This window comes from Streptomyces sp. 2323.1, from assembly GCF_900221035.1.
Classification (GTDB): Bacteria; Actinomycetota; Actinomycetes; order Streptomycetales; family Streptomycetaceae; genus Streptomyces; species Streptomyces sioyaensis.
In genome coordinates this window covers 689,218-919,903 of record NZ_LT907981.1, presented here as the reverse complement: position 1 = coordinate 919,903, position 230,686 = coordinate 689,218, and the positions used below count along the sequence as shown (strand labels likewise).

Here is a 230,686-nt window from a genome sequence, read left to right as displayed (position 1 = left end):
GCTGCATGCTTATCGGCACACGTCCCGCCACCAGCCCACGGGGCAGACCCTCACGGACACCTCATGGCCCGCTCCCAGCACCGACTCCTCGGTGCGGGCGACGGTGTCCGTACCAGGGTCGAAGTCCCTCACCAACCGCGCACTGCTCATGGCCGCCCTTGCCGACGGCCGATCCACCATGCGCGGCCCGCTCCGCAGCCGGGACAGCGCCCTGATGGCCACTGCACTGCGCAGCCTCGGAACCACCATCGACGAAGCACCGGACGGCACCTGGCGGATCATCCCAGGTCCGCTCCGCGGCCCGGCCGACGTGAACTGCGGGCTGGCCGGCACCGTCATGCGGTTCCTCCCGCCGCTCGCGACCCTCGCTGAGGGCCCGGTGCACTTCGACGGAGATGCCCAGGCTCGTATGCGCCCCCAGGCCACCACCCTCAACTCACTGCGGCTGCTCGGCGCCAGAATCACCGGGAACGGCCTGCCGTTCGAGGTACACGGCACCGGCCGGCTGCTGGGTGGTGCCGTCACCGTCGACGCATCGAAGTCCTCGCAGTTCATCTCGGGACTGCTGCTCTCCGGCGCCCGCTTCGAGCAGGGCCTCGTAGTCCGGCATCGCGGCACGGCGATTCCCTCACTCCCGCACATCGACATGACCGTCCGTCTTCTAAGAGTGGCTGGAGTGGAGGTCGACGACACCACCCCGGACACCTGGCGGGTGGCGCGCGGGCCCCTCGCCGCGCTGGACATCGACATCGAACCCGACCTGTCCAATGCCGCCCCCTTCCTCGCCGCGGCCGCGGTGACCGGCGGGAGTGTCACCGTGCCCGGCTGGCCGGAGCGCACGACCCAGGCCGGCGACGCCATCCGCGACATTCTGGCCGCCATGGGCGCCACCTGGCACCGCACCGCACACGGTCTCACCGTGACCTCCACTGGCCACCTCCACGGCGTTGAGGTCGACCTGCACGACGTCGGCGAGCTCACCCCCACCGTCGCCGCCGTGGCAGCACTGGCGGAGGGGCCATCCTTCCTGCGCGGCGTGGCACATCTCCGCGGGCACGAGACGGACCGACTGGCTGCCCTCCAAGACGAGATCAACGGCCTCGGTGGCGCGGTGGCACAGACCGACGACGGCTTGCTCATCACTCCGCGCCCCCTGCACTCGGGCCGCTGGCACTCCTACGCCGACCACCGCATCGCTACCGCCGGCGCGATCATCGGCCTTCGCGTACCGGGGGTGCGGGTGGACGACATCACCACAACTGCCAAGACAATGCCTGACTTCACGCAGCTGTGGACATCGATGCTGAAACCTTCCCACTGAGTCTGCCCCCGAGGGTGCCGGGCCGCCACCTCTGCGTAGGCCGTGCCGAGGGCTGATGGAGTGTGGAGGCGAGATCGCGGGCCTGGACTGAGTGGTCCCGTCGGTCGCGAGCCGCTTGCCGACGGAGCTGCGGACAGAAATCTCCGAGCGTGAGTAAAACTCTCGCGCCTTGGTGAACGGCAATAGGAGTGACGAGGCACTCCCATGTCTCTCGTCTGGTCTGGTTGCCGGGCTTCGGGCAAGGAATGGTCGGCAACCAGACCGAGAACCTCAGACCGTGAGCGCATACCACGTGCAGGTGGCATGCGCCTTTAGTGCGGGACCTTTTCACTCATCAGACGACTTCTGCTTGTCGCGCATCGATCCGGCCCGGAAGTCTTCACGCGCACACCAGCTCCCCTCATGACCTCATGCCCGAAGCCCTGAGGGAAGCTGACCACAACTAGTCACATGGGAGTGCCATGACTGGGGAAGTAGCGCAGCCTTCTGCACCACCTCGCCGGCTGCGCGAAACGCGCAAATGGGTGCCAGCGGGTGCCGCAGCCGTCACTGAAGCCGCCCGGTACTTCGCGGAGCCTCAGTCGCCGTTGGACCGTGTCTGCGAGCACGCACATATGGCAGCTATGGGGGCGCTGGGGCTGCAGCTCGTCGTCATGATGGGCTACGGCCTGATCGAGGCGATGAAGTTGCGTGGTTCGTTCACAGTGACATGGGGCGACCAAGAGAAGGACGAGAGCAAGCCTTGAGGCGGCTCGTCCCGGAGATACGCGGCGAGACAGAGGGGGGCGAACCCTGTGCCTTGCCTCCGGGGTTTGAGGACTTCGTCCGTGCCCACCACAAACGGATGCTCGGCCTGGCCAGACACCGTCTCGGCGACAGTCATGACGCGGAGGAGGCGACGCAGGACGCGTTCCTGATCGCATACCGCAAGTGGGACACGCTGTTGAGTGCGCAGAACCCCATCGCTCTCTTCTACCGAATCCTCCAGAATTGCCTGACGGATCAGTACCGGCGGCGGGCCCGCCTCGCTCGACGGGAACAGCTGACCGCGGACCTCCCGGAGACCGAGGATCCTCAGGCACTCACCCTGGAAACGCCGTTTGCGATTACGGAGGCAATCGACCAATTGCCGACGAGACAGCGGGAGGTGATCACGCTGAAGTATCTACTTGGCTGGGAGAACCACGAGATTGCCGTCATGCTGGACATCTCCCACCCCACCGTCTCCCTCCACGCCAAAAGAGCGCGACAGAGGCTTCGCGACTGTCTGGGACTCTGAGTCCTCCGCAGAAACCCGCGCTGTCCAACTCACCGAGCTGCTTCCAGGCGTACGAGGAAGACGTCACGTCCGGGAACCGTCGTCCGAAGGGCCCTGCCTCGGCTTGCCAGGAGTACCCGGGACGGCAGGAAGGAGCCTCTCGGAGTGCCGATCGATGATGCGTTCCACCGCGAACGTCGTCTGGCGGGACCGCGCCTGGTCGAGAGTGAGCCAGACGGGCGCCTCGCCCTCCTCATTCACGGTCACTTCCGTATGGGCTCCTGATTCCCGGTGCTCATCGACCTCCAGAAGATAGGCGTGCCAACGATGCGCGTCGGAGCCCCTTCTACACACGTCTCCCTTCAAATACTCGTCTGCAACGAGCTGGAGGTCCCCGTTCGCGACGCGGATTCCGACCTCCTCCCACAGCTCCCGCGCGGCCGCGCACTTGGGTTCCTCCCCGCGTTCGACGTGGCCTGCGGGGACGGTCAGGGAGTAAGGAAAGGCGGTTCGCTGGAAGAAGAGAAACCTTGCTTGGCGGTCGCGTACGAATACACCGGCGCTCTCGTGCCAGTACTCGCCGTCTGCATCGGTCCACCAGCAGATGCGGGGGTCGACGACGATGGCTCGCTCCGCCTCGCGGCCGCATGAAGCGCAGGTGCAGCGTTTCCTTCCGTCCACGACGATCCATGTGACCGTCTCCGCGTGGCAGTACAGGCAGTACTCGCCATAGGCGTTGGCCCGCAATCGAAGGAAGTCGATTTTCATCCTGCCCTTTCCGAGGTGAAGGACTGCCGTCAGCTGCTACAGCCCAGCAGCCGGGAACGCCACCCGCCCGTGGCTCGGTCACGGTCTCGTGAAGTGGGGATTGTCGGCGTCCGCCGCCTTCCCCAGGGGTTCCGATCCTTCCCTCATGTCCATACCGTCCGGTGCGTCGCCCGACTGGGACACGCCGGATGTCGAACCAGTGGCGGACGTGCGCGCGGTCGTCAGCAGCAGAACCGTGCCCAGTCCGCCGAAGACCAGGGTCGCAGCAGCGACGGCGCCCCATCCCGCCGCAGCGATGACCAGTCCGAAGAGCGGTGGTCCCAGCAGAATCCCCACACTGCCGAGCTGGTTGAGGATGCCATTGGCGACGTCGACCTGCTCAGGACTGCTCACCGAGGCGGGGACGGCAGCGAAGACAGCGGAGATAAGCAGTCCGTCGACGACAAGAACAAGCGTGGCCGCTCCGCCGCTGACCGCGAGTGGGAATTCGGCCGAGAAGGCGGGGAGGCAGGCCACCGGCATCAACGCGCCCAGCAGGACCAGTGAGGAGAGGGCCAAGCCGCGCCGCAGCAGCCAACTGGCGGCGAGCCCTCCGATCGTGCTCCCCAGGCAGACGACTGCCATCACGGTACCGGTCACCGTCGGCGTAGCCCGCCGATGCTCGGTGAGAAAAGGCGGAAGCACCATCACCACGGCGACGCCGACCAGCGACAGACTTCCGTACGCCACGCCGAGCCTGAGCGCCCCGTTCCAGGCGCCGGCTTCGCGGTGAGCGCGCCGGACCGCCGTCCTCGGCTGCTTGGGCAGGACGGCCGTGAGTACTGCGGCCATGATCAGCGGACCCACTGCTGTGAGGGCGAGCCATTGCTTCCACGTCCACCAGGATGCCAGGGCTCCGCCCGTGGCCGCGGCGATGGCGAGCCCCGTCGGGACGCACGTGCCCCACAACGCGAGCGCTGCCGTTCGGATGCCGCCCTGCGTCATGCGGGTGAGAACGACCGGACCCGCCACGAACACCAGCAGGTAGCCGACTCCTTCAGCGATACGTGACCCCAGCAGCAATCCCCAGGATCCGGCGGTTGCGCTGCCGAGGGCTGCCACCGACATCACGAAGAGGCCCCAGGACAGGGACCGTTCGGCGCCGAAGCGGCGGACCCACCATGCCGCCGGGATGCCGAGGAGGGCGCTCACCGCCGTGATACTCGAGGTGGCCCATGCGAGCGCACCGGCTGACAGGCCCAGTGACGAACGCAGGGCGGAACCCGCCGGTGAGACGGCACCCAGGCCGACTGCCGCCAGCACACCGGCGAGCCATGTCGCCAGGGCGTACGTCCAGGGCGACGTCGAGGCGCGGCGGTGAGTGCCTCTCTTTCTGTCGCGCACGGGTTCTCCTTGTGCCGGCCGGCGCGTTGCCCCGCGCGGTCGGCCGTCGAGGGACTGGATGACCGGGGGTCGCGTGGCGGGAGGGATCACTGCGCACACACCTCCCGCCACGCGAGTCCGCATCAGTCGTCCAGGCCGAATCTGGCCATCAACTCCTGATCGCCTGCCACATAAGAGGTGTCGGTGGTCACGGTCTGGTCGGAGGGACCACGGCTGCACATGCACATGTGGCGGCTACGGGAGGTGACTTTTACGGCTTGTGCGCCGCCGGAGGACATGATCTCTTCAGCGATGTCCTTGACGAGGTACTCCTGGATCTGGAAGCGCTTGCTGAACGCCTGTACCAGACGAGGGAATTTCCCGAGTCCGAGGATGCGGTCACCGGGAACGTAGGAGATGTTGACCTTCCCGAAGAACGGCAGGAAGTGGTGGGCGCAGATCGAGAAGAAGTTGTTCTCCTGGATTCGCACCACGCCGGTGTGCTCGCCGTTCACCATGCAGGTGGTCTTGAGGATCTTCGAGGTGTCGATCTCATAGCCACTCAGCAGCTCTCGATAGGCCCGGACGATGCGGTCTTCGCACTCCGGGCCGCTGTACCACCCGAGTGCCCTCGTGTCGGTGGTGACATTAGTTTTGAGCCATTCTTCAATGGTCACTTGCGGCCTCCATTCCTGCTCGCACCAAGGGATCCGAATCCCGGTGGAGGCTTTTCACTATCCCCCCGCCCGCGTTCATTGAGAATATGCATTCATTAGCCCGCACTCGATCAGACCAATGTGCAGGTGATGCGCTAATGGCTAAGTATTTAAATCCGCACGGAGAATTGGCGTTTTCCTGACGATTGAACCGCGTGGGCGGAGGGAACGCGGGGCGCGAAGAGGAAGGGGAAAGGTAACTTCTGAGCGCCGGAGCACACCCGCTCACTCATCACGTCGTGCCGTGCGGGGGCCGATGCGCCCCACCCGGCCGGCGCTCGGTACGCGTAGCCGACGAACACGACGCGTTCACAGAAAAGTCAAACGACGCGTCACCACGCCGGCATTTCCTCCTGGTTGGCTGGAGCCGATCTGGCTGAATGCGCCCGTCGTGCTGGACAGAAAATCCAGGTCCTGTTCCGGTATTACGCCAAGTTTTGGGTCCGGAGCGCAGGACGATGCCAATCGTCTGATCGAAGACTCCATGCGGAAGTGGGGCGGGCGCTCGGACGCTGTCGATGATGCGCAGCGGGAATCCGACCCGGAAATGCTCCGGAAACGCCCCGGAACAGCTGGTCAGAGATGGGAAACCCGTGGGAGTTATGGGGATGGAGTGCATATATCTCCCCGCAGTGTGAGTGAGCGACGCGAAGGGCGTCTGACGTCATACCGGTTACGCCCCGGCCGCAGCGAGATCACATCCCCCAAGTCGTCGCCCGAGGTACGGTCTTCAAGTGATCTACCTGATTGGCGGCCCGCCACGGGTGGGCAAGAGCACCCTCGCGTGGATGCTGCTGGAGCGAGAAGGCCTCCCGGGATGCCCGACCGACGCTCTGGTGTCGATGCTGCAGCGCGCTGCGCCCGAGCACGGCGTACGGCATGGGACGCATCCGGACAAGGCGGTGCCCGCCCAGCCGTTCCTCATCGAGTTCATCCGTGCAGCTGCGGAGGCTCTCGATGACTCCGATCCCCAAGACGGCTATGTCGTCGAGGGCGACATCGTCACACCTGCGACGGCCACGGCGGCCGCAGGCCTCGGGTTGCCTCTGACCTCCGTCTTCCTCGGAAATACGAAGCTGACCCCCGAACACCTGCGAGCCGCCCCGGACTGGCTCGAGGGAGCGGATGACACCACCTACCGGGAGATCGCCGCGTGGGTCCGGGATCAGAGCACTGCCCTGCGTGAAGCGTGTGTGGCCGGCGGCCATGTCTACGTCGAGTTGGGGACCGGCTACCCGCAGGGCCTTGAGCGGGCGTACTCCACGCTGGTCGAGAGGACCTGAGCGTCCGGCGTCGCCACCCACGAAGACTTAGCGGGACACCCCTAATGTCTGTGGCGAGGCTGTCACCGTGGCCCGTCCGGGGCACCTGGCTGGTCCATAGCCGGATCGTGCCCCGCTCCTCGGTCGGTACGACACGCGGCGAGGTCATGGCCTGTTGGCGAGGAAGCGGCCATCCGCCAATGGTCCGGATCTCTCTCCCCCCGGCGCCCGTACGTCCTGGGGAGGCTCGCTGTCTCGCACCGAGGCGGCGAGGCCGGCGCCAGAGCCACCCCCCTTGCTCGTTCTCGACTCGTCAGGAAGCGAGCTCCGGTGCCCCGTATAGGCGGGAGTTGGCAACCATCGCCGTGAACGTGACCTAGGTGCGTTCACATATTCCTTACATGTGCTTTACCTCTTCACTGCAACGACACATGTTGACATCTGCCCCTTTGAATAGAAGGACACTGTGGTGATACCTCATGCCCGAAAGGCGCTGTTAACCAGCCTTGTTGGCGCAATGTCGCTGTCGGCTGTGATGGCCGGGCTGACCCTCGCGCAAGCCGCCCCGCAGGAAGATCCGCCCCCCTCAACCGCGGGCTCCGCCGCATCCGAGATGCCCTCCGCCGTCGAGGACTTCAGCTACCCGAACGCCGCGCGGATCCTGCAGGATCAGAAGATCACCCTGAAGCGGGGCGACGGTCACATCATGCTGACCGGCTGTGACTCCGCCTACGACATCATGGTCAAGTCCCGTACCGGAGCAGGGGAATTCTGTTTCGCGGTCCGTGGCACCAAGGGCTACCTGACGATGGAACTGGCCGACGCCTTCGGCATGTGGACCGTGGGGCACCCGGTGCAGGCCAAGATCACCGCTGACGGGAAGGAAACCGTCATCAACGCGCCCAAGAACGACTACAAGCCGTTGGGCGAGGCCGGCAGCTCCGAGAAGCGCTCGGTCCTTGTGGAACTCCGCGTCACCAGCTGACGCCGTCCGGCGGCAACGCCTCCGGGCAACAGTGGGCAGGGGCATGCAGATGAGCGTGCCGGAACTGCGCCCCTCTTCGATCGAACAGAAAGTGTCAGTGATGGGCAGACGTTCGCGCGCCGCGTGGATATCAGGATTATGCGCAGCCTCCCTCATGACGAGCGTGCCGGCGTACGCAGTGGCCGGTGGCAGCGCCGCCTCGAGCGGGGCCTACACGTTCGCCGTGAAACTTGACATCGGTGACGGCAAGCGCAGCTGCTCGGGCGCGCTGGTGGACAAGCAGTGGGTGCTCACCGCCGCCGGCTGCTTCGCCGATGACCCCAAGAGCCCGAAGGTCACCGAGGGCGCGCCGAAGTGGAAGACCACGGCGACCGTCGGCCGTACCGACCTGAGCGGTTCGGCAGGAACGGTCACCGACGTGACCCAGGTGGTGCCCTATCCGGGGCGCGATGTGGTGATGGTCCAGCTGGCCAAACCGGTCAGCGATGTCACGCCCATGGCCGTTGCCGCGGCTCCTCCCGCGCAGGGTGAGGAGTTGAAGGTCATCGGTTTTGGCCGGACCGCGACCGAGTGGGTGCCCGACAAGCTGCACGCGGCCGCCTTCGCGGTGGACGCCGTGCAGGACGGGAAGCTGGAGATCACCGGCAAGAGCGCGGCCGTGTGCCCGGGTGACACCGGCGGGCCGGCGCTGCGGGAAAGCGGTGGCCGGATGGAGCTGGTCGCCGTCAACAGCACCTCTTGGCAAGGCGGTTGTCTGGGAACCGACCCGGCCGAGACCCGTACGGGCGCCGTCGATGCCCGGGTGGACGATCTGGGCGCCTGGGTGCGGCAGGTGCGCTACCGCCCGGTCTTCGCCGCCGCGCCGTGGGAGAAGGCCACTCATATCGCCTCGGGGTATTTCACCGGCGGATCGGCCGGCGGTACCCGGCACATGGACATGATCGTGCGCTGGAGCGATGCGGAAGTCACCCTCTACCAGGGCTCCGACGACAAGGATCCCCGCCATCCCTTCTCCGCCGAGTACCAGCTGGCCGAGCCGCCGAAGCCGCCCAAGACGAGCATCTGGCAGCACGTCGAGCAGATCACCGGTGCGAGTTTCGGCGGCGGCTCGGACGGGCTGATCGTGCGCTGGGACGACGGCGAGCTGACGCAGTACACCCACGTCGACGCCAAGGGCTTCCACGGGGAGAAGCAGCTCGCCAAGGCCAAGAACACTCTCTGGCCGCACGCCACGCAGATCACCGCCGGCCGTTACTCGGCCAGCCAGCAGCGCGACGACCTGCTCGTGACCTGGGACGACGGCCGCGTCACTCTCCATCCCGACCTGGACACCAACGGCGTGGCGGACAAGGCGCAGAAGCTCCTCGTCAACAAGAACACCACGTGGACGCACGCCACCCAGATCAGCGCCGGAGAGTTCACCGGCAAGAAGACCATGGACCTGCTGGTGCGGTGGTCGGACGGCGAGGTCACCATCTATCCGGGCGTGGACACGGCCGGCCTCCACGGCGAGATCAATGTCCGGCCGAAGAAGTCCTACTGGACCAATGCGACCGTGGTGGGCGCCGGTGCGTTCGTCGCCAACGACCGAGCCAACGACGTCATCGTGAGATGGGCCAACGGGAAGGTCACCCTCTTCGCGGGTGTGGACACCACGGGGCTACACGCGGAATTCAAGGTCGGCGAATGAGCCGACGCCGCGTGACGCGACGGGGCGGCATGCTTCCCACCGCGTCACGCGGCACCGGCGGCACATCCGGGCGGCCCGGTTCGGTTGCCACCGCCTTCCTTCCCTGAGACCACAACGGAAAGCTCCATGAGACGCATACCGTGGATGCGCGCCACCGCCTTGGCCCTGTGCGCGTTATCGGCCGTCACCTCTTCGGCGGCCGCTCGTCCCCAAGGGGGATCAGATTCCCCTGGCTCGCAGCGTGCCACAACGAGCTCCACTGTCAGTCCACCGGTCACTGGGCACGGTCCTGCACATGGCACGGCCCAGGAGCAGCTCGACAACGCACGAGAGGCACAGCGGTACTGGACCCCGGAGCGCATCCGCGCCGCCGTTCCTGTGAACCCCGCCCACTCCCGTAGGACGGATACACCATCGCGGCCGGCCCCTGGCCAGCGGCAGAGGCGCTCGCTGGCCAACGAACCGACTCGCCAGGTGCCCGAAGGTATCGCCACGGTCGGCGTATTCCTGATCCGTACCACCGACGGCTCTCCGACACCGGACCAGTTCTGCACCGCTAGTGCGGTGGCCTCGCCGACCAAGAGCCTCGTCATCACCGCGGCTCACTGCCTCAAGGGCGACCGACGCCACCAGGACTTCGCGTTCGTGCCCGGCTACCGCACCGGAGCATCGACGGCCGGGCAGGCAGGGGAGACTCCCTACGGGATCTTCCCGGTCCAGGAAGACAAGATCTGGATCGATACCCGCTACCAGGCCTCGACTCCCGACGACGATGTCGACTTCGCCTTCCTGAGCGTCGGCCCGAACGCCCAGGGGCAGCTCCTGGAGGACGCCGTTGGACGCGGTAATGAACTCACCTCCGTCTCCGCAGCGCAGCTCGCACGCAAAGCCGTGACGCTCGTCGGCTACCCCGGTGGCCAGAAGACTCCTCTTCAGTGCACCAATGACACCACCGCCTTCCAGGGTCGGTTCATGGAAATCAGGTGCGAGGGCTTCCGCTCCGGCGTCAGCGGCGGCCCGTTCCTGGAGAACTTCGACGGTCGACGCGGCAACCTCACCGGCATCATCGGCGGTTACAAGACCGGCGGCCTCTACGACCACACCAGCTACACCTCTCAATTCGACGAGGATGTCCTTCAGCTTTACCGACAGGCCCTCACCGGCATGCCGTCGAGGCCGGATCCGGGCACCGGCACGTCCATGGGTTCCGCCGACACCTGGACCCACGCAAGGGTCCTGACCACCGGCCACTTCCACACCGCATCGGTCCACAACAACGTCAGCGACCTGATCGTGCGCTGGTCCGACGGCGAACTCTCCCTCTACCCCGGCAACGGCGCATACGGCTTCGGCAAGGACGTCCAGCTGGTCAAGGACAAGGACTGGCAGCAGGCTGCGGTCCTCACCGCCGGCGACTTCACCGGTGACGCGAGCGACGACCTCCTGGTGCGCTGGGCCGACGGCAGACTGACCCTCTTCAAGGACGTCAACGAGAAGACCAAGCTGACGGACATGGTGGAGCTGAAGGGCCCCAACGGCACCTGGACCCACGCGAGCACCATGGCCGCCGGGCGCTTCGGCGGCGGCAATTCGCGCAGCGACGACCTCGTGGTCACCTGGACCGACGGTGAAGTGACGCTGTACACGAACGTCGACGGCAAGGGGCTGCATGCCGAGAAGCAGCTCGTCAAACCGCCCGACCCCACCTGGCCGCACGCCCGGGACGTCGCAGCGGGCGACTTCCGTCCCGAAGCAGGAGATCAGGACCTTTTCGTCCGCTGGAGCGACGGTGAGGTCACCGCATACGAGAGCATCGCCGCCGCAACCTTCGGGCGCGACCACCGGCTGCGGCCGGCCAAGTCCCCATGGCGTCAGACCCTGCTCTCCACGGTCGGCACATTCGGCGGCCCCACCCGCCAGGACGACGTCGTCGCACTCTGGCCCGGAGGGAAGCTCACCCTCCACCCCGACACCACCAGCGCCTCCCTGGACGCCGAACGCGTCCTCGTAAGCCCGTGACCACAACGGAGTGCGCACTTCCGACGGTGACCTCGACGTGCGTCGAGCGTGTTGGCCTTCCCCACTGACCACCGGTGGACGGCACTGTCCCACGCACCGACACCGTTCACCGGCCCCGCCAACGATTCACCCTGGACTCGGCCTACACCGGCTCCCTGAAACCACGTCACGCCGGGTTCGCGGGCTGCTGGGGTGCCCGGCCAGGAAGCAGCTCCGCTTGCGTGGCCCTCCAGCTACCCACTGGTGCACGTCCCTGCGTGCTCCCCCTTCACTGAACGGACTTTCCGGGCGCTGGGGGTACTACCGATCGCTATGAAGGACAAGAGAGGACTGACCGGATGAGACTGAGACCCAGCTCAACGACAGGTACGCGGCTTCCCAGAAGCGGCGCCTTATCCAGACGGAACGCGCCGCCGCGGCATCGTGGCGCGTGGGCCACGATGCTTTCTGCCTCGCTGGTGGCGGGACTTTTGGGAGCTGGGCCAGCTGCAGCGGACAGCAACGATGATGACCTGCGCTTCATGCGTGAGCGTGTCGTCGACTACTGGACAGATGGCGGTGCCGGTGTCAAGGAGGCGGCCGAGCAGGCGCTTCTTGGTACGGATGAGGATCTTGAGACGTTCCTTGACCAGAGGGACAGGATCGAGTTCGACGACGACTACGTCGATGCGAGCCGGATCTTCAACTCCGGTGGTCCCGCGGTACGCGAGGCCGCGAAGACGGCCTTGAAGAACAGCACCTCGGAGAACCCAGCGGCGCTGCGGGCGTTTTTGAAGGATGGCTGGAAGGCGCCGCTGGAGGAGGACCAGGAGGTCGAGGTCTCCCGGGTCATCAACTTCGGGGGCAACGGGGTCAGGGACGCCGGCAAGGCAGCTTTGAAGGGCACCCCCGAGGACCGTGCGAAGTTCCTCGCGGAGGGCCAGTACACGGCGCGGGAGACGGACAACGAGGTCGAGGTCTCGCAGCTGGTCAACTCGGGCGGTTCGGCGGTCAAGGCGGCCGGGAAGGTCGCGCTCAAGGGCACCCCTGACGACATCGCCGAGTTTCTTGAGGTGGGGCAGTTCGTCGCGCGTAATCGCGACCAGGAACATGCCACCATCGCTCAGCTGACGGAGCAGGCCACCCTGGCCGGCAAGCGGGCCAAGGACGCGACGGAGAAGGCGCAGGAAGCTTCCACGCGTGCGATCGAGGCGTCGGATCTCGCCAAGGAAGCCGCCCTGAAGGCGGCGCGGGAGACCAACGCCGCCAAGAACGACTCCCAGCGGGCGGCGGTCAAGGCCAAGCAGGCCGCCGATGCTGCCCGCGCTGCTGCCGCCGCGTCGCAGACGGCCATCAGCGCAGCCAACGCCGCCAACCGCTCGGCCCGCATCGCCGCCTTCGCCGCGGCGCAGACCGCCGCGGCAGCCGCCAATGCCGCCGACGCGGCCAACGACGCATACAACGCCTCGATCGCGGCCGCGTCCGACGCAGGCCGGGCAGGTGAAGCCAGGGACATGGCGAAGAAGGCCCGGGCGGCCGCCACCCTCGCAAGGACCTCCGCCCAGGCAGCCAAGCAGGCCGGTGCAGCGTCGCTTGCCGCGGGTGCCGCCGCGAAGGCCTCCCGCAGCGCCAGCAGCAACGCCAACGCCGCGGCGGACGCGGCCGATGAGGCCAACACCTACGCCGAGGCCGCAGGCGTCCACTCCAGCGAGGCGAAGGCGGCCGCCGCGGAGACCCGCCGCCACGCCGCCGAGGCCGACCGCGCGGCCAACGCCGCCGAAGCCCTGGCCAGCAAGTCCGCCAACGCCGCCGATGAAGCACGTGAGGCCGCGGATTCCGCAGCCACGCATGCCGACAACGCCGCGGCGGCCGCGGAAGAAGCAGCGAAGCACGCCGGTGAATCGGCCAAGGCAGCTGAACAGGCGAAGAAGCAAGCAGCCGCGGCGAAGAAGGCGGCAGATGCGGCTGAGTCGGCGGCAGCGACTGCCAAGAAGGTCTTCACCATCGCCCGCGAAGCCGAGGCGGAGGACCTGACGACCCGCACCGCTGCCGCCATCGAACGCGCCAGGTCCCACGCGGCACAGACCGCCACCGTCACCTCCGCCTCCGCCGCGGACCTCGTCGAAGCCCGCTCGCTGGACACCACGGCAGCCGAACTGGCCACCGAGGCGGACAAGCCCGACGCCGACACCAAGGCCATCGCCGCGAAAGGCCGCGTCCTTGCCCTCAAGGCCCTGAAGATCCGTGGTCCCTGGCACCAGGAGGCCGCCGCCAAAGCCTTGTCCGGCCTGGACGCCGACGTCCTGGAGTACCTGCGCAACGGGTGGAAGCAGGCTGCTCAGGCCGAGATCCGCGAGCAGGTCTCCCAGCTCAGTACGCAAAGCCCCTACGAGGTCGTGCGCAAGGGTGCTGCAGAGGCGCTCAAGGGTTCCGATCAGCGGGTCAGCGACTTCTACACCACCGGTCAGTACGACGTGGCCGTCACCGACTACGCCGTACGCGTCTCCCAGATCAACAACGCCGGTGGCCCCGGTGTGAAGGAGGCGTCCAAGGCGGCACTGGCCAACGGCAAGGGCAGGGTGCTCGCCGCGTTCATCAGCAACGGCCAGTATGCGGCGCTGAACTCCGATGAGCAGGTCATCGCCTCCAAGCTCGTCAACAACGGCGGCCCGGAGATGAAGGCCGCGGCGAAAATCGCCTTGGCAGATTCCGCAGATGAGCTGCACGACTTCGTCCAGGTCGGCCAGTACATGGCCGACCGAAAGGACCAACTCGCCAGCACCCACATCGCCCAGATGCAACGCCTGATCGCCGAAGCCTCCGGCGTGGCGGCCAAGGCCCGGCACAACAGCTGGAAGGCAGCAGAAGCCGCCGCCAAGGCTGGCGACGCCAAGGACGACGCCGCCAGGGCCGCGGACGGGGCGAAGAAGTCCGCCAACCTCGCCAAACAGTACGCCGACGACGCCGACAAGGCCGCCACCAGCGCCGAGAACAGCGCCGCCCAGGCAGCCAAGTCCGCCAAGACCGCGCGCAACGCAGCCAACGCAGCCGACCGCGACGCCGATGCCGCCGAAAACTCCGCAGCGCAAGCGGAGTTCTCTGCGAACTACGCGCGCAACTCGGCGTACCTCGCCACTTCGGCGGCCGAGGACGCCCGTGCCTCTGCCCTCGACGCCGGCAAGAGCGCCAAGGAAGCCAACGCCCTCGCCAGCCAGGCATGGACGGAGGTGAAGAAGAAGCGTGAGAGCGAGGTAGCCGAAGCACGCCGCAGGGCCGAAGAAGCCCGTAAGCAACAGGAGAAGCAGAAGGCCAAGAAGCCCCACTGCGTCTCTCACACCGGCAACGAGATAGCCGGGCTCCTGCCCTGCGTGATCTCCGGCGGCGACGTCACTCCCGTCATCGACCCCACTCTTACCGCCGTGGTCTGGGAAATCACCGGCCTCAACGACCTCAAGGAGTGCATCAAGAACCCCAACTTCGGAGCATGCACCGCCTTCGCCGTTTCCGTCCTACCCGTCGGAAAGGTCAGGCTCCTCAAGAAGCTCGGCGAAGGCATCGAAGACATCGCCGAAAGCTCGCGGGTCGCGAAAACGGCGAAGTGCTTCAAGTGCTTCCTCGCCGGCACCAAAGTGCTCATGGCCGATCACTCGAAGAAAAATATCGAGTCGGTGAAGACCGGCGATTCAGTGATCGCCACAGATCCGGTCAGTGGTGAGACGGTGCGGCGCGTGGTAACTGCCCTCATTGTCACGCAGCACGATAAGCGTTTTAATGAACTGACCCTGGCCACCCCCCAAGGGCATCGACGCCTCACCGCCACAAACGAGCATCCGTTCTGGTCCCCCTCGGAGAACGAATGGGTTGAGGCTGCGCGCCTCCGTCCGGGAATGACGCTCAGAACGGTCGACGGTAGCCCAGTCAAGATCGAGGGTAATCGCCCCTTCGCTAAAAATGCCAGGACGTACAATCTCACCGTCGATGATCTGCACACGTACTATGTGTTTGCAGGCGAAACTTCCATACTCGTGCACAACGCCGGCGAATGCCCAGTCGACGGACTGCCGCACGGTGCTCTGGGTGAAGCTGCCACCCTGCAGAGGCTTCAGAAGGCCGGGTACACCAACATTAAAAGCGAGGTCAGATTCAAGAATAGTCGTGGCGATGTATTCAGGGCCGACTTTGTGGCGCAGGATGCAGCGGGAAACTGGGTAGCAGTCGAGGTAAAAACGGGCAAGGGAGCATCCCTGACCGACAATCAGCGTCTAGGGTACGCGGAACTTGGTCGCACCGGCGCCGTATTGAATACGAATAGAGTGCCCGGCCTAACGAAAGGCGCAACGGTTAAGATGAAGGTGGAAGTGGACTTGTGGCGGTGCCCTGCTTGCGATCCCTAGGTCTGGATCTGATCACGTAGGGCAAGAATCTGGGAGGTATTCTAATGGGGTCAAAAGCAGCCGTGGTGGTTGTTGCCGCGGGTGATCCGCGACAGGCTTTTCGGCGTGTGCAGGAAATCCGTCATGACAAGTCAAAGATCCTTGCCGAGAGGGTCCTTGGAACCGCAGCGCGAGCGACGGCATCTTTGCCCCTAGATCTCGCAGTTTGGCCCGATTCGGGTACCGTATGCGCTGCATACCTACCGGAGTTCGAGGTCATCTGTTCTCGTGAGCTCGCACAATCCAGTCCAAGTCACCTGACCGAAATGGTATGCGAATGGGCGACAGGACGGCATGCATACGGTGTCTTCATGGACAGTGCTGAAGACTGGTCCGCCTTCGCTGTCTGGTCGGGCGGTGAGCTGGTCCGCGGAGTGAGCTTGAGCCCCGGTTCCGGGGTTATTGAGGATTTGGGGGACCGACTCCCCTTCGAAGCGCCTTTCTGGGAAGGAGGGCGACCCGTGCGCCATACGCCAGGCTACGCACTCCCGTTTCATCCGATTGACCTCGGGAATGAAGCGCTGAAGGAATTCTTCGGCTTCATTCTCGAAGGACGTGAAAGTGTCGGTTGCCTCGATCCCGAGGAGATCGAAATTCCGGCCTTTCGAGTTGCTACGCGGGCGTGAGTCTCACTTTCGATAGCTGCTCTCTTGCAGGCTGAAGGGGCGCTTTAGGCTACTGCCGCACCAGGCAACGTCCGCCCTGCTGTGACGCGCCGTCCGGAGGTGATCCGGACGGCGCGGGCGCATCATGCTTTGTGGTGGCCGAGTGTGTGCGGGTGAGGCAGATCGACACGACGAGGGTTGGCGGCTGCTGCGGATCATCCGAAGCAGCCTGGAGCATCGCGCCGGGGCACTCGGTCCCACCCACGTGGAGAGGCTCGGGACCAGGACGAACCTGGCCCACGCCCACGCCGCGGTGGGAGATCTGGAGCGCGCCCTGCCCCTTTGCGAGCGGATGCTCCGGGACCGTCGGAAGCGGCTGGGCCCCGACCACCCCGAGACACTGGCCTCGCTGAGCGACCTCGCCCACGTCTACGCGAGGGTGGGGGATCTCGAACGGACTCTTTCCCCCCCGCCGCGAGGCGCTGGAGCACCAGTTCCGGTTTGAGGCTCTAGAAGAATCCAAGTTTCTTCGGGCTGTAGGAAACCAGAACGTTCTTCGTCTGCTGATAATGATCCAGCATCATCTTGTGGGTTTCCCTGCCGATTCCGGACTGCTTGTAGCCGCCGAAGGCGGCGTGGGCCGGGTAGGCGTGGTAGCAGTTGGTCCAGACGCGGCCGGCCTGGATGGCGCGGCCGGCGCGGTAGGCGGTGGAGCCGTCTCGGGTCCAGACGCCGGCGCCCAGGCCGTACAGGGTGTCGTTGGCGATGCCGATGGCGTCCTCGAAGTCGGAGAACGGTGCCACGGCCACCACGGGGCCGAAGATCTCCTCCTGGAAGACCCGCATGCCGTTGTTGCCCTCGAAGATGGTGGGCCGGACGTAGTAGCCGCCCTCCAACTCGCCGCCCAACTCGGCCCGGGAGCCGCCGGTCAGGATGCGGGCGCCCTCCTTCTGGCCGATGTCCAGGTAGGAGAGGATCTTCTCCAGCTGGTCGTTGGAGGCCTGGGCGCCGATCATCGTGTCGGTGTCCAGCGGGTGGCCCTGGACGATCTTCTCGGTACGGGCCACTCCGGCCGCCAGGAAGTCGTCGTAGTGCCCGCCCTGGATCAGCGCCCGGGACGGGCAGGTGCACACCTCGCCCTGGTTGAGGGCGAACATGGTGAAGCCTTCCAGCGCCTTGTCGTGGAAGTCGTCCGCCTTCGACGAGACGTCGTCGAAGAAGATGTTGGGGCTCTTGCCGCCCAGTTCGAGCGTCACCGGCCGCAGATGCTCGGACGCGTACTGCATGATCAGGCGGCCGGTGGTGGTCTCGCCGGTGAAGGCGACCTTCGCGACCCGGGGGCTGGAGGCCAGCGGCTTTCCGGCCTCCGCGCCGAAGCCGTTGACGATGTTGACCACGCCCGGCGGCAGCAGATCGGCGATCAGGCCCATCCAGAAGTGCACCGAAACGGGGGTCTGTTCGGCCGGCTTGAGGACCACGGCGTTGCCGGCGGCCAGTGCGGGGGCGAGCTTCCAGGTCGCCATGAGGATGGGGAAGTTCCAGGGGATGATCTGGGCGACGACGCCGAGCGGCTCGTGGAAGTGGTACGCGACGGTGTCCCCGTCGATCTCCGACAGGGAGCCCTCCTGCGCGCGGATGGCGCCCGCGAAGTAGCGGAAGTGGTCGATGGCGAGCGGGATGTCGGCCGCCAGGGACTCCCGTACGGGCTTGCCGTTCTCCCAGCTCTCCGCGACCGCCAGCTGCTCCAGGTTCTGCTCCATCCGGTCGGCGATCTTGTTGAGGACGGCGGCGCGGTCGGCGGCGGAGGTGCGGGCCCAGCCGGGCGCGGCCGCGTGGGCGGCGTCCAGGGCCCGCTCGACGTCCTCGGCCGTGCCCCGGGCGACCTCCGTGAACGGCTGTCCGTTGACCGGCGTCGGATTCTCGAAGTACCGGCCCAGCGCCGGCGCGACGAACTCGCCGCCGATCCAGTGGTCGTAGCGGGGCAGATAGCTCATGACGGCGTCGGCGGAACCCGGGCTGGCGTAACGGGCCATGGGGCGGCCTCCCAATCGCTCTCGGCGCGGTGCCCGCCATCCCGTGCGACGGGCGATGCGCGCAGGCTAGGGCCGCGGAGGTTGCGGGAAGGTTGCGACGCGCGCGGGACCGGGGGCCTTCGCTCCGGCGCGGCAACCGCCGGTCAGTCCGTATGCGGCGCGCAGCCGGTCGGCGGTGGCCATCGGTGCGGTGCGGGCCGGGGAGCGCTCCGGCAGGGCGTCCACCAGGGCCTCCCAGATCGTCAGGTCGTCCTCGCCCCAGGGGGTGCGCGACCATTCGCGGAGCAGGCCGGGGTCGTGCGCGCCGAGCAGCGCACACCGGGTCCGGTCCTCCAGCGCACCGCGCAGCCGCTGGATGCCCGGGGCCTCCGACAGCGGCAGCAGCGGACCGCGGTAGGCGGCCAGCGCGGTGCGCACCTCGCCGGCCGCCAACGCCTCCTCGACCGTGCGCACATCGGTCTCGACGGGCCGGCTGAGCCGGTACGGACGGGAGTGCAGCAGGGTGCCGACGAGCTGCCGCAGCCGGGACAGTTCGGCCCGCAGCGTCACCGGGCGCACCGCGCGCTCGCCGTAGAGCAGCACCGAGAGCTGATCGCCCGTGAGCCCCTCGGGGTGCTCGGCCAGCAGCACCAGGATCTCGCTGTGCCGCCGGCCGAGCCGCAGCCGCTCGCCGTCCACGACCAGCAGCGCCTCGTCCCGGCCGAGCGCCGACAGACACACGCCCCACTCCGGTACGCCGGCGGCGAGATGAGCCTCCGCGGCACGTGCGGTGGCCTGCACCAGGGCCAGGCTGTGCGGGCTCGCCAGATGGTCGCCGCCGGTGATGTCCACCGCGCCCAGCAGCCGCCCGGTCCGCGGATCGTGCAGGGGAGCGGCGGCGCAGGTCCAGCGCTGCACCTGCCGGTTGTAGTGCTCGGCGGCGAAGATCTGTACGGCGTGATCGGCGGCGAGGGCGGTGCCCGGGGCGTTGGTGCCGGCGTGCCGCTCGTCCCAGCGGGCGCCCACGACGAAGTTCATCCGCTCGGCGCTGCGCCGCACCCCGCGGTGCCCCTCCACCCACAGCAGCCGTCCCTGCGGATCGCAGACGGCCAGCAGATGGGCGCCGTCCTGCGCGAAGCTGCCCAGCAGCTCCCGGAAGACGGGCATGGCGCGGGCGAGCGGATGCCCGTCCCGGTAGGCGTCCAGTGCGGGCTCGTCCAGCTCGATGGGGGCGGCGCCGTCCGGTGCGGCGTGGGCGTCCGCGGAGCGGCGCCAGGAGTCGGCGACCACTTGGCGCACCGGCGGTGCGACGGTGCCGTCGGCCAGGAAGGCCGCATGGGCCCGGCGCACCGCGCGGCTGCGCTCCACCGGATCGGCACCGGCCTCCATCGCCAGCCAAGGGTTGACCACGTGACACCTCTTCGATGCGGCTCCGGCTCCTTGGGGCGATGGTGCTCGTACGGGCGGCAGCCGTAAACCCCACGGGGGCGCACGCGGGGCTCGCGCACGCCCTGCCGGGGGAGTGCCAACACGCGCCGGCCGAGCGGGAGAAGCCGCCTTCCGCCCGGCCTGCGCGCGTCGTCTCCGTGCTACCTGATCGCCTTGATCAGTTCGCCGCCCGCGGTGTCGCCGCTCAGCTCCCAGAAGAACGTGCCGCCCAGGCCCTGGGCGTCCTTGAAGGCCATCTTGCCGGCGATGGTCTGCGGGGTGTCATAGCTCCACCACTGGTCGCCGCACTTGGCGTAGGCGGTGCCGCCCACCGTCCCGGTGGCCGGGCAGCGGGTCTTGAGCACCTTGTAGTCGTCGATGCCGGCCTCGTACTTGCCCGGCGCCGCACCGGTCGCCGTGCCGCCCGGAGCGTCCTGGGTGACGCCCGACCAGCCGCGGCCGTAGAAGCCGATGCCCAGCAGCAGCTTGCCCGCCGGCACACCGAGGCCCTTGAGCTTGGTGAGGGTGTCGGTGGTGTTGAAGCCGGCCTTCGGAATGCCGTGGTACGAGGTGAGCGGGGAGTGCGGGGCCGTCGGGCCCTTGGCGTCCCAGGCGCCGAAGTAGTCGTAGGTCATCGGGTTGTACCAGTCGACGTACTGGGCCGCGCCCGCGTAGTCGGCGGCGTCCATCTTCCCGCCGGCCGAGGCGTCCGCGGTGATCGCCGCGGTCACCAGATTGTTCCGGCCGAACTTCGACCGCAGCGCCCGCATGACCCCGGTGAAGGCGTCCTTGCCGCTGGTGTCGCAGGTCAGGCCGCAGGCGTTGGGGTATTCCCAGTCGATGTCGATGCCGTCGAAGACATCCGCCCAGCGCTTGTCCTCGACCAGGTCCAGGCAGGACTGGGCGAACGCGTCGGGGTTCCTGGCGGCCTCGGTGAAGCCGCCCGACCAGGTCCAGCCGCCGAACGACCAGATCACCTTCAGGCCGGGGTGCAGCTTCTTGAGCTTGCGCAGCTGGTTGAAGTTGCCGCGCAGGGCGCCGTTGTCCCAGGTGTCCGCGGTGCCGTCGACGCTCTGGTCGGCGGTGTACGCCTTGTCGTAGTCGGCGTAGGAGTCACCGATGGCGCACTTGCCGCCCTGCACATTGCCGAAGGCGTAGTTGATGTGGGTCAGCTTGGCCGCCGATCCCGAGGTCTCGATGTTCTTGACGTGGTAATTGCGTTCGTAGACACCCCAGTTGGTGAAGTATCCGACGACCTTGTTGCCTGCTGCGGCCGGTGTCGTGCGGGGCGCGGCGGCCGTCGACAGGTGGTGCGCGGTGGGGGCGCCGGTGGGGACGGCGGAGGCGGGGCCGGCGAGCAGGGTGCCGGCCAACGCCGCCGTACACAGCGCGGTGGCGGCGGCGATCAGTCTGCGTGGTGAGTGCATCCGGGGCGGTCTGAGCATGTCGTCTCTCCTCGGAGGGGGGCGAGGGATGGAGCCTGACCTGACCTGCGTTCCGAATTGGCATGAACGCGTTGAACGTTGCAGGAAAGGTAGAAGGACTAGACCAGTGCGTCAATGGTTCGGACCAATTTCCCGGCCGTGGGGAACGAGGCCCTTCCCCACGGCCGGTGATGATCAACCCGTGACGCGGAGCCTCCGATCGGGCATACTCCTAGCGCCACAGTCGCAGGTCATCGCCTTCCGAGACCCGGAAAGCGATCATCGGACCGGCATTATGGAAACCGGCGCCGCACGCCCACCCCGCGCGCGTGTCGCCGCAGCGCCCGACAGGGAGGAGAGCGCCGCCATGACCGAGTACGGCCCCCGGCCGGTGGACCGCAGGTTGCCCACGGAGGAAGCCCGCGATCTGCTGACACTCGTACGCGAGCTTGCCGAGCGCGAGATCAGGCCCACGGCGGGCGAGGAAGAGGACGCCGGCCGCTTCCCGCGCGAGACCTTCACCCTGCTGTCCGAATCGGGTCTGCTTTCGCTGCCCTACGACGAGGAATTCGGCGGCGGTGGCCAGCCCTACGAGGTCTACCTCCAGGTCGTGGAGGAACTCGCCGCCGCCCGGCTCACCGTCGGCCTCGGCGTCAGTGTGCACACTCTCGCGTGTCATGCCCTCGCCGGATTCGGCACCAAGGAGCAGCGTGCCGAACACCTTCCGGACATGCTCGGCGGTGGCCTCCTCGGTGCGTACTGCCTCTCCGAGCCCTCCTCGGGCTCCGACGCCGCGTCCCTGACCACCCGGGCCACCCGCGAAGGGGACACCTGGACCCTGGAGGGCACCAAGGCCTGGACCACCCACGGCGGCGTGGCCGACTTCTACACCGTGCTGGCCCGCACCGGCGGCAGCGGCGCCCACGGCATCACCGCCTTCCTGGTCCCCGGCGACGCCGAGGGCCTGAGCGCCGCGGCGCCCGAGCGCAAGATGGGCATGAAAGGCTCCCCGACGGCCCAGCTGCACTTCGACGCCGTCCGCGTCCCCGACGCGCGCCGCCTCGGGGACGAGGGCCAGGGCTTCGCCATCGCGCTGTCCGCCCTGGATTCCGGGCGCCTGGGCATCGCGGCCTGTGCCATCGGCGTCGCCCAGGCGGCGCTGGACGAGGCGCTCGCGTACACCGCCGAACGGCAGCAATTCGGGCGCCCGATCCTCGACTTCCAGGGTCTGCGCTTCATGCTCGCCGACATGGCCACCCAGATCGAGGCCGGCCGCGCGCTCTACCTCACCGCCGCCCGGCTGCGCGACGCCGGTCTGCCGTTCTCCAAGGAAGCGGCGATGGCCAAGCTGTTCTGCACGGACACCGCGATGCGGGTGACCACCGACGCCGTCCAGCTCCTCGGCGGCTACGGCTACACCCTCGACTTCCCGGCCGAGCGCTATATGCGCGAGGCCAAGGTCCTGCAGATCGTCGAGGGCACCAACCAGATCCAGCGGATGGTCATCGCCCGCCACCTCGCGGGGCCGGAAACGCGCTGAGGGGGGAGCGGGGGCGGGCCGGGGGTGACCCAGGCCCGCCCCCCGCGTTGCGCGCGTCGGGGCCTGGCCGTCCGTGCCGCCCTGCGCGGGTCCGGGGCCTGGCCGTTCGCCGTTAGCTGACGTACCGTCAACTCCCGTCGCGGGAGCTGACGTTCCTGTGGCGTATCGGCCGACCGCGCGCCCAGGAGGAGACCGTGCCCGACCGCCCGATCGCGCTCGACGAGTACCCGATCCACCAGGTCCCGCTGTCCATGCGGCACGTCGCCACCGGTGACCGCAACGCCTACGACCGCTGCATCTTCCACGTCATGGACCACTCCGGCCGCGCCCTGCTGATCGCCGGCCTCGGGGTCTATCCCAACACCGGTGTCATCGACGCCTACGCCACCCTCCGCCTCGGCGACCGGCTGTACGCCGTACGGGCCTCCGACGCACTCACCGACGACCGCCTCGCGCTCACCGTCGGCCCGCTCACCATCACCGTCGAGGAGCCACTCGCCCGCCTCCGGCTGACCTGCGCCGCGGACCCCGACGATCCGGACGGCCTGGCGTACGACCTGACCTGGTCCGCGGCGTTCCCGCCCACGTGGGAGCCGCACCACAGCCAGTACCGCGGCGACCGGCTGACGCTCGAAGGCCGGCGGTTCGTCCAGGCCGGCACCTGCACCGGGCGTATCCGCGTCGCGGGGCAGGAACTCGCCGTCACGGCGGGGGAGTGGACCGGCACCCGCGACCGCAGCTGGGGGGTGCGCCCGATACCTGGCGAGGACGGCGGGCGGGCCGCCGAGGAACGGCGGCCCGAGGGCTTCCACTGGATCTGGTGCCCGGTGCGCTTCGACGACCGCTTCGTGATGGTCATCGTCCAGGAGGACGCCGACGGCCACCGCACCCTGAACGAGGCGGTCTCGGTCCGCCGCGACGGTGCCCGCGACGTCCAACTCGGGTGGCCGCACACCGACATCAGCTACCGCCCCGGCACCCGGCACCCCGAACGCGCGGTCATCCACCTCACCGGCCCCGACCGCACGCCCCGCGAACTCACCGCCGAGATCCTCACCTCCTCGCCCCTTGCCGTGGGCGCCGGCTATCCTCCCGCCGACGACTGGCAGCACGGCACCTGGCGCGGCCGCGGCTGGACCGACCGCCGCAGCTACGACCTCTCGGACCCGGCAGCACACCCGCTCGCCGCATACGGCGTCACCGACCACGCCGCCCGCTTCACCCTGGACGGCCGGACCGGTCACGGCATCTTCGAACACGGCAGCTTCGGCCGGCACGATCCGAGCGGCTTCACCGGCTACGACTCGGTCGCGGGGGAGGCCGGACGATGACGGACCACCCGCTGCCCGCGGCCTCGGACACCGACCGCTCCGCCGCCCGGGCCGCGGCGCGCCCACGCACCACCACCCGCGACCCCGAGGTGCTCACCCGCCGTCTCACCGCCTGGCTCGGCACCCGGCTCCCCGGCGCCCGCGCCCTGGCCGCGACCGTCCCGGACGCCAACGGGATGTCCAGCGAGACCCTGCTCTTCGACATCGACCATCCCGAGCCTCCGGAGGCTTCCTGCGCGCTGCGCCTCGCCGCCGACCCTGCCGCGTACTGCATCTTCCCGCGGTACGACATGGCGCGGCAGTACCGCACCATGCGCCTGGTCGCCGCCCATACGGACGTCCCGGTGCCCCGCACCCTCTGGCTCGAAGAGGACCCGGCGCACCTCGGTGCTCCCTTCTTCGTCATGTCCCGCGCCGCCGGCCGGGTCCCGCCGGACGTCATGCCCTATACGTACGAGGGGAATTGGCTCCATGACGCCACCGATGCCAAGCGCGACCGGCTGGAGGCCGCCAGCGTCTCGGTGCTCGCCCGGCTGCACGACCAAGTCCCGCTCGCCGCGGCCGACTTCCTCGCCACGCCGGGCACCGGCAGTGCACTGCACCGGCACGTCGAGTCCCAACGCGCCTACTACGCCTGGGTGGTTGACGGCCGGCCGCGCTCCCCGCTGATCGAGCGCGGCTTCGCCCGGCTGGCCGACCTCTGGCCGCCGGATCCCGGCGAGACCGTACTGAGCTGGGGAGACGCCAGGATCGGCAATATCGTCTACGACGGCTTCGAGCCGGCCGCCGTGCTCGACTGGGAAATGGCGGCTTTGGGCCCGCGCGAACTCGACCTGGGCTGGATGGTCTATCTCCACCGCTTCTTCCAGGACCTGGCCGAAGCCGGCGGACAGCGCGGACTGCCCGGCTTCCTGTGCCGTGACCGCGTGGAGAGCCGCTATGCCCGGCTCACCGGGCACCAGCCCCGCGACATGGAATTCCACACCCTCTATGCGGCCCTGCGGCACGCCATCGTCATGCTGCGGGTGGCCTACCGCCAAATCCACTTCGCCGAGGCGCCGGGCCCTGCCGACGCCGATGCGCTGATCCTCCACCGGGACACCCTGGAGGCGATGATCGAGGGCCGCTACTGGTGAGGCCGGAGCGCCCGTACGGACGGGCGCGGAGGGGCACTCAGGCGCGCGGACGCATCCGCGGCACCCGTACCGGCCGGGTGCCCGGGCCGCCGACGTGCGAGAACGGCTGGCGGCGCCAGTCCAGGCCGGCCGGCAGGGTCAGCAGCACGGCCGCGTCCTGCTCCTGAGGGGTGTCCAGGGTGTCCTCGGTCTCCGGGGCCTCGGACGCCGCCCGGCCGGAGCCCTGGCACACCGTCAGGCCGAACGGGTTCCACGGCGAGGGGCACCGGGCGTGCTCCGGGAGGATGTCCTCGTCCGCCAGCAGCGCGATCGGCTGGCGGCAGTCGGGGCAGGTCACACGGTAGATCTCATAGGTGTCGAACGAGTCGTCCTCGCCCACGGCGCCGAGACTGTCGCCCTCCTGGGCGCCGGCGTTCGCGGCAGCGGAGTCCTGCTTAAGGCGTCGCATGATGTCCATCCCCCTCGGGTGGGCCGATCGGATCGCTGACTTCCTGTGACGGGCGGTCCTGGCCACCACCAGCAATTCCCTTCATGCCGCGCGCATAATCGCGGGCGCCCGGCGGACACCGGTTCACCCATGTGGCATTGGTCACACAACCCGGCGCGAGGGTGTCCACGAGCCGGCGCGCGGTGCGCATCTGCGCCCGCGCGCAGTAGGTTGAACGGGTGGAGGAGTTGGACCGACAAATCGTGGAGCTGCTCGTCAAGGACGGGCGGATGAGCTACACCGACCTGGGCAAGGCCACCGGCCTGTCCACCTCGGCGGTGCACCAGCGGGTGCGCCGCCTGGAACAGCGCGGTGTCATACGGGGCTATGCCGCCATCGTGGACCCCGAAGCCGTGGGCCTGCCGCTCACGGCCTTCATCTCGGTCAAACCCTTCGACCCCAGCGCGCCGGACGACATCGCCGACCGCCTCGCCGAGGTGCCCGAGCTGGAGGCCTGCCACAGCGTCGCCGGCGACGAGAACTACATCCTCAAGGTCCGGGTGGCCACTCCGCTGGAGCTGGAGCATCTGCTCACCCGCATCCGCACCCTGGCCGGCGTCTCCACCCGTACCACCGTCGTGCTCTCCACGCCCTACGAGGCCCGCCCGCCGCGTATCTGACCGTTGATCGCCCCCCGCGCGCGGCCCGCCCCCGCGCAGGGGTCAAACTGTCCGGTATGAGCGAGCACGTTCCCGAACCGACCGGGCAGCACCCTTCCCACCCGGCCAAGCCCCGCACTGTCCTGCTGCGCGGTGGCGAGGTGCACAGCCCCGCGGACCCCTTCGCCACCGCCATGGTCGTGGAGGGTGACCGCATTGCCTGGGTCGGCGAGGAGGGTGCGGCCGACTCCTTCGCCGACGGCGTCGACGAGGTCGTGCAGCTCGACGGTGCGCTGGTCACTCCGGCGTTCACGGACGCACATGTGCACACCACGGCGACCGGGCTGGCGCTCACCGGGCTCGACCTGTCCGGAGCCGGCACCCTGCCCGAGGCGCTGGCCCGGATCCGTGCCTACTCCCACGCCCGCCCCGCGGACCGGGTCCTGCTCGGGCACGGCTGGGACGCCGCTGTCTGGCCCGAGGGCCGGCCGCCGTCCCGCGCCGAGCTGGACGAGGCCGCCGGCGGCCGCCCGCTCTATCTCACCCGCGTCGACGTGCACTCCGCGGTCGTGACGACGGCACTGCTGGATCTGGTCCCCGGCGTGCGCGAACGGACCGGATTCCGCGCCGACGCCCCGCTGACCGGCGACGCCCACCACGCGGTGCGCAAGGCCGCCTACGCCACCCTCACGCCCGCCCAGCGCACCGAGGCCCAGACCGCCGCGCTCGCCCGGGCCGCCGCGCTCGGTATCGGCACCCTCCACGAGTGCGCGGGCCCGGACATCTCCGGCGAGGACGACTTCACCGGGCTGCTCGCCCTGGCCCGGGAGGGGACCGGCCCGCGGGTGGTCGGCTACTGGGCCGAGGCGGTCGCATCCGCAAAGGATGCGCAGCGGATCCGCGAGCTCGGGGCGATCGGCGCCGCAGGCGATCTGTTCGTCGACGGCTCGCTCGGGTCGCACACCGCCCACCTCCACGCCCCGTACGCGGACTCCCCCAGCTCCGCCGGGGGGACCCCCAGCCACACCGGCGTCGCGCACCTGCGGGCCGAGGACGTCGCCGACCATGTCGCCGCCTGCACCGAGGCCGGGCTCCAGGCAGGCTTCCACGCCATCGGGGACGCCGCCCTCACCAGCGTCGTCGACGGCGTACGGGCCGCCGCCGAGCGCGTCGGCCTGGACCGGATCCGCGCCGCCCGGCACCGCGTCGAACACGCCGAGATGCTCACCGAGCGCACCATCGCCGGCTTCGCCGAGCTGGCCTTGACCGCCTCCGTCCAGCCCGCCTTCGACGCGGCCTGGGGCGGCGAGGACGGGATGTACGCCGCCCGCCTGGGCGCCGACCGGGCCCGCACCCTCAACCCGTACGCCGCGCTGCTCAAGGCGGGTGTCCCGCTCGCCCTGGGGTCCGACAGCCCGGTCACCCCGCTCGACCCCTGGGGCACCGTCCGCGCCGCCGTCTTCCACCGCACCCGCGCCCACGGCATCTCCGCGCGCGCCGCGTTCACCGCCCACACCCGCGGCGGCTGGCGCGCCGTCGGCCGGGACGACGCGGGCGTCCTGGTGCCCGGCGCGCCCGCCGACTACGCGGTCTGGCGCACCGGCGAGCTGATCGTCCAGGCGCCCGACGAGCGGGTGGAACGCTGGTCGACCGACCCCCGCTCCGGCACCCCCGGCCTGCCCGATCTCACCCCCGGCAACGACCTCCCGGTGTGCCTGACCACGGTCGTCGGCGGGCGAACGGTCTTCGGGCCGCCGAACGAGTGACATCGCGCGGGCAGGTGCCGCCGCGGACCGTGCTTGGCGCTCCTTGGCTCTTCCGGGGGTGCTCGGGGCTGACCTGGGGCGACGCGAAACGACGCAGGCGGAGCACCTGTTGACAGCAGACGGTCGGCGGCCGGTAGGTTCGGCCGAGTCCACCACAGGACGTCCGACCGGGAGACCTCCGCGCAGTCGTCGAACGCAGCTGGGCCATGGGGCGGTGTGCCACTGGGCACGCCACCACTGGGAGCCAGGTCCAGCACCAGCGGCACGGGGCGACGGAACGTCTCGCCCGATCGGCAGGTGCGACCCGGGTGGGGCCCGGACGCTCAGTAGACAACGGCTCTCGGTCGACCCGCAGCCAGCGGGTCCCAGGTCGGCCCGAAGGGCGCCGGGCCCCTATCCGCACCACGCCGCGGCCCGCCCGCGGCCTTCTACACCTTTTGCGCACGCCGCATCACCTTTTGCGCACCACGCATCACTTTTGTGCACCCCGCGTCCGCAATTCGAGCCTCCCGATGTACGGTCTGCTCACTACCGCACGACCTGCAGGGAAGGCCCGCGACATTGCCATCGGGTTCCGATATCACCGAAGAAGCCGTCAGCGGCACCTCGCCCGACGGCCCGGTGCCGTCCGCCGAGTTGGGCGCCACCGCGGTGACCGCCCGGCCCCGGCGCGCCCGGCGGCTGGCCGCACTGGCCCGCCGTGAGGCGCTGCGCACCGGCCTGGCGGTGGTCTCCGGCCTCGCGCTCGGGCTCGCCTTCCCGCCGTACGACCTGTGGCCGCTGTCCCTGGCGGCGGTCGCCGCGCTGTCACTGCTGACCCGCGGCCGGACCGCGCGCCAGGGTGCCTGGACGGGCTTCGTCTTCGGGCTGCCGTTCTTCCTGATCCTGCTGAAGTGGCTGCATGTCGTCGGCTGGGACGCGGTGGTGGGCCTCTCGATCGCCGAGACGCTCTTCGTGACGCTGCTGGGTGCCGGGCTCGCCGTCACGTCGCGGCTGCCGCTCTGGCCGCTGTGGACCGCCTGTCTGTGGGTCGCCGAGGAGTGGGCCCGCGACCGGCTCCCGTTCGGCGGCTTCCCCTGGGGCCGGCTGGCGTTCGCCCACACCGGCTCGCCGTTCACCCCGCTCGCCGCGCTCGGTGGCGCCCCGCTGGTGACCTTCGCCGTCGCGCTGGCCGCTGCGCTGATCGCCGGCTGCGTCGCCACCCTCTGGGGGCTGCGCGGCAACGGGACCCTGCGCCGGGCCGTGCCGGCCTTCGAGGCGTTCGGGCTCGCCGCCGCTGTCACCCTCGCCGGTCTCGCCGTCCCCGTCCCCACGAAGGCCGACGACACCGCGGACATCGCGATCGTCCAGGGCAATGTCCAGCAGGCCGGTATGGACTTCCTGGGCCGCCCGATGAAGATCCTCGACAACCACGCCACGGCCACCGAGAAGCTCGCCGCGGACATCAAGGCCGGCCGGGCCAAGAAGCCGGACCTGGTCATCTGGCCGGAGAACTCCTCCGACCTCGACCCGTTCCAGTACCCGCAGGCCTACGACCGGATCGACCGGGCCGTGAAGGCCATCGGCGTGCCCGTCCTCGTAGGCGCCCTGGTCGACCACCCCTCCAAGAAGGGGTACGTCTTCAACGAGGGCATCGTCTGGGACCCGAAGAAGGGCCCGGGCGCCTCCTACACCAAGCAGCATCCGGTGCCGTTCGGCGAGTACGTCCCGTTCCGGGAGCAGCTCAGCAAGATCATCACGCGCTTCCAGCGGGTGCCCCGCGACTTCTACCCCGGCAACCACACCGGCGTGCTCCAGCTCGGCCCCGCCCGGCTCGGTGACGTCATCTGCTTCGAGGTCGCCTACGACGAGATCGTGCACGACACCGTCGACGCCGGGGCCCGCGCCCTGGTCATCCAGACCAACAACGCCACCTACGGCCGCACCGGCCAGCCCGAGCAGCAGCTTGCGATGTCCAAGCTGCGCGCCGTCGAACACGGCCGGGCCGTGGTCACCGCGGCCACCAGCGGCATCAGCGCGGTGGTCGCCCCGGACGGCACGGTCACCCACCGCATCCCCGAGTTCACCCAAGGCGTGGTCTCCGCGCGGATCCCGCTGCGCGACGAAACGACGCTCGCCGACCGCGTTGGAGCCGCTCCTGAGTGGGCGCTCGCTATCGTGGGCCTTCTGTCCTGTGCCGCCGCGGTGGTCAGTGGCAGGCGCGGGCGCACGAAGCACGAGAAGGGGCAGCAGTGACAGACGGTCAGCGGCAGTACGGTCCGCTCGGCACCACCTTGGTGATCATTCCGACCTACAACGAGGCGGAGAACATCAAGCCGATCGTCTCGCGGGTGCGGGCCGCCGTGCCCGAGGCGCACGTCCTGGTCGCGGACGACAACAGCCCGGACGGCACCGGCAAGTTCGCCGACGAGCTGGCCGCCGACGACGCGCACGTCCACGTCCTGCACCGCAAGGGCAAGGAAGGCCTCGGCGCCGCCTACCTCGCGGGCTTCCGGTGGGGCATCGACAACGGCTACGGCGTGCTCGTCGAGATGGATGCCGACGGCTCGCACCAGCCCGAGGAACTGCCGCGGCTGCTCACTGCCCTCAAGGGCGCCGATCTCGTCCTCGGCTCGCGCTGGGTGCCCGGTGGCCGCACCGTCAACTGGCCCAAATACCGCCAGCTCATCTCCCGCGGGGGCAGCACCTACTCCCGGTTGGCGCTGGATCTGCCACTGCGCGACCTCACCGGCGGCTACCGGGCCTTTCGCGCGGAGACCCTCAAGGGCCTGGGCCTGGACGAGGTGGCCTCCCAGGGCTACTGCTTCCAGGTCGACCTCGCCCGCCGCGCCGTACAGGCCGGCTTTCACGTCGTCGAGGTCCCGATCACCTTCGTCGAACGGGAACTGGGCGACAGCAAGATGAGCCGCGACATCGTCGTCGAGGCGCTGTGGCGGGTCACCGCCTGGGGGATCGGCTCCCGGGTGGACAAGATCCGCCGCCGCTGACGCCGCCCGCGGGCCGGGACCGTACGGAGTTGTTCCGCCCCGCGACCCTCACGGAGGGCGACGGGACGGGCCAGGCACACTTGAGGCATGACGTTCGGAGCCACGCCCTCGCCGGGTCCCCGGCCACCCCAGCGCTCGCGCGCCCGCCGGTACCTCCCCTTGGGCATCGCCGCCTGGGTGGTGCTGGAGATCTGGCTGCTGACCGTGGTCGCCGAGGCCACCAGCGGACTGACGGTCGCGCTGTTGCTGATCGCCGGAGTGATCGTCGGCGGCTATGTGATCAAGCGGGCCGGCCGCCGCGCCTGGCAGAAGCTCACCGAGAGCATGCAGGGCAGCGGCGACCCGTCGGCCCCCGGCGGCCCCCCGTCGTCCGGCAACGCCACGTCGGGCAGCGGCAATACGCTCCCGATGGCCGGCGGACTGCTGCTGATGGTGCCCGGGCTGGTGTCCGACGCGCTGGGGCTGCTCTGCCTGTTCCCGCCGACCGGGAAGCTGATCCAGCGCCGGACCGAGAAGCTGGTGTCCCGGCGGGCGCAGTACTCGCCGGGCACGTTCGGTGACGCCTTCCAGCAGGCCCGGATGCACCGGCCGGACGGCAAGGTCGTCCAGGGCGAGGTCATCCGCGACGACGAGCCGCCGTCCCCGCGCCGTCAGGACCCGCCGCTGACCGGCTGAGCACCCGGCACCCGGGACGGGGGAGCCGCGGACACGCACAAGGGCCGGGTCACTGCACAGTGCAGTGACCCGGCCCTTGTGCGTGCTCGGTGCAATCCCGCCGTCAGGCGGACTTGCGGTTGGTGTCGCGCGGATGCACGGCAATGTTCATGGTGCCGGAGCGCAGGACGGCCAGCCGTTCGGCCAGCACCTCCTCGAGCTCCTCGCGGGTGCGCCGCTCCATGAGCATGTCCCAGTGCGTACGCGCGGGCTTACCCTTCTTCTCCTCAGGGCCATCGCCATCCACCAGAAGCGAGGGTGCACCGCACACCTTGCACTCCCACTCCGGCGGAATCTCGGCCTCAACCGAGAACGGCATCTCGAATCGATGTCCGTTCTGGCATGCGTACTCCACCGCCTGGCGCGGGGCCAGGTCGATGCCGCGGTCGGTCTCGTAGCTGGTCACCACGAGTCGCGTGCCGCGGAGAGCTCGCTCACTCATGAATCGTGCCTCCCGGGCTTGTCGCCCACAGGACAGGTGTCGCTGTCGTCGTCATCCGGTCAACGTCCGGTCGGCGGTGAAGATTCCCGAATCGGGAGATGCGCCCACCCGTCGCCCACCACCGCCCATGATGGAGGCGCTGCGCGCCGCTGCCTTCCTTCGTGCCGCCCCTTGTTGTACCCACCATTGCCCGGTTTGTCACATCTGGCAGCAGATGTCACCCAGCGCCATACATGGTTGAGCGCGCAGTAACGGTCCGCCTGGTGAGCCAAAGGCGTACACTACCGCCCCGCACGCCCTGGGACTAAATCCGGTCAGGCGCAGGATTTCCGGCCGCCTTGATCGCCCGGCCCACCGGCACCCTTGCCGGCAGGGCAAAACCGATCAAGCCGACGGCCGGACCGGCGCCGGTGACCGGCGCGAAGAACCACACGGGTGCCCCGGCCGGAAGGAAGCAGCCGGCCGCGCTCGTCGGCGAAGACGGTCACCACGGTCGTCGAAGAGACGCCCGTTGGTCCAGTCGTACCACCGGCGCCCCGCTCAGGCCCAGCACCCCGTTCAGACCCAGCACCCCCGCTCGGTCAGTACCGTCCGCAGCGTCTCGATGTCATCCGTCATGATCCCGTCCACGCCCAGGTCGAGCAGTGCGGTCATCCGGTCCGCGTCGTTGACCGTCCAGACGTGGACCTGCATGCCGAGTGCGTGCGCGGCGCGCAGGAACAGCGGATCGACGACCGGGATGCCGGACTGCCGCTCGGGGACCTGTACGCAGACCGCGCTGCGCCGCACCGCCGCGCCCAGCAGCCGGTCGAGCGGCAGCACTCCGCGGCCGTACGAGCGCAGGCGCAGGCCGGCCACGCCGCGGGTGCCGAGCGAGCTCGCCATCTGCCGGCCGGCCAGCAGCTGGGCCCGGGCCACCCGGGCCTCCGAGAACGAACCGACGCACACCCGGTCCCAGGCGTTGGTGCGGCGCAGCAGGTCCAGCAGCGGCGGCAGCGCGGCCTCCGCTTTGAGGTCGACGTTCCAGTGCGCGTCGGGGAACTCCTCCAGGAGCTCCTCGAACAGCGGCAGCGGTTCGCGGCCGGCGACCCGGGCCCGGCGCACCGCCCGCCAGGGGAGCGCTCCGATCGCGCCGCGGGTGTCGGTGACGCGGTCGAGCGTCGGGTCGTGGAAGGCGACGAGGTGTCCGTCCGATGTGGCGTGCACATCGGTCTCCAGATAGCGGTAGCCGAGGGCCACCGCGCGCCGGAAGGCGGCGGCGGTGTTCTCCAGGCCGTCGGCGGCCCCGCCCCGGTGGGCGAAGGGCAGCGGCGCGGGGTGATCGAGATAGGCGTGGCGTGGGCGTATCGCTGAGGTCACTCCGGCAGTATCGCGCGCTCGGGTGAAGTCCCTCCGCGGGCCACCACCGGGGACGGCTCCGCGGTCAGGTCCTTGATCGCGAAGCGGCGGAGGAAGAACTGCGCCAGGGGCCCGATGGCCAGCGCATAGACCACGGTGCCGACGCCGAGGGACCCGCCGAGCAGATAGCCGACCGCGAGCACCGTCACCTCGATGCAGGTCCGCACCAGCCGTACCGGGCGGCCGGTGCGCTGGTGCAGCCCGGTCATCAGCCCGTCGCGCGGCCCCGGGCCGAAGCGGGCGGAGATGTAGAGGCCGGTCGCGGCGCCGTTGAGGACGACGGCGAACGCCAGCAGCGGGATACGGGCGCCCAGTGAGGCCAGCTCCGGCGTCACGGCCATCGTCGCGTCCATCACCAGCCCGAGGATCACCACGTTGGACACCGTGCCCAGCCCGGGGCGCTGGCGCAGCGGGATCCACAGCAGCAGGATCAGCGCGCCGGACACGATGGTGACCGTGCCGATCGTCAGTCCCGTATGCCGGGATATGCCCTGGTTGAGCACGCTCCAGGGCTCCAGCCCCAGGTCCGCGCGGACCATCAGCCCCATGCTCACGCCGTACAGCGCCAGTCCCGTGTACAGCTGGAACAACCGGCGTGCCATCAGGGCCCTCCCCGGGCCGGCTTCCTTGATCATGGACACGACTTTTCCCCCTCCTGGCAGGATTGGACCGACGCGTGACACCATGTGGCATGTCCGGGCTCGGTAAGTAGAGCCAATTCGGCGAAGGTGGACTGATCTTCATGGCTCAGTGGACTTCAGCAGTAGGTGCGCCCCAACTCGCCCGCCTGCTCCGGTCGCAGGACCCGTACGACGCGCAACTCGCGGTCGGCGGGCGCCGGTTGCCCGCCTACCGCAGCCTCGCCGACGGTGTCCGCCTGCTCGTACTGGAAGGCCGGATACCGGTCGCCGCCCGCCTGCCCGCCGAACGCGAGCTGGCCGCGGCCTTCGGCGTCAGCCGCACCACCGTCGCCGCCGCCTACGAAGCGCTGCGGGCCGAGGGCTTCCTGGAGTCCCGGCGTGGCTCGGGCAGTTGGACGGCCGTCCCGGCCGGCAATCCGCTGCCCACCCGTGGTCTGGAACCGCTGCCCCCGGAGGCCGCCGGATCCATGATCGACCTCGGCTGTGCCGCCCTCCCGGCCCCCGAGCCCTGGCTCACCCGCGCCGTCCAGGGCGCCATGGCCGACCTTCCGCTCTACGCCCACACCCACGGCGACTACCCCGCCGGTCTGCCGGTCCTGCGCCAGGCCCTCGCCGACCGCTACACCGCCCGCGGTATCCCCACCATGCCCGAACAGATCATGGTGACCACGGGCGCGATGGGCGCGGTGGCCGCGATCTGCCGGCTGTGTACGAGCCCCGGCGAGCGGGTGGCCGTCGACTCCCCGTCGTATGCCAACATCCTCCAGCTGATGCGGGACGCCGGCGCCCGGCTCGTCCCGGTCGCCCTCGGGGAGCGGCTGGCCGGCTGGGACATCCCCGTCTGGCGCCAGGTGATGCGCGATGCCGCGCCCCGGATGGCCTATGTCGTCGCCGACTTCCACAACCCCACCGGCACCCTCGCCACCGACGACCAGCGCCGCCGCCTGGTCGACGCCGCCAAGTCGGCCGGCACGCTGCTCGTCGTCGACGAGACCATGACCGAACTCGGGCTGGACGAGGACCCCGAGCCGCCGCGGCCGGTGTGCGCCTTCGACCCCGCGGGCAGCGCGGTGATCACCGTCGGCTCGGCGAGCAAGGCGTTCTGGGCCGGGATGCGGATCGGCTGGGTGCGTGCCGCGCCCGACATCATCCGCAGTCTGGTCGCCGCCCGCGCCTACTCCGACCTGGGCTCACCGGTCCTCGAACAGCTCGCCATCGCCTCGCTCCTGAAGAACGGCGGCTGGGAACAGGCCGTCGAGATCCGCCGCGAACAGGCCCGTGAGAATCGCCAGGCGATCGTCGAAGCCCTGCAACGGCACCTCCCCGACTGGGAGTTCAGCGTTCCCCGCGGCGGGCTCACGCTGTGGGCGCGTACCGGCGGACTCTCCGGTTCCAGGATCGCCGAGGCGGGGGAGCGGCTCGGGGTGCGGGTGCCCTCCGGTCCGCGGTTCGGTGTCGACGGTGCCTTCGAGGGCTTCGTACGGCTGCCGTTCACGGTCAGCGGGGCCGTCGCCGACGAGGCCGCGGTCCGGCTGGCCGGCGCCGCGCGGCTGGTCGCGACGGGTGCGCCGGTGGAGACGGAGTCCCGGCACGTTTTCGTGGCCTGACCGCCGGGCGCGTACGGGGCCGCCGGGCGGCCGATCCTCAGCCCTCCGGCCGGGAGGCGTCCGCCGATCCGTTGACCACCCGCGGTTCGCCGCCCTTGCCGTGCGCCGCGCGGACGGCCGCGCCCACCGGTTCGCCGGCGGACCCGTCTTCCCCGTCCTGCGGCGCCCCCTCGGCCGCGGCGGGCCCGCCCGCCGGCTCCGCGGCGGCCGCGCCCCCGGCCTTCCGGGCGTCCACCTTGCGGATGTCCACCGGCTTGCGGACGTCTCCTGCCTTGCCGTCCCCCGCCGTGCGGACGTCCACCGCCTTCCGCGCGCCTCCCGTCTTGGGGGCATCTCCCGCCTTGCGGATGTCCACCGGCCGCGGTGCGTCCACCGGCTCGGCGGGACCGGCTCCGTCGGCCGGGACCGTACGCTCCGGCAGCAGCGCCAGGACGGCCTCGCGGTGCGCCTGGCCGGTGGCGTCGTCGAGCGGGTCGGGGGTGGCCGGCACCTGGAGCCGCAGTACGGGAGCGGTGCCCAGGCGCGCATAGCCGCGCCCCGGCGGCACCTGCGCGACCGGTGTGGTGTGCGGCGGCGCCCCGAGCACCGCCCGTACCTCTTCGGCCGTGGCGGGGCCGAGCACCACCCGGGCCTTGGTGTGCGCCCGCACCGGCTCGCTCAGCAGCTCGGCGCTCTCGAAATGCTCGGCCACGACCACCGTGACGTGGGCGGCCCGGCCGTGCCGCAGCGGCACCTGGAGCCACTGCTGCGGGTCCTCCCGGCCCTCCGCGGACGCGATATGGGCCAGCGCGGTGGGACGGTCCGCGAGGATCCACAGCGGGCGGCGGGTGTCGTCCGGCGCGGGCCGGCCGGCCTGCCGCGCCCGGTTCGCCGCGATCAGCCGCCGCTCGGTCTCGTGGGAGGCCCACTCCAGCGTCGCCAGCGCCCCCGCCAGCCCGCTCTCCACGCCCAGCACGCCACGGCGCCCGGCCAGACACCCGTACTCGCCGGTGCCGCCGCCGTCGATGACCAGCACATCGCCGTGCTCCAGCGCCTGGAGGGCGAGCGAGCGCAGTAGCGTCGTGGCGCCCGTCCCCGGCTGCCCCAGGGCGAGCAGATGCGGTTCGGTGGAGCGCGGGCCGGTACGCCAGACCACCGGCGGAGCATCCCGGGTCTCCTCCCCGCCGGTGACCGGCAGGGTCCGCTGGACGAAATCGGGGTCGGTGAACCCGAGTACCAGCTCGCCCGGCGAGGTGACGAACCGCTGGGCGGCGATGTCGGTGGGCAGCGGGCCCAGGGCGGTCAGGGTGAGCTGATTGGTCAGCTCGTCCCAGGCGAAGTGGTACTCCCGGCCGCGTCCGGCCTTGGCGTACAGCACCTGCTCGATGCGGGCCCGGGCGCCGTCCTCGCCGTCGGTGAAGTACGCCGGGTACTTCAGCTGCAGCCGTTCGAGCCGCCCGCTGTCGTCGAAGGCGTACTCGGGGAAGGCCCGCTCCCAGTCACCGTCCGGCGCGTACAGGGGGCTGGGGTCACCGTCGACGCAGAGGTACGGCACCAGCGCCTCGTACAGCGCCCGCAGCCGCTCGGTCGCGGCCTCGCCGGGGCCGGTCTCCACCGGTGTCCGCTCCCGCCCCGCCCAGGCCCCCGCCCCCATCAGCGTGATCAGGGCGAGCAGCGGGCCGTACGGCACCAGGCACACGACCAGTACGCACGCGCCGACGAAGAAGGCCGTCGGGCCGCGGTGCTCCCTGGGGGTCGCGATCCAGCGTCCACGGCCGGCCGCGCCCAGCCGGCGCAGCCCCCGGGCGATGATGATCAGCGGGTGGAACACATCGGAGGCGCTCTCGGCGGCGGTGCGCGCCAGTTCGCGACTGCGGGCGAGGGAGGCGCTGTTGGTCATGCGGGCGAGGGGTTGGCCGCTGGTCAGGATGCGGGGCAGGGGGCGCCGGGCCACGTCTTCTCCTGTTGCTCGTGCGGTGGTCGTGAGGGCTCGGCGTGGGCGGCGAGCCGGGGAGCGTGCTGCACACGGAGCCGCCCGGACGGGAGCAGGCGCGGCCCGTACGGGCGGGACCGGCGGGGTGTGGGGCCGGGGTGGGGTGCGGGACCGGTGGGGGTGGCGCCGGACGAGGACTCCGGACGGACGGGCTAGATCTTGATCCCCCCGAGGAGGTTGGCCAGGCTCGCCCCGCCGGCCTTGATGCTGGGCGCGATGGCGGAGCTGGCGAGGTAGAACCCGAAGAGCGCGGAGACCAGGGCGTGGGACAGCTTCAGGCCGTCTTTGCGGAAGAAGAGGAAGACGATGACACCGAGCAGGACGACGCCGGAAATGGACAGAATCATGGGGGTTCTCTCCTGGGTGGTGGGGACGGTCACCATGAGTTCTTCCAGCCTCACAGCACGGATCAAGCCACCAAAAGCTGCAAATGGGTGATTTATCGTTGAAATTCCCTAAATGGGCGCAGCTTCTGCGTGGGCCGCTCCAGCGGACGCCCGGTGTGTCGCGGACCGCTCCGTCCCACCCGGCACAATCGTGGGGTGCCGAAACCGAAGAACACGCCCCGCCGCCCGGCCCCCGTCGCCCCCGCCGCGCCCTGCCCCTGCGGACGCGCCGCGACCTACGGCGACTGCTGCGCCGCCTTCCACGAGGGGCGGGCCACCGCCCCGACCGCGGAGCGCCTGATGCGCTCGCGGTACAGCGCCTTCGCCGTCGGTGACACCGGATATCTGCTGCGCACCTGGCACCCGACGACCCGGCCGGGCAGCCTCGACCTCGACCCGGCGCAGCGGTGGACCGGACTCGACATCCTCGGCACGACGGGCGGCAGCGCCTTCCACACCGAAGGCACCGTGGAATTCCGCGCGCACTACACCGTGCACGGCCACGCGGACAGCCAGTACGAGCACAGCCGCTTCGTCCGCGAGGCCGGCCAGTGGGTCTATCTCGACGCGCTGCCGCCGGCCTAGGCATGTCTCCGCGGGCCGCCGGGCGGCGTGGATCCGCGGACCGGTCCCTTCAGTGCCCGCGCAGCTGGTCGATCTCGCGGCGCTCGCGCTTGGTGGGGCGGCCGGCGCCGCGGTCGCGAAGCGCGATCACCGGGACCTCCTCGCGCGGTGGGGCCGGCGGCGAGTTGTCGACGTAGCACTCCGCGGCGATGGCCGCGCCCACCCGCTTGCGCACCAGCCGCGAGACCACCACGATCCGCTCCCGGCCCGCGTGCCGCAGCCGCACCTCGTCGCCGTTGTGTACACCGTGCGCCGGCTTCACCCGTTCACCGTTGACCCGTACGTGGCCCGCACGACAGGCCGCCGCGGCCAGCGAGCGCGTCTTGGTGAGCCGTACGGACCAGATCCAGCTGTCGATGCGGGTGGTCCCCTCGTCTGAAGCCATACCCCGACTCTAGAACGGGCGCCCACGGGAGAGGCGGCCCGACGGCCCTACGCGGACGACCGCTTGCCCGTTTTCTTGGCCGTGGTCTTCTTGGCGGCGGTCTTTTTGGTGGTGCTCTTCGACGCGGACTTCCCGGAGGAGGCGGCCGCGGTGCCGCGGGAGGCCGTGGACTTTCCGGTGGCCGAGGCTGCCTTCGTCCGCCCGCCGGCGGCCTTCGGCGCGGTCGCGGACTTCTTCGCCGCCGTCTTCTTCGCGGGGGCCTTCTTCGTGCCGGCCGCGCCGGTCTTCCGGGCCGTGGCCTGCTGCGTCGTACCGCTCTTCTTGGCGGCGCTCTTCGCCGCGGACTTCTTCGCGGCCTTGCGTCCCCGCAGGGGGGTCACGGACGCCGGCTCCGCCTCCGTGCCGGTGTCCCCGCCCTGCGCCGCCCGCACGCTCTTCTCCAGGGCCGCCGTCAGATCGATGACCTGGGCGCCGGACGCGGCTGCCGCGGGGGCGACCGGCTCCTCGCCCTCCAGCTTGGCGGCGACCAGCTCCTCGACGGCCTCGCGGTAGTCGTCGTGGAGTTCGGCGGGGTCCAGCTCGCCGAGGGAGTCCATCAGGGTCTCGGCCAGCGTCATCTCGTTCTCGCGGATCTCGACGTCGTCGGGCACCACCTCGGTGGCGGGCCGGATCTGATCCGGCCACAGCAGCTGATGCATCACCAGTGCCCCGTCGTGCGCCCGCAGCATCGCCAGCGACTCCCGGCCCCGCATCGCCACCTTGCCGATCGCGACCTTCCGATGGTGTTCCAGCGCCTCCCGCAGCAGCGTGTACGGCTTGGCGGCGGATGCTCCGTTGGGCGCCAGGTAGTACGACTTGTCCATCTGGAGCGGGTCGATCTCGGTGGGGTCGACGAACGACAGGATCGACAGCGTCTTGGCGGTCGGCATCGGCAGCCGGGACAGATCGTCGTCGGTGATCGGCACGATGGTGTCGTCGCCGGGCGGCTGATAGCCCTTGCCGACCTCCTCGTTCGGGACCTCGTTGCCGTCCAGCTCACAGATCTTCCGGTACTGGACCGGCGCACCGTCCTTCTCGTGAATGCGCACGAAGGAGACCGACGAGGTGCGGTCGGTGGCGCTGTAGGTCTTCACCGGGATGGTGACCAGGCCAAACGATATGGACCCATTCCAGATAGAACGCATCTTTCATCCCTTGTGTGGGATTCTCATGGTATGTCGCCGATCACCGTCGTGGAGGGGCGGCGCCTCTCGCTGACCAACCTGGACAAGGTCCTCTATCCGGGGACCGGCACCACCAAGGGTGAGGTGCTGCACTACTGCACCACCACCGCAGGTCCGCTGCTCAGCCACCTCCGCGACCGGCCGCTGTCCTTCCTGCGCTACCCCGACGGGCCGGACGGCCAGCGCTTTTTCACCAAGAACGTGCCGCCCGGCGCACCCTCCTGGGTGAAGACATGCGAGGTCCCCCATTCGACGTCCGGGCCCACCCGCCAGGTCCTGCTGCAGGACCTGCCCTCGCTCGTCTGGGCCGCGAACCTGGTCGTCGAGCTGCACACCCCGCAGTGGACGTACCGGGCGCCGGGCATCGCCGACCGGCTCGTCTTCGACCTCGACCCCGGGGCCCCGGCCACCATCGTGGAATGCTGCACCGCGGCCCAGTGGCTGCACGACCGGCTGGCGGCCGACGGCCTGGACGTCCACGCCAAGACCAGCGGGGCCAAGGGCCTGCACCTCGTCGTGCCCGTCGAGCCCGTCCCGGCCGGGCGGACCACCGCCTACGCCAAGGCCCTCGCCGTCGAGGCCGCGGCGGCCCTCCCGGAACTCGTCGTGCACAAGATGACCAAGACGCTGCGCCCCGGCAAGGTCTTCATCGACTTCTCCCAGAACGCCGCCGCCAAGACCACCGCGGCCGCCTACACCCTGCGGGCCCGCGACACCCCCACCGTCTCCGCCCCGGTCACCTGGGACGAGATCGCCGACTGCACCGACCCGCAGCAGCTCACCTTCCTCTTCGGCGAGATCGCCCCGCGCCTCGCCCGCCACGGCGATCTGCTCGCCCCGCTCCTCGACCCGGACCGCGCCCGCCCGCTGCCCGCCGCGCGGCCGTCCCGTGCGCGGGCGACGCCGCAGCGGTCCAGGTCCGCCCGTGATTCCCCGTAGATTGGCGGAATGCTGGAGGGGACACCACACACACCGCACACATCACACACACCGCACGACACGCTGGCGCTGCGGCTGCCGGATCGCCGGGCCGACGACGAGATAGCCGGCGAGGGGCCGGGGCCCGGCGGCGAGGGGGACGGGGAAGGCCGTACGCCGCAGCCGGGGCGGGGACGGCCCGCCGCGGGCAAGGGGGAGGGCGAGGGCGCCGGGCTGCGACGCTCCTCGCTCCTGATGGCGCTGGGGACCGTGGTCTCCCGGGCCACCGGAATGATCCGCTTGATGCTCCAGGCGGGCGCACTCGGCACCGGACTGCTCGCCACCACGTACAACATGGCCAATGTCATCCCGGTGAGCATCTACACCCTGATGATCGGCGGCGCGCTCAACTCGGTGCTGGTGCCGCAGCTGGTACGGGCCAGGGCCGAGCACCCGGACGGCGGCCGCGCCTATGAACAACGCCTGGTCACCCTGGTCCTGAGCGTCCTCGCGGCCGGTACCGTGCTGTCGGTCTGGGCCGCGCCGCAGATCGTCGCCCTCTATACGAGCGACACCCCCAAGAACCACGCCGCCTTCGAGCTCACCGTGGTCTTCGCCCGCTTTCTGCTGCCGCAGATCTTCTTCTACGGCCTGTTCTTCATCCTCGGCCAAGTCCTCAACGCCCGGAACAAGTTCGGCGCGATGATGTGGACACCGGTGCTCAACAACGTCGTGCTGATCACGATGTTCGGCCTCTACCTCGGCCTGCTGGCCGGCCCGGACCGTATCGAGGACATCACCCCGGGCCAGATCGATTTCCTGGGCCTCGTCACCACGGGCGGTATCGCCGTCCAGGGCCTGGCCCTGATCCCCTTCGTCCGCGCATCCGGCTTCCGCTTCCGGCCGCGCTTCGACTGGCGCGGCAGCGGTCTGCGCAAGAGCATCGCGGCCGCCCGGTGGACGCTGCTGCTGGTGCTCGCCAACCTGGCCGCGATGACCGTCGTCACCCACTTCGCCGGCGCCGCGGACCAGCAACTCCCCACCGGGGGCGTCGGATACACCGCCTACACCTTCGCGCAGGGCATCTGGGTGCTGCCGCAGTCGATCGTCACCGTCTCGCTGGTGACCGCGCTGCTGCCACGGATGAGTCGGGCGGTCGCCGAACACCGCCTGGACGACATGCGGGCCGATCTCTCCCACGGGCTGCGGATCAGCGGGGTCCTCATCGTCCCGGCCGCCTTCTTCTTCCTCGCGCTCGGCCCGCAGACCGCCCAACTCCTGTTCGCGCACGGCGCCGTGGACGCGGCCTCGGCCGTGCCCGCCGGGCAGATGCTGCAGGCCTTCGGGCTCGGGCTGATCCCGTTCTCCGCCCAGTACCTGCTGCTGCGCGGCTTCTACGCCTTCGAGGACACCCGTACGCCGTTCTGGACGGCGCTGTGCATCGCCGCCGTCAACATCGGCCTGGCCGCCGCCTGCCACCTCTGGCTGCCCGCCCGCTGGGCGGTCATCGGGATGGCCGCCGCCTACGCCGTCGCCTACGGAATCGGGCTGCTGCTCACCGTGGTGCTGCTGCGCCGCCGGCTCGCCGGCCGCCTCGACGGCCGGCGGCTGTGTCGCACCTACGGCAAGTTGGCCCTCTCCGCGGCCGCGGCCGCCGCGCTGGGCCGGCTCGTGGCCGGTGCCTGCTCCGGTGTGTCCGTCCCGGCGGGCTGGGCCTCCGTGCCTGCCCTGGCCGCCGGCGGGCTCACCATGGCGCTGGCCTTCGTGCTCCTGGCCCGCGTCCTGAAGATCGCTGAGCTGCGCAGTCTGCCCGGTCTGCGCTGACCCGGGCAGCGCGCTCCGTCACACCGCTCGGGGCCGCGGCCAGGACGCCCGGGCGGCGGCCCCGAGCCAGCCGATGACGGCGGCGACCGTGGTGTCGCCGAGGCTCGCGATCTCCGCCAGGGCCGTCAGATCGCCGTCGGCGGGAGCGACGCCCGCCGCGGTGAGCGCGGCCTGGAGCTCCTGCCGGCGGCGGTCGGGCATCGCCACCGGCCCCTGCCGCTGCTCCTCGGGGCGCGGCGGAGCCGGCGGCCGATCCTGCGGGAGCAGCGGCTCGAAGTGCAGCCGGTCCTCCGGGCGGGGCGGCGGGAGAACGGGGTCTGCGCGGTACGCGGACGGGCGCTCCTGCGGGTTCGCCGGCGCACCGAGACGCTCCTCGGGGCGCGGGGGAGCGAGCACATAGCCCGGCGTGGCACCGTACGGCGGGGGAGTGGGGCGGTACTGCGACATGGGGGCCTCCACAACTCACGGTCCGAAGGGTTCGAGGGGATTCGGGGAATTCGGGGGATCGGTGGGGTTCGGGGCATTCGATGAACAAGCTGTCAGTTCTTCGGAAGCCGGACCGTGCCCGTCCGGTTGCGAGTGAGGTGCGAGTTCACCCGATAAGGCCAAAGTGCGCCGGTTGTTTCGTTAGCGTGGCCGAATGCCGAGCCCGGAAGAACTGCCGAACCCGTACTGGAATCACAATGTGCACTATCACCGGCTCGTGCTGGACGCCGTGCCGGACGGCTGCACCCGCGCGCTGGACATCGGATGCGGCGATGGCCTGCTGGCCCGCAAACTCGCGCGGCGGATTCCCGAGGTGACCGGCGTGGACCGCTCGCCGGCAATGATCCGGCTGGCCCGCGAGGCCGGGGCCCGGACCCCGAATGCCACCTTCGTCGAGGCGGACTTCATGACGGCGGCGGACGGCGTTCTTCCCGGCCCCTACGACTTCCTCTCCGTCGTGGCCGTCCTCCATCACCTGGACTTCGCGGCCGCGGTCCGCCGGATGGCCGACCTGCTCGCGCCCGGCGGGCGCCTCGTCGTCATCGGCCTGGCGAACAACGGGACGCCGCTGGACTGGCTCATCAGCGTGGCGGGCCTCCCCGCCTCCTTGTTCCTCGCCCGTCGCCACCGCGGCAAGTCCGAACCGTCGGGCCTGCCGATGCAGGATCCCGACATGACATGGGGTGAGATCCGGCGCGCGGCACAGGACATGCTGCCGGGCAGCCGCGTCCGCCGCCATCTGCTGTGGCGCTATGCGTGGGTGTGGGACAAGCCAGGTTCCTGAATGCGGTCGGTCGGGGTGGTGAGCGGGGCGTCAACTCGCCGGCGCTGGCCGCGCTTTTCCTTCCCCGCGACGGGATGGACCGAGTGCGCATGAGGCCCTGGCCCACCGGTGGCAGGCGGGCGCCGGCGTTCCCGGGCCCCGAACATCGCGTATTCCCCGCGTTCCTGACGGGGTATCGACGGCAGTGCTGCGTTTTCGGGGGAATTCAGTGATTGCCACGGAGTGGACACATAACCCTCCCCAGCTGTTCACACCGTGGTGATTCCTGCAATGGAAAGCTGCCTGCGGCCGTGTTTCCCAACGGCCGGCGCGGGTCGCGCCCCCACATTTCGCGACTCGGCGCCACAATTCGGGGAGAGGACACCCTTCGTGGACACCACTCGCGTGACCCGTCGCGCCCGTACCGCCCTGGCGCTCGCCACCGGAACGGTGCTGACGGCGGTGGTCGTACAGATCCCGGCCAGTGCGACGGCCACCGTGCCCGCACACCGCGCTGCCGCTGCCGCACCCATCGCCCCGCACTCATCCCATTCGCTCAGGGAATTTGACGCCACGTCGCATGACGTCACGTCGTATGACGACTGACGACACGTACTACAAGGACGCCCTCGGCAAGACCGGCCCGGCGCTCAAGGAATCACTGCACCGGATCATCAGCACCACCCAGACCGGAAAGCTGACCTACGACGAGGTCTGGGACGCGCTCAAGGACACCGACCAGGACCCGGCCAACAGTGCGAACGTGATTCTGCTGTACTCCGGCCGGTCGGCGAGCAAGAACGCCAACGGCGGCGGTCCGGACGACTGGAACCGCGAACACGTCTGGGCGAAGTCCCACGGCGACTTCGGTACCGACACCGGCCCCGGCACCGACCTCCACCACCTGCGCCCGGCCAATGTCTCCGTCAACAGCGCCCGCGGCGACAAGGACTTCGACAAGGGCGGTACGGAGGTCCCCGAGGCGCCGGGCAACTTCACCGACGACGACTCCTTCGAGCCCCGGGACGCGGTCAAGGGCGATGTCGCCCGCATGATCCTCTACATGGCCGTCCGTTACGACGGCGGCGACGGCTTCCCGGACCTGGAGCCCAACGACAAGGTCGGCAACGGCACCGAGCCGCACATCGGCAAGCTCTCCGTACTGAAGCAGTGGAGCAAGCAGGACCCGCCGGACACCTTTGAGAAGCACCGCAACCAGGTGATATTCGACAAGTACCAGCACAACCGGAACCCGTTCATCGACCACCCGGAGTGGGTCGACGAGATCTGGTAACCGGCATCCGGCCGCGCGGGCCGGGACCGGCGGACTGACCGCCGGTCCCGGCCCGCCGCGTACGGCAGTCGGGGCGCCCGCACATCGGATGGCGTATGCCAGACGGCGCCACGCCCGGGTCGTTTTTAGCGTGAGCCACATGTCTCGCGTGAGTTGGGTCCCCGTCAGAGTCGCCACCACCGCCACCCTTTGTGCCGCCGGCCTGTGGGCCGTGCCCGGCCAGGCAGCCGCCGATGGCCCGAACGGCATCGACGACCTGCGGCCCGGAGCGCACCTGGTCGATCCGGCCGTTGCCGAGAACGGGCTGGACCGGCGCGGCGTGCAGTTCCTGCCCCGGGCGGACGCGCCCGAGCCACCGGATGTCTCCGCCCTGTCCTGGATGGTGACGGACATGGCGAGCGGCAAGGTGCTGGCGGCCAAGAACGCCCACCGGCCCCTGCCGCCCGCCAGCACTCTCAAGACGCTCTTCGCCGTGACGGTGCTGCCGAAGTTCGCCCAGGGGGAGGTGCACACCGTCTCGCTGGCGGACCTGTCCGGTATCGAGGCCGGGAGTTCGCTCGCCGGCCTCAGGGAGGACATGCCCTACCACGTCGATGACCTGTGGCGTGGCGTCTTCCTGCGCTCGGGCAGCGATGCCGTCCACACCCTGGCCGCCATGAACGGCGGCTGGAACAAGACCATCGACGACATGCAGGAGACCGCACACCGCCTCGGCGCCCGCGACACGCGGGTGGAGTCGGCCGACGGGTTCGACACGCCGGGCCAGGTCTCCTCGGCCTACGACCTGACGCTCTTCGGGCGGGCCGGTCTGCACAACCCGGACTTCGCCGACTTCGCGGCGACCAAGCAGGCACAGCTTCCGCAGGACGGCGGACCGGACTCGTTCGGCATCCAGAACACCAACCGGCTGCTGGTCGGCTCACACGGCGTCAGGCCGTACGACGGGCTGATCGGGGTGAAGAACGGCTACACCAGCCACGCCGGCAACACCCTGATCGCCGCGGCCCGGCGTGATGGGCGGACGCTGCTGGTCACCCTCATGAACCCGCAGTCCGGGGCTCCGAACGCCGTCTACGAGGAAACCCGCGCCCTGCTGGACTGGGGCTTCGAGGCGGCCGCGCGCACCACGCCCGTCGGCGCGCTCCCCGCCTGGTCGCCCGGCGATGCCGACGGCGGATCGGAGCATGTCGCCCACGAGCGGCAGCCCGCCCTGCACAAGGCGGCGATCGGGGCGCAGACGGACGCCGGATGGCAGGGGCAGTACTGGTGGATGCTGTCGGCCGTCGGGGCCGTCGCCGCCGCGGGCCTCGGTACCGGGGTGTGGTGGCGCCGGCGCAAGCTGAGCGCGACCGCTCCGGCGCCCGCGACCGCGACCGAGAGCGAGAGCGGGGAGAGCGGGGAGTCCGACTGAGGCCGCCGCCCGCACCGCCTGGCCGTCGTACACCCGTCCGATCGGTCAGGGATACGGAGGACGGGCGATGGCCTTGGCCGGTGAAGGGCGACGCGTCCGTCATGGTTGTGCGGCCTGCCGGGGGTTGCTCGGTGTAGCGTCCTGATCAGCTGTCGTGGTTCCGAAGTGCCGGACGCCCGTGTCGCATTCACGGGCGTCCTTGCTGTGTAGCGCGTCTCCGGACCAGGGCGATCACCTCCGGGTTCCGCAGCTCGCGGAAGCCGACTCAAGCCCATTGAACGAAGGAGACGGACATGGCTTCCGGCACGGTGAAGTGGTTCAACTCGGAGAAAGGCTTCGGCTTTATCGCACAGGACGGCGGCGGTGCCGACGTCTTCGCGCACTACTCGAACATCGACGCCACGGGCTTCCGCGAGCTGCAAGAGGGCCAGAAGGTGACCTTCGAGGTCACCCAGGGGCACAAGGGCCCCCAGGCGGAGAAGATCCGGCTGGCGTAGTCGCGGATTCGCCCCTCGGTGCCCGCTCCCGATCCCGGGGCGGGCACCGTCGCATGCGCTACGGCGCCGCCCTCACCCCATCGGCCCCGTCCACCGGCACCCCGTGGGCGCGGGGGCACCGGGCGCGGGCCGGCCGGATGGCGCGGTGCTCATCCGTGCGGCGTACGGCGGAGCGGCGGAAGGTGACCGCCGCCGGGCGGGCCGCTCAGGTCTGCGGTGGCCGGTCCTGGCCCGGTCCGCCGCCGAACTCGTCCCTGAGCTTCTCCTGGCCCGTGTCGACCTGGCCCTTGTACTTGCCCTGGGTCTTGTCGTCGACCATGTCGCCGGCCTTTTCGACGCCCTTGTCGGTCTGGCTTTCGTGGCCCTTCAGCATGCTCTTGATCTTGTCCATCATGGACATGAGTCGTCCTCCTCACCACGATCCCCCACGACTCCAGCATCGTCCTGTCCCGGGGGATCTGCATCAGGGGGCCCGGCAGGGCGCCCGCTGCCGGGGTAGGGCGCCGGTGAGGCGGTGAATTCCCGGCTGCCGGAAGCCCCCGGCGCCGTGTTGCCCCGGTGTCCGGGGGTGCAGCGGCATCGCCACGGGAAACGGACGGCTCCTGCCGTGGCGCGCAGCGGCGGAGGGGCCCGCGTCCCCGTTGCCCGTCGGAGGCTCCCGCCCACCCGGGTGGAGCAGTGGCCCGGCGGAAATTCCCCGGAACTGCCATCGGCCCGCTCGACGGGCACGGCGTCGCGGTCCGGCTGAGAATGCAGCGGTGAGCGATGAACACCGCAGTGCCGAAGACGCCGCGCCGCGCGCCGTGCCGTGTGACGAGGACCGACGGCTCGCCAGGAAGGCACTGGCCGGCCATGCGCGGAACGCGGACGACCTGTCGATGTTGATGGACATGCTGGGCCTGGACCCGAGCCGTGACGCGGACGCCGAGCCGCCCTGCTGCCAGGATCCGGGCCATGGCCACGAGTGTGGCGGTGGCCAGGGGGCCGGGCGGGGCGCCGGCCGTGAGCGTGAGCGGCGGCCCGAGCCACGCCGCGACACCTGCCGGGACGCCCGGTCACGCTCGGGCGGGCCGCGGGGATAGGTGGCGGCCAGGGCCCTGCGTCACCCGCGCGGCGGCACGCCGGGCGTCCGCCCGCTCAGCAGCAGCGCCACGATCGGGAACGGGCGGAGAAGCAGCCGGATTGTGTTCCCCCGCCGGTCCCGACCCTCCCTTCGGACTGGGGCCCGGTCCCGCCCCGCTCCCGCAGGGACCTGGCCACGCGTCACATCTGCGCCGTGCGGCCCCGCAGGGCGCCCCCTAACGGCGCCGCGATGCCTCGTAGCGGCACCGGTGACAGACTTGACGTCGCAGGTCATCGACCCGCTACCCGCCGGAGGAGGCCGTGCAGATGTCCGGCACAGGCGAGGTCCCGGCGCGGCCCGGGACGCAGCCGCGCGCCCTGGTCACCGGTGCCACCGGCTACATCGGCGGCCGTCTGATCCCCGAGCTGCTCACGGCCGGGTACGCCGTACGCGCACTGGCCAGGAGCCCCGAGAAGCTGCGCGACCATCCCTGGGCGACGCAGACGGAGGTGCTGCGCGGCGATGTCACCGACGCCGACTCGGTGGCCACCGCCATGGACGGCGTCGACATCGCGTACTACCTGGTGCACGCCCTGGGCAGCGGCCGGCGGTTCGAGGACACCGACCGTAAGGCCGCGCAGATCTTCGCCCGGCAGGCCCGCGCCGCCGGAGTACGCCGGATCGTCTACCTCGGCGGCCTCGCCCCGGTGGGCATCCCCGAGCAGGACCTGTCACCCCATCTGCGCTCCCGAGCCGAGGTCGCGGACATCCTGCTGGCGTCCGGCGTCCCCACCGCCGTGCTGCGCGCCGCCGTCATCATCGGCTCCGGCTCGGCCTCGTTCGAGATGCTGCGCTATCTCACCGAGCGGCTGCCGGTCATGGTCACCCCCAGCTGGGTGCGCACCCGCATCCAGCCGATCGCCGTCCGCGACGTGCTGCGCTACCTGGTGGGCTGCGCGCGCCTGCCCGACGACGTCAGCCGGGCCTTCGACATCGGCGGACCCGAAGTGCTCACCTACCGCGCCATGATGCAGCGCTACGCGCACGTCGCCGAGCTGCCCGAACGGCTGATCCTGCCGGTGCCCATGCTCACCCCGCGCCTGTCCAGCCTCTGGATCGGCCTGGTCACGCCCGTACCGCCCGGCCTGGCCCGTCCGCTGGCCGAATCGCTGCGGCACGAGGTCGTCTGCCGCGAGCACGACATCGCCCGGTACGTCCCCGACCCGGACCCGCCGGGCCACCCCATCGCCTTCGACGAGGCGCTGCGACTGGCGCTGCGCCGGGTGCGGGACGCCGAGGTCGCCACCCGCTGGTCGAACGCCGCGGTGCCCGGCGCGCCGAGCGATCCACTGCCCACCGACCCCGGCTGGGCCGGCGGCAGCCTCTACACCGACCGGCGGGAGCGGACCGTGGACGCGCCGCCCGAGGTGCTGTGGCAGGTGGTCGAAGGCATCGGCGGCGACAACGGCTGGTACTCCTTCCCGCTCGCCTGGGCGGTGCGCGGCTGGCTGGACCGGCTGGTCGGCGGGGTAGGGCTGCGCCGGGGCAGACGGGACGCCCGCCGGCTGCGGGTCGGTGACCCGCTCGACTTCTGGCGCGTCGAGGAGGTCGACCCGGGGCGCCTGCTGCGGCTGCGCGCCGAGATGCGGCTCCCCGGCCTGGCTTGGCTGGAACTGACCGTCGGCCGCGACGCCCAGGGCCGGACGCGCTACGGCCAGCGGGCCCTGTTCCACCCGCACGGACTGACCGGCCATGCGTACTGGTGGTCCGTCTCGCCCTTCCACGCCGCGGTCTTCGGCGGCATGGCCCGCAACATCGCCGCCACCGCGGAAGCCGAACACCGGGCACGCCGGGAGTGACTGCCGAGGGACAGGCTGCTGTCGGCCGAACTCCCGGTCGCCACAAGGGCGCTGATCGTCCCCTCGGACACGCCGACAGCGGGCCCCGGGCGTGCGTCGCCCGGGGCCCGCTGCCATGAGTGACTCAGTGGTGTGTCACCACACCGGCCGCGAACCGGCCGCAGTTGGAGCCGGAGACGCTGACGCTGACCGACTCGATCGAGCCGCCCCAGTCCACGCAGATGCCCTTACCCGGCAGATAGACGGGACCGGCGTAGGCGGTGTACTTACCGCTGTCGTACACCCACGGGGAACTGCCGTTGGTGGCCGTGACATAGGCGGACATCTGCACGGCCTTACCGACCTTGTTCCGCACCGTGACGACACAGTTCTTTCCGGTCTTTGCGCTGTACGTCAGGTACACGGTCCCCTTTCCGGTGACCGGTACAGAATTCACTACTCTGTAGCCGCTTCCGCAGGCTCCGTTGTACGCGGCTGCCTTCGGCGCGGCGGTTGCGGTGGTGGCCGTCGCCATCGTGGCGATTCCCGCCACGGCCAGCATTGCCGATCCTGCGATGGCACGTGAACGCTTCATGTGAATACCCCCGTTGGGTGCAGTGCCTTGCATTGGTCGTTGCGCAGTGTTGGACACCGGCCGGCCCGGGATGGTTGCACCGCAGACGTGAATTCCCTTTTTTCTGGCCGAGTTGAGATGCTGGGACAAGGGATTTCCGGGAATGCTGTGGCGGCAGGGGTGCAAGGGGTGCGACAAAAGGCCGGTCCCCGGCGCCGGAGAGGGCGCCGGGGACCGGCCGGGGGTGGCGAGGGTGCCGGGGTCAGCGGCCGTTCGCGAGGACCTTGAGGCGGCTGTACGAACCGTTGAAGCGGTTGCGGTCGCCCACCGGGTGACCGGAGGAAGTGTGCTGCCAGATGCTGTGGTAACCCCAGCCGCGGGGCAGTTTGCCGACGGAGGAGCCGTAGCGCGGGATCCACAACGGATTCGTCCTGCCGAACTTGCCGGAGTTGCCGGTGCACCGCTTCCACCAGTTGGTGGAGGTGTAGATGACCGGGTAGCGGCCGGTCTCCTCCCGGTAGGTCTGCACGAAGTCGTGGATCCAGTTGACCATCCCCTTGTGGCTCTTGCCGTAGCAGGTCGCGCCGTAGGGGTTGTACTCCATGTCGAGGGCACCGGGCAGCGTCCTGCCGTCCCGGGACCAGTCGCCGCCGTGGTCGGCGAAGTACTCCGCCTGGGAACCGCCGCTGGAGTGGTCGGGCAGCGCGAAGTGGTACGCGCCGTGGATCATGCCGGAGTTGTACGAGCCCCGGTACTGCTGCGCGAAGTACGGGTTCGTGTAGTTGGTCCCCTCGGTGGCCTTGACGTAGGCGAACCGCACCCCGGACCTGCGCAGTCCCGACCAGCCGACCTTGCGGTTGTGGCTGGAGACATCGACGCCGGACACGCCCCTTCTGGACGACGCCCGTGGTGCGAGGCCACCGGCCGCGGCCCGGAGGGTGCCCTCATGGGCCACGATGGTGGACCCCATCCAGTCCTGGTCGGGGTGGGCGGGTCTCTTCCCGGCATCCTGCGCCGTGGCGGCGCCGGACAGCGCGAGCGGCAGCACGGAGAGAAGAGAGACAAGAGTTCCGGCCGCAATAGGGACAGTACGGCGGGCCGGACCGGATCTGCGCAAGGGCATCGCATGCCTCCGAAGGCCTTCGGTTGAGTCAGGTTCGGCAGCTTTTGAGCAGAATCCTGCCGATAAGAGACTTATACGCAGAACCGCCTGACGCCATGGCCCAACAGGCCGTCAGTCCGCCGACCGGTCTCGCATCTCACCCGTCTGGCGGTCGGAAGCGTCGCCAGGGCCCCGGTCCGAGCGCTTGTCCGAGACAGAGCGAAGCGGGCCCCGGCTGTGCCGGGACCCGCTTCACCGCGCAGCGGCGAACGCGCCATTCCGCCGCTTCGCAAGCTGCCTTATGCAGAGCCTGTCGGCTCGCTTGTGGGGTCCGTCATACCCGTTGCCTCATCCGGTCGGTCCGGCCTCGGTGCGTGGGCGACGGCTCTTCGGCTGCGTCGGCTCAGTAGGCCGAGTTGACGTTGTCGATCGAGCCGTAGCGGTCGGCCGCGTAGTTGGCCGCGGCGGTGATGTTGGCGACCGGGTCGGTGAGCTTGTTGGCGGTGCCGGCCACGTGGTACTGGTCGAACGTGGGCTGGATCACCTGCAGCAGGCCCTTGGACGGTATGCCGTTGACGGCGTTGACGTCCCAGCCGTTGACGGCGTTCGGGTCGCCGCTGGACTCCCGCATGATGTTGCGGTGCAGGCCCTCGTAGGAGCCCGGGATGCCCTTGGCCTTCATGATGTCCAGGGACTGGCGGATCCAGCCGTCCAGGTTGTTCGGGTAGTCCTTGACGGCCTTGCGCTCGGTGGAGCGGTTGGCGGCCTGCAGGGCGCTGTGCTGCTTCGCGACGCCGCTGACCTTCACGCGGTCGGCGACCGAGGCGGTCACCGCGCGGCTGGGCTTGGCGTTGTCGGCCTTCGCCGGCTGGCCCTTCGCATCGACGGTCTGGACCGCGGCCGGGGCGTGCTCAGAAGCGGCCTGAGCAGCGTCCGGAGCCGAGGTGAGGGCCAGGCCCGAGGTGGCACCCGCGGCGGCCAGAACGGCCACGGCGATCTTGTGGGTGCGGGTGATGCGGGTGATACGGGCAGCGCGGGGCAGGGTGAAGCTGGGCATGCAGAGTGACCTCTTCCAGGTACGGGGACGGGGAGGCGGCCTTTTTGGCGGCGCGAGACGAACCGGAGGTCTTTGCTGCGTTCGCCTTTGGGGCGTGAATCGCAAACTCGCTCTCAGCGCGTCGGAATCCATGGTTAACGCCCGTCCCGAATTGAGGCAATGGTGCTCTGTACTACTCCGCTTCGTGAGAGAAACCCGCATCCCCGAAGTGATAAGCGTTTCTGGCTCCGTTGACCCGGATTGGCCACACGCTATCGACTAGACAGAGTCGTAAGTGACATACGTCGCGTGCGTCGGGTCACCCGAGAGCGGCCGTAAAGCCCCCTGGAGCCCCGGCTATAAGTTGCCTGGCTCACACCGGAATTACCGCGCTCCGGCACCGCTTTACCCGTCGGCGGCCGCCGATTTATCCGGACGACGGGCATGCGCGGCGCACCGGGAATCCGCAAATGTGGCGAGGGGCACTGTGTCCGGGCCCGAAAAGGGCGGTAATTGTGGCCCGACTCACGGCAGATTCATGACCCCTTCACGGCCGGGTCGTGGCCCGGCGTCACGGGCGTGTGGCGCGGGGGAGGAGCGGCGTCCGCTCGGCCGTTGGTGAGCCTGCGATACGGCGATACGGCGGTGCCGCTGGGCCGTTCGCAGCAGCGTCCGGGGCTGTCGCATGACTACGGGCCCTCCGCTCCCGGAGGGTGACACCGCACACTGTCCGCACTCACCGTAGGGAAGTGCTCATGCTCCGTCGTCTCGCCGTCGTTCTCACCGGTCTTCTCGTCACGGGCTTCCTCGCCGCCGGCCCCGCGGCCGCGGCACCGGCCGATGGCCACCGTCACCTCACCGCCAAGGAACGGGCGGGACTTCGCGTGGCCGAGCAGGTCCTCGACGTCCTCTTCGGCGCTCCCGTGCAACGGGACCGCTACTGACGGGCGGCGCCCACGCACCACGGCAACGGCAATGGCCCCACCCGCGAGTTGCGGGCAGGGCCACTGCCGTTGCCATGCCGGGGGGCCGCCTGGGCGGCACCCGTCTCAGTTTGCTCCGACCGTCCGCACGGTCGTGTCCCGTCGGCTCAGTAGGCCGAGTTGACGTTGTCGATCGAGCCGTAACGGTGCGCCGCGTAGTTGGCCGCGGCGGTGATGTTGGCGACCGGGTCGGTGAGCTTATGGGGCGTGCCCGACACGTGGTACGTGTTGAAGGTGGGCTGGATCACCTGCAGCAGGCCCTTGGACGGGATGCCGTTGATGGCATTGATGTCCCAGTCGTTGACGGCGTTCGGGTTGCCGCTGGACTCCCGCATGATGTTGCGGTGCAGGCCCTCGTACGAGCCCGGTATGCGCTTGGACTTCATGATGTCGAGCGACTCACGGATCCAGCCGTCGAGGTTGTTCGCGTAGCGCTTGGGGGAGGCCTTCGGCGCAGCCTTGGGGGCGGCCTTGGGAGCGGCCTTCGGAGCGGCGGCCTTCGGCGCGGCGATGACCTTGCGGTCCGCGGACCGGTCGGCGGCCTGCTTGGCCGCGTGGCCCTGCTTCGAGACGGCGGTGACCTTGAGGCCGGTGGTGAGGGACGAGGCGAGCTGCTGGTCCTTCGTGCCGTCGTCCGCCCGGTCCTTCGCGGTGAGCGGCAGGCCGTTGGCGCTGACCGGCTTCACCGCGGCCGGCGCATGGGCGGCAGTGGTCTCGGCGTTGCTCGGCGCCGCGGTGAGCGCCAGAGCGGCGGCACAGCTTGCGGACGCCACCACTGCCGCGGAGATCTTGTGGGCGCGGGTGATACGGGTCGTACGGACGGTGCGGGGCAGGGTGAAACCAGGCATGCGGATGTGACCTCTTCCAGGGCTTGGTGGCGGGGGAGGCGGCCTTCGGTTGGCGCGTGAGAACCGAGGGTCGTGGCCGCGTCCGCCGTTCTGGCTGAGTCCGCAGGCTCGTTCTCGGTGCTACGCGGAACATGGTTAACGCGGGCCCTGGATGGTGGCAATGATGCTTTGTACTACCTATCTTCGTGAGATAGGGCGAGATGTCCTTTATAAAGACCGCGCTATGCGGTAATGCCGGGAAAGGCGGCGACTAGGGGTGCTCGTACGTGACGTACGTCGCGTGCCGTGCATCACCCGGCAAGGACGTCAAAGGCTTCTCCGGAGCCCCGTAAAGTTGCCTGGCTCACACGGGGAAGAGGCATTTCCGCGGCGGGAAACGGCGGGAAGCGGCGGTCCGGATCGACCGCCGAGCGCCCTATCGCTCGCGCCCCCTGGGGAATCCACAGGGAGCGCGGCGTAGCGGGGGCGGGGAAATGCGGAATGTCAGTCGGCCAGCAGCCGTGCCGCGAGGTGCTCGATGCGGTCGTGCCAGGCATCCAGCGCGGCGGCCGTGTCGAAACCCCGCGGGCCGGTCTGGGTGAGGACGAGGCGGGCGCCGTGGCCGGTGCCCCGGCCCAGCTCCCAGCGGACCGTGCCCTGCGGATGCCAGCGGTAGGCGAGCACCGACGGGGCCCGCACCTCGGTGACGGACCCGGCCGCCGCGTCCCCCGCGGTGAAGCCCTCCGGTGCCGGTGCGCCGGCCGCGGGCTCCTCGCCCGAGGTCAGCGCGGCCCAGACCGTCTCGGCGGGCTTGACGAGCTGACGCTCGAAGCGGATCCGCGGGCCGTCCGCGGTGTCCTCGATCACGCCCTGCCCGAGATCGAACTGCTCGACATACGCCTCATGCAGCTCGCCCATATCGCGCTCCACGGCGGTCGAGGTGCCGTCCAGGAGCTGCGACAGCCCGGTGAGGCACAGATGCCAGCCGGACGCGAAGCTGGCGCCGCCGAAGCGGTCGCCGAAGGTGTGCACCAAGGTCAGCAGCGAGCCCTCCCCGTCCGGGGTGATCTCCCAGCGCAGATGGTCCTCGCCCCAGGTGAAGGCGAACAGCCGGGGCTCCTCGGCGTCGGTGACCGTTCCGGTCATGGCGACCCCGCTGACGCCCGGCATGGTGAAGGTCATCGCTCCGCCGGGCCGGAGCTCGACGGTGACCTCGGCGGGGAACCACTGCCCGATCTGCGCCGGGTCGGTGATCGCCGCCCAGACCTTCGCGGGCGGATGGGCGAGCCTGCGCTCCATGCGCAGCGAGGTGCGGCCGTCGGAGGTGGTGAGAGAGTCGGAGTGCGGGTTCATCGGGGGTCGTCCTCCATGGCGTCGAGGTGCCGTTCCAGGGCGTCAAGGCTCCCGGCCCACAGGTGTCGGTAGTGGGCGAGCCAGGCGTCCAGCTCCGCCAGGGGCTCGGGTCGGAGCTCGTACCACCGGCGCTGGGCGTCCTGCCGGACCCGGACGAGTCCGGCCTCGCGGAGCACCCGCAGATGCTTGGAGGTGCCGGGCTGGCTCAGTCCGAGCTGCTCGGTGAGCTCGCCGACCAGGCGCGGCCGCTCCAGGAGCAGGTCGAGGATCTTGCGCCGGCTCGGCTCGGCGAGCACGTCGAACGGTATGGACATGGCCCCAGCATGCCTAGACGGTTATATAACCGCAAGGGGATCTATCCGGCTCCGTGGATCACGCACACGCCGGATCGGCCGCGGACGGCTCCCTGCGCACCACCGGCGCGAGGCAGGGTGCCGAGCTCAGCGGGCCGTCGGTGAAGAACCGGGCGGCCAAGTCCCCGACCTCCTGCGGGCGTTCGAGCACCACCCAGTGGTCGGCATCGGGAATCGTCAGAAAGCGGCTGCCCGGGATGGTGGCCGCGAAGTCACGCTGGCGGGCCGGGGAGGTCACCGTGTCGTGCTCGCCGCTGAAGACGAGGGTGGGGATGCCGGCCAGTCCGCCGGAGAAGTCCGGGCGGTCCAGGAGCCCGCGGTTCAGCGCTTCGACGGTATGCCGGGAGTTCCGGGCCGCATGCAGCATCGAGCGCCTGACGTAGCGGTACGCCAGCTCCCGGTGGACGACGTGCCGGCCGGTGTCGAGACACATCAGCCCCTCGGTCACGAGGGTGGCGAAGGACTCGGTGTCGCCGTCCATGAGGTGGTCGGAGGCCCGCCGCCACAGCTCCACCTGCGCCTCGCTGATATCGGCCGGAACCCCGCCGAGGGCGAGCCGTGCGATGCGCCCGGGGAACCGCCGGGCGCACCCGTACGCCAGGCCCGCGCCGTAGGAGAAGCCGAAGAGATTGACCCGCGGCACGTCCAGATCGTCGATGATCCGCTCGATCGCCGCGCAGACGAGATCGATGCTCGGCCCCGGGGGGAGCGGATCGGCGTTGCCCATGCCCGGCAGATCGGCGGTCACCACATCCGCCACCGGCCCGACATGATCTTCCATCTGCGCCCAGCCGAACATCCCCTGCAGCGCGCCACCCAGCACCAGCACGGGCTCGGTGGTCCGCTCCGGCTGCCGCAGCCGCCGGTAGGAATAGGACAGCCCGCACACCGACAGGGTGCGGATCATTTCCTCGGACATGGCAGATTCCTTCTCGGGGCACCGGCGGGGACATGCGCCGATGGGCGGTCCAGGGCGGGGCTCTCGGATCACCTCGGGGCCGCGGCCTGATCCGGGCGGATCCGAAAGAGCCGCCCTAGCGGGTCAGTACCAGCGCGGCATTGTGCCCGCCGAAGCCGAGCGACGTCTTGACCGCACAGTCGAAGGCCGCCGGCCGGGCCTCCTTGCGCACGATGTCGATCGGGATCCGCGGATCCGGCACATCGAGGTTGGCGGTCGGCGGCACCAGCTGCTGCTCCAGGGCGAGCACGGTGAGCGCGGTCTCGATGCCGCCGGCGGCGCCCAGGGCATGTCCGGTCATCGCCTTCGTCGAGGTGACCAGGGGATGATCGCCGAGCACCCGGTGCAGCATGACGGCCTCGATCCGGTCATTGACCACCGTCGAGGTGCCGTGCGCATTGACGTGCCCGACGTCGCCCGGCTGCACCTCCGCGTCCGCCAGCGCGGTACGCAGCGCCCGCTCGATGCCGTTGCCCTCGGGGTCCGGGGCCACCGCGGCGTAGGCGTCGCTGGACGCGCCGTATCCGCGGATGTGTGCGCGGACGGGCGCCCGGCGGGCCCGGGCGTGCTCGGGGCGCTCCAGCACCAGGAGCCCGGCGCCCTCGCCGACCACGAAGCCGTCCCGGCCCGCATCGAAGGGGCGGCAGGCCGCGGCCGGGTCGTCCCGGCGGGTGGAGACCGCCTTCATCTGGCAGGCGCTGGCGATCAGCAGCCGGGACAGCACCGACTCCGCCCCGCCGGCGATGGCGATGTCGCAGACCCCGGCGCGCAGCAGCTGGTGCGCGGTGCCCAGCGCGACGGTGCCGGAGGAGCAGGCCGTGGCCACCCCCAGGCTGGGGCCGTGGGCGCCGAGATCCGTGCAGACACTGCTGGCGGCGCTGTTGACGACGGTCAGCGGGGCGAGCTTGGGCGAGACCCGCCGGGCGCCGCGCCCGGCCATCGCCACATGCTGCTGGTCGTAGAACGGCAGCCCGCCGTGCGCGGAGCCGATGACCACGGCGACGCGGCTGCTGTCCCAGGATTCGGTGTCGAGTCCGGCATCGGAGACGGCCTCCCGGGCGGCGATGACCGCCAACTGCGAAAAGCGGTCCATCAGCCGCTGGGTGGCCACGCCGAGCAGCCCGAGGGTGTCCAGATCCGCGACGGTGTACATGAAGTCGCAGGGCAGATCGGCGAGTTCCTCGTGGCGCGCCACGCCGGTGGGCACCGTGTCCTGGGTGACGGAGTGCCAGGTGGCCTTCGCGCCGACGCCCGCCGCGGTGACCAGTCCCAGTCCTGTTACGGCCGCGGAGAACGGCTCCTGGCGGCCCGTCATGCCGGAACTTTGCCGTCGACGGCCGCCACCAGCTGGCCCACGGTGTTCCGCGGGGTCAGCGTCACCTCGTCGAGGTCGATGTCCAGCCGCTCCTCGATGAGGACGCGGAGCTCTTCCAGTGCCAGGGAGTCCAGCCGCAGGCTGCGCAGCGGAGTCCCGTCGGTGATGTCGCCCGAGGAGACCCCGAACCGTTGGACCAGCATGGTGGTGACAACTTCTGCCGCATTCACGTGGCGCTCCTCCTTGTCGTAGGCGATGCTGCCAACCGCGTCGTGGGCGGGATTTCACCGGCGGCTCCGGCTGGTTTGACCACCCTTTATACGCCTTTGTCCTGATGACTCCCCAACCTTGGTAGCTCAATGGGGTGATGAGCGCACCAGGGTGGGCAAGGCGTCCGTGCCTCGCCTTGCGGATGCCGCGGAAAGCACCTACGTACGTAACGCCGCGGACCGTCGAGAGGTACGGGCCGGATGGCGGCGGACTCGGGGGAACGGTGGGCTCAGGCCTCGTCGAGGGCGCTGGTCACCCGCCCCAACAGGCCCTGGAGCGTGCGCAGTTCCTCGATGGTGAGGCCGGTCGCGGCCAGCATTCGGCGCGGGACCGGCAGGGCCTGGGCGCGCAGCTCGTCGCCGGCGGGCGTGAGGTGGATGGTGACCGAGCGCTCGTCCTCGGTGCTCCGTTCGCGCCGTACCAGGCCGGCCGACTCCAACCGCTTGAGCAGCGGGGAGAGGGTGCCGGAATCCAGCCGGAGCTGTTCGCCGATGGCCTTGACCGGCTGGGGGCCGTGCTCCCACAGGACCAGCATGACCAGGTACTGGGGGTAGGTCAGGCCCAGGCCCTTGAGGGCGTCCCGGTAGACGCCGCCGAAGGCGCGCGAGGCGGCGTGCAGCGAGAAGCAGACCTGGTGGTCGAGGCGGAGCAGTTCGGCGTCGGGTACCGGAGGCCTGGTCGTAGGGGTCATGGGAACAGGTTAGCTCGCCGGGTTATTTAATTGCGCGCAACTTAGTTGCGCACAATTTAGATGTGTGCGACTGTAGTGCCCATCGGGCGGCCGGGAAACGGCCGCCGCGCTACGAAGGGAACCGTGATGGACGCGCTGTACACCGCTGTCGCCACTGCCAACGGCCGTGAGGGACGGGCCGTCAGCTCCGACGGCCGGATCGACCTCGCCCTGGCCATGCCCCCTGAGCTCGGCGGCAACGGCGCGGGCACGAACCCGGAGCAGCTCTTCGCCGCCGGCTATGCGGCCTGCTTCGCCAGCGCGATGAGCAATGTCGGCCGCCAGATGAAGATCGACACCAAGGACGTCTCGGTCACCGCCGAGGTCTCGATCGGCAAGGACGGCACCGGCTTCGGCCTCGGCGTCGTCATGCGGGTGGAGCTGCCGGAGACCCTCGCGGGCGAGACCGGGCGGAAGCTGGTCGAGGCGACGCACGAGTTCTGCCCGTACTCCAAGGCCACCCGCGGCAACATCGACGTCGAGCTCGTCATCGAGTAGGGGTACGGCGCACCCGGTGGACCGGCCCGGCGGGATCGCGGGGCCGGGCCACCGGGCGTACGGCGCGGACGGCGGTGCGCGGCGCACGGCCGGGGTGTGGGGCCCCGGCCGTGCCGTCTGCCTCAGGCGTCGTCGGCCGCGTACACCCGGCGCCCCCCGACGAAGGTCTGCAGCACGCGGGTCGCGGCGATCTCGTCCTCGGGGCCGTCGAACGGGTCGCGGTCGAGGACGGCCAGGTCGGCCAGCATGCCCGGCCGGATGGTGCCGGTGTCGTCGAGGTGGTTGGCGTAGGCGCTGCCGGCCGTGTACGCGGCCAGTGCCGCACCCAGGTCGATGCGCTGTTCGGGCAGGAAGGGCGGTGCCGAGTCCGGGGCGTCCGGGGTCCGGCGGTTGACCGCGACATGCAGGGCGGCGATCGGGTCGGGGGAGCTGACCGGCCAGTCGCTGCCTGCCGCGAGGGTGGCGCCCGAGCGCAGCAGATCACCGAACGGGTACTGCCAGGCGGCCCGTTGGGCGCCCAGGAAGGGGATCGTCAGCTCGTCCATCTGCGGTTCGTGGGCCGCCCAGAGCGCCTGGATGTTCGCGGTCGCGCCGAGCCGGCGGAAGCGCGGTATGTCATCGGGGTGGACCACCTGGAGATGCGCGAGGTGCGGCCGGGTGTCGGTCCGGCCGTTCGTCCGCCGGGCCGCCTCGACCGCGTCCAGCGCCTCGCGTACGGCCCGGTCGCCCAGGGCGTGGAAGTGCACCTGGAACCCTTCCGCGTCCAGCCGGGTGACGTAGGTGCGCAGCTCCTCTGGGTCGATGAAGGAGATGCCGCTGTTGTCGGAGGAGCAGCCGCAGGCGGTGAGGTAGGGGGTGAGCATGGCAGCCGTGTGGTTCTCGGCGATCCCGTCCTGCATGATCTTGACGCTGGTCGCCTGGAGCCGCCCGCCCGTCAACTCCTTCCGTCGGGCGACCAGTTCGGGGATCTGCTCCACTCCACGGTCCCGCTCCCACCACAGCGCCCCGCGCACCCGCGCGGTGAGCTTCCCCTCGCTGCGGGCGGCCACGTAGGCGGGAGTGACGTCGGACGTCCCCGGAGCGCGGCCCAGCATCGCGTCCTGCCAGGCGGTCACCCCGTACCCGTGCAGCAGGCGCTGCGCCCTGAGCAGGCCGGCGGTCTGCTCGGCGAGCGTCGGTGCCGGCACCAGGTCGCCGACCAGCCGCATGGCTCCCTCCTGCAGCATGCCGGTCGGGCGGCCGTCGGCGTCCCGCTCGATGCGCCCGTCGGCCGGGTCCGGCGTACCGGCGGTGATCCCGGCTCGCTCCAGTGCGCAGCTGTTGGCCCAGGCGCCGTGGTGATCACGGTTGACGAGGAACACCGGGCGGTCGCGGACGAGCTCGTCCAGAAACTCCCGGGTCGGCATCCCGCCGGGGAACGCCTCCAGGGACCAGCCGCCGCCCGTGATCCACGGAACCTGTGGATGCGCTGTCGCATACGCGCTGATCAGCTCGCGGTACGCCGTGGCCGTCTCCGCCGCACTCAGATCGCACAGCGCCAACTCCAGCCCGCCGCCGACCGGATGGACATGGGCGTCCTGGAAGCCGGGGATCAGCAGCTTGCCGCCCAGATCGACGACCTCCGTGCCGGGCCCGATCAGCTCGCGCACCGCCGCGTCGTGCCCGACGGCGATGATCCGGTCCCCGCGGACCGCCACCGCGCTCGCCCGGGTCCGCGCGGAGTCGACGGTGTGCACGGGGCCGGAGAGGAAGACGAGGTCGGCGCGGTGGTCACCGGGGGAGCCGGGGGAGGCGGCGTCCGGGCCGGGCTCGGGGTGCACGGTGGTGCTGAGATCCATGAGGTTGCTGCTCCAGTGGTGTGGGGTGGGTGGTGCGGTCGTCGTAGGGGCCGGGGCGGGGACCGGGCGGGCGGTGAGCTCTCCACGGGCGCTGCGGTCAGCTCTCCACGGGGCGCGGCAGCGGGGCGCCGGCGTCCCCGTCCATCGGCAGGGTGAGCGCATCGGCGTCCGTCCCCCGCCCGGTGTGGAAGTACGGGGCTCGGCGCACCCACTTGGCCCAGGCGGCGGTGGCCAGGCCCAGCAGGAGGAACAGTGCGGGCAGCAGCAGCATGAACCAGCCGTTGTCCGGGCTGGCCTCGAAGTGGTCGCTCATGGTCGCGTAGTCCCAGACGAGGTAGGCGCCGAGCCCGAAGAGGGTCAGCGCGCTCGCCGCCGGGACGACCACGTCCCGCAGCGCGCGCACCACTCCGTCGCGCAGGCTGCTGCGGAAACGCACCGCGCAGGCGAGCGCGGTCAGGCCGTAGTAGAGGGCCACGGTCAGGCCGATGGAGTTGACCGCAGTGAGGATCATGTCGTTGAGCTTGGGGATGCCGACCGCAAGTACGGCCAGCAGCGCCGCGAGCGCCATGATCACGAGGGTGCCCACGGCGGGCGAGCCGTAGCGCGGATGCACGCGCTGCCACACCGGGCCCAGCGTCCGGTCGCGGGCCATCGCCAACGCGCCCCGGGCGGTGGGGATCACGCTCGACTGGAGCGAGGCGAAGGCGGAGCACATCAGGGCCGCCAGGGGCAGCGAGGCCCAGGGCTCCGGTGCCAGGCTGCTGCCGAGGAAGGTCAGTGCCTGCGAACCGTTGTGCATGAGTTCGCCGGTGCTCATCACCCGCTGGAACGCGAGTGCACCGATCAGGAACAGCCCCAGCATCGCCACCAGCGCGATCAGTCCGCCGCGGGCCGCGTCGGAGGCGCTGCGGGTCTCCTCGTTGACGCTGAACGCGGCATCGCAGCCCCAGTAGATGAACACCGCGATCACCATCCCCTGGGCCAGCGCCTGCGGTGAGCCGATGTCGAAGGGGTTGAGCCAGGACAGCGAGAACGGCTGGTCGCCGGTGTACAGGGCATAGCCGCAGAAGGCCACCAGCACCGCGTACTCGAAGATCAGCAGCCACATCTGCAGCCGGGTCGCGGCCTGCACGCCGGTGATGGCGGTGATCGTGACGACGACCAGCGCGACCAGGCCGACGGCGGTGCTGATGCCGGTCGAGGACGGATCCAGCCGGAGCCCCCACACGCTGTGCAGACCGAGCTTGTTGAGGAACTGGAGCACGACGGAGCCGGTCACCGCCCCCGTGTACGCCATGAAGATCACGTTACCGATCAGCACCACCCACCCGGTCAGAAATCCGGGCCAGGGGCCGATGGACCGGCCCACCCAGGTGTAGCCGCTGCCGCAGTTCGGCTCGGTGCGGTTGAGCCGCGCGTACGACAGGGCGATGCCGAGGATGGGGAGGAAGGCGAGCAGCAGCAGGGCGGGCGTCTGGCGCCCGGCGTACGCGGCCAGCGAGCCCATCCCGATGCCGATGCTGGTGGTGGCGGCGGTGCTCGACGCGGCGATGGCCACGCCGTCCTTCACCCCCAGCGAGCGGCGCATTCTCGGCTGGCCGGGGTCCTGCTGCACGGGGGAAGGCATGGCACTCACTCCTTGGACGACTGCCCGGACCGGACTGGGGCCGGGCCAGGGGGAGGTGCGGGCGGCGTGGCGGGGCAGGGCGGCACGGGCCGGGCCCGGGATCGGGGCCTGGCCGCGTCGTGGAAAGAGAGGTGCGGTGCGGGGTACGGCACCGCGGCGGTCCGTGTATGTCCGCCGATGAAACCGTCCGTTCATCCTTGTGTCAACGGTGTTGACGTAACCTGGTGATTAACTGGCCCGCACAGGGCCCGGGGGCCGGCGACGGAGCGATATGGAGGGGACCGGCGTGACGGAGAGCGAGCGCGTGCCGGCCGAGCGCAAGCGGCGCCGGCCGACCAGTTCGGGGGTGGTCCTGTCCGCCGATCTCATCGTCGACGCCGCCTGTGAACTGATCGACGCCCAGGGAGCGCAGGCCTTCACCGTGCGCAAACTCGGTGCGGCCCTCGGCGCCGATCCCTCCGCCGTCTACCGCTACTTCCGCAACACCGAGGATCTGCTGCTGGCGCTGGCCGACCGGCTCATCGGCGAGTCCATGGTCGGCTTCGGATCCAGCGGCGACTGGGCCGCCGACCTGCGCGAGCTTGGCCTGCGCGCCTACCGCTCCGCGCTGCGCCATCCGCAGATCGCCGTGTTCAGCACGGTGCGGGTCACGGGCCGGCCCCATGAGCAGCGCGCGGTCGACACGGGCATCGGCCTGTTGCTCCAGGCCGGCTTCGACGAGGCCACCGCCGTCCGCCACTACCACGCGCTCGTGGACACCGCCCTCGGCCATGCGGCCCTGGACGCCGGTGTGCTGCGGCTGGCACCCGCCCAGCGCGCGGCGGACGAGCAGGCCTGGCAGGCGCAGTACGGCAGCCTGCCCGCTGACGAATACCCGAGCCTGTACCGCGTACGGGAGCATCTCCCGCTCATGGCGGGCTCGGCCGTCGAGCGCGCGCTCGATCTGCTCGTCGCGGCGATGCGGCGGGAGGCGGCGGAGCGGGGGAAGTGAGGGGCCTACGGAGGGGGCCTGTCGAGCGCGCTTGCCGAGGGGCGGGGCGGAGGGGCAGGTCGAGGGGGTTGGCTGGGGGGAGCGGGCTGAAGGGGTCGGGCCGAGGGGCCTCCGGGGGGCGCCCCGAAGGGACTATCCGGGCATTTAGCTCTCCCGGGTGCAAACATGAGGCATGCCCTTCCAACGGCTGCCGCAGCTACAGGGACGATGGGAACTCAGCCACGTCCTGGTGCTGATCCCGATCGGGCTCATCGTGGCGGTCTGCGCGATCGATGTCCTCGCGCCGCCCGACATCCACCTCGGGCCGCTGCTGGTGGCGGCACCCACGCTCACCGCGGCCTTCGCCGGGCCCGGGCTGACGGCGGCGATCGGTGCGCTGGCGGTGGCCGCCCAGGTGTTCATCGGTATCGCGCGAAACGTGCTGTTCACCGAGAATCTCGAAACCCAGATCGCCGCGCTGATCGTCGTCTCCGCGCTGGTCGTGGTCTTCACCGTCGCCCGGGACCGCGGCGAGCGGCGGCTCACGAAGAGCCGCTCGGTGGCCGCCGTTGCCCAGCAGGTGCTGCTCAGACCGCTGCCCGCCCGTAGTGGCCCCCTGGAGATCGCCTCCTTCTACCTGGCGGCCGAGGAGGAGGCGGAGATGGGCGGCGATCTGTTCGCGGCGGCGCGCACCACCAGCAGTACGCGGCTGATCATCGGCGACGTCCGAGGCAAGGGGCTGCCCGCCTACAGCCACGCGGCCCTCCTCCTCGGCGCCTTCCGGGCCGCCGCCCACCGTCAGGCCACCCTGCCCAAGCTGGCCATTCACCTCGACGGCGCCGTGCGCTGGGACAGCAGCCAGTGGGGCAACGCGGCGGATGCCGCACCGGCGGCCGGTGACGCCGCCGACCCGCACGCCCGCTCCGCCCCCGCCGCCGTGGACCCCCTTCCCGAGCCCGCCGGCGGCCCGGACCTCGACACCGACGAGACCTTCGCGACCGTCCTGCTGCTGGACGCCCCCGACCACTGGCCCGTGCTGCGCACCATCAATTGCGGCCACCCGCCCGCGTTGCTGCTGCGCGACGGACGGGCCCTCACCCTGCACTCGGAGCGGACCGCGCTCCCGATCGGGCTCGGCGGCCTGGCCGGCGCCCCCGGCTACGAAGTCGAGACGTTCCCCTTCGAGGCCGGTGATGTGCTGCTGCTCTACACGGACGGGGTGACCGAAGCCCGCGACGGCGAGGGGGAGTTCTACCCGCTGGCCGAGCGCGCGGGCGCCTGGAGCGGCCGCAGTCCGCGGCAGGTCCTGCGGCTGCTGCGCGCGGATCTGCTGGCGCACACCAACGGCCGGCTGGGCGACGATGCCGCCGCGGTCGCGGTCCGACGCCTGCCCGCCGGGTCGCCGCCTGCCGGGTCGCCGCCCGCCGGGTCGGCGCGTGCCGGGCGGCCGGACGGGCACTGAGGCCACTCTGCGGGGGCGGCCCCATGCCTCTGCGTGCTCCTTGCTTCACGCTGCGCCACCGACCATTCCGCATTCCGGACGATTTCAGGGTGCGCTCCGGCTGACGCTTCCTCAGTGCCGCCCCGCTTGATAAACACGTCCGAATCATCCGCAAGTGGCATGGGACGCGCACCATGATCGACCGCAACACCTCGGACCACCAGATAGTCGAGTTCGACCTCACCGCACACGAGGCCCGGCGGCGCACCGAAGTCGTCGCGGCGCTGGGTGACACCTGGGACCCCCTCGCGGTGATGGAGGGCGAGGCCGACGCCTACCGGCTCCTCTACTCGGACCTGGACGCGGAACAGCAGGCCACCTACGACATGCTGGTCTCCGCGGGGGTGCTGCCGGCCCCCGGACGGGCCTGAGCATGCTGCCGCTCGACCCCACCGCCGATATCGGCCGCCGGGCCTGGGTGCCGTGCCCCGGCTGCCAGGACCACCAGGACTGCGGCAGCTGCCTCGACGGCCGCACCTGTGACGACCACTGGCGCTACCTCCTGTCGAACAAGGGCAGTGTGCTGCATCTGCAGTGCCCCAACTGCACCCATCTGTGGGCCTGGCAGTCCGGTTTCGGAGCGGGTGGCCGCACCGACGGCTGACGACGGAACGCCACCGGCCGCCGACCCCACATCGGTGCCGAGCTTCCACCGGGCGGCGGGCCTCCACCGGGCGGCGGGCCTCCGCCGGCCGCCGGGCCTCGCCGGGCTCCGCCCCTCCACCGGACCGGCCCCGGCCTCTTGCCCAGGGCCACCCCTACCCGTGTGATGTCCCGCGGATCAGGGACTACGCCGGCCGCCCCAGCGCCTCCTTATACGCCACCTCGAATGCCGTATCGGCCGGTACGTCACGATCCGGCTGCACACCCACGCCCTCCCAGTTGGTGCCCGTGACGGCATTGGTGGTCCGGGCCGTGGGCACGGTGACCGTGATGTGCTCCGTCACCGGATACCGCTCGGTGGGGTGCGCCCCGCCGCGGGTCGTCTCCCCGATCACCTCCGCGCGTTCGTACGCCTGCAGGGTGTACGCCACGTCCTCCCCGCCCGAGAAGGTGGTCGCGCTGGTGAGGACGTACACCGGACGGTAGAGATAGCGCGGCGCGGGCAGGTGCGAGAGGGTCCAGTACTGCCGGGTGGAGTCGGTGGAGCGCTCGTAGAAGTCATTGAGGTGCACCTGATCGTCGGGGAAGAAGTAGCTGCACCACATCGCGGCGCCCGCGGGCGAGCCACCCCGGCACTCCCGCAGATCGAGAACGAGGGCCCGGGTGTGCGCGACCAGCTCCATGGCCGCACCGATCGCGCGGGCGCCTTCCCCGGCGTCGGCCATCCACCGGACGTCCAGAAAGCCGATATTGCCGTCGAGCTGCTCGCAGCGGCGGATGCCGTGATTCTCGGCCCGCATCAGCGCGAGGAATGCCGCCCGGCCCGCGTCCTCCTGGGCTGACTCGGTGACCCGGGGCTCGTCCTGCCACAGCAGCCTGAGGTGCTTGTCCGGGCAGACCTCTTGCAGATGCGCGGTCACCGCCGCGCAGAACGCGGCACCGCTCAGCGCGTCGTACGCACCGGATGCCAGCCGGGCGCGGATCGCCTGGTCGACCTCCACGGCGCGCTGGGGGAAGACATAGCCCGTCACTATCCGGTCCAGGGCGAGATCGATGATCTGGGCGTGGGTGGTCATGGCTGCTGATCCTCTCTACGGGGCGGGTGCGTCATCCCGCCCGGCCGCCACTCCCGGGCCGGGCTCGTCCGACGGGGGTGTCGCGGGCGGCGCATGCGGTGCGTCGGACCTCCGGCAGCGGTAGCGTGCCGGGCATGGAGCTGCACGCACGATCGCTTTGGCTGCTGACCGAGCCGCTGCATGCGGTCTGCTACTTCGACGACCACTGCCGCGACATGGGCAAGGACCTGGGCCTCAAGGGCTTCTGGATGGGGTATTTCGCGGCCCGCACGGCTCCCATGGGAGCCCTGGAACCCGCCGCGGCCACCGCCGTCCTCGGGGTCTTCGCGCCGGGGATGGTCGCCCGGGCGCTGCCCGCGGCCTGGAGCGTCGTCAGCCCGGCTCATGTCCTCGACGAGCGTGGCAGTCGTGCGGCCCGGGCGCTGCGCGGAATCGACCCCGAACTGGAGCGCCGCGCCGCCGAGCTGCTGCCCCCGCTCCAGGCGATCGTCGACGAGGCACCGGGCACCGCACGTCCGCTGTTCGCCGCCAACCGCGCGCTGTGCGACCACGCCGATCCCGTCGAGCGCCTGTGGCAACTGGTCACCGCCGTAAGAGAGTTCAGAGGCGATGCGCACCTTGCCGTACTCGCCGACGAGGGACTCGACGGATGCGAGGCCCTGGTCCTGGCCGCCGCGGCCGGTCGCGTCCCCGGGGACACCATGCGGCAGGACCGCGGCTGGAGCGAGGAGGAGTGGGCCGCCGCGGCGGACCGGCTGCGGGCCCGTGACCTCGTGGACGCCCGCGGCGACGCGACCGAACACGGCAGGACGGAACGGGAGCGGATCGAGGCAGCCACCGACCGGCTGGCCGGCCGGCTGCTGCACTCGCTGCCCGAGGCGCAGACCGAGGCGATGCTGCACGCGCTGGAACCCGTGGTCCGCCGCATCCTGGCTGCGGAGGTGCTCCCCTTCCCCAACCCGATCGGCCTGCCGCACCTCGATGAGCCCATGCCGCACTGAGGTGTCCGTCAGGAGGCGTGCGGCAGTATGCCGCCCTCCTTCAGCTTCTGCTCCAGATCCACCGTGTCCGAAGCCGGCGGCGCCTGGACCGTGACCGGCTTGTTGACGTCGGAGAACCGTATGGTCAGGTCCAGCGGGCCCTGGGCCGTCTGCGCACGCTCCCGGAACTTCACGGTCCGGTCATCGGGACCGATCCACATGTCGAGGTGCAGCTTGCGCACCCCGAGCTGCCGGTACTGCTCCACCACCTTCTTGCGGCGCGCGGCGTCCAGCCCGCTCTTGGGCGCCCGCTTGGTGAGCAGATCCGCCACCTCCACCGCGCCCGCATAGTGCGTCGTCCGCACGCCGTCGACGGTCTCCTCGCCGACCTTCTTGACGTCATCGGACTGCGGAAGCAACGACGCCTGCGCCGCCGGGTCCTGGTCGGCCTGCCGCTGCATTCCCCCGAAGCCGCCGGCCCCCTTGCCCTTCATGGCGAACTTGATCCAGTGCTTGCCGTCCATCTCGGCGGCCGCGGACGAGCCCCCGCCGAGATAGACCGAGTCCCCGACGAGCCGCACCGAGAACTCGTGCTCCTGCTTGCCCTTGGCGGCCTGCATCCGCATATCGACGGCCCGCGGGCGGAGACTGAACGACACCTTGCCCTCGACGGTGCCCTGGCCCGGGATGCTGCCGGAGAGGCGATACGACGCGGAGTTGAGCTTGGCGCCCTTGTTGACGGCCTTCTGCACCGCGGCGACCGGCGCGGCGTGGAAGCCCTCCGGCGCGGAGTGGTGCGCGGACGGCCCTGGGGACGCCGAGCATGCCGCCGTGCCGCACAGCACGGCGCCGGTCAGCAACGCCCCCACGACGCGGAACGAAGTACGGGAAATACGAGTCATGGCCCCCCCATGAACACACGGACATATGGAAATGCGACTGATCGAGACAGTAACGCACGGCACTGACAATCCACCTGGCGTCTGAAGCGCAACCGCGTGGCCAGGGCATATGAGATCAGGAGAGGCGGGGAGCGGCCCGGAGCCGCGCGCCCGAGGTGATTTTCATCTGGTGGTTCGATGGGTGCTTTGGGGTGTTTTATTTAGCCAGATCGGGACACCAGCGCGCGCGAGGCGTTGAATAAGTATGGATCCTAGAGAGTTGTGGGACCGCAACGCCGTACTGGCAGAGGCGTTTTGTCTGGGCGACGAGCGTGTGCGTGAGGCGCAGGCCAGACTTGACGAGGCGCAGGCCGACCGGTCACGGGTGCTGGCGGCGTTTGCCGTGACGGTGGGCAGCGCCGGCGCGGTGGCCGGTCTGTTCGGCTTGAACGAGCGGGAAGTGCGCGTCGCCCGGCGTACGGTGGGCAAGGACGACGCCCGCGCCGTCGCCGAAGAACTGCTGGCGGCCGCGACCCCTGCCGCGGCACCGCGGGAGTCCGAGGAGACCCCGCCGGCGCCCGAGGCAGCTGCGGAATATCCCCACCAGAACTCCTCTGCCGGAACGCGCCCCACCGGCCCGGCCCGCGACAGCGGCGGCCCGGGGGCAGCGGAACAGAGCTGGTCGCCGGCGATGGATGCGGTGCTCATCGGCAGTTGGCAGACCGGGGTGGATTTGCGCGAACTCGCCGCCGAATTCGGGCTGGATCTCACCCGCTTGGTGACCCGGGCCCAACAGCTCTCCGCCCAGGGGCGGTTTTATCCGGGGCCGGTCGAGACCCATGCGGGACGCCATCGGCGCGGCCCCGGCGAGGTCCATGAAACCGAATACACCATTCCGGCACAGCAGACGGCCGCCTGGAATTCCGCGCACTCGGCGCACCCGATGGCATCCGCCTGGCACACGGGCACGATGCCGACCGCGGAGTCCGTCCCGGACAACATGGCCGCCCTCGCTTCCGAATGGGACAACACCCTCGCCCCGTGGGGAACCCTCGCGCCCTCGCACGAGGATTCCGTGGCGTCCCATCAGCCCTGGGCCCAATACCACCTCAGTTCCTGACCACCCGATGAGTTTGTGACACGTACGTACGCCGCCTAGCAGGCCGTCACCGGCCGTGTCAGGGGTGGCGGGGCACACGCCGGGTGAAGGCCGCCGTACAGCGGATGACGCTGGCCCTGAGCCATGAACCCGCCCCGTACGGCGGCGCGGCCGTGGCCGTCACCCCCGGCTGGCTGCGCTCGGAGAAGATGCTGGAGGCCTTCGGCGTGACCGAGGACAACTGGCGGGAGGCGACCGCCCGGGTGCCGCATTTCTGCATCGCCGAATCCCCCACCTATGTTGCGCGGGCGGTCGTCGCGCTCGCCGCGGACCCGGACGTCGCCCGCTGGACCGGTCAGGGCGTCTCCAGCGGGCACCTCGCCCCCCTCTACGGATTCACCGACACCGACGGCACCCGGCCGGACTGCTGGCGCTACGTCGTCGAGGTCCAGGACCGGGGCCTGACGGCCGACGACACCGGCTATCGCTGACGGCCGCTGAACTGGCCCGGCGTCCGCACGATGAGGGCGCCGCGTCTGCCCTCAACTCCTGACATGGACAACGTCGTTGGCAATGTAACCATTTGTGTGGCTCATGAGTCTGATGTGTGAAAGGGCATCACTTCCCCCGACAAGTGCAGAGGGAGGAACCTCATGCGTAAGACTCTCGCGGTGGCCGCTGTGTGCATGGTGTGCACGCTCACCATGGCCTCCGGCCGGGTGCCGACGATCACCACGAAGGGCACCGGGTGGAATCTGACGACCCGGCTCGGCGTCACCAGCCTCAGTCCGTCCCGCTCGTACACGGTGACCTTCGCCACGGCTGCCATGAAGGCCCGCTACACGCCTTACCTGACGGCCGCCGTCGCCCAGGCCAAGGCCGCCGGTGTGCGGCTCGCCATTGGCGGCGTCGAGACCGTGGACCCCGCGAAGTGCGGGCCCGTCGGCCACGTTCAGATCACTGAGATGTACCGGCCCCTCCGCAAGCCCGGTTATTCGCAGGGCATGCCCTGCCCCCATCCGGCGAAGGGGGTCGGCATAGGCGGCATCGCGGCGATCGACAGCGAGTACTTCGACGGCTCGTACCGGATCGCCGCGTCCATCGTGCGGAACACCGTCGTCCACGAGACGCTGCACGCGCTCGGTCTCGACCATCCGAACTACGACATGGACAAGGACGGCGTCGTGGAGAAGTTCGAGTGCGTCGCCACGCCCTACGGCAACAAGCCGATCATGTGCGAACCCAACGGCGGGTACCGGACCGCCGCCGACGCCGGCAAGCTGACCGGCTACGACCTCAACGGTCTGAAGGCGCTCCTGGCCAACGCGCGTGTGCAGGGCATCAAGTAGCCGCCCGGTAGAGGCGTGCGCCGCGCGGCTCGGGGACGCCGTGTGCGCGCCGCCTGTCCGGCTCAGGAACGCGACGGCCTCACCCCGCCGTTTCCCCCGCATGCGGCGTCAGCACCCCGGCCGCGACCAGGGCGAACAGGGCTATCCCCAGCAGGATGCGGTAGATCACGAACGGCATGAAGCTCTTGTGGGAGATGAACTTCATGAACCAGGCGATCACGGCGTAGCCGACGACGAAGGCGATGACCGTGGCGAAGAGGGTGGGGCCCCAGGCGACATGTCCCTCGCCGGCATCCTTGAGCTCGAAGACGCCGGAGGCCAGTACGGCCGGAATGGCGAGCAGGAAGGAGTAACGGGCCGCGGATTCGCGGGTGTAGCCCATCAGCAGGCCGCCGCTGATCGTCGCGCCGGAGCGGGAGACGCCCGGGACGAGGGCCATGGCCTGGCAGGCGCCGTACAGCAGACCGTCCTTGACGCTGAGGTCGGTGAGGGTCTTGCGCTGTTTGGCGGCGCGGTGCCGGCCGCCGGTCTCGTCGCGGGCGGCCAGTCGGTCGGCGATGCCCAGGACCACACCCATCACGATGAGGGTGGTGGCGATCAGCCGCAGATCGCGGAACGGGCCCTCGACGGCGTCCTTGAGCGTGATGCCCAGGACGCCGATCGGTATGGAGCCGACGATGACCAGCCAGCCCATCTGGGCGTCGTGCTCGTGCCGCAGCTCACGCTGGAAAAGGGAGCGGGCCCAGGTCGAGATGATCCGTCCGATGTCCTTGCGGAAGTAGATGATGACGGCCGCTTCGGTGCCGATCTGGGTGATGGCGGTGAACGCCGCGCCGGGGTCGTGCCAGCCGGCGAACGCCGCGGTCAGCCGCAGATGGGCGCTGGACGAGATGGGAAGAAACTCGGTCAACCCTTGGACGAGTCCGAGCACGAATGATTCAAACCAAGTCATGGAAAATACGCTATCCAAGGGTGATCAGGCGCTGACCTGCGCCAGATGTGAAAAAGCGGACAGTGGCGGCGGATGTGGATCATCGCCGATCGGGGGCAGCGTAACGTCCGAAGATGTCCGGATGGCCAAAGGGCCCTGGACCTGGCGCACCTTCCGGATGGCGGCTCGCGCGGCGTGCGCCCTCGGCCCGGTCCGCGGTCAGCTTCCGCGCAGTGCCTTGCGTTTGCACCACGCCACCACCAGCGCCCCCAGCGCGGTGACGGCGAGGAAGCCCATGGCGAGGAGGAACGCCGGTGAGGTGGGCGTCGAGGCGCGTGCGCCGGCGAGGGCGTAGGCCGCGGTGTTCGGGATGCTGCCGAGAGCCGTCGCGAGGAGGTACGGGGACCAGCCCGTACGGGAGACCGCGGCGCAGTAGTTGGTGGCCGAGAACGGCAGGCCGGGGAACAGCCGGATCGCCAGCATCGAGCGGAAGCCGTGCTCGCTCAACTGCCGGTCGGCGGCGGTCAGCCAGCGGTTGCGCAACAACGGGCGCAGGGCGTCCTGCCCGAGCAGTCGGCCGAGCCCGAAGGACAGACCGGCGCCCAGCACCGTACCGACGAGCGCGGCGGCCAGGCCGGCCCGGCAGCCGAAGAGGGCACCTGCCGCGAGGTTGAGTACCGGGCGCGGGACGAAAGCGGCGGTGCACACGCCGTATGCCAGCGCGAAGTCCACCAGGGCGGTCGGGCCGGACAGCTGCGCGGCCCAGTCGCCGGTCAGCAACTGCTGCGGCCGCCAGAGCAGCACGGCGGCCGCGGCCCCCGCCAACAGGGCGAGCAGCAAACCCAGCCGGGACCATGGGGAGAGCAGCACACGCGTGCAGCGCGCGGCGAGGCCGTCGGGCGTGGCAGCGGGTGGGAGCACCTCGGGAGCGTAACCGACCGGGTGAGAGGGAGCGGGCATCCCGCCCTGTGGCCTGCGCGTTTCAGGACCGGACGGAGACCGGCTCAGGGTGGCGGCCCCGAGCCCGGCCGTGGCTCCGACGGATGCAGGGTGTCCCGTCGTGTCCAAACCCGGCCGTGGCACCGACGGTTAATTCGTTCGACGCCGGTGCGGGCGCCCGGCACCATAGGACGCATGATCCGGCACGCCTTCCTCCTGCTCCCGTCCGCAGTCGCGGACGAGCCGAAGGCTGCCCTCGCATTCCTCGCGGCCGTCGCCGCAGCGGATGACGCCTCCGCCACCGCCGCCGTCGCAGCGGCCGTGGCGGCCGACGGCGCACGAAGCTGACCCTCTCCGGATCGTCCGGCGGACCCCGCAAGGGGAGGGTCGGCCGGTCCCAGGGGTCCCCACGGCGCCAAGTCGCCGTCCTCACCGCATTGTTGCGAGGAAGAACACCATGCCCAAGACGGCATACGTGCGCACCAAGCCGCACCTGAACATCGGCACCATGGGCCATGTCGACCACGGCAAGACCACGCTGACCGCGGCCATCACCAAGGTTCTCAGCGACCGGGGGAGCGGCACGTTCGTACCGTTCGACCGCATCGACCGGGCCCCGGAGGAGGCCGCCCGCGGTATCACCATCAACATCTCGCACGTCGAGTACGAGACCGGCACCCGGCACTACGCCCATGTCGACATGCCCGGCCACGCCGACTTCATCAAGAACATGGTCACCGGCGCGGCGCAGCTCGACGGGGCGATCCTCGTCGTCTCCGCGCTCGACGGGATCATGCCGCAGACCGCCGAACATGTGCTGCTCGCCAAGCAAGTGGGCGTCCAGCACCTCGTGGTGGCCCTCAACAAGGCCGACGCCGGGGACCCGGAGCTCACCGACCTGGTGGAGCTGGAGGTGCGCGAACTGCTGAGCGCGCACGGCTACGACGGGGAGCACGTGCCCGTCGTACGGGTCTCGGGGCTGCGTGCCCTGGAGGGCGACCCGCGCTGGACGGCGGCGATCGATGCGCTGCTGGACGCCGTGGACGCCTGTGTCCCGATGCCCGAGCGGTATGTGGACGCGCCGTTCCTGCTGCCGGTGGAGAACGTCCTGTCCATCACCGGGCGCGGCACGGTCGTCACCGGAGCCGTCGAGCGCGGCACGGTGCGGGTCGGCGACCGGGTGACGGTGCTCGGCGCGGGAACCGAGACGACCGTCACCGGGCTGGAGACGTTCGGCAAGCCCATGGCGTCCGCCGAGGCCGGGGACAACGTCGCCCTGCTGCTGCGCGGACTCCACCGCGACCAGGTGCGCCGCGGGCACGTGGTCGCCGCGCCCGGCAGCGTCACCCCGCGGCGCCGTTTCACCGCCGACCTCTATGTGCTCTCCACCGAGGAGGGCGGCCGCCGTACGCCGCTGTCCACCGGCTACCGGCCGCAGTTCTACCTCCGCACCGCGGACGTGGTCGGCGACCTCGACCTCGGCGAGCGGGGCCTCGCCCGCCCCGGCGAGACGGTGACGGTCTCCGTCGAACTGGGTCGTGAGGTGCCGCTGGAGACGGGCCTGGGCTTCGCCGTCCGGGAGGGCGGCCGGACCATCGGCGCGGGGACGGTGCGCACCGTCGAGGAGTGAGGCAGCGCAGGTCAGCGGCTGTGTCCGGCACCGTCACGGGTGCCGGGCACAGCCGCCCCTGTCCCGGGGGCACGCGGAGTGCGACACTGCACGCCCGAAAGGGAATGGCTGCGCACACACGGATGACGAGGGTGACCTGATGGCGGGAACGGCGCTGGTCCTGGGCGGTGGAGGGCTCACCGGAATCGGCTGGGAGATCGGTGTGCTGGCCGGTCTCGCCGAGGCGGGCATCGGTCTCGCCGACGCCGACGTCGTCATCGGCACCTCCGCGGGATCGATCGTCGGCGCCCATCTCACCTCCCGGCAGCTCCCCCTGGAGGAGATGTACGCGCGCCAGCTCGTCGTGCCCCAGTCCCGCTCGGCGGAGCGGATGGGCCCGGCCGCCCTCGCCCGGTTCGCGACCATCGCGCTGCGCTCCCGGGACACCGTGTCCTTCGGCGTACGGATGGGGAAGCTGGCCCTCGCGGCCCGTACCGTCCCCGAGGAGGCCCAGCGCTCGGTGATCGCCCGGACCCTGGACCTGGCCGACTGGCCGGCCCGGCGGCTGATGATCACGGCGGTGAACGCGGCCACGGGGGAGCGGACCGCCTTCGACCACACCAGCGGTGTGCGGCTGCTCGACGCGGTGGGCGCCAGCTGCGCGGTCCCCGGCGTCTATCCGCCGGTCACCATCGACGGCACGCGGTGGATCGACGGCGGGGTGCACTCCAGCGCCAACGCGGATCTGGCCGCCGGCTGTGACCGGGTGGTGATCGTCGCGCCGATGGCGGCCTCCGGCGGGCCGATCGCCGGGCCGCGGGCGCAGGGCGCGCAACTGGCGCGCGAGGGCGCCCGGGTGTGCGTGATCACTCCTGACCGCGCGGCCAGGTCGGCGTTCGGCCGCAATGTCCTGGACCCCACCAGGCGCGCGGACGCGGCCCGCGCCGGGCGCCGGCAGGCCGTCTCCCATGTGGCGGAGATCCGGCAGGTCTGGCCGGACTGACCGCCCGGCCGGAGCGCCCCGGTCCGCACCGGCACAATGGGACGGTGGACGAAGCACCCGACCCGATACCCGTCACCCGGACCGTGGACTGCGGCACCGCCAAGTTGCTGCCGGACGTCGACCGTCCCCGGGCCTGGCTGCTCACGGTGGACGGTGCACCGCAGTCGTACGTGGACCTCGATGACCCGCTGCATCTGGAATTCGAGTATGTGCGCCGGCTGGCATTCGTCCTGGACGAGGCGGCCGCCCCGGGGGAGCCGCTGGACGTGCTGCACCTGGGGGGCGGGGCGCTGACCCTGCCCCGCTATCTTGCCGCCAGCCGGCCGCACTCCCGTCAGGACGTCGTCGAGGCCGACCGCGCACTGCTCGCCCTGGTGGCGGAGCATCTGCCGCTGCCCGGCAACTGCGGCATCACGCTGCATGCCGACGACGCCCGTACGGCGCTGGAGGCGGCGCCGGAGGACAGCGCCGATGTGATCGTGGCGGATGTCTTCGGCGGCTCGCGGGTGCCGGCGCAGCTCACCTCGGTCGAGTATGCGCGGGCCGCCGCCCGGGTGCTGCGCGCGGACGGCTGCTACGCCGCGAACCTCGCGGACAGTGCGCCGTTCGGCTTTCTGCGCGGCCAACTCGCCAATTTCGCCACGGTCTTCGAGCATCTGGCGCTGATCGCGGAGCCCTCGGTGCTGCGCGGCCGCCGCTTCGGCAACGCCGTGCTGCTCGCCTCGCGCGCGCCGCTCCCCCTCGCCGCGCTGGCCCGGCGGGCGGCCGGTGATGTGTTCCCGGCCCGGGTCGAGCACGGTTCGGCGGTGCGGCGGCTGATCGCGGACGCGGCACCCGTAGGCGATGCCGAGGCGGTGGCGTCCCCGGTGCCGCCGGGCGGCGCGTTCAGCGTCGGCTGAGCGGCCGGCCGGGCCTCACGGCGTCCCCGACGTCTGCGGGGCCGGCGCACCGGCCGCACGGGAGTCCGTCCGCCCGGCCACGGGCTCCGTTTTCGGGCGCCGTGTCAGCTGCCGTACGCCGGGAATGCACAGCACTCCCGCCGTCAGCAGCACGATCAGCGCCGAAGCGCCCCACAGCGCGGCCCGCCTGCCGATGAGGTCCTGTACGGGGCCGGCCAGCGCGGTGGCCACCGGGACCATGGCCACGGACCCCAGCCAGTCGTAGGCCGAGACCCGGGAGAACTTGTCCTCGGGGATCTCCTGGTGCAGCGCCATCATCCAGGTCACCGCGAAGATCTCGATCGCGACCCCGGTGCCGAACATGATCACGGTGAGCCCGGCCGTGGGGAGCGGCACGGCGAGCGCGGCGGACGGGAGGGCGAGGGGGAAGACACACAGCGAACCGGTCAGCAGGAGGCGGTGCGGTTTGAGCCGGGTCATCACCAGGGCGCCGCCCGCGGTACCCGCACCGAAGGCGGCCAGCGCCAGCCCCCAGGGTTCGGGGCCGCCCAGATACTGTGCGGCGACCAGCGGCCCGTAGACCGCCTCGGCGGCCGCGACCACCGCGTTGACGAGGGAGAACTGCAGGACCACGGCCCACAGCCAGGGCCGGGAGACGACCTCCCGCCAGCCCTCCCGCAGATCGTGCAGTATCCCGCCGCCGGCGGCCCGCCGGGGAACTCCGCTGACGTCGAGGAAGGCCCGCAGTGCCGCCGCGAGCGCGAACGAGGCGGCGTCGACGGCCAGCACCCAGCCGGGGCCGACCGCGGCGACCAGGGCGCCGCCGAGCGCCGCACCGCCGATGGTCGCGCCGTTCACACCCATCCGGAACACGGCGAAGGCGCGCCCCGCCTGATCGCCGGAGACGCTGGCGAGCATCATGCCCTCGGAGGCCGGCTCGAAGAACGCCTGCCCGGTGCCGCCGAGGGCGGCCAGCAGCGCCATCTGCCACAGCCGCGGCTCCCCGGTCAGGACGAGCAGCGCGAACACGCCCTGGGAGACGCAGTTGAGGGCGTTCGCGGCGACCATCACACGATGCCGGGGTAGCCGGTCGGCGACCGCGCCGCCGATCAGCAGGAAGACGACCAGCGGGACCGTACGGGCGGCCGCGACCAGGCCGACGTCCGTGGTGGTGCCGCCGGCGGCGAGCACCGCGAAGGCGGTCGCGATCAGTGCGCCGGAGTTGCCGAGGTTCGCGATCACCGTGGCGCCGGTGAGCAGCAGATAGTTGCGTCCAGCCCACGCGGGACGTGCTCTTACCAAGGCCGGATGCCGGGGGCGGGTTCGGCGGTGGACGGCATGCGGCGCGGGAAGGCCGGCGCCCGGTGCCCGCCCGGTGCCGGGTACCTCACCCATGCGTCCGCGCAGTGTTGTTGTCCTGGCCACATGGGCGCTCACGCTAGACCGGGCGGGGAGCCGGCCGCACCCGAATTGTCGCCGGGCGGGACGCCCGGACCGCGCGGGCCCTTCACACCTAAGCTACTGCTAGGTAACATGTCGCCCATGTCCTCCGAGACCCTGCCGTCGATCGGCGAAATGATGGCGGCCTCCGTGCCGATGGTCCGCACGCTGAACCTCGAGTTCACCGAGACCACCGCCGAGCGTGCCGTGGTCCGCATGCCCGACCAGTCCGACTTCCACAACCACGTCGGCGGCCCGCACGCCGGCGCGATGTTCACCCTCGCCGAATCCGCGAGCGGTGCGATCGTGATGACCGCCTTCGGTGACCAGCTCGGCCGCGCGGTGCCGCTGGCGGTGCGCGCCGAGATCGGCTACAAGAAGCTCGCCATGGGACCGGTCACCGCCACCGCGGAGCTGAGCCGCCCGGTCGCCGAGGTGGTCGCCGAGCTCGACGCCGGCGGGCGCCCGGAATTCCCGGTGAACATCGCCCTCACCCGCGAGGACGGCGCGGTGACCGGCGAGATGAGCATCGTGTGGACCCTGCGCCCCAACAAGTGAGCCGCTTCACCGGGTGAATCGCTTCACAGCTGCGTTCCCCCATGGCCCGCCGTGTCACCGCACGGCGGGCCGTCGTCGTACCGGGGCGGGCATCTCGCGCCGGATCGGGCCGGGCGGAGGATGCCGCCCACCGCGGGACGAATCGGCCCCAGGGTGACCCGATCGAGTACGCTTCCGGGGGCGCGCCCAGGCGTGTCAGGGGATCGAGCGGTCACGGTGTCAGGGGCATCGGGCCACGGCCCACGGGGGCCCTACACCAGCGGAGGAACCGGCTTTGCACATCCAGGAGTGGCTCGAGACCGTACCGGCCGTGAGCGTCTACCTCCTGGTGGGGGTGGTCATCGGACTGGAGAGCCTCGGCATTCCGCTGCCCGGTGAGATCGTCCTCGTCAGCGCATCGATCCTCGCGGCGACCCAGGATCACATCAACCCGTTCGTGCTGGGCGCCTGCGCGTCCATCGGCGCGATCCTCGGTGACTCCGCCGGCTATCTGATCGGACGCAAGGGCGGCCAGCCGCTGTTGCACTGGGCCGGCCGGAAGTTCCCCAAGCACTTCGGCCCCGACCATGTCGCCATGGCCGAGGCGAAGTTCGACAAGTGGGGAATGTGGGCGGTCTTCTTCGGCCGCTTCATCGCGCTGCTGCGCATCTTCGCCGGCCCGCTCGCCGGCGTCCTGCGGATGCCGTACTGGAAGTTCCTGATCGCCAACGTCCTCGGCGGCATCCTCTGGGCCGGCGGTACGACCGCACTGATCTACAGCGTGGGAATCGTCGCTGAGCCCTGGCTCAAGCGCTTCTCGTATTGGGGCCTGGGTGCCGCGGTGCTGTTCGGCATCGGCTCGTTCCTCGTCATGAAGCGCCGGGTGAAGAAGGCGGCCGCCGCCCGCGAGGCGAAGGAGAGCCCGGTCGCCGCCACGGCCGACTGACCGCCGACGCGGCCGGACACTTCGGTGGCCCAACTCGCTTGAGCTGTCCCGTCGGTGCCGCAGCGGTGGCGGGTCAGGGCATCAGCCAGACGTCCGGTCCGCCGTCGCGCCATTCGAAGACGCCGGTGTCGTCCCAGACGAACTTCGCGGTGCCGAAACCGGCCCGGCGCAGTATCGCGGCCACATCGCCGGGGCGCAGGGCGCGGCCCAGATCCTGTCCGTAGAGCGTCACACGACGCCCGCCTGTACAGGGCGGATGCACGATCACGGGGGCACGCTTCATACCCTCAGCATGCGACCGGGCCGCCGCCCCCGCATCCCGAACGTGGCCGGCGCGTCACACAGCGTGCCCACGTCGGGCCCGTCGTGCGCCGTACGCCCCTGCCGCTCAGGACCGCGCCCGCAGCCGTGAGAAGAACAGCCGTGACCGTACGCCGGAGCCGCCGCGCTGCCACCACGGCTCCTGCCCGTCCCGGTCCGGCGGCGAGGCCCCGCCGCGCAGTTGGTGCCGCAGTCCGGCCAGCAGCGTACGGGCCCCCGCGATGGACAGCGGATCACCGACGAGCTTCTTGGCCGCCAGAGCCTTGCGGCAGGCCCGCAGGGCCGCCGCCGGTTCCCCGTGGGCGCGTTCGGTCATGGCCAGTGCGTACAGGACCGTCGAGTAGAGCCAGAAATCGCCGTCGGAGTGCCGGGCCTCCCAGGCCCGGTGGGCCGCCGTCCTCGCCCGCCGGGCATCGAGCGACGACAGGGCGATGGCGAGCAGCGCCCCGCTGTGGGCGGGCCCCGGGCCGAACCACGGATCCCGGGAACGGTGCCGGGAGGCCTCCTCCAGACAGGCCACGGCCCCCGCGAGGTCCCCCCGGTACAGCGCCAGCACCCCGTGCGCATGCGCGATCCGGGCCAGCCCGTCGCTGTCCGCGTGCATCACGGCCGCCGTCCATGCCTGGTCGAGCAGTGCCCCGGCGGCGGGCGAGTCCTCCTGCGCCGCCAGATAGCCGGACAGCCAGAGGGCCCGGGCCCGCAGCGCGGTGTCGTCGGGGGAGAGCAGCAGCAGCCGGTCCAGATGCGCCCGCCCCTCACGGCGGAAGCCGCAGGCCGCCCAGTGGAACCACAGCGACACCGCGATCTCCAGCGCGCCGAGCGCGTCCTCCGCGTCCTGCGGCGGCCGGGTCATCGCTGCGTCGAAGTTGGCCTGTTCGTCCTCCACCAGCCCCACGGCGAGCTGCTGATCCGGGCCCTGCCAGGCGATCTGGGCCTCGGCCGCGAGCGCCGCACACGCCTGCCGGAACCGCCTGAGCGCCCCGGCCTCCTCGCCCGCCTCGCGCAGCTGTGTCCGCCCGAAGTCGCGGGCGGCACGGGGGAGTCGGTAGCGCGGCGGCAGCGCGGCCCCGGTGTCCTCGTGGACCCCTCCCGCATCCCGTACGCACTCGACGACCGAGGCCGTACGGAGCCGTTCCAGTGCGCCCTCGACCGCGGCGGCAGGAACGTCACTGCTGGCACAGACACATCCGGCGAGCCAGGAGTCGAAGTCGTCGGGCAGCACCGACAGCCTCGCCCACACCTGCCGGTCCACGGGCGAACAGAGGGCGTAGCCCGCGGCCTGCGCGGCGTAGAGCGAGGTGTGCCGCACGGTCGCCGCCGGCCCCGCGTAGTACAGCGGACCGTCCGTGCCCACCTGCGCCGCGAGCTGCGGCAGCGACATCCGGTCCAGTTGCTGCGCGGCGAGCGAGATCGCCAGCGGCGAGCCCTCCAGCGACTGACACACCGCGACCAGGAGTTCCGGCGCTGCGGTCCCGGTCCGGGCGGCCAGCAGCTCGACGGCCGGTCCGGCGATCCCCTCGCCCAGCGTCACCGGGAGCGGCGCGATCTCCACGACCCGCTCCTCGGCCAGCCCCAGCGGGCGCCGCGCGGTCGCCACGATCCGCAGCGCCGGGTCGGCCCGCCACAGCCGCCGGACGAGCCGTGCGCACGCATCGAGTTGGGGGTCGCAGTCGTCCAGCAGCACGATCGCCCGGCGTTGCCGGCAGTGGGCGGCGAGCGCCGCGAGGGGGTCCGTCGTGGCATCCGCCCGGTGGGCCTCGCCGGGCGGTGCCCCGGGGCCGGGGTCGGCGGGAGGCCGTGCGGTGTCCTCGCCGGCGGCGTAGGCCGGTCCGGCCGCGTGGAGCAGCGCCTCGGCCGGACCGCCCCTGGCCGGGCCGTCCCAGCAGCCGACCCGGAGGACCGTGCCGTCGTACCGGGCGGTGTGTTCCTCCAGGACGGCGCGGGCCAGCATGCTCTTGCCGACCCCCGCGGCGCCGGTGAGCGTCACCAGCCGGGCGCTGTCCAGCAGTCCGGACAGCTGCTCATGCTCCACCGCGCGTCCCACTACGCCGGGCAGTGGCCGGCGGTCGGCCCACGTGGTCATCGGTCATCCCCCACATCGGCACAGCGCCGCACCCTTGCGAACTGGGAACCCACGATGCCAGAACCGACCGTCCGGTAAACACGCCAAAGGCCTATCGAACGGGGGAAAGCCGGGCGGCCCAATTGACGTACCGGGGCGCCCTCTTGAGGTCTCAGAACCGCGGACTGCCAGGTCACGGTGGCCAAGGGCGGCGCCGGGCGGGCTCCGGGCGATCTTAGGGTGGTGCCCTTCGACCGGTGCCGTGGTGGCAGCGTGGTGCCCGCGGCCGGACCGAGCAGCCAAGGAGAACGTCCCGATGAAGTCCCTGCGTGTCCGTGCGGCGGTGAGCGTGGTGGCCCTGCTGCTGGCCGGCTGCGGCACCGAGCGGGATTTCGTCGACGCCTCCCACGTGCCCAGGCTGCGGGCCCGTCCCGCGGACGCCAACAACGGCCGGCCCCGGATGGTGCCGCCGAGCGGACCGCGCTCCTCCTTCACCCCGTTCCGTACGACCGGGAACGACGGCACCCAGGTCGTGCGGACGACGTGGCACGGCCGCAAGTCCGGCTTCACCGGCGACATCTGGGCCTGGGTGCCGCCCGAGTACCACCGGCCCCGGTACACCAGAAGCGGCTTCCCCGTGCTGATCGCGCTGCCCGGTTCCTACGGCTATCCGTTCAACTACTGGGCGGGGGAGACCTTTTCGCTGGAGGAGCGGATCGCGGAGTGGTCGCGGCAAGGCAAGACGCTGCCGTTCGTCGTGGTCATGCCGGTGCTCAATCCGGGCACGAAGTACTACGACGGCAGCGACATCCCGGGGCAGCCGAAGATGGGCAGCTGGCTCACCCAGGACGTGCCGGACTTCGCCCGGGCCAACTTCCGTACGTACGACAGCCGTGACGGCTGGGCCTTCATGGGCTCCTCGTCCGGTGGCTTCGCAGCCCTCAAGGCCGTCCTCAAGGAGCCGCAGAAGTTCAAGGCGGCCATCGTCAACGGCCCTGACACGGCGCCGGATTCGCCGATGTGGCAGGGGCATCCGGACGAGATGCGGGACAACGACCCACGCCACCTGGCGCGGCAACTGGCCGCGCGGAAGGGCCCGGACGTCTATCTGGCGTTCGAGCTCGGCAGCAAGGAGGCGGCGGTACCGGACGTGAAGCGCTTCATCGCGGACCACACCGGCGGACCGATCCGCTCCACCCTCTTCGAAATACCGGACGGTGTGCACAGCGCCCACACCTACATCCAGCGGATGCCCGAATCGCTGCACTGGATCAGCGAGCGGATGCAGGGCCCCGTGCCGTCCGCCTGACTCCTGTCGCCTGGCTGGCCGCACCTCGGGGGACTCATGTTGCCGACGCCCGGCAAGCGGCCAGAATTGTCCCTGATCCGGCCGTGCCGCGGCCGGCTGACGGCGTGTACCCGCGGAAGGAGAGTCGTGCGCACACTGCGAGCGGTCGGACTGGCACTGGTCGGTACGGCTCTGCTGGCGGGGAGCCTCACGGCCGGCAGCCAGTGGCTGCGGGACCGGGATGCGACCAGCGAGGTGAAGGGGGCGACCGATACCGTCCCGCGCGACGAGGTCGCCCGTTCGATCTCGGGGCATCTCTCGCTTCCGGTGATCCCCAAGGGGCCGCGCTCGGTCGACTGCGTGCGGGATCTGCGTGCCGTCAAGGGGGCGCGGACCCGGTGCACGGCCCACTACCTGCGCGGGACCGACCGTGAGATGACCGTCCGCGTCGTCCGGGTCCGCGGCGGCGAGATCACCTATGTCCACGACGCCCCGCATCGCTGAGCCCTGCTGATCGTTCCCGCCGTTGCGTTCGCGACGTCGCAGGACAGCGCGCCAGGGGAGCGTCAGGAAGCGGCCGATCGCACATCACCGGACCCGGCGGTAGGGTCCAATGTCCCGAAACCCAGCCTTTGTTGAATCGCCTTCAGATGAGTAACTGTTCAGATAGCGGTTGGACGATGGTCGTTGTCGTGATGCTAAGATCATCGCACTTGCCAACGGGCTGACCACCTGCTAAGGCAGGAAAGAAATTCCGCGCATTGGCCTATAAAAACTGCCACCCCGGGGGAATTATGCCATTAGCCGGCCCTTTGATGGCTTTCTGGCAGGCGACTGTGCGCGGCCGTTCACGTATGTCTGGAACCGCGAGTGAGCAGACCCGTCGCAGCCAGGCACACGACACCTGGTGGCTCCGTCGTCCGAAGAGAGTCTTATGACGCAATACTTCCAGGATCCAGCGCTCTGGGGACTGATCGCTGGCACACCTGTCGCCGCAACCGCGATTATTCGCGGCAGAAAAAAGATATCGGAGCTTCGAGCAGAAAAGGCTGAACTCAAGCAGCACTACACCAATCTGGAACACCACTACACGGAGGCGGTGGAGGAGGCCAAGGACCGGGCGGAAGAGGCCACCAAGACCACCTTGAAGGCCGCCATGCGGACCCTGCAGGGCCTGGCGAGCGAACAGCAGCTGGCGATCTCCAAGTTGCAGGAAACGTATGGCGAGCACAAGATCCTGCAGGATCTGCTCGACATCGACCACATGAACTCGCAGTTTGCGCGGCGCGCCCAGTCCATCGCCGTCCTCTGCGACGGCTGGCTCGGCCGGCGGCGGCACAATGCCTCGCTCTACGATGTGGTCCGCAGCGCGAAGGGGCGTATCCGCCACTTCACGCGCGTCGAAATCCGCTCGCAGAGCAACTTCGCCATCGTGAGCCGCGCAGTGGAACCGGTTGCGCTGGTTCTTGCCGAATTACTGGACAATGCCACCAGTTATTCGGCACCGGAGACGATGATCGAGATCAATATTCGTCCGGTGCCCAAGGGCGTGTGCATCGTCGTCGACGACGCCGGTGTCGGCATGAACGAGGAGGAGAAGGCGCGCGCCGCTCAGCTGCTGTCGAGCGAGAATTCCGCCAGCGTCTCCAGCCTCGGCAATCCGCCGCAGTTCGGTTTCACGGTCATGGGTGTGCTCGCCGCCCGATACGGATTCACCGTGTCGGTGGATTCCACCTCTCCCTACGGTGGCGTGCGCGCGGTCGTCCTGCTCCCCGACGATCTACTGACGTCTCTGCACGAGCCCGAGGAGAGTCCTGCCGTGGCCGCGTCCGCCCCGTTGCCGCCCGAGCATCCTCCTGGTCACCCGGCCCCCGGCGGTGCTGCGCCGGCTCCCCGGGCCCCCGCGTACCCGGCTCCGGGGGCGGCGCCCATGGGGCAGCCGGCGCCCGTTCAACCGATCAACGAGACGACCGCCGGCGGGCTGCCAAAGCGTCGCCGACGCGGTGCGATTTCCATCGTGCCGACCCAGACCGAGAGTACGGAAACCCCGGCCCGCGACAGCGCAAGGACCGCGTCCGCCATGGGCGCATTCCAGCGCGGCACACAGTCCGGCCGTCGTTCCACCAATGCAAGCAATGAAGGGCATGAGGTTCAGTGAACTACGATCTGTCGTGGATGCTTGACAGTGCTCTGGAATTGCCCGAAGCGCAGCATGCCATTCTCGTTTCCGCCGACGGCCTGCTCATGGCCCGCTCGAAGGACGTCGGACGGGATCACGCCGACACCGTCGCCGCCGCGATGAGCGGAATGCAGTCGCTGAGCCGTACGGTCGCCGACTTCTGCTACGGCGGGGCGCCCGTCAACCGGCCGCAATGGCGGCAGACGCTGGTGGAATTCGACCATGGCTGGGTCTTTCTCATATCGGCCGGCGAAGGTGCCTATCTCGCCGTTTCGGCCTCACCCGATGTCGACATGGCGGAGATCTCGTTCCGTATGCAACAGCTTGTCGGGCAGCTCGGCAAGGCACTGACCAGCCCGCCGCGCGATAGGGCTGATATCCAGTCATGACACCTGACGACGAGCCGGAGCTGGAACACGAAGCAGCAGAATTAGTACGGCCGTACGTCATCACCAACGGCCGCGATCTTCTTGACGGCAGTGAATTCTCGCTGATCACCCTGGTCACCGTGCATGCGGAGCCGCCTCGGACGAAACCTCTCGATCCGGAGAAGCTCCGCCTGCTGGAGCTGTGTTCGGGAGGTTTTCTCTCGGTCGCCGAGATAGCCGGGCACACCCGGCTGCCGGTGGGCGTCGTCAAGATTCTGGTGGCCGATCTCGCGCGGGAGGGCCATCTCTACTCCCGCGCGCCCATACCTAGCGCTCAGCTTGTCGACCGGAAAATCCTTGAGGAGGTGCTGAATGGGCTCCAAGCTCGCTTTGGATGACGGCGTGTACCTGCGCAATTCAGTGCAGACCGCGGCGAAGATCCTCGTGGTCGGACACTTCGCCGTGGGGAAGACGACATTCATCGGCACCATGTCCGAGATTCCTCCGCTGCGGACCGAAGAGGTAATGACCCAGGCGGGCGCCGGAATTGACGACCCGAAGGGCGCACCGGACAAGACCACGACCACGGTCGCCATGGATTTCGGCCGACTCACGCTCAGCGAGAAGCTGGTCCTTTATCTGTTCGGTACGCCCGGACAGCAGCGGTTCGTTCAGGTGTGGGAAGACATGACGCGGGGGGCGCTGGGTGCGCTGGTCCTGGTCGACCCACAGCGACTCGACGAGTCCTTCCCTGTCATGGACCTGGTGGAACACTACGGAATCCCGTACGCCATCGCCGTGAACCGGTTCGACGGGACTCCCTCCCATTCGCTCGACGAGATCCGGGAGGCGCTGGACCTTCTCCCTGAGACGCCCGTCGTCCACTGTGACGCACGGGACCAGCGTTCCTCGGCGGATTCCCTGATCGCGCTCGTCCGATATCTACAGTCCCGCGTCAACTAGGAGCTCAGGCATGCAATCTCACTCGGAATTCCAGACTCCGCCGCCCGGCTGCCCCGCGCACGCCGGCGGCGAAAGGGTGCCCCTGCACGGGCCGGAATTCGCGGCCGCGCCGGAAGCCTTCTACGAGACGCTGCGGCAGTACGGTCCCAGCGCGCCCGTCGAGCTGGCTCCCGGTGTGGAGGCCGAACTCGTCACGGACTACGCCACCGCGCTCCACGTCCTGCAGAACCCGGACACCTTCGCGCGGGACTCCCGCCGCTGGCGCGCGCTGAACGAGGGGCGGGTCCCGCTGGACAGCCCCGTGCTGCCGATGATGATGTACCGGCCGAATTGCCTGTTCTCCGACGGCGCCGAGCACCTGAGGCTGCGCCAGTCGGTCACCGCGAGTCTGGCCCGGGTGGACACCCACCGGCTGAGTCGTCATGTCGACCGCGTCGCCGCGTATCTCATCAGCCAGTTCAGCAGCCGCGGCCGAGTGGAGCTGGTCGCCGACTACGCCCAGTTGCTGCCGCTGCTGGTCTTCAACGACCTCTTCGGCTGCCCCGCCGAGATCGGGGACCGCCTGGTCTTCGGCATATCCGGCATATTTGACGGGGTGGACGCCGAGAAGGCGAACGAGGTCCTCACCGAAGCGCTGCTGGAACTGGTGGCGCTCAAGCGGCGCTCGCCGGGCGAGGACATCACCTCATGGCTGATGGCGCACCCGTCCGGGCTCTCCGACGAGGAGATGGTCCATCAGCTCGTCACCCTCATTGCGGCGGGGACGGAGCCCACGCAGAACATCATCGCCAGTGCGCTGCGGCTGCTGCTGACGGATGAGAAGTACGCGGGCGATGAGCACACGGCCGGACTGCTGGTCGACGATGCCATCAACGATGTGCTGTGGAACAGCGCGCCGATAGCCAACTACGGCGTGCACTACCCCGTGCGTGACGTGGAGCTCGGTGGAGCCAAGCTGCCGGCCGGCGATCCCGTGGTCATCAGTTTCGCGGCCGCCAACACCGACCCGACTCTTTCGACGGGCCGTCAAATGTTCAGCAAGCGGGCGCATCTCGCCTGGGGTGCGGGTCCGCACGCCTGCCCCGCCAAGGACCCCGCCCTGCTGGTGGCCGTCCTGGCCATCGAGAAGCTGCTCAACACCCTGCCGGACATCGATCTGGCCCTGCCCGTGGAAAGCCTGACCTGGCGTCCGGGCCCGTTCCACCGGGCGCTGGACGTGCTGCCCGCCCGTTTCACCCCGGTACGCCCCGAGCGGACTGCCTCCATTTCCTCGGCAACGGGTGGCCAATCGGCAGGAACAGCCCCTGCACAGGCCGGGAACGGGTCACAACGGGGTAAGTGGTGGAGCTCGTTCCTCTCCTGGTGGAAGGTGTGACGTTCGCGACAGATTTTCGCTTTCGGTGGCGCGTAGACGTTCAATCGCGGGGGTAGTCAGGGTTGGTCATTCTGGCCCGATGCATTGAATGAAGGAGTTCTCGCAGTGGAATCCGCCATGGTTGCCCCGCGCATGGTTCCGTCCGTCGACCGACGCTCCGTGGTAAGGCTTTTTTCTCGCCTGCGCACAGCGGACGGCCAAGCGAATCCATTGCCACACTACGCGGAACTCCGATCGATGGGAGATATTGTTCCGGCACCTTGGGGCGGCCATCTGGTGACCTCTTTCGGACTGTGTGATCACGTGTTGCGCAACAGGTCATGGCTGGTGCCGGACAGCGACTGGCGGGCCAGACAGGGAGCGGCGACTCGCTGGATGGCCCCGTCTTCGCAGCAAATGGCCAGCACGCTGCCCGGGCTCAATCCGCCGCACCACACGCGGGCAAGACGGTCGGTGGGCAATATGTTCGACCGTAAGTCCTTAGACGGCATCAAGAATTCGGTCGAGCGCAGCACCGAAGAGTTGCTCGACCGGCTCGCGGAAAGCCTGAAGGACGGTGAGGCCGATTTCAGTGCCCTCGTCAGCGAAGAATTGCCGGTGATGACGATAGGGGAGTGGCTCGGTCTGCCGACCGCGGATTACCCGCTGCTGCGGTCACTCACCCACGATCAGGTATTCGCCCAGGAATTGCTGCCTTCGGCGAGTCAGCTCGCGCAGTCCGACGCCGCAACCCGGAATCTGCGGGAATACTTCATCGCCTTGGTGCGGCAACGCCGCCGTGCGCCCGGCGATGACCCCATCTCGTCGTGGATAAGGACCTGGGACGAACTCGAACCACATCAGGATGCCGCGGACGAGTCCGTCTACCGACTCGCCCTGTTCGTGGTTCTGGCGGCGTTGGAGACCACCTCGAACCTGCTGTCCACCATGGTGTGGCTGATCGCCGAGCACCCCCGTCAGATGGGGTGGTTGCGTGCGTACCCCGAATACATACCGGGGGCCGTCGAAGAGGTGCTGCGCTACGACTCCCCGACGCATGTGGTGAGCCGGATCGCGGGCGAGGACACCACTCTCGCGGGCGTCCCCGTGGAGAAGGACCAGATGGTGCACCTCATGGTCGGCGCCGCCAACCACGATCCCGCCCACCACGTCGATCCCGCGGTCTTCGACGTCCGCCGCAAGGCCAGTCACCTCAGCTTCAGCGGCGGCATCCACTACTGCCTGGGTGCCGCGCTGGCCCGGCTGGAAGCGACGACTCTGCTGACCGGCGTGCTCCGTCGGTTCCCCGCCCTGGAGTTGAGCCGTACGCCCGACTGGGCGCCGCGGGTGGCCTTCCGACGGCTCATGACGCTGCCCGTCGTCGAGTCCTGACAGCGCCGAGTAGGAAGAGCGTAGTGATCGATAACTTCAAGACCCTTGCCGTCACCCACCAGGGCCCCCTGCTCCACGTCCAGTTGAACAGTCCCGAAACCGGTAACGCGCTCTGCGAGCCGATGCTCGACGAACTCCTGGCCGTACTGGGCGCGTTGCATGACCGGCCCGAGATACGGGTGCTGATCCTCTCCGGCGCGGGAGCGGACTTCTGCCTGGGCGGAGATCGCCAGGAGTTCGCGGAGTCCCTCGCCGCGGATCGCTCCGGAGCGGCCCTTCGTGTCATGGGGAACAAGGCGCGGCGGGTGTGTGAAGCGCTCGCGTCCACCAGCGCGGTCACCATCGCCCGGCTGCACGGGCGGGTGATCGGCGCGGGGATCGCGCTCGCGGTGTTCTGTGATCTGCGGGCCGGTGCGCACAGCTGCCGCTTCCGGCTGCCGGAGCTCGCGCTGGGCATGCCACCCGCCTGGGGAGGCGTGCTGCCACGGCTGCTGAACGAGTCGGGCGCCGCCAGAATCCGCGAGTTGATCCTGACCGGGGAGAGCTTCGACGCGGCGAAGGCGGCTGAGCTCGCCCTCCTCCACAAGGCAGTTCCGGAGGACGAACTGGACGAGGTGATCGCACGGTGGACCAGGCCGCTGGTCCGCAGGTCACCTGCGGCCCTGCGGACCGCCAAGGTGATGATGAACGCCTACGCGGGCGCCCATCGCCTGGCGGACGCCACCCTCTTCGACGCGGAGATGCTGACGTCGGTGCTGGCGGCCGCCGGGTCGGAACGGCTCGGCTGACGTGGCGTCAGGCCGCGCGGGCCCGGGTCACGGACCAGGCGGCACCCACTGGACCTCGTCGGGCCGTACCCTTGTGCCGCTCAGACGGCGGCGGCCGGCCTCAGACCTCGGCGTCCGGCACGTCCGCCCGGTGCCGGGCTGCCAGCTCCCCGTACATCGTGGCGTTGACCGTGATGAGTTCGCGCTCCTCGGCGGTCAGCTCCCGCTTGACCTTCGCCGGCACCCCGGCGACCAGGGAGCCGGGCGGCACCTGCATGCCCTGGGGGACCAACGCCTGCGCGGCGACCAGCGAGCCCGCGCCGATGTGCGCCCCGTTGAGGACCGTGGCGCCCATGCCGATCAGGACGTCGTCCTCGACGGTGCAGCCGTGCAGCACCGCGTTGTGGCCGACCGAGACCCGTGCGCCGACGGTCACCGGGAAGCCGGGATCGACGTGCACCGTGCAGTTGTCCTGGATGTTGCTGTCGGCGCCGAGCACGATCGGGCCGCAGTCGGCCCGCAGCACCGCGTGGTACCAGATGCTGGCGCCGGCCGCCATGGAGACCTCGCCGAGCACGACGGACGTCGGGGCGGTGAACGCCGCCTGATCGACCTTCGGCTCCTTGCCGCCCACCGCTGAAATCAAAGCCCGTCCCGTCATCCTTCGCTCTCCTTGCCGTGCTGCGCCGCGCCCCCAGCACCGTAGACGACCGCGACGGTGCCCGGCGGGGACGGCCACGGGTGGGGCGAAGATCACAGCCCGTCGCGCGGCCGGTATCCCGGCGGGCTGAGTACGGTGTGCGGGTGCCGATAAACCAGAACGTGTTCTCATCCGTCGCGGCCTGGCGGCGCCGGGCCGTGTCGCGTGCCGTGCACCGCGGCGCGCGCTGGGTGAGGGAGGCCGCGGCCGTGACCGCCGGGCGCCCCGGTCCGTACCGCTTCCGCCGGATCGGCGCCGGCACCCGGCTCGCCTTCCCGCAGGGCACGGTCTTCGGTGCCCCCTGGATCGAGCTCGGCGAGCACTGCATCATCGCCCAGGACGTGACGCTGACGGCAGGCATGATGCCGGACCTCGATCTCGGTCCGGACCCGATCCTCACGCTGGGCAATGGCGTGGTGCTCGGGAGGGGAAGCCATGTGATCGCCGATGTCCGGCTCACGATCGGCGACGACTGCTTCTTCGGACCCGGTGTGTACGTCACCACCACCAACCACAGCTACGACGACCCCGAGGTGCCGATCGGCAAGCAGTGGCCGCGCAGCGACCCGGTCGCCATCGGCTCCGGCAGCTGGATCGGTACCGGGGCGGTGATCCTGCCCGGCGCGCGGCTGGGCCGGAACGTGGTGGTCGCGGCCGGCGCCGTGGTCCGCGGTGAGGTCCCCGACCATGCGGTGGTCGCCGGCGCACCCGCCAAGATCGTCCGCCGCTGGGACCCCGAGGAGGGCTGGCAGCCGCCGCTGCGTACGCCGGCGCCGGTGCCGATCCCCGAGGACGTCACCCCCGAGCAGCTGCGCGCGCTGGGCGCATGGCAGGCGGACGAGGCCGGGGAGGCGTACGAGGCGTCCTGACCGGTCGTCAGACGCGCTCGCGCCGCCACCGCCCCCGTCCCGGTCAGCTGCCGGAGGCGAGCAATACCGTGCCGACCAGCGCGAGCGAGGCGCCGGCGGTCTGGATGGCCTGCAGCCGCTCCTTGAGGACGCCGAGTGCGGCGAGCGCGGTGACGACGGGGTAGAGGGAGGCGAGCACCGCCGCCATGGTGACCGGGCCGTTCTGGGCGGCGATCGCGTACGTGCCGTTGGCGGCGACATCGGCGATGCCGACGAAGGCGAGGGCGGGCAGCGAGCCGCGCAGGGCGGCCAGGCCGCCGTCGGGCAGCGCCGGGGTGCCGCGCCGCACCGAGGCGTACAGGGCGGCGCCGCCGACGGCGACATTGCACACCCGCTGGACGAACAGGGCGAGGAAGAGCCCGGTCACGGTCGTGGACGCCTCGGAGATCAGCGCCATCACCGCGCCGAAGCCGAGTGCCGAGACCAGCGTCAGCACGATCGTCTGGCGGGCCACCGACGCGCCGCTGATCCTCGGGCCGCCGGCCAGCAGCACGCCGACCACGGCCACCACCATGCCGGTGGCCTGCAGCAGGCCCGGCCGCTCGCCCGCCACGATCCCGACGCCGAGCGGCACTAGTACGGTGCCGATCGAGGCGAGCGGGGAGACCACGCCCATCGGGCCGAGCGCCAGGGCACGGTAGAAGCAGAGCATGGCGGCCGGACCCACGACGCCCGCCCCGACCGCGAACCACAGCTGCGGTCCGGCCTCCCGCCAGCCGCCGGTGGCCACCACGATGGCACCCAGTACGAGGGCGGCCAGGGTCTGCGAGACCACCACGACGGTCAGCGCCTGCAGCCGTCGGGTGAGCAGTCCGCCGCCGAAGTCGGCGAGCCCCCACAGAAGGCTGGTGGCCAGGGCGAAGACCGCTGTCATGGTGAAACCTCGCAGTACAGTGAACCGGACGCTGAAGTACACCACACCGTAGTACAGGAAACTGAACTGCGGCATCGAATATATTCGCCCCCGACTTGGACGGACCGTGACGGATCTCGACCAGCTCACGCAGTCGCTCGCCCGCAACCTCAAGCACTGGCGCGCCGAGCGCGGCTTCACCCTCGATGCGCTGGCGGCCCGTGCCGGGGTCAGCCGCGGCATGATCATCCAGATCGAGCAGGCGCGTACGAACCCGAGCGTGGGAACCACCGTCAAGATCGCCGACGCGCTCGGCGTCAGCATCACCACGCTCCTCGACTACGAGCAGGGCCCGCAGGTGCGCATCGTGGCCGCGGACGAGGCGGTCCGGCTCTGGTCCACCGAGGCCGGCAGTTACACCACGCTCCTGGTGGGTGCCGAGGCGCCCGGACCGTTCGAACTGTGGGACTGGCGGCTGATGCCCGGCGACCGCAGCGCCTCCGATCCGCACCCGCCCGGCACCGTCGAACTGCTGCAGGTCCGCTCCGGCACCCTGACGCTGGTCGTGGACGGTGTGGAGCACCGGGTGCCCGCCGGTTCCGCCGCGACGTTCGAGGCCAAGGTCCCGCACGCATACCGCAATGACGGCGACGAGCCGGTCGAGATGACCATGTCGGTGATCATCCCGCTCGCCCGCTGAGACGGCACGCCGCCCGGCGGGCACGACTGTTAGCTTGGCGCGTATGCCCGTGCCGATGGATGCTTTTGACGAGGTCCGGCCCGCTGTCGAGTGCCTCGACCTGCTGGCCGAGCCGGTGGCCACCGCGCTGCGGAACTGGCGCGGATCCGTGCCGGTCGAGGAGGTGCGCTACGTCGACACCGACCCGGCCATCGCGGACACCGCGCTGCTCGTCGAGCGCTACGGCCCCTGGCTGCTGGAGCAGTCGGCGAACTGTGTGGTGGTGGCCGGCAAGCGCGGCGGGGAGACCACCCTGGCCGCCTGCGTCGTCCTCTCGCACACCCGCGTCGACGTCAATGGTGTGGTGCGCCGTCAACTGGGCGCCCGCAAGGCGTCGTTCGCACCGATGGACAAGGTGGTCGGCGACAGCGGGATGGAGTACGGCGGGATCACCCCCCTCGGCCTGCCCGCCGACTGGCCGCTGCTGGTCGACACCGCCGTCGCCGATGCCCCCTACGCCCTGATCGGGAGCGGCAGCCGCCGCGGCAAGCTCATCGTGCCCGGCAAGGCCCTCGCCGAACTCCCCGGCGCCACGCTCCTGGAGGGGCTGGGCACCGTCTGACGGGCCTCCGCCCTACTCCTCCGACGCCCACCCCTCGGCCCCTCGGCCCTCAGCCCAACCGGGGCAGCTCGATCGCCGGACAGCGGTCCATCACCATGTCGAGCCCGGAGTCGTGCACGCGGTCCCAGGCCGCCTCGTCGACCACCCCGAGCTGGAACCAGACGGCCTTTGCGCCCAGCGCCACCGCCTCGTCGGCAATTCCCCCCGCCAGCTCGCTGTTGACGAAGACATCGACCACATCGACCGGGAAGGGGATCGCGGAGAGCGAGGGGTAGCCCTGCTCGCCGTGGACCGTCTCGGCCTTCGGGTGCACCGGCACGATCCGCTTGCCGTGGCGCTGCAGCACTTCCGCGACGCCGTGCGCCGCGCGCTGTTCGTTGCTGGACAGGCCCACGACGGCCCAGGTGTCGCCGAGCTCGGTGAGGATCCTGCGGATCGTGGTGGGGTCGCCGTACACGCACTGCCTCCTGCGGATGGAAGGGTCCTGTGCGCTCAACGGTCGGCGCCGCTTGGAGATTCCCGTCGCGAGGACGGCCGGGCCGCGGACCGGACGGGCGTCCCCGCCCGCCGTACGGCAGACGCCCCGCCCGAAGGGGAAGACGGGCGGGGCGGGTCCTGTGGGCCGGCGGTTCAGTTCGCGCCGCGGGCCACTCCACTACTGGCCATCCCGGCCCCGACCACGGTGCTGCCGTTCGCCGCACGGGCCGGCTTGCCGATCGCCCGGCCGCCGCTCACCGGCTCGGCCCCACCGGCCCCGGTTCCCGGGCGCGATGGCGTGGCCGGTGTGCGCGCCTCGTCCGCCGTGCCGGAGGCCCCGGCCAGCGCCGCGCGCAGCTCCTCGGTGTCCACCAGCATGCTCACCGGGCCGGTCGGGTTGAGGTACAGCGCATGACCCGGCGGCAGCTGCTCGACGAGTGCGGCCACCGGCCGGCGGTCGTAGAGCAGCCGGCCCACCGATTCGAGATAGCTCTGCGAGGTGTAGACCGGGATCACCGGGGTGCCCTCGGGCGAGGCCGCGGCCAGCGGGGAACCGGTCGCGGTGACCAGCACGGAGACCTCCGCGCGCGCCAGCGCCTCGGAGACGTCCTGCCCCGGCCCGTAACCGGTCGCGGCGAGCTGCACCGCGTTGTCGACCGCATCGGCCGGTTCCGGCCAGTCCAGCATCTGCGGTGACGGCCGGTACTCCGGATTGTCCCGCCACTCCTCGATCTCCCCCGTCGGGCCCGAGCGCCACTGCCCGATCAGCGACCACAGGGGCGGTGGCCCCTCTCCCTGCCAGGTCAGGTCCACCATGGCCAACCAGTGATCGGGCGCATTGCGTGCCGCCTCGATGACCTCCGGCGGGGGCTCGGGCATCTCCTGGCCTGTCACGGGAACGCCCGCCGTCATCGCCGCCTGTGTGCTTTCTTCCATGCCGCCCTCCGCAAACCCGCCGTTCCTACGTGTACGAGCGGGGCCCCGGAAACACGAGGCTCTCGCACTGGCCTCACAGTGCCCACGGTGCGGCGCGGACGTCTCCCCGACGCACCGTGCGGACGGGGTGGGTACGCCGCCTGGCCGTGCGGTCTGCGCCCGTCCGGCGGACCCGCGCGCCCTTACGGCGGACACCCCCGCGCGGCGCGGGCCCCGGACCGGCCGGTGTCCGCAGGTCACAGCGGCCGCATAGGCTGGCCCGATGCAGGAGCAGTACCGCACGCTCGCGCGCGAGGGCGTCCACGAGATCGAGATCAACAAGTCCCGCTTCCTTTGTGCGCTCGCGCCCGTGGCGACCGAGGCCGAGGCCCAGGACTTCATCGCGCGCATCCGCAAGGAGCACCCCACCGCCCGCCACCACTGCTTCGCCTACGTCCTGGGCGCCGACGGCAGCATCCAGAAGGCCAGCGACGACGGGGAGCCGGGCGGCACCGCGGGCGTACCCATGCTGCAGATGCTGGTGCGCCGCGAGGTCCGTTACGTGGTCGCCGTCGTCACCCGCTACTTCGGCGGCGTCAAGCTCGGCGCCGGCGGCCTGATCCGCGCCTACGGAGGCGTCGTCGGTGAGGCGCTGGACGCGCTGGGGACGGTCACCCGGCAGCGCTTCCGGCTGGTGACGGTCACCGTCGACCACCAGCGGGCGGGCCGGGTGGAGAACGATCTGCGCACGACGGGCCGGGCGGTGCGCGAGGTGACGTACGGGGCGGAGGTACGCATCGAGGTCGGGGTGCCGGAGGCGGATCTGGCGGCCTTCCGCGCCTGGCTCGCGGACACCACCGTCGGCACGGCGCGGCTGGAGCTCGGCGGCGAGGCGTACGGGGAGGTCTGACGGGCCGGAGCGGTGCCGAGGGCGGGAGTCGGCCGGGGTTGGCGCCGCGCCGTGAGGGCGGGGGAGTGCGCGGACCGCGCCGGAAAGTTCCGTCCGGGCCAATGCGCCGGTGCGGCGATCGTGTCAGCCTGTGGCGCGGCGAGAAGAGACCACCGACCGGCGTGCGCGCCGGCGAGAGAAAGGTCCGCCGCATGGCCGAACTCCTCGATGAGCGGGTGGGATTCGTCCGGCGTATCGGCCTGTTCCAGGCCACCGCCCTCAACATGAGCCAGATGTGCGGCATCGGACCGTTCGTGACCATCCCGCTGATGGTCGCGGCCTTCGGCGGGCCGCAGGCCGTGACCGGGTTCCTCGCGGGCGCGGTGCTGGCGCTCGCCGACGGGCTGGTCTGGGCGGAGCTGGGGGCGTCGCTGCCCGGTGCCGGCGGCAGCTATGTCTATCTGCGGCAGGCCTTCCAGTACCGCACCGGCAAGCTGATGCCGTTTCTGTTCGTCTGGACGGCCATGCTCTTCATTCCGCTCGGGATGTCCACGGGCGTGATCGGCTTCGTCCAGTACCTCGGCTATCTGTGGCCGGAGATGAGCCCGGGGCAGGGCGACCTCGTCGGCCTCGCCGTCACGGTCGGCGTCGTCGTGCTGCTGTGGCGGCGGGTGGAGAACATCGCCCGGCTCACCGTCGTCCTGTGGACGGTGATGATCGCCTCGGTCGTCCTGGTCATCGCCGCCGCCTTCACCCACTTCAGCCCGGAGCGGGCCTTCACCTATCCCGCGCACGCCTTCGAGCTGACGGCCAGTCATTTCTGGACCGGCTTCGCGGCCGGCCTGACGATCGGCATCTACGACTACCTCGGCTACAACACCGTCGCCTACATGGGCGCCGAGATTCGACAGCCCGGCCGCACCATTCCGCGCGCCATCATCCAGTCGATCCTCGGCATCATGACGATCTATCTGTTGCTGCAGATCGGCACCCTCGGAGTCGTCGACTGGAAGGACATGCTCGACCCGCACAGCACGGCGTCCTCGTCCGTCGCCTCCGCCGTGCTGGAGAAGGCCTGGGGCAGGGGCGCCGCCGACGCCGTCACGGTGCTCATCCTCCTGACCGCCGTCGCCTCCGTCTTCACCGGACTCCTCGGCGGCTCCCGGGTCCCCTACGACGCCGCCCGCGACCGGGTCTTCTTCCGCCCGTACGGCATGCTCCACCCCCGGCACCGCTTCCCCGTGCTGGGCCTGCTCACCATGGGCGGGGTGATGGCCGCGGGCTTTCTGCTCGGCCGGCACACGGACTTGGCCACCATCATCCAGCTGCTGACCACCGTCATGGTGCTCGTGCAGGCGCTGGCCCAGGTCGCCGCGGTGACCGTGCTGCGCCGCCGCCAGCCGGGGCTGCGCCGGCCCTACCGGATATGGCTCCATCCGCTGCCGAGCGTCGTCGCACTGCTCGGCTGGCTCGTCATCTACGGCTACGCGGACCGCAACTCGCCCGGCAGACACCCCATCGAGTGGTCGCTGGCCTGGGTCGGCGCGGGCGTGGTGGCCTTCCTTGCCTGGGCCCGGCACGAGAAGGAGTGGCCCTTCGGCCCGAAGCGGATCAGTGAGGAGTATTTGGGCGGGGCGGGGGGTCCGGACACCGTGCCGCCCGGGGGCGAGGAGGGTGGCCGGGGCGTGGGCGGAGGATCGGTCGGGGCCGTGGGCTGAGCTGCCCGCGGGGCCGAGTCCCCGTTCCTTCGGGCTGATGCGGCGCCCGGGTGTCAGCCCTGCCAGCTGTGCGGCGCCCGGAAGCCGGGGGTGCGCTCCAGGCGGCGCCAGCCGGCCGTGGACCGGCGGCGGGACGGGCCCGGCTCGGGCCGCGCCGCGGCGCGAGCCATCAGCAGCGCGGTGAGCGCGGCGAGTTCCTCGGGGCCGGCCCGGCCCTTCTCGACCCGTAGGAGAGAGGTCTCGGCAGGAGCGACGCTCATGGGGTGTTCTCCGTCCGTCGGTGCAGGTTTACTGCGGGGGATTGCCGTGCTTGCGGGGCGGCAGGTCCGCGTGCTTGGTGCGGAGCATCGCGAGCGAGCTGATCAGCACCTCGCGGGTCCCGGCCGGGTCGATCACGTCGTCGATCAGGCCGCGCTCGGCCGCGTAATACGGGTGCATAAGCTCGGACTTGTACTCCTTGACCATCCGCGCCCGCATCGCCTCCGGGTCGTCGGCGCCGGCGATCTGTTTGCGGAAGATGACGTTGGCGGCGCCCTCGGCGCCCATCACGGCGATCTCGTTGGTGGGCCAGGCGTAGGTCAGGTCGGCGCCGATGGACTGCGAGTCCATGACGATGTAGGCGCCGCCGTAGGCCTTGCGCAGGATCAGCGAGATCCGCGGGACGGTGGCGTTGCAGTAGGCGTAGAGCAGCTTGGCGCCGTGCCGGATGATGCCGCCGTGCTCCTGGTCGACGCCGGGCAGGAAGCCGGGGACGTCCAGCAGGGTGACGATCGGGATGTTGAAGGCGTCGCACATCTGGACGAAGCGGGCGGCCTTCTCGGACGCCTCGATGTCCAGCACACCGGCCAGGAACTGCGGCTGGTTGGCGACGATGCCGACGACCTGGCCGTCCAGCCGTGCCAAGGTGCAGATGATGTTGCGGGCCCAGCGCTCGTGGACCTCCATGTGGTCGCCGTCGTCGACGAGTTCCTCGATGACCTGGCGCATGTCGTACGGGCGGTTGCCGTCGGCCGGGACCAGGGCCGCCAGTGCGTCACCGGCGCGGTCGGCGGGGTCCTCGCAGGGCACCGACGGCGGGTTCTCGCGGTTGTTGGAGGGGAGCATCGAGAGCAGGTAGCGGACCTCGGAGAGACAGGTCTCCTCGTCGTCGTAGGCGAAGTGCGCCACGCCCGAGGTCCCGGCGTGCACATCGGCGCCACCGAGCCCGTTCTGGGTGATCTCCTCGCCGGTCACCGCACGGACCACGTCCGGGCCGGTGATGAACATCTGCGAGGTCTCCCGGACCATGAAGACGAAATCGGTCAGCGCGGGGGAGTACGCGGCGCCGCCCGCACACGGGCCGAGCATCACGCTGATCTGCGGGATCACACCCGAGGCACGGGTGTTGCGCTGGAAGATGCCGCCGTAGCCGGCCAGCGCGGAGACACCCTCCTGGATACGGGCGCCCGCGCCGTCGTTCAGCGAGACCAGCGGGGCGCCGGCCGCGAGGGCCAGGTCCATGATCTTGTGGATCTTCGTGGCGTGGGCCTCGCCCAGCGCGCCGCCGAAGATCCGGAAGTCGTGCGCGTAGACGAAGACGGTGCGGCCGTCCACCGTGCCCCATCCGGTGACCACCCCGTCCGTGTACGGCCGGTTGGCTTCCAGCCCGAAACCGGTCGCGCGGTGCCGCCGAAGCTGTTCCACCTCGGTGAACGAGCCCGGGTCCAAGAGCAGTTCGATCCGCTCCCGCGCCGTCAGCTTGCCCTTGGCGTGCTGAGCCTCGGTCGCACGCTCACTCGGCCCACGCACCGCCTGCTCACGAAGGGCGGACAGTTCGGCGAGACGCTCGGTCATCAGGTCTCCTTCGTGGATACCCCCACGTTTACGTGGGGGAGGAAACGAAGCCCTGCGGAGCAGGGCAGGGATAGTCGGATCGCCGCAAGGGCGTTCCGACGTCTGCCTGGGTGGCGTGAACGAGCCCACGGTGATGAAGAGCACTCAACTGTCAGTGCTCCCAAGTAGGTTCAGGTTCATGACGACAGACGTGCAGATGGTGGAGGGTTCCGGGCGCGCTCGGTACACCTTTCGTGTGCGTGTGTCGGTGTCGGCGCGGGTGGCGCTGGAAGCGGAGTGGGATCGGTGCCGGTGGGTGTGGAACGAATGCGTTGCGAAGTCGAGGGCTGTGCACCGGCACAACAAGGCCAATCCCGACGACAAGCGCACGTGTGGGCCCGTCCAGCTCGCGAAGATGCTGACCGAGGCCCGCGCCCGCACGCCGTGGATGCGCGAGGGCGCGAATGTTCCTCAGCAGCAGACCGTTCGTGACTTCGGCAAGTCCCGTGCCAAGGCGTTCAAGGACGTCGCGGCGCGGTTGCCGATGCGGCAGCGCGCCGGTATGCCCCGGTACAAGAAGAACCGTGAGGCGCTGCCGACGCTGGAGTACACCCGGCGCGGCTTCCGGCTGAAAGACGGCCGTCTGCATCTCGCCGGCGGGATCGTCCTGAGGGTGGTGTGGTCGCGGGGCCTTCCCAATCCGCCGTCGAGTGTGCGTGTGTACCGGGACAGCATCGGACATTGGTACGCGTCGTTCGTTGTCGCCACCACCACCGAACACCTGCCGGAGACCGGCCGCGTGATCGGCATCGACTGGGGTGTGACGGAGACCGCGACCACCACGAGCGATGCCCACGACCTTCCTCACGCCCAGCCCGGGCGGAAGGCTCGGGCGAAGATGACCCGCTACGACCGGATGATGGCACGCAGGAAGCCGAAGAAGGGCCAGCCGGGATCGAAGGGCTACCGCGAGGCGAAACACCTGCGGGCCAAGCTGCACAAGAAGGTCGCCCGCCAGCGTGAGGACATGGGCCGCAAGTGGGCCAAGAAGGTCGTCCGCGACCATGACGCCCTGGCCGTGGAGGACTTCCGCCCCCGGTTTTTGGCCAGGTCCACGATGGCCCGCAAGGCGGCCGACGCCGCGATCAGCGCTACGAAACGGGCTCTGGTCGAGATGGGCCGCAAGCACGGCCGCGCCGTGCACCTGGTACATCCCGCGCACACCACGATGGACTGTGCGCAGTGCGGAGCGAGAACCAAGCACGCACTCCCCCTCTCCGAAAGGACGTATGCCTGCACCGCTTGCGGAGCCGTATCCCCCCGGGACAAGAACTCCGCCCGCGTGATGCTGGTCCGGGCTGGTCTTCAACCCGGCTGGTGCTGATCGTGTAAGACCTGCGCGCCCGCCGGGCCGCAGGCGACGTGAGCCAGGAATCCCCCTCGTTTACGAGGGGGAGGAGTCAATTCGCATCCTTCCGACGCGGGCGGGTGGCTTCATGGCACGTCCCGGCTGCGGTTCCTGACGGAGCGCCATGTCAGTTCCAGGTCACCCGTCTCAGCGCGCCCGCGAGTGCCCAGGTGGTACGGGGCTCGTCCGGACGGCGGCGTCAGCCGACCAGCGAACCGATGTGGTCCCGGATCGCCGTAATGACGGCCGGGACCTGCGAGTTGAGGTAGAAGTGGCCGCCCGGGAAGGTCCGCAATGCGAACCCGGCAGTGGTGAGTGCGGCCCAGTCGTGGGTCTCCTCGACCGTGGCCATCGGGTCGTGGTCCCCCAGCAGGGCGAGGACCGGGCAGGGGAGCGGCGGTCCCGGGCGGTAGCGGTAGGTCTCCACGGCCTGGTAGTCGGCACGGATGACCGGCAGGAACAGGGCCCGGAGTTCGGGGTCCTGGAACACCCGCAGATCGCTGCCGCCGAGCAGCTCCATCTCGGCCACGACCCCCTGGTCGTCCCGCAGATGGACGTTCTCCTCCCGGACCCTGGTCGGTGCGCGGCGGCCGGAGACGACGACGGAGAGCGGTGCGGCCCCCTCGTCCGTGAGCTGTCGCGCCACCTCGAAGGCGACCATGGCGCCCATGCTGTGACCGAACAGGGTCAACGGGCGGTCGGCCCACGGCCGCAACGCCTCCGCGGCCCGCTGCGCCAGGTCCTCGACCGAGTGCAGCAACGGCTCGGTCCGGCGCTCCTGACGGCCCGGATACTGGATCGCGAGCACGTCGACCGCGGGCGAGAGCGCGGCGGAGACCCCGTGGAAGTAGCTCGCCGAACCGCCCGCGTACGGAAAGCAGACGAGCCGGGTCTTGGCGTCCGGAGCCGGATGGAACCGCTGGATCCACTTGCTCTTTTGCTGATCGCCGCTGCTCAACTGACTCAACTCGCTTGCCCCTTGTGAGGAATGTGGTCTGCCCATGAAGGCTGCCATCGGGGCCCGACCCGGCCAACCCCGGCCGACCCCTAACCACCCCCATCCGCACCGGGGCGGCAGACGGCGTGGTGGCGGTCCGTCATAGGGGGCGAGGGCCGCCCGCCCCCTATCGGACGACAAAGGGGTCCCACCGCTCCGGAGAGCGGTGGGACCCCTGGTCCGGAGCCCAACGGGGGATGGGCTCCCGACTCTTCACAGTGGCTTGTGTGCCGTGCGGCTTCCGGCGGCGGCCCGTCCTGCGCCGGCCTACGGTCCCGGCACTGTTCTCAGGCGGCCGCGGTAGCCGCCTCCACCGGGCGGAACCTGGTGGCCCGCCAGGTCGGTACGAGTGTCGCCGCGAAGGTGATGACCACCGCGCCGGCCACGACCGCGAGGTAGATCCACACCGGCACGGTCGGCACGACCTGCCCCAGCTTGGCGACGCTGTAGGGGAACAGGGTGATTGCGGAGGCGATCGATCCCAGGACGACGCCGACGACCAGGGTCAGCACGCTCTCCATGCTCATCATGGTCATGATCTGTCGTCGGGTGAAGCCGGTCAGCTGCTGGAGACCGAATTCCCGGCGGCGCCGGCCGGTGGCCGCGATCAGGGTGTTCACCACGGAGATCGCGGTGTATCCGACGATCATCCCGACCACCAGGTAGTTGATGGTGGCCAGTTGCTGCTGGCCCGCGGTGCGGTCGGCACTGAGCGCGGCGCTGCCGGACACCTCGACCCCCGGCTGGTCCTTGACCAGCGCGGACAGCGCCGCGTTCAGCTCGGCGGGATCGGCTCCCGGAGCGCGGCGTACCACGATCTGCCCCGCCGCTCCGTCGGTGGTGTGGGCGGCCAGCAGCTCGGCGGGCAGCAGCAGCGATGCCGCCACGCCCTCCGGCCGGTAGGTGGCGACCACCTTCACCGTGGCCGACGTGCCGTCGCCCAGCCGCAGCGTGATGGTGTCCCCGATGCCGCGCCCCAGCGCCGCGGCGTGGTCGACGGGCAGTGCCACGCTGTTCCCGTGCAGCCCGGCGAGCGAGCCTTCGGCGGCCCGCACCGAGATGTTCTGGTCCCCGGTGACGCCCTGGAGCGTCCAGCCGTCGCCGGTCTGTGTGGTGTCCTCGGGGCTCTGCACGAAACCGGTGCTCGTCACGTAGTCCGAGGCCGCGGCGACGCCCGGAGTGTGCCGGACCCGGTCGAGCGTGCCGGGGGCGAGCCCGCCGGCCGTGGCCGTCAGGACGTCGTCCGCCCGCAGGATCCCGGTGTGCGCCGTACGGTTCGAGGCGTCCTCGATCTGCTGCATGTACAGCGTGCCGGTGGCGATGCCGGTCAGCAGGATGATCGGCGTGATGGTGGCGGCCATCCGGACCGTGTGTGCCCGGGAGTTGAGCACCGCGAGCCGGCCCGCCAGTCCCGACACGGCCCCGAGCGGGCCCTTGAGCAGGGCGACGATGCCCTTGGTGAAGCCGGGGGCGAGCAGGGCCAGGCCGATCGCCCACATGATGCACGCCGGTCCTGCCGTGCTGGCCGTCAGATCGCCGGTCATCATCGTCATGGTCATCACGGCCATCGCGGCACCGCCGACCAGGAAGAGGACCGACAGCCAGATCCGGGTCCGGGTCAGCCAGTTCCCCTCGATCGCGCTGTCCGCCAGTGCCTCGGTGGCCCGGGTCTTGGCGATCTTCCGGGCGGTGATGTACGCGGCGCCCACACCGGCCAGCAGTGAGGCACCCACCGCCACCACGGCCGGCACGAGGCCGAGCCGGAACTCGACCGCTCCGGAGACCATCCCGGCGGAGACCAGCTTGTCGAAGAGGAAGTGGCTGAGCAGCGCTCCGGGCAGGCAGCCCAGTACGGATGCCACGATCGAGACGGCCAGCGTCTCGCCCAGGATCATCCGGCGCAGCTGTCGCGGAGTGGTGCCGATCGCCTTCATCAGAGCCATCTCGCGGTGCCGCTGCGTAATGGTCAGCCCCAGCGTCGACGACGCGCCGAACATGGCCACCAGGATGGCCCAGCCGCCGAAGATGGCGGACAGCATGATGAGGTTCTGCTGGCTGGTCGCGGCTTGCGGGAACTCGGCGAGCCCGCGGTTGTCACCGCTCAGGGTCACCGCCGCCCGGCCGTCCAGTGCCTGCGCGATCCGGCTGCCGAGCTCACCGGCGTCGGTGCCGGGCTTGGGCAGCACACCGATCGCGTCCACCGTGCCGGACCGGCCGCTCAGCGCGGTGGCCCGGGCGTCGGTGAAGAACACCGCGGGCTGGGAAGCCGTACGGCCACCGGCCTGCTGGACGACGCCGGTCAGCCGGAACTCGGCCAGGCGACCGTGAGCCACCAGACGGATGTCGTCACCGACGGTGGCGCCGGCCTGCCGGGCCAGCTCCGTGTCCAGGACCACGTCGCCGGCAGCCCGCGGCTCGGTGCCCGAGGTGAGGGTGTACGGGGCCAGCTGCGCCGAGCCCCAGCCGTGGCCGAGCGGACGGTGTTCGGTGCGGGTGGCACCGTCCGACAGATCGGTCACCGGACGGCCGTCCCGTACGACGGAGACCGGGAACGACACATCAGGAACGGCCTTTGCGACTCCCGGCAGGGCGGCGACGGTGGCTACCCGACCGGCGTCGAGCCGGACCCGCTCGGCCAGTTGCGAGGACTCGTACGTCTGGTCGCCGGTCACCACCAGGGGAGCCGCGGCCAGTCGCTGGGGCGGCACCGCGTCGCGGACGCCGCTCTCCATCAGCCCGCCGCACGCCATGATGAGCGCCGCGCCGAAGAACATGGCGATGAAGGTGGCCACGAATCCGCCCTTGCGGAAACGCAGGGTGCGCAGAGCGAGGGACAGCATCAGTACGTGCCCCCCGTCGCGGTCCGCATCTGCCGGCCGCCGGCGGCGGGCTCCTCGTCCGCCCAGGCGCCCAGGTGGGTCATGCGCTCGGCGACCACCTCGGCGGTCGGGTGGTAGATGTCGCCCACGAACCGGCCGTCGGCGAGGAACACCACCCGGTCCGCGTACGAGGCCGCCACCGGATCGTGGGTGACCATCACGATGGTCTGGCCCAGCGACTGCACCGACTCCTGCATCAGCCGCAGCACCTCACGGGCGGTACGGGTGTCCAGCGCACCGGTGGGCTCGTCGGCGAACACCACCGCGGGCCCGGTGACCAGGGCACGGGCGATCGCCACCCGCTGCTGCTGGCCGCCGGACAGCTCGGCGGGGCGGTGTCCGGTCCGTTCGCCGAGCCCGACCCGCTGGATCACCTCGGTGACCCGCGCGCGGTTCGGCCGGCGGCCGGCGAGCTTCAGCGGCAGCGTGATGTTCTGCAGCACCGTCAGGGCGGGCAGCAGATTGAACGACTGGAAGATGAAGCCGATGCGCTCGCGCCGCATCTTGGTCAGCGTGGTCTCGTCGTAGCCGCTGAGGTCCTCGCCGTCCAGCAGCACCGTGCCGGAGGTCGGCCGGTCGAGCCCCGCAGCGCAGTGCAGGAAGGTGCTCTTGCCGGAACCCGAGGGCCCCATCACGGCGGTGAAGCTGCCGCGCTGGAAGGTCAGAGTGACGCCGTCGAGTGCGGTCACGGAGTTGGCGCCCTCGCCGTAAACCTTGCGAACCGCGTTCAACCGGACTGTGTCGGCGACTGCGATGGTGTCCATTCAAAGCTCCCTGTACCTGTCGCGTGGGAGACGCGATCACGTCCTCAACGCTACGGACGGCGGGCGCCGTGGCCGATGGGTCTACGACCCCAAGGGGGGTGGAGAAAACTCCACCCCTCCCCGGGGCCCTTCCCCACTGCTCCCGCCCCGGCCCACCCGCGATCCTTGAAGGACCGTGACACCGGGCACGGGGGCGCGAGAACGCCCGGTGGCCCGCCCGCACGTGCTGCATGATGAGGCTCGCGGGGGCGCTGCGCTTCCGGGCCACAGGAGGTTGGACCAGGTGGACAAGGTGAGGACCGCAGAGTTACCGGCACCGTTGCGCGCAACGGAGACGGCCGGCCCGGTCGGGCGGCGGGCGGTGGCGGACCGGTGGTGAGCAAACACGGTGCCGGCGACAGCGGCGCGGTCAACCGGCTCCGCTGGTGCGCACGGGGTGTGGTGGTCGCCGTGCTCTCCCAGGTCGGCAGCGTCGCCCTGTTCACCGCCACCGTCATCGCCCTGGCCTCGCTGATCGTCGGCGTGGGCGTCTTCCTGCTGCCGGTGGTCATGGTCGCGGTCCGCGGACTGGCCAGCTTCCACCGCCGGACGGCCGGCGAGTGGACCGGCGAGGCCATCGACCTCCCCTACCGGCACACCGCCGCGGCCGCCCCCTACGACGGCGCCCGGTCCTTCGGACAGTGCAAGCAGCTGCTGTCCGACCCGGCCACCTGGCGGGACCTCCTGTGGATGCTGCTCGACGGGCCGGTCGGCCTGGTCCTGGGCCTGCTGCCCGCCTCGTTGGTCGCCTACGGCCTGAACGGCATGCTCGTCACCCCGTTCCTCTGGGAACGCATGGGCCCGCACTGGGGCTTCGGAGCGATCTGGCCCATCGAGGACCAGACCGATGCCTACCTCGCCATCCCCCAAGGGGTGCTGCTGGTGGCCCTGGGGCTGCTCTGCGCCCGCCCGCTGCTCCGGCTGCACACCCGCTTCAACCGGCTGCTGCTGGCACCCACCCGCAGCGCCCGGCTCGCCCTCCGGGTGGAGCGGCTGACCGAGACCCGCTCGGAGACGGTGCAGTCCCAGGCGGCCGAACTCCGCCGGATCGAACGGGACCTGCATGACGGCGCGCAGGCCCGGCTGGTCTCCCTCGGCATGAGCCTCGGGCTCGCCGACACCCTCGTGGAGCAGGACCCCGTCATGGTGCGCAAACTCCTGGCCGACGCCATGGAGTCCAGCAGCCAGGCGCTGACCGAACTACGGGACCTGGTCCGCGGCATCCATCCCCCGGTGCTCGCCGAACGCGGACTGGACGGCGCCGTACGAGCGTTGGCGATGGGCCTGTCGATGCCCGTCGAAGTGAGCATCGAACTGCCCTCCCGGCCCCAGCCGCCGGTCGAGTCGGCCGCGTACTTCGTGATCGCCGAGACCCTCACCAACGTCACCAAGCACAGCGGCGCCAACCGGGTGAGCCTGCGCCTGTGGCACGCGGACGGCGCGCTCCGGGCGCAGATCGGCGACAACGGCCGCGGCGGCGCTGACCCGGAGGGCGGCAGCGGCCTGCGCGGCCTGCAGCGCCGGCTCGCCGCCTTCGACGGAACCCTGGACATCAGCAGTCCGCCCGGCGGACCGACCCTGGTCACGATGGAGCTGCCGTGCGAGTAGTGATCGCCGAGGACCTGGCCCTGCTCAGAGAGGGCCTCGTACAACTGCTGACGGCACACGACTTCGAGGTGATCGAAGCCGTGGACAACGGGCCGGCGATGCTGCGCGCCCTGCTCACCCACCGGCCGGACGTGGCCATCGTCGACGTGCGGCTGCCCCCGACGTTCACCGACGAAGGCTTGCAGGCCGCGGTCAAGGCCCGCACGCAGGTACCGGGGCTGCCCATTCTGGTGCTGTCCCAGCACGTCGAGCAGATGTACGCGCGCGAGCTGCTGTCCGACCAGAACGGCGGAGTGGGCTATCTGCTCAAGGACCGGGTCTTCGACGTACGCCGCTTCGTCGACATGGTCCGGCAGGTGGCCGCCGGCGGAACCGTCATGGACCCCAAGGTGGTGTCGGAACTGATGATCAAGCACGAGACCGGGCCCGGCCCGCTGCACGCCCTGACCGCGCGGGAACGCGAGGTCCTCGGGCTGATGGCGGAAGGACGGTCCAATGCGGCCGTCGCAGCCAAGCTGTTCGTCTCCGAAAAGGCGGTCAGCAAACACACCAACAGCATCTTCACCAAGCTGGGCCTCGCAGCCTCCGGAGACGACAACCGGCGCGTACTGGCAGTGCTCGCCTACCTCAACTCGTAGGCAGAGAAGGGCAATTCGTAGGCGGAGAACGACGACAGGAGCGATCACACCATGCGCCACACCGGCACAGCGCCGATACCGCCGCCCGGGAAGGCCGGGCGCAAGCAGTGGACCGGACTCGCCGTTCTCGTCCTTCCCGTCCTGCTGGTCTCCCTCGACATGCAGGTGCTGTCCTACGCACTGCCCTTCATCAGCGGCCAGTTGGGCCCGAGTAGCGCCCAGCTCCTGTGGATCGTCGACATCTACCCGTTCGTCCTGGCCGGGCTGCTTCTGACGATGGGGTCACTGGGGGACCGGATCGGCCGCAGACGTCTGCTGATGGCCGGCGCCGTCGTCTTCGGCCTGGCCTCGGTGGCGGCCTCGCTGGCCACCGACCCCTCCCTGCTCATCTTCACCAGGGCCCTGCTGGGCCTCGGCGGCGCCACCCTGATGCCGTCCACGCTGTCCCTGATCCGCAACATGTTCCGCGACGACGGCCAGCGCCGGACCGCCATCGCCGTGTGGACCGGCGCGTTCGCCGGCGGAGCCGTGCTCGGCCCCCTCCTCGGCGGCGTCCTGCTGGAACATTTCTGGTGGGGCTCGGTCTTCCTGGTCAACCTGCCAGTCATGGTGCTTCTGCTGCTTCTCGCGCCACCCCTGCTGCCGGAGTCCAAGGCTGAACAGCCGGGCAGATTCGACCTGTTCAGCGCCGCGCTGTCGCTGGCCGCGGTCCTGCCGGCCGTGTACGGCATCCAGAAGACCGCCGAGGACGGATTACACGCCGCACCGGTCGCCGCCTTTGTCGCGGGGCTCGCCATCGGCTGGTATTTCCTGCGACGCCAGCGCCGGCTGGCCGCCCCCATGCTCGACGTCACCCTCTTCCGCGACCGGGCGTTCAGCGCGTCCGTCGCCACCAGCGTCCTGGCGATCTTCTCGCTCGTCGGATCCGGTCTCTTCACCACCCAATACCTGCAAATGGTGCTGGGCTTCGGCCCGTTGCGAGCCGGCCTGTGGGCGCTGCCCGCCGCGGGCGCCGCCCTGGCCAGCTCGGCGCTGGCCCCGCTGCTGGTGCGGCTGGTACGTCCCGCGGTGGTGGTGACGGGCGGTCTGGTCGTTGCCGCCGCCGGATACGCCGTGCTCTCCCAGCTCCACGCGGGCTCCGGCGTCGCGGTGCTCGTCACCGGCACAGTGATCATGGCCGGGGGCATCACGCTCGTCATGACCACCACCTCCGACCTGGTCCTCGCCACCGCCCCGGCGGACCGGGCCGGCTCGGTCTCCGGACTGTCCCAGACCGCCACGGAGTTCGGCGGCGCCTTCGGCATCGCCGTCCTCGGCAGCATCGGCACCGCCGTCTACCGCCACGACGTGGCCCTACAGGTGCCGGGCAACCTCCCGCACAGCGCGGTGAGCGCGGCACGGGACACGCTGGGGGGCGCGGTGCAGGCCGCCCACCAGCTGTCCTCCGGCGCCGGCGATGAGCTGCTCACCGTCGCGCGGGACGCCTTCGCGCATGGCCTGCGGGTCGCTTCCTGGACCACGGCCGGACTGCTCCTGGTGATGGCTGCGCTCTGCCTGATCATGCTGCGGCACACCCGGCCGCCGCTGCCCGATCAGGGGGCCGGTGCGGGCGAGAAGGGCGCGCCGTCGATCGTCCCCGGGCCGGCCTCGCCCGCGCAGGCCGGTGGACGCGAGCACAGCCAGCCGATAGGCCCGGCGGGGCGGCCGTCCGGACCGAACGGCTCGCACCCCTCCGACTGAGCCGGCCGCCCGCCCCTTCGGGGGACGGCGGCAGCGGCTCTAGCCGACGAAGGCCGGCCACCGCTGACACCCGGTGGCCGGCCCTGCCGTACTCCTCTCCCTACTCCCCGTCAGTCGGCGTCCAGCTCACCGTCGAGGATGTCCATCAGCTCATCGGCGGACACCGACTCCAGCTCCGCCCGGTCGTCCTCCAGCGTGTGCTCGCCGTCCGGGCGGTACGCCTCGCCCCACTGCGCCGCCAGCGCCCGCAGCCGTGCCGAGACCCGAGCGTGCTCGGCCGCGTCCGGCACGGCACCGCTCATGGCGGCCTCCAGGCCGGCGAGCTCCGCCTCCAGCGACGGACCCGCGGTGACGTCCTCGTCGACGAGTTCGGTACGCAGATGACGGGCCGCGGCCAGCGGAGTCGGATGGTCGTAGATCAGCGTGGACGGCAGCCGAAGCCCGCTGGCACGTCCCAGCCGGTTGCGCAGCTCCAGCGCCGTCAGCGAGTCGAAGCCCAGCTCGACGAAGCCACGCAGCGGATCGACGGTCTCCCCGCGGGCATGCCCCAGAACCTCGGCAGCGTGGCGACGCACCAGGTGCAGCAGCGTACGTTCCTGCTCCTTCACCGACATCGCCGCCAACTGCCCCACCAGCACGGCGGCTTGTGATTCCGCACCGGCCGAGCCCGCGCCGCTGTCCAGCACCCGGCGGGTCGGCGTCCGTACCAGGGCCTGCATCATGGCCGGGACGCCGTCGGCCCGCATACGGCTGGTGTCCAGCACCATCGGCAGCAGTACCGCCGGCCGGCCCGGCCCGGTGGTTCCGGCCGGGTCGGCGGGCTCCGGCTGAGCGAGGGCGGCGTCGAACAGGGCCAGGCCCTCGTCCGGCGAGAGCGCCCGCATACCGGAGCGCGTCATCCGCCGCAGATCGGCTCGGGCGAGCTGGTCACCCATTCCGTGCTCCGCGTGCCACAGACCCCAGGCCAGCGACAATCCGGGGAGCCCCTGGGCCCGACGATGCTGCGCCAGCGCGTCCAGGAAGACGTTCGCCGCCGCATAGTTGGCCTGACCGGCCGCGCCGAGCGTGCCCGCCGCGGAGGAGAACAGCACGAACGCCGACAGTTCGGTGTCCGCCGTCAGCCGGTGCAGATTGAGCGCCGCGTCCACCTTGGGACGCAGCACCGTCTCGAACCGCTCGGGAGTCAGCGAGGCCAGCGTCGCATCGTCCAGCACGCCGGCGGCATGGATGACACCCGTCAGCGGATGCGCGGCCGGAATCCGTGCGAGAGCCGCGGCCAGGTCTTCCTCGTCCGACGCATCGCAGGCCACGACATCGACGCTCGCACCGAACTCGGCCAGCTGAGCGACGAGCTTGCCGGCCCCCTCGGCGTCCGGACCGCGGCGACTGAGCAGGAGCAGATGGCGCACTCCGTGGGCCGTCACCAGATGCCGGGCGAGCGCGCTGCCCAGTCCGCCGGTGCCTCCGGTGACCAACACCGTGCCCTTGTCGTCGAGTTGACGTACACCCTGGTCGGCGCTTGCGTCGACCGCTGCTGCCCGTACGAGCCGGGGGACGAAGGCCGCACCACCACGGAGGGCGACCTCCGGCTCTCCACTCGCCACCACAGCCGCCAGCGCCTTCTCCGACTCCGGCGTCCCGTCCACGTCCACCAGCGCCACCCGGCCCGGATGCTCCTCACGCACCGCGCGCACCAAGCCCCACACCGTCGAGCCCGCCAGGTCGCTTACGTCCTCCGGCAATTCGCCGGGGCGGGTGGTCGCGACGGCGCCCCGCGTGACGAGGACGATCCGGGACGCGGCGAACCGCTCGTCCACCAGCCAGCGCTGGAGCAATGCCAACACCCGCCCGGTAGCGGCCCGAACCGCCGTGGCGAGCTCCGGAAACGTACCGCCCGGGGTGGCTGTCACCTCGTCGCAGTGGACCACCACCTCGGCCGGAACCGTGTCCGGCAACAGCGCCTCGGCACCGGCCACCCACTCGGCCGCTCCGGAACAATTGCCGGTTGGCCGGACGGCGAGGACCTCCGCGCTTGCGTCGGCCGTCACCGGCCGGTCCCAGGGCAGCCAGTCCACGGTGTACAGCGGCTGGTGGCCACCCTCGGGGCCCTGATGTAGACGCAACTGCTCCGCATCGACCGGGCGCAGGACCAGGGACCGCACCGAGGCCACCGGTTCGCCCTGCGCATCGGCCGCAACTACGGACAGCGTGTTGTCGGCCGTACGGGTGATCCGTACGCGTAGCCGGGTAGCGCCGGACGCATACAGCGCCACGCCCTCCCAGGCGAACGGCAGCAGCATGCCCGACTGCTCGCTCCCGGCGCCCGGAGCGGTCGCCACGTCCCCACCGCCCAGATCAGCGGCGTGCAGGGCGGCATCGAAGAGGGCGGGATGAAGACCGAATGCGCCGACGTCGTCGTGGGCCTCGTCCGGCAGTACGACCTCGGCGTAGATCTCCTTGCCGTGCCGCCAGGCGGCCTGGAGGCCCTGGAAGACCGGGCCGTAGTGGTAGTCCTGCGCCGCGAGCTCCTCGTAGAGGTCGTGCACTGGGACGGGCCGGGCTTCGGCAGGCGGCCAAGTGGCGAGCCCAGAATCGGGCTCATGGAGGGGGAGTTGAGGGGAGAGGACGCCTTGGGCGTGCTGTGTCCAGGGAGCGTTTTCGGTGTGGGCGTCGCTGGAGTGGGGGCGCGAGTGGATGGTGACGGTCCGGTGGCCGGATGTGTCCGGCGAGCCGACCGTGATCTGGAGGTGCAGAGCCTGCTCCGAGGGCAGCACGACCGGTGCTTGGAGGGTGAGTTCTTCGAGGTGGGGGGTACCGGTGTGGTCGCCTGCGTGGAGGGCCAGTTCGACGAGCGCCGTACCCGGGAGGAGCACGCTGTCGCTGATCGCATGGTCGGCCAGCCAGGGATGCGTCTGGAGCGAGATACGACCGGTGAGGATGGTTTCGTCCGAGTCGGCACGGTGAAGTACGGCGCCGAGAAGTGGATGGTCCGCGGGAGCCTGGCCCAGGATGGCGACATTGCCGGTGTCGGGTGCGGCTTCGAGCCAGTAGCGGCGGCGTTGGAAGGGGTAGGTGGGCAGGTCGACGGGCTGGGTGGGGGGCGTCGTGTGGAGGGTGGTCCAGTCGACGGGGTGGCCGTTGGTCCATAGGCGGGCGAGTGCGGTGAGGGTCTCGGTCGGCTCAGGGCGGTTGCGGCGCAGGAGGGGGATGAAGAGGTGGGTGGTGTCGTCGGGCAAGGCGGCAGGAGCCATAGCGGTCAGGACGGCGTCGGGGCCGATCTCCAGGTAGGTGGTGATGCCGTCGTCGGCCAGGGCGCGTATCGCGTCGGCGAAGCGGACCGCTTCACGGGCGTGGGTGACCCAGTACTCGGGGGTGGTCAGCTCGCCCGCTGTGGCGGGGCGGCCGGTGACGTTGGAGACCACCGGGATTCGGGGCTCGGTGTAGGTCAGACCTGCCACGATCGTGCGGAACTCGTCGAGCATCGGGTCCATGAGCGGGGAGTGGAAGGCGTGCGAGACCTTCAGGAAGGATGTCTTACGGCCCTGGGCCCGTAGCTCCTGAACGATCGAGTTGACGGTGTCCTCGGCTCCGGAGACGACCACCGCGCGGGGGCCGTTGATGGCGCCGATCGCCGCGTCCTGGGCGCCATCAAGCAGCCCGAGCACCTCCTCCTCGGTGGCTTGGAGAGCTGCCATGACGCCACCGTCAGGCAGGGCCTGCATCAGCCGGCCACGGGCCGCCACCAGCGCACACGCATCCGCCAGCGACAGCACCCCGGCCACATGGGCCGCCGTGATCTCACCGATCGAGTGCCCGGCCACCACGTCAGGGCGAACGCCCCAGGACTCGACGAGCCGGAACAGCGCTGCCTCGACCGCGAACAGGGCGGGCTGCGCATACTCGGTACGGTCCAGCAGAGCGCTCTCCGCAGCCCCGTCCTCCTCCGCGAACAGCACCTCCTTCAAAGGCCGTTGGAGAAGACCGTCAAGGTATCCGCAGACCTCATCCAGCGCCTGCGCAAACACCGGGAACGCCTCATACAGCTCACGCCCCATCCCCACCCGCTGCGCACCCTGCCCGGTGAAGAGGAAGGCGGTCTTCCCGCCAGTGCGGGCCACTGCCCGGACCAGCCCCGGGGCCGAATCGTCGTCGGTCAGGGCACGCAGCCCGGCCGCCAGCTCCGTACCGTCGCTGCCCACGACCACCGCACGGTGCTCCAGCTGTGCACGCGTCGTCGCCAGCGCATACCCCATATCCACCGGCTCCGGAGCATCCGCACTCTCCAACAAGCTCAGCAGGCTTGCCGCCTGGGCCCGCAGGCCCTCCGCGCTCGCCCCGGACACCGGCCACAGCACCGGCCCCGCGGATGCGCGGGGTTCTGGGGCGGCCTGGTCGTCTTGAGCCGTGTGGTCGTCCGGAGCTTCCTCCAGGATCACGTGGGCGTTGGTGCCGCTGATTCCGAAGGACGACACTCCCGCCCGGCGGCGCTCTTCCCCTGCCCAAGGAGTCGCCTCGGTCAGGAGCTCCACATGTCCGGCCGACCAGTCGACGTGCGGGGTGGGCTCGTCCACGTGCAGAGTCTTCGGCAGGACACCGTGGCGCATCGCCATGACCATCTTGATGACGCCGGCGACGCCGGCCGCAGCCTGCGTGTGCCCCAGGTTCGACTTCACCGAACCGAGCCACAGCGGACGTCCTTCCACCCGGTCCTGGCCGTACGTTGCCAGCAGCGCCTGGGCCTCGATGGGGTCGCCCAGCTTCGTACCGGTGCCATGTGCTTCGACGGCGTCCACCTCGGCCGGTTGCAGGCTCGCGTTGGCCAGGGCCTGCCGGATCACCCGCTGCTGCGAGGGGCCGTTGGGTGCCGTGAGTCCGTTGCTGGCGCCGTCCTGGTTGACGGCGCTGCCGCGTACCACCGCCAGCACGCGGTGGCCGTGGCGCCGGGCATCCGACAACCGCTCCACCAGCAGCACGCCCACCCCCTCGGAGAGGCTGGTGCCGTTCGCCGACCCGGCGAAGGCCTTCGTCCGGCCGTCCGGGGCCAGATTCCGCTGCCTGCTGAAGTCGATGAACGTCTCCGGCGTGAACATCACCGACACTCCGCCCGCGAGGGCGAGCGTGCATTCGCCGTTGCGCAGGGCCTGGATCGCCCAGTGGAGTGCGACGAGTGAGGAGGAGCATGCGGTGTCGACGCTGACTGCGGGGCCTTCGAGTCCGAGGGTGTAGGCGATGCGGCCGGAGGCGATGCTGCCGAGGCTGCCGTTGCCGAGGTAGGTTTCGACGCCTTCGGGGAGGGTGGAGCGGCCGAGTCGTGAGGCGTAGTCGTGGTACATGATGCCGGCGAAGACGCCGGTTTTGCTGCCGCGGAGGGTGTGGGGGTCCAGGCCTGCGCGTTCGAGTGCTTCCCAGGAGGCTTCGAGGAGGAGGCGTTGTTGGGGGTCGGTGGCGAGGGCTTCGCGGGGGGAGATGCCGAAGAATTCGGCGTCGAAGTCGGCGGCGTCGTGCAGGAAACCGCCCTCCCGCGCGTGGCTGGTGTTCGCCCGCAGTCCGCTGGTGTCGCAGATCTCCTCGATGTCCCAGCCGCGGTCGTCGGGGAAGGGGGAGATACCGTCGCGGCCGTTGGCGAGCAACTCCCATAGTTCTTCGGGGGTGTTGACGCCACCGGGGAAGCGGCAGCTCATGCCGACGATGGCGATCGGCTCGTCGGGCGCGGCGGCGCCGGAGGCCGTGACAGGGGCGTCCGTGCCGTGCGCGTCCGCCCCGACGAGTTCGGCCCGGAGGTACTCCGCCAGTGCGGTCGGTGTGGGGTGGTCGAAGACCAGGGTGACCGGCAGCCGGATCCCGGCCGCCGCGCCGAGCCGGTTGCGCAGGGTCACGGCGGCGAGGGAGTCGAACCCCAAGTCCTTGAAGGCCCGGTCCGGTTCGACGGCATCGCCGCTCTCATGTCCGAGAACGCCGGCGACCTGGGTTCGTACCAGATCCAGCAGCAGCCGGTCGCGCTCGGGTACCGGCATCCGGAGCAGTTGGTGGGCCAGGGTGCCGCTGCCGTCGGTGGTCGTGGCGGCGACCGCGCGGCGGGCGGCCGGGCGGACCAGGCCGCTCAGCAACGGCGGCAGTGCGGGGCGGTCGCGCAGCGCAGCCAGGTCCAGGCGGATCGGCAGCAGGACCGGCGCCCCGCTGGACACGGCGGTGTCGAAGAGCGCGAGGCCCTCCTCTCCCGACAGCCCGCGCACCCCGGACTTCGCCATCTGCTCCACGTCTGCCGAGGTCAGATGCGTGGTCATACCCGTGTCCTGGGTCCACAGCCCCCAGGCGAGGGATTGTGCGGGGAGGTTGTGGGTGTGGCGGTGGTGGGCGAGGGCGTCGAGGAAGGCGTTGGCTGCTGCGTAGTTGGCTTGTGCGGCTCCGTCGAGGGTGGCTGCGGCGGAGGAGTAGAGGATGAAGTGGGTGAGGTTGAGGTGTTGGGTGGTGTGGTGGAGGTGCCAGGCGGCGTCTGCTTTGGGGGTGAGGGTGGTGTTGAGGTGGTGGGGGGTTTGGTTGGTGAGGGTGGCGTCTTGGAGGGTGCCTGCGGTGTGGATGATGGCTTTGAGGCGTGGGGTGTTGTTGATGAGGTGGGTGAGTTGGGTGGGGTTGCTGACGTCGCAGGTGGTGAGGGTGATGTGGGCGCCGAGTTGGGTGAGGTGTTGGGTGAGGTGGGTGGCGTTGGGGTGGTTGGGGCCTTGTCGGCTGGCGAGGGTGAGGTGGCGGATGTGGTGGTGGGTGATGAGGTGTTCGGCGAGGAGGGTGGCGAGTCCGCCGGTGCCGCCGGTGATCAGGACGGTGTCCTCGGGGTCCCAGTTTTCGAAGGCGGTGGGTTGGAGGGTGGGGTTGGGTGTGGTGGCTCGGGTGAGTCGGGGTACGTAGGTTTCGCCGTTGCGCAGGGCCAGTTCCGGCTCACCACTCGACAGTGCCGCCGAGGCGAGCCGTTGCGCGGATTCCGGTGTGCCGTCCGAGTCGACCAGGACGAAGCAGTCCGGTGTCTCGGCCTGCGCGGAGCGCACCAGGCCCCAGACGGCCGCGCCGACCAGGTCGACCGGCAGCCCCTCCGGCCCGGCCGCGCCCCGGGTGATCACGGCCAGTCGGGACGAGACCGGCCGGTCCTCTGCCGACCACCGCTGCAACGCGGCCAGTACGATGCCGAGCACATCGCGCAGCCGCTGGGGCACCGACTCCGCATCGCAGTCGTCCCTGATGTCCACCGGCGGGCAGGGGAGGACCAGCACATCCGGCAGCGGCTGCCCCTCCGACCCGTCGGCGGCCACCTGGCCTTCGGCCGGCAGGAGGCCGGCGTAGCTACCGGCGGCCGCGGACTCGTCCAGAAGTGCCCAGGGTCCGTCCAGCAGTGCCCACGGCACCGCGTCCGCCACCGCTTCATCCGTCGTGCGTGCGGCCTGCTGCCACTCCACCTGGAACAGTGAGTCGCGGTGTGGTGCCGGGGTGGCGGACAGCGCACCGGGGGAGACCGGGCGCAGTATCAGAGCGTCGACGGACGCGACGGGGGCACCGGCCGCGTCTGCCAGGTGCAGACTCACCGCGTCGTCGCCGGCCGGCGAGATCCGTACCCGCACCGCGCTCGCGCCCACGGCCCGAAGGCTCACGCCGGTCCAGCTGAAGGGCAGCCGGATCCCGTCGTCTGCGGCCTCGGCAGCGCCGAACCGGCCCAGGCCGGCGGCGTGCAGCGCCGCGTCCAGCAGCGCCGGGTGCAGGCCGAACCTGGCCGCCTCGGCGCGGACGTCCTCGGGCAGCGCGACCTCCGCGAAGACCTCGTCGCCGCGCTGCCAGGCGGCCTGCAGCCCCTGGAAGGACGGGCCGTAGCCGTAACCCTGGTCGCCGAGCCGCTCGTACAGGTCCGACACCTCAAGCGCGGTGGCGCCCGTCGGCGGCCAGACCTCCGACGCCGACGCCGCGGGGTCGGCGGGGTGGGCCGCCTCGGGCACGAGGAAGCCGTCCGCGTGGGAGGTCCAGGGCGTGTCGGCGCCCTCTTCGGCGGGGCCGGTCAGCGGGCGCGCATGTACGCTCACCGGGCGCCGGCCGGCCGGATCGGGCACCCCCACAAAGACCTGTAACTGGACGCCGCCTCGCTCGGGCAGCAACAGCGGTGCGGTCAGGGTGAGTTCGTCGATGCGGCCGCAACCGACCTGGTCACCCGCCCGTACGGCGAGTTCCACCAGCGCCGTGCCAGGCAGCAGCACCGTACCGCCGGCCGCGTGGTCCGCCAGCCAGGGATGGGTGTCGAGGCCGATCCGCCCGGTCAGCAGCGCACCGTCCGCATCGGCCAGCCGCACCACTGCGCCCAGCAGCGGATGATCGGCGGCGTCGAGCCCGGCAGACGTCACGTCCCCACCGGCGGTGTCCGGGCGCGGCCAGTACGGCCGGCGCTGGAACGGGTAGGTCGGCAGATCCACCCACGCCGGGGCGTACGGCGTGAACAGCGGCGCCCAGTCCACCGCCACCCCCTGCGCCCAGACCTCGCCGAGGGCGAGCAGGAAACGGTCCATGCCGCCGTCGTCCCTGCGCAGCGAGCCGACCGCGGTGACCTGCCGGCCCGCCGCGTCGCCCGTCTCCTGGATGCCCATGGACAGCACGGGGTGCGGGCTGGACTCGATGAAGACGCCGTAGCCGTCCGCCAGCAGCGCCCGGGTGGTCTCCTCGAAGCGCACCGTCTGCCGCAGATTGCGGTACCAGTACGACGCGTCCAGCCCGCTGGTGTCGATCAGCGACGCCGTCACGGTCGAGTAGAACGGGATGCGGGACGCCCGGGGGGTGATGTCCGCAAGGGCCGCCAGCAACTCCGCCTCGATGGACTCCACATGGGCGGAGTGTGAGGCGTAATCGACCGGAATCCTGCGCGCCCAGATGTCCTCGGACTGCAGCTCGGCGAGGAGTTCGTCCAGCGCATCGGAGTCACCGGAGACCGCCACCGACCCCGCGCCGTTGATCGCGGCGACGGACAGCCGGCCGTCCCAGCGGCGCAGCCGCTCCGCCACCTGCTCGGCGGGGGACGACACCGACATCATGCCGCCGGGCCCGGCCAGCCGCCGGGCGATGGCCTGGCTGCGCAGCGTCACCACGCGGGCGGCGTCCTCCAGGGACAGCGCCCCCGCGACACAGGCAGCCGCGATCTCACCCTGGGAGTGACCCACCACCGCGCCGGGCTGCACCCCGTGCGCGCGCCACAGTTCCGCCAGCGAGACCAGTACGGAGAACAGCACCGGCTGGATCACATCGACCCGTTCCAGGGTCGGTGCGCCCGGCTCGCCCCGTAGTACGGCCAGCAGATCCCAGTCGACAAAGGGGCTGAGGGCCTGGGCACACTCCCGTATCCGGGCGGCGAACGCCGGGGAACGGTCCAGGAGTTCCCGGGCCATGCCCACCCATTGCGAGCCCTGCCCGGGGAAGACGAAGGCGACCTTGGGCCGGCCGCCGGCGGTGCCGCTCACCACGTTGTCCGGGATCTCGCCGGCGGCCGTGGCCCGCAGCCCGGCCAGCAGCTCCGGCATCCCGTCCGCGACCAGCACGGCCCGGTGCTCCAGCGCGGCGCGAGTGGTCGCCAGGGAGTGCGCGAGATCTGCCGGACGCAGCCCGGGGTCGGCCGCCACCCGCTCGGCGAGCCGCCCGGCCTGGGCGCGCAACGCCGCTCCGCTCTTGGCGGTGAGGAGGAACGGCAGCGCGGCGGCGACCGGCTCGTCCGCGCGCACCGCGTCGATGACGTGGCCCGCCGGTGCACCGGACGGGGCCGGGTCCGGCGCAGGGGCCTGTTCCAGGATCACATGGGCGTTGGTGCCGCTCAGGCCGAACGACGACACGCCCGCGCGGCGCGGGCGCTCACGCTCCCACGGCACCGGCTCGGTGAGCAGTTCCACCGCCCCGTCCGCCCAGTCGACCTTCGACGACGGGGCATCCACATGCAAGGTCCTGGGCAGCACACCGTGCCGCATCGCCATCACTGCCTTGATCACCCCGGCCACCCCCGCGGCGGCCTGGGTGTGCCCGATGTTCGACTTGACCGAGCCCAGCCACAACGGGTCCTTCGCCGAACGGCCCTTGCCGTAGGTGGCCATCAGCGCCTGGGCCTCGATGGGGTCGCCGAGCACGGTCCCGGTGCCGTGCGCCTCCACCACGTCGACATCCCCGGTGGTGAGCCCCGCGTCGGCCAGCGCCTGCCGGATCACACGCTGCTGGGACGGACCGTTGGGCGCGGTGAGTCCGTTACTGGCACCGTCCTGGTTCAGCGCGGAGCCCCGCACCACCGCGAGAATCCGTCGGCCGTTCCGGCGCGCGTCGGACAGCTTCTCCAGTACGAGCATGCCGGCGCCCTCGCCCCAGCCCGTACCGGCGGCGGCATCGGCGAAGGACCGGCAGCGGCCGTCCAGGGCCAGTCCGCGCTGCCGGCTGAACTCGACGAACGTACGGGCCGTGGACATCACGGTGACGCCGCCGGCCAGCGCCAGCGTGCAGGTGCCCTGGCGCAGCGCCTGCACCGCGAGGTGCAGCGCCACCAGCGAGGACGAGCAGGCCGTGTCGATCGAGACGGCGGGCCCCTCCAGGCCGAGGGTGTAGGAGATCCGGCCGGACACGATGCTGCCGTCGGTGCCGGTGACCATGAAGCCTTCGGCACCCTCGGGAACCGTACCCACCCGGACCGGATAGTCGGTGGCCATGACGCCCGCGTAAACCCCGGTCTGACTGCCAGTCAGGTCAGTCGGGTCGATCCCGGCCCGCTCGAACGCCTCCCACGCGACCTCCAGCAGCAGCCGCTGCTGAGGGTCGGTGGCGGTCGCCTCGTGCGGGCTCATCCCGAAGAATGCCGCGTCGAACTCCGGTGCCCGGTGCAGGAATCCGCCCTGCCCCGTATAGCTGGTGTGCGTGCGCTTCCCCTCCGGGTCGTACACCCCGTCGAGGTCCCAGCCCCGGTTGTCCGGGAACCCGGTGATCGCGTCGCCGCCCGCGTCGACGAGCGACCACAGGTCCTCAGGAGACTCCACATCTCCCGGAAAACGGCAGCTCATGCCCACGATCGCCACTGGTTCCGCCGCGGCGGCGGTGACCTCGTCATACCGCCGGCGCAGCCGCTCGTTCTCCAGCAGCGAGGTGCGCAGCGCCTCGGCGATCTTCTGGACAGGTGTATCCACGGTGGTCACTCGCATTCCTCGGTCGCTCGTATCACGGGGCTCGCTCCGCCGGGCCGGGTGCCGGCCCCCCCCGGTGCGGTGGGGGACCGGCACCCGGCCGCAACGGTCACTCGGGCTGTTCGGAGTCGCTGCGCTCGAACGCCGCACGGACGAGATCGTCGATGTCCATGGCGAGGATCGCGTCGCTCTGGTCGCTCTGGTCGGCCTGGTCGCCGGCCGGGGCCGAGTCGTTTTGACCGGCTGCCTGACCGGTGTTCTGACCGGCCTGATCGCTGTCGGGAGTGCTCGCCCCGTCTTCGGTACGGGCACCGGCGGCAGGAACGTCACCGGCCTCCGCGCCCCCTGCCGGGAGCGTGGACGGGGCCAGTGCCAGCAGCGCGTCCAGCAGGCCCGCTTCCTTGATACGGGTCAGCGGCACCGAGTCGAGCAGCCGGCGCAGCGCCTCCTCGTCCGCTTCCGGGACCTGCAGCCGCGCCTCGATTTCCTCGACGGCCGGCAGCAACTCCTCCAGCAGGTACTTCGCCATGGTCTGCGGCGTCGGATAGTCGAAGACCAAGGTGGCCGACAGCCGCTGCCCGGTGACCTTCTTCAGCCGGTTGCGCAGCTCCACTGCGGTGAGCGAGTCGAACCCGGAGTCCTGGAAGGACCGGGCCGGATCGAGCGAGGAGCCATCGGCGTGTCCGAGTACCCCGGCCACCTCGCCGCAGATCAGGTCCTCCAGCAGATGGCGCCGCTCGTCGTCGCCGAGGGGAGCCAGTCGCTCCTCCAGCGACGCATGGTCCTGGCGACTGTTGGTGGTTGTGGTGGTGTGTGCGGTGGGGCGGGTGGGTGTTGGGGGGTGGAGGGTGTGGAGGAGGGGGTGGGTGTGGGTGTGGTGGGGGTTGGTTCGGATGGGGAGGAGGGTGGGGTGGTGGGTGGTGAGTGCGGTGTCGAAGAGGGTGAGGTTTTGGGTGGTGGTGAGGGGGAGGAGGGGGCCGTTGTTGGTGCGGTTGAGGTCGGTTTGGGTGAGTTGGGTGGCCATGCCGTGGTGTGTGTTCCATAGGCCCCAGGCGAGGGATTGTGCGGGGAGGTTGTGGGTGTGGCGGTGGTGGGCGAGGGCGTCGAGGAAGGCGTTGGCTGCTGCGTAGTTGGCTTGTGCGGCTCCGTCGAGGGTGGCTGCGGCGGAGGAGTAGAGGATGAAGTGGGTGAGGTTGAGGTGTTGGGTGGTGTGGTGGAGGTGCCAGGCGGCGTCTGCTTTGGGGGTGAGGGTGGTGTTGAGGTGGTGGGGGGTTTGGTTGGTGAGGGTGGCGTCTTGGAGGGTGCCTGCGGTGTGGATGATGGCTTTGAGGCGTGGGGTGTTGTTGATGAGGTGGGTGAGTTGGGTGGGGTTGCTGACGTCGCAGGTGGTGAGGGTGATGTGGGCGCCGAGTTGGGTGAGGTGTTGGGTGAGGTGGGTGGCGTTGGGGTGGTGGGGGCCTTGTCGGCTGGCGAGGGTGAGGTGGCGGATGTGGTGGTGGGTGATGAGGTGTTCGGCGAGGAGGCCGGCGAGTCCGCCGGTGCCGCCGGTGATCAGGACGGTGTCCTCGGGATCCCAGTCCTCAAAACCCGTGACCGCCGGCGACTCCGCAGCCTTCTCCTCCGGTACGACGCGCTCCAGCCGGGCCACGCGCACACCGTCCGCCTGGACCCACACCTGTGGCTCGTCGCTGGCAAGCGCCGTCGGGAAGTAGCGGGCCGAGGCCGCGTCACCATCCCAGCGGGCCAGCACGAAGCAGCCCGGATTCTCCGCCTGCGCCGACCGGACCAGGCCCTCCACCGCGGCATTGATCAGGCTGCCGTAGCCCTCCGTGTCCCGTGTGACGACGACCAGCAGGGAGGATGCCAGCCGCTCCTGCGCCAACCACTGCTGCAGGGTGCTGAGCACCTCACCGAGCACCTCGCGCAGCCGTTGCGGCATCGCGGTGGCATCGTCCCCGTCCCCGTCCCCGTCCCCGTCCGCGCCCTCGAACTCGACCACTGGGCACGGCAGTAGCGCCACCTGTGGCACCACATCGCCAAGCGAGGCAACATCCGGGTACGACGTGATCCCCGGCCACGCCCGGTCGTCCGCCTCCGGGCCGAGCACCACCCAGCCGTCCGGAACAGCCGCGGCCGGACTCACCCCGTCCGTCGGCATCGGCGTCCACTCCACCTGGTACAGCGGCAGCGCCCCCTCGCGAGCCGTCGTGATCTGCTCGGCCGACACCGGCCGGGCGGCCATGGCCCGAACCGTTGCCACCGGCACTCCGGCAGCGTCGGCCAGATCCAGCGTCGTCGTGTCCGCGCTGCCCTCGACCGCCGCGACCCTGACCCGCAGCGAGGTCGCCCCCGAGGCGTGCAGCGACACCCCGCTCCACGCGAACGGGAGTGACGCACCGCTGCCGGGCTGCCGGGTGCCGTCAACCACCAACTCGGTGGCGTGCAGTGCGGCGTCCAGGAGCGCCGGGTGCAGCCCGAACGCGCCGGCGTCACCATGGGCCTCCTCGGGGAGGACGACCTCGGCGAAGATCTCGCCGCCACGGCGCCAGGCGGCGCGCAGCCCCCGGAAGACCGGACCGTACTCAAGGCCGTCCGCGGCCAGGGCCGGGTAGAGCACGCTCACCTCGACGGGCGTGGCACCCTCGGGCGGCCATACGCTCAGATCGGCCCCGGAACCGGATACGACCGCCTCGTCCACGAGGAGACCACGGGCATGCCGGGTCCAGGGATCGTCCCCAGCTGCGTCCTGGTTCCGCGCGTACACACTGACCTGCCTACGGGCGGACTCGTCAGGCTCCCCGACGGACACCCGTAGGTCGCAGCCACCGTGCTGCGGGAGGACGAGCGGCACCTCAAGGGTGAGCTCTTCCAGCAGGCCGCACCCCACCTGGTCGCCCGCCCGCAGCGCGAGCTCGACGCAGGCGGTGCCGGGCAGGAGCGTGCTGCCCATGACCGCGTGATCGGCCAGCCAGGGGTGGGACTGGAGACTGATGCGGCCCGTCAGTACCACCGCATCCGACTCCGGCAGAGCGATGGCGGCACCGAGCAGCGGATGCTCCGCAGGAACCAGACCAGCAGTGGCCACGTCTGCCTGCTCCGCTACCGCATTGAGCCAGTAGCGGCGGCGTTGGAAGGGGTAGGTGGGGAGGTCGACGGGTTGGGTGGGGGTCGTGGTGTGGAGGGTGGTCCAGTTGACGGGGTGGCCGTTGGTCCATAGGCGGGCGAGTGCGGTGTGGGTTTCGGTGTGTTCGGGGCGGTTGCGGCGGAGGAGGGGGATGAAGTGGTGGGTGGTGTCGTCGGGCAGGGCGGCGGGACCCATGGCGGTCAGGACGGCGTCGGGGCCGATCTCCAGGTAGGTGGTGATGCCGTCGTCGGCCAGGGCGCGTATCCCGTCGGCGAAGCGGACCGCCTCACGGGCATGCGTTACCCAGTGCTCGGGGGTGGTCAGCTCGCCCGCTGTGGCAGGGCGGCCGGTGACGTTCGAGACCAACGGGATACGAGGCTCCGTGTAGGTCAGACCTGCCACTACCGTGCGGAACTCGTCGAGCATTGGGTCCATGAGCGGGGAGTGGAAGGCGTGCGAGACCTTGAGGAAGGATGTCTTACGGTCCTGGGCCCGTAGCTCCTGAACGATCGAGTTGACGGTGTCCTGGGCGCCGGAGACGACCATCGCTTGGGGGCCGTTGATGGCGCCGATCGCTGCGTCCTGGGCGCCGTCGAGCAGCGCCCGTACCTCTTCCTCGGTCGCTTGAACGGCTGCCATGACGCCACCGTCGGGCAGGGCCTGCATCAGCCGGCCACGGGCCGCCACCAGCGCACATGCATCCGCCAGCGGCAGCACCCCGGCCACGTGGGCCGCCGTGATCTCACCGATCGAGTGCCCGGCCACCACGTCAGGGCGCACGCCCCAGGACTCGACGAGCCGGAACAGCGCTGCCTCGACCGCGAACAGGGCGGGCTGCGCATACTCGGTTCGATCCAGCAGAGCGCTCTCTGCCGACCCGTCCTTCTCCGCGAACAGCAAGTCCTTCAAAGGCTGTTGGAGAAGAGGGTCAAGATGTCCGCAGATCTCATCCAGCGCCTGCGCAAACACCGGGAACGCCTCATACAGCTCACGCCCCATCCCCGCACGCTGCGCGCCCTGCCCGGTGAACAGAAACGCCAGTCGGCCTTCAGCCGCCACACCGCGGACCACGCCCACCGCGTCCTCGCCGGCAGCCAGCGCGGTCAGCCCGGCCACCAGCTCTGCACGGCCGGCACCCGCGACCACCGTACGGTGCTCCAGCTGCGCCCGCGACGTCGCCAGCGCATGCCCCACGTCCACCGGTTCCGGAGCATCCGCACCCTCCAGCAGGCCGAGTACCCCGGCCGCCTGGGCGCTCAGTGCCTCGGCCGAACGGGCGCTGAGCACCAGCGGCGGCACCGGTCCCGTCGAGGCGGGACGTTCCGGCATCTCGTCCGTCGGCGGGGCCTCTTCGAGGATGACGTGTGCGTTGGTGCCGCTGATGCCGAACGAGGAGACGCCCGCCCGGCGCGGGGTCGTACCCTCCCACTCCACCTGTTCGGTCAGCAGCCGGACCTGACCGTCCGACCAGTCCACCTTTGAGGACGGCTCGTCCACATGCAGGGTCTTCGGCAGGATGCCGTGGCGCATCGCCATGACCATCTTGATGATCCCGGCGACGCCCGCCGCAGCCTGCGTGTGCCCCAGGTTCGACTTCACCGAACCCAGCCACAACGGACGCTCCTCCGCCCGGTCCTGGCCGTAGGTGGCGATCAGGGCTTGGGCTTCGATGGGGTCGCCGAGGACGGTGCCGGTGCCGTGTGCTTCGACGGCGTCGATGTCGGTGGCGGTGAGGCCGGCGTTGTGGAGGGCCTGGCGGATGACGCGTTGCTGGGAGGGGCCGTTGGGTGCGGTGAGGCCGTTGCTGGCGCCGTCCTGGTTCACGGCGGAGCCCCGTACCACCGCCAGGACGGGGTGCCCGTTACGGCGGGCGTCAGAGAGACGCTCCACCAGCAGCACTCCCACCCCCTCGCCCCAGCCGGTGCCGTCGGCGGAGTCGGCGAAGGAGCGGATGCGGCCGTCGTGCGCCAGGCCGCGCTGCCTGCTGAAGTCGATGAAGGTGTCGGGCGTCGACATGACGGTCGCGCCGCCCGCGAGGGCGAGCGTGCATTCGCCGTTGCGCAGGGCCTGCACCGCCAGGTGCAGGGCGACGAGTGAGGAGGAGCATGCGGTGTCGACGCTGACTGCGGGGCCTTCGAGGCCGAGGGTGTAGGCGATGCGGCCGGTGGCGATGCTGCCGAGGCTGCCGTTGCCGAGGTAGGTTTCGACGCCTTCGGGGAGGGGTGTGTGGCCGAGTCGTGAGGCGTAGTCGTGGTACATGATGCCGGCGAAGACGCCGGTTTTGGTGCCGCGGAGGGTGTGGGGGTTGAGGCCTGCGCGTTCGAGTGCTTCCCAGGAGGTTTCGAGGAGGAGTCGTTGTTGGGGGTCGGTGGCGAGGGCTTCGCGGGGGGAGATGCCGAAGAATTCGGCGTCGAAGTCGGCGGCGTCGTGCAGGAAACCGCCCTCCCGCGCATAGGTCTTGCCGGGCTTGCCCGGTTCCGGGTCGTAGATGTCGTCGACGTGCCAGCCGCGGTCGTCGGGGAACGGTGAGATGCCGTCGCGGCCTTCGGCGAGCAACTGCCAGAGTTCTTCTGGGGTGTTGACGCCGCCGGGGAAGCGGCAGCTCATCCCGACGATGGCGATCGGTTCGTCCGCGGGCGCGCTGGCGGCGACGGCCGGGGCAGCGGTCGTGGCCAGGGCCGAGCCGAACAGCTTGTCGCCGAGGTACTGCGCCAGCGCCGCGGGTGTCGGGTAGTCGAACACCAGGGTCGCGGGCAGTCGAAGCGAGGTTGCCTTGTTGAGCCGGTTGCGCAGCTCAACAGCGGAGAGCGAGTCGAAGCCGATCTCGGTGAACGGCCGCCGGCCGTCGATGGCGCTTGCGCTGTCGTGGTGCAGCACCTCGGCGACGTGTGTACGCACCAGGTCGAGCAGCGCGCGCTCGCGCTCTGCCGCGTCCAGTCCGGCCAGGGGGGAGAGGGCTTCGGGGTGTGTGTTGGTGGTTGTGGTGGTGTGTGCGGTGGGGCGGGTGGGTGTTGGGGGGTGGAGGGTGTGGAGGAGGGGGTGGGTGTGGGTGTGGTGGGGGTTGGTTCGGATGGGGAGGAGGGTGGGGTGGTGGGTGGTGAGTGCGGTGTCGAAGAGGGTGAGGTTTTGGGTGGTGGTGAGGGGGAGGAGGGGGCCGTTGTTGGTGCGGTTGAGGTCGGTTTGGGTGAGTTGGGTGGCCATGCCGTGGTGTGTGTTCCAGAGGCCCCAGGCGAGGGATTGTGCGGGGAGGTTGTGGGTGTGGCGGTGGTGGGCGAGGGCGTCGAGGAAGGCGTTGGCTGCTGCGTAGTTGGCTTGTGCGGCTCCGTCGAGGGTGGCTGCGGCGGAGGAGTAGAGGATGAAGTGGGTGAGGTTGAGGTGTTGGGTGGTGTGGTGGAGGTGCCAGGCGGCGTCTGCTTTGGGGGTGAGGGTGGTGTTGAGGTGGTGGGGGGTTTGGTTGGTGAGGGTGGCGTCTTGGAGGGTGCCTGCGGTGTGGATGATGGCTTTGAGGCGTGGGGTGTTGTTGATGAGGTGGGTGAGTTGGGTGGGGTTGCTGACGTCGCAGGTGGTGAGGGTGATGTGGGCGCCGAGTTGGGTGAGGTGTTGGGTGAGGTGGGTGGCGTTGGGGTGGTGGGGGCCTTGTCGGCTGGCGAGGGTGAGGTGGCGGATGTGGTGGTGGGTGATGAGGTGTTCGGCGAGGAGGGTGGCGAGTCCGCCGGTGCCGCCGGTGATCAGGACGGTGTCTTCGGGATCCCAGTTTTCGAAGGCGGTGGGTTGGAGGGTGGGGTTGGGTGTGGTGGCTCGGGTGAGTCGGGGTACGTAGATCTCGCCGTTGCGCAGGGCCAGTTCCGGCTCACCACTGGAGAGAGCGGAGGCGAGCAGGGAAAGCGGAATCTGCGCGCCGTCCCAGTCCAGCAGGGTGAAACGGTCCGGATGCTCGGCCTGTGCGGAGCGCACCAGGCCCCACACGGCCGCACCCGCGAGGTCCGCCGGCTCGGCATCCTCATCGCGCGGGCCGACCGCCCCGCGCGTCGCCACCACCAGCTGGGAATCCTCGAACCGCTCGTCCGCCAGCCATGCCTGAAGAGCCGTCAGCACACTGCCGGTGGCCTTGCGTAGTTGCTGAGGCATGTCGTCGCCCTCCCGGCCCTCCGCGCAGGTCAGGACGACGACGTCCGGTGCGTCACCGGACAACGCTGCCAGCTCGGGATACGTGGAGGCGCCGGTCCACTCCCACTGCGCGGCCTGCGGGCCGAGCGCCGCCCAGGTGCGGGTGTCGCCTTCCGCCCGGTCCGCGCCGGAGCGCGGCGGAGTCGTGGCGGACGGTAGGGCGGTCCACTCCACGAGGTAGAGGGGGGTATCGGCACCGTCGCGCGCAGCCGCGATCTGGTCGGCCGAGACGGGCCGCATGGCCAGCTCCTCCACCACGGCAACCGGATTGCCTGCCGGGTCGGCGAGTTGGAGCCGTACGCCGTCGTTCGCCGTGGTGGTGATGGCCACCCGCAGCGAGGTCGCGCCCGTCGCATGCACCGTGACGCCGCTCCATGCGAAGGGAAGAGCCGTCTGCTGGGCCTCGTGCGGCTCATCGCCCTGGGCGAGGTCGGTGGCGTGAAGAGCTGCGTCGAGGAGGGCGGGGTGGAGGGTGTAGGCGGTGGCGTCGTGCTGGGTTTCCTGGGGGAGGGTGATTTCGGCGTAGGTGGTGTTGTCGTGCTGCCAGGCGGCTTGGAGACCTTGGAAGGTGGGGCCGTAGTGGTAGCCCTGACCGGCGAGTTGATCGTATGCCCGGTCGACGGGGAGGGGCTGGGCGCCCGGCGGCGGCCATACGGTGAGATCGGTGTCTGCGCCGCCGGCGGTGGGGGCCTGAGGGGTCAGAGTCGCGGTGGCGTGGAGGGTCCAGGGAGTGGTGTCGGGGGTGCCGTGGAGGCGGGAGTGGATGGTGAGGCTGCGGGCTCCCGTGGCGTCGGGGGCGTTGGTCTGCACGCGGAGGTCGGTGTGGAGGTCGGACTGGAGGACGAGAGGTGCTTGGAGGGTGAGTTCTTCGAGGTGGGGGGTGGCGGTGTGGTGGCCGGCGTGGAGGGCGAGTTCGACGTAGGCGGTGCCGGGCAGGAGGGTGGTGCCCATGATGGTGTGGTCGGCGAGCCAGGGGTGGGTCTGGGTGCTGATGCGTCCGGTGAGGACGGTGGTGTCGGTGCCGGGGACGGTGACGAGGGCACCGAGCAGCGGGTGGTGTGCGGGGGCCTGGCCGAGGGTGGTGGCGTCACCGTTGTCGGGTGCGGCTTCGAGCCAGTAGCGGCGGCGTTGGAAGGGGTAGGTGGGAAGGTCGACGGGTTGGGTGGGGGTCGTGGTGTGGAGGGTGGTCCAGTCGACTGTGTGGCCGTTGGTCCATAGGCGGGCGAGTGCGGTGAGCGTTTCGTTCGGCTCGGGGCGGTTGCGGCGGAGGAGGGGAATGAAGAGGTGGGTGGAATCGTCAGGAAGAGCCGTGGTGGCCATGGCCGTCAGGACCGCGTCGGGGCCGATCTCCAGGTAGGTGGTGACGCCGTCGTCGGCCAGAGCGCGTATCCCGTCGGCGAAGCGGACCGCCTCACGGGCATGGGTCACCCAGTACTCGGGAGTGGCCAGCTCGCCGGCTGTAGTGGTGCGGCCGGTGACGTTGGAGACCACCGGGATACGGGGCTCGGCATAGTCGAGGATCTCGGCGAGCTGCCGGAACTCGTCGAGCATCGGGTCCATGAGCGGGGAGTGGAAGGCGTGCGAGACCTTCAGGAACGAGGTCTTACGGCCCTGGGCCCGTAGCTCCTGAACGACCGTGTTGACGGTGTCCTCGGCTCCGGAAACAACCACCGCCTGGGGGCCGTTGATGGCGCCGATCGCCGCGTCCTGGGCGCCGTCGAGCAGCGCCCGTACCTCCTCCTCGCTGGCCTGAACGGCTGCCATGACCCCGCCGTCAGGCAGGGCCTGCATCAGCCGCCCACGGGCCGCCACCAGCGCACACGCATCCGCCAGCGACAGCACCCCGGCCACATGGGCCGCCGTGATCTCACCGATCGAGTGCCCGGCCACCACGTCAGGGCGTACGCCCCACGACTCCACCAGCCGGAACAACGCCGTCTCCACAGCGAAGAGGGCAGGCTGCGCATATTCCGTACGGTCGAGCAGAGCGCTCTCCGCCGCCCCGTCCGCCGCGAACAGCACCTCCTTCAAAGGGCGTTCAAGCTGAAGGTCGAGATGTCCGCAGGCCTCATCCAGCGCCTCCGCGAACACCGGGAACGCGTCGTACAGTTCACGTCCCATCCCGGCCCGCTGCGCGCCCTGCCCGGTGAACAGAAACGCCAGCCGCCCCTCAGCCGCCACACCCTGGGTAACGCCCGCCGAGTCCTCGCCGGCAGCCAGCGCGGTGAGCCCGGAGATCAGCTCTGCACGGCCGGCACCCGCGACCACCGCACGGTGCTCCAACTGCGCCCGCGTCGTCGCCAGCGCATACCCCACGTCCACCGGTTCCGGAGCATCCGCACCCTCCAACAGGCCGAGCACCCCGGTCGCCTGGGCGCTCAGCGCCTCAGCCGAACGGGCGCTGAGCACCAACGGCGGCACCGGTCCCGTGGAAACACAAGGCTCGGGAAGCTCCGGCGCCCCCTCGGCCAGGTCCGCCGCAGGGCCCTCCTCGATGATCACATGCGCATTCGTCCCGCTGATCCCGAACGCGGAGATTCCGGCGCGACGCGGGCGGCCGTCCGGGGTCTCCCACGGCATCGCCTCGGTGAGCAGTTCCACCTCGCCCGCCGACCAGTCGACATGCGAGGACGGTGCGTCCACGTGCAGGGTCTTGGGCAGTACGCGGTGCTGCATGGCCAGCACCATCTTGATCACGCTGGCGGCGCCGCCGGCGGCCTGGGTGTGCCCGAGGTTGGACTTTGCCGAGCCCAGCCGCAGCGGCCGGTCGGCGGGGCGCTCCTGGCCGTACGTCGCCAGGATCGCCTGGGCCTCGATGGGGTCGCCGAGCTTCGTACCCGTGCCGTGTGCGTCGACGGCGTCCACCTCGCCCGGTTGCAGGCCCGCGTTGGCCAGGGCCTGGAGGATCAGCCGTTGCTGGGAGGGGCCGTTGGGGGCGGTGAGGCCGTTGCTGGCGCCGTCCTGGTTCACGGCGCTGCCGCGTACCACCGCCAGCACCCGGTGGCCGTTGCGCCGTGCGTCCGACAGCCGCTCCACCACGAAGACGCCGACGCCCTCGGCGAATCCGGTGCCGTCCGCGGCCTCGGCGAAGGCCTTGCAGCGGCCGTCGGCGGCCAGGCCGCGCTGCCGGCTGAACGCGGTGAACATGCCGGGGCTGCCCATCACGGCGACACCGCCGACCAGGGCCAGCGAGCACTCGCCGTTGCGCAGCGACTGGGCCGCCAGGTGCAGCGAGACCAGCGAGCCGGAGCACGCGGTGTCCACCGTGACGGCGGGACCTTCCAGGCCCAGGGTGTAGGAGACGCGGCCGGAGGCGACACTCGGCGCGTTGCCGGTCATCAGGTAGCCGTCGAGGCCCACGGGGGCCTGGTGCACCCGGGTGCCGTACTCGTGCACCTCGGCGCCGAAGAAGACACCGGTCCGGCTGCCGCGGAGCGAGGCCGGGTTGATGCCGGCACGCTCCAGCGCCTCCCAGGAGGTCTCCAGGACCAGCCGCTGCTGCGGGTCCATCGCCAGCGCCTCGCGTGGGCTGATCTTGAAGAAGTCCGCGTCGAACTCGGCGGCGTGCGCCAGGAAGCCGCCTTGGTCGACGTAGGACGTGCCGGGCTGGTCGGGGTCCGGGTCGAACATGCCGGGGACGTCCCAGCCGCGGTCGGTGGGGAAGTCCGAGAGCACTTCCCGGCCGTCGGCCATCAGCGCCCAGAATTCCTCGGGGGAGTCGACCCCGCCCGGGTAGTGGCAGCCGATTCCGATGATGGCGACCGGATCGTCGTCGTCCCCCGAGGTCTGCCGGACGGCCGGGGCGACGGGCTCCGCCGCCAGACCGAGGGCCCGGGTGCGCACGAAGCGGCTCAGCGCCACCGGCGTGGGGTGGTCATAGACCGCTGTGATGGGCAGTTCCAGACCGGTGGCCGCGGACAGCCGGGCGTGCATGTCCACGGCGGCCAGCGAGTCGAAGCCCAGTTCCAGGAAGGGACGGGCGGTGTCGACCACGTCCTTGGTGTCCGGGCGGGCGCGGCGCAGCGCGGCGACGGTCTGCTCGTGCACGAGCTCAAGTACGGCGCGCTCCTGCTCGGCCGCGGTCAGTCCGGTGAGCCGCTCCGCCAGAGCGGACCGCTGTGCGGTCGGCTCGGCCCCCGGCGTAGCCCCGGGCTCGCCCGCTGTCCCGGCAGACGCGGCACCGGACTCGGAAGGAACGTTCTCAGACTCAGTCATGTGGTGCACTCCAAAAAAATTCCGCGGGCGAAGAAGCAGGCAGGCGGGGCAGTCGGACGTCCGGCGGCCGGGGGCCGGGCAGGCGGCGGTGTGCGACCGGACGATCGGTCACCGGGATCGGTCACCGGGATCGGTCATGGCAAGGGCGGGCCCTCCTCGGACGGGGCTGGCGGGCGCACCTCGGACGGGGCTGAGGGCGGGGCCACAGGCGGGCCCGCCGTGTGCGGCGAATCGCCCCACAGGGACGGCTCGTCGTAGCTGCGCTGCACATAGGACAGCGCTTCGAGCAGGTCCGACGAGGTGACGGGACGGGACCGGCGGCCGTCCACCAGATCGGCCAGGGGCAGCGAGCCGGTGTCGGCCCAGCGCAGCCAGCCGTCACCGTCGATGTAGCTGCGGCTGCGGCCGGCGTTGTCCGGATGCACGCAGTACGGGATGTCCAGGTAGCCGCGCTTGAAGGCGAGCAGCAGCGCATGCCCCAGGTCCGGATGGCTGTTCAGCACCGCGTCCACGAGGGCCCGCGCCTCGGCGTACGTTTGCGAGTCGTACTGCTGCGAGCCCCCGGTCGCGGCCGCCGGGCCCCTGTCAGCCGGGCCCCCGCCCCCCGGCCCCCCGACGGCCTGCGACGCCACCCGCCCCGCGTACTCCAGCGCGGCGACGTTCTCCGCAATGGTGGGGATGCGCTGGGACTCGGCGACGGTCTTGACGATCAGCCGCTCCGAGCCGGTGGTGACCGCGAGTTCGGCGGCCTGTCCGAGCAGGCGGTAGCAGCCTTCGGGGGTGCGCGGATACACGCCCATGTAGGCGTAGATCACGACGTGCCAGTCGGCGTCCGGCAGTAATTCCGCGCACAGTCTGCGCAGCGCGTGCACCGCCTCGCGGTCCTGCACGGCATTGGTCTGCTGGGCGTAGCTGACGGACAGGTCGTCGATGCCGAGCCGGTGGAAGAACACCGCCTCCAGGACACTGACCGCGACCAGCATGCTCGGCGGACACAGTTGTCCCAGCATGCAGCCGCCGAAGGTCTCCATGTGGGGACTGGCGCCCCGCTCGCGCAGCTGCGTGAACAGCGCGCTGCTGCGCTCCCAGTTGCGCATCGACTCGTCCAGCGGGGTGCGCCCGTACGGCAGGCAATAGGACACCGGACCGCCCTCGGTGGCGCTGAGTCCGGCGCGCATCAGCGCGACGAAGATGTCGAACGGTGCCGCGGAGCCGTGCCGGACCTGCACCGGGAAGTCGTCGGCGTGCAGGCCCTGTAGTACCGCGCGGGTGATCTCGACGTCGTAGCTGACGATGGGGAAGCCATTGAGGCCGGTCCCGTCGCGCAACGCGGTCCCGATCGCGGCGAGGTCCCCGACCCGGGTGTAGCTGTCGAGGGTGAGGGTGCCGACCGTGGTGGCGTCGGCGTACCGGGTGGCGTGCAGCCCCGCGCGCATGGTGGCGGGTTCGCCGAACCCCATGCGCGGCTGCACCACGAGCCGTCCGGCCTGGTGCGCGCGGCGTACGAACGCGCCGAAGTCGCCGACCCGAGGACCCGGGCCGGTGGTCGTCCGCACGGGCGCGGCCCCCGGCCGCACGGGCGCGGTTTCCGTACGCCCGGTGGCGACGCCCGGCGGGACGGCCGGCCGGCCGGTCTCCCGCCGGCCCCGACCGTCCCTCGGTGCCGCGGCGGCGCGTTCGCTCACGACAGCGCTCGTTGCGGTATGCCGCCGATGAAGCGCCGGAAGGCGGTGATCTCCTGCGCGCCGTCCTCGAAGACGCTGTCGAAGCCCGCTTCGACCAGCTCCGCCACATGGTCGGTGCGCTCGGCGCCGGCGATGCCGAGCTTCCCGCCGATGACCGCGGGCAGGGCGGCCAGCGCGCGCTCGGCACGCAGCTTCCGGATGACCCGCACCCCGTCCTGGTGCCCGTGCCCGTTGACGCTGCTGATCACGAGCAGGGCCGGCGCGCGCTCCAGACACTCCCGTACGAGCAGCTCGTCCGGGACGCACGGGCCCAGGTTCACCACGTCGTAGCCCTGCTCCTCGATCAGCAGCTGGAGGAAGACCAGGTTCCAGGTGTGGGAGTCCGAGGCCAGGCCGCTGACCAGGACCGTCTGCCGGCGCTTGGCCGGGGCGGGATCCACTGACGCGCGGGTGCCATCCGCCGTCGGCTGCACCGGGCCGGCCAGCTCGCGGGAGGGCAGGGTCATGCCCGCCCTCCGCCGGCCGGCATCGCGGAACGGCCGGCCAGTGGCGCCACCGGGACCCTGCTGTGCTCCAGCCGGGACGCGGACACCACCTTGCCGTCGCGCAGCAGCACCTCGGCGGGTGCCGGCCGGCCCAGGAACATCAGCAGGCTCGCGGTGGGGCCGTACGCGCCGGCGTTGGGGATGGTGAGGAGGTCGCCGACGCGCAGCCGGGGCAGCTCCACCTGGCGGCCGAGTACGTCGCCGGGGGTACACAGCGGTCCGACCAGGCTCGCGCTCAGCCCCGTGCCGGCCTCGATCTCCGCGGCCTGTTGCGGACCTTCCGGCTCGACCGCCACGGGCAGCAGCCGGCCCAGGCCCGACATCCCGCCGAACGTGTTGATGCCGGCGTCCAGGATGACGAACGTACGACCGCGGCTCTCCTTGATGTTGACCACCCGGGTCAGCAGCACACCGCTGTCGCCCACCAGATAGCGGCCGGACTCGCAGGCGAAGTGCGGGGTGCCCTGGCGCCAGTCGGGGAACAGCTCGTCGAGCGTGCTCTCCAGCCGCTCGCGCAGCTTTTCGTACACCGGTCGCTCACCGGGCACCGCGTAGGGGGCGGCGAAACCGCCGCCGATGTCCAGGAACCGCAGGGGAAGCCCGTGTTCGCGCTGCAAGTCGGCGGCCACCGACAGCGTGTGCCGGAACTCCGCGACCAGGCTGTCCTCGTCCTTGGCGTTGCTCAGCGGGAAGAAGTGTGCGCCGGCGAGGCGGGTGCCGGGTACGGCGCGCAGGTGGGGCAGCACCTCGCCCAGCGTCTCGGCGTCGATGCCGAACTGTGAAGGTGTGCCGGTCATCCGGATGCTGGTGGTGGCGCTGGCCGAGGCACTGTTGATGCGCAGGAGGCAGTCGGCCACCAGACCTTGGGTGTCGGCGGCGGCCCCCACATGCTCCAGGTCGGTGCGGGACTCCACGGAGAACAGCCGGACTCCGGCGGCCAGCGCCGCGGCCAGCTCGCCGTCGGTCTTCCCCGGGCCCGTGTACAGGCACTGCGCCGGATCACAGCCGGCCTCCAGCGCGGCGGCCAGCTCGCCCAGCGAGCTGATCTCGGCCCGGCAGATCCGCCCGTCGCCCGTGCCCAGGGCCCGGAGCACCTCGGGGTGCGGGTTGGCCTTGACCGCGCTGAACAGGCTGAACTGCTCGGGCAGCGCATCGAGCAGGTCCTGCCGCGCGGCGGTCACCCGGTCCAGGTCGTAGACGTACAGCGGGGTGCCGTACCGCTCGGCCAGCTCGATGTACCGGCTCACTGGTCGCTCCCGTCGAGCAGCTCCGCGAGCTGCTTCTTCTCGTTCTTGCCGTGCAGAGTGAGGGGAAAATCGCTGAGCACCCGGCAGACCGCGGGCACCTTCTGCTGCTCCAGCCGGCCCGCCAGCTCACGCAGCACCGCGTGCGGCGCGAGATCGGACTCCACGAACAGCGCCAGATCGTGCCGGTCCGACGGCGGCAGCACCGCCGCGGCCCGCACGCCGGGGATGTCCATGGCGGCGGCCTCGATTTCGAGGGTGCTCATCCGGATGCCCTTGCGCTTGAACATGTCGTCCCGGCGCCCCTGGAAATACAGATAGCCGTCCTCGTCCAGCGAGCCGAAGTCCCCGGTGTGGAGGTGGAGTTCGCCGGTGGGCGCGTGACGGCGGAAGGTGCGCGCGCTCACTTCCGGATTACGCCAGTAGCCGGGCATCACATGCGGTCCCACGGCGACGATCTCGCCGGTCTCCCCCACGGGGACCGGTTCACCGTCCTCGCCGAGCACCAGGACCCGGGTGCCGGGCAGCGGCAGACCCACCGAGTCCGGCCGCTCATGGTCCTGGTCCGGCGGCATGATGGAGACCCGCTTGCACTCGGTCTGGCCGAACTGGCGCACCACGCGCACACCGGGGAAGGCGTCCCGCAGGGTCTCGATGACCGGCTGGGGCAGCGCCGCACCGGTGTTGGTGAACATCCGCACCAGTGGCGCGGGATGCTCGGTCCGGCGCGCCAGCGTGGCGATCATGGCAGCCAGCGACGGCACGATCGGTACGACGGTCGCCCCGCACTCCCGGATGGCGGTCAGCAGCCGCAGGTCCGACTCGGCATCGGCCAGCACGATCGAACTGCGCCCGACCGCGCACATCAACACCTTGTACAGGCCGTAGTCCCAGGACATCGGGAAGCGGCAGAACACCACGTCGTCGGGGCGGTAGCCGAGCACCTGCACCATCGACCGGGTGGCGAAGGTGATCTGCGCGTGCGGGCAGATCACCGCCTTCGGGGCCGCGGTGCTGCCCGAGGTGTAGACGAGGACGGCGGGCCGGTCGGGTGCGACCTCGACGGCCGTGTCCGGGCGCGGGCCCCGGTCGGCGATCTTCTCGACCTCGCTCCACACACCGCCGAACTCATGGACCGGGGTCGCGGTGACCGTGCTGAACGTGGCGAGCTGTCCCTCCGCGCAGAGCACCAGGGCGGGCTCGGCGTTCGCCAGGACCGACCGCAGGTGGTACTCCTTCATGTGGGGATTGAGCGGTACGAAGACGACGCCGCGCCGCGATGCTCCGTAGAACAGGGCGACCAGTTCGCGGTTGGTCGGCAGCTGTACGACCAGGCGGTCGCCCGGGCCCAGCCCCTGCGCCGCCAGCCAGTCGGTGACCGCGCGGCTGTACTCGTCCAGGCGGGCGTAACTCCACTGCCCCTCGGCGTCGCTGACCGCCGCGGACGAAGGCGAGGACGCCACGGCCTCGTCCAGCAGGGTGTGAACCAGGCTGTCATGACGGTGGCCCGGCACGGGAACCCCGTGTGCCGCGCCGGACGTGCCGTCCCAGCCGGAAGTGCTGTCCAACGCTCTTCTCCTGTCAGGTCGTCGGCGTGCTGGTGTTGCGGGTGGTGTCGGTGGTGCGGCGCAGCCGTTCCTCGGCGCGGGCCCGCAGCACACCGCGATCGGTCTTCCGGTTGGAATTGAGCGGGAAGGCATCCAGCCGCCAGAAGTGCCGGGGCGTCATGCCCTGGGGCAGCACTGCCTGCAGCTGCCGGGCGAACACGGAAAGCGGCACGACGGAACCGGTGTAGAAGACCGCGAGTTCGGTGCCCGACGCGGTGTTCACATCGACCGTGACGGCGTCGGTCACCCCCTCGCAGCCGCGGAGCGCGTGGTCGATCTCGGCCAGCTCCACCCGCCAGCCGGCGATCTGCACCTGTGAATCCAGCCGCCCCAGATAGGCGAGTTCACCGTCCGCGCCGATCCGCCGTACCCGGTCACCGGTGCGGTACCAGGTCCGCTCGCCGTACTTGAGGAAGCGGCCCGTGTTGTCGTCCGGATCCAGATAGCCGGACGTCAGCTGCGGCCCGGTCACGCACAACTCGCCTTCACGGGACGTCAGTTGGCCGTCCTCGCCGAGCAGCAGGTGGTCATGGCCGCCGTTCACCCGGCCGATCGGCACCACACCGTTCACCGCGATGCCGGCGGAACGCCCCGGCTGCCAGCGGTGCGCCGCGATGGTGATCGTCAGCTCGGTCGGGCCGTACAGGTTCTCCAGCGTCGACTGCGGCGCCGCCGCCTGCCAGTCCGCCGCGTCCTGGCAGGTCAGCGCCTCGCCGGCGAAGAAGCTCCAGCGCAGTCCGGGCAGCGCGCCGGGAGCCAGTCCGCCGAGCCGGCGCACCAGCGGGATCGCGCTGGGCGTGGCGAACCACACCGTCATCCGGTTCTCCGCCACGAAGGCGGGCAGCTCGCGGTACGCGCCGGGCGGCACCCACAGCGCGGTCGCCCCGGCGCCCCAGGCACAGAACAGGTCGAACATCGCGCAGTCGAAGTTGAGATCAAAGGTCTGGGAGAAGACGTCCTGCGGCGTGAAGTCGTAGCGCTCGTCCTGCAGCCGGAAGTAGTGCGCGGCACTGCCATGGCTGATCGGCACGCCCTTGGGCCGGCCCGTCGACCCGGAAGTGAACAGCACGTACGCCGCATCGGCCGGCCGCACCGCACGCGGCGCGCTCAGCGCCCCGGCCGGCTCCGCAACGATCCGGCCGACGCCCGGGTACGTACCTGCCGGGCAACCGGGTGCGAGGACGGGCAGCACCTCGTCCGGTCCGCCCAGGTCGAAGGGCTGCTCACCGTCCGGGCCGGGCGCCAGCAGCTCCGGTAACTGGCCCCAGCCGGCCTCGTCGGTAATAACCGCGGACACCCCGGCGGCCTGCATCATCCGGCGGGTGCGCGCGGGCGGAAAGCCCGGCTGCAGCGGTACGACGGTGGCCCCTGCGTACAGCGCGGCCAGGATGCCGACGTACGCGCGGACGCCCTTGGCCGCCAGCACCGCCACGGTGCCCGGCGGTTTGCGCACCGCACGCAGCAGCGCACCCGCCCAGACGAGTGCCAGCTCATGTGCCTGCTCGTAGCTGATCGAGTCGGCTCCGACCCGCACCGCGTCGTTGCGCGGCGCCAGGTCGACCCCGCGCAGAAAACGCCCGTGCAGCGCCGCTTCCACGGTCGGGTCCACTGCTCCTCCTTCGATGCTCACTGGGGTGTCCAACGGGCCGGCCCCGTCGGGCTCAGGCGGCCTGGTCCTCGACCAGCCCGGAGAGGACCTTCCACAGCACGCCGGGCGTCTCGAACGTCGCCTGGCTGAGCGCGTCGTCCTGGAACCGGACCTGGTACGTGTCCTCCAGCGCGGCGAGCAGCTCGACGATGCCGAGCGAATCCAGCCCCAGATCCCGCAGCGCGGTGTCCTGGGCGAGCGGCTCGTCGGCGCCCAGGAACGGCAGGAACCCGCGCAGCAGGTCCTCGAATTTCTGGTCCCACATGGTGATGGCCTTTCAGGGAGTCGGGAGGCGCAGTCGGTAGAGAAGAAGCGAGGGAGGTTCAGGTACGTGCGGGCTGTGGCCGCGGCTGGAGCGCCAGCCGCGACGTGACCGGCACCACCTCGAAGTGGTCCGTCGTCCGCCGCACCCGGCCGAACAGACTGTCCTGGCCCGCCACACACACGGTGCCGACACCGGCTTCGCACAGGGCGCCGACGACCGCGGGCCACCGCATCGGGCGCACACAGCTGTCCAGCAGCATCGTGCGCACCCCCTCGCCCGTGGTGATCAGGGCACCGTCCTGGTCAGCGATGACCGGGACCGTCGGATCGGCGAACTCCAGCGGGCCGAAGACCTCGTGCTCGGCCCGCTCACGCAGTCCCCCGAACGCCGAGCAGTGCATCGGCGGCCGCATCGTGTACAGCGACATGCCGCCCATCGCGCGCAGCCGGGGGGAGAGCCATGCGAGGTTGTGCTCGCGCAGCGTCAGCATGAAGAAGTCGTCGTCGATGTAGCAGGAGATCTCGTACGTCTCCCCGCGCTCGTCCAGCTCCCCGAGCACCTCACGCAGCTGGTCCTCGGGAACCCGGACGAACGAGTGGGTGACGAGATCGGTGAACTCGGTGCTGAAGTAGTCAGTGAGCAGGCGCGCGAACCCGGCGGTGGCGCGGACGGCGTCGGGGAAGTCCAGTGCGCCGCAGAACGCGGCGGCCGGCTTCTCGCCGAAGCTCGGCCCGGTGCACAGCTCGGCCTCGACACCCAGCGTGTGCTGGGCCCACTGGGCCAGTGCCAGCGAGTTGACCATGAAGGCGACCTGGGCGTACTCGCTGTAGTCGCCCTCGGTCCGGCGGTACCGGTCGACCAGGGAATATCCGAGCACCCGGTCGGCGGTGGCGACCAGCTTCCGGGCGAAGGGGTTGATGACCATGAACTTCCCGACGTCTGCGAAGGGAGTGGGCCCCATGCCGGGGAAGATCATCGCGGTACCGGTCCGGGAAGCGGTGGACATGTGGACGGTCCTTCCGAGGCGTACAGACGGACGACAACAGCGGATGACAACAGCGGACGACAAACCTGGCAGGGGAGGGGCGGCCTACTCCTCGGGTGCGAGCAGCGTGCCGCTGTCGGTGTCGTGCACCGTGATCGCGGACACCGGGCAGGTCTCCGCGGTGTCCAGCACCGCCTCGTCGGGATCGGTCGTGGCGACCCGCGGATGGGACTTGCCGGCCCGCAACTCGAAGTGTTCCGGCGCATAGTTGGCACACACCGAGGCGCCGATACAGACCGTCCGGTCGACGGCGAGGGCCCACCGGCTCACCAGGTCACCCGCAGCTTCTTGGGGCCGCGCACCAGCATGCCCTGCTTCCAGATGACACCGTCCGCGCCGTCGGCGAAGTCCAGCGTCGGGAACCTCGTGATCAGGGTGCTCAGCACGCTCTGCAGCTCCATCCGGGCCAGCTGGGCACCCAGGCAGTGGTGCGGACCGTGACCGAAGCCGATGTGCGGATTGTGCTCGCGGGTGAGGTCCAGCCGGTCGGGGTCCTCGAAGATCTCCGGGTCGCGGTTGGCCGAGGCCACCGAGCCGAGCACCGGCTCGCCGGCCTTCACCGTGACGTCGCCGAACTGGACGTCCTCCAGGGCGTACCGGGCGAACATCGCGGAGTAGTTCAGCGGGATCCAGCGCACCAGCTCTTCGACCGCGCGGGGCACCAACTCCGGGTGGGCGCACAGCAGTTCCCACTGATCGCGGTGGCTGAGCAGGGCGTAGAGGAAGTTGGGGATCTGCGAGGCGGTCGTCTCGGTGCCGGTGATGAGCAGGCCACCGGTCACATGCATGACCAGCTCCTCCTCGCTCAGCCGGTCGCCGTCCTCGTCCCGCGTCTTCACCAGCGCGCCGAGCAGGTCCTCGGTGGGGTTGCGGCGGCGCTCCGCGACCAGCGTCCCGATGTAGGCGAACAGCTCCTTGGCGTTGCGCTCCATCTCTTCCCAGGGCAGCGCGGTGGTCGACACCATCGCCTCGGACCAGCCGCGCAGTTGGGGACGGTCCGCCGCCGGCACCCCGAGCATCTCGGAGATCACCGTGACCGGCACCGGGATGGCGAAGTTCTCCACCATCTCGAACGGACCGCCCTGCTCGACCATGGTGTCGGCCAGGCCCTCCACGATGCGCTCGGTGTCGGCGCGCATCAGTTCCACCCGGCGTCCGGTGAACGCCCTGGCGACCAGCTTCCGCAGCCGTGCGTGATCCGGCGCGTCCATGCCGACCAGGCCATCGTCCAGATGCTCGTCGGGGTGGGTGCGGGGCTGGTCACGCGTCTTGGCCAGCGCCCGGCTGAACCGGGGGTCGGCCAGGACGGTACGGACGTCCTGGTAGCGGGTGGCCAGCCAGGCGGGCTCGCCGAGCGGGAACTGCACCCGGCTCAGCGGCTCCTGGGTGCGCAACTGCGCGTACATCGGGTCAAGCGTGAGCCGGTCCGGTTCGCTGAACGGATAGGCGCGAACCTCATGAGCAGTGTTCACCCGCGCGCTCCTTCCTTGAGTTCACTCAGAAAATCGACCAGGACCGAAGTGAAACGCTCCGGCTCTTCGAGATGCGGCATATGGCTGGACTCCTCGAAGATTTCCCAGCGGACGTTCGGGATACGGTCGAAATAGGGCTGTACGGTGGCCGGCGTGGCCTCGTCGTAACGCCCGCTGATCAATAGCGTCGGTACGTCGATATGCGGTATCCGGTCTTCGACCGACCAGTCCCGCAGAGTGCCGATGACATGGAATTCATTCGGCCCGTTCATGGCGTGATAGACGGTCGGGTCGTCATTGATCTCCATGAACGTGGCCAGATAATCCCGGGGCCAGGGCAGGATGCGGCACACATGTCTGTCGTAGAAGACCCGCATGGCCGCGAAGTATTCGGCGGTGTCCGTGCTGCCCGCCGCCTCGTGCCGCAGCAGGGTTTCCTGCACCTCGGGCGGCAATTGTTTCCTGAGGACGTCCATCTCCCGCAACCACAGCGGCATGGACGCCGGAGCATTGGCGATCACCAGCCCGCGGAGCCCGGCCGGCCGGTCGGCGGCGTGGTCCGCGGCCAGCATCCCGCCCCAGGACTGACCGAAGAGGAGGTACTCGTCGCTCACCCCCAGATGCCGTAACAGGTTGTCGAGCTCCTCCCGGAAGAGCCGCACGGTCCAGAAGTCCGCCCCGCGGTCCGGGAGTCGGGTCGATCCGCCGTTCCCCAGCTGGTCGTAGTGCACGACCGGCCAGCCGGCCGCCGCCAGGGACGCCAGAGGCAGCAGGTAGTCGTGCGTACTCCCCGGACCACCGTGCAGGACGACCAAGGGCGGACGTCCGCATGCAAGATCGCCGCTGACGCGGAACCACGTCTCGTGGTCGCCGAAAGGGGCGGTTCCTTTGACAATCTGTGGCGCGGGCATCTTCCTACCCCAAGTCAATGTTTCGCAGCCTTCAACGCTGAGAACGCTATAGCAGCAAGGTAGCCGGGCAGACCCCTGTCACCCCCTACCACCCCTTAGCCGAAATCCCGTGCACCGATAGCTGATTGAGAGATTCCGCCACCCCACCCAAAGGCCTTTCGGGCCTCCGGAATTTCGTTAGGGGTCGTCGTCCCGTGCCCCCCGATAGGGGTACCTAGGGGGAGCTAAGGGTGGTTGTCCGGGAGGCCCGCCCGTAGCGTTCGGACGGACAATCCGCAGAGGTACGCACAGGTGGCGGATGCTCGTCAGGTCCCGGCGTGAGCGCGGAACGCAGAAATTCCCGGCTCGGCGTACGGAGATCCATCAGACCGGGTTCCGGCTACATTCCGGGTTCAGGGGGTTCTTGGGTGTCAGGCGAGAAGAAACTTCTCGATTACCTCAAGCGCGCGACGGCCGACCTTCGGGAGGCACGCCGCCGGCTGCGCGAAGCCGAGCGCAGGGAGCACGAGCCCATCGCGATCGTCGGTATGAGCTGCCGCTACCCGGGCGGCGTCACCTCCCCCGAGGAGCTGTGGCAGCTGCTGGCCGCCGGTGGCGACGGCATCACCGAATTTCCCGTCGGACGTGGCTGGGACATCGAGCGGCTTTACGACCCGGAGCCCGACAAGCCCGGCACGACTTACGCCCGCGAGGGCGGATTCCTGCACGACGCCGCCGACTTCGACGCCGAGTTCTTCGGCATCGGACCGCGCGAGGCGCTGGCGATGGACCCGCAGCAGCGACTGCTCCTCGAAGCGTCCTGGGAAGCCTTCGAACGCGCCGGACTCGACCCGCACACGCTGCGCGGCAGCCGCACCGGCGTCTTCGCCGGCGTGATGTACCACGACTACGCATCCCGTCTCTCCACCCTCCCGGACGACGTCGACGGGTACATCGGCAACGGCAACTCCGGCAGCGTCGTATCCGGACGGGTCTCCTACGTGCTGGGCCTGGAGGGCCCGGCGGTGACGGTGGACACCGCGTGCTCGTCGTCGCTGGTTGCCCTGCACTGGGCGGTGCAGGCGCTGCGCAACGGCGAGTGCACACTGGCCCTGGCCGGCGGTGTGACGGTGATGTCGACGCCCGACACCTTCACCGAGTTCAGCCGGCAGCGCGGTCTGGCCGCCGATGGCCGCTGCAAGGCCTTCGCCGAGGCCGCGGACGGCACCGGCTGGGGCGAGGGTGTCGGCGTCCTGCTGGTGGAGCGCCTGTCGGACGCGCGGCGCAACGGCCACCGCGTCCTGGCGGTGGTACGCGGCAGCGCGGTGAACCAGGACGGCGCCAGTAGCAGCCTGACGGCCCCGAACGGCCCCTCGCAGCAGCGGGTGATCCGGCAGGCCCTGGCCAACGCGAGCCTGCAACCGGCCGAGGTGGACGCCGTCGAAGCACACGGCACCGGTACGAAGCTGGGTGACCCGATCGAGGCGCAGGCACTGCTGGCGACGTACGGGCGTGACCGTGCGGAGGGGCGTCCGTTGTGGCTGGGTTCGGTGAAGTCGAACCTGGGTCATACGCAGGCTGCGGCGGGCGTCGCCGGGATCATCAAGATGGTCATGGCGATGCGTAATGGCGTGCTGCCCAAGACCCTGCACGTGGACGCGCCGTCGTCGAAGGTGGACTGGTCCGCCGGCCGTGTGGAGCTGCTCACCCACCCCGTGACCTGGGAGAACGAACGGCCGCGCCGGGCCGGGGTGTCTTCGTTCGGGATCAGTGGGACGAATGCGCACGTGATCATCGAGGAGGCTCCGGCGGCGGACGAGATATCGGAACGTCCCGCCTCGACGGGACCGGTGCCGCCGTTGGTGCTCAGCGCCCGTTCGGCCGAGGCGCTGAGCGCGCAGGCGGCCGGGGTGCTCGGCCTGTTGGAGGGTGCGGATGCTCCGGCCCCGGGGGATGTGGGGCATGCGCTGGCGACGTCGCGAGCGCAGTTGGAGCATCGTGCGGTGGTCGCGGGTGCGGGCCGGGCTGAGCTGATAGCCGGGCTGACTGCGTTAGCCGCCGGCGAGGATGCGGTCGGCGTGGTCCGGGGTGTGGCGGCTGAGGGGCGGCTGGCGTTTCTGTTCACCGGGCAGGGCGCGCAGCGGGCGGGGATGGGGCGTGAGCTGTATGAGGCGTTCCCGGTGTTTGCGGAGGCGCTGGATGAGGCCTGCGGACATCTCGACCTTCAGCTTGAACGGCCTTTGAAGGAGGTGTTGTTCGCAGCGGACGGGTCGGCGGAGAGCCCTCTGCTGGACCGTACCGAGTACGCGCAGCCCGCCCTGTTCGCGGTCGAAACGGCGCTGTTCCGGCTCGTCGAGTCCTGGGGCGTGCGCCCTGACGTGGTGGCCGGACACTCGATCGGTGAGATCACGGCGGCCCATGTGGCCGGGGTGCTGTCGCTGGCGGATGCGTGTGCGCTGGTGGCTGCCCGTGGGCGGCTGATGCAGGCCTTGCCCGAGGGTGGGGTCATGGCAGCCGTTCAGGCCAGCGAGGAGGAGGTACGGGCGCTGCTCAATGGTGCTGGGGACGCGGCGATCGGCGCCATCAACGGACCCCAGGCGGTGGTTGTTTCCGGAGCCGAAGACACCGTCAACGCAGTGGTTCAGGACCTACGAGCCCAAGGCCGCAAGACGTCCTTCCTGAAGGTCTCGCACGCCTTCCACTCCCCGCTCATGGACCCGATGCTCGACGAGTTCCGCACGGTAGTGGCGGGTCTGACCTACTCCGAGCCCCGTATCCCGGTGGTCTCGAACGTCACCGGCCGCACCGCCACAGCGGGCCAGCTGACCACCCCCGAGTACTGGGTCACCCATGCCCGTGAGGCGGTCCGTTTCGCCGACGGGATACGCGCTCTGGCCGACGACGGCGTCACCACCTACCTGGAGATCGGCCCCGACGCGGTCCTGACGGCCATGGCCCCCACGGCTCTTCCTGACGATTCCACCCACCTCTTCATTCCCCTCCTGCGCCGCAACCGCCCCGAGCCGAGCGAAACGCTCACCGCACTCGCCCGCCTATGGGCCAACGGCCACCCCGTCGACTGGACCACCCTCCACACCACGACCCCCACCCAACCCGTCGACCTTCCCACCTACCCCTTCCAACGCCGCCGCTACTGGCTCGAAGCCGCACCCGACAACGGTGACGCCACCACCCTCGGCCAGGCCCCCGCACACCACCCGCTGCTCGGTGCCCTCGTCACCGTCCCCGGCACCGACACCACCGTCCTCACCGGACGCATCAGCACCCAGACCCATCCCTGGCTCGCCGACCACACCATCATGGGCACCACCCTCCTGCCCGGCACCGCCTACGTCGAACTCGCCCTCCACGCCGGCCACCACACCGCCACCCCCCACCTCGAAGAACTCACCCTCCAAGCACCACTGGTCCTCCCGCCTGCTGAGGCCGTCCACCTGCACCTCACGGTCGGCGCACCCGACTCAGCCGATCGACGCACCGTCACCATCCACTCGCGCCTCAGCAGCGCCGATATGCCGTGGACCGTCCACGCCACCGGTACTCTCGCCCCCTTGCCGGCCGGCGACGCAGCGGACGATCTCACCGTCTGGCCACCGCCCGGAGCCCAGCCCGTCCTCCTCCACCAGGCCTACGAACAACTCGCCACCCAGGGCTACCACTACGGCCCCACCTTCCAAGGCCTCCAAGCCGCCTGGCAGCACGACAACACCACCTACGCCGAAATCACGCTGCCGCGGGAATCTCAGCACGACGCCGCCGCATTCACCCTCCACCCCGCCCTCCTCGACGCGGCACTCCACGCCAACCTCTTCCATGAGGCCGACGATCAGGGCAGCGCCGAGGGTCCGCGGCTGCCCTTCGCGTGGAGCGGTGTCACGGTGCACGCGACGGGTGCCACCTCGCTGCGCGTGCGGGTGACGTCCCACCGCCCGGACGAGGCATCGGTGCTGGTCACGGACTCGGCCGGTACGCCGGTGATGGCGATACGTTCGCTGGCCGCGCGGGCCGTCAGTGCCGAGCAGCTGGCCGTGGCCGGATCCGACGACGATGCTCTGTTGCGGCCTGGCTGGAACGAGCGGGCGGGGTGGTCCCCGGTCGAGGTCGAGGAGCCGCGGGGTGACTCCTCGGTGGCCGCCAGCTGGGCGGTCGTGGGAGTCGAAGAGGATACTCGGCTCACCGGAGCTCTCGGAGCCGACGTCCCGGTGTTCCCCGATCTCGCTGCGCTCACCGCAGCGGCCGGTCCCGTACCGGATGTGGTGGCTCTCGCCTGTGACGATCCCGAGAGCGGCAGCGACGCCGACCTGCTGGACCGCGTCCGTACCGCCCTCACCCGGGTTTTGGCGACCGTGCAGGACTGGCTGGCCGAGCCGAGGTTCGCCGACTCCCGGCTGGTGATCCTCACCAGTGGCGCGGCCGGCCCCGACTCGGCGCCCGGCACCGTGGTGGACATGGTGTCCGCTCCGCTGTGGGGTCTGGTGCGCTCCGCGCAGGCCGAGCACCCCGGCAGGCTGCTGCTGCTCGACTGGGACGGCACGCCGGCCTCCGGGCGCCGGCTGCGAGCCGCCGTAGCGGCCGCGGACGACGGCAGCGAACTGGCCCTTCGTGAGGACCGGTTGTGGACACCGCGGCTGGTGAGGGAACAGCCGAGTGCCGCCTCCGAGGCCGCTGATGCCGTCGGAGGCGGGCAGTGGGACCCGGAGGGCACCGTGCTGATCACGGGCGGAACCGGTGGCCTCGGTGCTGCCGTCGCCCGGCATCTGGTGACCCGGCACGGCGCCCGCCGGCTGCTGCTGGTCAGCCGCCGCGGCGAGCAGGCGCCGGGAGCGCTTGCCCTGCAGCAGGAACTGGCCGAGCTGGGGGCGGAAGCGCTGCCGGTGGCATGCGATGTCGCGGACCGTACCTCGCTGGAGAAGCTGCTCGCCGAGATCCCGGCCGGCCACCCCCTCAGCGCGGTGATCCACACGGCCGGAGTGACCGAGAACGGTCTGATCGAGACGCAGACCCCGCACCGCATCGACGCGGTGCTACGGCCCAAAGCGGACGCCGCCTGGCATCTGCATGAACTGACACAGCATCAACCTCTCGCCGCATTCGTGCTGTTCTCGTCCACGGCCGGCCTCTTCGTCGGTGCGGGCCAGGCCAATTACGCCGCCGCGAACGTCTTCCTCGACGCGCTCGCCCGTCACCGCACGGCTCAGGGCCTGCCCGCCCTCTCGCTCGCCTGGGGCCTGTGGGGTGACACCCATGGCATGGCCGGGCAACTGGCCGAGGCCGATCTGGAGCGGATGCGGCGGATGGGGATGCGTCCGCTGCCGACCGCCCGGGCGCTGGCGCTGCTGGATGCGGCCATGGCGGTGGACGACGCCTCCGTCCTGGTCCCGGTCGGCCTGGAGACAGCGGCGCTGCGCGCGCAGGGCGGTACGGTCCCGGCGCTGCTGCGTACGCTCGTCCGCACCCCGATGCGCCGCGCGGTGTCGGCCTCGGCGGCCCCGACGGCGGGCGCCGACGCACTCTCGCAGCGGCTGGCCGGCCTGCCGGAATCCGACCGCGCTCTCATCCTGCTGGACCTGGTCCGGAACAACACGGCAGCGGTGCTCGGGCACGGCAGCGGCGAACTCGTCGACCCGGACCGGGCGTTCAAGGACATCGGGTTCGACTCGCTGGCGGCCGTGGACCTGCGCAATCTGCTGAACGCGGCCACCGGACTGCGGCTGCCCGCGACCCTCGTCTTCGACTTCCCGGCGCCGGCCGTGCTGGCCGCGCACCTGGCTGCCGAACTGGTGCCGGACCTGTCCTCCGGACAATCACTGATCGACCAGATCGACCGCTTGGAGTCGGTGCTGCTGTCCTCGCCCGCCGACGCCGACGACCGCGACGAGGAGCACACCGAAGTCGCCGCACGGCTGGAGGTGCTGGTGCGCAAATGGCGGGACCGACGTGGCACGGCGGCGGACGCCGAGGCCCCCGCGGACTACGAGTCGGCCACCGACGACGAGTTGTTCGCCGCATTGGACGGAGAGCTCGGACTGCCGTAGCCCCCGCGCCGGCACCATCCGGTCCCCGATCACCACCGATCACGGATCACCACCGATTACGGATCACCACCGATTACGGATCACCACCGACCACCGCTTTCCACGACGCCCCGGGATCCACCCACCGCCCGAGATTGGCTCACACTTCGATGGCGAACGACCAGAAACTGCGAGAGTACCTTCGGCGTGCGACGGCCGACCTCCAGGAGACCCGGCGTCGGCTGCGCGCGGTCGAGGACGACAGGCACGAGCCGATCGCGATCGTGGGGATGGGCTGCCGCTACCCGGGCGGCGTGACGTCGCCCGAGGAACTGTGGCGGGTGGTGGACGAGGGCACCGATGTGATCGGGCAGTTCCCCACGGACCGCGGCTGGGACACGGACGCGCTCTACGATCCGACCCCCGGCCGCCCCGGGCGCAGCTATGTGCGCGAGGGGGGATTCCTCTACGACGCCGCGGAGTTCGATCCGGTGTTCTTCGGGCTCAGCCCCCGGGAGGCGCCGGAGACGGACCCCCAGCAGCGGCTCCTGCTGGAAACCACCTGGGAGGCGTTCGAGCGGGCGGGCATCGACCCGGCCGCCCTCAAGGGCAGCCGGACCGGGGTGTTCGCCGGGCTGATGTACCACGACTACGCGGGCGGCAGCGCGGCCGGCAGCCTCGTGTCCGGGCGGGTCGCCTACACCTTCGGCTTCGAGGGGCCGGCGGTCACGGTCGACACCGCGTGCTCGTCGTCGCTGGTGGCACTGCATCTGGCCGCGCAGTCGCTCCGCAACGGCGAATGCTCGCTGGCACTGGCCGGGGGCGTGACCGTGATGGCGGGACCGGAGATGTTCGTCGAATTCAGCCGGCAGCGTGGTCTCGCCGTGGACGGCCGCTGCAAGTCCTTCGCGGGTGCGGCGGACGGCGCGGGCTGGAGTGAGGGGGTGGGTGTGCTGCTGGTGGAGCGTCTCTCCGACGCCCGCCGTAACGGGCATCCCGTCCTGGCGGTGGTACGGGGCTCCGCCGTGAACCAGGACGGCGCGAGCAACGGCCTCACCGCACCCAACGGCCCCTCCCAGCAACGCGTCATCCGCCAGGCCCTCCACAACGCCGGCCTCACCGCCACCGACATCGACGCCGTCGAAGCACACGGCACCGGCACCGTCCTCGGCGACCCCATCGAAGCCCAAGCCCTGATCGCCACCTACGGCCAGGACCGCCCCGCCGAACGCCCCCTGTGGCTCGGATCCATCAAGTCGAACATGGGGCACGCCCAGGCTGCCGCCGGAGTCAGCGGCATCATCAAGATGGTGCAGGCGATCCAGCACCGTACGCTGCCCCGCACGCTGCATGTGGACGAGCCGACGCCGCAGGTCGACTGGTCGGCCGGGCACGTACGGCTGCTGACCGAGCCGGTGGCGTGGGAGAGCGAGCGGCCGCGCCGGGCAGGGGTCTCCTCGTTCGGTCTGAGCGGCACCAACGCGCACATCATCATCGAGGAGGCGCCCGCCCCCTCGCCCGAAGCGCCCGCCGGTCCCGCTCCCCAAGCGCCCGCCGACGCTGCTCCCGAGGCGGCCGCCGCCCCTGCGCCGTCCCCGCTCACCGCCGCCGACCCGCAGCCCCTCCCGTGGCTGCTGTCGGCGCGTGACGACCGGGCGCTGGGGGAGATGGCGGGCCGGCTGCGCACCCACCTCATCGCCGCCACGGCCCAGCCCGCCGCGGCCGGGAGCGAGGACAAGCGGCCGGCGAGCGCCGCGGACGTCGCGTTCTCGCTTGCCACCACCCGGGCCACCTTCGACCACCGCGCCGTCGTCGTTGCGGATGACCGGGACGGTCTGCTGCGCCGGCTGGACGCGCTGGCCGCCGGCGACGACGTCGCGGGACTGGTGCGCGGCACACCGCAGGGACCCGCCGCCCGGACCGCCTTCATGTTCACCGGCCAGGGTGCCCAACGCCTGGGCATGGCACAGGAGTTGTACGCCGACCAGCCCGCGTTCGCGGCGGCGCTCGACACGGTCTGCGAGGCACTGGACAGGCAGCTCGAACAGCCGATCCGCGAGATGATGTGGAGTCATGAGGCAGCGGCGAGCGCGGAGCAGGCGGCGGCCCGACTCGACCGGACGGGCTGCGCACAGGCCGCGCTCTTCGCCGTTGAAGTCGCACTGTTCCGGCTGCTGGAAAGCTGGGGCGTCCGCCCCGACCTGCTGATCGGCCACTCGGTCGGCGAAATCGCCGCAGCGCATGTCGCGGGAGTGTTCACGCTGGACGATGCGTGCACGCTGGTGGCCGCCCGCGGCCGGCTGATGCAGGCCCTGCCCGAGGGTGGCGCGATGCTCGCCGTCGAGGCGTCCGAGGACGACGTACGACCGCTGCTCGGTGAGCGACTCGGTGTCGCAGTCGTCAACGGTCCGTCGGCCGTGGTGCTCTCCGGCGACGAGGACGCCGTCCAGCGGGCTGCCGACCACCTGCGGGAGCAGGGGCGCAAGACGTCACGACTGCGCGTCAGCCACGCCTTCCACTCGCCTCGGATGGACCCGATGCTGGCGGACTTCCGGAAGGTCGTCGCCGACCTCCCGACGGCCGCGCCGCGGATCCCGGTCGTGTCCAACCTCACCGGAAAGCCCTGTGACGAGGGTGAGCTGAGCTCCGCCGACTACTGGGTACGGCACGCGCGCGAGACGGTCCGGTTCAGCGACGGCATCGCCACCCTGCGCGAACTCGGCGTCCGCACCTTCGTCGAACTGGGCCCCGGCGCCACCCTCACGGCCCTCGCCCGACAGTGCGCGACGGACGCCGCCGCCCCGCTGGGCCCGCCCTCCACCGGCGGCCCGGCCGACCCGGCGTACATCCCCGTCCTGCGCGCCGACCGCCCGGAGCCGCAGGCACTGACCACCGCACTGGCCGAACTCCACGTACGCGGCACGGCCGTCGACTGGCATGCGGTCGCCGAGAGCTGGGGCGGCCGGCGCGTACCGCTGCCCACCTACCCGTTCCAGCGGCAGCGTTACTGGTGGCAGGACGGCGCCGCCGACGGCTCTGCCCCGGCCCCAGGGTCTGCGGCCGGAAGCGCGGGCGACTCGGCCTTCTGGGACGCCGTGGAGCGTACCGACACCGGTGCGCTCGCCGGGGCGCTGCATGCGGAAACCGACGCCCAGCGGGAAGCACTGGGCGCCGTGCTTCCCCTGCTCGCGTCCTGGCGCACCCACCGGGTCAAGGAGGCGACGGCCGACGCCTGGAGCTACCGGATCGACTGGCAGCCGCTCGGCCAACCCGGCCCGGACGCGGCCGCGACAGCCGGCACCTGGCTCGTCGTCGCCCCGGAGCAACCGGCCGCCCGGCTCTGGGCCGACCGGCTCGGCGAGGCGCTGCGCAGCTGGGGCGCGGAGCACCGGCACCTGACGGTGGACACGACCGGACTCTCGAACCCCACCGAAGCTGATGGGGGACGGTCCGCGCTCGCCGACCGGTTGCGCGAGGCGTGTGGCGCGGACGTGCCGGTACGCGCGGTGATTTCCCTCCTCGCGCTCGACGAGGACGCCGACGGCTCCGGTGCCCCGGGGGAGGAGACCGCCGCCTCCCGCGGCCTGACCGCCACCGTCGCGCTCGCCCAGGCCCTGGGCGACGCGGCGATCGAGGCCCCCCTGTGGTGCCTGACCACCGGCGCGGTCGCGGTGGGCGGCGCGGAGGAACTGCCGCATCCGGAGCAGGCCCAGGTGTGGGGCCTCGGCAGGGTCATCGCCCTGGAACAGCCGCAGCGCTGGGGCGGACTCATCGACCTGCCGCCCACGCCCGACGACCGTACGGCGGGTCGGGTCGTCTCGGCGCTGACGGGCACCGGGAGCGGTGAACCGGGCTCCGGCGCGGAGGATCAGATCGCGGTCCGCGCCTCCGGAACCTTCGGCCGTCGGCTGGTGCATGTGCCCGCGGACAGCAGCATCGCGGGCAGCGGCGACACCGTGACCGAGTCAGCGGCCGGAACCGCCACTCCCGATGGGACCGCCACTCCCGATGGGGGCGCCACTCCGGGCACGGCCGGCTGGCAGCCGCACGGCACCGTCCTCATCACCGGCGGCACCGGCGCCCTCGGCGCCCACGTCGCCCGCTGGCTGGCCCGAGCCGGCGCCGGCCATCTCGTACTGACCAGCCGCCGCGGCCCGCAGGCACCGGGCGCCGCCGAGCTGGCGGCGGAACTGACCGCCCTCGGCACCCGGGTCACCGTGGCCGCCTGCGACGTCGCCGACCGTACCGCGCTGGCCGCACTGCTCGACGATCTGCCCGAGGACCAGCCGCTGACCGCGGTCATGCACACCGCGGGCGTACTGGATGACGGCGTACTGGAGTCCCTCACGCCCGACCGGCTCGCCGGCGTGCTGCGCCCGAAGGTGACCGCGGCCCGGCATCTGCACGAACTCACCCGGGACCGCGACCTCACCGCGTTCGTCACCTTCTCCTCGATCGCCGGGCTGCTCGGCAGCGCGGGACAGGGCAGCTACGCCGCCGCCAACGCCTACCTGGACGCCCTGGCCCAGCACCGCCGGGCCCTGGGCCTCGCGGCCACCTCGGTGGCCTGGGGTCCCTGGGACGGGGGCGGCATGGCGGGCGAGGACGCCTCGCAGGACCGCTCCTGGTGGCGCGGCCTGGCCCCGATGGACGCCGAACTCTGTCTGACCGCCCTTCAGCGGGCCCTGGACCGCTCGGCGGCCTGCGTCGGCGTCCTCGACGCGGACTGGCCGCAGCTCGCCGCCTCGTTCACCGCGAACCGGCACAGCCCGCTGATCGCCGGCCTCCCCGAGGTACGGGCCGGCGCCGCCGTCGCCACCGGAGGGCCGGTCGGCGCGACCGAAGCGCCCTCGGACCTGGTCGTCCGGCTGTCGGCGCTCCCCGAGGGCGAGCAGCGACGGGAAATCCTGGACCTGGTGCGCGGACAGGTGGCGCTGGTCCTCGGCTACGAGAGTTCCGGCACGGTGCAGTCCGGCCGGGCCTTCAACGAGCTGGGATTCGACTCGCTCACCGCCGTCGAGTTCCGCAACCGGCTGGGCACCGTCACCGGCCTGAAGCTCCCGGCCACGCTGCTGTTCGACTATGCGAACCCCGACGTCCTCGCCGGCCATCTGCACGCCGAACTGTGCGCGAGCGGAGCGGCGCCCGCCGTACCCGTACTGGCCGAACTGGAACGCATCGAATCCGTTGCGGCGTCCCTCTCGGCCGCGGAGATCGAACGCAGCCGGATCAGCCACCGGCTCCAGGAACTTGTCACCCGGCTCAACGCGCGACGCGACGAGGGCCACGACGCGGGGAGCAGCGCACCGGCGGACGGGCCCACCGTCGCCGACCGCCTCGACACCGCGTCGGCCGAGGACGTCTTCGACTTCCTCGACAAGGAACTCGGGCTCTCCTGACCCGTCGACCGTCCCCACCTTCCACCCCACTTCCCGCACCTCCCGCATGCGCAGTTCCCGGGAAACGACACATGGCGAGGCCCTCATGGCGAACGTGAACGAAGCGAAGCTGCTCGACTACCTCAAGCGGACGACCGCGGACCTGCATGCCACCAAGCAGCAGCTCCGGGACATCGAGAACGCCGGACAGGAGCCCATCGCCATTGTCGCGATGAGCTGCCGCCTCCCCGGCGGGGTACGTTCGCCCGAGGACCTGTGGCAGCTGGTCGCCGAAGGGGCCGACGCGATCGGGGGCTTCCCCGAGGACCGCGGCTGGGACACCGGCGGCGTACCGGGGTCGGAGTCGCTGACCGGCTCGGACGGCGGTACGGCGGCCACTGCGGGGGACGGCACGGACTACCCGCGCAAGGGCGGCTTCCTCTACGACGCGGCGGAGTTCGACCCGGCCTTCTTCGGCATCTCGCCGCGTGAGGCGCTGGCGATGGACCCGCAGCAGCGGCTGCTCCTCGAAGCGTCCTGGGAGGCCTTCGAACGCGGCGGCATCGCCCCCGACGCGATGCGCGGAGACCGGGTCGGCGTCTTCGTCGGCACCAACGGCCAGACCTACTTCGACCTGAAACTGCCGGAAGAGGCCGAGGCCTACATGGCCACCGGCAGCAACGCAGCCGTCCTGTCCGGCCGCATCTCATACGTCCTGGGCCTGGAAGGCCCGGCCGTGACGGTGGACACGGCCTGCTCGTCCTCCCTGGTGGCGCTGCACCTCGCGATCCAGGCGCTGCGCAAGGGCGAGTGCACCCTCGCACTCGCCGGCGGCGCCACCGTGATGGCGACGCCGGGTCCCTTCGTCGCCTTCAGCCGACAGCGCGGTCTGGCGGCCGACGGCCGCTGCAAGGCGTTCTCCGAGGCCGCGGACGGCACCGGCTGGTCCGAGGGCGTCGGCGTGCTGCTGGTGGAGCGTTTGTCGGACGCGCGGCGCCACGGTCACCCGGTGCTGGCGGTGGTACGGGGCTCCGCCGTGAACCAGGACGGTGCGAGCAACGGCCTCACCGCGCCGAACGGTCCGTCCCAACAGCGCGTCATCTGGGACGCGTTGGCGAGCGCCCGCCTGTCGTCGGACCAGGTCGATGTGGTGGAGGCGCACGGTACCGGGACGGTGCTCGGTGACCCGATCGAGGCCCAGGCGCTGCTGGCGACGTACGGGCGGGACCGTGCGGAGGGGCGTCCGTTGTGGCTGGGTTCGGTGAAGTCGAACCTGGGGCACACGCAGGCTGCGGCAGGCGTCGCCGGGATCATCAAGATGGTCATGGCGATGCGCCACGGCATCCTGCCGGAGACGCTGCATGTGGACGAGCCGTCCTCGAAGGTGGACTGGTCCGCCGGTCAGGTCCGGCTGCTGACCGAGCAGGTGGAGTGGGACGCTACGACCCCGCGCCGGGCCGGCGTCTCCTCATTCGGAATCAGCGGCACCAACGCACACGTCATCCTCGAAGAGGCTCCGGCCGAGGAACCCGCCGAGCCGTCGCTTCCGGCGTGCCGCCCAGTCACGAAATCGGTGCTGTGGCCGGTGTCCGGCGCGAGCGCGACGGCACTGAGCGCTCAGGCGGCCGGGCTGTTGGACCTGCTGGAGCGTGCTGATGCTCCGGATGCGGTGGATGTGGGGTATGCGCTGGCGACGTCGCGGGCGCAGTTGGAGCATCGTGCGGTGGTCGCGGGGGCGGGTCGTGCTGAGCTGGTGGCCGGGTTGACCGCGCTTGCTGCTGGTGAGGACGCGGTGGGCGTTACCCGGGGTGTGGTGGCTGAGGGGCGGCTGGCGTTTCTGTTCACGGGGCAGGGTGCGCAGCGGGTGGGGATGGGGCGTGAGCTGTATGAGGCGTTCCCGGTGTTTGCGCAGGCGCTGGATGAGGTCTGCGGATACCTTGACGGTCTTCTCCAACGGCCTTTGAAGGAGGTGCTGTTCGCGGCGGAGGACGGGGCTGCGGAGAGCGCTCTGCTGGACCGTACCGAGTATGCGCAGCCCGCCCTGTTCGCGGTCGAAACGGCGTTGTTCCGGCTTGTCGAGTCCTGGGGCGTACGTCCAGACGTGGTGGCCGGGCACTCGATCGGTGAGATCACGGCGGCTCATGTGGCCGGGGTGCTGTCGTTGGCGGATGCGTGTGCGCTGGTGGCTGCCCGTGGGCGGCTGATGCAGGCCCTGCCCGGGGGCGGGGTCATGGCGGCTGTTCAGGCCAGCGAGGAGGAGGTGCGGGCGCTGCTCGATGGTGCCGAGGACGCGGCGATCGGCGCCGTCAACGGACCCCGGGCGGTGGTTGTTTCCGGAGCTGAGGACACCGTCAACACGGTGGTTCAGGAGCTACGGGCCCAGGGCCGTAAGACGTCCTTCCTCAAGGTCTCGCACGCCTTCCACTCCCCGCTCATGGACCCGATGCTCGACGAGTTCCGCACGGTAGTGGCGGGTCTGACCTACACCGAGCCCCGTATCCCGGTGGTCTCCAACGTCACCGGCCGCCCTGCCACAGCGGGCGAGCTGACCACTCCCGAGTACTGGGTGACCCATGCCCGTGAGGCGGTCCGTTTCGCCGACGGGATACGAGCTCTGGCCGACGACGGTGTCACCACCTACCTGGAGATCGGCCCCGACGCCGTCCTGACCGCTATGGCTCCTGCCGCCTTGCCCGACGACACCACCCACCTCTTCATCCCCCTCCTGCGCCGCAACCGCCCTGAGCCGACCGAGACCCTCACCGCACTCGCCCGCCTATGGACCAACGGCCACCCCGTCGACTGGACCACCCTCCACACCGGAGCACCCACCCAACCCGTCGACCTCCCCACCTACCCCTTCCAACGTCAGCACTACTGGATCAAGAGCACCGCAACCGTCGGCAACATTGCTTCGATCGGTCTGGATGCCGCCGATCACCCGCTGCTGGGAGCGGCGATGATGCTGGCCGACTCGGACGGTGCGCTGTTCACCGGACGTCTTTCCACGGGCAGCCACCCCTGGCTGGCCGACCGCGCTGCCGAAGGGGCCGTGGTCTTCCCGGAGGCCGGGTTCGTCGAGTTGGCGATTCGGGCGGGGGATCAGGTCGGGTGCGGTGTGGTGGAGGAGCTGACGTTGGCGGCGCCGTTGGTGCTGCCGGCGCGTGGTGGTGTGCAGGTGCAGGTGGTGGTGGGGGCCCCGGAGGGTGCTGCTGGGATGCGTTCGGTCCGGGTGTTCTCGCGTGCTGAGGATGCGGCGGGGGATGCCACGTGGTTGCGGCATGCGACGGGTCTGCTCGGCGCCGCGGTGCGTGCCGGTGCCGACGATGCCGACTTCGGCGTGTGGCCTCCGGTGGGGGCGGTTCCGGTGTCGGTCGATGGCGTGTATGAGCGGTATGCGGACGCGGGATTGACGTACGGCCCGGTCTTCCAGGGGCTGAAGGCTGCCTGGCGCCATGACGAGGAGTTGTACGCCGAGGTCGTGCTGCCCGAGCAGGCGGCGAAGGACGCGGAGCGGTTCGGACTTCACCCGGCAGCTCTGGACGCTGCGGTGCAGAGTCTGGCGCTGCTGGACGCCGCACCCGATGACGACTCGGCAGTGGAACTGCGACTGAGTGCGGAGTGGCGCGGCGTGTCGTTGCACGCCACCGGTGCGTCCGCGCTGCGGGTGCGGCTTTCCCCGCTGGGCACGGGCAGCGTGGCCGTGGAGATCGCCGACACCGCCGGCGAGGCGGTTGCCTCGATCGAGTCGTTGACCCTCCGCCCCCTCCAGGCAGCAGAGTTGGTCGGCGGAGGTGGGACGGAATTCCCCGATTCGCTGTATCGGGTGGACTGGGTGCCGGCGGTTTCGGCTTCGGTTTCGGCTGGGGTGTCGGGTGCTGCGGCTGTTGTCGTGGACTGTGAGGGTCTGGCGGGTGTGGTGGGTGCGCCGGACGTGGTGGTGCTGCGGGCGTTCGGTGGTGCGGGCGAGGGTGCGTTTACTGGCTCCGGTGCGGACACCGGCGGGGTGCCGTCGGTTGTGGGTGGTGTGCTGGAGCGGGTGCTGACGGCGCTTCAGGTGTGGCTGGTCGAGGAGCGTTTTGCGGAGTCGCGTTTGGTCGTGGTGACGCGGGGTGCGGTGTCGGCGGGTGGTGCCGAGGTGTCTGATCTGGCGGGTGCGGCGGTGTGTGGTCTGGTGCGTTCGGCGCAGGCGGAGCATCCGGACCGGATTGTGCTGATCGACGTGGACGCGGACGTCGATGTCGACGCGGATGCGGACGTGGACGCGCTCGGCGAGGCGCTTTCGCCTGCCGTCCTAGCGCACGTGCTGGACATGGAGGAGCCGCAACTCGCCCTGCACAAGGGCGCGTTGCTCGTTCCTCGCCTGGTGCGGGCAGGTCTGCCCGCCGTGGGCGTTGCCGAGGGGTTGAAGGGTCTGGGTGCCAGCGAGGGCACGGTGTTGTTGACGGGTGCGACGGGTGGTTTGGGGGTGGTGTTGGCTCGGTATTTGGTGTCGGTGTGTGGGGTGCGGCGGTTGGTGTTGGTGTCGCGGCGTGGTGGTGCTGTGGAGGGTGCGGGTGAGTTGGTTTCGTCGTTGTTGGGGTTGGGTGCGGTGTCGGTGGAGTTGGTGGCGTGTGATGTGGCGGATCGGGGTGAGTTGGCTGGGGTGTTGGCGGGGATTTCTGAGGAGTTTCCGTTGTGTGGTGTGGTGCATGCGGCGGGTGTGTTGGATGACGGTTTGGTGGGGTCGTTGTCTGTGGAGCGGTTGGGTGGGGTGTTGCGGCCGAAGGTGTTGGGTGGGTGGAATTTGCATGAGTTGACGTCGGGTTTGGCGTTGGATGCGTTTGTGGTGTTTTCGTCTGCTGCTGGTGTGTTGGGTGTGCCGGGGCAGGGGAATTATGCGGCGGCGAATGCGTTTTTGGATGGGTTGGTGGAGTTGCGGGTGGCTGGGGGGTTGCCTGGTGCGGCGTTGGCGTGGGGGGTGTGGGGGGATGTGGGTGGTATGGGGGGTGGGTTGTCTGAGGGTGATCGTGCGCGGATGGCGCGTGGTGGTGTGTTGCCGTTGTCGGTGGCTGAGGGTTTGAGGTTGTTCGAGGTGGGGGCGCGGGCTGATGCGGCGCTGGTGCCGGTACGGCTTGATGTGGATGCGCTGCGGGCACAGGGCACAGCACTGCCACCCCTTTTCCACCGTCTCACCGGACGTCCGGCGCGTCGGCAGGCCACCGCACGCACTTCGATCGCCGCGGCCGGCTCGCTCGGCGAACGGCTCGCCGCACTCGCCGAAGGCGACCGTCACGAAGCGGTCCTGGACCTGGTGCGTGGTCAGGTGGCCGCGGTGCTGGGGCATGCGACCCCGGCCGCCATCGCCCCCGACCGGGCCTTCAACGACCTGGGCTTCGACTCGCTGACCGCAGTCGAGCTGCGCAACGGCCTCAACACCGCGACCGGCCTGCGACTGCCCGCCACGCTCGTCTTCGACTACCCGACCGCCGGCGACCTCGCCGACCATCTGCTGTCCGAGGTCTCCGGAGACGTGGCCGCCGCCACCGTCCTGCCGTCGACCGCGCTGCTCGCCGACGACCCGATCGTCATCGTCGGCATGTCCTGCCGCTTCCCCGGAGGCATCGGCTCGCCCGAAGACCTGTGGAACCTGGTCTCCGCCGGCGACGACGCCATCACCGACTTCCCGGACGACCGGGGCTGGAACCTCGACCGGCTCTACGACCCCACCGAGTCCCGCCCGGACACCACCTATGTGAACAAGGGCGGGTTCCTGCACGACGCGGCCGACTTCGACGCGGACTTCTTCGGCATCAGCCCCAACGAGGCCCTCATCACCGACCCGCAGCAGCGACTGCTGCTGGAAACGTCCTGGGAGGCCTTGGAGCGGTCGGGCATCGACCCCGCGACGCTCAAGGGCAGCGCCACCGGTGTCTTCGCCGGCGTGGTGTACCACGACTACACCGGCAGCAGCAGCTCCGGCAGCATCGTCTCCGGCCGTATCGCCTACACCTATGGCCTGGAGGGCCCGGCGGTGACGGTGGACACTGCCTGCTCCTCGTCGCTGGTGGCGCTGCATCTGGCGAGCCAGGCGCTGCGCAACGGCGAGTGCGATCTCGCCCTGGCGGGCGGTGTGACGATCATGGCCTCACCTGCGGCCTTCGTGGAGTTCAGCCGCCAGCGCGGCCTCTCCCGCGACGGTCGCTGCAAGGCCTTCGCGGCCGCGGCGGACGGCACCGGCTGGGGCGAGGGCGTAGGGATCCTGGTGGTGGAGCGGCTCTCGGACGCGCGGCGCAAGGGGCACCGGGTGCTCGCGCATGTACGCGGCTCCGCCGTGAACCAGGACGGTGCCAGCAACGGCCTCACCGCGCCGAACGGCCCTGCCCAGCAGCGGGTCATCCGCCAGGCGCTGGCCAACGCCGGGCTGACCCCGGCAGAGGTGGACGCCGTCGAGGCCCACGGCACCGGCACGGTCCTCGGCGACCCGATCGAGGCACAGGCGCTGCTCGCGACGTACGGCCAGGAGCGTGCCGCCGACCAGCCGCTGTGGCTGGGATCGGTCAAGTCCAACATCGGACACACCCAGGGTGCCGCGGGTGTCGCCGGGATCATCAAGATGGTCATGGCGATGCGGCACGGCGTGCTGCCCCGGACCCTGCACGTGGACGAGCCGTCCGCCCACATCGACTGGACGGCGGGCGCGATGCGGCTGCTGACCGAAGAGGTCGCCTGGCACGCTGACCGGCCGCGCCGCGCGGGCGTCTCGTCCTTCGGCATCAGCGGCACCAACGCGCACGTCATCATCGAGCAGGCGGCGGATGCCGAGGACCCGATCGCCGACTCATCAGCGGTCCGGCCGTCGAGTGATGTCGCGGTGCCATGGGTCGTGTCCGCGCGTGATGAGGGCGGGCTGCGCGCCCAGGCGGCGCGGCTCGCGTCGTACGTGGCGGAGCACGACGAGCTCCGTCCGGCAGACGTGGGCTGGTCCCTGGCTGCACTGCGCGGCGCGCTGGAGCAGCGCGCGACCGTAGTGGGCGCGGACAAGGCCGAGCTGGTGGCCGGCTTGCGTGCCCTGGCGGACGGCACCACCGCACCGGACCCGGCGCGTCCCGGGGGCAAGACCGCGTTCCTGTTCACCGGACAGGGGGCGCAGCGGGTCGGGATGGGCCGTGAGCTGTACGAGACGTACCCGGTCTTCGCCCGCTCACTGGACGAGATCTGCGACCGGTTCGACGGTCTGCTGGAACGGCCTCTGAAGGACGTCCTGTTCGCGGCCGAGGTGTCACAGGAGCAGGAGCAGGAGCAGGAGCAGGAGCAGGCGCGGGAGGGGGCGGGCGAGGCGGATCTGCTGGGACGCACGGCGTACGCCCAGCCCGCCCTGTTCGCGGTCGAGGTGAGCCTCTACCGCCTGCTGAGTTCCTGGGGTGTGCGCCCGGACTTCGTGATGGGCCACTCGATCGGCGAAATCGCCGCCGTCCACATCGCCGGGGTGCTGTCCCTGGCCGACGCGTGCGAGCTGGTCGCCGCCCGTGGCCGGCTGATGCAGGCCCTGCCGGCCGGCGGCGTGATGGTCGCGGTCGAAGCGACGGAGGAAGAGACCCTGCCGCTGCTCGCGGAGGCCGCGGGGGTCGGCCTGGGCGCGGTCAACGGTCCGCGGTCGGTCGTCCTGTCCGGTCCCGAGGCGGCGGTGGAAGAGGTCGCGGAGCGGCTGCGGGGTCAGGGCCGCAAGACGTCCCGGCTGAGGGTGTCGCACGCCTTCCACTCCTCGCTGATGGAGCCGATGCTGGCCGACTTCCGGCAGGTGCTGGAGGGGCTGACGTTCGCCGATCCGCAGATGGCCGTGGTGTCCAACGTGAGCGGCGACGTTGCCGATCCGCGGCAGCTGCGCTCCGTCGAGTACTGGCTGCGGCATGTCGGCGAGCCGGTGCGCTTCGCCGAGGGGGTGCGCAGCGCGGTCGACCGCGGCGTGACACGGTTCGTGGAAGTGGGCCCCGACGGTGTGCTGACGGGCCTCGCGCAGACCTGCCTGGCCGAGACCGAGGAGTCGGAGCGAGCGGTGTGCGTGGCGCTGCTGCGCAAGGGGCGGCCGGAGGCGCGGTCGCTGCTGGCCGGGCTGGGCCGCCTGCACGCCGCAGGTGGCGAGGTGGGCTGGCCCGCAGTGTTCGAGGGCAGCGGCGCTCGCGCGGTCGACCTCCCCACGTACGCCTTCCAGCGCCGCCGCTACTGGTCGCAGACGCCGACCGATCACGGTGACCCGGCAGCCATCGGCCTGGGCGCCACCGATCACCCGCTGTTGGGTGCAGCCGTCGCACTCGCCGACTCCGCAGGGTTCCTTTTCACCGGTCGGCTCTCTGCCCAGACCCAGCCCTGGCTTGCCGACCACGTCGTGGGCGGCTCGATCTTCTTCCCCGGCACCGGGTTCGTCGAGTTGGCGATTCGGGCGGGGGATCAGGTCGGGTGTGGTGTGGTGGAGGAATTGACGTTGGAGGCGCCGTTGGTGTTGCCGGCGCGTGGTGGTGTGCAGGTGCAGGTGGTGGTGGGGGCCCCGGAGAGTGCTGCTGGGATGCGTTCGGTCCGGGTGTTCTCGCGTGCTGAGGGCGCGGCGGGGGATGCGGCGGGTGGCGGGTCGTGGTTGCGGCATGCGACGGGGTTGCTCGGTGCTGGGGTGCGTGGTGGTCGTGCGGATGATGCTGACTTCGGTGTGTGGCCTCCGGTGGGGGCGGTTCCGGTGTCGGTGGAGGGGGTGTATGAGCGGTATGCGGAAGCTGGGTTGGCGTACGGACCTGTCTTCCAGGGGCTGAAGGCTGCCTGGCGGTTGGGTGGGGATGTTTTTGCTGAGGTGGTGTTGCCTGAGGGTGTGGGTGTTGAGGGGTTTGGTGTGCATCCTGCGGTGTTGGATGCGGCGTTGCATGCGGTGGGTTTGACGGGTGTGGGGGAGCGGGCTGGATTGCCGTTTGCGTGGTCGGGGGTGGAGCTGTTCGCGACGGGGGCTTCGGCGTTGCGGGTGCGGGTGCGTCCGTTGGGCGCGGGCTCGGATTCGGGTGCGGGGGCGGTGTCGCTTGAGGTGGCGGATGCTGCGGGCCGTGCAGTGGCTTCGGTGGAGCGGTTGGACGTGCGGCCGATCTCGGAGGAGCAGCTGGCCCAGGCGCGTGCCGAGTTCCCCGATTCGCTGTATCGGGTGGACTGGGTGCCGGCGGTTTCGGCTTCGGTTTCGGCTGGGGTGTCGGGTGCTGCGGCTGTTGTCGTGGACTGTGAGGGTCTGGCGGGTGTGGTGGGTGCGCCGGACGTGGTGGTGCTGCGGGCGTTCGGTGGTGCGGGCGAGAGTGTGTCTACTGGCTCCGGTGCGGACACCGGCGGGGTGCCGTCGGTTGTGGGTGGTGTGCTGGAGCGGGTGCTGACGGCGCTTCAGTTGTGGCTGGTCGAGGAGCGTTTTGCGGAGTCGCGTTTGGTGGTGGTGACGCGGGGTGCGGTGTCGGCGGGTGGTGCCGAGGTGTCTGATCTGGCGGGTGCGGCGGTGTGTGGTCTGGTGCGTTCGGCGCAGGCGGAGCATCCGGACCGGATCGTGCTGGTCGACGTGGATGCGGATGTCGATGTCGACGCGGATGCGGACGTGGACGCGCTCGGCGAGGTGCTTTCGCCAGCCGGCCTGTCGGATGTGCTGAGCGCTGGCGAGCCCCAAGTGGCCCTGCGAGACGGCGTGTTGTACGTCCCTCGTTTGGTGCGGGCAGCGGTCGTCACGGCATCCGAGAACGGGGAGGAGCCGGCGGCGTCGGCATTGGCCTCAGGCGGGGGAGCCAAGGCCTGGCGTGAGGACGGGACCGTGTTGTTGACGGGTGCGACGGGTGGTTTGGGGGTGGTGTTGGCTCGGTATTTGGTGTCGGTGTGTGGGGTGCGGCGGTTGGTGTTGGTGTCGCGGCGTGGTGGTGCTGTGGAGGGTGCGGGTGAGTTGGTTTCGTCGTTGTTGGGGTTGGGTGCGGTGTCGGTGGAGTTGGTGGCGTGTGATGTGGCGGATCGGGGTGAGTTGGCTGGGGTGTTGGCGGGGATTTCTGAGGAGTTTCCGTTGTGTGGTGTGGTGCATGCGGCGGGTGTGTTGGATGACGGTTTGGTGGGGTCGTTGTCTGTGGAGCGGTTGGGTGGGGTGTTGCGGCCGAAGGTGTTGGGTGGGTGGAATTTGCATGAGTTGACGTCGGGTTTGGCGTTGGATGCGTTTGTGGTGTTTTCGTCTGCTGCTGGTGTGTTGGGTGTGCCGGGGCAGGGGAATTATGCGGCGGCGAATGCGTTTTTGGATGGGTTGGTGGAGTTGCGGGTGGCTGGGGGGTTGCCTGGTGCGGCGTTGGCGTGGGGGGTGTGGGGGGATGTGGGTGGTATGGGGGGTGGGTTGTCTGAGGGTGATCGTGCGCGGATGGCGCGTGGTGGTGTGTTGCCGTTGTCGGTGGCTGAGGGTTTGAGGTTGTTCGAGGTGGGGGCGCGGGCTGATGCGGCGTTGGTGCCGGTTCGTCTTGATGTGGATGCGCTGCGGGCGCAGGGCACAGCACTGCCACCCCTCTATCAGCACCTGGTCCCCACCGTTCGCCGTACCGCGGCGGTCAGTGACGGCACCACCGCCGAGACGCTGCACCAGCAGCTGTCCGCGCTGCCTCCGGCCGAACGGGAACGCGCGCTGCTCAATGTGGTGCGTGGTCAGGTGGCCGCGGTGCTGGGGCACGCAACCCCGGCCGCCATCGCGCCCGACCGTGCCTTCAACGACCTGGGCTTCGACTCGCTGACCGCAGTCGAGTTGCGCAACAGCCTCAACACCGCAACCGGCCTGCGACTGCCCGCCACACTCGTCTTCGACTACCCGACCGCCGGCGACCTCGCGAGCTACCTCCACGACGAACTCCTCGGCACGCTCGACGCACCTGTCATCGCGCCGGTCAGCCAGGAGGAGTCCGTCACCGACGATCCCATCGTCATCGTGGGCATGTCCTGCCGCTACCCGGGCGGTGTGGAGTCGCCCGAGGACCTGTGGCAGCTGATAGCCGAGGGCAATGACACGGTCTCCGAATTCCCGGAGGACCGCGGCTGGGACACCGGCGCGATCTTCGACCCGCAGGGCGAACGGCCGGACACCACCTATGTGAACAAGGGCGGTTTCCTGCACGACGCCGCCGACTTTGATGCGGCCTTCTTCCGGATCAGCCCGAACGAAGCGTTGAGCACCGACCCGCAGCAGCGACTGCTGCTGGAGGCCTCCTGGGAGGCGTTCGAGCGGGCGGGCATCGACCCCGCGACCGTCAAGGGCAGCAGGACCGGCGTCTTCGCCGGCGTCATGTACCACGACTACCCGACCAGTCACAGCGCGGGCAGCATCGTCTCCGGCCGTATCGCGTACACCTTCGGCTTGGAGGGGCCGGCGGTGACGGTGGACACGGCGTGTTCCTCGTCGCTGGTGGCGCTGCATCTGGCGGGCCAGGCGCTGCGCAACGGCGAATGCTCGCTCGCTCTGGTCGGCGGTGTCACGGTGATGGCCACTCCGGCCACCTTCATCGAGTTCAGCCGGCAGCGGGGCCTGGCGCGTGATGGCCGTTGCAAGTCCTTCGCCGAGGCGGCGGACGGCACCGGCTGGTCCGAGGGTGTGGGCGTGCTGGTGGTGGAGCGGTTGTCGGATGCGCGGCGTAATGGTCACCGTGTGCTGGCGGTGGTACGGGGCTCCGCCGTGAACCAGGACGGTGCGAGCAACGGTCTCACCGCGCCGAACGGACCGTCCCAACAGCGCGTGATCCGGGCGGCGTTGGTGAATGCGCAACTGTCGTCGGATCAGGTCGATGTGGTGGAGGCGCACGGTACCGGCACGGTGCTGGGTGATCCGATCGAGGCGCAGGCGCTGCTGGCGACGTACGGGCGTGACCGCGCGGACGGGCATCCGCTATGGCTCGGGTCGGTGAAGTCGAATCTCGGGCATACGCAGGCTGCGGCGGGTGTCGCGGGGATCATCAAGATGGTCATGGCTATGCGTAATGGTGTGCTGCCGAAGACGCTGCATGTGGATGCGCCGTCGTCGAAGGTGGACTGGTCCGCGGGTGGGGTGGAGCTGCTGAGGGAGTCCCGGCCGTGGGCGGCCGGGAGGCCGAAGCGTGCGGCGGTGTCGTCCTTCGGAATCAGCGGCACCAACGCGCACGTCATCATCGAGCAGGCCCCCGAGCTTGCCGATGCCGAGCCCGGGGCTGGCGTCCTGCAGCCGCAGCCGGTCATGGGACGGGCAGACGGCCCTGAGACGCTCGTATGGCCGGTGTCCGGCGCGAGCGCGGCGGCGCTGAGCGCTCAGGCGGCCGGGCTGTCGGGCCTGCTGGAGCGTGCTGATGCTCCGGATCCGGTGGATGTGGGGTATGCGCTGGCGACGACGCGGGCGCAGCTGGAGCACCGTGCGGTGATCGCGGGGGCTGGCCGTGCTGAGCTGGTGGCCGGGTTGAGCGCGCTGGCCGCTGGCGAGGATGCGGCGGGCGTTACCCGGGGTGTGGTGGCTGAGGGGCGGCTGGCGTTTCTGTTCACCGGGCAGGGTGCGCAGCGTGCGGGGATGGGGCGTGAGCTGTACGAGACGTTCCCGGTGTTCGCGCAGGCGTTGGATGAGGCCTGCGGGCACCTTGATGTTCTCCTCCAACGGCCGTTGAAGGACGTGCTGTTCGCGGAGGAAGGGTCGGCGGAGAGCGCTCTGCTCGACCGTACCGAGTACGCGCAGCCCGCCCTCTTCGCGGTCGAAGCAGCGCTGTTCCGGCTCGTAGAGTCCTGGGGCGTGCGCCCTGACGTGGTCGCCGGGCACTCGATCGGTGAGATCACGGCGGCCCACGTGGCCGGGGTGCTGTCCCTCGCAGATGCGTGCGCGCTGGTGGCGGCCCGTGGCCGGCTGATGCAGGCCCTGCCTGACGGTGGCGTCATGGCAGCCGTTCAAGCCAGCGAGGAGGAGGTACGGGCGCTGCTCGACGGCGCCCAGGACGCAGCGATAGCCGCCGTCAACGGCCCCCACGCCACCGTCCTCTCCGGCGCCCAGGACACCGTGAACACCATCGTCGAAACCCTCCGAACCCAGGACCGTAAGACGTCCTTCCTGAAGGTCTCGCACGCCTTCCACTCCCCACTCATGGACCCGATGCTTGACGAGTTCCGCACGGTGGTGGCAGGTCTGGCCTACTCCGAGCCCCGTATCCCGGTGGTCTCGAACGTCACCGGCCGCACCGCCACAGCGGGCGAGCTGACCATCCCCGACTACTGGGTGACCCACGCCCGTGAGGCCGTGCGATTCGCCGACGGGATACGAGCTCTGGCTGACGACGGCGTCACCACCTACCTCGAAATCGGCCCCGACGCCGTCCTGACCGCAATGGGTCCCGCCGCCCTGCCCGACGACACCACCCACCACTTCATCCCTCTCCTCCGCCGCAACCGCCCCGAACAGCCCGAGACCCTCACCGCACTCGCCCGCCTATGGACCCACGGCCACCCCGTCAACTGGACCACCCTCCACACCGGAGCACCCACCCAACCCGTCGACCTCCCCACCTACCCCTTCCAACGCCGGCGCTACTGGATCGATGGATACTCGCCGTTCGGCGCGGCGTCCGACGCCGGCGGCCATCCGCTGCTGGGAGCAGCCGTAACGCTTGCCGACTCCGACGGTCTGCTCTTCTCCGGCCGCCTTTCCACCCGGACTCACCCGTGGCTGGCCGATCACGCGATCGGTGACACCGTGATCTTCCCCGGGACCGGCTTCGTGGAGATGGCGATCGGGGCGGGTGACCAGGTCGGGTGCGCGGTGCTGTCGGAGATGACGCTGGAGACGCCACTGGTGCTTCCGGCGCAGGGAACGATCCGCACCCAACTCCTGGTGAACGCTCCCGATGACGCGGGAAATCGCACCTTCAGCATCCATTCGCGTGCTGAGGGTGCGGCGGGCGAGGGGTCGTGGTTGCGGCATGCGACGGGTCTGCTCGGTGCCGCGGTGCGTGCCGGTGCCGATGATGGCGACCTCGGCGTGTGGCCTCCGGCGGGTGCGGTACCCGTGTCGGTCGATGGCGTGTATGAGCGGTACGCGGAAGCTGGGTTGACGTACGGACCTGTCTTCCAGGGGCTGAAGGCTGCCTGGCGGTTGGGTGGGGATGTGTTTGCTGAGGTGGTGTTGCCTGAGGGTGTGGGTGTTGAGGGGTTTGGTGTGCATCCTGCGGTGTTGGATGCGGCGTTGCATGCGGTGGGTTTGACGGCTGTGGGGGAGCGGGCTGGATTGCCGTTTGCATGGTCGGGAGTGGAGCTGTTCGCGACAGGGGCTTCGGCGTTGCGAGTGCGGGTGCGTCCGTTGGGCGCAGGCGCGAGCTCGGGCACTGGGGCAGTGTCGCTTGAGGTGGCGGATGCTGCGGGCCGTGCAGTGGCTTCGGTGGAGCGGTTGGACGTGCGGCCGATCTCCGAGGAGCAGCTGGCCCAGGCGCGTGCCGAGTTCCACGATTCGCTGTACCGGGTGGACTGGGCGCAGTTGCCGTCGGCCGCCGCTTCGGGCCGTAGCGACAAGAAGTGGGTAGTGGTGGGTTCGGGCGCGGCCGAGTGGGCGGAGACGCTGGCTCCCGTAGTGGGAAGCACCGCCGCGGTGCCGGAACTGCTCGACGCCGGTGACGCGGGTGTCGTGGTGCTGCCGGCCATGGCTGACATCGATGCGGTGCGTGGGGAGGACGGCGACAGCACGGCGGCCGAGGCGGATGTCCCGGCTGCGGTGCGCGCGCGTACGCACCGAGTGCTGGCAGACCTCCAGGCGTGGTTGGCGGACGAGCGTTTCGCCGCTTCGACCCTCCTGGTGGTGACACAGGGCGCGGTCCCGGCAGGAGCCGCTGACGTGACCGACCTGGCGGGAGCCGCGGTGAGCGGTCTGGTGCGGTCGGCGCAGATGGAGAATCCGGATCGGATCGTGCTGGTCGACGTGGACGGCACGGATTCCTCTCTCGCGGCTCTGCCCCGTGCCGTGCATGCAGACGAGACGCAACTTGCGGTCCGTGAAGGTGAGTTGTTCGCTCCCCGGCTGGCCCGGGTGCCGGCCGTAGGACGGACCGTCGACGCCGGACAGGCACGGACGGTGGAGGAGGGCGACGGCACGATTCTGGTGACGGGAGCCACCGGTGCGCTGGGGGCTCTGGTCACTCGTCATCTGGTGACTGAGCACGGGGCGAGCCATCTGCTGCTGGCCAGCCGCCGAGGTCCGGACGCACCCGGTGCTGCCGAACTGAGCGCCGAACTGTCCGAACTCGGCGCCACTGTGCGGCTCGCCGCCTGTGATGTCGCCGACCGCACTCAGCTTGGAGAACTACTGGCATCTATCTCGGCCGAGCACCCCCTGACCGGCGTCGTGCATGTCGCCGGCACGCTGGACGATGGCGTCATCGGGTCACTGACTCCGGAGCGTATGAACACCGTGCTCCGGCCCAAGACCGACGCGGCCTGGAACCTGCACGAGCTGACCCGCGACCTCGACCTGTCCACATTCATCCTCTTCTCCTCCATCGCGGGGGCACTGGGCGTACCAGGGCAGGGCAACTACGCCGCTGCCAATGCCTTCCTGGACGCCCTGGCGCAGCAGCGCCGGGCCGCCGGCCTGGCGGCGAGTTCGCTGGCCTGGGGGATGTGGGCGGACGACGGCGGTATGGCCGGCGGGCTCAGCGATGCGGATGTGCAGCGGATGGCACGCTCCGGTGCCGGTGCACTCTCCGCCAAGCAGGGGCTGGCGCTCTTCGACACGGTCCTCGCAGGTGACGAGCGGAGCGGCACCGCGGCCGACGCGCTCCTCGTACCGGCCGTGCTGGACGTCCGCGCGATGGCGCAGGGCGATGCCGGGGAGCTGCCACCGCTCTTCCGCGGTCTGGTACGTGCGCCGGTACGGCGGAGCGCGCAATCCGTCCCGCAGTCGTCCCACGGCGACGCCCAGAGCCTGCGTGCCCGTCTGGTGGACACGCCCGCCGCTGAGCGGAAGGAGCTGCTGACCGAGTTGGTCCGCGCACAGGTGGTGGCGGTACTCGGCCACGCCGAGGCCGAAGCCGTCGATGTCGACCGGTCATTCAGTGACCTGGGCTTTGACTCGCTCACCGCCGTGGAGCTCCGCAACCGCCTCCATGCGGCCACCGGGCTGCGGCTCCCCGTCGCGCTGATCTTCGACTACCCCAGCACCCGGGCGGTCGCCGGCCATCTCTGGGACGAGCTGGCCCCGCAGACCGGGGGCGACGGGACCGAGACGGCCACCGGCTCGGCCGAGGACCGCATCCGCAGCGCCTTCGCCGCCATTCCGTTGTCCCGGCTGCGGGAGGCCGGACTGATGGACAGCCTCCTGGAACTCGCCGGTATCGAAGCCGACGCCTCGTCGGCGCAGCAAGCGGACGGGGCCGAGTCCTCCATCGACGCAATGGACACCGAGACCTTGATCAGCATGGCACTCGCGGATTCCGGGGCGACGGATGACGAAAACGGGCCCGGATCCGGCTACGACTACGACGACCTCGGGGAATTCCAGGAGTTCCGGGACGAGGAAGACGACCCCCGCCACCACGACGCCGGCAGCCCCGACGTCAACGACATGACGCGGGAGAAGTGACACCGCCATGACCCAGCCCAGTCACCCCCATACGTCCAGCAGCTCCCACACCCCGAGTCGCGCCGAGCGCCCCGGCCGCCCCAGCAAGGAAAGCCAGGCCGGCCAGGCCGGTCGGCCTCCGCAGTCAGAGCGTCCCGAGGCGAAGCTCGTCGACGCCCTCAGGACATCGCTCAAGGAGACCGAGCGGCTGCGCGAACACAACCGCAAGCTGACCAGCGCCTCGCGAGAGCCGCTGGCCATCGTGGGAATGTCCTGCCGCTATCCGGGCGGTGTCCGGTCCCCCGAAGACCTGTGGCGGCTGGTCTCCGAAGGCGGGGATGCCATCTCCGGGTTCCCTGAGGACCGGGGCTGGGACATCGAAGCGCTCTACGATCCCGACCCTGAACATGACGGAACGTCGTATGCCCGCCATGGCGGATTCCTTTACGACGCCGCCGATTTTGACGCCGCATTTTTCGGAGTGGCGCCGCGCGACGCCCGCGCCATCGATCCGCAGCAGCGGTTGCTGCTGGAGGCCTCCTGGGAAGCGCTGGAGAATGCGCGGTTGGATCCCTCAGCTCTCCGCGGCAGCAAGACCGGCGTGTTCGCCGGAGTGATGTACCACGACTACATCAACAGCTACGGCAGTGGCAGCGTCGTCTCGGGCCGCGTCGCGTACACCTTCGGTTTCGAGGGCCCTGCGGTGACGGTGGACACGGCGTGTTCCTCATCGCTGGTGGCGCTGCATCTGGCGGGCCAGGCGCTGCGCAACGGGGAGTGCTCCCTGGCTCTGGCGTCGGGCGTCACCGTCATGTCGACACCGGGAACTTTCGTCGACTTCAGTCGGCAGCGTGGCCTGGCGCCTGATGGCCGTTGCAAGTCCTTCGCCGAGGCGGCGGACGGCACCGGGTTCTCCGAGGGTGTGGGCGTGCTGGTGGTGGAGCGGTTGTCGGATGCACGGCGTAATGGTCACCGTGTGCTGGCGGTGGTACGGGGCTCCGCCGTGAACCAGGACGGTGCGAGCAACGGCCTCACCGCACCGAACGGTCCGTCCCAACAGCGTGTGATCCGGGCGGCGTTGGCGAATGCGCAGCTGTCGTCGGACCAGGTTGATGTGGTGGAGGCGCACGGTACCGGCACGGTGCTCGGTGACCCGATCGAGGCCCAGGCGCTGCTGGCGACGTACGGGCGGGACCGTGCGGAGGGGCATCCGTTGTGGCTGGGTTCGGTGAAGTCGAACCTGGGGCACACGCAGGCCGCGGCAGGCGTCGCCGGGATCATCAAGATGGTCATGGCGATGCGTCACGGTGTGCTGCCGAAGACGCTGCATGTGGATGCGCCGTCGTCGAAGGTGGACTGGTCCGCGGGTGGCGTGGAACTGCTGAGGGAGTCCCGGCCGTGGGAGGCGGGGAGGCCGAAGCGCGCGGCGGTGTCGTCCTTCGGGATCAGCGGCACCAACGCGCACGTCATCATCGAGCAGGCGCCGAAGACCTCACCGGCCCCGCAGACTCCACGCGCCCCGCAGGCCCTGGCGGACGGTCAGGGTCAGTCAGATGCCGTCCCCACCGGATCATGGCCGACCGATGTGCCGGTGCTGTGGCCGCTCTCCGGGGCGAGCGCGGACGGCCTGCGGGCCCAGGCGGCAAGCCTGCTGGACCTGCTGGAACGTGCGGATGCTCCCGGTCTGGCGGATGTGGGGCTCGCGCTGGCGACGACGCGGGCGCAGCTGGAACACCGTGCGGTGATCGCGGGCAGCGACCGTACGGAGCTGGCTGCCGGGCTGCGCGCCCTGACCGACGACGCTTCGACCGCCGGGCTCGTCCGGGCAGTGGCCCGACCGGGCGGCAAGACCGCCTTCCTCTTCACCGGCCAGGGCGCACAGCGAGCCGGGATGGGACGCGAGCTGTACGAGGCCTTCCCGGTGTTCGCACTGGCACTGGACGAGGCCTGCGAACACCTTGACGCCCACCTCCAACGCCCCCTGAAGGACGTGCTGTTCGCAGCGGACGAGCCGACGAAGGCCGGACCGGAGCGGGACGAGCCGGAGCGGGCCGGGCCGGTGCAAGACAAGCAGGTGCAGGACGGATCCCCGGAGAGCGCACCCCTGGACCGCACCGAGTACGCCCAACCCGCCCTCTTCGCAGTCGAAACGGCGCTGTTCCGGCTCGTCGAGTCCTGGGGCGTACGCCCTGACGTGGTCGCCGGACACTCGATCGGTGAGATCACGGCGGCTCATGTGGCCGGGGTGCTGTCGTTGGCGGATGCGTGTGCGCTGGTGGCGGCCCGAGGCCGGCTGATGCAGGCCCTGCCCGAGGGCGGCGTCATGGCAGCCCTCGAAGCCACCGAGGAAGAAGTCCGCGCACTCCTCGACGGCGCCCAGGACGCAGCAATAGCCGCCGTCAACGGCCCCCGTGCCACCGTCGTCTCCGGCGCCGAGGAGACCGTCCACACCATCGTCGAAACCCTCCGGGCACAGGGCCGCAAGACGTCCTTCCTCAAGGTCTCGCACGCCTTCCACTCCCCGCTCATGGACCCGATGCTCGACGACTTCCGCACCGTGGCCTCAGCCCTCACCTACACCGAGCCCCGCATCCCCCTGGTCTCCAACGTCACCGGCCGCACCACCGCACCAGGACAGCTGACCACCCCCGAATACTGGGTCACCCACGCCCGCGAAGCGGTCCGCTTCACCGACGCCGTACGGACCCTCCTCGCGCGCGGCGCCACGCGGTTTGTCGAGATCGGCCCCGACGCGGTGCTGTCAGGGATGGTGCAAGGGTGCCTGGACCCCGGCGAGGCCGAGCGGGTGCGGGTGCTGCCCACGATGCGTAAGAAGCGGGACGACGCACGGGCGGTCCTCACCAGCCTGGGGCAGCTGTACGCCGGCGGGGCCGTGGTGGACTGGCGGGGACTCTACGCGGGCAGCGGCGCCCGCGAAGTGGATCTTCCGACCTACGCCTTCCAGCGCCGCCGCTACTGGATCGACTCACCCGCACTGTTCGGCGGGGCCGTCACCGACGGGCTCGATACGCCGCCCGTTCCGGAGCGCTCCGACGGGGCAGCCAAGGAGCGGCTGTACGCACGGCTGGCCGGACTCCCCGAGGAGGAACAGGAGAAGCTGCTGACCGAAGTAGTGGTGGAGCACGCCGCGGTGGTCCTGGGCCACCTCTCCGCCGGCGACGTCGACCCGGAGCGTGGATTCCTGGAGGCCGGCGTCGATTCACTCTCCGCGACGGAGCTGCGGAAGAGCCTGAGCCAGATCACCGGGCTGGAGCTCCATGCCGCAGCGGTATTCGACTACGGCAGCCCCGTCCGGCTCGCCGCGTACGTGCGTGCCGAACTGGCTCCCGTACTGTCTGCACGCGCCTCTGGCTCACCTACACCGGCTCTCGCCACCAGCCGCTTGAGCACGCCGGGCGAGGAGACACTCAGCGAGCTCTTCCGCTCCGCGGTCCGGGAAGGGAAAATGGCGGCGGGCACGGCGCTGCTCAACGCGGTGGCCGATCTGCGTCCCTCCTTCCGTACCGCAGCCGAACTGCCCGTCGTGGGGGAGCCGGTCACCCTGGCCCGTGGACCTCATGGCCCGGCCCTGATCTGCTTCCCGTCGCCGATGGCGCTCGCCGGAGCCCAGCAGTACGCGCGGCTGGCCGCCCACTTCCGTGACGTGCGTGACGTACATGTGGTGACCTCGCCCGGTTTCGTGGACGGCGAGTCGCTGCCGGCATCCGTGGACGCAGTCGTCGACCACTTCACCGCGAGCGTACGGAAGTTGGCAGGCGACGAGCCCTACGTTCTGGTCGGCTACTCCTCGGGCGGCCAGTTCGCGCATGCCACGGCCAGCCGCTTGGAGAAGGAAGGTCCGGGGCCCGCCGCGATCGTGCTGCTGGACACCTACCTGCCTGCCGACAAGGACCAAGACGCCACCGACGCGGACGGTTCAGGTGCGGCGAACGGTTCGGCCGGTTTCGACGCCTCCGCTGGCGCTGCCGCGGTCAGCCGGCCGGGTTCGTCCAGTGACGGCCTCTGGGCAGAGATGCTGTCGGGAATGCTGGACCGCGAGGACGCATTCGGCGCCTTCACCGCCACCCGGCTGTCCGCGATGGGCCGGTACAGCTCGCTCATCACCCGGTGCGCGCCCCAACCGGTCGCCGCACCCGTGCTGTTCGTACGGCCGACGGAATCGTTCGCCGGGCAGACCGACGACGAGGCAGTGCCGGAGACGCCTGGGAAGGATGCGGACTGGCGCGCTTCCTGGCCGGCCGCGCACACCCTGCGCGAGGTCCCCGGAAACCACTTCACCCTGCTGGAGAGCTCGGCCGGGACCACGGCCGAGGCCGTCGAGAAGTGGGTTTCCGCACGCACGGACGGCTGACCCGTACGACACCCCCATACAGCCATACCCCCCATACCCCCTGGCCCCGGTCGCGCTCCTCATGCGCACCGGGGCTTTGGGCTGCTGCGTTGCGCATTTCTCGTACGTGCGATCTGTGCACCGGTCCGAAGGGCGTGGTGATCGCGTCCGGTGCAACTCGGCCAACTTCTCGAATTGTGTGGCGTGAAGTCAACAATGCCGACCCCATAGGGGTGGTAAGGGCTTTATCGCGTCCGATGAATTCGCCTACAGTGAATGCGCCCCAGGCAAACGCACGCCCGCTGCTGGGCTCCACAGCAAGACAAGGTTCCTGCTCAAGGACTACCACTACAACCACCGTCAACGACACCAAGGCGAGGAGGTATTGCGGAACGTTCACCGTAGACTATTCCGTGCCAAATACCCTCTCGTAAGAGATTAAAGAACCGGGATGAAGGTTTGTCTCGGGAGTGCGATATTTCCTTGTGCATTCGGCTGTTGTCCAGGGGTCCCGGGGCGTTACTGTGGTGGCTCCGGAGGAAATCGGTCGACTGTATTCGCATAGCGCCGTATGCGTGGTACGCTCCGGCGCCTGACCACAGGACGATCTCATCTTCAGCGAGCTGATACCGGATCAAGTGATCCCCGTGGAAATTCGCCCGGGTGCCGCGGGGAACGACGAGCGGCATCCCGCGCAGGTGCCGCGAGGGGGTGTCGCCTTCATGGCCGAGACTCCCTCCTCGTCGCGATACGACATCGTTGTGGTCAGTGCGCCGGACGAGGCGCGAACCCGATCGATGCTGCCCATCGTGCAAGAGCTGCACCGCAGGGATCACCGGATCACGTACCTCACCACCCAGGAGTTCGCCGCGCAGGCCGTCGCCCTCGGCGTCGACGTTCTGGTCCATCAGCCTTGCCCCGCCTATGGCCCGCACGCCGAGCCCAGGGAGTGTGCGGGGAGGGCGGACCCCTCCGGCGTGGAAGGCACCCTCGACTGCCTGGAAGAGATCTGTGCCGATTTCGCCGACGATGTTCCGGATCTCGTGCTGTACGAGACCTCGAACCGGATCGTCGCACGGTTGCTGACCTGTCGCTGGAACCGGCCGGCGGTGCAGATCTTTCCTTCCTTCGCCTGGCCCGACGCCCTGGTTCATGACGACGCTCCGGCCCGTGAGGCCGGAGCCGAGGTGTGGAGAGCAGGTCTTCCCGAGTACACCCGCAAACGGCTGGCGCGGTTTCTTTCGCCGGCGGATCACCCGAGTGTATCGGCGGGTGACTTTTATACACGGGCCGAACCCCTGTCGATCGCCTTGCTGCCCAGGGCTTTTCAAGCCGACGGGGATCTCTTCGACAGCCGGGTTGCGTTCGTCGGGCCCTGCATCCCGGAACGCCGTATGGATGAGCGCTGGTCGCCGCCCGCGAACGGGCTGCCCGTCGTGTTTCTCGCGCTCGACCCCGAACTCTTCGACGCGGGCCCGGCATTTCTGCAAAATGTCGTGGATGCCCTGGCAAGGCACCCCTTGCACGTGGTGGTCACGACGGACGGTGACGTGGACGGCTGGCCGCAGGGGGAGGATTTGCCGCCCAACGTCGAAGTGCAGGTGCGGGCCCCGCGCGCTGTGGTGCTGCGCTGGGCGGCGGCCTATATCTGCCATCCCGATCTGAACAACGTCATGGAATCCCTGTATTTCAATACACCGCTGGTGGCCGTGCCGAGGTCCGACAGCGAACGGGCCGTGGCCGACCGGGTGGCGGAACTCGGGCTCGGGGTGCAGCTGCCGCCCGAGGCAGCCGCACCCGAGCAGCTCGTGTACGCGCTCCTCACCCTCCTCGGCGACCTGGACACCCGTTGCCGGGTGCGGGCACTCCAGCGGGAGGCGCGCCGCGCCGGGGGTGCGCGGCGCGCGGCGGACGAGATCGAGCGCTATCTGGAGTGGATCTACGAGCCGTAGTAGGACGGGCCCCGGCCGGCCCCGAGCGCTCCCGGAAGGTGTTCAGGCGGACTCGGCCTCCGGCGGGGAGACATGCAGCTTCGCGGCCAGATCGCTACGCCGGCTGACATCCAGCTTGCGATAGACCCTGGTGAGGTGCTGCTCGACGGTACTTACCGTGATGAAGAACTTCCGGCCGATCGCCCGATTGGGCACCCCTTGCGCGGCGAGTTCGGCGACGCGTCGCTCCGCGTCACTCAGCGCATCGACACCGACCGGTTTCCGGCCCTTCTGCGGCCCGCCCTGGGCATCGGATGCGCCGGGCCCGGCCGGCCGCGAGGGGCCGGCGGACGCGACCGCTGGCGTGGCGTGCGGGGGGCGTACGACCGGCAGCGGCTGTGCCCACTCCGAGGGTATGTGGCACGACTCCATCATGTCGGCGGCACGCTCAGCCGTCTCGCGCGCCCGGTCGTGCTCGCCCAACTCGTGGTAGGCGGCGCTGAGATCGGCCAGCGCACGGGCGAGTTCGAAGCGTCCGGTGTCCGGCTGGAGCAGGGAGACGGCCTCTTGCAGAAGCGCCGGGCGGTCCTCGACGCCGCCTGCCGCGGCCAGCAGCCGCAGTGACGCCCCCCGGGTGCGGGGCTGCTGCGTTCCGGGACGGGTCAGCTGCTCCTCGATGAGCGTCCTGGCCCTGCTCTTGAGTCCAAGGGCCAGCGCGGCTTCCGCGGCGCCACTGCGCCAGGAGATCAAGGACGGCAGGTCGAGTCCCCAGGCCTCCATCAACCGGCCGCAGCTCTCGAAGTCGGTGAGCGCGGCCGCGGGCCGGTCCGTCGACAGATGGAAGTGCCCGCGCGCGTAGAGGTAGTGGAGGCCGTACCGGGATTCGAAGATGGTGTCCGGTACCGGCAGTCTGATGTACTTCACCGCCTTGTCGTGCTGCCCCATCATGGTCGTGGCGAGGATCAGGTTCGCCAGCAGGCCGCCGATGACCACACCCCAGGCGGCAGCGGGCAGTTGGGAGAGCGCGGCCTCGCCCTGTTTCACGGCGGTGGCCATGTCGCCCTGACGGAAGGCCGCGTCCGCGCGTACCGCCGCGAACGCCGCCTGCCAGGTCGACGCTCCCTGCTGCTCCGCTTCCTTGAGCAGCTCCTCACACCAGGCGGCGGCTCGGTCCGGACGGTCGGCGCAGATCAGGGTGAGCAGCGCGGCGTGCAGCGAGTCCAGGGTCGCGGTGCCCAGGCCGACGCTGTGCAGGATCCCTTCGGCGTTGGTCACGGCCTCGTCGCCGGGGCCGTCTGCCAGCAGACGGGAGAGCAGGCTGACCGCCTGGCGCCCGAAGGGACGCACCGAATCGGGACCGGTGTCCGCCTCCTGGGTGGCCGCCGAGCCGGCTGATTCTGTCAGCAGCGCGGGAAATGAGTACGCCATCCAGCCGGTGAGGGCTGCCAGTTCCTCGGATTCCGCGCGGTCGGACGCGGTGCCGTTCGCCTCCCAGCGGGTGAGCGTTTCGCGGGCCTCGCGGTAGCGGCCGTGCCACAGCAGACTGCGGGCCAGCAGGCCGGTGTCCTGGCCGGTCAGGTGTCCACCCTGCGAGGCCTCCATTAATCGCTCCGCATGCCGCATGGCCTTCAGCGGTGACTTCTGCCATTCGATCCGCATGCGGTCCGCGGTGAGCGCGGCCAGCGGCCGGCTGTCGCGGCAGTTGTTCAGCGCGAGATCGAGGTATTCACAGGCCATTCCGGTCCTGCTGGCGGCGAGTTCGGAATGCGCCGCGTCCCTCAGTACGTTGATCATCCACGCTTCGGGCGCCGTGCCCGCCGCAACGAGTTGTTCGGCCACCGCGACCGGTGGCACCCCGTCGTTCTGGAGCGCGGTCGCGACCCGCAGGTGCAGTTCGTGTCGGGCTTCGGGTGCCATCTCCTCAAGAATGGCCGTACGCGCGGCAGGGTGCCGGAAGCCCTCCGCGTCGAGCAGCCCGGTTGCGGTGAGCGAGGCAATCGCGTGCTCCACGGTCGCGGTGTTCAAGCCGAGGATGTGGCCGATCAGCACGGACGATCTGACGGTGCCCAGTGCGGCCACCGCTCGTGCCACGTCAAAGGCCGCCGGCTCTGCGAGATACAGACAGTCGGTCAGCGCGTTGCGGAAGGCCGGCTGGGAGACGGCGGGCTCGGTTTCGAGCCGTCCGGCGAGGCGGTGTATCGCTTGGTAGTCGTCCAGCAGCGCGGACAGGAAGAGCGGGCTTCCGCCGGAAGCCTCGTGGTACGGATCGGTGAGTTCCAGCGCCTTGGCGGGGCCCAGTCGTGCCGCGATCATGGTGTGCGCGCCGGAGCGGGTGAGCATGTCGAGCCGGATCTTGCGGCAGTTCGGCTGCCGGAACAGCTCGGCGTGGAAGACCGGATGGGGCGAGCGCACCGTTGACAGCTCGGCGAGCAACAACAGCAGGCGGGACGACTTCATCCGGCGCTGCAGGAACAGCAGCATCTGGAGTGAGGGGCCGTCGGCGAACTGCAGATCATCGATGCTCACCACGACGGGGCCGCGCTCGCTCAGCTCCAGCAGGAGGGACCGCAGCTCGTTGGCCACCGTGATGCTCGGCTGGTTCATCATGACGGGATCGGCGCCCGCCGCGTGGTTGGCGGAGAGCTCATCGGCCAGGAGTGCGTTCACCCGGCGGCGGAAATCCGGGGGCAGTGTCTCGCATCGGAAGAGCTGGTCCATCACGCCAAGCGGTAGCTCACATTCTGCTCGTGATGCCACTGCGGTCAGTAAGAATGCGCTGGAGTTAGCCGCTTGTTTGCAGAAGCTTTGGAGTAATTGAGTTTTCCCGCTTCCCGCTGGTCCGCTGACCAGCGCGACGCTTCCCCGGCCCGCCCCGGCATCGGCGAGTAACGCCGACAGCTCGGCCAACTCGGCCTGGCGTTCCACTAGTTGATGAGTCTGCTGCGCTTCCATCTTTCCCCCCGGTGTACGACCATATCCAGACCAGCTTCGCAAACATAGCAAGCGGATTCGATCCAATGCGGTCACCGCGATCGGCGAGCGACAGAAATGTAAATTCCGCTGGTACGCGGCACCTCGACCGACAGGAATGGTTCACTTCGGATGTCGCAATGATGGCCGAAAACGGAGCTCTGGGCGCCGCGAGTTTCCGTATCTGACACGGTCACATTCGGCGTTTCCGAAGCCCAGCGCTCGTTTCCAGGTGTGCGGTCCGTGAGGGGCCAGGTCGCACTTTGCGCCATTCTTGGACCGTGAGTCGTCGGCGTGTCGCCGGTCCGGCCGCGGCGGCCGCCGGTCCGGCCGCGGCGGCCGCCGGTCCGAGTCTCCTCGAACGGCGAGCCGCCAGGAGTGCCGGGCACCGCCAACTGCTCGATGGGCGGTGCCCGTTGCACCGTGACGGCTCAGATGTCGAGGTCCGCGTACAGCGCACCGTGGTCGGATGCCTCGGTGTCCTTCCCGGTCACGGTCGGGAACGATTTGAACGTGTGCGGCGCGAACACACCGCGCCGCTCGACGTCCACCGCCTGCACCCGCCTGAACAGGCCCGGCGAGAACATCAGGTAGTCGATCTTCTGCTTGAGCGACTGGCCCGTCTCATACGTGCCGGGATCTCCCGTGTAGCTGCTGTGCGACATCGCGTCCTGCAGGCCCGTGTCGAGGAGTGTCTGCAGCGGCACGCTGTCCGGGGTGTCGTTGAGATCTCCGGCGACCACGACGTGCGCGGAGCGCTTGCGGGCCTCCTCGTAGATCTGCGCGACCCGCTTGGCCTGCGCCTTGCGCCTGTTGGCGCTGTCGGTGGGGTTGCCGAACCCCTTGCTCTTGAAGTGGTTGCCCAGGATCCACAGCCGCTTCCCGCCGTCGAGCTCGATCTCGAACTCCGGGCAGTCCCGGCTGAAGACGGGCCGGCCGGTCTTGGGGTCGGGATCGAAGATGTGCGACCGAATGGCGGTGATGGGCCGGCGGCTGAACAGTCCGACGTCGATGCCGCGGCTGTCGTTGCCGTCGATCAGCATGTTGAACGGGTACCGCTTCTTCGGGCCCATCTGATCGGTCAGCACCTGCTCGTTGAAGCGCTCCAGAGTGAGCCGGTCCTCGACCTCGACCGTGAGCAGCACATCGGCGTCGACCTCGGCGATCACCCGGCCGGTGTTCTCGACGGAGACGCGGTTGATGTCGTCCGTGATGAGCTCGGCCCAACCGACCCACTTTGCCCGCCCATCGGCGACGATCTCCAGGGTGCCGCCTTGCTTGACGGAGAAGAGCTTGGCGCCTCCGCGGGTCTCGTTCACCAAGAACGGCCGCGTCTTCGACTGGCCGTTGGGGACGTCGTACTTCTTGAGTATCGCGGCGATGGCCTTCTTGTCCGCGGCCGTGTACGTCGCGTGATCGAGGAGGGAGACCAGGGTCGCGAAGTCCTCCAGGGTCTTGCGTCGCTTCTCCTCGTCGGCCAGCGCGAAGACACGGGGCCGCTGGAAGAGGTTCTCGGTGTTGAAGGTGGCGATACGGATGGTCATGGCGCCTCCTCACGCGGCGCGGGTCTACCCAGCCGACGGAACAGGCGCCGCCGAGTCACTGCTCGCCGACACCTTCAATTGTCCGAGGGTGGGCGGCCCCTGTCCAACGGAACGGGGGCGCCGCGGACCAGGTGCGCGGCCGTGGGCGGTGCGGTCGGCGCGTCGACGAATGGCGCCCGAAGCGGGCGCCCGAGACATGGCCACGCACGGACCCCGACGGCACGGACAGCAGCTTCAGCGCCACCGTCGTGTGCACCTTCCGGATCGAGGTGCAGGACGCGACGGGCGCCCCGGTGGGGGTGGTGCCCGTGGAGATACGGGGCCGATCCACGACGCGGAATAGGCACCCGCAGGTCGAGGTCTCTCGTGGGCCGGGCCACGGCGCCACAATTCAGATCACAGCTGACATTTGTGGCTATTTAACGCCAGAGGTGGGTGCGGGATCGAGGTCCGTGACGGCCGCGGTGCTTGCAGTGACCACCGTGGGCCCTGCCGGCTCGTAGACTTGTCCTGACTTGGTGGCGACCCATCGCCCACGGAGAGGGAGAGCATGCAGGCCGGAGCGGATAGTTGAGATTTCTGCACACCTCCGACTGGCATTTGGGGCGGTCTTTTCACCGGGTGAATCTGCTCTCCGCGCAGCGGGCCTTCCTCGATCATCTCGTCGAGACGGTGCGCGCCCGGGAGGTCGATGCGGTGCTGGTCGCCGGTGACATCTACGACCGTGCGGTGCCGCCGCTCGCCGCCGTCGAGCTCTTCGACGAGGCGCTGCACCGGCTCGCCGGTCTCGGGGTCCCGACCGTGATGATCTCCGGCAATCACGACTCCGCCCGCCGGCTGGGCGTCGGCTCCGGGCTGATGGAACGGGCCGGCGTCCATCTGCGGACCGACCCGGCGGGCTGTGGCACGCCCGTGCTGCTCGACGACGCGCACGGCCCGGTGGCGCTGTACGGGCTGCCGTACCTCGAACCCGCCATGGTGCGGGACACCCTCGGCGCCCGGCGGGCCGACCATGCCGAGGTGCTGGGCGCGGCGATGGACCGGGTACGGGCCGATCTCGCCGGACGGCCCGCGGGGACGCGCTCGGTGGTGCTGGCGCATGCCTTCGTCACCGGCGGCGCGGTCAGCGACAGCGAGCGGGACATCACCGTCGGCGGGGTCGCGTCCGTCCCGGCGGCCGTGTTCGACGGGGTGGACTACGCCGCCCTCGGGCATCTGCACGGGTGTCAGATCCTCGCCGAGCGGGTCCGCTACTCCGGATCGCCGCTCGCCTACTCCTTCTCCGAGGCCGGGCACCGCAAGTCCACCTGGCTCATCGAGCTCGATGCGGCGGGCTCCGTGCACGCCGAGCGGGTGGACTGCCCCGTGCCGCGGCCGCTGGCCCGGCTCCGGGGAACGCTGGAAGCGCTGCTGGACGACCCGGCGCAGGCGCGGCACGAGGACTCCTGGGTCGAGGCGACGCTCACCGACACCGCCCGCCCGCACGAGCCCATGGCCCGGCTCACCAAGCGCTTCCCGCACCTCGTCAGCCTCGTCTTCGACCCCGACGAGGTGCCCGGCCACTCGTCGGCCTCGTACGCCCAGCGGCTGCGCGGCCGCAGCGACCAGGAGATCGCCGAGGACTTCGTGGCACACGTACGGGCCGGCCGCGCGGCCGATGCGCAGGAGCGGGCCGAGCTGCAGTCGGCGATCGACGAGGTCCGCACCGCCGAGATGGTGGCCGAGGTGGCGCGATGAGGCTGCACCGGCTCTCGCTCACCGCCTTCGGACCGTTCGGCGCCGCCCAGACCATCGACTTCGACCGGCTCGCGGGCGAGGGCCTCTTCCTGCTGCACGGGCCGACCGGCGCGGGCAAGACCTCGGTCCTGGACGCGGTGTGCTTCGCGCTGTACGGGTCGGTGCCCGGAGCGCGGCAGAGCGGCCAGGCGCTGCGCAGCGATCTGGCCGACCCGCTGACACCCACCGAGGTCGTCCTCGAACTGACCGTCTCCGGACGGCGGTTGGAGATCACCCGGCTGCCCGAGCAGCCCCGCCCCAAGAAGCGGGGCAGCGGTACGACGAAGGAGAAGGCGCAGAGCCGGCTGCGGGAATTCGTGCCGGCCGAGCCTGGTGGCGAGGGAGCTCCGGGCGGCGACGGACCCGGCCCGGACGGCCACTGGAAGGCGCTGAGCCGCTCCCACCAGGAGATCGGTGAGGAGATCGGCCAGCTGCTCGGAATGAGCAAGGAGCAGTTCTGCCAGGTGGTACTGCTGCCGCAGGGCGACTTCGCGCGCTTTCTGCGGGCCGATGCGGAAGCCCGCGCGCGGCTGCTGGGGCGGCTCTTCGACACCCGGCGGTTCGCGGCGCTCGAAGAGCAGCTGAACGCGCGCCGCAAGACCGCCGCGGACACGGTCCTGGCGGGCGACGAACGGCTGCTGGCCCTGGCGCACCGGATGGCACAGGCGGCCGGTGAGAGCGCCGACCTCACCGACCCGTCGGTCCCGGCGCCGGACCGGGACGGGCAGCCGGCAGCGCGCACACCGGCCCGCGGGCGCGGCAGCGCGACGGCCGGCGGGCGCGGCCGGACGCCGGGGACGGTCATGGCACGCCCGGCGGTCACGGCGACGGTGCCGGGACAGGGCGGCGCGGTGGAGCCCGGCGGGCGGGGAGCGGCCCGTACCTCCGGCGCGGACGATCCGGCCGCACCGGGTCCGGGCGAGCCGGGATTCGTGGAGGCAGTGCTGGTGCGGGCGGCCGTGGCCCGGGTGAGTGCACGGGAGCGGCTGGCGGTGGCCCGCAGCGCGGTGGCGGCCGCCGAAGCCGCGGAGCGGGCGGCGGCCGAGCAGTGGACGGTGGCCCGCGAGCGGGACCGGCTCCAGCAGCGGTACGCCGACGCCCGGCGGCGGGCCGACCGGCTCGAAGCCCACGCCGAGGAGCGGGATCACATCCGCGGCAGGCTGGAGCGGGCCCGCGCGGCGGCGGAGGTCGCCCCCGCGCTCGCCCTGCGCGACGCCGCCCGGCGCGAGCTCGATACCGCCCGGCGCGCCGAGCGGGAGTGCCGGGGGCCGCTGCCCGACGGCCTCGCCGACGCCGCGGGGGCGCAACTCGCGGCGCGCGAGCGGGCGTTGCGGGAAGACCTCGGGTCGCTCACCGCGGCCCGGCGGGCCGAGCGGCGGGCCGCCGACCTCGCGCGGGAGCGGGCCGCCCTCGACCGCGAGGCGCGCGCCGATGAGCAGACGCTGCTGGACGCCGCCGAGTGGCTCGCCGCATGGGACGAGACCCAGCGGGCCCATCAGCAGCGCATTGAGACGGCACAGGAGGCCGCCGCCCGGGCCGAACAGCTCGGCGCCCGGATCGCACCGGCCGTCGAGCGCGCGGAGGCGGCCCGTCGACGCGACCGGCTCAACGACGAAGTACGCACGGCAGAAGGGGAGTTGCTCGCTGCCAGGGAGCGGTCCACGGCTGCCCACGAACGATGGCTGGAGCTCAAGGAGCAGCGGCTGCGCGGGATCGCCGCCGAGCTCGCGGCCGGGCTGCGCGACGGCGCGGCCTGCGCGGTGTGCGGCGCGACCGAGCACCCCGACCCGGCGCGGGCCCGTGCGGGCCACGTCGACCGGGCGACCGAAGAGGCCGCGCAGGAGGCCCACCGGCAGGCCGAGAAGACCCGCCGGCAGACGGAGGCCGAGTGCCAGACGGCCAAGGAGGCACTGGCCGCCGCGGCCGCCGCGGCCGGGGACGCCTCGGCCGCCGAACTCACCGCGCAGATCGAGGAGTTGCGCGCCGAATACGCCCGTGCCCATGCGCTCGGCGCCGGCCTGCACGCCGCCCGCGAGGCACGGGGGCACGCCGAGCGCGAATACGAGCGGCGCCGCGCCGAGCAGCAGCAGGCCGAGCGCCGGGCCGCCGCCCGTACCTCCCACCGTGAGGCGCTGGACCGCGAGCGGGCCGCCCTGGAGGAGGAGCTCGCCCGGGCGCGGGGCGACAGCCCGAGCGTGGCCGACCGGGCCGCCCGACTGGAGCGGCAGGTGACCCTGCTCACCGAGGCGGCGCAGGCGTCCCGTACGGCGGAGTCCTGCGCCCGGCGGCTCGAAGAGGCCGCGGCCGGGCTCGCCGACGCCGCCTCCGGGGCCGGATTCGACACCGCCGAGGCCGCCGCGCAGGCGCTGCTGAGGGACGGCGAATGGCGGGCACTACAGCAGCGGCTCGACGACTGGCAGGCCGAATCCGCCGCCGTGGAGGCGGAGTTGGCCGACCCGCAGGCCCGCGCCGCCGCGGCGCTGCCGCCCGCGGACCCGGCCGCCGCGCAGGGTGCGCACCAGGCCGCCGCGGCCCGGCTGCGTACCGCCTCGGCCACTCTCGCCGCCGCGCAGGAGCGCTGCGCCGCGCTCGACCGGCTCTCCGCCCGTGCCGAGGACGACGCCCGCCAACTGGCCCCGCTGCGCGCCGACCACGACCGCATCGCCCGGCTCGCCGCCCTCGCCTCCGGCACCTCCGCCGAGAACGCCCGGCGGATGCGCCTGGAGTCCTACGTCCTCGCCGCCCGGCTCGAACAGGTCGCGGCCGCCGCCAGCGCCCGGCTCCAGCGGATGTCCGCCGGCCGCTACACCCTCGTCCACTCCGACGAGAGGGCCGGCGGCGCCCGGCGGTCCGGCCTCGGGCTGCATGTCATCGACTCCTGGACCGGCCACGAACGGGACACCGCCAGCCTCTCCGGCGGCGAGACCTTCTTCGCCTCGCTCGCCCTGGCCCTCGGCCTCGCGGACGTCGTCACCGATGAAGCGGGCGGCGTCCGGCTGGACACCCTCTTCATCGACGAGGGGTTCGGCAGCCTGGACGAACAGACCCTGGACGAGGTGCTGGACGTGCTGGACTCGCTGCGCGAACGCGACCGCAGCGTCGGCATCGTCAGCCATGTCGCCGACCTCAAGGCGCGGATCCCCGCCCAGCTGGAGGTCGTCAAGGCCCGGTCGGGCTCGACGGTCCGGCACCGGGTACCCGGCTGAGACCGCCGCCCGGACCGTGCCGGGGCCGTCGGCGGTTCCGGCGGCCGCCGCACGGAAAACCGGGTGACGGCGGCCCGGGGCGGCCATCAGGCTGGTCCGCCATGACCTACGACAGCAACCGGCCCGCCACCGCACCCCACCGTGACCCGCTGCCGCTCCTCGGCCGCACCGCGCTGGTCACCGGAGCCAGCCGGCGCAGCGGTATCGGCTACGCCGTCGCCCGGCGGCTTGCCGCCTACGGCGCCGGTGTCTATCTGCACCACCATGTGCCGCACGACGCCGGACAGCCCTGGGGAGCGGACCCGGGCGGCCCGGAGGCCGTCGCCGACGGAGTACGTGAGGTGGCCGCGCCCGGCGCGGTGGTGGCCCACGGGCCGGCCGACCTGGCCCGGCCGGACGCCCCCGCCCGGCTCATCGACCGCGCGGCCGAGGCGCTCGGCGGCCGGCTGGACATCCTCGTCGCCAACCATGCGCTCAGCGGCAGCGACGGCCCGCTCGACACCCTCGACGCGGCCATGCTCGACGCCCACTGGGCGGTCAACACCCGCTCGGTGATCCTCCTCGCCCAGGCCTATGCCCGCCGGCGCACCGCGGGTCAGCCGGGCGGGCGGATCGTGCTGATGACCTCGGGCCAGGACCTGGGGGACGGCATGCCGGAAGAGCTCGCCTACGGCCTCGCCAAGGGGGCGCTGGCCTCGGCGACCCGCAGCCTCGCCAGCACCTTCGCCGCCGCCGGGGTGACCGTGAACACCGTCAACCCGGGGCCCGTGGACACGGGTTACGCGGTCGGTGAGCTGCGCGACCGGGTCGCCCGGTGCTTCCCCGGCGGGCAGTGGGGCGCACCCGACGACCCGGCCCGGCTGATCGCCTGGCTCGCGACCGACGAGGCGGGCTGGATCACCGGCCAGGTCATCAACTCCGAGGGTGGATTCCGGCGTTGACCCGTTCCTCGTCCGTGGCGCCGGCCGCGTCCCCCGGCGCCACACCGGCCTCGTAGACACGCAGCCCCTCGCGCTCCCCGACGAAGCGGAAGCCGGCCCGTTCCAGCACGCGCTGCGAGGGCAGGTTCTCCGGCTCGGTCAGGGCGCACACCGTCCGTACCTCCGGGTGGGCGGCCGCCCACCCGGCCAGCAGCCGTACTGCCTCGGTCGCCCACCCGGCGCCGCGCGCGGACGGGGAGAGGTCATAGCCGATCTCCACGAAGCCCTCGTCGTCCGGCGGGCTGTGGAAGCCGATGCTGCCGAGCGCAGTACCGGCGACCGCATCGGTCAGCACGAAGACGCCCCAGCCGGGCCGGTAGTGGCCGGACGCGGCCGCCCGTACGGCGATGCCGGCGCCGCCGGAGGTGGTCTCGGCCGGGGTGCCGTCGATCCAGTCGAACCCGGCGCACTCGCCGTCCGCGACCCGTGCGGCGGTGGACGGCAGCAGGGCGCGCAGCGCCACCCGGCCGGCCGTGAGCGCCAGCGGGTACCCGGCGCCCGCGGTCACCAGCGCCTCGAACAGCGGCCGGTGGTCCACCCCCGCGGGCAGGCCGCTGACCTGCCCGTCGCCGACCTGCACCACCCGCCATACGCCGTCCGCACGCCGCGCCAGATCCGTGGTGACGAAGCGCGCGCCCAGGGCCCGCACCGCAGGCGCCACCGAGGCGAGATCCGGTACGGGCCGCAGCCCCGGAGTGTCGGGATGCGGACCGGTCAGCACCGGTTCACCGTCCACCCACCACACCCGTGCCGCACCCACCGCATCGAAGGACTCGACGGCGCGCAGCACCACACCCCCGGTGGGGAACTCCCCGCGGCGGGTGAGGAAGCGGCCGACGGCCGAGGCCAGCCGCGCGGTGTCGGCCGCGTCGGGGACGTGGACGGACTCCTCCCCGTCGTGCTTGCTGGACGTGACCCAGTCGGTGACGATCAGCGGGCACGGCCGGCCCGGTGCACCCAGCGGGGCGGCGAGCCGGGCCAGCGCGGCCGGCTCCGGGGCCCGGCCGGCGGCGCACGGAAGCCAGACGCTGCGCGGCGTCAGCGCGCGGAACGTGTCGTACCAGCCGGGGAGTTCCTGGGCGGTGCGGTAGGCGGCGAGGGAGGTCAGCAGCCGGCCGCCGTGTGCGGCGAGTGCCCCGGCGAGCGCGGCATACCGCTCGGCCGGCAGCGCCCAGCCGCGGTACCAGACCGGTCCGGCCCCCCGGGGAACCCCGGCCAGCGCCCCTTCGGCGTCCCCGGCGAGCAGCGCCTCGTGGTCGAGCACCGCGCACCCGGCGCCGGCCGACAGCGCCGTGGCGGCCTCGGTCGTGAAGTGCGGATCCGCCCCCAGCCGTCGGCCGGGAGCCGCCCCCGGCCGGGCGCGGCGGGGGGCGCCGGAGAACAGAAGGAGCGGCGGGCCGACCGTAGGGTCCACTGTCATGTCAGGAGACCCTACGGACGGCGGCGGGCCGGTCAGCACACCCGGCGTCCTCGGCCGGCCGCCGTGTCCGGGCCCGGGGTCAGAGCGCCGACAGCTCGCTGCGCAGATCGTCCAGGCCCAGCGAGCCCTGGGACAGCGCGGCCATGTGCCAGGCCTTGAGGTCGAAGTCCGCGCCATGGCGGGCGCGGGCCGCCTCCCGGCCCTCCAGCCACACCCGCTCGCCGAGCTTGTAGCCGATGGCCTGGCCGGCCATGCCCTGATAGCGGATGATCTCGCTCTCGACGAAGTCGGCCGGACGGCTGCAGTGGCTCGCCAGGAACTCGTGCGCCAACTGCGGGGTCCAGCGCTCGCCGGGGTGGAAGGGGGAGTCCGCCGGGATCTCCAGTTCCAGATGCATCCCGATGTCGATGATGACCCGGATGGCCCGCATCATCTGTGCGTCCAGATAGCCCAGGCGCCGTTCGGCGTTGGTCAGGAAGCCCAGCTCGTCCATGAGCCGCTCGGCGTACAGCGCCCAGCCTTCGGCGTTGGCGCTGACGATGCCCACGGTCGTCTGGTACCGCGAGAGCCGGTCGGCGACATGGACCCACTGCGCCAGCTGGAGGTGATGGCCGGGCACCCCCTCGTGGTACCAGGTGGAGACCAGGTCGTACGCCGGGAAGCGGGTCTCGCCCATGGTCGGCAGCCAGGTGCGGCCGGGGCGGGAGAAGTCCAGCGACGGCTGGGTGTAGTACGGGGCGGCGGCGCTGCCGGCCGGCGCGATCCGCGACTCCACCCGGCGTACCCGTTCGGCGAGTTCGAAGTGGGTGCCGTCGAGCGCGTCGATGGCCTCGTCCATCAGCGACTGGAGCCACTGCCGGGTCTCCTCGACGCCCTCGATGGCCTCGCCGTGCTCATCGCACCAGGCCAGCGCCTCCCACGGGGTCTTCGCACCGGGCAGCACCTGCTCGGCCTCGGTCTCCATCTCGGCCAGCAGCCGGTGGAATTCGGACCAGCCGTACGCATACGCCTCGTCCGCGTCGATGTCGGCGCCGTTGTAGTAGCGGGCGAGCCGGCCGTAGCGCTCCCGGCCCACCACGTCCGGCGCGCCCGCAATGGCCGGAAGGTAGCTGTCCCGGAACCACTCGCGCAGCTCCACCAGGGCTCCGGTCGCCAGCTCGGCGGCCTCGGTCAGCTCGTCGCGCAGCGACTTCGGGCCCGGCTCGGTGAACTCGGCGAACCAGCTGCGGTCCTTGCCGATCCACTCGTCCAACTGGCCGATGACCGTGGTGACCTGAAGCGGCCCGGCCGGCAGGCCGCGCTTGCGGCCGGCGTCCAGGGCGGCGCGGTAGCCCTCCAGCGCGGCCGGCACGGCCCGCAGCCGCTCGGCGATCGCCGCCCAGTCCTCGTCGGTCTCGGCGGGGGTGATCGTGAAGACCTCGCGGACGTGGTGCAGCGGCGAGCTGAGGTTGCTGACGGTGCGCAGGCCTTCGCCCGCCTCATGGACGGCCAGCTCGGCGGTCAGCCGCTCGCGCAGCAGCCGCGCACAGACCTGCTCGGCGGGGAGCTCCGCGCCCGGCCGGGCCTCGGCCTCGGTGAGCTTCTCCAGCGTCGTACGGGCGAGCTGGGCCAGCGCCTCCTGGCCCGTCGGCGAGAAATCGGGGAGCCGGCCGGAGCTCTCGGGGACTCCGAGGAAGGTGCCGGTGATGGGGTCCAGGTCCACGAAGGCGTCGACATACGCATCGGCGACCTGGCGGGGCAGCGGGCCGCCCTGGGAGGTAGTGGTGTGGGGCATACGGGCCATCCTCGTACGGATGGCCCGCCGCGTCACCATCAATCGGCCAATGGCTCCTGCCGATGGTGACGCCGTGGCCGGCCGGGCGTCGCTGCGCCCGGCCGGCTCACGTGTGTCCACGGCGCCGGCGCCGCTGGCTTGGTGCTCAGCGGCGACCCGTGGCGTCCTGGATCCGTACGGTCTCGCGGGACTCGCGCCGGGCGGGCAGGCCCGCCGGACGGGCGGTGATCACCAGCGTGCCTTCCTCTATCTGGTAGTCGAGCGGCAGCCCGAGGCCGCGCATCGCCGCCACCATGCCGGTGTTGGAGGCCTGGGTGATCGCGTACACGCTCTCGCAGCCGGTCTCGGCCGCCATCCCCGCCAGCCGGCGCAGGAGTTCGGCTCCGATGCCGCGCTGCTGCCAGGCGTCCTCGACCAGCAGGGCGACCTCGGTTTCGTCGCCGTCCCACAGCAGATGGCCGAGCGCCACCAGCCGGCCGGACGCGGTCTCCACCGCCAGGGTGCGGCCGAACCGCGGGCTGAGCAGATGGCCGAGGTAGCGGTCCGCGTCGCCGACCGGGCCGTGGTAGCGCAGGCCGAGGGTCTGCGGGGAGCAGCGGTCGTGCATCTCGCGGGCCGCGGCCAGGTCGGAGGTGTCGGCACGGCGGATGGTGATCTCGTTGCCCTCGGGCAGCGTCAGCACATCACGCCGCGGCGGCACCCGCTGGCCGAGCCTGGCGTCCAGGTCGACCAGCGCGCGCACCCGGGCGAACTCGGTAGGGGTGAACGGCAACTGCGGCCTTTCGATGGTGAGCGAGCCCCCGGAGGGGTCGCGGAACTTCATGCGGTGTTCCTCCAGCACGCCCTCGGTGGGCACCTGCTCGGCGAGCGGCCGGCCGCGCAGCGAGCGCGCGGGCACCGAATGGATCGTGCAGCGGCCCAGCAACTGGCGCAGAGCCAGCGGGAGTTCGGCGGAATCCAGCGCCGTACGGGTCGCCAGGCCCAGCATCCGGGTCGGGGCGTCGACGAGGTCGTGGGCGTCGGCCCGCTCCAGCCAGCTCTGGACACCGCCCGCGCCGGCCACCGTACGGCTCAGCTCCCCGGGCTGCAGCGAACCGGGCGCGCGCAGCAGGAACTCGTCGACCGTGCCGTCGGACAGCGGGTGGGTCTGCAGGCTGAGGATGTCCACCCGCTGCCCGGCCAGCGCCGTGCACAGGGCGGCCAGGCTGCCCGGCTCGTCCCGGACCGTGGTCCGCATCCGCCACAGCGTCGTCTCCTGGCCGGCGGCATGGGGAGCCGGACCGGCGGGGGACGGCGCCGTGGCGCCGGTATCGGTCGGCGGCGGGGCGTTTTCGTGGCGTCGTGACCACCAGACGTGGAAGACGGCGGTGGCCAGCAGCGCCACCGCGGCGGAGCACAGCAGCACGAGGCCCGACGGGGCGTGCGCGACGGTGTTGGCGACGGCGTCGGCCACCGCCACGGCCGTAAACAGGGCGGCCAACTCGACGAGGTCCCGCCGCCAGTGATGGCGGCGGGTGGAATGGGCGGAAGATGCTTCAGTCATGCACACAAGCCTGGCCGACAGGTGTTGCCTGATCACCAACACATTGTGTCCGACGGGTAAAAGACGCAATCGACGCATTGGCCTTTACTGTCCCACCCGTCCCGGTTGGAGTGTCTTGCTGAACAACATCCGGCCGCCTTCCTGTCGCAACCGCACCGTCAGCTCCCCGCTTCCGCCGTCGATATCGATCTCGCCGAAGTTCTGCGGACTCTCCGCAGGGGAGGTGTTGGCACGGTCCGGCGCCTTGAGGAACGGCTGCTCGGGCCCGAAGGTTCCGTCCAGCTTCACTGCCTGGAATCCGCCCGCGTTCAGCGGCCCCGACACGAACTCCCAGAACGGCTCGAAGTCCTTGAACGCGGCCCGCTCCGGCGCGTAGTGCTGCGCCGAGGTGTAGTGGACGTCCGTGGTGAGCCAGAGGGTGCCGGTGATCCGGTCGTGCTTGATGTGCCGCAGCAGCTCGGCGATCTGGAGCTCGCGCCCCAGCGGTGCGCCCGGGTCGCCTTGCGCCACCGCCTCGAAGTTGGTCTTGCCGTCCGGGACGACCAGGCCCAGCGGCATGTCGGAGGCGATCACCTTCCACACCGCCTGCGAGCGGGAGAGCTCCCGCTTGAGCCAGCGCAGCTGCGCGGCCCCGAGGATGCCCTGCGTGTCGTCGGTCTGCCGGCCCGGCGAATTGGCGTCCCGGTAACGGCGCATGTCCAGGACGAAAACATCGAGCAGCGGGCCGTGGTGCACCACCCGGTAGACCCGGCCGTGCCCGTCGGGCCGCAGCGTACGGATCGGGAAATACTCGCTGAAGGCGCGCAGCGACCGAGCGGAGAGCACGTCTGCGTCCTTCTCCGTGTACCGGTCGTCGTCGAGCAGCTGCCCCGGGTACCAGTTGTTGTGCACCTCGTGGTCGTCCCACTGCGTGATCGTCGGCACCTGCGCATTGAAGCGGCGCAGATTGTCGTCCAGCAGGTTGTAGCGGAAGGCGCCACGGAACTCCGCGAGCGTCTCGGCGACCTTCGCCTTCTCCTCGGTCGTCACGTTCCGCCAGATCCGGCCGTCCGGCAGGGTCACCTTGTCGGTGATCGGGTTGTCCGCGTAGATGTTGTCGCCGCTGCACAGGAAGAAGTCTGGGTTCCGGCGCCGCATGTCCTCGTAGATGCGGTAGCCGCCGTGGTCGGGGTTGATGCCCCAGCCCTGGCCGGCGAGGTCCCCCGACCAGTGGAAGCGGATGTTCGCGCGGCGACCCTCCGGGGCCGTACGGAAGGTTCCAGCCACCGGCTCGCCGGTGCGCCGGGGATCGTCCGGGTCGGCGAGCAGCACCCGGTAGTGGATCTGCTCGCCAGCCGGCAGGCCGTGCAGCGAGGTGACGCCGGTGAAGTCCGTGCCCGCCCCGAGCACCGGACCGGTCCAGGACCGGGCGTTGCGGAACGACTCCGTCGCCGCGGTCTGCACCACCATCCGGGCCGGCCGGTCGGACCGCACCCAGACGAGTCCCGAGGACGTGGTCACATCGCCGACCTGGACACCCCACCCCGCGCCCGGCCGTCCGCTGCGGGCCTGCGCCGGTGCGGCACACGAGAGCGTGGGCAGCGCCAGTGCGGCCGACCCCACTGCCGCGCCCCGCAGCAGCGACCGCCGTCCGAAGCCGCCGCCCGATTCCTGCGCCATACCGAACCTCCATGCCTCGACCGGTTTTCCCTGCCGCCCCGTTCGTATCGCTGTCCGGTGCCCCGTTGTCGAACGGACGGTGAACAGCGGCCCGTTCCCGGTGCGGTGCCCGTTCGCCCGAACGGGTCCCGGGCCCTCGGTCCCACCGGACCCGGGCCATGGTCGCAAGACCATCGGCCGATCGCCAGGATGCCACCACGGCCCATACGTTCCTGCTACGCGCCGCCATCCGGCGGCCCCGAGAAAGGTGACCCCCGTATGCCCGCCAACGGCTCCGCCCACGTCCGCATCGCCCGCCCGTCCCGCGACCTGGCCGCGGCCGAACGCTTCTGGAAGCAGGGCCTGGGCCTCACCGAACTCTTCCGGCACACCTCCGAGGCGGGCGAGCACGCCCTGCTGATGCTCGGCTGGCCGGACGCCCACTGGCACCTGGAGCTGACCCTCGACCCGTCCGGCACGCTCCAGCCGTCCCCGACGGCGGACGATCTGCTGGTGGTCTATCTGGGCGAAGCGGTGCCGGCCGAGCTCGTCGCCCGGCTGGAGCGCAGCGGGGGCAAGCGGGTCGCCGCCTACAACCCCTACTGGGACGAGTGGGGTGTCACCCTGGAGGACCCGGACGGATACCGGCTGGTGCTGTCGTCGCGGGACTGGTCCAACTCGTAGCTAAGGCAGGGGAGTTGGCGCCGACGCGTGCGGCGCTGCGTCTCACCATGGCGCCCCCTCCGCCTTCGGCCGACCGTCGCCCGCCCCTACCGCACGGTGTCGAGGACGACCCTCGCCACCAGCGCCGGGTCGTCGTTCATCGGCACATGTCCGCAGCCCGGCAGCCGTACCAGCCGGGCGCCCGGAATCGTGTGCTTGGCGCGCACGCCCTGGCGGGGGAGCAGCAGCCGGTCCCGGCTGCCCCAGCCGATCGTCACCGGGACGTCCGGCACATCGTCGGTGAACCGCACTCCCCGGCCGGCCGCCAGGGTCGCGGCGAATCCGGCCGCGTCGCGCAGCGCCCGGGTCTCCGCCACCACGGCATCGGCCGAACGGCGCCCCGGGTGGGCGTAGATGGTGCCGGTCAGCGACGCCCGGCCGAGGGCGGACCGGGCCAGCGTCTCCACCATCGGCTCCGGCAGCGCCTGTGCGCCCGCATGCATGCCGCGCAGCACACCGAAGGCGTAACGCCGCTCGGCCCGGGTCCAAAATCCCGCGGGTGACAGCGCGGTGACCGACCGGACGGCCCGCCGGCGGCCCAACTCCAGTGCCAGCAGCCCGCCCAGCGAGTTCCCGACCACATGCGGGCGGTCGGCGCCGAGCTCCGTGAACGCCGCGGTCAGCAGCGGGAGGACCGTGTCCAGGTCGTACGCGGAGTCACCCGGCAGCGCGGGGGAGGCGCCGAAGCCCGGCAGATCGAGCGAGATGACCTCGTGGGAGGCGGCCAGGATGTCGGACACCGGGTGCCAGGCCTGGAGGTGGTGACCGATGCCGTGCAGCAGCACGATCGGTTCGCCCGCGCCCTTGCGTTCGTACGCGACCGTGAACGGCGGCCGGTCCGCGGGCGTGATGCGGGCGAAGGAGACCGGGGCGGCCATGGGAACTCCTAGGGGGTGCGGTACGTGCGGTGTTGCAGGGTGTGCACTCACACGATGCCAGCTGAGGCTACTGAGCGGTATGGGGCAGCCGCGGCGAGCAACGGGAGACCGCGCCGCACGGGGAGGTGTGCCGTAATCCCGCTGAACCGCTCGGAATCGGGGGCGGCAGGAACCGGACGGTGCGGGGGGATTGGTCTTGACCAAGGGTGGGGGCGGTCATATCGTCGGGATACTGCAACAACCTTTCATAAAGAAGCGCTCATCAACGGGCACGCAGACGGGCCGGTGTTGCCGGCGGTGTGTGCGGGCCCGGGGGCCATGGGGCACTACCCCACGGGGTGACGGCCGGTGTGGAGGACAACGGTGGGGACCAGGCAACTCGAAAAGGTGCCGGAGCCGAAGTACTGGCACCTCAAGACCGTGCTGAGCGAGGCGCTGGACTCGGAGTTCGCGGTCGGCGAGATTCTGCCCAACGAGCGGGATCTGGCGGCCCGGTTCGGTGTCGCGCGCGCCACCCTGCGGCAGGCCCTCGAACAGCTGGAGCTGGAAGGCAGACTGCAGCGCCGCCGCGGTGTGGGCACCACGGTCGCACCGCCGCGGGTCGGTGTCCCCGTCGGCCCCGCCCGTCACACCTGGCCCGGCGTCGCCGATGACGACTGGCAGCCGGTCGATGCCGTCGAGACCGACAACGTGCCCGCCGCGGTGGCCAATCTGCTGGAGACGGCCCCCGGCGACCGGGTGCACCTCGTGCGCCGCAGCCGGGTCACGCACGGCCAGCCCGTCGCCACCGAGCTGCTGTACGTTCCGGCCTCCGGGGTCCCCGGCTGTACGGCGGCCGTCCCACCGGGCGCTCAGGCCCGTGCCCGCACGGTCCTGCGCGAGCTGCAGACGCTGGAGCTGGAGGGCCGCGACCGTACCGTCGAACTCGGTTCGGCCCGTGCGGAGGACGCCAAGCAGCTGGACCGGCTGCCGGGCGCGCCCGTCCTGGTGGTCACCACCCGCTATGTCTCCGCAGGGCGCACGGCGGCCGTTGCGGTCGCCACGTACCGTGCGGACACCTGCCGGCTGACCTTCGGGGAGAGCGACCCGGTCAGCCTGCTCGCGGGCTAGAGCCGCGGGGCGGCCAGGATCATCGCTGGCGGCTCGTCACCGCTCCCTCCACCGCGAAGAGTTCGCCCTCCACATGGTCGAGCGCGAGCCGCAGCGCGCCGGTGGTGATGGCCGTCTCGCCCAGCTGTGACAGGACGACCTGCGGCGGGCGCAGGCAGTAACGCGCCAACTCCCCGCGCAGCGGCTCCAGTACACCGTCCAGCCCCGCCGCCCAGCCTCCGATCACCACCAGCTCCGGGTCGAGCGCCAGCACCAGGGCCGCGACGTCATGCACCAGCCGCTGGAGGAAGCGGTCCACCGCTTCCCGGGCCTGCGGCGCGCCCTCCCGTGCTGCCGCGAAGACCGCCGCGACCTGTGCCTCGTCGAGGGGGTGCAGCGGCTTTCCGGTCGTCGACAGCAGCTTCTCCGGTGTTGCCTCGCGGCCGAGCAGATGCAGCGCGCCGATTTCCCCCGCGGCCCCGCCGAAGCCACGGTGCAGCCGTCCGCCGATCAGCGAACCGGCTCCCGGGCTGAGCCCGGCCAGCACGAAAACGATGTCATCGGAGCCGGTCGCCGCGCCTTGCCAGTGCTCGGCCACCGCTGCGGCGTTCGCATCGTTCTCGACCAGCACCGGGCAGCGGAAGGACCGCCGCAGCCGCTCACCGAGCCGCAGACCCGTCCAGCCCGGCAGGGCGGTGCTCAGGCGTACGGTGCCGTCCGCCTCCACGATGCCGGGGCCGGCCACGCCGACGGCGCGCAGCGCACTGCGGGGCACGCCCGAGCGGCGCAGCAGATCGGCCACCACGGCACGGACCCGCTCCAGCCGCTCCCCGGCCGGTGCGGTCTCCGCCACGGGCCGTTGCGCGCTGTCCAGCACCCGCCCGCTCAGATCGGACAGCAGTGCCGCGATGCGGTGCGGGCCGATCTCGATGCCCAGCAGATGACCGGCCTCCGTACGGAACCGGAACCGCCGGGCGGGCCGTCCCTGCCGGCGTGCACCCTCCCCGGCGGCCGCCTCGGCCACCAGTCCGGCCTCGATGAGCCCCTCGACGACACCCTCGACCGTGGGCCGGGACAGGCCCGTGACCTGGACGAGATCGGTGAGCGTGGGGGAGTCCGCGGCCCGCAGTGCATGCAGCACCACCGTGGAGTTGATCCGTCGCAGCAGGGACGGATCCCCGCCGGTGAGCCGCCCCACGTCCATCTCCCTCGCTTGCAGTGTGGGGCGGATCGTAACCGGTCAGAGGGTGCGCGGCGAGCCCTGAGAGACGCGCGGGCGGCCGCCGGGGAGACCCGCCCGCGGCGCTCCCCGCGACCCGTGCCCGCACCGGGTGGGTCAATTGTCAGACCCGGCAGGTTTACTGACGGCATGACCATGGACGAGCAGCTGACCGCCATCGACCGACTGCGGCTGCGGGCGTTCCCGGCCGAGCCGCTCCGGTCCGGCACGGTCGAGAGCGGCCCGGGCTTTCACATAGCCGGGATACGGGCAAGCCAGGATTTCTGGGACGCGGACCCCGCCGAGGTGGCGGAGGCCGAGGAGGAGTTCGAGGACGATCTGACGGCGCTGGTGCAGGCGCTGTCCTTACGGTGGGGTCCGCCCGAAGTTCTCGATCTCACCCCGTATTTGGAGCGTGTCGCGCAGGGCCTGCCGGTGCGTCCGCCGCTGGACGCCCTCTGCGGTTACGTCCCGCGGATGCATGGCTGGCGGGTGGAAGGCCGGTGGATAGGTGTGGGGGTCGGGCAGGGCGAGCGCGAACTCCCCTTCCAGCTGCTGGTGGCGGTGGGGGAGGAGCGGGTGGCGTAGGTGGGGGTGCGGAGGCGCAGGGGTGTGTCCGTGGGGTGCCGGCCGGCGCGTGACCCCCGGGGCCGCTCACGCCGGGGCCGCTCGGCGCAGCAGGCGGGCGCTGAGGGACGCGGCGAGGGCGAGGCCGAGGGCGGCTGCCAGGACGGCGGTGCGGTCGCCCCAGGCGGTCCAGGCGGCGCCGAAGGCGAGCGAGCAGACGAAGCGCGCGGCGGTCTGGCCGGTCTGCACCAGGGCCAGACCGCTGCCACGGACCTCCTCCGGCACCGCGTCGGCGGTCGCGGCCGCCAGCACTCCGTCGGTAGCCGCGTAGAAGGAGCCGTGCAGCACGAGCACGGCGCAGACCAGCAGCGGGCCGCCGGCGAGCGGAGCCACGAGCAGACCGTAGGCGCCCAGCAGCGCCAGATGCCCGGCCAGGAACAGCCTCCGGCGGCCGAGCCGGTCGGCGATCGCCCCCAGGGGAACGGCCAGCAGCAGGAACGCCGCGGCCGTGCCCAGGGGGAGCAGCGGGAACCACCCCGCCGGCAGATCCAGCCGCCGTTGCAGCGTCAGATAGAGGAAGGAGTCGCTGATGGTGGTCAGCCCCAGCAGCACCGCACACCCCGTCAGCTGGCGTACCTCCGGCCGTGCCAGGAGCGCGCGCACCGGCATCCGCGGCTGAGCCGGGGCCCGTTCGGCGGTCGGTCGAGCGGCGTTCCGGGCGCGGCCCGGGACGAAGAGCAGGAGCACGACCACGCCCAGTACGGCGATGCAGAAGCTGACCGTGAACACCGCGTCATAGCCGTCCGCGGCCGCCCTCAGCAGCAGGAACGCCACCAGCGGACCGCACAGTGCGCCCGCCGTGTCCATCGCCCGGTGCACCCCGAACGCCCGCCCGCGGGCGGCAGGTTCGGCCGCCAGCGAGATCATCGCGTCCCGTGGCGCGGTCCGCAGCCCCTTGCCGGTGCGGTCCACGGCCAGCACCGCACCGATCCACGGCAGCGAGTGCACCATCAGCAACAACGGCTTGCAGAGGGCGGAGAGCCCGTACCCCACCGCGGCCACGGTCTTGTGACCGCCGCCCTCGCCCCGGTCCGACAACCGGCCGCCCACCAGCCGGACCAGCGCGCTCGCCCCGTTGTAGACCCCGTCCAGCACACCGAACCCCAAGGGGGAGAGCCCGAGTTCGGCGACGAGGTAGAGCGGGAGAACGGCCGTGATCATCTCCGAGGAGACATCGGTGATCAGGCTGACGGTGCCCAGGACGAGCACGGTGGAAGGCAGGGCGGCCAGGGAGCGCCGGCCCCGAACGGGGCGCCGGTCATCCGGCGGAGTGGTGGCAGCGGCAGCCGACGGCCGCTCGGTGAGATACACGTCAGCTCGCCCAGATGCCGAGGCCGGCGACGGCGAGGCCGAACCCCCCGGCGAGCACACCGGCCCCGCGGCGGCGCGAGCGGCGGACGCGGCGGATGCGGGGGATACGGGGGAAGGGGGCGGAGGCTGGGGACGAGGGGCAACTGGGGGCAGCCGAGGGGGACGGAGCAGGCACGGGAGCCTCCGTACGGGAGGGGAGGGGGGTGCGCGGGCGGCGACAGCGTAGAACCGTCACCGCGGCATGTACACGGCTACCGGGTGACGCGGTGCGGAACAGCGGCCGAGCGGGCGGTGCCGCCGGCACGGGGTGCAATGCCGTCCGGGCATCCGGCGCCCCGGAACCCTCGGCCCGGTGCCCGCCCCAGGTGTTTCAGCCGTCGTCGTCCGCCGCGAACGCCGCGGCGCGCAGCCGTCCGAACTCCTCTGCCAGCGCCGTCGGCGTCCAATGGGCGTTCAGCCCGCTCGGGTTGGGCAGCGCCCAGATGCGGGTGTCGCCCAGCGTGCGCTGCTGCGGCCCGATCGCGGCCTTTTTGTCGTCGAACGCGAGGCGATAGGCGGTGACCCCGGCGACCGCGAGCCAGCGGGGCCGCAGCCGGGCCACCTTCCCGGCCAGCAGCCGGCCGCCCTCGCGGTACTCCTCCGCGCTCAGTTCGTCCGCCTTGGCGGTAGCCCGGGCCACGACATTGGTGATGCCGAGTCCGTGCGCGAGCAGCTCCTCCTGCTCGTCGGGCCGCAGTCGGCGCGGGGTGAAGCCGGCGGCGTACAGCGCGGGCCAGAAGCGGTTTCCGGGCCGGGCGAAGTGGTGGCCCGTGGCCGCCGTCATCAGCCCGGGGTTGATCCCGCAGAAGAGCACGCGCAAGCCGCTCGCGGCCACGTCCGGGACGAGGCGGTCGCGAGCGGCTTCCAGCTCTTCGGGGGTGAAGCGCACGGCAGTCGCGTCAGAGGATGGAGCCGGGGGTGTACGCGGCGGCCTCCGGGTGCTGCTTGGCGATCTCCTCGATCCGGGCGACGACGGACGTCACCTGGTCGGCCGCGGCGCCGGTGAAGGAGAGCTTGTCCGCCATCAGGGCGTCCAACTGGGCCTTGTCCAGCGGGATCCGGGTATCCGCGGCCAGCTTGTCCAGCAGCTCGTTGCGCTCGACGCCCTGCTCCCGCATGGCCAGCGCCGACGCGACCGCGTTCTCCTTGATCGCCTCGTGCGCCTCCTCGCGGCCCACACCGGCCCGCACGGACGCCATCAGCACCTTCGTCGTGGCGAGGAAGGGCAGATAGCGGTCCAGCTCGCGGGCGACGACGGCGGGGAAGGCGCCGAACTCGTCGAGCACGGTCAGGAAGGTCTCCAGCAGACCGTCGAGCGCGAAGAACGAGTCCGGCAGCGCGACCCGGCGCACCACGGAGCAGGACACATCGCCCTCGTTCCACTGGTCGCCGGAGAGCTCACCGGCCATCGACGCATAGCCGCGCAGGATCACCATCAGGCCGTTGACGCGCTCGCAGGAGCGGGTGTTCATCTTGTGCGGCATCGCCGAGGAGCCGACCTGGCCGGGCTTGAAGCCCTCGGTCACCAACTCGTGCCCGGCCATCAGCCGGATCGTCTTGGCGAGCGACGAGGGGGCGGCGGCCAGCTGCACCAGCGCGGTGACCACGTCGTAGTCCAGCGAACGCGGGTAGACCTGGCCGACGGAGGTGAAGGCCTGCCCGAAGCCGAGGTGCGCGGCGATCCGCTGCTCCAGGTCGGCGAGCTTGGACGCATCGCCGCCCAGCAGGTCGAGCATGTCCTGAGCGGTGCCGACCGGGCCCTTGATGCCGCGCAGCGGGTAGCGGGAGAGCAGGTCTGCCAGCCGGCCGTACGCGACCAGCAGTTCGTCCGCCGCGGTCGCGAAGCGCTTGCCGAGCGTCGTGGACTGGGCGGCGACATTGTGCGAGCGGCCGGCCATCACCAGCTCGGCGTGCTGCCCGGCCAGCGAGCCCAGGCGCGCCAGCACGGCGACCGTACGGTCCCGCATCAGCTCCAGCGAGAGCCGCACCTGGAGCTGCTCGACGTTCTCGGTCAGGTCCCGGGAGGTCATGCCCTTGTGGACCTGCTCATGGCCGGCGAGGGCGTTGAACTCCTCGATGCGCGCCTTGACGTCGTGCCGGGTGACCTTTTCGCGCTCGGCGATGGAGGCCAGGTCGACGGTCTCCAGGACCCGCTCGTAGTCGGCCAGCGCCTGCTCGGGGACCTCCACCCCCAGGTCCTTCTGCGCACGCAGCACGGCGAGCCACAGCTTCCGCTCCAGCTTGACCTTGTACTCGGGGGACCACAGCACGGCCAGCTCCGCGGAGGCGTAGCGGCCGGCCAGGACATTGGGGATGCGAGGCTTCGCAGACACAGCAGTCACGTGGTCAGAGTCTACTGGCGGTTTACGCAGGTCGGCGCCCCGGTCCCGGCTGTGCTTTCCTCCAAGCCGACGGGCGGGTGCCGGCCGGGGCGATTCAGCCCTCGTACGGCAGCAGCTCGGGCCGCTTGGCCGGCCGGCCGTCGCCCGAGGACCGGCCGGTGACCCGCCGGCCTATCCACGGCACCAGATGCTCGCGCGCGAACCGCAGATCCGCCGCGCGCCGGGCGCCCCAGCCCGGCGGTGCGGCGGCCGGCAGCGGGGCGTCCCAGTCCGCCCCGGCCGGCAGCCCGATCGCCTGCCCCACGGCCTCCGCCACCCGGCGGTGCCCCTCGGCGTTCAGATGCAGCCGGTCGTCGGCCCACAGCCGCGGATCCGACAGCGCCCGGGACGCATACAGGTCCACGACCACCGCGCCGTGCCGCGCGGCCACCTCGTCGAGGTGCGCGAACAGCTGCTCCATCCGCGGCCGGAAGCGCTCCAGCACGGCGCCTTGCCGGCCGGGGCTGCGCATCAGCACCAGTTGCCCGCCGCCCCGCGCCAGCAGCGCCGCGGCCTCCTCGAACCGCGCGCAGACCTGCGCCACCTCGCAGCGCGGCCGCAGGACGTCATTGAGCCCGCCCACCAGCGTCACCAGGTCGGCGCCCATGGCGGCGGCCGGCCCGCACTGCTCGTCGGCGATCTGCCCGATGAGCTTGCCGCGCACCGCGAGATTGGCGTAGCGGAAGCCGGGCGCGGCGGCCGCCAGCCGGGCGGCGAGCAGATCGGCCCAGCCGCGGTACGAGCCGTCCGGCAGGCCGTCCGACATGCCTTCGGTGAAGCTGTCGCCGACCGCGACGAAACTGGTGTAACGGGCATTCATCTCCATGGTGCGGTGATCCTACCGCCCGCCATACCGCACGGTATGCCCCGGTCCCCCGGGGGTGGTCCGGCGCCCGCGGTGTACGGTCTGGTGTCGTTCGAACGGTGCGAAAGAGGCAGGTGGCAGCGCGATGACTCCCCGCCGCGGCGAGGGCTTGGGCGAGCCGACGTTCACCGAACGGGCCCGCCGCCGGCAGCTCATCGACGCCACCATCGACCTGATCTCCACCCGCGGCCATCCCGCGACCTCGCTGTCGGCGATCGCCGAGCGGGCCGGGCTGTCCAAGGCCGCGGTGCTCTACCACTTCTCCTCGAAGGACAACCTGACCCGGGCCGCGTTGGAGCACGTACTGGCGGACTTCAGCGCTCATGTCACCGAGCGGCTGGCGCGGGCGGCCGGCCCGCGGGACGCGCTCGTCGCCTACGTACGGGCGATGATCGGCTATCAGCAGGCCAACCGCCGGCACGTCCGGGTGATCACCGAGATGCTGCTCGACGACGCGGGAGGCACCCGGCTCAAGACGCCGGGTTCGCACGACACCCACGGCCGGTGGCAGGCTCTCGCCGATCTCCTGACGGAGGGTCAGCAGGCAGGCGTCTTCCGGGAGTTCGATGCACAGACGATTTCCCTGGCGATCGGCGGAGCGATCGACGGAGTGATCTCGCACTGGCTGGCGCACCCGGAGTACGACCTGGACGCCGCGGCCGTCGAGGTGGAGAAGTTCACCCTCGACGCGATCGAGCGCCGGGACTGACCCGGGCGAAGCCGGGGGCGCGCTCGGGGCGCACGCCGATCCCGCCCAGATAGCCGGTCACCGTCCGCAGGGGCGGCACCCGCCGCAGCAGCCGCATCGGCACCGGCAGCCGGTCGCCGTCGAGCGTGCCGTCCAGCGCCGCCCGGATCATCGTGTGCTCGGCCTGCTGGGTCTTCTGCACCACGGCCACCGGCCATTGCCGCCGCTTCTGTACCCGGGCCAGATCGGCCACGCCGGGCATACCGCGGAGCAGCGGCTGCGCCAGGATCCGGGCCGCGGCGACCGCGTCCTGCAGCGCCAGGTTGACCCCCACCCCGCCGACCGGCGACATGGTGTGTGCCGCGTCGCCGAGGCACAGCAGGCCGGGGCGGTACCAGCGCGCGAGCCGGCCGAACGTGACCTCCAGCAGCTTGACGTCGTCCCAGGAGCCGATGGCGCCGGTCACCCGGTCGTCCCAGTCGAACAGGGCGCCGAGCCGGTCCCGCAGCCACTGGATGTCGTGGCGGCGCAGCTCGGCGTCCCGGCCCTTCCCGATGAGATAGGAGGTCTGGAAATACGTGCCGCGGTCCATGGTGACCGCGGCCTGGCCGCCGCCGAACCGTGCGAAGACCCGACCGCTCTTGAGGTCGTCGGAAGGGGGGTTCCCCCTGCTTGGGGGAGCGTCCACCCGCACCTGCCAGACGTCCATCGGCACCTCGAACTGCCGCTGACGGAGCCCGGCCGCGGCGCGTACCACGGAGTCCCGGCCGTCGCAGGCGACCGTCAGCGCCGCGGCCAGTTCGCCGGGCGTGCCGTGCTCGTCGACGAACCGCACCCCCGTCACCCGGCCGTCCGTGGTGCGCAGCCCCGTGACCCTGGTGTGCATCCGCAGGGTGAAGTGCGGCTCCTCGGCCGCCGCGCGCGCGAGCAGGTCGAGGAAGTCCCACTGCGGCACCATCGCGAGGTACTTGTGCCGGCCGGGCAGATGGCGCATGTCGCCCATGACGACCGTGGTGTCACCGATCTGCGCCCGCATCTCCCGGAGCTTGGCGAACGGCAGCCGGGCGAATGCCTCGCCGAGCCCGAGCTCGTCCAGCAGCCGCAGCGTCGACGGATGGACGGTGTCCCCCCGGAAGTCGCGCAGGAAGTCGCCGTGCTTCTCCAGGACGGTCACTTCGACGCCCGCCCTCGCCAGCAGCAGTCCGAGCATCATTCCCGCCGGTCCGCCGCCCGCTATGCAGCACGATGTGCGCTCCATGCCCTTGCCCCCTCGTCGCGTACGAATGCGATGACGGCCGGCGCCGGCACAGCAGCGTCTGACCGATCGGTCAGCAATCTAACCGATCGGTCAGACAGGGGCTGCGGCGCCCCCTCCCGTCAGGCCGCGGGCCGTTGCAGCACCAGCTCCCGGAGCACGTCCTCCATCGTCACCAGCCCGGCCAGCCGCCCCTCGTCGCCGATCACCGCGGCCAGATGCGTACGGGATCCGCGCATCGCCGTCAGCACGTCGTCCAGCGGCGTCGCCGCCTTGACGCGGGCGATCGGGCGCAGCGCCGACACCGGGAAGGGCAGCCTGCGGGGAGTGGCGTCCAGGGCGTCCTTGACGTGCAGATAGCCGAGGATGCGGCGGGTGTCGTCGACGACGGGGAAGCGGGAGAAGCCGGAATCGGCGGCCAGTTGCTCCAGCTCCTCGGGGGTGATCCCCATCCGTGCGGAGACGACCTTGTCGGCCGGCAGCACCACGTCCCGCACCGGGCGGCGGCCCAGCTCCAGGGCGTCCCGCAGCCGCTCCTGCGCCCGCTCGTCGAGCAGGCCGGCGGCCCGGGAGTCCTCGACCATCTTCGCGAGCTGGGCGTGCGAGAACGTCGCGGCCACCTCGTCCCTGGTCTCTACCCGCAGCAGCGCGAGCAGCCCGTTGGCGAGCGCGTTGATCGCAAAGATCGCCGGGCGCAGCGCCCGGGTCAGCGCGACCAGCGGCGGCCCCAGCAGCAGCGCACTGCGCACCGGTTCGGCCAGGGCGACGTTCTTCGGCACCATCTCGCCGAAGAGCATGTGCAGATAGGTGGCCAGCGACAGCGCGATCACGAACGCGATCGGCTGGTTCAGCGCGGACGGGAGCCCGACCGCGTGGAACACCGGTTCCAGGAGGTGGGCGATGGCCGGCTCGGCGACCACACCCAGCACCAGCGTGCACAGCGTGATGCCCAGCTGGGCGGCCGCCATCAGGGCCGAGACGTGCTGCAGCCCCCACAGCACGCTGGCCGCCCGGCGGTCCCCGCGCTCGGCGAACGGCTGGATCTGACTGCGGCGCACCGAGATCAGCGCGAACTCGGCGCCCACGAAGAAGGCGTTGACGACCAGCGTCAGCAGGCCCACGAACAACTGCAGCGCGGTCATCGGCCGGCCTCCGTCCCGCGCTCGTCGGTGCTGCCGGGCAGCGGCGCGTGCAGCAGCACCCGCGCGGCGCGATGACCGGTGGCGTCGAGCACATCCATCGACCAGCCGGCCACCTCCAGTCCGTCGCCGGCCACGGGTATCCGGCCCAGCTCACTGGCGACCAGACCGGCAAGGGTCTCGTACGGACCCTCCGGCAGCCACAGGCCGATCCGCTCCAGCTGGTCGGTACGGGCGGCGCCGTCGGCCTGGTAGAGCGGGCGGCCCTCGGCGTCGGCACCGGCCGGCGCCAGGTCGGGGGTCTCCATCGGATCGTGCTCGTCGCGGACCTCGCCGACGACCTCCTCGACGATGTCCTCCAGCGTCACCACGCCGGCCGTGCCGCCGTATTCATCGATGACCACGGCCATCGTGCGCTTGCCGGAGAGCCGGTCGAGCAGCCGGTCCACGGTCAGCGTCGTGGGGACGAGCAGCGGCTCGCGTACCAGCTCGGAGACCGGATGGCGGGGGCGGCGTTCGGCCGCGATGGTCAGCACGTCCTTGATGTGCGCCACCCCGACGACGCTGTCCAGGCTGCCGCGGTAGACCGGGAAGCGGGACAGCCCGCTCGCCCGGGTCGCGTTGGCCACGTCCTCCGCGGTGGACTGCACGTCCAGTGCCATCACCTGCACCCGCGGGGTCATGACGTTCTCCGCGGTCAGATCGGCGAGGTTGAGGGTACGGACGAACAGCTCGGCGGTGTCGGCCTCCAGCGCGCCCTCCTTGGCCGAGTGCCGGGCCAGCGCCACCAGCTCCTGCGGGCCGCGCGCCGAGGCCAGCTCCTCGGCGGGCTCCAGGCCCATCCTGCGGACCGTGCGGTTCGCGGCGTTGTTGAGGTGCCGGATCAGCGGCCGGAAGAGGGCGCTGAAGCCGCGCTGAGCGGTGGCGACCCGCTTCGCGATGGGCAGCGGGCTGGAGATGGCCCAGTTCTTCGGGACCAGCTCGCCGACGACCATCAGGACGACCGTGGAGATCGCCGTGCCGAGGACCAGGGCCAGCGAGTCCGCCGCCGAGCGCGGCAGGCCCATCGCGTCCAGCGGTCCGGCCAGCAAGGTGGCGATGGCCTGTTTGGAGAGCATGCCGATGACCAGGCCGGTGACGGTGATGCCGAGCTGGGCCCCGGAGAGCTGGAAGGTGAGGCTGCGGACGGCCTTCAGGGCACTGTCCGCGCCCCGCTCGCCGCGCTCGACGGCGCGTTCGAGGTCGCTGCGCTCGACGGTCGTCAGCGAGAACTCCGCCGCGACGAAGACTCCGCAGGCCAGGGTCAGGAGGAGCGCCACGCCCAGATAGAGCAGGTCGGTCATCGAGTCACCTCCGTCCCATGATCGAGCAGGATCGGGAGGTTCGCGCTATGTCGGGAGGTAGCTCGACAACTGGGAGGTTCGCCCATGGCTGGACGCTCACACACCTTTCGCTGGGGTCGGTGAGCCTCCATGGTAAAGGATCAGCAAAGTCGCGAGGGAGGGGCGAAGCCCGCCCCGGGTCCGGCCCCCGGGGCGGGCCCTCCTCGTGCGTCGGCGGGTGCGGTCAGTCTTCGAGGTGCTTGACCCAGCGGCTCCACTGCGGCTCGGGGGTGTAGCCCGCCGCGCGCCAGGCGTGGTGTGCGGACTCGTTGCGGTCCAGCACCATCGCGTCACCGCGCCGGCCGCCCAGCGCGCGGAACCGTTTCTCGGCGGCGGTCAGCAGCATGCTGCCGATGCCCTGCCGACGGCACTCGGGGTGCACGGCCAGCCGGTAGAGATGGCAGCGCCAGCCGTCGAAGCCGGCGATCACCGTGCCCACCAGGACGCCGTCCCGCTCGGCCAGCAGGAGCGACTCGGGGTCGCGGGCCACCAGTCGCGCCACACCATCGCTGTCATCGCTGATGCTGGTCCCCTCCGCGGCGTCCTTCCAGAAGGCCAGCACGGCATCGAGATCGGCCGGCGTTCCGGCCCGGACCTGAAGATGATTCATGGTCGGATCCCATCACTGAGGGGAGCGCGGTGTCGAAGCCCTTTTTCGTGGCGGGGGGGGGGCGCCGCGGGCCCGCTCGTCTGCCACTCCAAGGCCACCGGTATAGGTGTCGCGATGGGCGGCAGGCTCCGGGCGTACTGGACCCAGGACTTCGGCTACAAGTAAAGGCCGGCCGCCGGGTGCCGCCCCGTCCGGATGCCGTAGCGCGCGGCACCCGGATGGCGCGGCACCACGCGCCGGGCCCGCCGCACTGCTCCGCCGCACCCCTCCTTGCCGCTGCTAGCACCTGCGCGCTAGCTTGGACGGGTGGCGAAGACACAGTTGAACGTCCGGGTGGACGAGGCCACTGCCGAAGCGGCGCGGGAGCGCGCTCTGCAGCGGGGGGTGAGCATGAACCGCTACATCGAGGAGCTCGTCCTGAAGGACGCCGGCGAGATCGGCCAGACCTTCGTGGAAGCAGCCTCCGACTTCATGAAGCAGTACGAGCGTGTCTTCGCCGAGGAATTCGGCCGGGAACCACGCGAGGCGCCGGACGCCACGCCCCCCGTCCCGCGCGAAGGACTGCCGGGCGCGACGTGACACTGCGTATCGACCTCGCCTGGCTCCTTCTGATCGCCGAACAGCACACCCCCGGAGACCCCCAGGTCACCGACTGGGGCGCCCTGGTGGCCGCTGTCAGCCGCCACGAAGCCGAGATATTCGGTGTGCCCGTCTACACCGACCCTCAGGAGCGTGCCGCGGCTCTCCTCCAACTCCTGCTCCGCGTACCGGCGTTGGAGGGCTCGAATGCGATGTTCGCGACCGCTGTCGCCTACGGCTATCTCGTCGCCAGCGGTCTGAAGATCGCCACCTCCCCGGAGCAGGTCCGCGACCTCGCCCGCCTCGTCAAGGACGGGGCGGCCGACGTCTGCGCCATCGCGGACGCGCTGCGCACCTGGACCGTCTGACCGGCACCGTCTGACCGGTCCCGGCCACTGATCGTCCTGGCCGCGCGGCCGGTCAGTCGGCGGGCCGCCGCGCCAGGCCCAGCACCGCCGGTGAGGTCGGCAGCGTCGGCCCGCGCTCCGGCACCTTCAGGCGGCGCACCCGCACCACCTCGAATCCGGCCGCCCGGACCTCGCCGAGTGGATCCCGGCCGGTGTGGCAGCCGCCCATCAGCAGCGGCCAGACCGTCCGGTCCAGCGACCACTGCACCGCTGCCAGCGCCCGCCCCGCGGCCCGCCCGTGCTCGAAGAACCGCAGCTCACCGCCCGGACGCAACACCCGCCGCAGCTCCGCCAGCGCTCGCGGCACCTCGTGCACCGAACACAGCACCAGCGACGCCACCGCCGTATCGAACGCCTCGCTCTTGACCGGCAGCGCCTCCGCCACCCCCGGCACCAGATCCACCGGCACCTCCGCACGTGCCGCCGCCGACCGGGCCACCTCCCGCAGCGTGGGCTCCGGCTCGATCGCCACCACCTCCGAGACCGTCCCCGGATAGTGCGCAAAGTTCAGCCCGGTGCCGGCGCCGACCTCGATCACCCGGCCGGTCGCGCCCGCCAGCAGTTCCTTGCGGAGCGTGGCCACCCCCGCCCGCGCGTCCGCGGCCGGGCCGCAGCAGCTCGCGTAGAAGCGGGCGAACACCGGGTGGTGCACGGTGCCGTGCGGAACTCTTCTGCGCTGCCACATGACGGACCCCTTCGCCGGCGATGCCCGCTCCTGCCGTCAGTCTCCCCAACCGGGCGGACAAGGAGTCCCCGGGAGTCACCCGGTCCGCGGTGCGCACATCCGTACGGGCCGAGGGCGCCGTGCCCTGCTAGGCAGTTCTTCCCGCTCCGCGGCCGTCACGAGGGGATCCGGAACGCGTCCGATCCGCCGAGCGCCGGGGCCAGCCAGCCGGGAGCCGCGGCGCGGAAGGCGTCCGGGGCGAGGGCGCCGGAGTGCTCTGGGATCAGGCCGAGGAGCGGGGCGCCGGCGGCGTCCGGGAGGTCCGTCAGGTTGCAGCGGGCCGCCAGGTCGGGTGTGGCCGGCCAGCTGCCGATGACGACGCCGGGGGAGTCGAGTCCGTACGAGCGCAGCGCCAAAGCGGTCAGCGCGGTGGCGTTGAGGGTGCCCAGGCCCGCCTGGGCGACCACCAGCACCGGGGCCTTCGCCAGCCGTGCGGCGTCGGCGAGGGTATGGCCGTCCGCGTCGAAGCGGACGAGCAGCCCGCCCGCGCCCTCGACCAGCACCAGGTCGTGCGAGGCAGCCAGCTTCGCGGCGGCCTCGGCGATGTCCTGGGGGAGCACCGGCGGCAGACCGGCCCGCAGTGCGGCCGTCGCGGGCGCCAACGGGTCCGGAAAGCGGGCGAGTTCCAGGGTGGTGACCGGTCCGGCCAGCCGCTCGACCTCCGCCGCATCGCCCGTCTCGTGCGCCGTGACACCGGTCTGCGCCGGTTTGAGCACCGCGACGGAACGACCTCGGGCGAGCGCCGCCGCGGCGATCGCGGCGGTGGTCACGGTCTTGCCGATCTCCGTGCCCGTGCCCGTCACGAACAGCACTGACATGGGGTGCCTCCGACTCCGCGTGGACCGCCCCCGAGGGGATGGCCGCGCATGGTTCTTGGTGAAGAATTCCGGTGGGTGCGTGCCGGCGGTGGCGCGGACGGTGGCGGGCCGGACGCCCCGGTCCGCCGGCCACCGCCGACCGTGCGTCAGCCCTCGCGGGCCGCCGCGCACACCGCGGCGCAGATACGCGCCAGATCGTCGTCGCCGGTGATGTACGGCGGCATGGTGTAGATCAGATCCCGGAACGGGCGCAGCCACACGCCCTCCCGGACCGCCGCCCGGGTCGCCGCCGCCATGTCCACCTCGTGGTCGAGCTGCACGACACCGATCGCGCCGAGTACCCGGACCTCGCGGACCCCGGGGTGGCTCCGGGCCGGCGCCAGCCCCTCCCACAGCCCGGCCTCGATCCGCTTGACCTCCTGCGCCCAGTCCTGGGACAGCAGCAGGTCGATCGAGGCATCGGCGACGGCCGCGGCGAGCGGATTGCCCATGAAGGTCGGGCCGTGCGCCAGCACCGGCAGGGCACCGCGGGAGATGCCGTCCGCGACGGCCGCCGTGCACAGCGTCGCCGCCAGAGTCAGATAACCGCCGGTCAGCGCCTTGCCGAGACACATCACATCCGGTGCGACCCCGGCGTGTTCGGCGGCGAAGAGCGCACCCGTACGGCCGAAGCCGGTCGCGATCTCATCGAAGACGAGCAGCACATCATGCGCATCGCAGGCCTCCCGCAGCACCCGCAGATACCCGGGGGAGTGGAACGACATCCCGCCGGCGCCCTGGACCACCGGCTCCACGATCACCGCCGCCAGCTCCTCGGCGTGCCGGCCGATCAGCTCGCGCAGCTGCGCCGCATACGCCTCGTCCGGCGCGGCGTCGAAGCCGGCCGGCGGCTCGTCCGCGAAGATCTGCCGCGGCAGCACCCCCTGCCACAGCTCGTGCATCCCGCCGTCCGGATCGCACACCGACATCGGCTGCCAGGTGTCGCCGTGGTAGCCGCCCCGCCAGGTCAACAGCCGCTGTTTGCGCGGCTTGCCGAGCGAGCGCCAGTACTGCAGGCACATCTTCACGGCGACCTCGACCGACACCGAACCGGAGTCCGCGAGGAAGACATGCTCCAGCGGCTCCGGGGTGATGTCGACCAGCCGCTTCGCCAGCCGCACCGCGGGCTCATGGGTGAGCCCGCCGAACATCACATGGCTCATCCGCCCCAGCTGGCCGTGCGCGGCCTCGTTGAGCACCGGGTGGTTGTAGCCGTGCACCGCCGACCACCACGACGACATGCCGTCCACCAACTCGTCCTGGCCCTCGACCGGTTCGGCCAGCCGGAGCCGGACCCCGGACGCCGACTCCACCAGCAGCGGCGCGGCCCGGCCGGGCATCGGCCCGTACGGATGCCACACGTGCTGCCGGTCGAGCGCCAGCAGTTCGCGGGGGGAGAGCGGCTCAGGCATTGGGCGGCAGCTCCGTACCGGCGCCCCGGCGGCGCACCGAGACCAGGTCGCGGCGGGTTTCCTCGGGCGGCGCGGGGATCGTGGCGGCGGGCGCCCCGTCGCCGGTCGCGCAGCCGGACTCCGCGCAGCCGGACTCCGCGGTGTCCGCAACGCCGCAGCCCGGACGGCGGTGCTCGGGCAGCGTCGTGGTGTCCGTGCCCTCGACCTCGAAACCGGCGTCCGCGATCATCGCCAGATCGTCCTTGCCGGCCTGGCCCTCGCTGGTCAGATAGTCGCCGAGGAAGATGGAGTTGACCAGGTGCAGCGCCAGCGGCTGCATGCTGCGCAGATGCACCTCGCGGCCGCCGGCCAGCCGTACCTCGATGTCCGGGCAGACGAACCGCACCATCGCCAGAATGCGCAGCGCGCGCTGCGGGGTGAGGTTCCACTCCTTGCCGAGCGGGGTGCCCTCGAACGGGATCAGGAAGTTCACCGGTACGGAGTCGGGGTCCAGCTCGCGCAGCGCGAAGACCACATCGACGAGATCGGCGTCGCTCTCGCCCATCCCGGCGATCAGCCCGGAACAGGCGGACATCCCGGCCGCCTGGGCCTGCTGGACGGTGGAGACCCGGTCCGAGAAGTCGTGCGTGGTGCAGATGTCGCCGTATGTGGCTTCCGAGGTGTTGAGGTTGTGGTTGTACGCATCGGCGCCCGCCGCGTGCAGCCGGTCGGCCTGGCCGTCGGAGAGCAGACCGAGGCAGGCGCACACCTCGATCCCCTCGTTCTGCTCCTTGATGGCGGAGATCGTCTCCGAGACGCGGTCCACGTCCTTGTCCGTGGGACCCCGGCCACTGGCCACCAGACAGACCCGCTTGGCGCCGCCGGCGACACCGGCCGCGGCCGCCTTGGAGGCGTCATCCGGCTTGAGCCAGGTGTACTTGAGGATCTCCGCCTTCGACCCCAGCCGCTGGGAACAGTACGAGCAGTCCTCGGGGCACAGGCCCGACTTGAGGTTGACGAGATAGTTGAGTTTGACCCGCCGCCCGAACCACTGGCGGCGCACCTTTCCGGCCGCGGCCACGACATCGAGCAGTTCGTCATCGGAGGTCGCCAGTACGGCCAGCGCCTCTTCACGGGTCGGCAACTCGCGCCGCAGTCCCTTGTCCACCAGTGTGTTCAGCAGGTCCATGGCGTTGATCCTGGCGTACGGCACCGCCCCCGGCCAAGGAGGATTCCCACAACGACCCAGGATGCAGGTGTGTGTATCGCCACACTGTGGGCCTGCGGAACGACCGCTAACGTCTAGCAACAGCCCACAATCGAGGCCCACCGACGAAGGACGCCGATGCCGCAGGACTCCGCCCCCACGCTGCTCCGCGACGGCTCGCCGGCGGCCCTCGCCGAGCCCCGCCGGCCTGCCCACGGCGCCGCCTTCGACTGGCTGGATGAAGCCCGCGACGCGCGCCGGCGCGCCGGACTGGTCCGCACCCTGCGTCCCCGACCGGCCGACCACCCGCTGCTCGACCTGGCCGGCAATGACTACCTCGGACTGGCCCGGCACCCCGAGGTCACCCGTGGCGCGGCCGCGGCCGCACACCGCTGGGGCGCGGGCGCCACCGGCTCCCGGCTGGTGACCGGCAGCACCGAACTGCACGCCCGGCTGGAGTCGGAACTCGCCGCCTTCTGCGGCTTCGAGGACGCTTTGGTGCTGTCGTCCGGATATACCGCCAATCTCGCCGCGGTCACCGCGCTCACCGCCGCCGGCACCCTGGTCGTCTCCGACGCGGGCAACCACGCCTCCCTCATCGACGGCTGCCGGCTCTCCCGGGCCCGCACCGAAGTCGTCCCGCACGCCGATCCCGAGGCCGTACGCGCCGCGCTGGCCGGTCATGACGGCCGGGCGCTCGCCGTGACCGACTCGGTGTTCTCGGTCGACGGCGACGCCGCCCCGCTCCCCGCCCTCGCCGAGGTCTGCCGGACACGGGGCGCCGGGCTGCTCGTCGATGACGCACACGGCCTGGGCGTCCTCGGCGAGGGCGGCCGCGGCGCGCTGTGGGCGGCCGGGCTCGCCGGCGACGGCGATGTGGTGACCACCGTGACCCTCTCCAAGTCGCTGGGCTCCCAGGGCGGTGCGGTGCTCGGCCCCGCCCGGGTCATCGAGCACCTGGTCAACACCGCCCGGTCATTCATCTTCGACACCGGTCTCGCCCCGGCGGCGGCCGGCGGGGCGCTCGCCGCGCTGCGACTGCTGGGCCGTGAACCCCAGCGCGCCGCCCGGGCCGGGCAGGTCGCACGGAAGCTGCACGACCGGCTCACCGCAGCGGGCCTGGTCGCGGTGCGGCCGGACGCCGCGGTGGTCTCGGTACGCGCCCCCTCACCGGAGGCGGCGGTCGGCTGGGCCGCCGACTGCCGCGCGGCCGGCCTCGTCGTCGGCTGCTTCCGGCCCCCGTCCGTACCCGACGGGATCTCCCGGCTGCGACTGACCGCCCGCGCGGACCTGACGGACGACCAGATCGACACGGCGGTCGGCACGATCCTGGCCACGGCGCCGACCGGCTGAACCGGGGCGCGAAGTGACGCATGCCTGAGGAGCGGCACCGCCCTCGGCGCGGCAGCACCGTCACCGGTCCGTGCGCAGGCGGGACCCGCCCGCACGGACCGACGGTCAGCGGCCGCGCCCAGTTGCAAGGTCACCCGGGCAAACCGCTTACCACCGTCGTTAATTGACGGGTTGTACGACGAGCGCGCCGGTCAGCGCACCCGCCCGTACCAGACCCCGGGGCTCCAGATCCGTTCCAGCCGTACCGTGCTCCCGGCCTTGGGCGCGTGCCACATCCTGCCGTCCCCGGCGTAGATGCCCACGTGGTAAATCCCGTTGGCCGAATGGAAGAAGACCAGGTCGCCGCGTCGCCGGGAGTCGGCCGTGACGTGCCGGGTGCGGCTGTACTGCGCGGCGGCGGTACGGGGCAGGGCCCGGCCGGCGCGCAGGAACGAGTACAGCGTCAGCCCGGAACAGTCGAAGGCGTCCGGCCCTTGGGCGCCGTACTGGTAGGGGGATCCCCGCTTGGAGGCGGCGACCCGCAGCGCGTGTGCGGACACGGATGCGGCTTCGGCGCCCCCGGTGGTTCCTGGGGTGATGGTCGTCCCGCCGAGCGTGACCAGCGTCAGAGCGGCGACGGTGCCGGTGCGCGCCAGCAGATTCGGCGTATGCATGCGCACAGTCATGCGCAAACCCTTCGTCAGCCGCCTGCGAAGGAAGACCTGTCGGGTTCGGGCAGGCGAAGATGCCCGGCCGTGCGTACGGCTTCACCCCAAGGAGTCCGCCGGCCCGTGAAGGCCGTGGACCCCGTCCTGCTCGGGTCCTCCGCTCCCGCCGATCCAAAAGCGTCGACCGGACATCCGGACGGCGGCGGGATTAGGCGCCCGTCCGGACCGCCCCGTCGCTGTGGCGGGGTCTTGTCGTCGAAGGGATCCTCACGCACCCGCCGCCCAAAGTCCGAGCTGAAAATGCCGTATGTGAGATGGGTCACATTTGGCCTGAATGGTGGGTTTTGTTCCCTGGAGTGTCGGGGTCCCGGCTGTCGCACGCCCCGGACCAGGAGCGAAACATCCGGGACCCGAGAAAATGTGGGTGAACCGGCAATTCGGGGGTGGTTCACAACGGGTGTGCGCGCTACGCCGTATGGGCAGCCGCACCGCGTGTCGCGTCAGCGCTCCGCGGGCGGCGGCACGGCCACGAGCCCGGCCCGCCGTTCGCCGTCCAGCACCCGCAACGCCCGGGCCAGCGTGTCGCGGTGCAGTTCGGTCTCGCCGCGCTGGTGCATCAGCGTCAGCGCGTCCCGCAGTCCGGCGGCCTTGCCGACCAGTGCCTGGGCGGCACGCAGTCCGCTGTAGGTGCCCCCGCCGCGGGCCGGGTTGATGCGGCCCAGCAGATCGAGCACCTCCAGGTAACGGTCGATCAACTCACCCTCGGCACGTGTGAGGGCGGGCAGCGGCGGGAGTTCGGGGGGCAGCATCCGGATCACCGCGCACCGAGTGGGTGTGCCGACTGCTTGCGGTGCCGGGTGAGGCCGTCGATCAGGCCGTACTCCTGGGCGGCTTGGGCGTCGAAGATCTTGTCGCGCTCGATGTCGGCGGCGATCCGCTCGCGGGGCTGTCCGGTGTGCCGCGCGAGCATCTCCTCCAACATCTCGCGGGTGCGCAGCAGTTCCTCCGCCTGGATCTGCAGATCGGTGGCCTGGCCCTGGATCGGCTCATGGAGGGAGGGCTGATGGATCAGTACCCGGGCGCCGGGCAGCGCCAGCCGCTTTCCGGGGGCGCCGGCGGCCAGCAGCACCGCGGCGGCGGAGGCGGCCTGTCCCAGGCAGACGGTCTGCACGTCGCACGACACGAAGTTCATCGTGTCGTAAATGGCGGTCATCGCGGTGAACGAGCCGCCGGGGGAGTTGATGTAGAGCGAGATGTCCTGCTCGGGCGCGGCGTGTTCGAGGTGGATGAGCTGTGCCATCACGTCGTTGGCGGAGGCGTCGTCGACCGGGGTGCCCAGGAAGATGATGCGCTCGCTGAGCAGCTTGGAGTAGGGGTCCATGGTGCGCGTGCCCTGGGAGGTGCGCTCGGTGAACTCCGGAAGGACATAGCGGGCCGTCGGCGGCAGCATGCCTGCTCCTCTCTCTTTGTGAAAAATGTACAGGACGTACATCCCGTTAGAATGGGAGCATGGCCTACGAAATTCCGGTGACGCAAGCCCGGGCGGAGCTGGCGGATCTGATCAACCGAGTCGTCTACGGCGGTGAGCGGGTGGTCGTCACCCGCCACGGCAAGCCGCTGGTGGCCCTGGTATCCGCCGCTGACCTGCAGCTTCTCGAAGAGCTGGGGCGGCGCGAGAAGGACGCGGAGGAGGAGCAGGTGATCAGTACGGTCTCGGCCGTACGGCAGCTCCCGTCCGCTCCGGGCGAACGGCGGCGGTTCGGGATCGCCGCGGAACACCGCGACCCGGCTGCCGGGGATCGGCGGCCGGGTCGTGGGCACTGAGGGGTCAGCCGGAGCCGACCGCGGGTTGGTGCGGGTGGCTCAGGAGCTGAGCTCCCAGATCGCGTGGGCGATGGCGTCGGTGTTGTTGTCCAGCGCCTTGTCGTCCAGGTTCTTCGAGGTGTCGCAGGACTGGTGGTAGCAGGCGTCGAACGCCTTGCCCGCCGTGCCGCCCCAGGCCTTCGCCTGCTTCTCGGTCTTGATGTAGTCGGCGCCGGAGAACAGGCCGCCGACCGGGATGCCGGCGTCCTTGAAGGCGGCGTGGTCGGAGCGCCCGTCGCCCTCGGTCTCCTTCTCGGTGGCGATGTTCTTCGTGGCGAACCAGTCCTTGAAGACCTTCTCCAGGCGGGTGTCGTCGTCGTAGACGAAGTAGCCCGGGTTGGGGGAGCCGATCATGTCGAAGTTCAGATACGAGTCGATCTTCGACTTGTCGGCGCCGAGCTTGTCGACATAGGCCTTGGAGCCGACCATGCCGTCCTCCTCGTCGCCGAACCAGGCGAAGCGGAGGTGCTTGGTGGGCTTGAGGTTCGACTTGGCGACCGCGAGGGCGACCTCAAGGATGCCCGCCGAGCCGGAGCCGTTGTCGTTGATGCCGGGGCCGGCGGGGACCGAGTCCAGATGGGCGCCGGCCATCACGGTCTTGCTTTCGTCGCCGCCCTTCCAGTCGGCGACGAGGTTGTAGCCCTTGGCGCCGCCGTTGTCGAACTCCTCGACCTTGGTGGTGAATCCGGCCTTGTCCAGCTTTTCCTTGACGTAGTCGATGGACGCCTTGTAGCCGGCCTTGCCGTGGGCGCGGTTGCCGCCGTTGGCGTCGGCGATCGACTGCAGCTGGTCCAGGTCGCCTTTGACGGCCTTGACGTCGATGTCCGGGGCCTCGGCCGGGGCGGGATCGGCGTAGGCGCCGGCCGCAGTGAAGAGGGTGGCGGCCAGGGCGGTCGCGGCGCCCGTGGCCAGCGCGGCCCGGCGTATTCGTGCCGAATTTTTCACGATATGAGCTCCAGGTGTGGGGGGATGGTGCGGAGCGTTTTGACGCGCACATGAGAATTGCGATCACTTTGCCAACCGTCAAGAGCGCATATCGGACAGGCGCGTTCGCCGAGCGGGGTGTATCCGTTAGGTGCGGTTGATGGCGGTTCGTGGTGCGTGGGAACCATCTGTTCCGTGGTCGGGCGCGGCCGGTAAGGGGTGGATTTCGCCACCGGGTCACATGCGCCGCAGGGGAAGGGGCGGGGGTTGTGGGGCGCGCGCTCGTCCCCGGCGGGGCGATGGCGGCGCCGTGCTGCGGCGTGCTTCCGCACTGTTACGTCGGCCGTATGAAAGGACGCCGACGCGTCCCTGGCTGTAACGCCGACGAAATCCCGCCGAACTACTCTCCTGACGTGGGGCTCTTGATGGCCAAGTGCTGGAAGTCGGTTTGCTCCTCCTTTAATTGCTGGGTGGTACACCTATCGACACAGGTGTGCCCACGCCTGTGACCTGGGTGAATGTGTCCGGGCAGGAAGACCGTGAGGTGGAACGTATGCAACTGACCCCGCATGAGCAGGAACGCCTGATGATTCATGTGGCGGCCGACGTGGCCGAAAAGCGCCGCTCGCGGGGAGTGAAGCTGAACCACCCGGAGTCGATCGCGTTGCTGACCGTGCACATCCTCGAAGGCGCCCGGGACGGCCGTACGGTCGCCGAGCTCATGTCCTCCGGCCGCAAGGTGCTCACCCGCGACGAGGTCATGGAGGGCGTCCCCGAGATGATCCACGACGTGCAGGTCGAGGCCACCTTCCCCGACGGCACCAAGCTCGTCACCGTCCACGAACCCATCAACTGACCGCGGGAGCGCCGAAGATGATCCCGGGACAGATCCTCCACGCCGACGAACCGGTACGCCTCAACGAAGGCCTCCCCCGTACGCGTATGACCGTCCTCAACGCCGCCGACCGCCCCGTGCAGGTCGGCTCCCACTACCACTTCGCCGAGGCCAATCCCGGCCTGGAATTCGACCGCGCGGCCGCGCACGGCAAGCGGCTGAACGTCGCGGCCGGCTCCGCCGTGCGCTTCGAGCCCGGCATCCCGACCGAGGTCGAGCTCATCCCCATCGGGGGCAAGCGGATCGTCGAGGGCCTGCGCGGCGAGACCGGAGGCACTCTCGATGGCTGAGCTGACCCGTCAGGCGTACGCCGACCTCTTCGGCCCCACCGCCGGCGACCGGATCCGGCTCGCCGACACCGACCTGGTCATCGAGATCACCGAGGACCGCTCGGGCGGGCCCGGCCGGGCCGGTGACGAGGCCGTCTTCGGCGGCGGCAAGGTGATCCGCGAATCGATGGGGCAGTCCCGCGCCACCCGCGCCGAGGGCACCCCCGACACCGTGATCACCGGCGCGGTCGTGCTGGACCACTGGGGCATCGTCAAGGCCGACGTCGGTATCCGCGACGGGCGGATCACCGCCCTGGGCAAGGCCGGCAACCCCGACACCATGGACGGCGTCCACCCCGACCTGGTCATCGGACCCGAGACCGAGATCATCGCCGGCAACGGCAAGATCCTGACGGCCGGCGCCATCGACACCCACGTCCACTTCATCTGCCCCCAGCAGGCGGACGAGGCGCTGGCCTCCGGCGTCACCACGCTCGTCGGCGGCGGCACCGGACCGGCCGAGGGCAGCAAGGCCACCACCATCACCCCCGGCGCCTGGCATGTGGCCCGGATGTTCGAGGCGATGGACTCCCTGCCGGTCAATGTCGGACTGCTCGGCAAGGGCAACACCACCTCCCTCGCCTCGATGCGCGACCAGCTGCGGGCCGGCATCCTCGGCTTCAAGATCCACGAGGACTGGGGCGCGACCCCGGCCGTCCTCGACGCCTGTCTGAACGTCTGCGAGGAGAGCGGCGCCCAGCTCGCGATCCACACCGACACCCTCAACGAGGCCGGCTTCCTCGGTGACACCCTCGCGGCCATCGCCGGCCGCTCGATCCACGCCTTCCATGTCGAAGGCGCCGGCGGCGGACACGCCCCCGACATGATCGCGATGGTCTCCGAGCCGAACGTGCTGCCCGCATCCACCAACCCCACGCGGCCGCACACCGTCAACACCGTCGAGGAACACCTCGACATGCTGATGGTCTGCCACCACCTCAACCCGGCCGTCCCCGAGGACCTGGCCTTCGCGGAATCCCGGATCCGGCCCTCCACCATCGCCGCCGAGGACATCCTGCACGACCTCGGTGCCATCTCGATCATGTCCTCCGACGCCCAGGCCATGGGCCGGATCGGCGAGGTCGTGCTGCGTACCTGGCAGACCGCGCACGTCATGAAGCGGCGCCGGGGCAGCCTGCCCGGCGACGGCGGTGCGGACAACCACCGCGCCCGCCGCTATGTCGCGAAGTACACCATCAACGCCGCGCTCGCCCAGGGCATCGACCATCTCGTCGGCTCCGTCGAGGACGGCAAGCTTGCCGATCTCGTCCTGTGGGACCCGGCGTTCTTCGGCGTCAAGCCGCAGCTGGTCATCAAGGGTGGCCAGATCGCGTATGCGCAGATGGGCGACGCCAATGCGTCCATCCCCACGCCGCAGCCGGTGCTGCCCCGCCCGATGTTCGGCGCCACCGGCAAGGCGCCCGGCAGCAACTCGGTCAACTTCGTCTCCTCGCAGGCCCTCGACGACGGGCTCCCCGAACGCCTGCCGCTGGCGAAGCGCTACGAGGCGATCCGCTCCACCCGCGGCGTCACCAAGGCCGATATGCGCAACAACGACGCCCTGCCGCGGGTCCAGGTCGACCCCGACACCTTCACGGTGACCATCGACGGCGAGGTGGTCGAACCCACCCCCGCCGCCGAACTCCCCATGGCCCAGCGGTACTTCCTCTTCTGATGGGGCGCCGATGGAACATCCCGATGAACGACCCGGACCACCGATGAGCCGCGCCGCGCTGCTCGTCCTCGCCGACGGCCGGTTCCCCGCCGGCGGGCACGCCCACTCGGGCGGCGCCGAACCGGCCGTCACCGCGGGGCGCATCACCGACGCCGCCACCCTGGAGACCTTCTGCCGGGGCCGGCTGCACACCGCCGGCCTGGTCGCCGCCGGCCTCGCCGCCGCGGCCGCCGCCGGCCACGACCCGCTCCTCCTGGATGACGCCGCCGACGCCCGGACGCCCGTACCGGCGCTGCGGCAGGTTGCCCGGCGGCTCGGCCGGCAGATGATGCGGGCCGCCCGCGCGACCTGGCCGAGCGCCGCGCTCGACGCGCTCGCCGCGGCCCGTCCGCGCGGCGCGCACCAGCCCGTCGTGCTGGGCCTGGCCGCCCGGTCCGCGGGCCTGGCGCCGCTGGATGCCGCGCACGCCGTGGCCTACGAGAGCATCAGCGGTCCGGCGGGCGCGGCCGTCCGGCTGCTGAGCCTGGACCCCTTCGACGCCACCGCCGTGCTCGCCCGCCTCGCCGCCGACGTCGACCGGGTCGCCCAGCAGGGCGCGGACGCCGCGGAGCGCGTCCTCGCCGAAGGGACCGATGCGCTGCCCGCCGCCTCCGCGCCGCTGCTCGACATCACCGCTCAACAGCACGCGGCCTGGCCGGTGCGACTCTTCGCGTCCTGACCCCGCCGGCCCCTGCCGGCCCCGCGCGCCCCTGGCCGTACGAACCACGGAGTGACCATGCACCTCGACCACAAGGAAACCTTCCCCGAGCGGCACACCTACAGCGCCGCCGGGCCGAAGCGCCCCGACGGAACCCGGCGCGCGCTGCGCATCGGTCTCGGCGGGCCGGTCGGCACCGGCAAGACCGCCACCGTCGCCGCGCTCTGCCGTGCGCTGCGCGACGAACTGTCCCTCGCCGTGGTCACCAACGACATCTACACCCGCGAGGACGCCGAGTTCCTGCTCCGTGAGGCCGTCCTGCCCGCCGAGCGGATCTCCGCCGTCGAGACCGGCGCCTGTCCGCACACCGCCATCCGCGACGACATCTCCGCCAACCTGGAGGCGGTGGAGGACCTGGAGGACGCGGTCGGACCCCTCGACCTGGTCCTGGTCGAGTCCGGCGGGGACAATCTGACGGCCACCTTCTCCAAAGGCCTGGTCGATGCCCAGATCTTCGTCATCGACGTGGCCGGCGGCGATGACATCCCCCGCAAGGGCGGCCCCGGCGTCACCACCTCCGATCTGCTCGTCATCAACAAGACCGACCTCGCGCCGTACGTCGGCGTGGATCTGGCGGGCATGGCCCGCGATGCGAAGGCGCAGCGCGGCGAGCTGCCGGTCGCCTTCACCGCGCTGACGTCCGAGAACGGCGTGCAGCCGGTCTCCGACTGGGTTCGCGGGCGGCTGGCCGACTGGACCGCGGGCCGCGCATGACCCTCGCACTCCACACATCGGCCCGGCCCGAGGGGACGCTCGCCCCGTCGGCCGCCGGACTGCGTGCCACGGCCCGCATCCTCGCGCGGCTCGACGAGGGGGGTCCCTCCCGGTCGAGTGCAGTCGAGAGTGGGGGAGGTGTCACCCGGCTGCCCGTCCTCGACGGTGACGGCCCGTTCGCGCTGCGCCGCGTCGGCGCGCCCGGCCGGCTGGCCCGGGTCTGCGTGGTGGGCGCGATGAGCGCCCCGCTCGGCGGCGACCGGCTGGGGCTCGACGCCACCGTCGAGGCGGGCGGCGCGCTGCACGTCACGGCCGCCGCCGCAACCGTCGCGCTGCCCGGCCGTACCGGAGAACCCGCCCATTACGACGTACGGTTGACGGTGGGCGACGGCGCACGGCTCGACTGGCTGCCGGAGCCGCTGATCTCCGCGGCGGGCAGCGACCTGCGGATGACCACCACCGTCGAACTTGCCCCCACCGCCCGTCTGGTACTCCGCGAGGAGCAGGTCCTGGGACGCAGCGGCGAGGAGACCGGTGCGCTGCGCAGCCGGCTCACCGTCCGCCGGGCCGGCCGGACCCTGCTCGACCAGGAGACGGCCTACGGGCCCGGCGTCCCCGGCTGGGACGGTTCCGCCGTCCTGGGAGGACACCGGGCGGTCGGCCAACTCCTGGTGGTCACACCGGACTTCGACGACCGGCCGGCGGATGTGCGGTTGCTCGGTGGCGCGGCGGGCGAGCGACCCGCGGCGGACGAGGGCCAGGGGGTGCTCGCGCCGCTCGCCGGCCCGGCGGCCCTGGCCACGGCCGTCGCCCCGGATGCGCTGCGGTTGCGCCGCCTCCTGGACGAGGCCGTGCGGAGCGCCGCCGCCGGGTGACGGCGGCGCCCCTCGTCAGACCTCCAGGTCGGCCTCGACCTTGGCGAGGCGGTGGCGGGCCAGCGCGAGGTTGGCGCGCTTGCGGTCCAGCACCAGGTACAGGAAGAGGCCCTGGCCGCTCTTGCCGGTCACCGGGCGGATGATGTGGTACTGCGCGGTGAGGGTGATGAGTATGTCCTCGATGGAGCCCTGGAGTTCCAGCATCTCCATGGTGCGCATCTTGGCGCGTACGACATCGGTGTTGCCGGCCGCCGCGACATTGAGGTCCAGTACCTGGTTGTCGCCCAGCGCGGCCAGGGCCATCCCGCTGGTGTAGTCGACCAGGGCGACGCCGACGGCGCCCTCGATGGACGACATCGCGTCGGAGAGGGCGGATTCCATTTGAGCCATGAAGGGTCAGACCTTTCGATTTCTTGACGGTATTGCCGGGTGTGCGGGGGTCCTGCGGGGGTGCCGGTGTGTGGGGGCTTATCGGCGGGGCGGGGTGTCCACGAGGGCGCCGATGCGTTCCGCGGCCTTCCTGGCCTGCAGATGGAGCCGTCCCACATTGGTGTCTGGGCTCGCCACGGCTGTGAGCACCGCGCGGCGGCCGGCCGAATAGGCCGCGATATAGCCGTCGGCGCCCCGGGTCAGGGATTCCTCGAAGTCGCCCTGTCCGGTCGCCTCGGTGAGGCGCTTGGCGACCCCGATCGCCGCGGCGGTGAGCGCGGCCAGGCCGTCCGGTTCGATGTCCGGCAGATCATGGGCGATGACCATGCCGTCCACGCTCGCCACCATCCCGCCCTGGAAATGGCGTACTTGATCGCGCAACGTATGCAATTCCTCCCGTATCCGGGGTTCGATCGTCATCAGTCTCCTTTTCCTGACGCGCCCTCTGATGACGCGCCTCATGGGGTGCACCGGCCTCGCGCAGCAGAGCTCACAGTTCTTCCTCCAGCGCCGTACGCAGGCGGACGAGGAGGGCGATGGTCGGGTCGGCCGTATCGAAGACGTCCGGAAGAGGCAGCGGCCGGACAGGCGCGGTGTACCCGGCGGCGGGGGCCGGCGACCCGTCCAGGCAGGCGCCCGGGCGTCGCCGGGGGAGCGGCGTCGGAGGCGGGGGGACCTGGACCAGGCCGGCCGCGGCGAGCAGGCGGATGTCGAGCAGCGTCGCGAACGCCGACTCCCCCAGCACGCGGGCGAGTTCGTACGGGGTGTGCCGGCCGTCGGCACGGTCCAGGAGCCGTCGCTGGCGGCGGGTGGTGGCGGCCGGTATGCGGGTGCCGACGGGTATGACGGGCGAGGTGTCGGCAGCTGCCCAGGGCTGGAGCCGGTCGAGCAGCACCCGGCGGCGGGCCGTCGCCTGCTGGAGGGCGGCGGTGCTGACGGGGCGTATGACCCCCAGCCAGTGCGCGGTTCCGGGGGTGAAGGAGGTGGCCCCGGGCAGCAGCGGCAGGGCGAAGAACGCCGCGTCGAGCAGGGCGGCGAGATGGCAGATCTCCAGCTCGCCCTGCGTCAACCAGCCCTCTTCGACCAGGAATCGGCCGCCGGTGCGCCGGTCCCCGGCCGCTTCGGCGGCGTACTCCCAGCCCTGCGGCGGGACCTTGCCGGCCGCGGTGAGGCGGCTGCCGAGCCCTGGAGCGGCGGTGCTCTCTATGCAGTACACCGCACCGTCGAGGAAGTAGAAGCAGCCGTGCGGACCGGAGAGGGCGCCGGTGACGCGTTCGGCGGCGAACCGGTCGAGCAGCCCGGCCGGAGCGGGCGGGGGAGGAGATATGGGCAGGCCCATGGTGGTTCCCTTACCGTTCGTACGAGGTGGCGGAGCGCGCCGTCAGGACGCGACCAGCTCCGCCGCCAGATCGCGCAGCCGGAGCCGGGCGACGGCGAGATTGGCCTGGGAGCGGTCCAGCCAGAGGTAGAGATAGGTCTGGCTGTCGAAGGCCGTGTGCACGAAGCGGATGAGGTGGTAGCTGCCCGCGGCCGTGATGATGAGGTCCTCCAGAGCCGGACCGCCGGTGCCCGCGGTGTCGAAGGTGGCATTGCGCGTGACGGCCTGCACCACATCGGCGGTGTCGGCGGCGGCCGCGTCGTGGTCGCCGTGCGGCGCCTGCCCCGCCGTGCCAAGGGTCAGACCACTGGTCCAGTCGATCAGTCCGGCGCCGAGCACGCCCGGGATCCCCATGGCTCGGAACAACACCTGATCGATACCCGGCACTTCGGATCTCCTTCGGGACGATTCGGTCGTGGGGCGCGAAAACGCCGAAGGCCTCCCGTGGCGGTGAGTGGGAGAGCCTTCACGGAAGGTTACTGAAGGGGTGCGTCTGGCACATGCCTCACGGGCAGGTCTACGGCAATTGACGTATTCTCGCCCCTCCGTGCCCCCTCCGACGGCCCACGCGCCGGCCATCAACCGGCCAGGTGAACAGGGGCGTTGAGGCCTTGCCGCGGACACCGACCCTGGTCCCTGCACTGCTCTCGCTCGGTCAATTGCGCGGTATTCCCCCCAAGTTGACGGCTCCGGTGGTACGGCGGGAGCGGCTAAGGGCGGTGATCCTTCGCCGACGATCCTGGCCGGAATGGTGGGGTTCCCCTGCGATCCCCCAGCCGTTCGACAGCGACGTCCCAGCCACTCGCCGGTGGATCTTGGCGCAGGGGACCCGCTGCCGGGGGCGCCGGGGGAGCCCGGCGGGGGAGGCGTGCGCGGCCGAACGGCTCCCGTGCGCCCCCGGTGAACCGGAGCCGGAGCGGCCGGATACCTACAGCTTGGTAAAGAATTGCGGGTCCAGCCTGTTCAACCGGGCACGCCACCCGTCAGGATCCCTCTGTAAGCCTGTGATCAACGCCGCCACGAGTGGCGCACCATGCAGGGGGAATTGACCACGTGAGAAAATCAGCAGCGCTCGGCGCCGCCGGCACCCTGGTGACCGGAGCGCTCCTCGCCGGAGCGATATCTGCCACGCCCGCCACCGCGGGTGAGCGGCACCGGAGCGGCTCGGCCGAGGCGCACGGCGTACAGACCGCCGCCGCGCGCGCCGCCAAGAAGGGCATCCACTGGCAGGAGTGCCCCGCCGACTGGGGCCTCAAGTCACCCATCCAGTGCGGCTATGTCGTGGTCCCCGTCGACTACGCCAAGCCCAACGGCCGCACCATCAAGATCGCCGTCGACCGGGCCGTCAGCACCGGCAGCAAGAAGGAGCGCCAGGGCTCCCTCCTGTACAACCCCGGCGGTCCCGGCGGATCGGGCATGAAGTTCCCGAACCGCATCACCACCAAGAACCCGCTCTGGACCAAGACCGCCAAGGCGTACGACTTCGTGGGCTTCGACCCCCGGGGCGTGGGGCACTCCGCGCCGATCTCCTGCATGGACCCGCAGGAGTTCGTCAAGGCGCCCAAGGCCGACCCGGTGCCGGACAGCGAGGCGGACAAGCGCGCCCAGCGCAAGCTCGCCAAGGAGTACGCCGAGGGCTGTGCCGAGCGCAGCCACGGCCTGCTGCCGTACATGACGACGTCGAACACCGCCCGCGACATGGACGTGATCCGTGCCGCGCTCGGTGAGAAGAAGCTCAACTACCTGGGCGTCTCCTACGGCACCTACCTGGGCGCCGTGTACGGGACGCTCTTCCCGGGCCATGTCCGCCGGATGCTCGTCGACAGCGTCGTCGATCCCTCCCGCGAGAAGATCTGGTACCAGGCCAACCTCGACCAGGACATCGCCTTCGAGACCCGCTGGGGCGACTGGAAGAAGTGGGTCGCCAAGAACGACGCCGCCTACCACATCGGGGACACCCCCCAGAAGGTCCAGGCGGCGTGGGACAAGCTGCGGGCGACCGCCAAGAAGAACCCGATCGGCGGCGTCGTCGGCCCCGCCGAGCTCACCGGCTTCTTCCAGAACGCGCCGTACTACGACTCCATGTGGACCACGGTGGCCGAGGTCTGGAGCGCGTACCGCTCCGGTGACAGCAAGCCGCTGGTCGAGAACGCCGGTCCGAACCTCAAGGACACCGCGGGCAACATCGCCTCGGAGAACGGCAACGCCGTCTACACGGCCGTCGAGTGCACCGACACCAAGTGGCCCACCGACTGGCGTACGTGGGACCGCGACAACACCCGTATCCACGCCAAGGCACCGTTCATGACCTGGTCCAACGCATGGATGAACCTGCCCTGCGCCACCTGGCCGGCCAAGCAGCAGCGCCCGGTCGACGTCAAGACGGGCAAGGGCCTGCCGAGCGTGCTGATCGTACAGAGCGTCCGTGACGCGGCCACGCCGTACGGCGGCGCCGTGGACCTGCACCGCCGCTTCAAGGGCTCCCGCCTGATCACCGAGCGGGACGCCGGATCGCACGGTGTCACCGGCGAGGTCAACCCCTGCATCAACAAGCGGGTCGACGCGTACTTCCTGGAGGGGAAGACCGACCCCAAGGACGTGACCTGCGCTCCGCACGCCACGCCCCAGCCGGGCAACGCGACGGCCAAGGCCGCTGCCAAGAGTGTCGCCGACCTTCTGTCCGCACCCTGATCCGTCACGGCAGAAAAGGGGCGGCCGGGATCTTCCCGGCCGCCCCTGTCGCATGTGCGGGCTGTCGGCCCGCCTCGCTCACCCCGCGAACACCTCGGCGAAGGCGGCCCTGGTGGGAGAGTCCTCGCGGCGGTCCAGCACGGCGAACACGATGCGGTCGAACCAGCCGGCGAACCGGCCACCGGCCAGCAGGGCGCCCGCGAACGCCGCTGCCACCTCGGCCGGTTCATTACGGAACACTGCGCAGCCCAGGCAATAGCCACCGCCGGGGTTGCGTGCCGAGGCGAAATTCAGCACGGCGAGCGGGCCCCGCCCGTCGCGGCCAGGCGCCGCCCCGCCGTGAGGCTGCCTTCCCTGTCACCTCCTCAGCCCTGCCCGCCGCGGCCGGCCAGCCAGCGGTCCTCGGCCGCATAGCCGAACAGCTCCTCGTCCGGGTAGAGGCCGGCCATCAGCGGGAATGCCTCCCACCAGTCCCGCCCCTTGATCTGGTCGGCCAGCCACGCCACCGTCTCCGGCAGCGACTCCTCGTAGGTCGTCACCGCCCGGTAGCCCAACTCCCGCTCCGCCGCCGTCATGTCGTAGACGATGGGGTGCGGTGTCGTCCACGGTGTCTTGCCGACCCCGGTCGACGGCGGGGCACCGGCCGGCCCGACGATCTCGCTCGGCGGCGCCCCCATCGCCGCATCCACCGCCGCGGAGATCTCGGCGACCGTCGGCGCCTGCGGATCGCCCGCGTTGAGCACCCGCGAACCCGGCCGACGGGCGGCCAGCCGGACCAGCTCGGCGAGGTTGGCGACATGCACCGGATGGAAACGGCTGCTGCCGCCGTAGGCGAGCACCCGCACCCGCCGCCCGTCCAGCACCCGCTTGACGAAGTACAGCTCACGCGGCAGCGGGCTGTACGGACCGTGAATCGCCCCGGCCCGCAGCAGCGTCACCGGCAGCCGGTCGCCCTGCGCCAGCAGTGCCTGCTCCAGGGCGATCTTGCGGGTGCCGTAGTCCGCGTCGCCGGGCGGCACGGTCGGCTGGGTCTCGGGGAGCGGCACCGGATAGGCCGGGAAGCCGTCGGGCTCCCCCTGGGTGGCGAAACTGCGTCCCCGGTCGTCCTCGTACACCGCGCCGCTGGAGATCACCACGGCCGAACCGATCCGGTCCGCCAGGCCGGTCAACTGCCGGGCGTGCGCGGCACCGTAGGCCACACAGTCGAGCAGCACGTCACAGCCCTCGCCGAGCAGCCCGGCCAGCGCCGCGTCGTCCTCCCGGTCCACCGCCACCGAACGGACCTCCGCGGGCCAGGAGTCAGCACGCCCGCCGCGCCGGGACGCGGCCGTCACCGCCCAGCCGTCCCGCGCCAGGGCCCGCACCGCCGCACGCCCGATCTGTCCGCTCGCCCCGATCACCACTGCGCTGCCTGAGGTCATACGGGGACCCTACGGAGGAGGGGCGGC

Annotated in this window: 170 protein-coding genes, 2 pseudogenes and 1 riboswitch (1 of these 173 cut by a window edge); of the genes and pseudogenes, 86 read left to right on the top strand and 86 right to left on the bottom strand. The window is 71.0% G+C overall.

Going from position 1 to position 230,686, the window contains the following annotated elements; translation table 11 throughout:
* The 3 genes from aroA to CPH93_RS03305 form a co-directional block, all read left to right on the top strand.
* Positions 1-1,321: the 3' portion of a 3-phosphoshikimate 1-carboxyvinyltransferase gene (gene aroA, locus CPH93_RS03310; protein ID WP_096211876.1), read on the top strand. The gene continues 5 nt to the left of window position 1, outside the view; the window shows 1,321 of its 1,326 coding nt (coding positions 6-1,326); its start codon lies beyond the left edge, outside the window; the stop codon is at positions 1,319-1,321.
* A gap of 614 nt (positions 1,322-1,935) precedes the next feature.
* On the top strand, positions 1,936-2,067 hold the full coding sequence (locus CPH93_RS37195) for a hypothetical protein (RefSeq protein WP_269460142.1): 132 nt from the start codon (positions 1,936-1,938) through the stop codon (positions 2,065-2,067).
* Positions 2,064-2,600, top strand: coding sequence for an RNA polymerase sigma factor (locus CPH93_RS03305; RefSeq protein ID WP_159394954.1), 537 nt, complete (start codon positions 2,064-2,066; stop codon positions 2,598-2,600). The genes CPH93_RS37195 and CPH93_RS03305 overlap by 4 nt, the downstream gene beginning before the upstream one ends.
* Before the next feature lie 63 nt (positions 2,601-2,663).
* Here the strand turns inward: CPH93_RS03305 and CPH93_RS03300 are convergent, their stop codons facing one another.
* From CPH93_RS03300 to folE, 3 genes are all read right to left on the bottom strand, one after another.
* The gene (locus CPH93_RS03300) at positions 2,664-3,347 is read right to left on the bottom strand and encodes an NUDIX hydrolase (RefSeq protein WP_096211874.1); all 684 of its coding nucleotides are present in this window, start codon (positions 3,345-3,347) and stop codon (positions 2,664-2,666) included.
* 78 nt (positions 3,348-3,425) lie between these two features.
* A complete protein-coding gene (locus tag CPH93_RS03295) occupies positions 3,426-4,649 on the bottom strand; it encodes an MFS transporter (protein WP_231977163.1) in 1,224 nt (407 codons plus the stop codon).
* A 203-nt stretch (positions 4,650-4,852) separates the two neighbouring features.
* Entirely contained in the window at positions 4,853-5,386 is a 534-nt protein-coding gene (folE, locus tag CPH93_RS03290; protein ID WP_093487245.1) for a GTP cyclohydrolase I, read from the bottom strand.
* Positions 5,387-6,159: 773 nt separating this feature from the next.
* Here folE and CPH93_RS03280 point away from each other — a divergent pair.
* From CPH93_RS03280 to CPH93_RS37540, 7 genes are all read left to right on the top strand, one after another.
* A complete protein-coding gene (locus CPH93_RS03280) occupies positions 6,160-6,708 on the top strand; it encodes a hypothetical protein (protein WP_159394953.1) in 549 nt (182 codons plus the stop codon).
* Positions 6,709-7,204: 496 nt separating this feature from the next.
* A complete protein-coding gene (locus CPH93_RS03275) occupies positions 7,205-7,672 on the top strand; it encodes a hypothetical protein (protein ID WP_231977162.1) in 468 nt (155 codons plus the stop codon).
* 43 nt (positions 7,673-7,715) lie between these two features.
* Complete coding sequence (locus tag CPH93_RS03270; RefSeq protein WP_331716978.1) at positions 7,716-9,362, top strand: S1 family peptidase; 1,647 nt, start codon at positions 7,716-7,718, stop codon at positions 9,360-9,362.
* A gap of 474 nt (positions 9,363-9,836) precedes the next feature.
* Positions 9,837-11,381 carry a trypsin-like serine peptidase gene (locus tag CPH93_RS03265; protein ID WP_096211872.1) on the top strand — a complete coding sequence of 515 codons (1,545 nt, stop codon included), beginning with the start codon at positions 9,837-9,839 and terminating at the stop codon, positions 11,379-11,381.
* Between the two features lie 521 nt (positions 11,382-11,902).
* Positions 11,903-15,754, top strand: a complete 3,852-nt coding sequence (locus CPH93_RS03260) for a polymorphic toxin-type HINT domain-containing protein (RefSeq protein ID WP_159394952.1) — start codon at positions 11,903-11,905, stop codon at positions 15,752-15,754.
* 44 nt (positions 15,755-15,798) lie between these two features.
* A complete protein-coding gene (locus CPH93_RS37545) occupies positions 15,799-16,419 on the top strand; it encodes a DUF6928 family protein (RefSeq protein ID WP_093487253.1) in 621 nt (206 codons plus the stop codon).
* A 124-nt stretch (positions 16,420-16,543) separates the two neighbouring features.
* Entirely contained in the window at positions 16,544-16,903 is a 360-nt protein-coding gene (locus CPH93_RS37540) for a tetratricopeptide repeat protein (protein WP_096211870.1), read from the top strand.
* A 4-nt stretch (positions 16,904-16,907) separates the two neighbouring features.
* Here the strand turns inward: CPH93_RS37540 and adh are convergent, their stop codons facing one another.
* From adh to CPH93_RS03235, 3 genes are all read right to left on the bottom strand, one after another.
* Positions 16,908-18,431, bottom strand: coding sequence for an aldehyde dehydrogenase (gene adh / locus CPH93_RS03245; protein WP_096211869.1), 1,524 nt, complete (start codon positions 18,429-18,431; stop codon positions 16,908-16,910).
* A gap of 66 nt (positions 18,432-18,497) precedes the next feature.
* Positions 18,498-19,820 carry a GAF domain-containing protein gene (locus CPH93_RS03240; RefSeq protein ID WP_096211868.1) on the bottom strand — a complete coding sequence of 441 codons (1,323 nt, stop codon included), beginning with the start codon at positions 19,818-19,820 and terminating at the stop codon, positions 18,498-18,500.
* 179 nt (positions 19,821-19,999) lie between these two features.
* Positions 20,000-21,283 carry a glycoside hydrolase family 18 protein gene (locus tag CPH93_RS03235; RefSeq protein ID WP_096211867.1) on the bottom strand — a complete coding sequence of 428 codons (1,284 nt, stop codon included), beginning with the start codon at positions 21,281-21,283 and terminating at the stop codon, positions 20,000-20,002.
* A gap of 346 nt (positions 21,284-21,629) precedes the next feature.
* Between CPH93_RS03235 and CPH93_RS03230 the strand changes: the two genes are divergently transcribed.
* From CPH93_RS03230 to CPH93_RS03220, 3 genes are all read left to right on the top strand, one after another.
* Positions 21,630-22,802, top strand: a complete 1,173-nt coding sequence (locus CPH93_RS03230) for an acyl-CoA dehydrogenase family protein (protein ID WP_096211866.1) — start codon at positions 21,630-21,632, stop codon at positions 22,800-22,802.
* Between the two features lie 194 nt (positions 22,803-22,996).
* Positions 22,997-24,133 carry a hypothetical protein gene (locus CPH93_RS03225; RefSeq protein ID WP_096211865.1) on the top strand — a complete coding sequence of 379 codons (1,137 nt, stop codon included), beginning with the start codon at positions 22,997-22,999 and terminating at the stop codon, positions 24,131-24,133.
* Positions 24,130-25,269, top strand: a complete 1,140-nt coding sequence (locus CPH93_RS03220) for a phosphotransferase family protein (protein WP_096211864.1) — start codon at positions 24,130-24,132, stop codon at positions 25,267-25,269. Before CPH93_RS03225 ends, CPH93_RS03220 begins: the two co-directional genes overlap by 4 nt.
* A 37-nt stretch (positions 25,270-25,306) precedes the next feature.
* On the opposite strand, the gene CPH93_RS03215 is transcribed toward CPH93_RS03220, so the two are convergent.
* Entirely contained in the window at positions 25,307-25,726 is a 420-nt protein-coding gene (locus CPH93_RS03215) for a hypothetical protein (protein ID WP_093487415.1), read from the bottom strand.
* Positions 25,727-25,935: 209 nt separating this feature from the next.
* Here CPH93_RS03215 and CPH93_RS03210 point away from each other — a divergent pair, with 209 nt between their 5' ends.
* The 5 genes from CPH93_RS03210 to fxsA all read left to right on the top strand — a co-directional run bounded on the left by CPH93_RS03210 (position 25,936) and on the right by fxsA (position 31,783).
* A complete protein-coding gene (locus CPH93_RS03210; RefSeq protein WP_003984197.1) occupies positions 25,936-26,376 on the top strand; it encodes an Lrp/AsnC family transcriptional regulator in 441 nt (146 codons plus the stop codon).
* 56 nt (positions 26,377-26,432) lie between these two features.
* Positions 26,433-28,121, top strand: a complete 1,689-nt coding sequence (locus CPH93_RS03205) for an amidohydrolase (protein ID WP_096211863.1) — start codon at positions 26,433-26,435, stop codon at positions 28,119-28,121.
* Between the two features lie 561 nt (positions 28,122-28,682).
* The gene (gene lnt, locus CPH93_RS03200; protein WP_096211862.1) at positions 28,683-30,356 is read left to right on the top strand and encodes an apolipoprotein N-acyltransferase; all 1,674 of its coding nucleotides are present in this window, start codon (positions 28,683-28,685) and stop codon (positions 30,354-30,356) included.
* Positions 30,353-31,108: a polyprenol monophosphomannose synthase gene (locus CPH93_RS03195; protein ID WP_096211861.1), complete on the top strand. Its 756-nt coding sequence runs from the start codon at positions 30,353-30,355 to the stop codon at positions 31,106-31,108. The genes lnt and CPH93_RS03195 overlap by 4 nt, the downstream gene beginning before the upstream one ends.
* A gap of 87 nt (positions 31,109-31,195) precedes the next feature.
* Entirely contained in the window at positions 31,196-31,783 is a 588-nt protein-coding gene (gene fxsA / locus CPH93_RS03190; RefSeq protein ID WP_096211860.1) for an FxsA family membrane protein, read from the top strand.
* Positions 31,784-31,886: 103 nt separating this feature from the next.
* On the opposite strand, the gene CPH93_RS03185 is transcribed toward fxsA, so the two are convergent.
* From CPH93_RS03185 to yczE, 3 genes are all read right to left on the bottom strand, one after another.
* On the bottom strand, positions 31,887-32,264 hold the full coding sequence (locus tag CPH93_RS03185; RefSeq protein ID WP_006601711.1) for an RNA polymerase-binding protein RbpA: 378 nt from the start codon (positions 32,262-32,264) through the stop codon (positions 31,887-31,889).
* Positions 32,265-32,822: 558 nt separating this feature from the next.
* Positions 32,823-33,623, bottom strand: a complete 801-nt coding sequence (locus CPH93_RS03180) for a glycerophosphodiester phosphodiesterase family protein (RefSeq protein WP_093487423.1) — start codon at positions 33,621-33,623, stop codon at positions 32,823-32,825.
* Entirely contained in the window at positions 33,620-34,297 is a 678-nt protein-coding gene (yczE, locus tag CPH93_RS03175) for a membrane protein YczE (RefSeq protein WP_231977159.1), read from the bottom strand. Before yczE ends, CPH93_RS03180 begins: the two co-directional genes overlap by 4 nt.
* 107 nt (positions 34,298-34,404) lie before the next feature.
* On the opposite strand from yczE, the gene CPH93_RS03170 reads away from it, so the two are divergent.
* Positions 34,405-35,910 carry an SCO1417 family MocR-like transcription factor gene (locus CPH93_RS03170; protein ID WP_093487425.1) on the top strand — a complete coding sequence of 502 codons (1,506 nt, stop codon included), beginning with the start codon at positions 34,405-34,407 and terminating at the stop codon, positions 35,908-35,910.
* A gap of 37 nt (positions 35,911-35,947) precedes the next feature.
* On the opposite strand, the gene CPH93_RS03165 is transcribed toward CPH93_RS03170, so the two are convergent.
* The gene (locus CPH93_RS03165) at positions 35,948-37,843 is read right to left on the bottom strand and encodes a hypothetical protein (RefSeq protein WP_096211859.1); all 1,896 of its coding nucleotides are present in this window, start codon (positions 37,841-37,843) and stop codon (positions 35,948-35,950) included.
* Between the two features lie 191 nt (positions 37,844-38,034).
* A complete protein-coding gene (locus tag CPH93_RS03160; protein WP_006601706.1) occupies positions 38,035-38,229 on the bottom strand; it encodes a hypothetical protein in 195 nt (64 codons plus the stop codon).
* 195 nt (positions 38,230-38,424) lie between these two features.
* Here CPH93_RS03160 and CPH93_RS03155 point away from each other — a divergent pair, with 195 nt between their 5' ends.
* Positions 38,425-38,853, top strand: a complete 429-nt coding sequence (locus tag CPH93_RS03155; protein ID WP_096211858.1) for a YchJ family protein — start codon at positions 38,425-38,427, stop codon at positions 38,851-38,853.
* Between the two features lie 49 nt (positions 38,854-38,902).
* On the opposite strand, the gene CPH93_RS03150 is transcribed toward CPH93_RS03155, so the two are convergent.
* Complete coding sequence (locus tag CPH93_RS03150) at positions 38,903-39,277, bottom strand: RNA-binding S4 domain-containing protein (RefSeq protein WP_093487431.1); 375 nt, start codon at positions 39,275-39,277, stop codon at positions 38,903-38,905.
* Between the two features lie 47 nt (positions 39,278-39,324).
* On the bottom strand, positions 39,325-40,461 hold the full coding sequence (ku, locus tag CPH93_RS03145; protein ID WP_096211857.1) for a non-homologous end joining protein Ku: 1,137 nt from the start codon (positions 40,459-40,461) through the stop codon (positions 39,325-39,327).
* A gap of 30 nt (positions 40,462-40,491) precedes the next feature.
* On the opposite strand from ku, the gene ligD reads away from it, so the two are divergent.
* Positions 40,492-41,439 (top strand): non-homologous end-joining DNA ligase, encoded by a 948-nt coding sequence (ligD, locus tag CPH93_RS03140; protein ID WP_096211856.1) that lies wholly within the window; start codon positions 40,492-40,494, stop codon positions 41,437-41,439.
* 9 nt (positions 41,440-41,448) lie between these two features.
* Positions 41,449-43,242 (top strand): murein biosynthesis integral membrane protein MurJ, encoded by a 1,794-nt coding sequence (gene murJ, locus CPH93_RS03135; protein WP_096211855.1) that lies wholly within the window; start codon positions 41,449-41,451, stop codon positions 43,240-43,242.
* Between the two features lie 18 nt (positions 43,243-43,260).
* Here the strand turns inward: murJ and CPH93_RS03130 are convergent, their stop codons facing one another.
* Positions 43,261-43,689 (bottom strand): hypothetical protein, encoded by a 429-nt coding sequence (locus CPH93_RS03130; RefSeq protein ID WP_096211854.1) that lies wholly within the window; start codon positions 43,687-43,689, stop codon positions 43,261-43,263.
* A gap of 193 nt (positions 43,690-43,882) precedes the next feature.
* Between CPH93_RS03130 and CPH93_RS03125 the strand changes: the two genes are divergently transcribed.
* The 5 genes from CPH93_RS03125 to CPH93_RS03105 all read left to right on the top strand — a co-directional run bounded on the left by CPH93_RS03125 (position 43,883) and on the right by CPH93_RS03105 (position 47,693).
* Complete coding sequence (locus tag CPH93_RS03125) at positions 43,883-44,512, top strand: class I SAM-dependent methyltransferase (protein ID WP_096211853.1); 630 nt, start codon at positions 43,883-43,885, stop codon at positions 44,510-44,512.
* Positions 44,513-44,881: 369 nt separating this feature from the next.
* A complete protein-coding gene (locus tag CPH93_RS03120) occupies positions 44,882-45,097 on the top strand; it encodes a hypothetical protein (RefSeq protein ID WP_096211852.1) in 216 nt (71 codons plus the stop codon).
* Positions 45,072-45,785 carry an endonuclease I family protein gene (locus tag CPH93_RS03115; protein ID WP_443031428.1) on the top strand — a complete coding sequence of 238 codons (714 nt, stop codon included), beginning with the start codon at positions 45,072-45,074 and terminating at the stop codon, positions 45,783-45,785. The genes CPH93_RS03120 and CPH93_RS03115 overlap by 26 nt, the downstream gene beginning before the upstream one ends.
* Before the next feature lie 139 nt (positions 45,786-45,924).
* The gene (locus CPH93_RS03110; protein ID WP_231977157.1) at positions 45,925-47,196 is read left to right on the top strand and encodes a D-alanyl-D-alanine carboxypeptidase family protein; all 1,272 of its coding nucleotides are present in this window, start codon (positions 45,925-45,927) and stop codon (positions 47,194-47,196) included.
* A gap of 293 nt (positions 47,197-47,489) precedes the next feature.
* Entirely contained in the window at positions 47,490-47,693 is a 204-nt protein-coding gene (locus CPH93_RS03105; protein ID WP_006601696.1) for a cold-shock protein, read from the top strand.
* A 205-nt stretch (positions 47,694-47,898) separates the two neighbouring features.
* On the opposite strand, the gene CPH93_RS03100 is transcribed toward CPH93_RS03105, so the two are convergent.
* A complete protein-coding gene (locus tag CPH93_RS03100) occupies positions 47,899-48,093 on the bottom strand; it encodes an antitoxin (RefSeq protein WP_006601695.1) in 195 nt (64 codons plus the stop codon).
* Between the two features lie 358 nt (positions 48,094-48,451).
* Here CPH93_RS03100 and CPH93_RS03095 point away from each other — a divergent pair, with 358 nt between their 5' ends.
* Both CPH93_RS03095 and CPH93_RS03090 read left to right on the top strand, forming a co-directional pair.
* Complete coding sequence (locus CPH93_RS03095; protein WP_096211849.1) at positions 48,452-48,775, top strand: hypothetical protein; 324 nt, start codon at positions 48,452-48,454, stop codon at positions 48,773-48,775.
* A gap of 307 nt (positions 48,776-49,082) precedes the next feature.
* Positions 49,083-50,615, top strand: a complete 1,533-nt coding sequence (locus CPH93_RS03090; RefSeq protein ID WP_096211848.1) for an SDR family oxidoreductase — start codon at positions 49,083-49,085, stop codon at positions 50,613-50,615.
* Positions 50,616-50,739: 124 nt separating this feature from the next.
* On the opposite strand, the gene CPH93_RS03085 is transcribed toward CPH93_RS03090, so the two are convergent.
* The 3 genes from CPH93_RS03085 to CPH93_RS03075 all read right to left on the bottom strand — a co-directional run bounded on the left by CPH93_RS03085 (position 50,740) and on the right by CPH93_RS03075 (position 53,327).
* Complete coding sequence (locus CPH93_RS03085) at positions 50,740-51,156, bottom strand: spore-associated protein A (protein WP_093487449.1); 417 nt, start codon at positions 51,154-51,156, stop codon at positions 50,740-50,742.
* Between the two features lie 274 nt (positions 51,157-51,430).
* Positions 51,431-52,291: a lysozyme gene (locus CPH93_RS03080; protein ID WP_093487451.1), complete on the bottom strand. Its 861-nt coding sequence runs from the start codon at positions 52,289-52,291 to the stop codon at positions 51,431-51,433.
* A gap of 382 nt (positions 52,292-52,673) precedes the next feature.
* Positions 52,674-53,327 carry a transglycosylase SLT domain-containing protein gene (locus CPH93_RS03075; protein WP_093487453.1) on the bottom strand — a complete coding sequence of 218 codons (654 nt, stop codon included), beginning with the start codon at positions 53,325-53,327 and terminating at the stop codon, positions 52,674-52,676.
* A gap of 734 nt (positions 53,328-54,061) precedes the next feature.
* Here CPH93_RS03075 and CPH93_RS03070 point away from each other — a divergent pair.
* On the top strand, positions 54,062-54,250 hold the full coding sequence (locus tag CPH93_RS03070; RefSeq protein ID WP_093487455.1) for a hypothetical protein: 189 nt from the start codon (positions 54,062-54,064) through the stop codon (positions 54,248-54,250).
* Between the two features lie 146 nt (positions 54,251-54,396).
* Here the strand turns inward: CPH93_RS03070 and CPH93_RS03065 are convergent, their stop codons facing one another.
* The 7 genes from CPH93_RS03065 to CPH93_RS03035 form a co-directional block, all read right to left on the bottom strand.
* Positions 54,397-55,137, bottom strand: a complete 741-nt coding sequence (locus CPH93_RS03065) for a transglycosylase SLT domain-containing protein (RefSeq protein ID WP_096211847.1) — start codon at positions 55,135-55,137, stop codon at positions 54,397-54,399.
* 483 nt (positions 55,138-55,620) lie between these two features.
* On the bottom strand, positions 55,621-56,469 hold the full coding sequence (locus CPH93_RS03060) for an SRPBCC family protein (protein WP_096211846.1): 849 nt from the start codon (positions 56,467-56,469) through the stop codon (positions 55,621-55,623).
* Positions 56,466-56,783, bottom strand: coding sequence for an ArsR/SmtB family transcription factor (locus tag CPH93_RS03055; protein WP_096211845.1), 318 nt, complete (start codon positions 56,781-56,783; stop codon positions 56,466-56,468). Before CPH93_RS03055 ends, CPH93_RS03060 begins: the two co-directional genes overlap by 4 nt.
* Before the next feature lie 58 nt (positions 56,784-56,841).
* Positions 56,842-57,741, bottom strand: coding sequence for an alpha/beta fold hydrolase (locus tag CPH93_RS03050; protein WP_093487463.1), 900 nt, complete (start codon positions 57,739-57,741; stop codon positions 56,842-56,844).
* 115 nt (positions 57,742-57,856) lie between these two features.
* A complete protein-coding gene (locus CPH93_RS03045; protein WP_096211844.1) occupies positions 57,857-59,095 on the bottom strand; it encodes a beta-ketoacyl-[acyl-carrier-protein] synthase family protein in 1,239 nt (412 codons plus the stop codon).
* Complete coding sequence (locus tag CPH93_RS03040) at positions 59,092-59,325, bottom strand: acyl carrier protein (RefSeq protein ID WP_006601684.1); 234 nt, start codon at positions 59,323-59,325, stop codon at positions 59,092-59,094. The genes CPH93_RS03045 and CPH93_RS03040 overlap by 4 nt, the downstream gene beginning before the upstream one ends.
* Before the next feature lie 269 nt (positions 59,326-59,594).
* Positions 59,595-60,056 (bottom strand): MarR family winged helix-turn-helix transcriptional regulator, encoded by a 462-nt coding sequence (locus CPH93_RS03035; RefSeq protein WP_093487467.1) that lies wholly within the window; start codon positions 60,054-60,056, stop codon positions 59,595-59,597.
* Positions 60,057-60,182: 126 nt separating this feature from the next.
* Here CPH93_RS03035 and CPH93_RS03030 point away from each other — a divergent pair, with 126 nt between their 5' ends.
* Positions 60,183-60,593: an organic hydroperoxide resistance protein gene (locus CPH93_RS03030; RefSeq protein ID WP_006601682.1), complete on the top strand. Its 411-nt coding sequence runs from the start codon at positions 60,183-60,185 to the stop codon at positions 60,591-60,593.
* 122 nt (positions 60,594-60,715) lie between these two features.
* Here the strand turns inward: CPH93_RS03030 and CPH93_RS03025 are convergent, their stop codons facing one another.
* Together CPH93_RS03025 and CPH93_RS03020 are read right to left on the bottom strand one after the other, a co-directional pair.
* Complete coding sequence (locus CPH93_RS03025; RefSeq protein WP_096211843.1) at positions 60,716-62,431, bottom strand: amidohydrolase; 1,716 nt, start codon at positions 62,429-62,431, stop codon at positions 60,716-60,718.
* Positions 62,432-62,528: 97 nt separating this feature from the next.
* The gene (locus tag CPH93_RS03020; RefSeq protein ID WP_231977156.1) at positions 62,529-64,058 is read right to left on the bottom strand and encodes an APC family permease; all 1,530 of its coding nucleotides are present in this window, start codon (positions 64,056-64,058) and stop codon (positions 62,529-62,531) included.
* Between the two features lie 286 nt (positions 64,059-64,344).
* Here CPH93_RS03020 and CPH93_RS03015 point away from each other — a divergent pair, with 286 nt between their 5' ends.
* The 4 genes from CPH93_RS03015 (at position 64,345) to CPH93_RS03000 (ending at position 67,133) form a co-directional block, all read left to right on the top strand.
* On the top strand, positions 64,345-65,049 hold the full coding sequence (locus CPH93_RS03015; RefSeq protein ID WP_096215283.1) for a TetR/AcrR family transcriptional regulator: 705 nt from the start codon (positions 64,345-64,347) through the stop codon (positions 65,047-65,049).
* A 172-nt stretch (positions 65,050-65,221) separates the two neighbouring features.
* Entirely contained in the window at positions 65,222-66,490 is a 1,269-nt protein-coding gene (locus CPH93_RS03010) for a PP2C family protein-serine/threonine phosphatase (protein ID WP_231977155.1), read from the top strand.
* A 173-nt stretch (positions 66,491-66,663) separates the two neighbouring features.
* Positions 66,664-66,900, top strand: coding sequence for a DUF6400 family protein (locus CPH93_RS03005; protein ID WP_173909705.1), 237 nt, complete (start codon positions 66,664-66,666; stop codon positions 66,898-66,900).
* A 2-nt stretch (positions 66,901-66,902) separates the two neighbouring features.
* The gene (locus CPH93_RS03000) at positions 66,903-67,133 is read left to right on the top strand and encodes a hypothetical protein (protein WP_093487473.1); all 231 of its coding nucleotides are present in this window, start codon (positions 66,903-66,905) and stop codon (positions 67,131-67,133) included.
* Between the two features lie 184 nt (positions 67,134-67,317).
* Here the strand turns inward: CPH93_RS03000 and CPH93_RS02995 are convergent, their stop codons facing one another.
* The gene (locus CPH93_RS02995; protein WP_096211842.1) at positions 67,318-68,208 is read right to left on the bottom strand and encodes a S41 family peptidase; all 891 of its coding nucleotides are present in this window, start codon (positions 68,206-68,208) and stop codon (positions 67,318-67,320) included.
* A 134-nt stretch (positions 68,209-68,342) separates the two neighbouring features.
* Between CPH93_RS02995 and CPH93_RS02990 the strand changes: the two genes are divergently transcribed.
* Complete coding sequence (locus CPH93_RS02990) at positions 68,343-69,209, top strand: SCO6745 family protein (protein WP_096211841.1); 867 nt, start codon at positions 68,343-68,345, stop codon at positions 69,207-69,209.
* Between the two features lie 8 nt (positions 69,210-69,217).
* Here CPH93_RS02990 and CPH93_RS02985 read toward each other — a convergent pair whose 3' ends face one another.
* Entirely contained in the window at positions 69,218-70,090 is an 873-nt protein-coding gene (locus CPH93_RS02985) for a hypothetical protein (RefSeq protein ID WP_231977154.1), read from the bottom strand.
* Between the two features lie 244 nt (positions 70,091-70,334).
* On the opposite strand from CPH93_RS02985, the gene CPH93_RS02980 reads away from it, so the two are divergent.
* The 3 genes and pseudogenes from CPH93_RS02980 (at position 70,335) to CPH93_RS02970 (ending at position 72,517) form a co-directional block, all read left to right on the top strand.
* Complete coding sequence (locus tag CPH93_RS02980) at positions 70,335-71,189, top strand: hypothetical protein (RefSeq protein WP_231977153.1); 855 nt, start codon at positions 70,335-70,337, stop codon at positions 71,187-71,189.
* Positions 71,190-71,275: 86 nt separating this feature from the next.
* Positions 71,276-71,659: pseudogene (locus tag CPH93_RS02975) on the top strand (short-chain dehydrogenase); the annotation flags it as partial.
* 162 nt (positions 71,660-71,821) lie between these two features.
* On the top strand, positions 71,822-72,517 hold the full coding sequence (locus tag CPH93_RS02970; RefSeq protein ID WP_096211840.1) for a hypothetical protein: 696 nt from the start codon (positions 71,822-71,824) through the stop codon (positions 72,515-72,517).
* 79 nt (positions 72,518-72,596) lie between these two features.
* Here the strand turns inward: CPH93_RS02970 and CPH93_RS02965 are convergent, their stop codons facing one another.
* Both CPH93_RS02965 and CPH93_RS02960 read right to left on the bottom strand, forming a co-directional pair.
* Positions 72,597-73,469 carry an undecaprenyl-diphosphate phosphatase gene (locus tag CPH93_RS02965; RefSeq protein WP_096211839.1) on the bottom strand — a complete coding sequence of 291 codons (873 nt, stop codon included), beginning with the start codon at positions 73,467-73,469 and terminating at the stop codon, positions 72,597-72,599.
* A gap of 198 nt (positions 73,470-73,667) precedes the next feature.
* Positions 73,668-74,408, bottom strand: a complete 741-nt coding sequence (locus CPH93_RS02960) for a TVP38/TMEM64 family protein (protein WP_096211838.1) — start codon at positions 74,406-74,408, stop codon at positions 73,668-73,670.
* Positions 74,409-74,582: 174 nt separating this feature from the next.
* Here CPH93_RS02960 and CPH93_RS36100 point away from each other — a divergent pair, with 174 nt between their 5' ends.
* The 4 genes from CPH93_RS36100 (at position 74,583) to CPH93_RS02945 (ending at position 77,898) form a co-directional block, all read left to right on the top strand.
* Entirely contained in the window at positions 74,583-74,735 is a 153-nt protein-coding gene (locus CPH93_RS36100; RefSeq protein ID WP_173909704.1) for a hypothetical protein, read from the top strand.
* A 109-nt stretch (positions 74,736-74,844) separates the two neighbouring features.
* The gene (gene tuf / locus CPH93_RS02955; RefSeq protein WP_093487487.1) at positions 74,845-76,017 is read left to right on the top strand and encodes an elongation factor Tu; all 1,173 of its coding nucleotides are present in this window, start codon (positions 74,845-74,847) and stop codon (positions 76,015-76,017) included.
* Positions 76,018-76,156: 139 nt separating this feature from the next.
* Entirely contained in the window at positions 76,157-76,999 is an 843-nt protein-coding gene (locus tag CPH93_RS02950) for a patatin-like phospholipase family protein (protein WP_093487489.1), read from the top strand.
* Positions 77,000-77,043: 44 nt separating this feature from the next.
* Positions 77,044-77,898, top strand: coding sequence for a spermidine synthase (locus CPH93_RS02945; protein ID WP_096211837.1), 855 nt, complete (start codon positions 77,044-77,046; stop codon positions 77,896-77,898).
* A gap of 15 nt (positions 77,899-77,913) precedes the next feature.
* On the opposite strand, the gene CPH93_RS02940 is transcribed toward CPH93_RS02945, so the two are convergent.
* Positions 77,914-79,293: an MFS transporter gene (locus CPH93_RS02940; protein WP_093487493.1), complete on the bottom strand. Its 1,380-nt coding sequence runs from the start codon at positions 79,291-79,293 to the stop codon at positions 77,914-77,916.
* A 147-nt stretch (positions 79,294-79,440) separates the two neighbouring features.
* Here CPH93_RS02940 and CPH93_RS02935 point away from each other — a divergent pair, with 147 nt between their 5' ends.
* Entirely contained in the window at positions 79,441-79,896 is a 456-nt protein-coding gene (locus CPH93_RS02935) for a DUF4442 domain-containing protein (RefSeq protein ID WP_096211836.1), read from the top strand.
* Between the two features lie 274 nt (positions 79,897-80,170).
* Positions 80,171-80,821 carry a DedA family protein gene (locus CPH93_RS02930; RefSeq protein WP_093487495.1) on the top strand — a complete coding sequence of 217 codons (651 nt, stop codon included), beginning with the start codon at positions 80,171-80,173 and terminating at the stop codon, positions 80,819-80,821.
* A 73-nt stretch (positions 80,822-80,894) separates the two neighbouring features.
* Here CPH93_RS02930 and CPH93_RS02925 read toward each other — a convergent pair whose 3' ends face one another.
* Together CPH93_RS02925 and CPH93_RS02920 are read right to left on the bottom strand one after the other, a co-directional pair.
* A complete protein-coding gene (locus CPH93_RS02925; protein WP_040897791.1) occupies positions 80,895-81,104 on the bottom strand; it encodes a hypothetical protein in 210 nt (69 codons plus the stop codon).
* Positions 81,105-81,209: 105 nt separating this feature from the next.
* Complete coding sequence (locus tag CPH93_RS02920) at positions 81,210-83,225, bottom strand: ATP-binding protein (RefSeq protein WP_096211835.1); 2,016 nt, start codon at positions 83,223-83,225, stop codon at positions 81,210-81,212.
* 295 nt (positions 83,226-83,520) lie between these two features.
* Here CPH93_RS02920 and CPH93_RS02915 point away from each other — a divergent pair, with 295 nt between their 5' ends.
* The 9 genes from CPH93_RS02915 to CPH93_RS02875 all read left to right on the top strand — a co-directional run bounded on the left by CPH93_RS02915 (position 83,521) and on the right by CPH93_RS02875 (position 91,536).
* Entirely contained in the window at positions 83,521-84,513 is a 993-nt protein-coding gene (locus CPH93_RS02915) for an alpha/beta hydrolase (RefSeq protein WP_096211834.1), read from the top strand.
* A gap of 126 nt (positions 84,514-84,639) precedes the next feature.
* Positions 84,640-84,996: a DUF4333 domain-containing protein gene (locus CPH93_RS02910; protein WP_093487501.1), complete on the top strand. Its 357-nt coding sequence runs from the start codon at positions 84,640-84,642 to the stop codon at positions 84,994-84,996.
* A gap of 430 nt (positions 84,997-85,426) precedes the next feature.
* Entirely contained in the window at positions 85,427-86,650 is a 1,224-nt protein-coding gene (locus CPH93_RS02905) for an ATP-binding protein (RefSeq protein ID WP_093487503.1), read from the top strand.
* On the top strand, positions 86,647-87,060 hold the full coding sequence (locus CPH93_RS02900; protein WP_096211833.1) for a roadblock/LC7 domain-containing protein: 414 nt from the start codon (positions 86,647-86,649) through the stop codon (positions 87,058-87,060). Before CPH93_RS02905 ends, CPH93_RS02900 begins: the two co-directional genes overlap by 4 nt.
* A complete protein-coding gene (locus CPH93_RS02895; RefSeq protein WP_006601658.1) occupies positions 87,057-87,437 on the top strand; it encodes a DUF742 domain-containing protein in 381 nt (126 codons plus the stop codon). Before CPH93_RS02900 ends, CPH93_RS02895 begins: the two co-directional genes overlap by 4 nt.
* Entirely contained in the window at positions 87,412-88,002 is a 591-nt protein-coding gene (locus tag CPH93_RS02890; RefSeq protein ID WP_093487505.1) for a GTP-binding protein, read from the top strand. Before CPH93_RS02895 ends, CPH93_RS02890 begins: the two co-directional genes overlap by 26 nt.
* A 10-nt stretch (positions 88,003-88,012) precedes the next feature.
* Positions 88,013-89,377, top strand: coding sequence for a cytochrome P450 (locus tag CPH93_RS02885; protein WP_093487507.1), 1,365 nt, complete (start codon positions 88,013-88,015; stop codon positions 89,375-89,377).
* A gap of 132 nt (positions 89,378-89,509) precedes the next feature.
* Positions 89,510-90,748, top strand: a complete 1,239-nt coding sequence (locus tag CPH93_RS02880; RefSeq protein WP_173909946.1) for a cytochrome P450 — start codon at positions 89,510-89,512, stop codon at positions 90,746-90,748.
* A 23-nt stretch (positions 90,749-90,771) separates the two neighbouring features.
* Complete coding sequence (locus CPH93_RS02875) at positions 90,772-91,536, top strand: enoyl-CoA hydratase/isomerase family protein (protein WP_096211832.1); 765 nt, start codon at positions 90,772-90,774, stop codon at positions 91,534-91,536.
* A gap of 100 nt (positions 91,537-91,636) precedes the next feature.
* Here the strand turns inward: CPH93_RS02875 and CPH93_RS02870 are convergent, their stop codons facing one another.
* Positions 91,637-92,176, bottom strand: a complete 540-nt coding sequence (locus CPH93_RS02870; protein ID WP_096211831.1) for a gamma carbonic anhydrase family protein — start codon at positions 92,174-92,176, stop codon at positions 91,637-91,639.
* Between the two features lie 143 nt (positions 92,177-92,319).
* On the opposite strand from CPH93_RS02870, the gene CPH93_RS02865 reads away from it, so the two are divergent.
* Positions 92,320-93,084, top strand: a complete 765-nt coding sequence (locus CPH93_RS02865) for an acyltransferase (RefSeq protein WP_096215279.1) — start codon at positions 92,320-92,322, stop codon at positions 93,082-93,084.
* Positions 93,085-93,127: 43 nt separating this feature from the next.
* On the opposite strand, the gene CPH93_RS02860 is transcribed toward CPH93_RS02865, so the two are convergent.
* Positions 93,128-93,997 carry a DMT family transporter gene (locus CPH93_RS02860; protein ID WP_093489502.1) on the bottom strand — a complete coding sequence of 290 codons (870 nt, stop codon included), beginning with the start codon at positions 93,995-93,997 and terminating at the stop codon, positions 93,128-93,130.
* Positions 93,998-94,103: 106 nt separating this feature from the next.
* On the opposite strand from CPH93_RS02860, the gene CPH93_RS02855 reads away from it, so the two are divergent.
* A complete protein-coding gene (locus tag CPH93_RS02855) occupies positions 94,104-94,676 on the top strand; it encodes a helix-turn-helix domain-containing protein (protein ID WP_096211830.1) in 573 nt (190 codons plus the stop codon).
* Between the two features lie 55 nt (positions 94,677-94,731).
* Positions 94,732-95,277, top strand: coding sequence for a YbaK/EbsC family protein (locus CPH93_RS02850; protein ID WP_443031426.1), 546 nt, complete (start codon positions 94,732-94,734; stop codon positions 95,275-95,277).
* 49 nt (positions 95,278-95,326) lie between these two features.
* On the opposite strand, the gene CPH93_RS02845 is transcribed toward CPH93_RS02850, so the two are convergent.
* Positions 95,327-95,734, bottom strand: a complete 408-nt coding sequence (locus CPH93_RS02845) for a CoA-binding protein (protein ID WP_093487518.1) — start codon at positions 95,732-95,734, stop codon at positions 95,327-95,329.
* Positions 95,735-95,907: 173 nt separating this feature from the next.
* Positions 95,908-96,690: a type VII secretion system-associated protein gene (locus CPH93_RS02840; RefSeq protein WP_096211828.1), complete on the bottom strand. Its 783-nt coding sequence runs from the start codon at positions 96,688-96,690 to the stop codon at positions 95,908-95,910.
* 262 nt (positions 96,691-96,952) lie between these two features.
* Between CPH93_RS02840 and CPH93_RS02835 the strand changes: the two genes are divergently transcribed.
* Positions 96,953-97,579, top strand: a complete 627-nt coding sequence (locus CPH93_RS02835; RefSeq protein WP_096211827.1) for a YigZ family protein — start codon at positions 96,953-96,955, stop codon at positions 97,577-97,579.
* Between the two features lie 191 nt (positions 97,580-97,770).
* Positions 97,771-99,276, top strand: coding sequence for an APC family permease (locus CPH93_RS02830; RefSeq protein WP_096211826.1), 1,506 nt, complete (start codon positions 97,771-97,773; stop codon positions 99,274-99,276).
* Between the two features lie 53 nt (positions 99,277-99,329).
* On the opposite strand, the gene CPH93_RS02825 is transcribed toward CPH93_RS02830, so the two are convergent.
* A complete protein-coding gene (locus tag CPH93_RS02825; RefSeq protein WP_093487524.1) occupies positions 99,330-99,536 on the bottom strand; it encodes an acyl-CoA carboxylase epsilon subunit in 207 nt (68 codons plus the stop codon).
* Between the two features lie 28 nt (positions 99,537-99,564).
* A complete protein-coding gene (locus tag CPH93_RS02820; protein ID WP_096211825.1) occupies positions 99,565-101,109 on the bottom strand; it encodes an acyl-CoA carboxylase subunit beta in 1,545 nt (514 codons plus the stop codon).
* 196 nt (positions 101,110-101,305) lie between these two features.
* Between CPH93_RS02820 and CPH93_RS02815 the strand changes: the two are divergent.
* Positions 101,306-102,611 (top strand): annotated as a pseudogene (locus CPH93_RS02815) (RNA-guided endonuclease InsQ/TnpB family protein).
* A gap of 84 nt (positions 102,612-102,695) precedes the next feature.
* Here CPH93_RS02815 and CPH93_RS02810 read toward each other — a convergent pair.
* From CPH93_RS02810 to CPH93_RS02800, 3 genes are all read right to left on the bottom strand, one after another.
* Positions 102,696-103,454 (bottom strand): thioesterase II family protein, encoded by a 759-nt coding sequence (locus CPH93_RS02810; RefSeq protein ID WP_443031454.1) that lies wholly within the window; start codon positions 103,452-103,454, stop codon positions 102,696-102,698.
* A gap of 326 nt (positions 103,455-103,780) precedes the next feature.
* Positions 103,781-106,333, bottom strand: coding sequence for an ABC transporter permease (locus tag CPH93_RS02805; protein WP_096211824.1), 2,553 nt, complete (start codon positions 106,331-106,333; stop codon positions 103,781-103,783).
* On the bottom strand, positions 106,333-107,136 hold the full coding sequence (locus tag CPH93_RS02800; protein ID WP_096211823.1) for an ABC transporter ATP-binding protein: 804 nt from the start codon (positions 107,134-107,136) through the stop codon (positions 106,333-106,335). Before CPH93_RS02800 ends, CPH93_RS02805 begins: the two co-directional genes overlap by 1 nt.
* Positions 107,137-107,511: 375 nt before the next feature.
* On the opposite strand from CPH93_RS02800, the gene CPH93_RS02795 reads away from it, so the two are divergent.
* The 3 genes from CPH93_RS02795 to CPH93_RS02785 are packed head-to-tail and all read left to right on the top strand — an operon-like array spanning position 107,512 to position 111,161.
* The gene (locus CPH93_RS02795) at positions 107,512-108,783 is read left to right on the top strand and encodes a sensor histidine kinase (protein ID WP_173909703.1); all 1,272 of its coding nucleotides are present in this window, start codon (positions 107,512-107,514) and stop codon (positions 108,781-108,783) included.
* On the top strand, positions 108,774-109,421 hold the full coding sequence (locus CPH93_RS02790; RefSeq protein ID WP_093487536.1) for a response regulator transcription factor: 648 nt from the start codon (positions 108,774-108,776) through the stop codon (positions 109,419-109,421). Before CPH93_RS02795 ends, CPH93_RS02790 begins: the two co-directional genes overlap by 10 nt.
* Before the next feature lie 51 nt (positions 109,422-109,472).
* On the top strand, positions 109,473-111,161 hold the full coding sequence (locus CPH93_RS02785; RefSeq protein WP_096211821.1) for an MFS transporter: 1,689 nt from the start codon (positions 109,473-109,475) through the stop codon (positions 111,159-111,161).
* 110 nt (positions 111,162-111,271) lie between these two features.
* On the opposite strand, the gene CPH93_RS02780 is transcribed toward CPH93_RS02785, so the two are convergent.
* From CPH93_RS02780 to CPH93_RS02725, 12 genes are all read right to left on the bottom strand, one after another.
* Positions 111,272-122,332 carry a type I polyketide synthase gene (locus CPH93_RS02780; protein WP_096215276.1) on the bottom strand — a complete coding sequence of 3,687 codons (11,061 nt, stop codon included), beginning with the start codon at positions 122,330-122,332 and terminating at the stop codon, positions 111,272-111,274.
* 106 nt (positions 122,333-122,438) lie between these two features.
* Positions 122,439-133,613, bottom strand: coding sequence for a type I polyketide synthase (locus CPH93_RS37190; RefSeq protein WP_443031453.1), 11,175 nt, complete (start codon positions 133,611-133,613; stop codon positions 122,439-122,441).
* A gap of 356 nt (positions 133,614-133,969) precedes the next feature.
* A complete protein-coding gene (locus tag CPH93_RS02770; protein WP_096215275.1) occupies positions 133,970-135,412 on the bottom strand; it encodes a methylaspartate mutase in 1,443 nt (480 codons plus the stop codon).
* 104 nt (positions 135,413-135,516) lie between these two features.
* Positions 135,517-136,026, bottom strand: coding sequence for a cobalamin B12-binding domain-containing protein (locus CPH93_RS02765; RefSeq protein ID WP_107470857.1), 510 nt, complete (start codon positions 136,024-136,026; stop codon positions 135,517-135,519).
* Positions 136,023-137,312 carry a decarboxylase gene (locus CPH93_RS02760; RefSeq protein ID WP_096211819.1) on the bottom strand — a complete coding sequence of 430 codons (1,290 nt, stop codon included), beginning with the start codon at positions 137,310-137,312 and terminating at the stop codon, positions 136,023-136,025. Before CPH93_RS02760 ends, CPH93_RS02765 begins: the two co-directional genes overlap by 4 nt.
* The gene (locus CPH93_RS02755) at positions 137,309-138,823 is read right to left on the bottom strand and encodes an AMP-binding protein (protein ID WP_231977522.1); all 1,515 of its coding nucleotides are present in this window, start codon (positions 138,821-138,823) and stop codon (positions 137,309-137,311) included. Before CPH93_RS02755 ends, CPH93_RS02760 begins: the two co-directional genes overlap by 4 nt.
* A 67-nt stretch (positions 138,824-138,890) precedes the next feature.
* Entirely contained in the window at positions 138,891-140,525 is a 1,635-nt protein-coding gene (locus CPH93_RS02750) for an AMP-binding protein (protein WP_096211817.1), read from the bottom strand.
* A gap of 52 nt (positions 140,526-140,577) precedes the next feature.
* Positions 140,578-140,829 (bottom strand): acyl carrier protein, encoded by a 252-nt coding sequence (locus tag CPH93_RS02745; RefSeq protein ID WP_093487546.1) that lies wholly within the window; start codon positions 140,827-140,829, stop codon positions 140,578-140,580.
* 58 nt (positions 140,830-140,887) lie between these two features.
* Positions 140,888-141,835 (bottom strand): ACP S-malonyltransferase, encoded by a 948-nt coding sequence (locus CPH93_RS02740; RefSeq protein ID WP_173909701.1) that lies wholly within the window; start codon positions 141,833-141,835, stop codon positions 140,888-140,890.
* 84 nt (positions 141,836-141,919) lie between these two features.
* Positions 141,920-142,144, bottom strand: coding sequence for a ferredoxin (locus tag CPH93_RS02735; protein WP_331716977.1), 225 nt, complete (start codon positions 142,142-142,144; stop codon positions 141,920-141,922).
* Positions 142,141-143,346 (bottom strand): cytochrome P450, encoded by a 1,206-nt coding sequence (locus CPH93_RS02730; protein WP_096211816.1) that lies wholly within the window; start codon positions 143,344-143,346, stop codon positions 142,141-142,143. The genes CPH93_RS02735 and CPH93_RS02730 overlap by 4 nt, the downstream gene beginning before the upstream one ends.
* Positions 143,343-144,257 carry a proline iminopeptidase-family hydrolase gene (locus CPH93_RS02725; RefSeq protein ID WP_096211815.1) on the bottom strand — a complete coding sequence of 305 codons (915 nt, stop codon included), beginning with the start codon at positions 144,255-144,257 and terminating at the stop codon, positions 143,343-143,345. The genes CPH93_RS02730 and CPH93_RS02725 overlap by 4 nt, the downstream gene beginning before the upstream one ends.
* Positions 144,258-144,664: 407 nt before the next feature.
* Between CPH93_RS02725 and CPH93_RS02720 the strand changes: the two genes are divergently transcribed.
* From CPH93_RS02720 to CPH93_RS02700, 5 genes are all read left to right on the top strand, one after another.
* Positions 144,665-150,292 (top strand): type I polyketide synthase, encoded by a 5,628-nt coding sequence (locus CPH93_RS02720; RefSeq protein ID WP_096211814.1) that lies wholly within the window; start codon positions 144,665-144,667, stop codon positions 150,290-150,292.
* 134 nt (positions 150,293-150,426) lie between these two features.
* A complete protein-coding gene (locus CPH93_RS02715; protein WP_443031425.1) occupies positions 150,427-155,670 on the top strand; it encodes a type I polyketide synthase in 5,244 nt (1,747 codons plus the stop codon).
* Positions 155,671-155,764: 94 nt separating this feature from the next.
* Positions 155,765-172,225 (top strand): type I polyketide synthase, encoded by a 16,461-nt coding sequence (locus CPH93_RS02710; protein ID WP_231977152.1) that lies wholly within the window; start codon positions 155,765-155,767, stop codon positions 172,223-172,225.
* Between the two features lie 7 nt (positions 172,226-172,232).
* A complete protein-coding gene (locus CPH93_RS02705) occupies positions 172,233-176,576 on the top strand; it encodes a type I polyketide synthase (protein ID WP_096211811.1) in 4,344 nt (1,447 codons plus the stop codon).
* Positions 176,577-177,277: 701 nt separating this feature from the next.
* Entirely contained in the window at positions 177,278-178,507 is a 1,230-nt protein-coding gene (locus CPH93_RS02700; protein ID WP_159394950.1) for a nucleotide disphospho-sugar-binding domain-containing protein, read from the top strand.
* Between the two features lie 42 nt (positions 178,508-178,549).
* On the opposite strand, the gene CPH93_RS02695 is transcribed toward CPH93_RS02700, so the two are convergent.
* Positions 178,550-181,438, bottom strand: coding sequence for a helix-turn-helix transcriptional regulator (locus tag CPH93_RS02695; RefSeq protein WP_096211809.1), 2,889 nt, complete (start codon positions 181,436-181,438; stop codon positions 178,550-178,552).
* Between the two features lie 449 nt (positions 181,439-181,887).
* The gene (locus tag CPH93_RS02690; RefSeq protein ID WP_096211808.1) at positions 181,888-183,000 is read right to left on the bottom strand and encodes an endonuclease/exonuclease/phosphatase family protein; all 1,113 of its coding nucleotides are present in this window, start codon (positions 182,998-183,000) and stop codon (positions 181,888-181,890) included.
* A gap of 570 nt (positions 183,001-183,570) precedes the next feature.
* Between CPH93_RS02690 and CPH93_RS02685 the strand changes: the two genes are divergently transcribed.
* The 3 genes from CPH93_RS02685 to CPH93_RS02675 all read left to right on the top strand — a co-directional run bounded on the left by CPH93_RS02685 (position 183,571) and on the right by CPH93_RS02675 (position 188,923).
* A complete protein-coding gene (locus CPH93_RS02685; protein ID WP_096211807.1) occupies positions 183,571-184,737 on the top strand; it encodes an exonuclease SbcCD subunit D in 1,167 nt (388 codons plus the stop codon).
* A complete protein-coding gene (locus tag CPH93_RS02680) occupies positions 184,734-187,982 on the top strand; it encodes an AAA family ATPase (RefSeq protein ID WP_096211806.1) in 3,249 nt (1,082 codons plus the stop codon). The genes CPH93_RS02685 and CPH93_RS02680 overlap by 4 nt, the downstream gene beginning before the upstream one ends.
* Before the next feature lie 101 nt (positions 187,983-188,083).
* The gene (locus CPH93_RS02675) at positions 188,084-188,923 is read left to right on the top strand and encodes an SDR family oxidoreductase (RefSeq protein ID WP_096211805.1); all 840 of its coding nucleotides are present in this window, start codon (positions 188,084-188,086) and stop codon (positions 188,921-188,923) included.
* Here the strand turns inward: CPH93_RS02675 and CPH93_RS02670 are convergent.
* The 4 genes from CPH93_RS02670 to CPH93_RS02655 all read right to left on the bottom strand — a co-directional run bounded on the left by CPH93_RS02670 (position 188,895) and on the right by CPH93_RS02655 (position 195,358).
* Positions 188,895-190,382, bottom strand: coding sequence for a GNAT family N-acetyltransferase (locus CPH93_RS02670; protein WP_096211804.1), 1,488 nt, complete (start codon positions 190,380-190,382; stop codon positions 188,895-188,897). The two genes, CPH93_RS02675 and CPH93_RS02670, sit on opposite strands and share 29 nt — an antisense overlap.
* 79 nt (positions 190,383-190,461) lie before the next feature.
* Complete coding sequence (locus CPH93_RS02665; RefSeq protein WP_173909700.1) at positions 190,462-192,156, bottom strand: DUF885 domain-containing protein; 1,695 nt, start codon at positions 192,154-192,156, stop codon at positions 190,462-190,464.
* Between the two features lie 145 nt (positions 192,157-192,301).
* Positions 192,302-193,699, bottom strand: coding sequence for a GNAT family N-acetyltransferase (locus CPH93_RS02660; RefSeq protein WP_096215270.1), 1,398 nt, complete (start codon positions 193,697-193,699; stop codon positions 192,302-192,304).
* 84 nt (positions 193,700-193,783) lie between these two features.
* Entirely contained in the window at positions 193,784-195,358 is a 1,575-nt protein-coding gene (locus CPH93_RS02655) for an alkaline phosphatase D family protein (protein ID WP_096211803.1), read from the bottom strand.
* 258 nt (positions 195,359-195,616) lie between these two features.
* On the opposite strand from CPH93_RS02655, the gene CPH93_RS02650 reads away from it, so the two are divergent.
* Entirely contained in the window at positions 195,617-196,021 is a 405-nt protein-coding gene (locus CPH93_RS02650; RefSeq protein ID WP_006601634.1) for a VOC family protein, read from the top strand.
* Between the two features lie 86 nt (positions 196,022-196,107).
* On the opposite strand, the gene CPH93_RS02645 is transcribed toward CPH93_RS02650, so the two are convergent.
* Entirely contained in the window at positions 196,108-196,938 is an 831-nt protein-coding gene (locus tag CPH93_RS02645; protein ID WP_093487576.1) for an alpha/beta fold hydrolase, read from the bottom strand.
* Between the two features lie 363 nt (positions 196,939-197,301).
* Here CPH93_RS02645 and CPH93_RS02640 point away from each other — a divergent pair, with 363 nt between their 5' ends.
* Positions 197,302-198,048 (top strand): GntR family transcriptional regulator, encoded by a 747-nt coding sequence (locus CPH93_RS02640; RefSeq protein ID WP_096211802.1) that lies wholly within the window; start codon positions 197,302-197,304, stop codon positions 198,046-198,048.
* A gap of 19 nt (positions 198,049-198,067) precedes the next feature.
* Here the strand turns inward: CPH93_RS02640 and CPH93_RS02635 are convergent, their stop codons facing one another.
* On the bottom strand, positions 198,068-199,225 hold the full coding sequence (locus CPH93_RS02635; RefSeq protein WP_096215269.1) for an ROK family transcriptional regulator: 1,158 nt from the start codon (positions 199,223-199,225) through the stop codon (positions 198,068-198,070).
* Positions 199,226-199,396: 171 nt separating this feature from the next.
* Between CPH93_RS02635 and CPH93_RS02630 the strand changes: the two genes are divergently transcribed.
* Positions 199,397-199,834, top strand: coding sequence for a hypothetical protein (locus tag CPH93_RS02630; protein WP_096211801.1), 438 nt, complete (start codon positions 199,397-199,399; stop codon positions 199,832-199,834).
* A gap of 66 nt (positions 199,835-199,900) precedes the next feature.
* Here CPH93_RS02630 and CPH93_RS02625 read toward each other — a convergent pair whose 3' ends face one another.
* The 4 genes from CPH93_RS02625 to CPH93_RS02610 form a co-directional block, all read right to left on the bottom strand.
* A complete protein-coding gene (locus tag CPH93_RS02625) occupies positions 199,901-201,184 on the bottom strand; it encodes an MFS transporter (protein WP_096211800.1) in 1,284 nt (427 codons plus the stop codon).
* Positions 201,185-201,554: 370 nt separating this feature from the next.
* Positions 201,555-202,112 carry a G/U mismatch-specific DNA glycosylase gene (mug, locus tag CPH93_RS02620; protein WP_093487584.1) on the bottom strand — a complete coding sequence of 186 codons (558 nt, stop codon included), beginning with the start codon at positions 202,110-202,112 and terminating at the stop codon, positions 201,555-201,557.
* Between the two features lie 10 nt (positions 202,113-202,122).
* The gene (purB, locus tag CPH93_RS02615) at positions 202,123-203,556 is read right to left on the bottom strand and encodes an adenylosuccinate lyase (protein WP_006601627.1); all 1,434 of its coding nucleotides are present in this window, start codon (positions 203,554-203,556) and stop codon (positions 202,123-202,125) included.
* Between the two features lie 103 nt (positions 203,557-203,659).
* Positions 203,660-204,430, bottom strand: coding sequence for an SGNH/GDSL hydrolase family protein (locus CPH93_RS02610; protein ID WP_093487588.1), 771 nt, complete (start codon positions 204,428-204,430; stop codon positions 203,660-203,662).
* A gap of 124 nt (positions 204,431-204,554) precedes the next feature.
* Between CPH93_RS02610 and CPH93_RS02605 the strand changes: the two genes are divergently transcribed.
* The gene (locus tag CPH93_RS02605; protein ID WP_093487590.1) at positions 204,555-205,178 is read left to right on the top strand and encodes a TetR/AcrR family transcriptional regulator; all 624 of its coding nucleotides are present in this window, start codon (positions 204,555-204,557) and stop codon (positions 205,176-205,178) included.
* On the opposite strand, the gene CPH93_RS02600 is transcribed toward CPH93_RS02605, so the two are convergent.
* The 4 genes from CPH93_RS02600 to CPH93_RS02585 form a co-directional block, all read right to left on the bottom strand.
* The gene (locus tag CPH93_RS02600; RefSeq protein ID WP_096211799.1) at positions 205,147-206,415 is read right to left on the bottom strand and encodes an FAD-dependent oxidoreductase; all 1,269 of its coding nucleotides are present in this window, start codon (positions 206,413-206,415) and stop codon (positions 205,147-205,149) included. The genes CPH93_RS02605 and CPH93_RS02600 overlap by 32 nt on opposite strands.
* Before the next feature lie 119 nt (positions 206,416-206,534).
* Positions 206,535-207,554 (bottom strand): hemolysin family protein, encoded by a 1,020-nt coding sequence (locus tag CPH93_RS02595; protein ID WP_093487592.1) that lies wholly within the window; start codon positions 207,552-207,554, stop codon positions 206,535-206,537.
* Positions 207,551-208,894: a hemolysin family protein gene (locus CPH93_RS02590; protein ID WP_093487594.1), complete on the bottom strand. Its 1,344-nt coding sequence runs from the start codon at positions 208,892-208,894 to the stop codon at positions 207,551-207,553. Before CPH93_RS02590 ends, CPH93_RS02595 begins: the two co-directional genes overlap by 4 nt.
* 223 nt (positions 208,895-209,117) lie before the next feature.
* On the bottom strand, positions 209,118-209,543 hold the full coding sequence (locus CPH93_RS02585) for a GNAT family N-acetyltransferase (RefSeq protein WP_096211798.1): 426 nt from the start codon (positions 209,541-209,543) through the stop codon (positions 209,118-209,120).
* Between the two features lie 306 nt (positions 209,544-209,849).
* Here CPH93_RS02585 and CPH93_RS02580 point away from each other — a divergent pair, with 306 nt between their 5' ends.
* Positions 209,850-210,122, top strand: a complete 273-nt coding sequence (locus tag CPH93_RS02580) for a toxin-antitoxin system HicB family antitoxin (RefSeq protein WP_093487598.1) — start codon at positions 209,850-209,852, stop codon at positions 210,120-210,122.
* The gene (locus tag CPH93_RS02575; RefSeq protein ID WP_093487600.1) at positions 210,119-210,490 is read left to right on the top strand and encodes a fic family toxin-antitoxin system, toxin component; all 372 of its coding nucleotides are present in this window, start codon (positions 210,119-210,121) and stop codon (positions 210,488-210,490) included. The genes CPH93_RS02580 and CPH93_RS02575 overlap by 4 nt, the downstream gene beginning before the upstream one ends.
* Before the next feature lie 52 nt (positions 210,491-210,542).
* On the opposite strand, the gene CPH93_RS02570 is transcribed toward CPH93_RS02575, so the two are convergent.
* The 4 genes from CPH93_RS02570 to bioB all read right to left on the bottom strand — a co-directional run bounded on the left by CPH93_RS02570 (position 210,543) and on the right by bioB (position 214,690).
* Entirely contained in the window at positions 210,543-211,214 is a 672-nt protein-coding gene (locus CPH93_RS02570) for a class I SAM-dependent methyltransferase (protein ID WP_096211797.1), read from the bottom strand.
* Positions 211,215-211,369: 155 nt separating this feature from the next.
* Positions 211,370-212,242 carry a dethiobiotin synthase gene (bioD, locus tag CPH93_RS02565; protein WP_269460140.1) on the bottom strand — a complete coding sequence of 291 codons (873 nt, stop codon included), beginning with the start codon at positions 212,240-212,242 and terminating at the stop codon, positions 211,370-211,372.
* Positions 212,218-213,522: an adenosylmethionine--8-amino-7-oxononanoate transaminase gene (locus CPH93_RS02560; protein WP_096211796.1), complete on the bottom strand. Its 1,305-nt coding sequence runs from the start codon at positions 213,520-213,522 to the stop codon at positions 212,218-212,220. The genes bioD and CPH93_RS02560 overlap by 25 nt, the downstream gene beginning before the upstream one ends.
* Complete coding sequence (gene bioB, locus CPH93_RS02555) at positions 213,515-214,690, bottom strand: biotin synthase BioB (RefSeq protein ID WP_096211795.1); 1,176 nt, start codon at positions 214,688-214,690, stop codon at positions 213,515-213,517. Before bioB ends, CPH93_RS02560 begins: the two co-directional genes overlap by 8 nt.
* 156 nt (positions 214,691-214,846) lie before the next feature.
* Here bioB and CPH93_RS02550 point away from each other — a divergent pair, with 156 nt between their 5' ends.
* The gene (locus CPH93_RS02550; RefSeq protein WP_096211794.1) at positions 214,847-216,061 is read left to right on the top strand and encodes an 8-amino-7-oxononanoate synthase; all 1,215 of its coding nucleotides are present in this window, start codon (positions 214,847-214,849) and stop codon (positions 216,059-216,061) included.
* A gap of 191 nt (positions 216,062-216,252) precedes the next feature.
* Here the strand turns inward: CPH93_RS02550 and CPH93_RS02545 are convergent, their stop codons facing one another.
* The 3 genes from CPH93_RS02545 to CPH93_RS02535 all read right to left on the bottom strand — a co-directional run bounded on the left by CPH93_RS02545 (position 216,253) and on the right by CPH93_RS02535 (position 218,158).
* A complete protein-coding gene (locus tag CPH93_RS02545) occupies positions 216,253-216,726 on the bottom strand; it encodes a C40 family peptidase (protein WP_006601614.1) in 474 nt (157 codons plus the stop codon).
* Positions 216,727-216,730: 4 nt separating this feature from the next.
* Positions 216,731-216,898: riboswitch (cyclic di-AMP (ydaO/yuaA leader) on the bottom strand.
* Between the two features lie 310 nt (positions 216,899-217,208).
* A complete protein-coding gene (locus CPH93_RS02540) occupies positions 217,209-217,517 on the bottom strand; it encodes a hypothetical protein (RefSeq protein WP_093487612.1) in 309 nt (102 codons plus the stop codon).
* Positions 217,518-217,522: 5 nt separating this feature from the next.
* Positions 217,523-218,158, bottom strand: coding sequence for an ATP-dependent Clp protease proteolytic subunit (locus CPH93_RS02535; protein ID WP_093487614.1), 636 nt, complete (start codon positions 218,156-218,158; stop codon positions 217,523-217,525).
* Between the two features lie 59 nt (positions 218,159-218,217).
* Between CPH93_RS02535 and CPH93_RS02530 the strand changes: the two genes are divergently transcribed.
* Entirely contained in the window at positions 218,218-218,532 is a 315-nt protein-coding gene (locus CPH93_RS02530; RefSeq protein ID WP_096211793.1) for a type II toxin-antitoxin system Phd/YefM family antitoxin, read from the top strand.
* Positions 218,533-218,571: 39 nt separating this feature from the next.
* Here CPH93_RS02530 and CPH93_RS02525 read toward each other — a convergent pair whose 3' ends face one another.
* On the bottom strand, positions 218,572-219,516 hold the full coding sequence (locus CPH93_RS02525) for a M28 family metallopeptidase (RefSeq protein WP_096211792.1): 945 nt from the start codon (positions 219,514-219,516) through the stop codon (positions 218,572-218,574).
* A gap of 532 nt (positions 219,517-220,048) precedes the next feature.
* Here CPH93_RS02525 and CPH93_RS02520 point away from each other — a divergent pair.
* From CPH93_RS02520 to CPH93_RS02495, 6 genes are read left to right on the top strand one after another with little or no spacing between them, the layout of a single operon-like run.
* The gene (locus CPH93_RS02520; RefSeq protein WP_006608038.1) at positions 220,049-220,351 is read left to right on the top strand and encodes an urease subunit gamma; all 303 of its coding nucleotides are present in this window, start codon (positions 220,049-220,051) and stop codon (positions 220,349-220,351) included.
* 17 nt (positions 220,352-220,368) lie between these two features.
* Positions 220,369-220,680 (top strand): urease subunit beta, encoded by a 312-nt coding sequence (locus CPH93_RS02515; RefSeq protein WP_096211791.1) that lies wholly within the window; start codon positions 220,369-220,371, stop codon positions 220,678-220,680.
* Positions 220,673-222,394 carry an urease subunit alpha gene (locus tag CPH93_RS02510; RefSeq protein WP_096211790.1) on the top strand — a complete coding sequence of 574 codons (1,722 nt, stop codon included), beginning with the start codon at positions 220,673-220,675 and terminating at the stop codon, positions 222,392-222,394. The genes CPH93_RS02515 and CPH93_RS02510 overlap by 8 nt, the downstream gene beginning before the upstream one ends.
* A gap of 43 nt (positions 222,395-222,437) precedes the next feature.
* Entirely contained in the window at positions 222,438-223,112 is a 675-nt protein-coding gene (locus CPH93_RS02505) for an urease accessory protein UreF (protein ID WP_093487623.1), read from the top strand.
* Between the two features lie 57 nt (positions 223,113-223,169).
* A complete protein-coding gene (ureG, locus tag CPH93_RS02500) occupies positions 223,170-223,865 on the top strand; it encodes an urease accessory protein UreG (protein WP_093487625.1) in 696 nt (231 codons plus the stop codon).
* On the top strand, positions 223,862-224,740 hold the full coding sequence (locus CPH93_RS02495; protein ID WP_096211789.1) for an urease accessory protein UreD: 879 nt from the start codon (positions 223,862-223,864) through the stop codon (positions 224,738-224,740). Before ureG ends, CPH93_RS02495 begins: the two co-directional genes overlap by 4 nt.
* A 15-nt stretch (positions 224,741-224,755) precedes the next feature.
* On the opposite strand, the gene CPH93_RS02490 is transcribed toward CPH93_RS02495, so the two are convergent.
* From CPH93_RS02490 to CPH93_RS02475, 4 genes are all read right to left on the bottom strand, one after another.
* On the bottom strand, positions 224,756-225,130 hold the full coding sequence (locus tag CPH93_RS02490; RefSeq protein WP_006608032.1) for a hypothetical protein: 375 nt from the start codon (positions 225,128-225,130) through the stop codon (positions 224,756-224,758).
* 78 nt (positions 225,131-225,208) lie between these two features.
* Positions 225,209-225,589: a roadblock/LC7 domain-containing protein gene (locus tag CPH93_RS02485; RefSeq protein ID WP_006608031.1), complete on the bottom strand. Its 381-nt coding sequence runs from the start codon at positions 225,587-225,589 to the stop codon at positions 225,209-225,211.
* 70 nt (positions 225,590-225,659) lie between these two features.
* A complete protein-coding gene (locus CPH93_RS02480; RefSeq protein ID WP_096211788.1) occupies positions 225,660-226,508 on the bottom strand; it encodes a hypothetical protein in 849 nt (282 codons plus the stop codon).
* A 42-nt stretch (positions 226,509-226,550) separates the two neighbouring features.
* The gene (locus tag CPH93_RS02475; RefSeq protein WP_006608029.1) at positions 226,551-226,934 is read right to left on the bottom strand and encodes a hypothetical protein; all 384 of its coding nucleotides are present in this window, start codon (positions 226,932-226,934) and stop codon (positions 226,551-226,553) included.
* Between the two features lie 666 nt (positions 226,935-227,600).
* On the opposite strand from CPH93_RS02475, the gene CPH93_RS02470 reads away from it, so the two are divergent.
* Positions 227,601-229,238 carry an alpha/beta hydrolase gene (locus CPH93_RS02470; RefSeq protein ID WP_096211787.1) on the top strand — a complete coding sequence of 546 codons (1,638 nt, stop codon included), beginning with the start codon at positions 227,601-227,603 and terminating at the stop codon, positions 229,236-229,238.
* Between the two features lie 78 nt (positions 229,239-229,316).
* Here the strand turns inward: CPH93_RS02470 and CPH93_RS02465 are convergent, their stop codons facing one another.
* Complete coding sequence (locus tag CPH93_RS02465; RefSeq protein ID WP_173909699.1) at positions 229,317-229,535, bottom strand: hypothetical protein; 219 nt, start codon at positions 229,533-229,535, stop codon at positions 229,317-229,319.
* Positions 229,536-229,603: 68 nt separating this feature from the next.
* Complete coding sequence (locus CPH93_RS02460) at positions 229,604-230,659, bottom strand: NAD-dependent epimerase/dehydratase family protein (protein ID WP_096211786.1); 1,056 nt, start codon at positions 230,657-230,659, stop codon at positions 229,604-229,606.
* Positions 230,660-230,686 lie beyond the last annotated feature (27 nt).

Coding starts and splice junctions, on each gene's coding strand:
- CPH93_RS37195 (WP_269460142.1), top strand. CDS start 1,936: ATGGCAGCTATGGGGGCGCTGGGGCTGCAGCTCGTCGTCATGATGGGC.
- CPH93_RS03300 (WP_096211874.1), bottom strand. CDS start 3,347: ATGAAAATCGACTTCCTTCGATTGCGGGCCAACGCCTATGGCGAGTAC.
- CPH93_RS03275 (WP_231977162.1), top strand. CDS start 7,205: ATGTCGCTGTCGGCTGTGATGGCCGGGCTGACCCTCGCGCAAGCCGCC.
- CPH93_RS03270 (WP_331716978.1), top strand. CDS start 7,716: ATGCAGATGAGCGTGCCGGAACTGCGCCCCTCTTCGATCGAACAGAAA.
- CPH93_RS03260 (WP_159394952.1), top strand. CDS start 11,903: ATGCGTGAGCGTGTCGTCGACTACTGGACAGATGGCGGTGCCGGTGTC.
- CPH93_RS37545 (WP_093487253.1), top strand. CDS start 15,799: ATGGGGTCAAAAGCAGCCGTGGTGGTTGTTGCCGCGGGTGATCCGCGA.
- CPH93_RS37540 (WP_096211870.1), top strand. CDS start 16,544: ATGCTTTGTGGTGGCCGAGTGTGTGCGGGTGAGGCAGATCGACACGAC.
- adh (WP_096211869.1), bottom strand. CDS start 18,431: ATGGCCCGTTACGCCAGCCCGGGTTCCGCCGACGCCGTCATGAGCTAT.
- CPH93_RS03235 (WP_096211867.1), bottom strand. CDS start 21,283: ATGCTCAGACCGCCCCGGATGCACTCACCACGCAGACTGATCGCCGCC.
- CPH93_RS03230 (WP_096211866.1), top strand. CDS start 21,630: ATGACCGAGTACGGCCCCCGGCCGGTGGACCGCAGGTTGCCCACGGAG.
- CPH93_RS03220 (WP_096211864.1), top strand. CDS start 24,130: ATGACGGACCACCCGCTGCCCGCGGCCTCGGACACCGACCGCTCCGCC.
- CPH93_RS03215 (WP_093487415.1), bottom strand. CDS start 25,726: ATGGACATCATGCGACGCCTTAAGCAGGACTCCGCTGCCGCGAACGCC.
- CPH93_RS03205 (WP_096211863.1), top strand. CDS start 26,433: ATGAGCGAGCACGTTCCCGAACCGACCGGGCAGCACCCTTCCCACCCG.
- fxsA (WP_096211860.1), top strand. CDS start 31,196: ATGACGTTCGGAGCCACGCCCTCGCCGGGTCCCCGGCCACCCCAGCGC.
- CPH93_RS03185 (WP_006601711.1), bottom strand. CDS start 32,264: ATGAGTGAGCGAGCTCTCCGCGGCACGCGACTCGTGGTGACCAGCTAC.
- yczE (WP_231977159.1), bottom strand. CDS start 34,297: ATGATCAAGGAAGCCGGCCCGGGGAGGGCCCTGATGGCACGCCGGTTG.
- CPH93_RS03170 (WP_093487425.1), top strand. CDS start 34,405: ATGGCTCAGTGGACTTCAGCAGTAGGTGCGCCCCAACTCGCCCGCCTG.
- CPH93_RS03160 (WP_006601706.1), bottom strand. CDS start 38,229: ATGATTCTGTCCATTTCCGGCGTCGTCCTGCTCGGTGTCATCGTCTTC.
- CPH93_RS03150 (WP_093487431.1), bottom strand. CDS start 39,277: ATGGCTTCAGACGAGGGGACCACCCGCATCGACAGCTGGATCTGGTCC.
- ku (WP_096211857.1), bottom strand. CDS start 40,461: ATGCGTTCTATCTGGAATGGGTCCATATCGTTTGGCCTGGTCACCATC.
- ligD (WP_096211856.1), top strand. CDS start 40,492: ATGTCGCCGATCACCGTCGTGGAGGGGCGGCGCCTCTCGCTGACCAAC.
- murJ (WP_096211855.1), top strand. CDS start 41,449: ATGCTGGAGGGGACACCACACACACCGCACACATCACACACACCGCAC.
- CPH93_RS03130 (WP_096211854.1), bottom strand. CDS start 43,689: ATGTCGCAGTACCGCCCCACTCCCCCGCCGTACGGTGCCACGCCGGGC.
- CPH93_RS03125 (WP_096211853.1), top strand. CDS start 43,883: ATGCCGAGCCCGGAAGAACTGCCGAACCCGTACTGGAATCACAATGTG.
- CPH93_RS03115 (WP_443031428.1), top strand. CDS start 45,072: ATGACGTCACGTCGTATGACGACTGACGACACGTACTACAAGGACGCC.
- CPH93_RS03110 (WP_231977157.1), top strand. CDS start 45,925: ATGTCTCGCGTGAGTTGGGTCCCCGTCAGAGTCGCCACCACCGCCACC.
- CPH93_RS03105 (WP_006601696.1), top strand. CDS start 47,490: ATGGCTTCCGGCACGGTGAAGTGGTTCAACTCGGAGAAAGGCTTCGGC.
- CPH93_RS03100 (WP_006601695.1), bottom strand. CDS start 48,093: ATGTCCATGATGGACAAGATCAAGAGCATGCTGAAGGGCCACGAAAGC.
- CPH93_RS03090 (WP_096211848.1), top strand. CDS start 49,083: ATGTCCGGCACAGGCGAGGTCCCGGCGCGGCCCGGGACGCAGCCGCGC.
- CPH93_RS03085 (WP_093487449.1), bottom strand. CDS start 51,156: ATGCTGGCCGTGGCGGGAATCGCCACGATGGCGACGGCCACCACCGCA.
- CPH93_RS03080 (WP_093487451.1), bottom strand. CDS start 52,291: ATGCCCTTGCGCAGATCCGGTCCGGCCCGCCGTACTGTCCCTATTGCG.
- CPH93_RS03075 (WP_093487453.1), bottom strand. CDS start 53,327: ATGCCCAGCTTCACCCTGCCCCGCGCTGCCCGTATCACCCGCATCACC.
- CPH93_RS03070 (WP_093487455.1), top strand. CDS start 54,062: ATGCTCCGTCGTCTCGCCGTCGTTCTCACCGGTCTTCTCGTCACGGGC.
- CPH93_RS03065 (WP_096211847.1), bottom strand. CDS start 55,137: ATGCCTGGTTTCACCCTGCCCCGCACCGTCCGTACGACCCGTATCACC.
- CPH93_RS03060 (WP_096211846.1), bottom strand. CDS start 56,469: ATGAACCCGCACTCCGACTCTCTCACCACCTCCGACGGCCGCACCTCG.
- CPH93_RS03055 (WP_096211845.1), bottom strand. CDS start 56,783: ATGTCCATACCGTTCGACGTGCTCGCCGAGCCGAGCCGGCGCAAGATC.
- CPH93_RS03050 (WP_093487463.1), bottom strand. CDS start 57,741: ATGTCCGAGGAAATGATCCGCACCCTGTCGGTGTGCGGGCTGTCCTAT.
- CPH93_RS03045 (WP_096211844.1), bottom strand. CDS start 59,095: ATGACGGGCCGCCAGGAGCCGTTCTCCGCGGCCGTAACAGGACTGGGA.
- CPH93_RS03035 (WP_093487467.1), bottom strand. CDS start 60,056: ATGACCCCTACGACCAGGCCTCCGGTACCCGACGCCGAACTGCTCCGC.
- CPH93_RS03030 (WP_006601682.1), top strand. CDS start 60,183: ATGGACGCGCTGTACACCGCTGTCGCCACTGCCAACGGCCGTGAGGGA.
- CPH93_RS03025 (WP_096211843.1), bottom strand. CDS start 62,431: ATGGATCTCAGCACCACCGTGCACCCCGAGCCCGGCCCGGACGCCGCC.
- CPH93_RS03020 (WP_231977156.1), bottom strand. CDS start 64,058: ATGCCTTCCCCCGTGCAGCAGGACCCCGGCCAGCCGAGAATGCGCCGC.
- CPH93_RS03010 (WP_231977155.1), top strand. CDS start 65,222: ATGCCCTTCCAACGGCTGCCGCAGCTACAGGGACGATGGGAACTCAGC.
- CPH93_RS03005 (WP_173909705.1), top strand. CDS start 66,664: ATGATCGACCGCAACACCTCGGACCACCAGATAGTCGAGTTCGACCTC.
- CPH93_RS03000 (WP_093487473.1), top strand. CDS start 66,903: ATGCTGCCGCTCGACCCCACCGCCGATATCGGCCGCCGGGCCTGGGTG.
- CPH93_RS02995 (WP_096211842.1), bottom strand. CDS start 68,208: ATGACCACCCACGCCCAGATCATCGATCTCGCCCTGGACCGGATAGTG.
- CPH93_RS02990 (WP_096211841.1), top strand. CDS start 68,343: ATGGAGCTGCACGCACGATCGCTTTGGCTGCTGACCGAGCCGCTGCAT.
- CPH93_RS02985 (WP_231977154.1), bottom strand. CDS start 70,090: ATGACTCGTATTTCCCGTACTTCGTTCCGCGTCGTGGGGGCGTTGCTG.
- CPH93_RS02980 (WP_231977153.1), top strand. CDS start 70,335: ATGGATCCTAGAGAGTTGTGGGACCGCAACGCCGTACTGGCAGAGGCG.
- CPH93_RS02970 (WP_096211840.1), top strand. CDS start 71,822: ATGCGTAAGACTCTCGCGGTGGCCGCTGTGTGCATGGTGTGCACGCTC.
- CPH93_RS02965 (WP_096211839.1), bottom strand. CDS start 73,469: ATGACTTGGTTTGAATCATTCGTGCTCGGACTCGTCCAAGGGTTGACC.
- CPH93_RS02960 (WP_096211838.1), bottom strand. CDS start 74,408: ATGCCCGCTCCCTCTCACCCGGTCGGTTACGCTCCCGAGGTGCTCCCA.
- CPH93_RS36100 (WP_173909704.1), top strand. CDS start 74,583: ATGATCCGGCACGCCTTCCTCCTGCTCCCGTCCGCAGTCGCGGACGAG.
- tuf (WP_093487487.1), top strand. CDS start 74,845: ATGCCCAAGACGGCATACGTGCGCACCAAGCCGCACCTGAACATCGGC.
- CPH93_RS02950 (WP_093487489.1), top strand. CDS start 76,157: ATGGCGGGAACGGCGCTGGTCCTGGGCGGTGGAGGGCTCACCGGAATC.
- CPH93_RS02940 (WP_093487493.1), bottom strand. CDS start 79,293: ATGGGTGAGGTACCCGGCACCGGGCGGGCACCGGGCGCCGGCCTTCCC.
- CPH93_RS02935 (WP_096211836.1), top strand. CDS start 79,441: ATGTCCTCCGAGACCCTGCCGTCGATCGGCGAAATGATGGCGGCCTCC.
- CPH93_RS02925 (WP_040897791.1), bottom strand. CDS start 81,104: ATGAAGCGTGCCCCCGTGATCGTGCATCCGCCCTGTACAGGCGGGCGT.
- CPH93_RS02920 (WP_096211835.1), bottom strand. CDS start 83,225: ATGACCACGTGGGCCGACCGCCGGCCACTGCCCGGCGTAGTGGGACGC.
- CPH93_RS02915 (WP_096211834.1), top strand. CDS start 83,521: ATGAAGTCCCTGCGTGTCCGTGCGGCGGTGAGCGTGGTGGCCCTGCTG.
- CPH93_RS02905 (WP_093487503.1), top strand. CDS start 85,427: ATGACGCAATACTTCCAGGATCCAGCGCTCTGGGGACTGATCGCTGGC.
- CPH93_RS02895 (WP_006601658.1), top strand. CDS start 87,057: ATGACACCTGACGACGAGCCGGAGCTGGAACACGAAGCAGCAGAATTA.
- CPH93_RS02890 (WP_093487505.1), top strand. CDS start 87,412: ATGGGCTCCAAGCTCGCTTTGGATGACGGCGTGTACCTGCGCAATTCA.
- CPH93_RS02885 (WP_093487507.1), top strand. CDS start 88,013: ATGCAATCTCACTCGGAATTCCAGACTCCGCCGCCCGGCTGCCCCGCG.
- CPH93_RS02880 (WP_173909946.1), top strand. CDS start 89,510: ATGGTTCCGTCCGTCGACCGACGCTCCGTGGTAAGGCTTTTTTCTCGC.
- CPH93_RS02870 (WP_096211831.1), bottom strand. CDS start 92,176: ATGACGGGACGGGCTTTGATTTCAGCGGTGGGCGGCAAGGAGCCGAAG.
- CPH93_RS02860 (WP_093489502.1), bottom strand. CDS start 93,997: ATGACAGCGGTCTTCGCCCTGGCCACCAGCCTTCTGTGGGGGCTCGCC.
- CPH93_RS02850 (WP_443031426.1), top strand. CDS start 94,732: ATGGATGCTTTTGACGAGGTCCGGCCCGCTGTCGAGTGCCTCGACCTG.
- CPH93_RS02840 (WP_096211828.1), bottom strand. CDS start 96,690: ATGGAAGAAAGCACACAGGCGGCGATGACGGCGGGCGTTCCCGTGACA.
- CPH93_RS02835 (WP_096211827.1), top strand. CDS start 96,953: ATGCAGGAGCAGTACCGCACGCTCGCGCGCGAGGGCGTCCACGAGATC.
- CPH93_RS02830 (WP_096211826.1), top strand. CDS start 97,771: ATGGCCGAACTCCTCGATGAGCGGGTGGGATTCGTCCGGCGTATCGGC.
- CPH93_RS02825 (WP_093487524.1), bottom strand. CDS start 99,536: ATGAGCGTCGCTCCTGCCGAGACCTCTCTCCTACGGGTCGAGAAGGGC.
- CPH93_RS02820 (WP_096211825.1), bottom strand. CDS start 101,109: ATGACCGAGCGTCTCGCCGAACTGTCCGCCCTTCGTGAGCAGGCGGTG.
- CPH93_RS02805 (WP_096211824.1), bottom strand. CDS start 106,333: ATGCTGTCCCTCGCTCTGCGCACCCTGCGTTTCCGCAAGGGCGGATTC.
- CPH93_RS02800 (WP_096211823.1), bottom strand. CDS start 107,136: ATGGACACCATCGCAGTCGCCGACACAGTCCGGTTGAACGCGGTTCGC.
- CPH93_RS02785 (WP_096211821.1), top strand. CDS start 109,473: ATGCGCCACACCGGCACAGCGCCGATACCGCCGCCCGGGAAGGCCGGG.
- CPH93_RS02765 (WP_107470857.1), bottom strand. CDS start 136,026: ATGACCCTGCCCTCCCGCGAGCTGGCCGGCCCGGTGCAGCCGACGGCG.
- CPH93_RS02745 (WP_093487546.1), bottom strand. CDS start 140,829: ATGTGGGACCAGAAATTCGAGGACCTGCTGCGCGGGTTCCTGCCGTTC.
- CPH93_RS02740 (WP_173909701.1), bottom strand. CDS start 141,835: ATGTCCACCGCTTCCCGGACCGGTACCGCGATGATCTTCCCCGGCATG.
- CPH93_RS02725 (WP_096211815.1), bottom strand. CDS start 144,257: ATGCCCGCGCCACAGATTGTCAAAGGAACCGCCCCTTTCGGCGACCAC.
- CPH93_RS02705 (WP_096211811.1), top strand. CDS start 172,233: ATGACCCAGCCCAGTCACCCCCATACGTCCAGCAGCTCCCACACCCCG.
- CPH93_RS02700 (WP_159394950.1), top strand. CDS start 177,278: ATGGCCGAGACTCCCTCCTCGTCGCGATACGACATCGTTGTGGTCAGT.
- CPH93_RS02695 (WP_096211809.1), bottom strand. CDS start 181,438: ATGGAAGCGCAGCAGACTCATCAACTAGTGGAACGCCAGGCCGAGTTG.
- CPH93_RS02690 (WP_096211808.1), bottom strand. CDS start 183,000: ATGACCATCCGTATCGCCACCTTCAACACCGAGAACCTCTTCCAGCGG.
- CPH93_RS02680 (WP_096211806.1), top strand. CDS start 184,734: ATGAGGCTGCACCGGCTCTCGCTCACCGCCTTCGGACCGTTCGGCGCC.
- CPH93_RS02675 (WP_096211805.1), top strand. CDS start 188,084: ATGACCTACGACAGCAACCGGCCCGCCACCGCACCCCACCGTGACCCG.
- CPH93_RS02670 (WP_096211804.1), bottom strand. CDS start 190,382: ATGACAGTGGACCCTACGGTCGGCCCGCCGCTCCTTCTGTTCTCCGGC.
- CPH93_RS02665 (WP_173909700.1), bottom strand. CDS start 192,156: ATGCCCCACACCACTACCTCCCAGGGCGGCCCGCTGCCCCGCCAGGTC.
- CPH93_RS02660 (WP_096215270.1), bottom strand. CDS start 193,699: ATGACTGAAGCATCTTCCGCCCATTCCACCCGCCGCCATCACTGGCGG.
- CPH93_RS02655 (WP_096211803.1), bottom strand. CDS start 195,358: ATGGCGCAGGAATCGGGCGGCGGCTTCGGACGGCGGTCGCTGCTGCGG.
- CPH93_RS02650 (WP_006601634.1), top strand. CDS start 195,617: ATGCCCGCCAACGGCTCCGCCCACGTCCGCATCGCCCGCCCGTCCCGC.
- CPH93_RS02645 (WP_093487576.1), bottom strand. CDS start 196,938: ATGGCCGCCCCGGTCTCCTTCGCCCGCATCACGCCCGCGGACCGGCCG.
- CPH93_RS02630 (WP_096211801.1), top strand. CDS start 199,397: ATGACCATGGACGAGCAGCTGACCGCCATCGACCGACTGCGGCTGCGG.
- CPH93_RS02610 (WP_093487588.1), bottom strand. CDS start 204,430: ATGGAGATGAATGCCCGTTACACCAGTTTCGTCGCGGTCGGCGACAGC.
- CPH93_RS02605 (WP_093487590.1), top strand. CDS start 204,555: ATGACTCCCCGCCGCGGCGAGGGCTTGGGCGAGCCGACGTTCACCGAA.
- CPH93_RS02600 (WP_096211799.1), bottom strand. CDS start 206,415: ATGGAGCGCACATCGTGCTGCATAGCGGGCGGCGGACCGGCGGGAATG.
- CPH93_RS02595 (WP_093487592.1), bottom strand. CDS start 207,554: ATGACCGCGCTGCAGTTGTTCGTGGGCCTGCTGACGCTGGTCGTCAAC.
- CPH93_RS02590 (WP_093487594.1), bottom strand. CDS start 208,894: ATGACCGACCTGCTCTATCTGGGCGTGGCGCTCCTCCTGACCCTGGCC.
- CPH93_RS02585 (WP_096211798.1), bottom strand. CDS start 209,543: ATGAATCATCTTCAGGTCCGGGCCGGAACGCCGGCCGATCTCGATGCC.
- CPH93_RS02570 (WP_096211797.1), bottom strand. CDS start 211,214: ATGTGGCAGCGCAGAAGAGTTCCGCACGGCACCGTGCACCACCCGGTG.
- CPH93_RS02560 (WP_096211796.1), bottom strand. CDS start 213,522: ATGCCTGAGCCGCTCTCCCCCCGCGAACTGCTGGCGCTCGACCGGCAG.
- bioB (WP_096211795.1), bottom strand. CDS start 214,690: ATGGACCTGCTGAACACACTGGTGGACAAGGGACTGCGGCGCGAGTTG.
- CPH93_RS02550 (WP_096211794.1), top strand. CDS start 214,847: ATGCCGCAGGACTCCGCCCCCACGCTGCTCCGCGACGGCTCGCCGGCG.
- CPH93_RS02545 (WP_006601614.1), bottom strand. CDS start 216,726: ATGACTGTGCGCATGCATACGCCGAATCTGCTGGCGCGCACCGGCACC.
- CPH93_RS02540 (WP_093487612.1), bottom strand. CDS start 217,517: ATGCTGCCCCCCGAACTCCCGCCGCTGCCCGCCCTCACACGTGCCGAG.
- CPH93_RS02535 (WP_093487614.1), bottom strand. CDS start 218,158: ATGCTGCCGCCGACGGCCCGCTATGTCCTTCCGGAGTTCACCGAGCGC.
- CPH93_RS02530 (WP_096211793.1), top strand. CDS start 218,218: ATGGCCTACGAAATTCCGGTGACGCAAGCCCGGGCGGAGCTGGCGGAT.
- CPH93_RS02520 (WP_006608038.1), top strand. CDS start 220,049: ATGCAACTGACCCCGCATGAGCAGGAACGCCTGATGATTCATGTGGCG.
- CPH93_RS02515 (WP_096211791.1), top strand. CDS start 220,369: ATGATCCCGGGACAGATCCTCCACGCCGACGAACCGGTACGCCTCAAC.
- CPH93_RS02510 (WP_096211790.1), top strand. CDS start 220,673: ATGGCTGAGCTGACCCGTCAGGCGTACGCCGACCTCTTCGGCCCCACC.
- CPH93_RS02505 (WP_093487623.1), top strand. CDS start 222,438: ATGAGCCGCGCCGCGCTGCTCGTCCTCGCCGACGGCCGGTTCCCCGCC.
- ureG (WP_093487625.1), top strand. CDS start 223,170: ATGCACCTCGACCACAAGGAAACCTTCCCCGAGCGGCACACCTACAGC.
- CPH93_RS02495 (WP_096211789.1), top strand. CDS start 223,862: ATGACCCTCGCACTCCACACATCGGCCCGGCCCGAGGGGACGCTCGCC.
- CPH93_RS02490 (WP_006608032.1), bottom strand. CDS start 225,130: ATGGCTCAAATGGAATCCGCCCTCTCCGACGCGATGTCGTCCATCGAG.
- CPH93_RS02485 (WP_006608031.1), bottom strand. CDS start 225,589: ATGACGATCGAACCCCGGATACGGGAGGAATTGCATACGTTGCGCGAT.
- CPH93_RS02480 (WP_096211788.1), bottom strand. CDS start 226,508: ATGGGCCTGCCCATATCTCCTCCCCCGCCCGCTCCGGCCGGGCTGCTC.
- CPH93_RS02460 (WP_096211786.1), bottom strand. CDS start 230,659: ATGACCTCAGGCAGCGCAGTGGTGATCGGGGCGAGCGGACAGATCGGG.